This is a genomic window from Burkholderia sp. BE17, from assembly GCF_009362305.1.
Classification (GTDB): domain Bacteria; phylum Pseudomonadota; class Gammaproteobacteria; order Burkholderiales; family Burkholderiaceae; genus Burkholderia; species Burkholderia pyrrocinia_C.
Window position 1 is genome coordinate 1 of record NZ_WHNU01000006.1, and the last position, 178307, is coordinate 178307.

The 178307-nt window shown below is 65.5% G+C and carries 171 protein-coding genes, 2 tRNA genes and 1 pseudogene; 74 read left to right on the forward strand and 100 right to left on the reverse strand.

The annotated features are described in order from the left end of the window. The first annotated feature begins 605 nt into the window (after window positions 1-605). The 4 genes from GD429_RS07350 to GD429_RS07365 all read left to right on the forward strand — a co-directional run bounded on the left by GD429_RS07350 (window position 606) and on the right by GD429_RS07365 (window position 4414). Entirely contained in the window at window positions 606-1823 is a 1218-nt protein-coding gene (locus tag GD429_RS07350; RefSeq protein ID WP_152856355.1) for a DUF2863 family protein, read from the forward strand. 212 nt (window positions 1824-2035) lie between these two features. Continuing rightward, the gene (locus GD429_RS07355; protein WP_152856356.1) at window positions 2036-2872 is read left to right on the forward strand and encodes a response regulator transcription factor; all 837 of its coding nucleotides are present in this window, start codon (window positions 2036-2038) and stop codon (window positions 2870-2872) included. A gap of 74 nt (window positions 2873-2946) precedes the next feature. Then, window positions 2947-3621: an energy-coupling factor ABC transporter permease gene (locus GD429_RS07360; RefSeq protein ID WP_152856357.1), complete on the forward strand. Its 675-nt coding sequence runs from the start codon at window positions 2947-2949 to the stop codon at window positions 3619-3621. Between the two features lie 139 nt (window positions 3622-3760). Further along, a complete protein-coding gene (locus tag GD429_RS07365) occupies window positions 3761-4414 on the forward strand; it encodes a BspC domain-containing protein (protein ID WP_152856358.1) in 654 nt (217 codons plus the stop codon). A gap of 82 nt (window positions 4415-4496) precedes the next feature. Here the strand turns inward: GD429_RS07365 and GD429_RS07370 are convergent, their stop codons facing one another. Together GD429_RS07370 and yaaA are read right to left on the reverse strand one after the other, a co-directional pair. Continuing rightward, a complete protein-coding gene (locus GD429_RS07370) occupies window positions 4497-5651 on the reverse strand; it encodes a M14-type cytosolic carboxypeptidase (protein WP_152856359.1) in 1155 nt (384 codons plus the stop codon). Between the two features lie 186 nt (window positions 5652-5837). Beyond that, on the reverse strand, window positions 5838-6620 hold the full coding sequence (gene yaaA, locus GD429_RS07375; protein ID WP_152856360.1) for a peroxide stress protein YaaA: 783 nt from the start codon (window positions 6618-6620) through the stop codon (window positions 5838-5840). A gap of 57 nt (window positions 6621-6677) precedes the next feature. Here yaaA and GD429_RS07380 point away from each other — a divergent pair, with 57 nt between their 5' ends. Continuing rightward, entirely contained in the window at window positions 6678-7175 is a 498-nt protein-coding gene (locus GD429_RS07380) for a putative toxin-antitoxin system toxin component, PIN family (protein ID WP_152856361.1), read from the forward strand. Window positions 7176-7208: 33 nt separating this feature from the next. After that, a complete protein-coding gene (locus GD429_RS07385) occupies window positions 7209-8381 on the forward strand; it encodes a pyridoxal phosphate-dependent aminotransferase (RefSeq protein ID WP_152856362.1) in 1173 nt (390 codons plus the stop codon). Between the two features lie 44 nt (window positions 8382-8425). On the opposite strand, the gene GD429_RS07390 is transcribed toward GD429_RS07385, so the two are convergent. Further along, window positions 8426-9082: a glutathione S-transferase gene (locus GD429_RS07390; protein WP_152856363.1), complete on the reverse strand. Its 657-nt coding sequence runs from the start codon at window positions 9080-9082 to the stop codon at window positions 8426-8428. A gap of 202 nt (window positions 9083-9284) precedes the next feature. Here GD429_RS07390 and GD429_RS07395 point away from each other — a divergent pair, with 202 nt between their 5' ends. After that, window positions 9285-10076 carry an oxepin-CoA hydrolase, alternative type gene (locus GD429_RS07395; RefSeq protein WP_152856364.1) on the forward strand — a complete coding sequence of 264 codons (792 nt, stop codon included), beginning with the start codon at window positions 9285-9287 and terminating at the stop codon, window positions 10074-10076. A gap of 465 nt (window positions 10077-10541) precedes the next feature. Next, the gene (locus tag GD429_RS07405) at window positions 10542-11234 is read left to right on the forward strand and encodes a glutathione binding-like protein (protein WP_152856365.1); all 693 of its coding nucleotides are present in this window, start codon (window positions 10542-10544) and stop codon (window positions 11232-11234) included. A gap of 47 nt (window positions 11235-11281) precedes the next feature. On the opposite strand, the gene GD429_RS07410 is transcribed toward GD429_RS07405, so the two are convergent. The 28 genes from GD429_RS07410 to GD429_RS07550 form a co-directional block, all read right to left on the reverse strand. Then, window positions 11282-11758, reverse strand: a complete 477-nt coding sequence (locus GD429_RS07410) for a MaoC family dehydratase (RefSeq protein ID WP_152856366.1) — start codon at window positions 11756-11758, stop codon at window positions 11282-11284. Beyond that, entirely contained in the window at window positions 11755-12216 is a 462-nt protein-coding gene (locus GD429_RS07415; RefSeq protein WP_321574448.1) for a MaoC family dehydratase, read from the reverse strand. Before GD429_RS07415 ends, GD429_RS07410 begins: the two co-directional genes overlap by 4 nt. Before the next feature lie 38 nt (window positions 12217-12254). After that, window positions 12255-13388: an acyl-CoA dehydrogenase family protein gene (locus GD429_RS07420; RefSeq protein ID WP_152856368.1), complete on the reverse strand. Its 1134-nt coding sequence runs from the start codon at window positions 13386-13388 to the stop codon at window positions 12255-12257. A gap of 25 nt (window positions 13389-13413) precedes the next feature. Further along, the gene (locus GD429_RS07425; RefSeq protein ID WP_152856369.1) at window positions 13414-14610 is read right to left on the reverse strand and encodes an acyl-CoA dehydrogenase family protein; all 1197 of its coding nucleotides are present in this window, start codon (window positions 14608-14610) and stop codon (window positions 13414-13416) included. Between the two features lie 152 nt (window positions 14611-14762). Then, complete coding sequence (locus tag GD429_RS07430) at window positions 14763-15185, reverse strand: DUF1178 family protein (protein WP_131947260.1); 423 nt, start codon at window positions 15183-15185, stop codon at window positions 14763-14765. Window positions 15186-15317: 132 nt separating this feature from the next. Beyond that, window positions 15318-15908 (reverse strand): NUDIX domain-containing protein, encoded by a 591-nt coding sequence (locus GD429_RS07435; RefSeq protein ID WP_152856370.1) that lies wholly within the window; start codon window positions 15906-15908, stop codon window positions 15318-15320. A gap of 40 nt (window positions 15909-15948) precedes the next feature. Further along, window positions 15949-16245, reverse strand: coding sequence for a DUF2818 family protein (locus GD429_RS07440; RefSeq protein WP_034184896.1), 297 nt, complete (start codon window positions 16243-16245; stop codon window positions 15949-15951). Continuing rightward, complete coding sequence (gene nuoN / locus GD429_RS07445; RefSeq protein ID WP_174418254.1) at window positions 16245-17699, reverse strand: NADH-quinone oxidoreductase subunit NuoN; 1455 nt, start codon at window positions 17697-17699, stop codon at window positions 16245-16247. Before nuoN ends, GD429_RS07440 begins: the two co-directional genes overlap by 1 nt. A gap of 39 nt (window positions 17700-17738) precedes the next feature. Then, window positions 17739-19229: an NADH-quinone oxidoreductase subunit M gene (locus GD429_RS07450; protein ID WP_152856372.1), complete on the reverse strand. Its 1491-nt coding sequence runs from the start codon at window positions 19227-19229 to the stop codon at window positions 17739-17741. A gap of 18 nt (window positions 19230-19247) precedes the next feature. Beyond that, window positions 19248-21302, reverse strand: a complete 2055-nt coding sequence (nuoL, locus tag GD429_RS07455; protein WP_152856373.1) for an NADH-quinone oxidoreductase subunit L — start codon at window positions 21300-21302, stop codon at window positions 19248-19250. Window positions 21303-21319: 17 nt separating this feature from the next. Then, a complete protein-coding gene (nuoK, locus tag GD429_RS07460; protein ID WP_004185739.1) occupies window positions 21320-21625 on the reverse strand; it encodes an NADH-quinone oxidoreductase subunit NuoK in 306 nt (101 codons plus the stop codon). Between the two features lie 17 nt (window positions 21626-21642). Continuing rightward, window positions 21643-22293, reverse strand: coding sequence for an NADH-quinone oxidoreductase subunit J (locus GD429_RS07465; RefSeq protein WP_152856374.1), 651 nt, complete (start codon window positions 22291-22293; stop codon window positions 21643-21645). Between the two features lie 103 nt (window positions 22294-22396). After that, on the reverse strand, window positions 22397-22885 hold the full coding sequence (gene nuoI, locus GD429_RS07470) for an NADH-quinone oxidoreductase subunit NuoI (protein ID WP_006478270.1): 489 nt from the start codon (window positions 22883-22885) through the stop codon (window positions 22397-22399). A 12-nt stretch (window positions 22886-22897) separates the two neighbouring features. Then, window positions 22898-23965 (reverse strand): NADH-quinone oxidoreductase subunit NuoH, encoded by a 1068-nt coding sequence (gene nuoH, locus GD429_RS07475; RefSeq protein ID WP_034184891.1) that lies wholly within the window; start codon window positions 23963-23965, stop codon window positions 22898-22900. Then, window positions 23966-26296 (reverse strand): NADH-quinone oxidoreductase subunit NuoG, encoded by a 2331-nt coding sequence (nuoG, locus tag GD429_RS07480; RefSeq protein WP_152856375.1) that lies wholly within the window; start codon window positions 26294-26296, stop codon window positions 23966-23968. Between the two features lie 82 nt (window positions 26297-26378). Then, window positions 26379-27689, reverse strand: a complete 1311-nt coding sequence (nuoF, locus tag GD429_RS07485; protein WP_034184889.1) for an NADH-quinone oxidoreductase subunit NuoF — start codon at window positions 27687-27689, stop codon at window positions 26379-26381. Beyond that, window positions 27686-28171: an NADH-quinone oxidoreductase subunit NuoE gene (gene nuoE / locus GD429_RS07490; RefSeq protein ID WP_006756903.1), complete on the reverse strand. Its 486-nt coding sequence runs from the start codon at window positions 28169-28171 to the stop codon at window positions 27686-27688. Before nuoE ends, nuoF begins: the two co-directional genes overlap by 4 nt. A 172-nt stretch (window positions 28172-28343) precedes the next feature. After that, on the reverse strand, window positions 28344-29597 hold the full coding sequence (locus GD429_RS07495) for an NADH-quinone oxidoreductase subunit D (protein ID WP_034184888.1): 1254 nt from the start codon (window positions 29595-29597) through the stop codon (window positions 28344-28346). Between the two features lie 9 nt (window positions 29598-29606). Next, window positions 29607-30209: an NADH-quinone oxidoreductase subunit C gene (locus GD429_RS07500; protein WP_105390971.1), complete on the reverse strand. Its 603-nt coding sequence runs from the start codon at window positions 30207-30209 to the stop codon at window positions 29607-29609. Between the two features lie 21 nt (window positions 30210-30230). Continuing rightward, window positions 30231-30710, reverse strand: coding sequence for a NuoB/complex I 20 kDa subunit family protein (locus tag GD429_RS07505; protein ID WP_006398799.1), 480 nt, complete (start codon window positions 30708-30710; stop codon window positions 30231-30233). 62 nt (window positions 30711-30772) lie between these two features. After that, window positions 30773-31132, reverse strand: coding sequence for an NADH-quinone oxidoreductase subunit A (locus GD429_RS07510; protein WP_006398798.1), 360 nt, complete (start codon window positions 31130-31132; stop codon window positions 30773-30775). 153 nt (window positions 31133-31285) lie between these two features. After that, window positions 31286-31370: transfer RNA gene (locus GD429_RS07515), tRNA-Leu, on the reverse strand. A gap of 111 nt (window positions 31371-31481) precedes the next feature. Further along, a complete protein-coding gene (gene secG / locus GD429_RS07520; RefSeq protein ID WP_152856376.1) occupies window positions 31482-31859 on the reverse strand; it encodes a preprotein translocase subunit SecG in 378 nt (125 codons plus the stop codon). Window positions 31860-31931: 72 nt separating this feature from the next. Further along, window positions 31932-32687 carry a triose-phosphate isomerase gene (gene tpiA, locus GD429_RS07525; protein ID WP_152856377.1) on the reverse strand — a complete coding sequence of 252 codons (756 nt, stop codon included), beginning with the start codon at window positions 32685-32687 and terminating at the stop codon, window positions 31932-31934. A gap of 141 nt (window positions 32688-32828) precedes the next feature. After that, window positions 32829-33848: an NAD(P)H-quinone oxidoreductase gene (locus GD429_RS07530; protein WP_047898612.1), complete on the reverse strand. Its 1020-nt coding sequence runs from the start codon at window positions 33846-33848 to the stop codon at window positions 32829-32831. Window positions 33849-33996: 148 nt separating this feature from the next. Beyond that, window positions 33997-36144, reverse strand: coding sequence for a polyribonucleotide nucleotidyltransferase (gene pnp, locus GD429_RS07535; RefSeq protein WP_152856378.1), 2148 nt, complete (start codon window positions 36142-36144; stop codon window positions 33997-33999). 291 nt (window positions 36145-36435) lie between these two features. Next, on the reverse strand, window positions 36436-36705 hold the full coding sequence (gene rpsO, locus GD429_RS07545; protein ID WP_006398792.1) for a 30S ribosomal protein S15: 270 nt from the start codon (window positions 36703-36705) through the stop codon (window positions 36436-36438). A 118-nt stretch (window positions 36706-36823) separates the two neighbouring features. Then, a complete protein-coding gene (locus tag GD429_RS07550; RefSeq protein ID WP_152856379.1) occupies window positions 36824-38083 on the reverse strand; it encodes a branched-chain amino acid ABC transporter substrate-binding protein in 1260 nt (419 codons plus the stop codon). A gap of 168 nt (window positions 38084-38251) precedes the next feature. Here GD429_RS07550 and GD429_RS07555 point away from each other — a divergent pair, with 168 nt between their 5' ends. Continuing rightward, the gene (locus GD429_RS07555) at window positions 38252-38764 is read left to right on the forward strand and encodes a hypothetical protein (RefSeq protein ID WP_152856380.1); all 513 of its coding nucleotides are present in this window, start codon (window positions 38252-38254) and stop codon (window positions 38762-38764) included. A gap of 494 nt (window positions 38765-39258) precedes the next feature. Continuing rightward, window positions 39259-41373: pseudogene (locus GD429_RS07565) on the forward strand (SulP family inorganic anion transporter); the annotation flags it as partial. Between the two features lie 72 nt (window positions 41374-41445). On the opposite strand, the gene GD429_RS07570 reads toward GD429_RS07565, so the two are convergent. From GD429_RS07570 to GD429_RS07600, 6 genes are all read right to left on the reverse strand, one after another. Further along, the gene (locus GD429_RS07570) at window positions 41446-42990 is read right to left on the reverse strand and encodes a 2-isopropylmalate synthase (protein WP_152856383.1); all 1545 of its coding nucleotides are present in this window, start codon (window positions 42988-42990) and stop codon (window positions 41446-41448) included. A 312-nt stretch (window positions 42991-43302) separates the two neighbouring features. Further along, window positions 43303-44175, reverse strand: coding sequence for a CDP-diacylglycerol--serine O-phosphatidyltransferase (pssA, locus tag GD429_RS07580; protein WP_111016497.1), 873 nt, complete (start codon window positions 44173-44175; stop codon window positions 43303-43305). 16 nt (window positions 44176-44191) lie between these two features. Then, on the reverse strand, window positions 44192-44836 hold the full coding sequence (locus GD429_RS07585) for a phosphatidylserine decarboxylase (protein WP_152856384.1): 645 nt from the start codon (window positions 44834-44836) through the stop codon (window positions 44192-44194). A gap of 127 nt (window positions 44837-44963) precedes the next feature. After that, on the reverse strand, window positions 44964-45980 hold the full coding sequence (gene ilvC, locus GD429_RS07590; RefSeq protein ID WP_034184875.1) for a ketol-acid reductoisomerase: 1017 nt from the start codon (window positions 45978-45980) through the stop codon (window positions 44964-44966). A 105-nt stretch (window positions 45981-46085) separates the two neighbouring features. Further along, complete coding sequence (gene ilvN, locus GD429_RS07595; RefSeq protein ID WP_006750445.1) at window positions 46086-46577, reverse strand: acetolactate synthase small subunit; 492 nt, start codon at window positions 46575-46577, stop codon at window positions 46086-46088. 112 nt (window positions 46578-46689) lie between these two features. After that, a complete protein-coding gene (locus tag GD429_RS07600) occupies window positions 46690-48453 on the reverse strand; it encodes an acetolactate synthase 3 catalytic subunit (RefSeq protein ID WP_105390977.1) in 1764 nt (587 codons plus the stop codon). Window positions 48454-48808: 355 nt separating this feature from the next. On the opposite strand from GD429_RS07600, the gene GD429_RS07610 reads away from it, so the two are divergent. The 11 genes from GD429_RS07610 to GD429_RS07660 all read left to right on the forward strand — a co-directional run bounded on the left by GD429_RS07610 (window position 48809) and on the right by GD429_RS07660 (window position 58303). Next, complete coding sequence (locus GD429_RS07610) at window positions 48809-49372, forward strand: RNA polymerase sigma factor (RefSeq protein ID WP_034184873.1); 564 nt, start codon at window positions 48809-48811, stop codon at window positions 49370-49372. Next, window positions 49369-49794 (forward strand): DUF3619 family protein, encoded by a 426-nt coding sequence (locus tag GD429_RS07615; protein WP_152856385.1) that lies wholly within the window; start codon window positions 49369-49371, stop codon window positions 49792-49794. The genes GD429_RS07610 and GD429_RS07615 overlap by 4 nt, the downstream gene beginning before the upstream one ends. Before the next feature lie 26 nt (window positions 49795-49820). Next, the gene (locus GD429_RS07620) at window positions 49821-50582 is read left to right on the forward strand and encodes a DUF3106 domain-containing protein (RefSeq protein ID WP_321574452.1); all 762 of its coding nucleotides are present in this window, start codon (window positions 49821-49823) and stop codon (window positions 50580-50582) included. Between the two features lie 6 nt (window positions 50583-50588). After that, window positions 50589-51095 (forward strand): RDD family protein, encoded by a 507-nt coding sequence (locus GD429_RS07625; RefSeq protein WP_174418218.1) that lies wholly within the window; start codon window positions 50589-50591, stop codon window positions 51093-51095. Between the two features lie 225 nt (window positions 51096-51320). After that, entirely contained in the window at window positions 51321-52259 is a 939-nt protein-coding gene (locus GD429_RS07630) for a UDP-2,3-diacylglucosamine diphosphatase (protein ID WP_152856386.1), read from the forward strand. Between the two features lie 29 nt (window positions 52260-52288). Continuing rightward, window positions 52289-53323 (forward strand): glycosyltransferase family 4 protein, encoded by a 1035-nt coding sequence (locus GD429_RS07635; RefSeq protein ID WP_152856387.1) that lies wholly within the window; start codon window positions 52289-52291, stop codon window positions 53321-53323. Continuing rightward, window positions 53320-53856, forward strand: coding sequence for a diacylglycerol kinase (locus GD429_RS07640; RefSeq protein WP_152856388.1), 537 nt, complete (start codon window positions 53320-53322; stop codon window positions 53854-53856). Before GD429_RS07635 ends, GD429_RS07640 begins: the two co-directional genes overlap by 4 nt. 206 nt (window positions 53857-54062) lie before the next feature. Then, window positions 54063-54821 (forward strand): TetR/AcrR family transcriptional regulator, encoded by a 759-nt coding sequence (locus GD429_RS07645; RefSeq protein ID WP_152856389.1) that lies wholly within the window; start codon window positions 54063-54065, stop codon window positions 54819-54821. Continuing rightward, window positions 54818-55399, forward strand: coding sequence for a TIGR00730 family Rossman fold protein (locus GD429_RS07650; protein WP_152856390.1), 582 nt, complete (start codon window positions 54818-54820; stop codon window positions 55397-55399). The genes GD429_RS07645 and GD429_RS07650 overlap by 4 nt, the downstream gene beginning before the upstream one ends. Before the next feature lie 22 nt (window positions 55400-55421). After that, window positions 55422-56183, forward strand: coding sequence for an SDR family oxidoreductase (locus GD429_RS07655; RefSeq protein WP_152856391.1), 762 nt, complete (start codon window positions 55422-55424; stop codon window positions 56181-56183). Between the two features lie 227 nt (window positions 56184-56410). Then, on the forward strand, window positions 56411-58303 hold the full coding sequence (locus GD429_RS07660; RefSeq protein ID WP_152856392.1) for an ArnT family glycosyltransferase: 1893 nt from the start codon (window positions 56411-56413) through the stop codon (window positions 58301-58303). 191 nt (window positions 58304-58494) lie between these two features. Here GD429_RS07660 and GD429_RS07665 read toward each other — a convergent pair whose 3' ends face one another. From GD429_RS07665 to GD429_RS07740, 16 genes are all read right to left on the reverse strand, one after another. Next, complete coding sequence (locus GD429_RS07665) at window positions 58495-59112, reverse strand: DUF924 family protein (protein WP_152856393.1); 618 nt, start codon at window positions 59110-59112, stop codon at window positions 58495-58497. Then, window positions 59109-59840: an alanyl-tRNA editing protein gene (locus GD429_RS07670; RefSeq protein WP_152856394.1), complete on the reverse strand. Its 732-nt coding sequence runs from the start codon at window positions 59838-59840 to the stop codon at window positions 59109-59111. The genes GD429_RS07665 and GD429_RS07670 overlap by 4 nt, the downstream gene beginning before the upstream one ends. A 105-nt stretch (window positions 59841-59945) precedes the next feature. Further along, window positions 59946-60356, reverse strand: a complete 411-nt coding sequence (locus tag GD429_RS07675) for a group II truncated hemoglobin (RefSeq protein WP_152856395.1) — start codon at window positions 60354-60356, stop codon at window positions 59946-59948. Between the two features lie 43 nt (window positions 60357-60399). Further along, window positions 60400-62961, reverse strand: coding sequence for an ABC transporter permease (locus tag GD429_RS07680; protein ID WP_152856396.1), 2562 nt, complete (start codon window positions 62959-62961; stop codon window positions 60400-60402). Window positions 62962-63011: 50 nt separating this feature from the next. Further along, window positions 63012-63629 carry a DUF4126 domain-containing protein gene (locus GD429_RS07685; protein WP_034184919.1) on the reverse strand — a complete coding sequence of 206 codons (618 nt, stop codon included), beginning with the start codon at window positions 63627-63629 and terminating at the stop codon, window positions 63012-63014. Between the two features lie 226 nt (window positions 63630-63855). Further along, entirely contained in the window at window positions 63856-64176 is a 321-nt protein-coding gene (gene sugE / locus GD429_RS07690) for a quaternary ammonium compound efflux SMR transporter SugE (protein WP_152856397.1), read from the reverse strand. Window positions 64177-64341: 165 nt separating this feature from the next. Further along, window positions 64342-64623, reverse strand: a complete 282-nt coding sequence (locus GD429_RS07695) for a DUF333 domain-containing protein (RefSeq protein WP_152856398.1) — start codon at window positions 64621-64623, stop codon at window positions 64342-64344. A gap of 158 nt (window positions 64624-64781) precedes the next feature. Beyond that, window positions 64782-65480, reverse strand: coding sequence for a two-component system response regulator KdpE (gene kdpE, locus GD429_RS07700; RefSeq protein ID WP_111016467.1), 699 nt, complete (start codon window positions 65478-65480; stop codon window positions 64782-64784). Next, a complete protein-coding gene (locus GD429_RS07705) occupies window positions 65473-68316 on the reverse strand; it encodes a DUF4118 domain-containing protein (RefSeq protein WP_152856399.1) in 2844 nt (947 codons plus the stop codon). The genes kdpE and GD429_RS07705 overlap by 8 nt, the downstream gene beginning before the upstream one ends. A gap of 269 nt (window positions 68317-68585) precedes the next feature. Continuing rightward, complete coding sequence (gene kdpC, locus GD429_RS07710) at window positions 68586-69167, reverse strand: potassium-transporting ATPase subunit KdpC (RefSeq protein WP_152856400.1); 582 nt, start codon at window positions 69165-69167, stop codon at window positions 68586-68588. 18 nt (window positions 69168-69185) lie between these two features. After that, window positions 69186-71270, reverse strand: coding sequence for a potassium-transporting ATPase subunit KdpB (gene kdpB / locus GD429_RS07715; RefSeq protein WP_152856401.1), 2085 nt, complete (start codon window positions 71268-71270; stop codon window positions 69186-69188). A gap of 54 nt (window positions 71271-71324) precedes the next feature. Next, complete coding sequence (kdpA, locus tag GD429_RS07720) at window positions 71325-73130, reverse strand: potassium-transporting ATPase subunit KdpA (protein ID WP_152856402.1); 1806 nt, start codon at window positions 73128-73130, stop codon at window positions 71325-71327. Beyond that, window positions 73127-73219, reverse strand: coding sequence for a K(+)-transporting ATPase subunit F (kdpF, locus tag GD429_RS07725; RefSeq protein ID WP_006752209.1), 93 nt, complete (start codon window positions 73217-73219; stop codon window positions 73127-73129). The genes kdpA and kdpF overlap by 4 nt, the downstream gene beginning before the upstream one ends. 299 nt (window positions 73220-73518) lie before the next feature. Next, on the reverse strand, window positions 73519-74493 hold the full coding sequence (locus tag GD429_RS07730; protein WP_152856403.1) for a quinone oxidoreductase family protein: 975 nt from the start codon (window positions 74491-74493) through the stop codon (window positions 73519-73521). A gap of 178 nt (window positions 74494-74671) precedes the next feature. Continuing rightward, the gene (locus tag GD429_RS07735) at window positions 74672-75064 is read right to left on the reverse strand and encodes a methylglyoxal synthase (RefSeq protein WP_152856404.1); all 393 of its coding nucleotides are present in this window, start codon (window positions 75062-75064) and stop codon (window positions 74672-74674) included. A gap of 55 nt (window positions 75065-75119) precedes the next feature. Further along, a complete protein-coding gene (locus GD429_RS07740; protein WP_152856405.1) occupies window positions 75120-75899 on the reverse strand; it encodes an SDR family oxidoreductase in 780 nt (259 codons plus the stop codon). A 221-nt stretch (window positions 75900-76120) separates the two neighbouring features. Here GD429_RS07740 and upp point away from each other — a divergent pair, with 221 nt between their 5' ends. From upp to GD429_RS07805, 13 genes are all read left to right on the forward strand, one after another. Then, window positions 76121-76771 carry a uracil phosphoribosyltransferase gene (upp, locus tag GD429_RS07745; RefSeq protein WP_152856406.1) on the forward strand — a complete coding sequence of 217 codons (651 nt, stop codon included), beginning with the start codon at window positions 76121-76123 and terminating at the stop codon, window positions 76769-76771. A 221-nt stretch (window positions 76772-76992) separates the two neighbouring features. Further along, complete coding sequence (locus GD429_RS07750) at window positions 76993-77721, forward strand: YebC/PmpR family DNA-binding transcriptional regulator (protein ID WP_111016453.1); 729 nt, start codon at window positions 76993-76995, stop codon at window positions 77719-77721. Window positions 77722-77825: 104 nt separating this feature from the next. Beyond that, window positions 77826-79106, forward strand: a complete 1281-nt coding sequence (purD, locus tag GD429_RS07755) for a phosphoribosylamine--glycine ligase (protein ID WP_152856407.1) — start codon at window positions 77826-77828, stop codon at window positions 79104-79106. Between the two features lie 118 nt (window positions 79107-79224). Then, window positions 79225-80148, forward strand: coding sequence for an oxygen-dependent coproporphyrinogen oxidase (gene hemF, locus GD429_RS07760; protein ID WP_034184845.1), 924 nt, complete (start codon window positions 79225-79227; stop codon window positions 80146-80148). 14 nt (window positions 80149-80162) lie between these two features. Next, entirely contained in the window at window positions 80163-80888 is a 726-nt protein-coding gene (locus GD429_RS07765; RefSeq protein ID WP_152856408.1) for a nicotinate-nucleotide adenylyltransferase, read from the forward strand. Between the two features lie 4 nt (window positions 80889-80892). After that, on the forward strand, window positions 80893-81342 hold the full coding sequence (gene rsfS, locus GD429_RS07770; RefSeq protein WP_152856409.1) for a ribosome silencing factor: 450 nt from the start codon (window positions 80893-80895) through the stop codon (window positions 81340-81342). Window positions 81343-81361: 19 nt separating this feature from the next. Beyond that, a complete protein-coding gene (rlmH, locus tag GD429_RS07775; RefSeq protein ID WP_006484265.1) occupies window positions 81362-81832 on the forward strand; it encodes a 23S rRNA (pseudouridine(1915)-N(3))-methyltransferase RlmH in 471 nt (156 codons plus the stop codon). A gap of 51 nt (window positions 81833-81883) precedes the next feature. Beyond that, a complete protein-coding gene (locus GD429_RS07780; RefSeq protein WP_152856410.1) occupies window positions 81884-82516 on the forward strand; it encodes a Maf family protein in 633 nt (210 codons plus the stop codon). Between the two features lie 8 nt (window positions 82517-82524). Continuing rightward, the gene (rng, locus tag GD429_RS07785) at window positions 82525-83994 is read left to right on the forward strand and encodes a ribonuclease G (protein WP_152856411.1); all 1470 of its coding nucleotides are present in this window, start codon (window positions 82525-82527) and stop codon (window positions 83992-83994) included. Between the two features lie 126 nt (window positions 83995-84120). Then, on the forward strand, window positions 84121-84456 hold the full coding sequence (locus GD429_RS07790) for a YggL family protein (protein WP_152856412.1): 336 nt from the start codon (window positions 84121-84123) through the stop codon (window positions 84454-84456). 393 nt (window positions 84457-84849) lie between these two features. Beyond that, window positions 84850-85818 (forward strand): PRC-barrel domain-containing protein, encoded by a 969-nt coding sequence (locus GD429_RS07795; protein WP_152856413.1) that lies wholly within the window; start codon window positions 84850-84852, stop codon window positions 85816-85818. Continuing rightward, entirely contained in the window at window positions 85815-87083 is a 1269-nt protein-coding gene (locus tag GD429_RS07800) for an MFS transporter (RefSeq protein ID WP_152856414.1), read from the forward strand. The genes GD429_RS07795 and GD429_RS07800 overlap by 4 nt, the downstream gene beginning before the upstream one ends. Window positions 87084-87124: 41 nt before the next feature. Then, entirely contained in the window at window positions 87125-87691 is a 567-nt protein-coding gene (locus GD429_RS07805) for an FUSC family protein (RefSeq protein ID WP_152856490.1), read from the forward strand. A gap of 48 nt (window positions 87692-87739) precedes the next feature. On the opposite strand, the gene GD429_RS07810 is transcribed toward GD429_RS07805, so the two are convergent. Both GD429_RS07810 and msbA read right to left on the reverse strand, forming a co-directional pair. Next, on the reverse strand, window positions 87740-88123 hold the full coding sequence (locus tag GD429_RS07810; RefSeq protein WP_152856415.1) for an RcnB family protein: 384 nt from the start codon (window positions 88121-88123) through the stop codon (window positions 87740-87742). A 92-nt stretch (window positions 88124-88215) separates the two neighbouring features. Beyond that, complete coding sequence (msbA, locus tag GD429_RS07815) at window positions 88216-89967, reverse strand: lipid A export permease/ATP-binding protein MsbA (protein ID WP_227791588.1); 1752 nt, start codon at window positions 89965-89967, stop codon at window positions 88216-88218. Between the two features lie 225 nt (window positions 89968-90192). Here msbA and GD429_RS07820 point away from each other — a divergent pair, with 225 nt between their 5' ends. The 3 genes from GD429_RS07820 (at window position 90193) to GD429_RS07830 (ending at window position 93344) form a co-directional block, all read left to right on the forward strand. Next, window positions 90193-90945 (forward strand): glycosyltransferase family 2 protein, encoded by a 753-nt coding sequence (locus GD429_RS07820; protein WP_152856417.1) that lies wholly within the window; start codon window positions 90193-90195, stop codon window positions 90943-90945. A gap of 143 nt (window positions 90946-91088) precedes the next feature. Beyond that, window positions 91089-91931 (forward strand): glycosyltransferase family 2 protein, encoded by an 843-nt coding sequence (locus tag GD429_RS07825; RefSeq protein WP_152856418.1) that lies wholly within the window; start codon window positions 91089-91091, stop codon window positions 91929-91931. Between the two features lie 132 nt (window positions 91932-92063). Beyond that, window positions 92064-93344, forward strand: a complete 1281-nt coding sequence (locus GD429_RS07830) for an O-antigen ligase family protein (RefSeq protein WP_152856419.1) — start codon at window positions 92064-92066, stop codon at window positions 93342-93344. A 146-nt stretch (window positions 93345-93490) separates the two neighbouring features. Here GD429_RS07830 and GD429_RS07835 read toward each other — a convergent pair whose 3' ends face one another. The 3 genes from GD429_RS07835 to dnaE all read right to left on the reverse strand — a co-directional run bounded on the left by GD429_RS07835 (window position 93491) and on the right by dnaE (window position 99753). Further along, complete coding sequence (locus tag GD429_RS07835) at window positions 93491-94669, reverse strand: glycosyltransferase family 9 protein (protein WP_321574456.1); 1179 nt, start codon at window positions 94667-94669, stop codon at window positions 93491-93493. Between the two features lie 193 nt (window positions 94670-94862). Further along, window positions 94863-95951, reverse strand: a complete 1089-nt coding sequence (locus GD429_RS07840) for a glycosyltransferase family 9 protein (protein ID WP_152856491.1) — start codon at window positions 95949-95951, stop codon at window positions 94863-94865. 268 nt (window positions 95952-96219) lie between these two features. Next, window positions 96220-99753, reverse strand: a complete 3534-nt coding sequence (gene dnaE, locus GD429_RS07845; RefSeq protein WP_152856421.1) for a DNA polymerase III subunit alpha — start codon at window positions 99751-99753, stop codon at window positions 96220-96222. Between the two features lie 215 nt (window positions 99754-99968). Between dnaE and GD429_RS07850 the strand changes: the two genes are divergently transcribed. Next, complete coding sequence (locus GD429_RS07850) at window positions 99969-100823, forward strand: sulfurtransferase (protein WP_152856422.1); 855 nt, start codon at window positions 99969-99971, stop codon at window positions 100821-100823. 19 nt (window positions 100824-100842) lie between these two features. Beyond that, complete coding sequence (gene gluQRS, locus GD429_RS07855; RefSeq protein ID WP_152856423.1) at window positions 100843-101736, forward strand: tRNA glutamyl-Q(34) synthetase GluQRS; 894 nt, start codon at window positions 100843-100845, stop codon at window positions 101734-101736. A 177-nt stretch (window positions 101737-101913) separates the two neighbouring features. On the opposite strand, the gene GD429_RS07860 is transcribed toward gluQRS, so the two are convergent. The 4 genes from GD429_RS07860 to purT form a co-directional block, all read right to left on the reverse strand. Then, entirely contained in the window at window positions 101914-103485 is a 1572-nt protein-coding gene (locus GD429_RS07860) for a DEAD/DEAH box helicase (RefSeq protein WP_152856424.1), read from the reverse strand. 388 nt (window positions 103486-103873) lie between these two features. Beyond that, window positions 103874-104260, reverse strand: coding sequence for an MliC family protein (locus GD429_RS07870; protein ID WP_152856425.1), 387 nt, complete (start codon window positions 104258-104260; stop codon window positions 103874-103876). A gap of 67 nt (window positions 104261-104327) precedes the next feature. After that, entirely contained in the window at window positions 104328-104513 is a 186-nt protein-coding gene (locus tag GD429_RS07875; RefSeq protein WP_072440792.1) for a DUF6726 family protein, read from the reverse strand. An 18-nt stretch (window positions 104514-104531) separates the two neighbouring features. Continuing rightward, window positions 104532-105746 carry a formate-dependent phosphoribosylglycinamide formyltransferase gene (purT, locus tag GD429_RS07880; protein WP_152856426.1) on the reverse strand — a complete coding sequence of 405 codons (1215 nt, stop codon included), beginning with the start codon at window positions 105744-105746 and terminating at the stop codon, window positions 104532-104534. A gap of 209 nt (window positions 105747-105955) precedes the next feature. Between purT and GD429_RS07885 the strand changes: the two genes are divergently transcribed. Together GD429_RS07885 and GD429_RS40950 are read left to right on the forward strand one after the other, a co-directional pair. Then, window positions 105956-106501 (forward strand): META domain-containing protein, encoded by a 546-nt coding sequence (locus GD429_RS07885; protein ID WP_152856427.1) that lies wholly within the window; start codon window positions 105956-105958, stop codon window positions 106499-106501. 177 nt (window positions 106502-106678) lie between these two features. Continuing rightward, complete coding sequence (locus tag GD429_RS40950; RefSeq protein ID WP_152856428.1) at window positions 106679-111427, forward strand: DNA translocase FtsK; 4749 nt, start codon at window positions 106679-106681, stop codon at window positions 111425-111427. A gap of 100 nt (window positions 111428-111527) precedes the next feature. Here the strand turns inward: GD429_RS40950 and GD429_RS07895 are convergent, their stop codons facing one another. Continuing rightward, a complete protein-coding gene (locus GD429_RS07895) occupies window positions 111528-112772 on the reverse strand; it encodes a lactonase family protein (protein WP_152856429.1) in 1245 nt (414 codons plus the stop codon). A gap of 163 nt (window positions 112773-112935) precedes the next feature. Here GD429_RS07895 and GD429_RS07900 point away from each other — a divergent pair, with 163 nt between their 5' ends. After that, window positions 112936-114765: a glycoside hydrolase family 15 protein gene (locus tag GD429_RS07900; RefSeq protein WP_152856430.1), complete on the forward strand. Its 1830-nt coding sequence runs from the start codon at window positions 112936-112938 to the stop codon at window positions 114763-114765. Window positions 114766-114976: 211 nt separating this feature from the next. Further along, window positions 114977-116449 carry a polyhydroxyalkanoate depolymerase gene (locus tag GD429_RS07910; RefSeq protein ID WP_152856432.1) on the forward strand — a complete coding sequence of 491 codons (1473 nt, stop codon included), beginning with the start codon at window positions 114977-114979 and terminating at the stop codon, window positions 116447-116449. Window positions 116450-116530: 81 nt separating this feature from the next. On the opposite strand, the gene GD429_RS07915 is transcribed toward GD429_RS07910, so the two are convergent. Continuing rightward, a complete protein-coding gene (locus GD429_RS07915) occupies window positions 116531-117163 on the reverse strand; it encodes a TetR family transcriptional regulator (protein WP_047898676.1) in 633 nt (210 codons plus the stop codon). A 156-nt stretch (window positions 117164-117319) separates the two neighbouring features. Here GD429_RS07915 and rsxB point away from each other — a divergent pair, with 156 nt between their 5' ends. Together rsxB and nth are read left to right on the forward strand one after the other, a co-directional pair. After that, complete coding sequence (gene rsxB / locus GD429_RS07920; RefSeq protein WP_152856433.1) at window positions 117320-118378, forward strand: electron transport complex subunit RsxB; 1059 nt, start codon at window positions 117320-117322, stop codon at window positions 118376-118378. Next, window positions 118375-119019, forward strand: a complete 645-nt coding sequence (gene nth / locus GD429_RS07925; RefSeq protein WP_152856434.1) for an endonuclease III — start codon at window positions 118375-118377, stop codon at window positions 119017-119019. The genes rsxB and nth overlap by 4 nt, the downstream gene beginning before the upstream one ends. A gap of 90 nt (window positions 119020-119109) precedes the next feature. On the opposite strand, the gene GD429_RS07930 is transcribed toward nth, so the two are convergent. Next, window positions 119110-120039: a DMT family transporter gene (locus GD429_RS07930; protein ID WP_152856435.1), complete on the reverse strand. Its 930-nt coding sequence runs from the start codon at window positions 120037-120039 to the stop codon at window positions 119110-119112. Between the two features lie 295 nt (window positions 120040-120334). On the opposite strand from GD429_RS07930, the gene GD429_RS07935 reads away from it, so the two are divergent. After that, window positions 120335-120769, forward strand: coding sequence for a DUF1841 family protein (locus tag GD429_RS07935; RefSeq protein WP_152856436.1), 435 nt, complete (start codon window positions 120335-120337; stop codon window positions 120767-120769). Between the two features lie 99 nt (window positions 120770-120868). Here the strand turns inward: GD429_RS07935 and GD429_RS07940 are convergent, their stop codons facing one another. Then, window positions 120869-121228 carry a c-type cytochrome gene (locus GD429_RS07940; protein WP_152856437.1) on the reverse strand — a complete coding sequence of 120 codons (360 nt, stop codon included), beginning with the start codon at window positions 121226-121228 and terminating at the stop codon, window positions 120869-120871. Between the two features lie 40 nt (window positions 121229-121268). Beyond that, entirely contained in the window at window positions 121269-121628 is a 360-nt protein-coding gene (locus GD429_RS07945; RefSeq protein WP_011352793.1) for a c-type cytochrome, read from the reverse strand. 245 nt (window positions 121629-121873) lie between these two features. Between GD429_RS07945 and GD429_RS07950 the strand changes: the two genes are divergently transcribed. The 5 genes from GD429_RS07950 (at window position 121874) to GD429_RS07970 (ending at window position 127015) form a co-directional block, all read left to right on the forward strand. Next, window positions 121874-122716, forward strand: a complete 843-nt coding sequence (locus GD429_RS07950) for an AAA family ATPase (protein ID WP_152856438.1) — start codon at window positions 121874-121876, stop codon at window positions 122714-122716. Between the two features lie 27 nt (window positions 122717-122743). Then, complete coding sequence (locus GD429_RS07955; protein WP_152856439.1) at window positions 122744-123919, forward strand: vWA domain-containing protein; 1176 nt, start codon at window positions 122744-122746, stop codon at window positions 123917-123919. Window positions 123920-123976: 57 nt separating this feature from the next. Continuing rightward, window positions 123977-125188 (forward strand): benzoate/H(+) symporter BenE family transporter, encoded by a 1212-nt coding sequence (locus tag GD429_RS07960; protein ID WP_152856440.1) that lies wholly within the window; start codon window positions 123977-123979, stop codon window positions 125186-125188. A 180-nt stretch (window positions 125189-125368) separates the two neighbouring features. Further along, window positions 125369-126322 carry a transaldolase gene (gene tal, locus GD429_RS07965; RefSeq protein ID WP_152856441.1) on the forward strand — a complete coding sequence of 318 codons (954 nt, stop codon included), beginning with the start codon at window positions 125369-125371 and terminating at the stop codon, window positions 126320-126322. 240 nt (window positions 126323-126562) lie between these two features. Then, complete coding sequence (locus GD429_RS07970; RefSeq protein ID WP_047898684.1) at window positions 126563-127015, forward strand: VOC family protein; 453 nt, start codon at window positions 126563-126565, stop codon at window positions 127013-127015. A gap of 61 nt (window positions 127016-127076) precedes the next feature. Here GD429_RS07970 and mctP read toward each other — a convergent pair whose 3' ends face one another. From mctP to GD429_RS07985, 3 genes are all read right to left on the reverse strand, one after another. Continuing rightward, window positions 127077-128627: a monocarboxylate uptake permease MctP gene (mctP, locus tag GD429_RS07975; RefSeq protein ID WP_152856442.1), complete on the reverse strand. Its 1551-nt coding sequence runs from the start codon at window positions 128625-128627 to the stop codon at window positions 127077-127079. Next, window positions 128624-128866, reverse strand: coding sequence for a DUF3311 domain-containing protein (locus tag GD429_RS07980; RefSeq protein ID WP_034184805.1), 243 nt, complete (start codon window positions 128864-128866; stop codon window positions 128624-128626). Before GD429_RS07980 ends, mctP begins: the two co-directional genes overlap by 4 nt. A 199-nt stretch (window positions 128867-129065) precedes the next feature. Beyond that, window positions 129066-129983 carry a spermidine synthase gene (locus tag GD429_RS07985; RefSeq protein ID WP_152856443.1) on the reverse strand — a complete coding sequence of 306 codons (918 nt, stop codon included), beginning with the start codon at window positions 129981-129983 and terminating at the stop codon, window positions 129066-129068. A gap of 300 nt (window positions 129984-130283) precedes the next feature. On the opposite strand from GD429_RS07985, the gene GD429_RS07990 reads away from it, so the two are divergent. Both GD429_RS07990 and GD429_RS07995 read left to right on the forward strand, forming a co-directional pair. After that, complete coding sequence (locus GD429_RS07990) at window positions 130284-131087, forward strand: hypothetical protein (protein WP_152856492.1); 804 nt, start codon at window positions 130284-130286, stop codon at window positions 131085-131087. A 189-nt stretch (window positions 131088-131276) separates the two neighbouring features. Then, the gene (locus GD429_RS07995) at window positions 131277-133079 is read left to right on the forward strand and encodes an alkaline phosphatase D family protein (protein WP_152856444.1); all 1803 of its coding nucleotides are present in this window, start codon (window positions 131277-131279) and stop codon (window positions 133077-133079) included. A 99-nt stretch (window positions 133080-133178) separates the two neighbouring features. Here GD429_RS07995 and GD429_RS08000 read toward each other — a convergent pair whose 3' ends face one another. From GD429_RS08000 to GD429_RS08015, 4 genes are all read right to left on the reverse strand, one after another. Further along, window positions 133179-133655: a DNA-deoxyinosine glycosylase gene (locus tag GD429_RS08000; RefSeq protein WP_105391009.1), complete on the reverse strand. Its 477-nt coding sequence runs from the start codon at window positions 133653-133655 to the stop codon at window positions 133179-133181. Continuing rightward, a complete protein-coding gene (locus tag GD429_RS08005; protein WP_152856445.1) occupies window positions 133655-134251 on the reverse strand; it encodes a chorismate--pyruvate lyase family protein in 597 nt (198 codons plus the stop codon). The genes GD429_RS08000 and GD429_RS08005 overlap by 1 nt, the downstream gene beginning before the upstream one ends. Window positions 134252-134259: 8 nt before the next feature. Further along, window positions 134260-136158, reverse strand: a complete 1899-nt coding sequence (gene htpG, locus GD429_RS08010) for a molecular chaperone HtpG (RefSeq protein ID WP_152856446.1) — start codon at window positions 136156-136158, stop codon at window positions 134260-134262. A gap of 161 nt (window positions 136159-136319) precedes the next feature. After that, window positions 136320-137777: a PLP-dependent aminotransferase family protein gene (locus GD429_RS08015; RefSeq protein WP_152856447.1), complete on the reverse strand. Its 1458-nt coding sequence runs from the start codon at window positions 137775-137777 to the stop codon at window positions 136320-136322. A gap of 230 nt (window positions 137778-138007) precedes the next feature. Here GD429_RS08015 and GD429_RS08020 point away from each other — a divergent pair, with 230 nt between their 5' ends. The 7 genes from GD429_RS08020 (at window position 138008) to GD429_RS08055 (ending at window position 146356) form a co-directional block, all read left to right on the forward strand. After that, a complete protein-coding gene (locus GD429_RS08020) occupies window positions 138008-138700 on the forward strand; it encodes a VOC family protein (RefSeq protein WP_152856448.1) in 693 nt (230 codons plus the stop codon). Window positions 138701-138746: 46 nt separating this feature from the next. After that, a complete protein-coding gene (locus GD429_RS08025; RefSeq protein ID WP_111016388.1) occupies window positions 138747-139655 on the forward strand; it encodes a DMT family transporter in 909 nt (302 codons plus the stop codon). 152 nt (window positions 139656-139807) lie between these two features. Further along, window positions 139808-140989, forward strand: a complete 1182-nt coding sequence (locus GD429_RS08030) for a PLP-dependent aminotransferase family protein (RefSeq protein ID WP_152856449.1) — start codon at window positions 139808-139810, stop codon at window positions 140987-140989. A 44-nt stretch (window positions 140990-141033) separates the two neighbouring features. Next, window positions 141034-141492, forward strand: a complete 459-nt coding sequence (locus tag GD429_RS08035) for a RidA family protein (RefSeq protein WP_006478174.1) — start codon at window positions 141034-141036, stop codon at window positions 141490-141492. 13 nt (window positions 141493-141505) lie between these two features. Next, window positions 141506-142387 (forward strand): PhzF family phenazine biosynthesis protein, encoded by an 882-nt coding sequence (locus GD429_RS08040; protein ID WP_152856450.1) that lies wholly within the window; start codon window positions 141506-141508, stop codon window positions 142385-142387. A 217-nt stretch (window positions 142388-142604) separates the two neighbouring features. Further along, window positions 142605-144944 carry an EAL domain-containing protein gene (locus GD429_RS08050; protein WP_152856451.1) on the forward strand — a complete coding sequence of 780 codons (2340 nt, stop codon included), beginning with the start codon at window positions 142605-142607 and terminating at the stop codon, window positions 144942-144944. A 203-nt stretch (window positions 144945-145147) separates the two neighbouring features. Then, window positions 145148-146356, forward strand: coding sequence for a chromate transporter (locus GD429_RS08055; protein ID WP_152856452.1), 1209 nt, complete (start codon window positions 145148-145150; stop codon window positions 146354-146356). Window positions 146357-146418: 62 nt separating this feature from the next. On the opposite strand, the gene GD429_RS08060 is transcribed toward GD429_RS08055, so the two are convergent. Further along, window positions 146419-146865, reverse strand: a complete 447-nt coding sequence (locus GD429_RS08060) for a multidrug/biocide efflux PACE transporter (protein WP_152856453.1) — start codon at window positions 146863-146865, stop codon at window positions 146419-146421. Between the two features lie 112 nt (window positions 146866-146977). Between GD429_RS08060 and GD429_RS08065 the strand changes: the two genes are divergently transcribed. Continuing rightward, window positions 146978-147862, forward strand: coding sequence for a LysR family transcriptional regulator (locus tag GD429_RS08065; protein ID WP_152856454.1), 885 nt, complete (start codon window positions 146978-146980; stop codon window positions 147860-147862). Window positions 147863-147900: 38 nt separating this feature from the next. On the opposite strand, the gene GD429_RS08070 is transcribed toward GD429_RS08065, so the two are convergent. The 5 genes from GD429_RS08070 to GD429_RS08095 all read right to left on the reverse strand — a co-directional run bounded on the left by GD429_RS08070 (window position 147901) and on the right by GD429_RS08095 (window position 156020). Beyond that, the gene (locus GD429_RS08070) at window positions 147901-148359 is read right to left on the reverse strand and encodes a CopD family protein (RefSeq protein WP_152856455.1); all 459 of its coding nucleotides are present in this window, start codon (window positions 148357-148359) and stop codon (window positions 147901-147903) included. A gap of 244 nt (window positions 148360-148603) precedes the next feature. Continuing rightward, window positions 148604-150925, reverse strand: a complete 2322-nt coding sequence (gene parC, locus GD429_RS08075; RefSeq protein ID WP_152856456.1) for a DNA topoisomerase IV subunit A — start codon at window positions 150923-150925, stop codon at window positions 148604-148606. A gap of 227 nt (window positions 150926-151152) precedes the next feature. Next, a complete protein-coding gene (locus GD429_RS08080; protein WP_152856457.1) occupies window positions 151153-153135 on the reverse strand; it encodes a DNA topoisomerase IV subunit B in 1983 nt (660 codons plus the stop codon). Window positions 153136-153376: 241 nt separating this feature from the next. Beyond that, window positions 153377-155326, reverse strand: a complete 1950-nt coding sequence (locus GD429_RS08085) for an ATP-binding cassette domain-containing protein (protein ID WP_152856458.1) — start codon at window positions 155324-155326, stop codon at window positions 153377-153379. Between the two features lie 289 nt (window positions 155327-155615). Then, window positions 155616-156020: a DUF4399 domain-containing protein gene (locus GD429_RS08095; protein ID WP_152856459.1), complete on the reverse strand. Its 405-nt coding sequence runs from the start codon at window positions 156018-156020 to the stop codon at window positions 155616-155618. Between the two features lie 198 nt (window positions 156021-156218). Here GD429_RS08095 and GD429_RS08100 point away from each other — a divergent pair, with 198 nt between their 5' ends. The 7 genes from GD429_RS08100 to GD429_RS08130 all read left to right on the forward strand — a co-directional run bounded on the left by GD429_RS08100 (window position 156219) and on the right by GD429_RS08130 (window position 161076). Beyond that, window positions 156219-156401 (forward strand): rubredoxin, encoded by a 183-nt coding sequence (locus GD429_RS08100; RefSeq protein WP_034190709.1) that lies wholly within the window; start codon window positions 156219-156221, stop codon window positions 156399-156401. A gap of 132 nt (window positions 156402-156533) precedes the next feature. Next, window positions 156534-156608: transfer RNA gene (locus tag GD429_RS08105), tRNA-Arg, on the forward strand. 169 nt (window positions 156609-156777) lie between these two features. Then, window positions 156778-157983 carry a tyrosine-type recombinase/integrase gene (locus tag GD429_RS08110; protein WP_152856460.1) on the forward strand — a complete coding sequence of 402 codons (1206 nt, stop codon included), beginning with the start codon at window positions 156778-156780 and terminating at the stop codon, window positions 157981-157983. A gap of 208 nt (window positions 157984-158191) precedes the next feature. Continuing rightward, window positions 158192-158881 carry a DUF3800 domain-containing protein gene (locus tag GD429_RS08115; RefSeq protein ID WP_321574464.1) on the forward strand — a complete coding sequence of 230 codons (690 nt, stop codon included), beginning with the start codon at window positions 158192-158194 and terminating at the stop codon, window positions 158879-158881. After that, window positions 158878-159351, forward strand: a complete 474-nt coding sequence (locus GD429_RS08120; protein ID WP_152856462.1) for a hypothetical protein — start codon at window positions 158878-158880, stop codon at window positions 159349-159351. Before GD429_RS08115 ends, GD429_RS08120 begins: the two co-directional genes overlap by 4 nt. Window positions 159352-159539: 188 nt before the next feature. Continuing rightward, window positions 159540-160100, forward strand: a complete 561-nt coding sequence (locus tag GD429_RS08125) for a hypothetical protein (protein WP_152856463.1) — start codon at window positions 159540-159542, stop codon at window positions 160098-160100. Between the two features lies 1 nt (window position 160101). Next, window positions 160102-161076: a DUF4238 domain-containing protein gene (locus GD429_RS08130; protein WP_152856464.1), complete on the forward strand. Its 975-nt coding sequence runs from the start codon at window positions 160102-160104 to the stop codon at window positions 161074-161076. A gap of 245 nt (window positions 161077-161321) precedes the next feature. Here the strand turns inward: GD429_RS08130 and GD429_RS08140 are convergent, their stop codons facing one another. The 4 genes from GD429_RS08140 to GD429_RS08155 form a co-directional block, all read right to left on the reverse strand. Further along, window positions 161322-161684 (reverse strand): hypothetical protein, encoded by a 363-nt coding sequence (locus GD429_RS08140; RefSeq protein ID WP_227791584.1) that lies wholly within the window; start codon window positions 161682-161684, stop codon window positions 161322-161324. 172 nt (window positions 161685-161856) lie between these two features. After that, window positions 161857-162087, reverse strand: coding sequence for a hypothetical protein (locus tag GD429_RS08145; RefSeq protein ID WP_152856466.1), 231 nt, complete (start codon window positions 162085-162087; stop codon window positions 161857-161859). Next, window positions 162080-162472: a hypothetical protein gene (locus tag GD429_RS08150; protein ID WP_152856467.1), complete on the reverse strand. Its 393-nt coding sequence runs from the start codon at window positions 162470-162472 to the stop codon at window positions 162080-162082. Before GD429_RS08150 ends, GD429_RS08145 begins: the two co-directional genes overlap by 8 nt. A gap of 41 nt (window positions 162473-162513) precedes the next feature. Continuing rightward, entirely contained in the window at window positions 162514-162768 is a 255-nt protein-coding gene (locus tag GD429_RS08155; RefSeq protein ID WP_152856468.1) for a hypothetical protein, read from the reverse strand. A 110-nt stretch (window positions 162769-162878) separates the two neighbouring features. Between GD429_RS08155 and GD429_RS08160 the strand changes: the two genes are divergently transcribed. The 3 genes from GD429_RS08160 to GD429_RS08170 are packed head-to-tail and all read left to right on the forward strand — an operon-like array spanning window position 162879 to window position 163866. Further along, window positions 162879-163127 (forward strand): Arc family DNA-binding protein, encoded by a 249-nt coding sequence (locus tag GD429_RS08160; protein ID WP_152856469.1) that lies wholly within the window; start codon window positions 162879-162881, stop codon window positions 163125-163127. 5 nt (window positions 163128-163132) lie between these two features. Beyond that, window positions 163133-163636: a hypothetical protein gene (locus GD429_RS08165; protein ID WP_152856470.1), complete on the forward strand. Its 504-nt coding sequence runs from the start codon at window positions 163133-163135 to the stop codon at window positions 163634-163636. Further along, window positions 163633-163866: a hypothetical protein gene (locus tag GD429_RS08170; RefSeq protein WP_152856471.1), complete on the forward strand. Its 234-nt coding sequence runs from the start codon at window positions 163633-163635 to the stop codon at window positions 163864-163866. Before GD429_RS08165 ends, GD429_RS08170 begins: the two co-directional genes overlap by 4 nt. Before the next feature lie 143 nt (window positions 163867-164009). On the opposite strand, the gene GD429_RS08175 is transcribed toward GD429_RS08170, so the two are convergent. The 3 genes from GD429_RS08175 to GD429_RS08185 all read right to left on the reverse strand — a co-directional run bounded on the left by GD429_RS08175 (window position 164010) and on the right by GD429_RS08185 (window position 165112). Beyond that, window positions 164010-164312, reverse strand: coding sequence for a hypothetical protein (locus GD429_RS08175; protein ID WP_152856472.1), 303 nt, complete (start codon window positions 164310-164312; stop codon window positions 164010-164012). Continuing rightward, window positions 164299-164520 carry a hypothetical protein gene (locus GD429_RS08180; protein WP_152856473.1) on the reverse strand — a complete coding sequence of 74 codons (222 nt, stop codon included), beginning with the start codon at window positions 164518-164520 and terminating at the stop codon, window positions 164299-164301. Before GD429_RS08180 ends, GD429_RS08175 begins: the two co-directional genes overlap by 14 nt. Window positions 164521-164905: 385 nt before the next feature. Further along, window positions 164906-165112 (reverse strand): hypothetical protein, encoded by a 207-nt coding sequence (locus GD429_RS08185; protein ID WP_152856474.1) that lies wholly within the window; start codon window positions 165110-165112, stop codon window positions 164906-164908. A 688-nt stretch (window positions 165113-165800) separates the two neighbouring features. Between GD429_RS08185 and GD429_RS08190 the strand changes: the two genes are divergently transcribed. Further along, window positions 165801-167090: a class I SAM-dependent methyltransferase gene (locus GD429_RS08190; protein WP_152856475.1), complete on the forward strand. Its 1290-nt coding sequence runs from the start codon at window positions 165801-165803 to the stop codon at window positions 167088-167090. Between the two features lie 3 nt (window positions 167091-167093). On the opposite strand, the gene GD429_RS08195 is transcribed toward GD429_RS08190, so the two are convergent. From GD429_RS08195 to GD429_RS08215, 5 genes are all read right to left on the reverse strand, one after another. Then, the gene (locus GD429_RS08195) at window positions 167094-168968 is read right to left on the reverse strand and encodes a hypothetical protein (protein WP_152856476.1); all 1875 of its coding nucleotides are present in this window, start codon (window positions 168966-168968) and stop codon (window positions 167094-167096) included. Between the two features lie 60 nt (window positions 168969-169028). Further along, window positions 169029-169250 carry a hypothetical protein gene (locus GD429_RS08200; protein ID WP_152856477.1) on the reverse strand — a complete coding sequence of 74 codons (222 nt, stop codon included), beginning with the start codon at window positions 169248-169250 and terminating at the stop codon, window positions 169029-169031. Between the two features lie 159 nt (window positions 169251-169409). Further along, entirely contained in the window at window positions 169410-170363 is a 954-nt protein-coding gene (locus GD429_RS08205; RefSeq protein ID WP_227791586.1) for a hypothetical protein, read from the reverse strand. Further along, window positions 170360-170560 carry a helix-turn-helix domain-containing protein gene (locus tag GD429_RS08210; RefSeq protein WP_152856478.1) on the reverse strand — a complete coding sequence of 67 codons (201 nt, stop codon included), beginning with the start codon at window positions 170558-170560 and terminating at the stop codon, window positions 170360-170362. The genes GD429_RS08205 and GD429_RS08210 overlap by 4 nt, the downstream gene beginning before the upstream one ends. Before the next feature lie 75 nt (window positions 170561-170635). Then, window positions 170636-171157, reverse strand: coding sequence for a hypothetical protein (locus GD429_RS08215; RefSeq protein ID WP_152856479.1), 522 nt, complete (start codon window positions 171155-171157; stop codon window positions 170636-170638). Window positions 171158-171425: 268 nt separating this feature from the next. Between GD429_RS08215 and GD429_RS08220 the strand changes: the two genes are divergently transcribed. Together GD429_RS08220 and GD429_RS08225 are read left to right on the forward strand one after the other, a co-directional pair. Next, on the forward strand, window positions 171426-172439 hold the full coding sequence (locus GD429_RS08220; protein WP_152856480.1) for a hypothetical protein: 1014 nt from the start codon (window positions 171426-171428) through the stop codon (window positions 172437-172439). A 99-nt stretch (window positions 172440-172538) separates the two neighbouring features. Continuing rightward, complete coding sequence (locus GD429_RS08225; protein WP_152856481.1) at window positions 172539-173075, forward strand: hypothetical protein; 537 nt, start codon at window positions 172539-172541, stop codon at window positions 173073-173075. 229 nt (window positions 173076-173304) lie between these two features. On the opposite strand, the gene GD429_RS08235 is transcribed toward GD429_RS08225, so the two are convergent. The 8 genes from GD429_RS08235 to GD429_RS40335 all read right to left on the reverse strand — a co-directional run bounded on the left by GD429_RS08235 (window position 173305) and on the right by GD429_RS40335 (window position 177929). Continuing rightward, window positions 173305-173982, reverse strand: a complete 678-nt coding sequence (locus GD429_RS08235) for a hypothetical protein (protein WP_227791587.1) — start codon at window positions 173980-173982, stop codon at window positions 173305-173307. Between the two features lie 4 nt (window positions 173983-173986). Then, window positions 173987-174235 (reverse strand): hypothetical protein, encoded by a 249-nt coding sequence (locus GD429_RS08240; RefSeq protein ID WP_152856483.1) that lies wholly within the window; start codon window positions 174233-174235, stop codon window positions 173987-173989. Beyond that, on the reverse strand, window positions 174228-174671 hold the full coding sequence (locus tag GD429_RS08245) for a hypothetical protein (protein ID WP_152856484.1): 444 nt from the start codon (window positions 174669-174671) through the stop codon (window positions 174228-174230). The genes GD429_RS08240 and GD429_RS08245 overlap by 8 nt, the downstream gene beginning before the upstream one ends. A 106-nt stretch (window positions 174672-174777) precedes the next feature. Next, window positions 174778-175266, reverse strand: coding sequence for a hypothetical protein (locus GD429_RS40330; RefSeq protein WP_193727075.1), 489 nt, complete (start codon window positions 175264-175266; stop codon window positions 174778-174780). A 583-nt stretch (window positions 175267-175849) separates the two neighbouring features. Further along, on the reverse strand, window positions 175850-176179 hold the full coding sequence (locus GD429_RS08260) for a helix-turn-helix domain-containing protein (RefSeq protein WP_152856485.1): 330 nt from the start codon (window positions 176177-176179) through the stop codon (window positions 175850-175852). An 11-nt stretch (window positions 176180-176190) separates the two neighbouring features. Continuing rightward, window positions 176191-176403 (reverse strand): helix-turn-helix transcriptional regulator, encoded by a 213-nt coding sequence (locus GD429_RS08265; protein WP_152856486.1) that lies wholly within the window; start codon window positions 176401-176403, stop codon window positions 176191-176193. A gap of 225 nt (window positions 176404-176628) precedes the next feature. Continuing rightward, a complete protein-coding gene (locus GD429_RS08270) occupies window positions 176629-177648 on the reverse strand; it encodes a hypothetical protein (RefSeq protein WP_152856487.1) in 1020 nt (339 codons plus the stop codon). Window positions 177649-177752: 104 nt separating this feature from the next. Then, window positions 177753-177929, reverse strand: coding sequence for a hypothetical protein (locus GD429_RS40335; protein WP_193727076.1), 177 nt, complete (start codon window positions 177927-177929; stop codon window positions 177753-177755). Window positions 177930-178307 lie beyond the last annotated feature (378 nt).

Genomic DNA, 178307 nt, shown 5'->3' on the forward strand with positions numbered 1-178307 from the left:
CCAGCGTTCAATCTGAGCCAGGATCAAACTCTTCAGTTTAAACCTGTTACTGTTTTCGGTTCTTTCGAACCGGTCGCTCACTCAAAGCTGACAGGAATATGAATTGCTTCATAAACCTGACTTACTTCAGTGTGAGACTCTTGATACTTTCGCTATCTGATCCGAGGATCAGCTCGCTTCCATCAAGCGCCCACACTTATCGGCTGTTAATTTTTAAAGAGCATTTCTGCGAGAAACCTGAAGTTTCTCAGCAGCGCTGCGTTTTCAGCAGCAGAGAAGCGAGATTATGAACCGTGTTTCGCAGATCGTCAACAACTTTTTAACTGCTTCGTTGCGACTGCGGGGTCCATCTTCCTGCGTCAGCCGTGCGCCCAACCTGCTGCACACCACCGACTTCGCTTCCCCTCTCCCGCGCCGCGTTTCCGTTAGCGCGAAAGAGGCGTGATTCTATGCACCCCGCGTCGATCGCGCAAGGGGTTCGAAGCAACTTTTTTACAAAAGCCGCAATTCGGCCGTCCGGCCATGCCAGGGCACAAGACCGCTTATGGTGCAAAGAACGGACTAGAATGTGAGGTTCTTCGCCCCTTTCTATATACGTCTTTAATATGCGCCAGCGAATCGCCAAACGCCTCCCCCCCGATGCCGACAAACTGGTCGGTCTGTCGCTTGCGCTCTTCGCCTCGGGCAGCCGCATCGAGGATCGCTTCTGGGAAGCGAAGCTCGACGCACTGCTCGCGAAGATTGTCCGCAACGGCAACCAGACCACGCTCGACGCAGCGCTCGACCATCTGCAGCAGAATCATCCCGACGCCTACGGCGCGCTCGCCGACATCGCCGAGACCCATAGCGAGTCGATGGTGATCGAGCACGACGGCCAGCCGTACGATGCGCTGCTGGTCGCCGTCCCGGTTCTCGCATGGACGCGCTACATGATTCCGTCGGGCCCGCTCAAGGGCGACGTGGCCGACGCGCTGCGAACGCACCTGCAGGCTCATGTCCTTGCGAACGGCACGCTCGTCGGGCTTGCCCCGTTCCTCTACAGCATCGACCAGTTGCCGCGGCATCACGTCGAGACCTACCGTCTTGCCCAGCAGCTCGCGCATGCGGCGATCGGCCAGCACACTCCCAAACTCAGCTTCGGTGACCTGCCCGAAACCTCGCCGATCCTTGCCGACCCGCGCTTTCTGCTCGCCGTCGTCGCTGCGCCCGCCGGCGCGCCGCTGTTCCGCTGGCAGGAAGAAGAAAGCGGTAGCCGGATCGAGCGCGGCCAGTGCCTCGAACAATGGACGGCCCAAGGCGGCCCGAATCTGTCGATCGCACTGCCGGGATGCGAGTTCGAGTGCCTGCTTCCGGACGCGTACTACTCGGCCTGCCGAGATGCGGACGAACGCATTCGTCCGCACACGGTGCGAACCGCCATTCGTTATCTTTTCGACACACTTGGTACGGCACCGCAGGAGCTGCGCGCGGTGGTCGCCGGCTTCGGCGAACGTCGTATCGATGAATATCGTGTCGGCTTCACGCGGCGTGCGAGCAACGACGTGATCTACGGTGTCGTGTGGCCGCTCTACGGCCGTGAAAACGGCGACGTGTCGATCGACAGCGCGACGCTCGAAGGCGAGGCGCCGATCGAAGGACCGCTCGAGGAAATCGTGAGCCTGTTGAAGGAATGCGGCGTAACCGACGTCCGCCGGCACGCAGGCCGATTCGAACCCGAATACTGCGACGACTGCGGCGTGCCGCTTTACGCAGATCCGCTCGGCGAAATCGTCCACGCGGAAATGCCGGAAGACGCATCGCCCGCCCAGCCGCACTTCCACTAAACTCTCGCAGCAGGCCTGAACGGCCTGCCCACCCGAAGCCGCTCCCGGTTCCCGCCGGAGCGGCTTTTTTCTTGTCCGATATCCCGTCGCTCAAAATTTCAGACTTTTCCTAAGCCTTTCAGCCAAGCAGACATCGTGTAAGGTCTTTGTCATTATCTGGGCCAACGCATGCCCGACAGCAGATCAATGACTCACCCTTATGGAGGTTGAATATGCGATTCCTGGTGCTTAACTCAGACGCCGAACGGCGTGACGGACTGAAGGCCCTGTTGCGGCAGATCGACCGCCACGCCAGCATCAACGATGCACCCGACGGCTTCCAGGCGCGCCGGCTGCTGCGCACCCAGCGTTTCGACCTCGTCACGATCGACTGGCTGGACATCGGCCGGCTAAGCGAGCTTCAGGCACTCTGCAGCGCCTGCTCACCGACGCCCGCGGCCGTGATGATCGACGAAGCATCGCCGGAAGCCATCCAGCGCTTCTTCAACTATGGCGTCGCTGGCGTGATCCCGCATTCCACACGGCCGCACCTGATCGTGCGTGCGCTCGAGATGGTGCTGCTGGGCGGGCACTACATCCCGCCGATCGCCCTCCGCCTGCTGCCCTCCGTGGCCGCGGCGCGCCACGAGGCCCATTTCCAGACACTCGCCGGATCGCTGCCCCGCCGCCCGCCCAGCGGCCTGTTGTCGCCGCGGCAAGCGCAGATCATGCGCTTCGTCCACATGGGCAGCACGAACAAGATGATTGCCCGCACGCTCGGCATCAGCGAAGGCACCGTGAAAATCCACCTAGCCAGCATCTTCCAGCAGCTTGGCGCCGTCAACCGCGCCGCAGCGGTCGCGATCTACAACGGCTGGCTGTCGCCGCACCTCGAAGTGCTGCTGGCGAACCGCAACCGCGCGCGCAAGCCTGCCATCGGCGAACACGGTCCGGTGCCGCTGCGCACGCAACGCAACGATCACCGATACCCGTTACCGGCCACGCATGCCGGCACACAGGACCTGCCGCTCGCCGCCGAGCCGCGGGCACGGTTCCGGCGCGAGCGCTAACAAACAGTCTCGATATTGCGACGGTCAACATGTGCGGATTCCCACCTTTGATGCTCAACGAGTAATATGAACGCATGGGTTTTCTTTTCACACCGCTTCCGCTCTGGGTTGGCATCGGTGGCTGGATCGCCGCCGTGGCCCTGCTCACGCTCGCGATCTGGAATCGCCCCTTCGTGCGCCTCCAGGACGCCACGCTCCAGCACGTGTGGCTCGCGCTCGTCACCGCAATCGCGGTCCTCTGGGCCTCGAATGCGTGGCTCGAAGATGGCATCGTCATGCATCTGCTGGGCGCAACGCTGCTCGTCACGCTGTTCGACTGGACGCTCGCGCTGATAGCGATGGGCGCCGTCACCGCGGTTGCCGCGATCATCTTCGACGCGCCGTGGCAGGGCATTGGCCTGACCTATCTGATCTACGGCGCGCTGCCCGTCGCCGTGTCGGCGTTGCTGCAGCGCGCCGCGCTCGCATGGCTGCCGCACAACCTCGCGTCGTTCATCACCGGCCAGGGATTCCTGTCGCCGGCCATCGCGATCATCGCGGTCGCCGCAGCAGCAGCCGGCGTCCAGCTCGCCCTTGCGGATGGCGTGCCTGTCGTGATTCCTGCCGGCTACCTGTTGAACACCGCGCTGCTCGCGCTCGGCGAAGCGTGGTTCACCGGCATGGCGACTGCGCTCATCGCCGTCTATCGCCCTGCGTGGGTCACGACCTTCGACGTCCGGCGCTATCGCCTCGGCGGCCCGCGCGCCTGAAACTCCTTCGGATCGGGGCACCGTCAGCACGTGCCGGCGGCATTTTCCGCAGCGCGGGAGAATAGGCCATCTACTGCCGCACAACTTTTTTACGCTAAGATTGAACTCCTGTTCTTAATCGGGCATCTATACGTGCCCGATGTCTCCTTCGCTCCTCACCAATAACCAGATGGACAGCTCACCTGCCTCGCTCCGGATTCTCCGGGCGCTCGGCAAGCTGGCAGCCTGTGTCGCGGGCCTGTCGCTTGCGCTTCCGACACCGGTATTCGCCGACCTGCTCGATCAGCGCTCCGAACTGATCAACAAATTCGTCAACGAAATGCATGCCGATCCGCTCGCGGCCGATTGTGCGGCGCACGGCAGCTTCATTGCGAGCACGTCGTCGGCCTTCGACCGCGTCGACTTCGCGCCGAACGCATTCGACAGCGGCAACGCGACGATCACGCCGTGGAACGACTCGTTCGACCAGGGCAAGCAGCGCGTGAAGGTCGACAACATCGTCACGGTCGACGGACTCGGCGTCCACAGCGACGGCAGCGACCCGACGCCGCTGAAATTCCGTTGCGGCTACGTCGGCCAGCAAATGCTCGCGTTCAGCTGGAACGACCCCGTTCCGCCGCTGAAGCCGCGCGTCGAGCGCTCCACGTCTTCGACGAAGAAGTTCAAGGGCAAATCGCACCGGGGCAATGCAAAGGCGAAGGCATCGGGCCGCACCGGCAAGAAGGCCGTCGCAACGAAGAAATCAGGCGGCCAGAAGAAAGCCGTGAAGAAGAAAACCGCGAAGAAGTCCTGATACGACGGAGCGGCAACGACAGAAGCAAAAAAGCCGGGGCATCCTGAGATGCCCCGGCTTTTTTCATGCGACGACGATACGCTTACGCGAACGTGTCGACGTGCACCAGGATCGCGGCCAGCATCGCTGCGCCAAGCGCCGCGCTGCGCTCACCGTTCCAGCCGACACGCTCGTCGGGCAGGTTCGCGTTGTCCTTGAACGGCATCTCGAGCGTCAGCGACAGGCAGCCGAACTGATGGCCAATGTACTTCGACGCAAGCTTGAGCGCGTCCTCCTTGTACTTGCTCGCCGCATAACCATGCTCGGTCTGGAAGTCGGGGCTCGCGACCTTGAACGCGTCGATGAACGCGGTCTGCTCCTTGCCCTGCTGCTCGGTAAAGCTCGGCAGCATCTCCGACCCGGCAACGAACACGTATGGCAGATCCTCGTCGCCGTGAATGTCGAAGAACATGTCACAGCCAATCGCGTGGATCGCGTCGCGCACGGCAAGCACCTCGGGGCTGCGCTCGGCATCGGGCGTCATCCATTCGCGGTTCAGGTTCGCACCTGCTGCATTGGTGCGCAGGTTGCCATGCACGCTGCCGTCCGGGTTCATGTTCGGGACGATGTAGAACGTCGCGCGATCGTAGAGCTTGCGCGCGACCGGATCGCCGGCCCAGTCGCCCCATCCGGCCAGCCGCTTGACGAGGCCTTCGACGAACCACTCGGCCATCGTCTCGCCCGGATGCTGACGCGCGATGATCCACACTTTCTTCTTCGGCACGCCGTCGATTTCCGGCGTGCCGAGCGTCAGCAGCGACATCGGGCGGCCCTCGACCGTGCGGCCGAGCTCGACGACGCTCGCCTGCGGCAGCTGCTGGACCGCGCCGAGAAATGCCGCGTGGCGCTCCTCCGAGTACGGTTCGAAATACGCGTAGTAGATGCTGTCGAACTCCGGCGTATGGTCGATGGTCATCGTCTTGCCGTCGAACGTCGTCGGCACGCGGAACCAGTCGACCCGGTCGTAGCTCGCCACCGCACTGTAGTTGCGCCAGCCGGACGGATAGGCGCATTCGGCGGCATTCTCGAACGTCATCACGCACCGCTCGCCGCGCGCGCCCGTCAAGCGGTAGTAAAACCATTGCGCGAATTCCGAACGGCTGTCGCCGCGCACGCGCAGCCGAATCGCATCGGGGCTGTCGCACGACACAACGTCGATTGCGCCTGCGTCGAAATTGCTGGTGATCGAAAGGGACATCTGTTTCTCCTGTGTCGACCTGAGTTAGTGCTTCAGCACTTACTCAGGTCCCATGCAACGCTGTCGACCTGAGTTAGTGCTTCAGCACTTACTCAGGTCCCATGCAACGCTGTCGGCCGGAACGGGCGGTGCACCGCTTGCCCGGCCTTATGCATGCGCCGGCCATCTCGTGAACGGCCGGCATGGTCACTCGCCGACTCGCCGGCGATATACGTAAGTCGAATCGTTCGACGCAGCCGCGTCGAACGCATAGCCTTCCGTCGCGAACTCCTTCAGCGCCTTCGGCTCGGTAATACGGTTCTCGACGATAAAACGCGCCATCAGGCCGCGCGCGCGCTTCGCATGGAAGCTGATGATCTTGTAGCGGCCGCCCTTCCAGTCCTCGAACACCGGCGTGATGACGGGCGCGGCCAGCAGTTTCGGCTTGACCGACTTGAAGTATTCGGTCGACGCACAGTTGACCAGCACGCGGGCCGCTCCGCTGCGCGCCTCGAGCTGCTCGTTCAGTGCCCGCGTGATGCGGTCGCCCCAGAACGCGTACAGGTCCTTGCCGCGCGCGTTCGCGAAGCGCGTACCCATCTCGAGCCGGTACGGCTGCAGCAGGTCGAGCGGGCGCAGCAGCCCGTACAGGCCCGACAGCACGCGCACGTGCTGCTGCGCATAGTCGAGATCGGCGGACGACAGCGATTTCGCATCGAATCCTTCGTAGACGTCGCCGTTGAACGCCAGCACGGCCTGCTTCGCATTGGCCGGCGTAAAGGTCGGCGACCAGTCCGCGTAGCGCTGGAAGTTCAGGCGCGCGAGGGGATCGGAGATATCCATCAGCGTTGCGATGTCCTGCGGCGAAAGCTTGCGCAGGCCGTCGATCAGCTCGGACGCGTCGTCGACGAATGCAGGCTTCGTGTAAGACTGGACGTGCGCGGGCGTATCGTAGTCGAGGGATTTGGCGGGAGAGAGAACGATTATCATAGAGGCTCGCTGGCACGCCGTGCCTTGCGGTCAGACGAAAACCACCGATTGTAACGAATGACCAGCTCCCTCGCCCCGCACGTCGCGCACCGCATCGTGCTCGACTCGAACGTCTGGATCGACATCCTCGTATTCGACGACCCCGCTACGCGCCCGATCCGGGCCGCGCTCGAACGCGGCGCGCTTGCCGCCGTGATCGACGGCCGCTGCCTGACCGAACTCGAGTACGTGCTCGATTATCCGCAGTTCCAGGCGCGTGCGATCGACAAGGCCGCCGCGCTCGCGACCGTCGCCCGCCTCGCGAGCCTCGTCGAGCCGCCGCCTGTCGACACCGACGCGCCGCCGCTGCCGAAGTGCAAGGATCGCGACGACCAGAAGTTTCTCGAACTCGCCCGCGCCGCGCAGGCCGAGTGGCTCGTCTCGAAAGACCGTGCGCTGCTGAAGCTCGCGAAGCGCACCGCACGCGACTTCGGTTTCCGGATCGCGCAACCCGCGCCGTTTGCCGAAGCCTGCGCGCTCGACGCCGCACCGACCACCGCTGCCACGCCGACCTGATGCACGCGGCGGCACCCGATTTCGACCGTATCGATGAACGCTCCTTCAGACATGCCAACGACTCCCGTTTTCCCCTCGCGCCTGCCGAACGTCGGCACGACGATCTTCACGGTCATGAGTGCGCTTGCCGCCGAAAAAGGCGCCGTGAACCTCGGCCAGGGCTTCCCGGATTTCGATTGCGATCCGCGCATCGTCGATGCGGTCGCGACCGCGATGCGCAACGGGCACAACCAGTATCCACCGATGGCCGGCGTCGCACCGCTGCGTGACGCGATCGCCGACAAGATCGCGCACGTCTACGGCCGGCGCTACGATCCGGCCACCGAGATCACGGTGACGGCCGGCGCGACGCAGGCGCTGCTGACGGCAATCCTGTGCGCGGTGCATCCGGGCGACGAAGTGATCGTCGTCGAACCGACCTATGACAGCTACCTGCCGTCGATCGAACTCGCAGGAGGCAAGCCGGTATTCGTCACGCTGGAGGCGCCCGACTACGCGATCCCGTTCGACCGTCTCGCAGCCGCGATCACGCCGAAAACGCGCATGATCCTGATCAACACGCCGCATAACCCGACGGGCACCGTGTGGCGCGACGCGGACATGCGCAAGCTCGAGGACATCGTGCGCGGCACCAACGTGCTGATCCTGTCGGACGAGGTCTACGAGCACATGGTCTACGACGGCGCGCGCCACGAGAGCGTCGCGCGCTATCCGGAACTCGCCGCACGCAGCTTCATCGTGTCGAGCTTCGGCAAGACCTATCATGTGACGGGCTGGAAGGTCGGGTATGTCGCGGCGCCTGCCGCGCTGACCGCGGAATTCCGCAAGGTCCACCAGTTCAACGTATTCACGGTGAATACACCGATGCAGATCGGGCTCGCCGATTACCTGCGCGACCCGGCACCGTACCTGACACTCGCCGGCTTCTACCAGAAGAAGCGTGACTTCTTCCGCGCAGGCCTCGAGCGCACGCGCTTCAAGCTGCTGCCGTGCACGGGCACGTACTTCCAGTGTGTCGATTACTCGGCGCTCAGCGACCTGCCCGAAGCGGAATTCTCGAAGTGGCTCACGTCGGAGATCGGCGTGGCCGCCATTCCGGTGTCGGCGTTCTATCACGAGCCGCACGAATCGGGGGTCGTGCGTTTCTGCTTCGCGAAGCAGGAAAGCACGCTCGCATCCGCACTCGAACGGCTCGCCCGACTGTAAGTCACGCGCGGGCGGCCGCGCGCCGCCCCGCCGGAGAGTCGCGCTTACGAACGCGCGCCGCTCGTCGCGTCGACATATGCCTTGCGTTCGGCGGCCACGCGCTGCGCGGCGGCACGCTCACCGACCTTCTTCGCATGAGCCTTCCAGTCGATGCCTGCATCGAGCAGGAAGTCGCGTCCGAACACGGCCTTCGTCGCCATCCCGATGACCGGCAGATGGATCGATGCGGCGATGTCCGCGAGGCTGAACGACTCGCCGAGCACGTACGGCGAAAACCGCGTCATCTGCTTGAACGCATCGATCGCGCGCGGCAGGCGCTTCTCGACGTGCGCCTTCATCCCGTCGCTGACCTTGCCGCCGAAAAACGCTTCCGTATAGACCTCGCGCGCCATCCATTCGAGATACAGCTCGAGCGTCTCGACCAGCTCGCGCACCTTCGCCGCCGCGAACGGCCCCGCCGGGAAAATGGCTTTCTCGGGATAGCGCGCCGCCAGGTATTCGATGATCACCTGCGACTCGAACAGCGCGCCCTCTTCAGTCTTCAGGAACGGAATCTTGCCGAGCGGAGAATCGGCGAGCTGGGCCGGATCGCTGATCGGCAAACCGCACACCGACTCCTCGAACGGAATGTCGTGCTCGAGCAGGACGAACTTCACCTTGTTGTAATAGTTGGACAACGGAATACCGCACAGCTGTAGCATCGGAGTCTCCTTCCTTGCGAGAGCGCGGCCGCAACGATGCCGGCCGCACCGGGATTCATCGCGCTGAAAAGCACGTTCGTGCTAGTCTAAAACAGTTTCACTGTCCGTCACGACAACATTACATCCGCTGCGGCAGCAGCGCTGCCGGTCCGCGCGACGCGCGCGGCGCCGCAGCCTCGCCATCCGATGGAGACACGCTCGCATGAGTGCTGAACTGCTGGCCTCGCGGCCGCCCGAGAGCGATTCGACGCTCGTCCTCACGCTGTCCAATCCCGGCGCGCGCAACGCGCTGCATCCCGACATGTACGCGGCCGGCATCGAAGCGCTCGCCACGGCCGAACGCGATCCCGGAATTCGCGCGGTCGTGCTGACCGGCGCCGACCGCTTCTTTTGCGCAGGCGGCAACCTGAACCGGCTGCTCGACAACCGCTCGAAGGATCCGTCCTACCAGGCCGACAGCATCGATCAGCTCGGCGCATGGGTGACGGCGATTCGAGAATCGACGAAGCCTGTGATCGCGGCGGTCGAAGGCGCGGCGGCCGGCGCGGGCTTCTCGCTCGCGCTTGCGTGCGACCTGATCGTCGCCGCGAACGATGCGAAATTCGTGATGTCGTACGCGCGCGTGGGCCTGACGCCCGACGGCGGCGGCTCGTGGTTCCTCGCGCGCGCGCTGCCGCGTGCGATCGCGGCCGAGATCCTGTTCGAGGGCAAGCCGGTCGCGGCCGAACGCCTGCATGCGCTCGGCGTGGTCAACCGGCTCGCCGTGCCCGGCGCGGCGCTGAACGACGCGCTTGCATGGGCCGATGCACTCGCCGGCATCTCGCCGAACGCACTCACGCGCATCAAGTCGCTGCTCGACGATGCGACGACGCAGCCGCTCGAACCGCATCTCGGCACCGAGCGCGATCATTTCGTCGCATCGCTGCATCATGCGGACGGGCTCGAAGGCATCACCGCCTTTCTCGAGAAACGCCAGCCCCGCTACAAGCGCTGATCCGCGTCGGCCGACGACGGCCGGCCGGCCGGCGACGATCGTGCACGGCGACTACCGGCTCGACAATCTGATCTTCCATCCGCACGAACCGCGCGTGCTCGCCGGGCTCGACTGAAAACTGTCGACGCTCGGCAATCCGTTCGCGGATTCGCGTACCGCCGCATGACGCAGCACGTCGATCCGCAACAGTTTCGCGACATCACCTGGCTCGACTGGCGCACATTCGGCATCCCCGACGAAGTGCAGTACGTCGCGCCCGATGGCGGCCCTGGCGTGGCAGTACGCGCAGAAAATGCGCCAGGAAAAGCCGCGCGCAACGTCGGCGACGATCTCCCGTTCGCCCGCGCGTCCGCATCTGCGGGCACGTTTCCGTCGCCGGCAGCCCGCGTCGATCCATGCTCTAATGACCGCCTGTCGCGGCGCACTGCCGGCGCCGTTTTCGCGCATGCAACCAAGGAGTTGACGATGATCGACGTCTACAGCTGGGCGACCCCGAACGGCCACAAGGTGCACATCATGCTCGAGGAAACGGGCCTCGCCTATCGTGCACATCCGGTCGATATCGGTGCGGGCGACCAGTTCGAGCCCGAGTTCCTGAAGATCAGTCCGAACAACAAGATCCCCGCGATCGTCGATCCGGACGGCCCCGGCGGCAAGCCGATCTCGCTGTTCGAATCGGGCGCGATCCTGATCTACCTCGCGGAGAAAACCGGCAAGTTCCTGCCGGCCGATCCGGCCGCCCGCTATGCAACGCTCGAGTGGCTGATGTTCCAGATGGGCGGTGTCGGCCCGATGCTCGGGCAGGCACACCACTTCCGCCTGTACGCGCCGGAACGGATCGAGTACGCGGTCAACCGCTATACGAACGAAGCGAAGCGCCTGTACAACGTGATGGAAAAGCGCCTCGGCGAATCGGAATATCTCGCGGGCGACGCGTACACGATCGCGGACATTGCGACGTTCCCGTGGACGCGCTCGTGGCAAAACCAGGGCATCGTGCTCGACGAGTTGCCGAACGTGAAGCGCTGGCACGAGGCAATCGCCGCACGACCGGCCGTACAGCGCGGCGTCGAAGTACTCGCGTCGATGCGCAAGCCGCTGCAGGACGACAAGGCGCGCGAGGTGCTGTTCGGCGCCACGCAATACGCGAAGCACTGACACGCGCGTGACGGGCGGAGCGGCATCCGTGCATGCCGCTCCGCGCCTCAGAAGTAATGCAGCGTGATGAATTCCGCCGCGCACACGAGCAACGGCGCGTCGGGACGCTCGGCCTGGATCGACACCGACCAGGTCGCCTGCACGCCGCCCCGCGCGACCTCGGCGGTTTCCTTCACCGCGAACAGCGCGCGCACGCGCGCACCGACCGGCACCGGCTTCAGGAACCGCACGCGATTCAGTCCGTAGTTCACGCCCATCTTCTGCTCGAAGCGCATCGCGTCGGTCATCAGCGCGGGAATCAGAGACAGCGTCAGGAACCCATGCGCGATCGGCCCGCCGAACGGCGACTCGCGCCGCGCGCGTTCGGGATCGACATGAATCCATTGATGATCGCCGGTCGCGTCGGCGAAGCCGTCGACGCGATGCTGGTCGATCGTGATCCAACCGCTCGCGAGCGGCTCCTCGCCGACACGCGCCTGCAACGCCTGCGCCGACGCGATCAACGGCAATGTCACGTCGGTCATGCGTTCGTGCCTCGCGGATCGCGCAACCCGAAAATCACCTTGCTATGCACGGTGATCACCGTCTCGCCGCGACCGTTGATGCCGATCCACTCCGTCGACACGATGCCTCGATCGGGCTTGCTCTCCGAGACGCGCTTGTCGTGGATTTTCTGGTGCATCGTGATCGTGTCGCCGGCGCGCACCGGCTTGAGCCAGCGGATCGAGTCGATGCCGGGCGAGCCCATGCTGGTCGAGTCCGGCCCGAGCTTCTTGATGAGCAGGCTCATGAACACCGAGCACGTGTGCCAGCCGCTCGCGACCAGTCCGCCGAACGGCGACGCCTTCGCGGCCTCCTCGTCGAGGTGAAACGGCTGCGGATCGTAGCGCTGCGCGAACGCCTTGATATCGTCGGGCTCGAACGTGTAGCTGCCCACTTCGGTGGTGCTGCCGACAACCAGATCTTCGTAACTGATACCCACTTGTGTGTCCCCTTGTCTGACGCGCTCGCGCGCCGCCGTCATGCCGCGTCGGCCTGCGCGAAATCGGGCAGCGCAGCGATGCGGGCAAGATGATGATCGGTGTCGCCGAGCGTCGTCTCGATGATCGACAACCGCTTGAACAGGTGCGCGGCGGCCACCTCGTCGGTCACACCCATGCCGCCGTGCAACTGGACGGCCTGCTGGCCGACGAAGCGCGCGGCCGCGCCGACGCGCGCCTTCGCGGCCGACACGGCCTTGCGTCGCGCATCGGCGTCACCGCCCGCATAGCGCACGGCGGCCAGGTAGGTCAGCGAACGCGCCTGCTCGGCATGGATCAACATGTCGACCATCCGGTGCTGCAGCGCCTGGAAACGCGCAATCGGCACGCCGAACTGCTCGCGCGTCTTCGTGTATTCGACCGTCGCGCGATTCAGTTCGTCGAGCGCGCCGACCGCTTCCGCGCACAGCAGGAACGTCGCGTAATCGGCAATCTGCTCGAGCGCCGCAGCGTCGCGCGCGCCGCCTGTCAGCAGTCGGGCCGGCGTTTCGTCGAACTCGATCGTCGCCGCACGCTGGCCGTCGATGGTCCGGTAGTCGACCACCTTCGCGTTCGCCGCATCGCGTTCGACGACAAAGAGGCCGATGCCGCCGTCGTCAACGCGCGCAGGCACGATCCACGCGTGCGCCCGTGCGCCGTGTTGAACGACCGACTTGGTGCCGGTCAGTCGATGCGTGCCGCCCTGCTCGCGTGCGTGCGTATCGAGCTCGAACAGGTCATAACGCGCATGCGGTTCGTGGAATGCGACCGCCAAACGCTTCTGCCCCTGCGCGACTGCCTCGAGCAATGCCGCGTCCTCGCCTGCGCCGGAGCCGGCGATGCGCAACGCCTCGACGCCGACCGCCGTTGCCCAATACGGCTCGATCACGAGCGCGCGGCCGAGCTCCTGCATCGCAACCAGCATGTCGACCGGGCTGCCGCCGAAACCGCCCTGCGCATCCGGCACGGGCAGCGCGGTCAGCCCCAGCTCGGCGAACGCGCTCCATTGCGTATCCGACACGCCCGTGTCGCTGCGCACGATTGCCTGGCGCGCATCGAAGCCGTATTGCTCGCCGAGATAACGGCGCAGCGCGTCGGCGAACTGCTGCTGCTCATCGGTAAAGCTGAAATCCATGATTGTCTCCGCTCCCGTTTCCCGATCACAGACCCAGAATCATCTGCGCGATGATGTTCTTCTGGATCTCGTTCGAACCGCCGTAGATCGACGTCTTCCGGTAATTGAAGTAGTACGCGGCGAGCGGCGCCGCATCGTCGTCGCCCGCGATGCTGTGCTCGCGTTCGCCATTGAGGAACGGTACGTCGAACGGCGCGGCGAGCGGGCCGATCGCGTCGAACATCAGCTCGGTGAGCGCCTGCTGCACTTCCGTGCCCTTGATCTTCAGCATCGATGCCTCGGGGCCCGGCCCCTTGCCGCTCGTCTCGCGGCTGACGACGCGCAGCACCGTCACCTCGAGCGCCATCAGCTCGACTTCGAGCGCCGCGACCTTGGCGGCGAACACGGGATCGGCGAGCAGCGGCTTGCCGTTCTTGCGCTGGTTCGACGCCACGCGCTTCAGGAACGCGAGCTCGCGCTTCGACGCGCCGACTCGTGCGATGCCGGTGCGCTCATGGCCAAGCAGGTATTTCGCGTAGGTCCAGCCGCGGTTCTCGTCGCCGACGAGATTCTCGACCGGCACCTTCACGTCTTCGAAGAACACCTCGTTGACCTCGTGATCCTCGTCGAGCGTGATGATCGGCCGCACCGTGATGCCGGGCGCCTTCATGTCGATCAGCAGGAACGAGATGCCCTCCTGCTTCTTCGCGGCCGGATCGGTGCGCACGAGGCAGAACATCATGTCCGCGTACTGGCCGAGCGTCGTCCAGGTCTTCTGGCCATTGACGATGTAGTGGTCGCCCTGGCGCTCGGCGCGCGTGCGCAACGACGCGAGGTCGGACCCGGAACCCGGCTCCGAGTAACCCTGGCACCACCAGTCGGAGCCGTCGAGAATGCGCGGCAGATAGTGACGTTTCTGCGCTTCGCTGCCGTATTTCATCAGCACCGGCGCGACCATCGACACGCCGAACGGCAGCACGGTCGGCGCGCCGATCCGCGCGCACTCCTCATCCCAGATATGTCGCTGCGTCGCGTTCCAGCCCGGGCCGCCGTATTCGGTCGGCCACGCAGGCGCGGACCAGCCGCGCTGACCGAGAATCCGGTGCCAGCTCGCGAAATCCTCGCGGTCGAGTCGTTTGTGATCGAGTACTTTGGCGCGCAGTGCGTGAGGCAGGTTGGCCTCGAGCCAGGCGCGGACGTCGACGCGGAACGCGTCGTCGGCGGGGGAATAATCCAGATCCATGCGCAGTGTCTCCTGTCGACCAGAGTTAGTGCTTTAGCACTTACTCTGGTCCCATGCTTCGCGGTCGACCGGAGTTAGCGCTTCAGCGCCTGCTCAGGTCCCATGCAAGGCTCGCCGCGACCTTCCGGCCCGGCAAGGACCCACTGCGTACGTCATTGCAGCGGTTCTTTCAGCGCGGCAGGAATCGGCAGCGGCATCACGTCGATGCCTTCTTCGACCAAGGATTGCGCATCTTCCGGTGTCGTGACGCCACGGATGCTGCGTGCCGGCGCCTCGTTGTAATGGATGCGCCGCGCTTCCTCGGCGAAGCGCTCGCCCACGTTCTCGGTCTTCTCCAGCACCTCGCGCAGCGCGCGCAGCACCTGCGCCTGCAGCGCACGCGGATCGGCCGGCTGCGCCTGCGTCGCGCCCGACAGGTTCAGGCGCGGCGCCGACGGCAGACGGTTGACCTCGGTCGTCCCGCACACCGGACATTCGACCAGCTTGCGGGACAACTGCGCTTCGAATTCATCGGCGGAAGCGAACCAGCCTTCGAACCGATGACCGTGCGGGCACTGTAAATCGAGGACCTTCATGCTGAATCAGGGCGTGTGACGAGTGTAGCGCAAAAAGCGGTTTTGTGAACGATCGTGCTAAATCCGGATCGCTCGCGACGCGAAAACGCCGCGTCATTGGATTGTAACGCGGCGCCCCACCCGCCGCCGTGCTCAGGGCGTCAGGACCGGCCCGAGCGACCAGGTGCCGGACAGCACCTTGTCGAGCCACATCGTGCCGATGATCGTCTTCACGTCGGTGATCTGCCCGGTGCGCACCCATTCCTGCAGGTCGGCTTGCGTGGCAGTGAACGTTTCGAGGAATTCGCCTTCGTCGAGCTTGCGCTCGCCGGCCGTCAGCCCGCGCGCGAGATACAGGTCGATGAATTCGGTCGAATAGGAAATGATCGGGTGAATGCGGGCCAGGAACACGTATTCGCGTGCCGTGTACCCCGTTTCCTCGCGCAGTTCGCGCACCGCGCACGCAAGCGCGCCTTCGTCCGGATCGAGCTTGCCGGCCGGGAATTCGGCCATCACCTTGCCGATCGGGTAGCGATACTGGCTTTCCATCAGCACGCGGCCGTCGTCGAACAGCGGGATCACCATCACCGCGCCCGGGTGCTGGACGTATTCGCGCGTGGCCTTCTTGCCGTCCGGCAAACGGACGGTATCGCGCTTGAGCTTGAGGAACGAGCCGTCGAAAATCGCCTCGCTTTCGAGGCAGGTTTCGGTCAGTGCGGCGTCGTGATTGGGTAGTTCGGCCATCGGCGGCTCCAAGATTGAGCGCGACGGACGGCCGGAGCCGTCAGCGTCGTTTGACGAGATACTGGAAGGTGAAGCCGGGAAACGCGAACACGATGAAGAGACTGAACGTGATCGCGTAAAACTGCCAGCCTTGTTCGAAGCGGTTGCCGGCGCGCGACTCGAGCCAGAAGCCGAGCGCGCCGACCACGAAATACAGCACGATCAGCTCGCCGATCCGCACCCACGCACTCTTCTTCGCCGCGCCGAACGGCACGACGGCGAAGAGGCGTTGGTTCAGGAACGGCAGGTTGGCGCACACGAGCGCCAACAGCACGATAAACCAGCCGGCTGCCGACATTACAGCGGCAGCGTGTGACGAATCGCCTGCAGGCAGGCCGTCAGCAGCGGGCTCGGGATCAGGCCGAGCACGACGACCGCGAGGCCGTTCAGCACGAGGATCGTGCGCTTGCAGAAATCGCCCGAGATCGGCGTCGAATCCTGCGGTGCATCGAAGTACATCAGCTTCACGATGCGCAGGTAGTAGAACGCGCCGAACAGCGACGTGATCACGGCCAGCACGGCCAGCCACGTGAGGCCCGCGTTGACGGTTGCCTCGAGCACGGCGAGCTTCGCGTAGAAGCCGACGGTCGGCGGGATGCCTGCCAGCGAGAACATCATGACCATCATCACGAACGCGAACACCGGGCTGCGCTTGTTGAGGCCCTTGAAGTCGTCGATCGTTTCGGCTTCGAAATCGCGGCGCGCGAGCAGCATCACCACGCCGAACGAGCCGAGCGTCGTGATCAGGTAGACGATCGCGTAGAACATCGCCGAGCTGTATGCGTTCGCCGGTGCCGCCGCGTCGCCCTTCACGATGCCCGCGAGCAGGCCGAGCAGCACGAAGCCCATGTTCGAGATCGCCGAGTACGCGAGCATCCGCTTGATGTTGCGCTGGACGATACCCGTGATGTTGCCGACGATCAGCGACAGCGCGGCGAGGATCACGAGCGCGGTCTGCCAGTTCTGTGCGAGCGGCAGCAGGCCCATCACCAGGAAACGCAGGCCCCACGCGAATGCGGCAACCTTCGGGCCGCCGCCGACGAACAGCGTCATCGCGGTCGGTGCGCCCTGGTAGACGTCCGGCACCCACATGTGGAACGGCACGGCGCCGAGCTTGAACGCGATACCGGCGACGATGAAGACTACGCCGAACATCAGCACGGCCGCGTCGGTGTTGCCGCCGACCGCCTTGTACACCTCGCCCAGCTCGAGAGAGCCGGTCGCACCGTAGAGCATCGAGATGCCGTACAGCACGAAGCCCGACGCAAGCGCGCCCAGCACGTAGTACTTCATCGCCGCTTCGCTCGACTGCGGGGCGTCGCGACGCAGCGCGATGACCGCGTACAGCGACAACGACATCAGTTCGAGACCGAGGTACAGCGTCAGGAAGTTGTTGCCCGACACCATGACCAGCTGGCCGAGCAGCGAGAACATGCCGAGCAGGAACACGTCGCCGCGGAACATGTCGCGATCTTCGAGGTACTTGCGCGAATAGACGAGCGAGACCGCGAAGCCGAACGACACGACGGCCTTCATCATGCTCGCGAACGAGTCGACGACGACCATCTTCGAGAAGAAGTAGTACTGCTGCGGGTCGAGTGCCTGCACCGCGAACCACACGCCGGCGACGACCGACGATACGACCGCGATCAGATAGGTCAGCCGGCGGCCGGAAGCACCGGTAAAGGTGTCGTTCAGCCATGCGACGACGATGGCGGCCATCACCAGCGCGTCAGGCAACAGGACATTCATAGGAGCGTTTTGCATGATCTTGAGTTCCTCCGCTCGCGATTACTGGGCCAGCGGCAGCTTGGACTGCGCGACATGGGAGAGGAGGTTTTCGACGGAAACGTGCATCACGTCGGTAAAGGGCTTCGGATACAGGCCCATCAGCATCGTGAACGCGGCGAGCACGGCCAGCATCAGGAATTCGCGACGGCCGATGTCCTTCAGCTTGGCGACGTGATCGTTCGCGACCGCGCCGAAGTACACGCGCTTGTACATCCACAGCGTGTATGCAGCGCCGAGGATCAGCGTGAATGCCGCGCCGAACGCGATCCAGAAGTTGTACTGGACGGCCGCGAGAATCACCATGAACTCGCCGACGAAACCCGACGTACCCGGCAGGCCGCAGTTGGCCATCGAGAACAGCATCGCGAATGCCGCGAACTTCGGCATCACGTTGACGACACCGCCGTAATCGGCGATCTGGCGCGAATGCACGCGGTCGTACAGCACGCCGATGCAGAGGAACATCGCGCCCGACACGAAGCCGTGCGAGATCATCTGGACGATCGCGCCTTCGACGCCGAGCTGGTTGAAGATGAAGAAGCCGAGCGTGACGAAGCCCATGTGCGCGATCGACGAATACGCGACCAGCTTCTTCATGTCGGACTGCACCATCGCGACGAGGCCGATGTAGATCACCGCGATCAGCGACAGCGTGATCACGACGGGTGCCAGGAAGTGGCTCGCGTCAGGCGTGATCGGCAGCGAGAAGCGCAGGAAACCGTATGCGCCGAGCTTCAGCATGATCGCGGCCAGCACGACCGAGCCGCCCGTCGGCGCTTCCACGTGCGCGTCCGGCAGCCAGGTGTGCACCGGCCACATCGGCACCTTCACCGCGAACGCAAGGAAGAACGCGATGAACAGCAGGATCTGTGGCGTCATCGCGATCTTCGCGTTCTGCCACGTCGCGAGGTCGAACGAGTGCGTTTCCGTGTACAGATAGATCAGCGCGACCAGCATCAGCAACGAGCCGGCCAGCGTGTACAGGAAGAACTTGAACGCCGCATACACGCGGTTCGGGCCGCCCCACACGCCGATGATGATGTACATCGGAATCAGGGTCGCCTCGAAGAACACGTAGAACAGCAGGCCGTCGGCCGCCGAGAACACGCCGATCATGATCCCGGACAGGATCAGGAAGGCCGCGAGGTACTGCGCGACGTTCTCGGTAATCACTTCCCACGCGGCGATCACGACGATCACCGTGATCAGCGCGGTCAGCACGACGAACCACATCGAGATGCCGTCGACGCCGAGGTGATACGCGATGTCGAAGCGTTCGATCCAGGTCGACTTCTCGACGAACTGCAGCGCAGCCGTGCTCGAGTCGAAGCCCGTGATCAGCGGAATCGTGACCGCGAGGCCGAGCAGCGAGCCGATCAGCGCGACCCAGCGGGCCGTCCCCGGATTTTTGTCGTTACCCACCGCGAGCACGAGGAGGCCGAAAACGATCGGCAGCCAGATCGCGGTACTGAGAATCGGAAAAGCGTGCATTGTTCTTGTCCCCTCGCCTTATTTGCCGCCGAGCGTTACAAACAGGGTCAAGAGCCCCAGCATGCCGATGATCATGGCGAACGCGTAGTGATAGATGTAACCGGATTGGAGGAAGCGGATCACGCCGGCGAACCAGCCGATGAACCGGGCGCTGCCGTTGACGAGGCCGTCGATCACGACGACATCGCCCTCTTTCCACAGACCGCGGCCGATCGCGACCGAGCCCTTGGCAAACACCACCTCGTTGATCTTGTCCATGTAGTACTTGTTGTCGAGCAGCGTGTAGATCGGGCCGAACGCGCGGCGGATCACGGCAGGCAGCTCAGGACGCTTCAGGTACAGGAACCACGCGACCACGACGCCGGCGATCGCGAGCCACAACGGCAGCGTCGTCAGCGAGTGCAGGCCCATCGCGGCCCAGCCGTGGAATTCCTTGCCCAGCTCTTCGAGGCCCGGGTGGTTTTCGCCGATGAAGATCACCTTGTCGAATGCCACGCCATGTTCGAAGAAGCTGCCGTACAGCATCGGGCCGATCGCGATCGCACCGACGATCACCGACGGAATCGCAAGCAGCACGAGCGGCAGCCACACGACCCACGGGGTCTCGTGCGGTTCGTGCGCGTGGTCATCGTGACCATGGCCGTGGCCGTGATCGTCGTGACCGTGCGCGGCCGCCATGCCCATCGGCGATTCAGGATGCTTCGGCTTGCGGAAGCGCTCTTCGCCGTGGAACACGAGGAAGTACATGCGGAACGAGTACAGCGCCGTCACGAACACGCTCGCGACCACCGCGAAGTACGCGAAGCCCGAGCCCGCGAGATGCGATTCCTTCACGGCCTCGATGATCGAATCCTTCGAGTAGAAGCCCGAGAAGAACGGCGTGCCGATCAGCGCCAGCGAGCCGATCAGCGACGTGATCCACGTGATCGGCATGTACTTGCGCAGGCCGCCCATGTTGCGGATGTCCTGGTCGTGATGCATGCCGATGATCACCGAGCCCGCGCCGAGGAACAGCAGCGCCTTGAAGAACGCGTGCGTCATCAGGTGGAACAACGCGACCGGGTACGCGGACACGCCGAGCGCGACCGTCATGTACCCGAGCTGCGACAGCGTCGAATACGCGACCACGCGCTTGATGTCGTTCTGGATGATGCCGAGGAAGCCCATGAACAGCGCCGTGATCGCGCCGATCACCGTGACGAACGACAGCGCGGTGTCCGACAGCTCGAACAGCGGCGACATACGCGACACCATGAAGATGCCGGCCGTCACCATCGTCGCCGCGTGAATCAGCGCCGAGATCGGGGTCGGGCCTTCCATCGAGTCAGGCAGCCACACGTGCAGCGGGAACTGCGCCGACTTGCCCATCGCGCCGATGAACAGGCAGATGCAGGCAACGGTCAGCAGGCCCCAGTCGGTGCCCGGGAAGTGCAGGCTCGCGAGCTCCGCGCGCTTCGCGAACACTTCTCCGTAGTTCATCGAGCCGGCGAATGCGAGCAGCAGGCCGATGCCGAGCAGGAAGCCGAAGTCGCCCACGCGGTTCACGAGGAACGCCTTCATGTTCGCGTAGATCGCGCTCTCACGCGTGAAGTAGAAGCCGATCAGCAGGTACGACACCAGACCCACCGCTTCCCAGCCGAAGAACAGCTGCAGGAAGTTGTTGCTCATCACGAGCATCAGCATCGAGAACGTGAACAGCGAGATGTACGAGAAGAAGCGCTGGTAGCCGTCTTCTTCCGCCATGTAGCCGATCGTGTAGATGTGCACCATCAGCGACACGAAGGTCACGACGACCATCATCATCGCGGTCATCGAATCGACCAGGAAGCCGACTTCGAGCTTCAGCGAGCCGACCCGCATCCATTCGTAGATGGTCGCGTTGAAGCTCGCCCCGCCCATCACGTCGGCGAAGACTTTCGCCGACAGGAGGAACGCGATCATCACGCCGAGGATCGTGATCCGGTGTGCGCCCTTGCGCCCGACTGCGTTCCCGAACAGCCCCGCAATCAGCGAGCCGGCCAGCGGAGCGAGCGGAATCGCCAGCAGCAGGTTTTCATTGAGTGTCGTTGACATAACAGCGTTGCCTGAAATTAACCTTTGAGCTGATCGAGATCCTCGACATTGATCGTGTCGAGCTTACGGAACAGGGTCACCAGAATCGCGAGACCGATCGCGGCTTCCGCTGCGGCGACCGTCAGCACGAAGAACACGAAGATCTGGCCGTGCACATCGCCGAGGTAATGCGAGAACGCGACGAAGTTGGTGTTCACCGCCAGCAGCATCAGTTCGATCGCCATCAGGATGATGATGATGTTGCGGCGGTTCAGGAAAATCCCGACGATCGCGATCGCAAAGAGGATCGCGCCGAGCACGAGGTAGTGAGCAAGAGTCAACATGGTTTCCTTTCCTCCGCTTAGCCGTTGGTGCTCGTACCGGCTTCGCTCTGCGCCGTTTCCGGCTGCGGCTTTTCCGCTTCCATCTTCACGAGGCGCACGCGGTCGTTGCGGCGCACCTTGACCTGATCCGACACGCGCTGGCGCTTGCTGTCCTTGCCCTTGCGCTCGGTCAGCCCGATCGCGGCAATGATCGCGACCAGCAGCACGAGGCCGGCGATTTCAAACGCGAAGATGTAGTCGGTGTAGATCACCTTGCCGATCAGTCGCGTGTTCGACCAGTTGGCCATCTCGCCCGTCGCCATCGCGTGCACCGTGTGCGTGTCGCCGTAGCCGCGCCACAGGATCAGCGCGGTCTCGATCACGATGATCGCGCCGACCACGGTCGCCATCGGTACGAAGCGCTTGAAGTCGCGGCGCAGATAGTCGATGTTGATGTCCAGCATCATCACGACGAACAGGAACAGCACCATCACGGCGCCCACGTAGACCAGCACCAGCAGGATCGCGAGGAACTCCGCTTCCAGCAGCATCCAGATCGCGGCGGCGTTGAAGAACGCCAGCACAAGGAAAAGCGCAGACGCCACCGGGTTGCGCGAAGTGATCACCTTCAGCCCTGAAACCACCAGGAGCAACGCGAAGATGTAGAACAGTACGGTCGTGAATTCCATGATTACCGGTTCATCGTTAGGCCATAGTCAGGCGCGGCTTGCGGGACGCCCGCACCCGTCGCGGCGGCTCGGCCCGTGCTTCGGGCCGGCACTGCAAACACAATCAACGATACGGCGCGTCGGCAGCCTTCGCCGCGGCGATGTCCTTCTCGTAGCGATCGCCCACCGCGAGCAGCATTTCCTTCGTGAAATACAGGTCGCCGCGCTTTTCGCCGTGGTACTCGAGAATCTGCGTCTCGACGATCGAATCGACCGGGCAGCTCTCTTCGCAGAAACCGCAGAAGATGCACTTCGTCAGGTCGATGTCGTAGCGCGTCGTGCGGCGCGTGTTGTCCGCGCGCGTTTCCGATTCGATCGTGATCGCCAAGGCGGGGCACACGGCCTCGCACAGCTTGCACGCGATGCAGCGCTCTTCGCCGTTCTCGTAGCGGCGCAGTGCGTGCAGCCCGCGAAAACGCGGCGAGATCGGGGTCTTCTCTTCCGGGAACTGCACGGTGAACTTGCGCTTGAACGTGTAACGCCCCGTCAGCGCGAGCCCTTTCAGCAGCTCGGTCAGGAAGAAGGTCTTAAAGAAGTGTTGGATTGCCGTCATGATTTCGTCCGATTACTTCACCCAGATGTTGAGCGGCGACATCATCCAGAAGCCGACCACGACCACCCAGATCACCGTGACGGGCAGGAACACCTTCCAGCCCAGGCGCATGATCTGGTCGTAACGGTAACGCGGGAACGTCGCGCGAACCCAGATGAACACCGACAGCAGTGCGAAGACCTTCAGCACCAGCCAGAAGATGCCCGGAATGAACGACAGGAACTCGAACGGTGCATCCCAGCCGCCAAGGAACAGCGTCGCTGCCAGCGCCGAGATCACGATCATGTTGATGTACTCGGCGAGGAAGAACAGCGCGAACGCCATGCCCGAGTAATCGATCATGTGACCGGCAACGATTTCCGACTCCCCTTCCACCACGTCGAACGGGTGACGGTTCGTTTCGGCGATGCCCGAGATGAAGTAGACGACGAACGCCGGCAGCAGCGGCAGCCAGTTCCACGACAGGAAGTTCACGCCGTGGCCCGCGAAGAAGCCGTGCTGCTGCGAACCGACGATTTCCGACATGTTCAGGCTGCCGGCCGTCATCAGCACGAGCACCAGCGCGAAGCCCATCGAGATTTCGTACGACACCATCTGCGCCGCGGCGCGCATCGCGCCGAGGAACGCGTACTTCGAGTTCGACGCCCAGCCCGCGAGGATCACCGCGTACACGCCGATCGACGAGATCGCCATCGCGTACAGCAGGCCCGCGTTGATGTTCGCGAGCACGGCCTGGGCCTGGAACGGGATCACGGCCCACACGGCGAACGCCGGCACGACGGTCATGACCGGCGCGATCAGGTACAGCCAGCGGCTGGCGGCGCTCGGCTGAATGACTTCCTTCAGCAGCAGCTTCAGCACGTCGGCGATCGGCTGCAGCAGGCCGCCGGGGCCGACGCGGTTCGGGCCGAGACGCACGTGCATCCAGCCGATCAGCTTGCGTTCCCACAGAATCAGGTACGCGACGCACAGCAGGATGACGACGGAGACGACGAGGATGCGCACGACTGCCCACACCGTCGGCCACGCGAAGCCGAGAAGCTGGGCTCCGCCCGCGTTGATCGTATCGAACAAGCTCATTTACGCCTTCTCCACCACCAGTTCACCGGACAGGCTGCCGAGCGCTGCGCCGGCAGGCGTCGCCGCCGACACGCGAACGACCGTCTCCGCAAGATTCGCGTCGCGCACGGCCGGCAATTGCACCGCACGCTCGCCCTGGCGCACGCGCACGGCGTCGCCTTCCTTCAAGCCCAGCTTGTCGAACAACGCGGCCGGCAGGGCTGCGGCATTCGCCGCCTTCGCGGCGGCCGTCAGGTGCAGCGCACCTGCGCGGCGCACGAGCGCGTCGGCGTGATAGATCGGCACATCGGCCAGGCGCTCGAAGCCGCCGTTCGCGGCATTCGCCGCGACGCGCGCCGGCGCGACCGACGTCTGGTTCGACAGACGGCCCGCGACGCCTTCATCGCCGAGCGCCGCGAGACGCACTTCTTCCGCCGTCTCGTATTCGAAGTTCGGCAGGCCGAGCAGGCTGCCCAGCACGCGCAGCACCTTCCAGGCCGGACGCGTGTCGCCGAGCGGGCGCACGACGCCATTGAAGCTCTGCACGGTGCCTTCCGCGTTGACGAACGTACCGGCCGTTTCCGTGAACGGCGCAACCGGCAGCAGCACGTCGGCGTAGTCGAGGCCGTGCTTGAACGGCGACATCACGACGACCATCTCCGCCTGGTTCAGCGCGGCAAGCGCCTGCGCCGGGTCAGCGGTGTCGAATTCCGGTTCGACGTTCAGCAGCACGTAGCCCTTGCGCGGCTGCGCGAACGCTTCGCGTGCGTTCAGGCCACCTTCGCCCGGCAGCGCGCCGACGACGTGCGCGCCGACCGTGTTCGCCGCTTCCGTCAGGAAGCCGAACGTGGCGCCGGTGTTGTCGGCGATCCACTGGGCGACCGCGTGCAGCTTCGCGAATTCCGGATGGCGGACCGCGACGTTGCCGAGCAGCACCGCGCGGCGCTCGCCGTTCGCGAGCGACTGCGCGACCGCCTGTGCGGCCGGCGATGCGGTGACGCCGGCGAGCGTGTCGGGCAGCGCGACGCCGCGCAGTTGCGCGACGGCCGCGGCGATGCCGGCCAGCTCGTCGAGCCATGCCGACGGCGCGGCGACGATGCGCTGCGCGGTCGGGATCAGTGCATCGTCACCGGTCGCGTGCAGGAAGTGCAGCTTCGCGCCGTTCTTCGCGGCCTGGCGCAGGCGCGCGGCGAACAGCGGGTGGTCCCGGCGCAGGAACGAACCGACGACGAACGCGGCGTCCACGTTCGACAGGTCGGCGATCGGCATGCCGAGCCACGGCGCGCCCTGGACCGACGCCGAGAAATCCTGCTGACGCAGACGGAAATCGACGTTCGGCGTCTTCAGTTCGTGCGCGAGCTGCTTCACGAGGAACAGCTCTTCAGCGGTGCTGTGCGCGCTCGCGAGCATCGCCAGCGCGTTCGCGCCGTGATCCGCGGCGATGCCCTTCAGGCCCTTCGCGACATATTCGAGCGCGGTCTGCCAGTCGGTTTCGATCCACTGGCCGCCCTGCTTCAGCATCGGCTTCGTCAGGCGCTCTTCGCTGTTGAGGCCTTCGTACGAGAAGCGGTCCTTGTCCGAGATCCAGCATTCGTTGATCGCTTCGTTCTCGAACGGCAGCACGCGCATCACGCGGTTGTTCTTCACCTGCACGACGAGGTTCGCGCCGACGGAATCGTGCGGGCTCACCGACTTGCGGCGCGACAGTTCCCACGTACGGGCGCTGTAGCGGAACGGCTTGCTGGTCAGCGCGCCGACCGGACACAGGTCGATCATGTTGCCCGACATCTCGGAGTCGACCGTCTTGCCGACGAACGTCGTGATTTCCGAGTGCTCGCCGCGGCCCAGCATGCCGAACTCCATCACGCCGGCGATTTCCTGGCCGAAGCGGACGCAGCGCGTGCAGTGGATGCAGCGCGACATTTCTTCCATCGAGATCAGCGGGCCCACGTTCTTGTGGAACACCACGCGCTTTTCTTCCGAGTAGCGCGACGACGACTTGCCGTAGCCGACCGCCAGATCCTGCAGCTGGCATTCGCCGCCCTGATCGCAGATCGGGCAATCGAGCGGGTGATTGATGAGGAGGAATTCCATCACCGACTGCTGCGCCTTCACGGCCTTGTCGGACTGCGTGTGGACGATCATGCCGGCCGACACGGGGGTCGCGCAGGCAGGCACGGCCTTCGGCATCTTCTCGACTTCGACGAGACACATCCGGCAGTTGGCCGCAACCGACAGTTTCTTGTGATAGCAGAAGTGAGGAATGTACGTATCCGCCTTGTGCGCAGCCTGGATCACCATGCTGCCTTCGGGCACCTCGACCTTCTTGCCGTCTATTTCAAGTTCAACCATGATGGTGAATGGTCCTTAACCTATTTCCGCCCGTTCGCGCCTTCGCCCGACCGTGCGCTCAAATTCCGCAACCGGGTTCGCTTCAGGCCGCAGCCGCGTGCGCGTGGCCGCCGACCATGCAGTGCTTGTGCTCGACGTGGTACGCGAATTCGTCCCAGTAGTGCTTGAGCATCCCGCGTACCGGCATCGCCGCCGCATCGCCGAGCGCACAGATCGTGCGGCCCATGATGTTCTCGGCAACCGAGTTCAGCAGGTCCAGATCTTCCTGACGGCCTTCGCCGTGCTCGATACGGTTCACGACGCGATACAGCCAGCCGGTGCCTTCGCGGCACGGCGTGCACTGGCCGCACGATTCCTCGTAGTAGAAGTACGACAGGCGCAGCAGCGAGCGCACCATGCAGCGCGTCTCGTCCATCACGATCACCGCGCCGGACCCGAGCATCGAGCCCGCCTTCGCGATCGAATCGTAGTCGAGATCGGTCTGCATCATGATGTCGCCCGGGATCACCGGCGCCGACGAACCGCCCGGAATCACGGCCTTGATCTTCTTGCCGCCGCGCATCCCGCCGGCGAGCTCCATCAGCGTCGCGAACGGCGTGCCGAGCGGCACTTCGTAGTTGCCCGGACGCTCGACGTCGCCCGACACCGAGAAAATCTTCGTGCCGCCGTTGTTCGGCTTGCCGATCTCAAGATAATTCTGCGGCCCGATGGACAGCAGGAACGGCACCGCGGCGAACGTCTCGGTGTTGTTGATCGTGGTCGGCTTGCCGTACACGCCGAAGCTCGCCGGGAACGGCGGCTTGAAGCGCGGCTGGCCCTTCTTGCCTTCGAGCGACTCGAGCAGCGCCGTTTCCTCGCCGCAGATGTACGCGCCGTAACCGTGGTGCGCGTGCAGCTGGAACGAGAATTCGGAGCCCATGATGTGGTCGCCGAGGAAACCTGCGGCGCGCGCTTCATCGAGCGCGGCCTCGAAGCGTCGATACACTTCGAAGATTTCGCCGTGGATGTAGTTGTAGCCGACGGTGATGCCCATCGCGTATGCGCCGATGGCCATGCCTTCGATCAGCGCGTGCGGGTTCCAGCGCAGGATGTCGCGATCCTTGAACGTGCCCGGCTCGCCTTCGTCCGAGTTGCAGACGAGGTACTTCTGCCCCGGGAACTGGCGCGGCATGAAGCTCCACTTCAGGCCGGTCGGGAAGCCCGCACCGCCACGGCCGCGCAGGCCCGACGCCTTGACGTCGGCGATCACCTGCTCGGGCGGAATCTTTTCTTCGAGAATGCGGCGCAGCTGCTTGTAGCCGCCGCGCGCGACGTAGTCTTCGAGATGCCAGTTCTCGCCGTTCAGACCGGCGAGGATCAGCGGTTTGATGTGACGGTCGTGGAGGGACGTCATTTCGAGAGCTCCTCAAGCAGCTGGTCGATCTTCTCGCGGCTCATGAAGCTGCACATTCTGTGATTGTTCACCAGCAGCACCGGCGCATCGCCGCACGAGCCCATGCATTCGCCTTCCTTCAGCGTGAACTTGCCGTCGGGCGTGGTTTCGCCGAAGCCGATGCCCAGCTTCTGTTTCAGGTAGTCGGCAGTCGCTTCCGCGCCGCCGTGCGGGCCAAGCTGGCACGGCAGGTTCGTGCAGAGCGTGATCTTGTGCTTGCCGACCGGGTTGAGCTCGTACATCGTGTAGAACGTCGCGACTTCCTGCACGGCGACGGCAGGCATGCCGAGATAGTCCGCAACGAACTGCATCAGTTCGGGCGACAGCCAGCCGTGCTCTTCCTGAGCAACGGCCAACGCCGACATCACGGCGGACTGTTTCTGATCGGCGGGATACTTCGTCAACGCGCGATCGATTTCCTTCAGGCCTTCAGCTGAGATCATTTTCAGACACGACTCTTTCAATTCCTACCGAACGGACAACCTGCCGCACACTGGGGTGCATGGACGACAGACCTGGCGCTCACTCTGTTGACAGCTTGCGAAGCCGCGCCGGTTAAGCGCGCATCGCATGTGACTTACTGCTCGCCGCCCGCGCTCGCGGGCGGCGCAACCATTAGCGGTCGATTTCGCCGAACACGATGTCCTGCGTACCGATGATCGTGACGGCGTCGGCGATCATGTGACCGCGCGCCATTTCGTCGAGCGACGCCAGGTGCGCAAAACCCGGTGCGCGAATCTTGAGGCGATACGGCTTGTTGGCACCGTCCGACACGAGGTAGATGCCGAACTCGCCCTTCGGATGCTCGACCGCCGCGTACGCTTCACCTTCCGGAACATGGAAACCTTCGGTGAAGAGCTTGAAGTGGTGAATCAAGTCTTCCATGTTGGTCTTCATGCCGACGCGCGACGGCGGTGCAACCTTGTGATTGTCCGTCATCACCGGGCCCGGATTCTTGCGGAGCCACTCAATACACTGTTTCGCGATACGGATCGACTGGCGCATTTCTTCGACGCGCACCAGATAGCGGTCGTAGCAATCGCCGTTCACGCCGACCGGCACGTCGAAATCCATGCGATCGTACACTTCGTACGGCTGCTTCTTGCGCAGATCCCATGCGATGCCCGAGCCGCGCAGCATCGGGCCCGTCAGGCCCATCTGCAGCGCACGTTCGGGGCTGACCACGCCGATCCCGACCAGACGCTGCTTCCAGATCCGGTTGTCGGTGAGCAGCGTTTCGTATTCGTCGACGCACTTCGGGAAGCGCGTGAAGAAATCGTCGATGAAGTCGAGCACCGAGCCGCTGCGCGCTTCGTTCATCTTCGCGAGCGCCTTCTCGTTGCGAATCTTCGACGCCTTGTATTGAGGCATCGCGTCAGGCAGGTCGCGGTAGACGCCGCCCGGACGATAGTACGCCGCGTGCATCCGCGCGCCGGACACCGCCTCGTACACGTCCATCAGGTCTTCGCGTTCGCGGAATGCGTACAGGAACACGGCCATCGCACCGACGTCGAGTGCATGCGCGCCGATCCACATCAGGTGGTTCAGCACGCGCGTGATCTCGTCGAACAGCACGCGGATGTACTGCGCGCGCTCCGGCACGTCGATGCCGAGCAGCTTTTCGATCGCGAGCACATAACCGTGCTCGTTGACCATCATCGACACGTAGTCGAGACGATCCATGTACGGCACGGACTGGATGAAGGTCTTGGATTCCGCGAGCTTTTCGGTCGCGCGGTGCAGCAGGCCGATGTGCGGATCGGCACGCTGGATGACTTCGCCGTCGAGCTCGAGCACGAGGCGCAGCACGCCGTGCGCTGCCGGGTGCTGCGGGCCGAAGTTGAGCGTGTAGTTCTTGATTTCTGCCATGACGCCCCCTTAATGTTTCAGACCGCCATAGCGATCCTCGCGGATCACGCGCGGCGTGATTTCGCGCGGCTCGATCGTCACCGGCTGGTACACGACCCGCTTCTCTTCCGGGTCGTAACGCATTTCGACATAACCCGACACCGGGAAGTCCTTGCGGAACGGGTGGCCGATGAAGCCGTAGTCGGTGAGGATGCGGCGCAGGTCGGGGTGGCCTTCGAACACGATGCCGTACAGGTCGAACGCTTCGCGCTCGTACCAGTTCGCGGAGGTCCAGATGTCGACCAGCGATGCCACGATCGGCAGGTCGTCGTCCGGCGCGAACGCGCGCAGGCGCAGGCGCCAGTTGTTCGTGACCGACAGCAGGTGCGACACGGCCGCGAAGCGCGGGCCGTCGTAGGCGCCGTCGCCGAAGGTCTGGTAGTCGACGCCGCAGAGGTCGATCAGTTGCTCGAAACGGAGCTTCGGATCGTCGCGCAGCGTCTTTGCGACTTCGAGGTAATCGCTCGCCTTCACGACGAGCGTCAGTTCACCGATCGCTTCGGTGAGGCTCACCACGCGCGCGCCGAGCGCGGCTTCGAGGTTTGCCTTGAGAATCTCGATTTTGCTTGCCATATTGAGGGGACGCTCGGGGCTTTATTGACGGGCGATGGTATTGGTGCGGCGGATCTTCGCCTGAAGCTGGATCACGCCGTAGACCAGCGCCTCGGCCGTGGGCGGGCAGCCCGGCACGTAGACGTCGACCGGCACGATCCGGTCGCAGCCGCGGACCACCGAGTACGAGTAGTGGTAATAACCACCGCCGTTCGCGCACGACCCCATCGAGATCACCCAGCGCGGCTCGGCCATCTGGTCGTACACGCGGCGCAGCGCGGGCGCCATCTTGTTGCAGAGCGTGCCGGCGACGATCATCACGTCCGACTGACGCGGACTCGGACGAAACACGACGCCGAACCGGTCCAGATCGTAACGGGCCGCGCCCGCATGCATCATCTCGACGGCGCAACACGCGAGCCCGAACGTCATCGGCCACAGCGAGCCGGTACGCGTCCAGTTGATCAGCTTGTCAGCCGTCGTGGTGACAAACCCTTCCTTCAAGACCCCTTCGATACTCATTTGCTTTCCACTCCAGACGAGCGACCGAGCGTGGCCGCCCATGCAAACCGGCGATTAACCCATCACTCCCAGTCGAGCCCGCCTTTCTTCCAGATATAGGCAAAGCCCAGCAGGAATTCGAGCAGGAAAATCATCATTGCGATGAAACCCGGCCAGCCGATATCCCGGAGCGCGACGCCCCACGGAAACAGGAATGCGGTTTCGAGATCGAAGATGATGAACAGGATGGCGACGAGGTAATACCGGACGTCGAATTTCATCCGGGCGTCTTCAAAGGCTTCGAAGCCGCACTCGTATGGTGCGTTCTTCTCGACGTCCGGCTTGTTGGGACCAAGGAGCTTGCCGATGCTGACCAGCGCTATACCTAAACCAGTGCCCACGAGGAGGAACAACAAGACGGGGTAATAGGCTGCGAGGTTCAAGGCAATCCTCTATCGGTTGGTTCTGAGCGTCCGGAGAATACCACTTCCGGCGGAAGGAATCATTTCGGAGTACAGGCGATCGCAAGACAATCGCAAGCACACCCCACAAATGAAAAATGCCAGCCACTGGAAGCGGCTGGCATTGAGCAACTTTGGTGCCGACGGCGAGACTCGAACTCGCACAGCTTTCGCCACTACCCCCTCAAGATAGCGTGTCTACCAATTTCACCACGTCGGCACTGCATGCAACTCGGGTTGTGCTGCTTGTTTCCCGCGAATCGCTTCAAGAATTAAATTCTAACCCGACTTCCGGAATTGTTCAACGCACAAACGCAAAAAATTTGACCTTTTATTTCGGGACATCCTGGCCCGGCGCGCTTGCCGCCGAACCCGCGGCAGCGGATGCCGCAACAGCCGGCGTCGACGCTGCAGGCGCCGATGCCGGTGCGGTCGCTGCCGCGCCGAGCACGCCTGCCGACGGCGTCGACTTGTACGAACCGAGGTACGTCAGCGCGAGCGTCGCGATAAAAAAGATCGTCGCGAGAATGCCCGTCGTGCGCGACAGGAAGTTCGCCGAGCCCGTCGCACCGAACAGGCTGCCCGACGCGCCGCTGCCGAATGCGGCGCCCATGTCGGCACCCTTGCCGTGCTGCAACAGCACGAGACCAATCACACCGAGTGCAGACAGTACCTGCACCACAATAATCAGCGTCTTGAATAACAGCATCACACCCACCCGATTGGATCAGGCGACCGGATCGACCGGCCGCCGTCATGGTTCAATTCGATCGCGGACCGCTCAACGCGCGGCCCGGCAGATCGCCAGGAAATCTTCCGCCTTCAGCGACGCGCCGCCGATCAGGCCACCGTCGATGTCCGGCTGCGCAAACAGCTCTTCCGCGTTGTCCGGCTTCACGCTGCCGCCGTACAGCACGGACACGTCAGCCGCGCCCTTTGCCGCGAGACGCGCACGCAGGAACGCGTGCACGTCCTGTGCCTGCGCCGACGTCGCGCTCTTGCCCGTGCCGATCGCCCAGACCGGCTCGTACGCGACGACGATACGTGCAGCCTCGTCGGCCGTCAGCACGGCCAGCACCGCGTCGAGCTGCGCACCGACGACCTGCTCGGTCGCGCCCGACTCGCGCTCGTCGAGCGTCTCGCCGACGCACACGACCGGCGTGAGGCCGGCCGCGAGCGCGCGCTGCGCCTTCGCCGCGACCGTCTCGTTGCGCTCGCCGTGATACGCGCGACGCTCCGAGTGGCCGACGATCGCATAGCGCGCACCGAATTCCGCAACCATCGCGGCCGCCACTTCGCCGGTGAACGCGCCCTGTTCGTGCGCGGACACGTCCTGCGCGCCCCAGGCGACACGGCCGCCGTCGAGCTGCGCCTGAACCTGCGCGAGATACGGGAACGGCACGCACACGCCGACCGACGTTTCGGCCGCCACCGCGCCCGCGCCCTGCACCACTTCGTTCAACAACGCCTGGTTGCCGGCCAGCCGGCCGTGCATCTTCCAGTTGCCGATCACCCGCTTAGTTCTCTGTTTCGACATCGTGTCTGTCTCGTCACCGCTGTGTCATTGACGCGCCGGAAACCGGCCGTCAGGTTTGATCTGGCGAAGCAAACCGGCGATTTTACTGCGCGCGGCTTGAACCGGTCAAACCGCGCATGTCAAGCCCGGCCGCATGGGCCGTCAGGCGTTCGTACCCCAATCGAGCACGATCTTGCCGGTGTGCTCGCTGCTTTCCATCAGCGCATGCGCCTGCGCGGCTTCCGCGGCCGGCAGCACGCGATAGATCACCGGCTTGATGCGGCCGTCCGCGATCAGCGGCCACACGCGCGCCTTCAGTTGCGCGGCGATGCGCGCCTTGAACTCGACCGGGCGCGGCCGCAGCGTGGAACCCGTGACCGTCAGCCGGCGCCGCAGGATCTCGCTCAGGTTGACGTCGGCCTTCGCACCGCCGAGCAGCGCGATCAGCACGAGACGGCCGCCGTCCGCGAGCGCGGACAGCTCGCGCGGCACGTACGAACCCGCCACCATGTCAAGGATCACGTCGACGCCGCGATCGTGCGTCAGCGACTTCACGACCTCGACGAAGTCTTCGGTCTTGTAGTTGATTGCGCGCTCCGCGCCAAGCGCCTCGCACGCACGGCACTTGTCGGCGGTGCCGGCCGTCGCGAACACGCGAAAACCGAGCGCATGCGCGATCTGGATCGCCGTCACGCCGATGCCGCTCGAGCCGCCCTGCACGAGCAGCGTCTCCTGCTCGCCACCCTCGCCCGCGCCGAGCTGCGCACGGTCGAACACGTTGCTCCATACGGTGAAGAACGTTTCGGGAAGCGACGCGGCCTCGATATCGGTGAGCCCGTCGGGCACCGGCAGGCATTGCGGCAACGGCGCGACCGCATACTCGGCATAACCGCCGCCCGCGAGCAGCGCACACACGCGATCGCCGAGCTTCAGACCGAACGGGTTCAGCGCGGCATCGGACAGGTCGCCGCCGACGATCTCGCCCGCGACCTCGAGGCCCGGCAGGTCCGACGCGCCCGGCGGCGGCGCATAGGCGCCCTTGCGCTGGAATACGTCGGGCCGGTTCACGCCGGAAGCCGCCACCTTGATCAGCACCTCGCCGCGCTTCGGTTCGGGGCGCGGACGCTCCGCAAGCTTCAGCACGTCGGGGGCGCCGAATTCGGTGATTTCGATGGCTTTCATGGTGACGGTGGCTCCAGGATCGGAATCGGATGGCGCGCCCGTGCGCGTAGCACGGACGCCTCGCCGGCGCTGCTGCGCCGCACAACGATGCTACAGAAAAAACGGCCGGCGCGCTTTCGCGCTGCCGGCCGTTGGTCCGCCTGCCCGCTTACTGCTGCGGCGGCGCGTCCGACTGCGACGCCGCCGCTGCTTCATTCAGCAGCGCCTTTGCCGACAGACGCACACGACCCTTCTCGTCCGTCTGGATCACCTTGACCTTGACCTGCTGGCCTTCCTTCAGGTAGTCGTTGATGTCCTTCACGCGCTCGTTGACGATTTCCGAGATGTGCAGCAGGCCGTCCTTGCCCGGCAGCAGGTTCACGATCGCACCGAAATCGAGCAGCTTCAGCACCGTGCCTTCGTACACCTGGCCGACTTCGATCTCGGCCGTGATGTTCTCGATGCGCTTCTTCGCTTCGGCCATGCCGTCGCTGTTCGTGCTCGCGATCGTCACGACGCCGTCGTCCGAGATGTCGATGGTCGTACCCGTTTCTTCCGTCAGCGCGCGGATCACCGAACCGCCCTTGCCGATCACGTCGCGGATCTTTTCCGGGTTGATCTTGATCGTGATCATGCGCGGCGCGAATTCCGACAGTTGCGTGTTCGCACCCGAGACCGCCGACGTCATCTTGCCGAGGATGTGCATGCGGCCTTCCTTCGCCTGCGCGAGCGCGACCTGCATGATTTCCTTCGTGATGCCCTGGATCTTGATGTCCATCTGCAGCGCCGTCACGCCTTGCTCCGTGCCGGCCACCTTGAAGTCCATGTCGCCGAGGTGATCTTCGTCGCCGAGGATGTCGGTCAGCACCGCGAACTTGTTGCCTTCGAGGATCAGGCCCATCGCGATGCCCGCGACGTGCGCCTTCATCGGCACGCCGGCGTCCATCAGCGCGAGGCAGCCGCCGCACACCGATGCCATCGACGACGAACCGTTCGATTCGGTGATTTCCGACACGACGCGGATCGAGTAGCCGAATTCGTCGGCGCTCGGCAGGCACTTGACCAGCGCGCGCTTCGCGAGGCGGCCGTGGCCGATTTCGCGGCGCTTCGGCGAGCCGACGCGGCCCGTTTCGCCGGTCGCGAACGGGGGCATGTTGTAGTGGAGCATGAAGCGCTCGCGGTACTCGCCTTCGAGCGCGTCGATGATCTGCTCGTCACCCTTCGTGCCGAGCGTCGCGACGACCAGCGCCTGCGTCTCGCCGCGCGTGAACAGCGCCGAGCCGTGGGTGCGCGGCAGCACGCCGGTGCGGATCTCGATCGGGCGCACGGTGCGCGTGTCGCGGCCGTCGATGCGCGGCTCGCCGTTCAGGATCTGCGAACGGACGATCTTTGCCTCGATGTCGAACAGCACGTTGCCGACGGTAGCCTTGTCGGCAGCAACCGTGCCGGCCGCCAGTGCGTCTTCCTCGAGCTTCGCCGAAGTCGCCGAATAGACTTCCTTCAGCTTCGTCGAGCGAGCCTGCTTGTCGCGGAGCTGGTAAGCGGCGAGCAGGTCGTTCTGCGCCAGCTCGGTCACGCGTGCGATCAGCGCCTCGTTCTTCGGCGCCGGCTGCCAGTCCCACTCGGGCTTGCCGCCTTCGCGCACCAGTTCGTGGATCGCGTCGATCGCCACTTGCATCTGCTCGTGGCCGAACACCACGGCGCCCAGCATCACGTCTTCCGACAGTTGGTCGGCTTCCGACTCGACCATCAGCACCGCGCGTTCCGTACCCGCGACGACGAGGTCAAGGCTCGATGCCTTGATCTGGTCACGCGTCGGGTTCAGCACGTAGGCGTTGTCGATGTACGCGACGCGCGCGGCACCGACCGGGCCGTTGAACGGCAGGCCCGACACGGCGAGCGCAGCCGATGCGCCGATCAGCGCGGGGATGTCCGCAGGGATTTCCGGGTTCACGGACAGCACGTGGATCACGACCTGGACTTCGTTGTAGAAGCCTTCCGGGAACAGCGGGCGGAGCGGTCTGTCGATCAGGCGCGACGTCAGCGTCTCGTGCTCCGACGGACGGCCTTCGCGGCGGAAGAAGCCGCCCGGGATCTTGCCTGCCGAGTAGGTCTTTTCGAGGTAGTCGACGGTCAGCGGGAAGAAGTCCTGGCCCGGCTTCGCCGACTTCGCGCCGACGACGGTTGCCAGCACGACGGTGTCTTCGACGTCGACGATCACGGCGCCGCTTGCCTGGCGAGCGACTTCACCGGTTTCGAGGCGCACCTTGTGCTGGCCCCACTGGAATTCCTTCACGACCTTGTTGAACATGGACATGGTTGCTCCTTTGAATTCATGCATTTCATTCGCCGCACAGGCCATCCCGCGCGGCGGCGTCCCGACCGAATCACCCGGAGCAAGGTGTGTTTTTTATGCCATTCCAGCGCGGCGCTCGAGCAGCGACGCGCTGGAATGACACAAATCCCGACCCCGGTATCAGCCGTTGCGGCAGCCCGGCACGAACGTGCCTGACAGCCTGCGATGCGTGTGACGCTACGCACCGCGCAAAAACAAAATGCCTGTATCAGCGGACTGACACAGGCATCTTGCTGGCGGCAATCGCCTCGATTACTTACGCAGACCCAGCTTCTCGATCAGTGCGCGGTAACGGTCGGCATCCTTGCCCTTGAGGTAGTCGAGCAGCTTGCGGCGGCGGCTAACCATGCGCAGCAGGCCGCGGCGGCTGTGGTGATCCTTCGCGTGGGTCTTGAAGTGACCCGTCAGTTCGACGATACGTGCGGTCAGCAGTGCGACCTGGACTTCGGGCGACCCCGTGTCGTTGGTACCGCGGGCGAACTGAGCAACGACTTCCGACTTCTTGATATCTGCAACAGACATGTGATTTCCTTAGTTTCCTACTTTCTAACTGAACAAGCGGACACGGAAGAATGGCCGTGCCGTGACTTACAACCGGCGGGCATTGTAACACAACTCCACACCGTTCCTACCGCCCCTGTCACGGGCGCGTCATCGAACAGGTCGACGGCATTTCCGTGCGCTGCGCCGGCGCCGCCAGCACCGTCCGGAAGCCGTAGCCCGAACCCTCGTTATCGAAGCGCACCCCCGGCTTGCCGACCTTGTCCATCTCCATCACGTAAAGGGGCTGGATCAACTGATGATCCTGTGCGCGCATCCGCGACGCATGGAAGCCGTCGTCGAACGACAGGCCCTCGAGCGCACGCGCGACCGCAACGGGGTCGGCCGACCCGGCACGGTTCATCGCGGTGGCCAGCATTTCGATCATCAGGCTCATCCGCCGCACCGGATAGTCGTCCTGCGCGGCCGGGAAACGGGTCCGGAACGCGCGGTAGAACGCGTCGGATTTCGCGCCGCCCGCGTTCGGGTGCCAGTCCGCCACGGCGACGACCCGCCCGACGCCCGCATCGCCGAGCGCGGCCGGCGCGCCGAGGCTGTTGCCGTAGAACGTATAGAACTTCGCATTCAGCCCCTGCTCGCGCGCCGCCTTCACGAGCAGCGTGAGGTCGTTGCCCCAGTTGCCGGTCACGACGGCGTCCGCGCCGCTCGCGCGGATCTTCGCGATATACGGCGAGAAATCCTTGATCCGGCCGATCGGGTGGAATTCATCGCCGGCGATCGTCACGTCCGGGCGCCGCGCGGCCAGCGCCTGCCGCGCGAGCGTGCTGACGTCGTGGCCGAAACTGTAGTCCTGGTTCAGCAGATAGACCTTGCGCAGCGCGCGGTCGCGCGCCATCACGTCCGCGAGCGCGGCCATCCGCATCCCCGCGTGCGCGTCGAAGCGGAAATGCCAGAAACTGCAGCGCGCGCCGGTCAGCGCCGGGTCGTCGGCCGAATAGTTGAGGAACAGCATCCGGTTGTCCGGATCGCGTGCGTTCAGCTTGTCGAGCGCCGCGACGAGCGCTGCCGCGACGGCCGAACTGTTGCCCTGCGCGACGAAACCGATATGCCGGTCCGCGGCCGCGCGCAACTGCACGAGCGCCTCCTCCGGGCTGCCCTTGCTGTCGAGCACGACGAGTTCGAGCGGATGCGCGCCGTCGCGCAGCTTCACGCCGCCCGCCGCGTTGACCCGCTCGATGCCGAAGCGCAGGTTGCGCTCGACCGCCGCGCCCGCGTTCGCGAACGGGCCCGACATCCCTTCGATCAGCGCGATCCGCACCGGCTCGCCGCCGGCAAACGCGGACGACACCAGCATCCACCCCGCGCTCAACGCGAGCGCGCATCGCTTCCACCCCTGCATCGGCTACCTGCCCTTCGATCTGCCCGAGAAGCGCGGATCATAGGCCGGCGCCCCTGCCGGCCGCAAGCGCGACAGCGCCGGCGATCCGTACCGATTTTTTCAGCGCGATGTGCCGTCGCGCGCCGTCCGTGATAAAACGGAACTTGTTTCCGTATTCTGGAGAATCCCATGCGCATACGCATTCCCGCGCGCCTGCCGGTGCTGCTCGCCTGTGCCGCCGCGCTGCTGGCCGGTTGCGCACAACCGTGGCAGCAATACCAGGCCGGCCAGGACGAGTCGGCGATCGTCGCGCGCATGGGCCCGCCGCGCGAGATCTACGACCTGCCCGGCGGCGGCAAGCGCCTGATGTGGCCGACCCAGCCGATGGGCGAGGTCACGGTCGCGGCCGACGTCGACGCGGCCCACAAGATCGTCAACGTACGCCAGGTGCTGCAGCCGAGCGAGTTCTATCGTGCGGAGATCGGCAAGTGGACGAAGACCGATGTCCTCGTCAATTTCGGACGCCCCGTCGAGACATCCTACTTCCCGCTGATGAAGCGCGAGGTGTGGACGTACCGGTATCTCGAGGACAACGTCTGGTACATGATGTACAGCTTCTACTTCGATCCGCAGGGCATCCTGCGCATCACACAGAAAACGCCGGACCCGCTGCACGATCCCGATCGCCGCAACATGTTCTGACCGATTACGCATTTACGCGCAATTCTCACAATGGCCATTCACGAATTATTGCGTGAATGGCCATTTCCTTTTTTCCGCCATCCGATTAATCCAGAAAATACGACGGAAATCTTTTCCGATCGATGACGGTTCGATGGCGACACGCTGAAATCCCCGCCATACGGGCCTGTGCGTGGAAACAGGCATGTGCAATGCATGTCATGCGTTGAGTTGGTGCATGCGATGCACTACGCCAAACCAATTTGAAACAATTTGTTTCAATGCTCCGCAGTGCTAGGGCATACCCCTAATATCGGTCGAAATTCAACCTTTCAAATTAGAAAGAATCCTATTGCGCCATTTCGGTCGATATTTATTTGCCTTTGTCATAAAGGAGTCCTCATGAACCATCCCAAGAGCATGCTGGTCGCCAACATCGCGTGGGCCCGCGAAACGCGCGAACACACGCCCGGCTTTTTCGACGCGCTCGCGCGCGGCCAGAATCCGCGCGTGCTGTGGATCGGCTGCTCGGACAGCCGCGTGCCCGCCGAAACCATCACGCACTGCGCGCCCGGCGAGCTGTTCGTCCATCGCAACATCGCGAACCTGTTCCATCCCGACGACGACAATTCCGCCAGCGTGCTCGAGTACGCGGTGCGTGTGCTGCAGGTCGACCACGTGATCGTGTGCGGACACTACGGGTGCGGCGGCGTGCGCGCGTCGCTGCTGCCGCCGCCGTCCGAGCTGCCGCACGTCGCGCGCCGCATCGCACCGCTCTGCGCGCTCGCGCGGCGCCATCGCGACACGCTCGACGGACTCGACGACACGGCCGCTGCGGACCGCCTCGCCGAGCTGAACGTGCTCGAACAGGTGCGGCTGCTGCGCGCGTCGCCGATCGTGCGCGGCCGGGAACGGCCGCCGCTCGTGCACGGCTGGATCTTTTCGCTCGCCGACGGCCGCCTGCAGGAACTCGATTCCGGCTACGCGACGCTGCCCGGCGACGTCGAACCCGTGCAGCCCGCAACGGCCGCCGCGCTCGGCTGATTCATCCCCTTTACGCCAATGAAATCGCCCCAACCATGAAACTGAACGAGCGCCTGTCCACCCTGCCGCGCGACATCGTCGCCGGCATCGTCGTTTTCCTCGTCGCGCTGCCGCTCTGTCTCGGTATCGCCAATGCGTCCGGCGTCGAGCCGTTCGCCGGGCTCGTATCCGGCATCGTCGGCGGCATCGTCGTCGCGCTGCTGAGCGGCTCGTCGCTGTCGGTCAGCGGGCCGGCCGCCGGCCTCGTCGTGATCGTCGTCGAAGGGATCGCGCAACTCGGCAGCTTCTCCGCGTTCCTGCTCGCGGTGCTGCTGTCCGGCGTGCTGCAGTTCGGGTTCGGCATGCTGCGCGCCGGCCGTTTCGCCGCCTACGTGCCGTCGCCCGTCATCAAGGGCATGCTCGCCGCGATCGGCCTGCTGCTGATCGTGAAGCAGATTCCGTTCGCATTCGGCATCGGCGGCTCGACCGCGCAATCGTTTGCGAACTGGCCGGGCCTGCCGGTCGCGTGGGCCGCCACGGCCATCGCGCTCGCATCGCTCGCGCTGCTGATCGTGTGGGACACGCCCGCGCTGCGCCGCTTCGCTCTGGTGCGTTCGGTCCCCGCGCCGCTCGCGGTCGTCGTGCTGGGCATCGGCGCGACGCTCGTGCTTGGCTTCGTCGCGCCGTCGGTCGCGCCGGACGCCGCCCATCGCGTGACGCTGCCCGAGCTCGGATCGTTCGCGGCCTTCGCGGCATCGCTCAAGCACGCGGAGCTCGGCCCGAACTTCGCGCAGCTCGTCAATCCGGACGTTTGGCGCGTCGCGATCACGCTCGCGGTCGTCGCAAGCCTCGAGACGCTGCTGAGCCTCGAAGCGGTCGAGCAGATCGACCCGAAGCGCCGGCCCACCCAGCCCGACCGCGAACTGAAGGCCCAGGGCGTCGGCAATCTCGTCGCGGGCGCGTTCGGCGGCCTGCCGATCACGTCGGTGATCGTGCGCAGCTCGGTCAACGTCAATGCGGGCGCGCAAAGCCGGATGTCGGCGATCGTCCACGGGATGCTGCTGCTCGCGAGCGTGTTCGCGCTCACCGGCCTGATCAACCTGATCCCGCTCGCGAGCCTCGCCGCGATCCTGATCCATACCGGCTTCAAGCTCGCGAAACCGGCGCTGTTCCGCTCGGTGATGAAGCAGGGGCCGGCCGCGTTCGTGCCGTTCGCCGCAACGATCGCCGGCGTGCTCGCGGTCGACCTGCTGTTCGGCATCGCGCTCGGCCTCGCATGCAGCGTGCTGGCGGTCGCCGTCGCGAACCTGAAGAGCCCCGTCACGCTCGCTCAGCACGACGATCACTTCCTGCTGTCGTTCCGCAAGGACGTGTCGTTTCTCGGCAAGGTGCAGGTCAAGCACCACCTGCGGCACATTCCGGACCGGGCGGCGGTCATCATCGACGCGACGCGCGCCGACTACATCGATCACGACGTGCTCGAACTGGTCGACGCGTTCGTCGCCGATGCGCCGCGGCGCGGAATCGCGGTCGAGTTCCGCCGACGCAACCCGGCGCCCCGCCCGGCCGCGCGCCGCTGGCTGTTCCGCGCGCCGGCCGCCGAATGAGCGACAGATGAAACAACGCCCCGGCGGCGCAGGGCCGCACGGGGCGTTTCGGTGATGCGCTACGCGCGGCGCTTACGAGCGCTGCGGGTTGAGCTTGTCGTCCTTCGAATGCAGCTTGTTCAGCGCGGCGATGTACGCCTTGGCGGACGCGGCGACGATGTCCGGATCGGTGCCGACGCCGTTGACGATCCGCCCGCTCTTCGACAGCCGGACGGTCACTTCGCCCTGCGCCTGCGTGCCGGTCGTGATTGCGTTCACCGAGTACAGCAGCAGTTCGGAACCGCTGCCGACTTCGCCCTCGATCGCGTTGAACGTCGCGTCGACCGGACCGTTGCCGCGCGCCTCGCCGGTCACTTCCTTGCCTTCGACGGCGAACACGATTTTCGCCTGCGGCTGCTCGCCCGTTTCCGAACGCTGCGACAGCGACACGAACTTGAAGTGTTCCTGCTCGTGAGCGAATGCCGATTCCTCGGACACGATCGCGATGATGTCCTCGTCGAAGATCTCGGCCTTGCGGTCGGCCAGATCCTTGAAGCGCATGAACGCCGCGTTCAGTTCCGCTTCGCTGTCGAGCGATACGCCAAGCTCCTGCAGGCGCTGCTTGAACGCGTTGCGGCCCGACAGCTTGCCGAGCACGATCTTGTTCGCGGACCAGCCCACGTCTTCCGCTCTCATGATCTCGTAGGTGTCGCGCGCCTTCAGCACGCCGTCCTGGTGGATGCCCGACGCGTGCGCGAACGCGTTCGCGCCGACCACCGCCTTGTTCGGCTGCACGACGAAACCGGTGATCTGCGACACGAGCTTCGACGTCGGCACGATCTGCGTGGTGTCGATGCCGACGTCGAGACCGAAGTAATCCTTGCGCGTCTTCACGGCCATCACGATTTCTTCGAGCGACGTATTGCCCGCGCGCTCGCCGAGACCGTTGATCGTGCACTCGACCTGACGCGCACCGCCGATCTTCACGCCCGCGAGCGAGTTCGCGACGGCCATCCCGAGGTCGTTATGGCAGTGCACCGAGAAGATCGCCTTGTCCGAGTTCGGAATGCGCTCGCGCAGCGTCTTCACGAGGTTGCCGTAGAGCTCCGGCACGCCGTAGCCGACGGTGTCGGCGATGTTGATCGTCGTCGCGCCTTCGGCGATCACGGCTTCCAGCACGCGGCACAGGAAATCCATGTCGGAGCGGCTGCCGTCTTCCGGCGAGAATTCGACGTTGTCGGTGAACTTGCGCGCGAAACGCACCGCGAGGCGCGCCTGCTCGAACACCTGGTCGGGCGTCATCCGCAGCTTCTTCTCCATGTGCAGCGGCGACGTCGCGATGAACGTGTGGATCCGGAAGCTGTTGGCCGGCTTCAGCGCGTCGGCCGCGCGCTGGATGTCCTTGTCGTTGGCCCGCGCCAGCGAACAGACCGTGCTGTCCTTCACGAGACCGGCGATCGTGTGGATCGCGTCGAAATCGCCGTTCGAGCTGGCCGCGAAACCGGCCTCGATCACGTCGACCTTCATCCGCTCGAGGTTTTTGGCGATGCGGATTTTCTCTTCCTTCGTCATCGACGCACCGGGCGATTGCTCGCCGTCACGCAACGTCGTATCGAAAATGATCAGCTTGTCTGTCATGGGGGGCTCCAGGGCTCTTTATACGGAAGTCAAACGCAACGAGATCGCGCCACCGCTGGCGACGCTCAACAACAGACGAGGCTTGACGGAGGGCGAGAACGGTCAGCGCGGCAGGCGCGCCAAAGCTAGCGCGCGTAGCGGCGCACCGGCTAGAAGGAGGGAGAGGCGGGGAAATGCAGTCATGCCGAAGACTATAGCGGCATTCCGCTGGGCGCGCAATCGGACGGCACCCGGGAGTCCGGCGGCCCGGCTTGAAAAAGGGGCAAATGAAAACGGCGGCCCCGAGGCCGCCGTTTCCGGGCAGATCGCGCGTCAGTGATCGCGCTGCGACGAGCGCGCCGGATTCGCGCGCCCGCGGATCGCCATGTAGGCCCAGAACACGTAGCCGGACAACCCGTACAGCACGAACAGGCAGAACAGCATCAGCGGCGGGTCGGACGACACGAGCACGAACGCGACGACGACCAGCAGGATCGCCGCGAACGGCACGCGGTGCCGCACGTCGAGCGCCTTGCCGCTATAGAACGGCGCGTTCGACACCATCGTCACGCCCGCGTAGATCGTCAGCACGAACGCGACCCACGGCAGCCAGCCGAGTTTCATCGGCACGCGGTTGTCCGTCGCGAGCCATACGAAGCCCGCGATCAGCGCAGCGGCGGCCGGGCTCGGCAGCCCCTGGAAGAAGCGTTTATCGACGACGCCGATGTTCGTATTGAAGCGCGCGAGGCGCAGCGCGGCGCCCGAGCAGTAGACGAACGCGGCGAGCCAGCCCCAGCGGCCGAGATCCTTCAGCACCCACTCGTACATCACGAGCGCGGGCGCGACGCCGAACGACACCATGTCCGACAGGCTGTCGAACTGCTCGCCGAACGCGCTCTGCGTGTGCGTCATGCGCGCGACGCGCCCGTCCATCCCGTCGAGCACCATCGCGACGAAAATCGCGATCGCGGCGATCTCGAAACGCACGTTCATCGCCTGCACGACCGCGAAGAAACCGCAGAACAGCGCGGCGGTCGTGAACGCGTTCGGCAGCAGGTAGATGCCGCGCGTCTTCAGGAACCGCTGGCGCGAAGCGCGGCGGCTCTCGATGGGCACCGGATCGGGTGCCATCCCCTTGTTGCGGCGGAACGGGCGTGGCGTCTGGCTGGAGCCGTTGCGCGACCGGCGCGGTTTGAATGCGGCCATCGTGGCGCCCCGCCGCTTACTGTTCGAGCTCGGCGAGGATCGTCGACGACGCGTAGACCTTCTCGCCGATCGACACCTTCGCGCGGCTGCCGATCGGCAAGTACACGTCGACGCGCGAACCGAAGCGGATGAAACCGTAGCGCTGGCCGCGCGACAGCGGCTCGCCGGCGCGCACGTAGCAGAGAATCCGGCGGGCGACGAGGCCCGCGATCTGCACGGCGGTGACGGTCTTGCCGCTCGCCGTCTGGATCACGACCGCGTTGCGCTCGTTCTCGGTCGACGCCTTGTCGATCGCCGCGTTCAGGAACGCGCCCGGAAAGTACTCGACCTTGGTGATCGCGCCATCGACCGGCGAACGCTGCGAATGGACGTTGAAGACATTCATGAACACGCTGATCTTCAGCGCTTCGCGGTTCGCGTACGGATCCTGCGCGGTCTCGACCGCGACGATGCGGCCGTCCGCCGGGCACAGCACCGCGTTCGGCTGCGCCGGGATCGGGCGCTGCGGATCGCGGAAGAACTGGACGACGAAGGCGAGCAGCAGCCAGAACGGCCACGCGAAGCCGAAGCCCCCGACGGCATGGATCAACAGCGCGATGACGGCAGCAATCGCGATGAACGGCCAGCCTTCGCGCGCGATGATCGGATGAGGATAGTTCATGGATTCGTTCTGTGTTCGGTGAATTGCAAAGCCCGTAGCATAACAAAAGCCGCCCGGGGCACTGCTGCCTTCGGACGGCTTTTTGATGCCGACCCTCCACTCGAAGGGCCGGAACAGCACGCGGTGCTTAGTTCTTCGACTGGTCGACGAGCTTGTTCTTCGCGATCCACGGCATCATCGCGCGCAGCTTCGCGCCGACCTGCTCGATCTGGTGCTCGGCCGTCAGGCGGCGGCGCGACTGCAGCGTCGGAGCGCCTGCCTTGTTCTCGAGGATGAAGCTCTTTGCGTACTCGCCCGTCTGGATGTCGGTCAGGCACTGCTTCATCGCCTTCTTCGTCTCTTCCGTGACGACGCGCGGGCCCGTCACGTACTCGCCGTACTCGGCGTTGTTCGAGATCGAGTAGTTCATGTTCGCGATGCCGCCTTCGTAGATCAAGTCGACGATCAGCTTCAGTTCGTGCAGGCACTCGAAGTACGCCATTTCCGGCGCGTAGCCTGCTTCGACCAGCGTCTCGAAGCCTGCCTTGATCAGCTCGACGGTACCGCCGCACAGCACGGCCTGCTCGCCGAACAGGTCGGTTTCGGTTTCTTCACGGAAGTTCGTCTCGATGATGCCGGCACGGCCGCCGCCGTTCGCTGCCGCGTACGACAGCGCGATGTCGCGTGCCGCGCCCGACTTGTTCTGCGCAACCGCGATCAGGTGCGGCACGCCGCCACCTTGCGAGTACGTGCCGCGCACGGTGTGGCCCGGTGCCTTCGGCGCGATCATGATCACGTCGAGGTCGGCGCGCGGGATCACCTGGCCGTAGTGGACGTTGAAGCCGTGTGCGAACGCGAGCGCCGCGCCCTGCTTGATGTTCGCGTGCACTTCCTTCGCGTACACGTCGGCGATCTGCTCGTCCGGCAGCAGCATCATCACGACGTCCGCGCCCTTCACCGCTTCCGCGACTTCCTTGACCGACAGGCCGGCGTTTTCGGCCTTGCTCCACGACGCGCCGCCCTTGCGCAGGCCGACCGTCACGTTCACGCCGCTTTCCTTCAGGTTCAGCGCGTGTGCATGGCCTTGCGAGCCGTAGCCGATGATCGTGACTTGCTTGCCCTTGATGAGGGAGAGGTCAGCGTCTTTGTCGTAGAAAACGTTCATGATGGGTTCCTTCGCTAATTCAAAAATTCAACAATTCGTTCGGATGGAGTACTGCGGGCCGGGACATGACGGCGCACCCGGCGTGCCTCTTCGGCATTTTCGGCATCAAACCTTCAGGATGCGCTCGCCGCGTCCGATGCCGGAGCTGCCGGTGCGCACGGTCTCGAGGATCGCGCTCGCGTCCAGCCCCTGGATGAATGCGTCGAGCTTGTCGCTCGCGCCCGTCAATTCGATCGTGTAGGTCTTTTCGGTCACGTCGATGATGCGGCCGCGGAAAATGTCCGACATCCGCTTCATTTCTTCGCGCTCCTTGCCCACTGCACGCACCTTGATCAGCATCAGCTCGCGTTCGATGTGTGCACCGTCGGTCAGGTCCACCACTTTCACCACCTCGATCAGGCGGTTCAGATGCTTCGTGATCTGTTCGATCACGTCGTCGGAGCCAATGGAAACGATGGTGAGCCGCGACAGCGATTGGTCTTCGGTCGGCGCCACCGTCAAGGTTTCGATGTTGTAGCCGCGTGCGGAAAACAGACCGACCACGCGCGACAGCGCGCCCGGTTCGTTCTCCAGCAGGACGGAAATGATGTGTCTCATGTTCGCTTCTTCCAGAATGTGTCCGTGTCGATTCACTCGCGCCGCGCGCCGCCGCGTGCCGCACCACCCTTCGTGAAGGTGGCCGCATCGGGCTCAAGCGCGCGTCGCGCCGTTACAGATCTTCCGATCCAAGCAGCATCTCGGTGATGCCCTTGCCGGCCTGTACCATCGGCCAGACGTTTTCGGTCGGATCGGTCTGGAAGTCGAGAAACACGGTGCGATCCTTCAGGCGCAGCGCTTCCTTCAGCGCCGGCTCCACATCCGAGGTCTTTTCGATCCGCATGCCGACATGGCCGTACGCTTCGGCGAGCTTCACGAAATCGGGCAGCGCATCCATGTACGAATGCGAATAGCGCTTGCTGTATTCGATCTGCTGCCACTGGCGGACCATGCCGAGGTAGCGGTTGTTCAGCGAAATGATCTTCACGGGCGTGTCGTACTGCAGGCAGGTCGAAAGTTCCTGGATGCACATCTGGATCGAGCCTTCGCCCGTGATGCACAGCACGTCGTCGTCCGGGTGCGCCATCTTGACGCCCATCGCTGCCGGCAGGCCGAAGCCCATCGTGCCGAGGCCGCCGGAGTTGATCCAGCGACGCGGCTTGTTGAAACGGTAGAACTGCGCGGCCCACATCTGGTGCTGGCCGACGTCCGAGCACACGAACGCATTGCCGTCCGTCAGCTCCCACGCCTTCTCGACCACGTACTGCGGCTTGATGATCTCGCTTTCGCGGTCGAACTTCAGGCAGTCCTTCGAGCGCCAGCCCTCGATGTCCTTCCACCATTGCGCGAGCGCCTCGGTGTCGGGGCCATGCTCGGCCGTCTGCAGTTGCTCGATCAGCTCCTTCAGCACTTCCTTCACGTCGCCGACGATCGGGATATCGACCTTCACGCGCTTCGAGATCGACGACGGATCGATGTCGATGTGGATGATCTTGCGCGGACGCGACGCGAAGTGCGCCGGATCGCCGATCACGCGGTCGTCGAAGCGGGCACCGATCGCGATCAGCACGTCGCAGTGCTGCATCGCCATGTTCGCTTCGTAGGTGCCGTGCATGCCGAGCATGCCGAGGAATTTCTTGTCCGACGCGCGATAGCCGCCGAGGCCCATCAGCGTGTTCGTGACCGGGTAGCCGAGCAGGTCCGCGAACTGGTTCAGTTCGCGCGACGCATCGGCGAGGATGATGCCGCCACCCGTGTAGATGTAGGGACGCTTCGCCGTCAGCAGCAGCGACACGGCCTTGCGGATCTGGCCCGAATGGCCTTTCGTGACGGGGTTGTACGAACGCAGCGACACGCTCTTGACGGGCTCGTACTGGCACGGCGTCTTCGAGATGTCCTTCGGGATGTCGATCAGCACCGGGCCCGGACGGCCCGTGCGGGCGATATAGAACGCCTTCTTGACGGTTTCCGCGAGGTCGCGCACGTCCTTCACGAGGAAGTTGTGCTTCACGCACGGACGCGTGATGCCGACCGTGTCGCATTCCTGGAATGCATCCTGGCCGATCGCGGCAGTCGGCACCTGGCCGCTGATCACGACCATCGGGATCGAATCCATGTATGCCGTCGCGATGCCGGTCACCGCGTTGGTGACGCCGGGGCCCGACGTCACGAGACAGACGCCGACATTGCCGGTGGAACGCGCATAGGCATCGGCTGCGTGCACGGCCGCCTGTTCATGGCGCACCAGCACGTGCTGAATCTTGTCCTGCTTGTACAGCTCGTCGTAGATATAGAGAACCGAGCCGCCGGGGTAGCCCCAGATGAATTCGACGTTCTCGTCGGCCAGTGCCTTCATGAGCACGGTGGCGCCGATGGAGTCGCTATCGGGAGGGGAAAGGGGTTCCGACGTGGAGAATTCCGCGCTGGGCATGTTCATTTCGACCTTTCGAATTTTCGGCAAAAAATTGATCGGGTGCTCTCTGCCGGGCTTGTGGCTCGGGTTCAAGCGGCGCGTCCAGTTTGAAGGGCGGGCTTCTTGGGCCAGCCTCAAATGAGACCATCACTTCATGTTGCGAATCGTTGACGATAGCGGGTCGTGATTGGGTCGTCAAGTAAAATATCCCGCAGCGCATCATGCGCGCCGTCCGGCACCCCGCCGCCGCGGCTCGCGCGCAACGCGCGGCGCCCGACCCGGTGCCAAGCGGCGCGAAAATTTGTTAGCATCCGCGGGTTTTACGAAATTTTTCGACCTTTTACACCACGCAGCGGTCCGCAGCGCATACCTTCACGGAATGGCATCAGACAAGGAACTCGCCGACTTTCTGGCGGGCGTCGAAAGGCGCGCGTTCAAGCAGGCTGCGTACGCGGTGCGTGACGACGATGCGTCGCTCGACATCGTGCAGGACGCGATGATCAAGCTGGCCGAGAAATACGGCGACCGGCCGGCGGCCGAGTTGCCGCTGCTTTTTCAGCGGATCCTGCAGAACGCGATCCACGACTGGTTCCGCCGGCAGAAAGTCCGCAACACATGGGTCACGCTCTTCTCGTCGCTGAACAACACCGACGACGAAGACTTCGACCCGCTCGAAACGCTCGAATCCGCGGACAATAACGCGGGCGTCGAGAGCAGCGAGCACCGCCTCGAGAGAGAGCAGGTTCTGGCCCTGATCGACGAAGAAATCCAGAAACTTCCGGCGCGTCAACGGGAAGCGTTCCTGATGCGTTATTGGGAAGATATGGATGTCGCCGAGACTGCCGCCGCAATGGGGTGCTCCGAAGGCAGTGTCAAGACGCACTGCTCACGAGCCACCCATACCCTGGCGCAAGCGCTCAAGGCCAAAGGAATCACGCTATGAGCTCCGCTCCCGCAAACCGAGAACACGAATTCGCGCTGAAGGTGCGCCGCGCGCTGGACGAGCGCGCGGCCGCACTGCCTGCCGCGACCACCGATCGGCTGGCCGTCGCCCGCCGGGCTGCGCTCGCGCGCAAGAAGCCCGAGCCCGCGACCGCACCGGTGTTCGTGCCGGCCTTCGCCGGCGCGGCCGGCGCCTACGGCCCGGCGCCCACGAGCCGCCCGCAGACGTCGTTCGCGCGCCGCCTGCTGCGCGCGTGGCCGCTCGCGCTGTTGCTCGCGGGACTCATCGGCATCGCGTACTGGGAAGACATGCAGCGCACCGCCGAGCTCGCCGACATCGACGCGGCGATGCTCAGCGACGACCTGCCGCTCAACGCGTATCTCGATCACGGGTTCAACGCGTATCTTTCGCGCGCTCACTAACAGACAATAACGAGGGGATCGCACGGGTGAGTCAGAAGCGCGGCCTGGCCGTATTTTTCGGATGCGTGATCGCGATCGCCGTTTCCTACGTCGCCACGTATTCGCGATTCCACCCGCCCCCCGCGACGACCACCGCCGCGGCCAGCAGCCCTGCCGCGCCCGCATCGGCCGCGACCGGGCTGACCACCGACCTCCCGCCGCTGCCTCTGCCGCTGCCGGCCGCCACCGGCCCGCTGTCGTGGGCGCGCCTCACGCCGGCGCAGCACGCGGCACTCGCGCCGTTCGCCGACCAGTGGGACGGCTTCAGCGACGCTCGCAAGCGCAAATGGCTGAAGATCGCGTCGCGTTTCGCGAAGTTGACGCCCGATGATCAAAAGCGCCTGCAGGACCGGATGTCCGAATGGGCGCGGATGACGCCCGAGCAGCGCCGCGTCGCGCGCGAGAACTACCAGAGCGCGAAGGAGCTTTCCGCGCAGGCGCGCGAGCGCGCGTGGAAGGCCTACCAGCAACTCCCGGAGGAGCAGAAGGAACGTCTCGCCGCGGCCGAGCGCCGCCGCCGGCCGAGCGTCGTCAGCGCGCCTCCGACCGTCGCCGACCGTGACGTCCGCCGCCTCGTCAATTCGCACGAGCACCCGGCAAGCGGTACGGCCGCCGCACCGGCGCCCGCCTCGACCGGCGCCGCGGCGCTGCCGGTGCCCGCGTCGTCGACGGCCGGCACCGCGTCGGTGCCCGCTGCGGTGGCACCGGTGTCGCCCGCCGACGCGCCTTCGCTGTTCAAGGGCTCCTGAGCGGCCGTGGCGAACGCCCGCGCGCCCGAGACTCCGGCCGCCGCGCCGTCCGTGCGGCGCCGCCTCGCCGCACTGCTCTACGAAGGCGTACTGCTGTTCGGCGTCGTGTTCTTCGCGGGGCTCGCGTTCAGCCTCGCGACGCAGCAGCGCAACGGCCTCGTCCATCACAACCTGCTCGCCGCGTGGATCGCGCTCGTCGTCGGCGCGTACTTCGTCTGGTTCTGGACCCACGGCGGCCAGACGCTGCCGATGAAGACCTGGCGGCTACGGCTCGAATCGTCGAGCGGCCGGCCGCTGAGCGCCGGCCACGCGCTCGTGCGCTATGCGCTCGGCTGGCTGTGGTTCCTGCCGCCGCTCGCACTGCATCCGCTCCTCGGCCTGTCGGTGCCCATCACGCTGGCGCTCACCGCCGCGTGGATCGTTGCGTGGGCCGGCGCCGCCCGGCTGCATGCCGGCCGCCAGTTTCCGCACGACCGGATCGCGCGCACGCGCGTCGTTGCCATGCCGCGCTGACAGGCCGAATTCGCCAGACGAAATCGGCTCATTCAAGCCTTTCCCGCCTCGCCTGACCCGCCTGCCAGACAATCGCCGACCGTTCGGTACGGCAGATTACGCAATGCCCGTTCATTCACTGCTAAACACGCTGCATAGGTCGTAATAAGAACGTCTCGTGACTGTCATGGCACAGTCATGCCCGCATGGCGGAATGCCGGTAATGTCAACCGGCGCGAGTCATGCATGGGCCAGAAAACGTCCGCGACCTCACTGTTCCGTCACCCGCTCGGCGCTCGCGCCGCCACCGCTTTCCTGTCCGGCGCGGCCGCAACCGATGGCCTGGCGTCGCAAGAACCGCCTGCCGCGCACACCACGCGGCACGACGACCCCGACCCGTCCGCGCATCGCTACCGCACCATCTGGCTGTCCGACATCCACCTCGGCTCGAGCGGTTGCCAGGCGCCGTACCTGCTCGACTTCCTGCGTCACAACGATTCGGAGTACCTGTACCTCGTCGGCGACATCATCGACGGCTGGCAGTTGAAGAAAGGCTGGTACTGGCCGCAGGCGCACAACGACGTCGTGCAGAAGGTCCTGCGCAAGGCGCGCAAGGGCACGCAAGTCGTCTACATCCCCGGCAACCACGACGAAGGCGCGCGGCAGTTCTGCGACCTCGCGTTCGGCGACATCCAGGTGCGCGGCGAGGCGTTCCACACGACGCTCGCGGGCAAACGTTTGTGGATCGTGCACGGCGACCTGTTCGACGGCGTGATCCAGCACGCGAAATGGCTCGCGTACCTGGGCGACACGCTCTACACGCTGATCCTCGTGCTGAACCGCTGGTTCAACCGGATCCGCAGCCGGCTCGGCTTCCAGTACTGGTCGCTGTCGCAGTACCTGAAGCACCAGGTGAAGAACGCGGTCAACTTCATCTCGCAGTTCGAGACCGTGATGACCGACGAGGCGCGCCGCCGCGGCTGCGACGGCGTCGTGTGCGGCCACATCCACAAGGCCGAGATCCGCGATATCGACGGCGTGCTGTATTGCAACGACGGCGACTGGGTCGAAAGCCTGTCCGCGCTCGTCGAAACGATGGAAGGCGAACTGAAGATCGTCTACTGGACGGTGATGCGCACCGCGCCGTCGGAGACCACGTCGCGCAAGGCCAAGGCCACTGCCTGACACAACCATACTTACAGGACAATGCCGCGATGAAGATCATGATCGTCACCGACGCGTGGGAACCGCAGGTCAACGGCGTCGTGCGCACGCTGAAGAGCACGTCGCGCGAACTGACGGCGCTCGGCCACCGCGTCGAACTGCTGACGCCGCTGGAATTCCGCACGGTGCCCTGCCCGACCTACCCCGAGATCCGCCTGTCGATCCTGCCGTACCGCAAGCTGCGCGCGCGGATCGACGCGTTCGCACCCGACGCGCTGCACATCGCGACCGAAGGCCCGCTCGGCCTCGCCGCGCGCCGCTATGCGCGCACCCACAAGCTGCCGTTCACGACCGCGTATCACACGCGCTTTCCGGAATACGTGCAGGCGCGCTTCGGCATTCCGCTGGCCGCGACCTACCGCTTCCTGCACTGGTTCCATCGCCCGTCGCTCGCGGTGATGGCACCGACGCCGGTCGTCAAGGAAGACCTCGAGAAGTTCGGCTTCACGAACGTCGTGCTGTGGACGCGCGGCGTCGATCTCGACATCTTCCGCCCGATGGAGTCGAAGGTGCTCAACACCGTGCGGCCGATCTTCCTGTACGTGGGCCGCGTCGCGATCGAAAAGAACGTCGAGGCGTTCCTGCGCCTCGACCTGCCCGGCTCGAAATGGGTCGCGGGCGAAGGCCCCGCGCTCGCGGAGCTGAAGTCGCGCTACCCGGAGGCGAACTATCTCGGCGTGCTGTCACAGGCCGAGCTCGCGAAGGTGTATGCTGCGGCCGACGTGTTCGTGTTCCCGAGTCGCACCGACACGTTCGGCCTCGTGCTGCTCGAGGCGCTCGCCTGCGGCACGCCGGTCGCGGCGTATCCCGTCACGGGCCCGATCGACGTGCTCAGTGGCGGCGACGCCGGCGCGATGCACGAGGACCTGCAGGAAGCCTGCCTCGAAGCGCTGAAGATCGAACGCACGACCGCGCGCGCGTGGGCGGAACGCTTCTCGTGGCGCGCGGCATCCGAGCAGTTCGCGTCGCATCTGAAGCCGCTGCCGAAGACCGCGTACTCGCCAGCCGAAGGTGCCGCCGTTTGAAACGAGACCTGAACGAGAAAACCCCGCCCCCCGCCGCGACGCAGCAACGGCACCGCCCGTTCGACGAGGAAGAGCCGCATGGCGACACGGACGCGCACGCGTCCGAGCCGCTCGGCCCCGACGATCAACTGACGCCGCTGCCGCCGAACCCGTACAAGCGCCACCGCGGCATCACGCGCGCATGGTACGCACTCAAGCATTCGTTGAACGGCTTTCGTGTCGCGATCCGCGAGGAGAGCGCGTTTCGCCAGGAGCTCACGCTCGCCGCGCTGATGCTCCCGATCGGTGCGTTCGCGCCGGTGCCGGCGGCGTCGCGCGCACTGCTGATCGGCTCGGTGCTGCTGGTGCTGATCGTCGAGCTGCTGAACTCGAGCGTCGAGGCCGCGATCGACCGCATCTCGCTCGAGCGTCACGAACTCTCCAAACGCGCGAAGGACCTCGGCAGCGCGGCCGTGACGGTCGCGCTGTTCGCTTGCGTGACGACCTGGGGCTTCGTGCTCGGCCCTGTCGTCGCGCACCGGCTAGGCTTCTAGCCTGCTGCCCGGCGCGCGCGTTGCGCGCCGCCCGCGTGCGGCGCCGCACCATCCGTCGCGCGGGGCAGCGAACACGAAATGCGCCCGATCTGGCGAAACCCCGGTTTATAATCGTCCGCCAGACATAGAACAGCAACCCGCGCCGGACGAATCACGCAGCATCGATTGCAGCGCCCGCCAGTCCGGCACACACAGGGCCGGACGACATGGAAGCGAAACCTCCCCGCCGCACCCGCGAACGGATTCTCGAGTTGTCGTTGAAACTCTTCAACGAGATCGGCGAGCCGAACGTCACGACCACGACGATCGCCGAGGAAATGGAAATCAGTCCAGGCAACCTGTACTACCATTTCCGCAACAAGGACGACATCATCAACAGCATCTTCGCGCAGTTCGAGCAGCAGATCGAACGGCGGCTGCGCTTTCCCGAAGATCATCGTCCGACGATCGACGAAACCTGGTCGTACCTGCAGTACATGGCCGATTTCATGTGGACCTACCGGTTCCTGTATCGCGACCTCAACGACCTGCTCGCCCGCAACCGCACGCTCGAGACGCACTTCAAGCAGATCATCAGCCACAAGGTGCGCTTCGCGCGCGAGATGTGCGAGCTGCTCGTGTCCGACGCCGAAATGGTCGCGACGCCCGCCGAGATCGAAGTCATCGCCACCAACATGGCCGTCATTTCGACGTACTGGCTGTCGTATCAGTACGTGATGCATCCGCGCAAGTACAACGACCAGGACGCGATCCGCGAGGAACTGCACCAGGTCAGCATGCACGTGATCTCCGTGATGGCGCCGTACCTGCGCGGCCGTTCGCGCCAGCTGTTCGACGATCTGGTCTCCGGCAAGCTGCCGAAGCGCCAGTTCACCGACTACCTGCCGCCGCGCGACGGTTCGCCGCGCCCCGCCGGTGGGCCGGTCACCGTCGGGCAGGCCCCCGCCAAGGATTCCAAGCAATGAAGGCAGTCTGCGTTTACTGCGGCTCGTCGTCCGGCGTGCGGCCCGTCTATGCCGACGCCGCGCGCGCATTCGGCCGCGCACTCGTCGATGCGGGCCTCACGCTCGTGTACGGCGGCGGCCGTGTCGGCCTGATGGGCGTGATCGCCGACGAAGTGATGGCGGCCGGCGGCCGTGCGGTCGGCGTGATCCCCGAATTGCTCGTCGACAAGGAAGTCGGCCATACGGGGCTGTCGGAACTGCATGTCGTACCCGACATGCACCATCGCAAGAAAATGATGGCCGACCTCTCGGATGCGTTCGTCGCGATGCCCGGCGGCGCCGGCACGCTCGAGGAGCTCTTCGAGGTCTACACGTGGGCGCAGCTCGGCTATCACCGCAAGCCCGTCGCGCTCTACAACATCGATTCGTTCTACGATCCGCTGATCACGCTACTGCGCCATACGGTCGACGAGGGTTTCATGCGTCCGGCCTATTTCGACGCGCTGTGCGTCGATTCGGAACCGGTCGAACTGATCGAGCGGCTGCGCCGCTATCAACCGCCTGCCCGCGACAAGTGGGCGCCCGACGCAGCGAAGTAACCGTCCCCGGGAACCGCACGCGATGACCGCACCGTCCGGCCGCAAGGCCGTCCTCATCACCGGCGCGAGCCGCGGCATCGGCCGTGCGACCGCCGTGCTCGCCGCCGAACGCGGCTGGGACGTCGGCATCAACTACGCGCGCGACGCGGCGGCAGCCGAACTCACGGCACAAGCCGTCCGCGACGCGGGCGGTCGTGCATGCGTCGTCGCGGGCGACGTCGCGAACGAAACCGACGTCGTCGCGATGTTCGACACCGTCGCGGCCGCGTTCGGACGCCTCGACGCACTCGTCAACAACGCGGGCATCGTCGCGCCGTCGATGCCGCTCGCCGACATGCCGGCCCACCGGCTGCGGCGGATGTTCGACACCAACGTGCTCGGCGCGTACCTGTGCGCGCGCGAAGCCGCGCGTCGGCTGTCCACCGACCGCGGCGGCCAGGGCGGCGCGATCGTCAACGTCTCGTCGATCGCATCGCGGCTCGGCTCGCCGAACGAATACGTCGACTACGCGGGCTCGAAAGGCGCGGTCGACTCGCTGACGATCGGTCTTGCGAAGGAACTCGGCCCGCACGGCGTGCGCGTCAACGCGGTGCGCCCCGGCCTGATCGAGACCGAAATACACGCGAGCGGCGGCCAGCCGGGCCGTGCGGCCCGCCTCGGCGCGCAGACGCCGCTCGGCCGCGCAGGCGAAGCGCAGGAGATCGCCGAAGCGATCGTCTGGCTGCTCGGCGACGCGGCGTCCTACACGACGGGCGCCCTGCTCGACGTCGGCGGCGGCCGGTAGCCGCACGCGCGGCTCATCAAACCGCCGCCTCGAACGATTTGCCGTCACGGCACCACAAATCTCCACAATTCCCTGACGGTTTCAGTAAACATTCGTAATCGTTCCGTGATCTACTAGCGGAAATTCTGACAGGCGTCATAATCGCCTGTTTCTTGCCGCCCTGATGTGGCCCTTATCGGTCCGGCCCATGTCGCCGAACCGGCTCGACTCGACCCGAGATCTTTTCCATGCCTGGAACCGCAGCGCCCAGCCGGCGACGCACGTCCGTGCCGGCTCCGGCCCCGCACACCCGCTCGACCGCCAACGCCGACCTCGCCGCGAAGCTTGACGCCGCCGGCACGCCCGTCGTCGCCGCGACCACCGCAGCCAGCACCGCGCGCGACCGCTCGCTCCTGCTCGGCTGGCGCGCGTGGCTGCTCGTCGCCGCGCTGGTCTGCGCGTATGTACTGCCCGGCGTGCTCGGCCATGATCCGTGGAAACAGGACGAAACCTACACGTTCGGCATCATCCAGCACATGCTCGAGACGGGCGATTTCGTCGTGCCGACCAATGCCGGCCTGCCGTTCATGGAAAAGCCGCCGCTTTACGCGTGGGTCGCGACCAGCCTCGCGTGGCTGCTGCAGCGCGTGATGCCGCTGCATGACGCGGCACGGCTCGCGAGCGCGCTGTTCGCGGCACTCGCGTTCGGCTTCATCGCACGCGCGGCGCGCGTCGCCAGCCGCGCGGACAGCTGGTTCGACCTGCGCGTGATCGGCCCCGTCGTGCTGAGCGCGGGCACGCTCGTCGTCATCAAGCACATGCACGACATGATGACGGACGTCGCCCTGTTCGCCGGCACCGCAATGGGCTTCTGCGGACTGCTCGAACTCGTGATGCGGCACATCGCGCGCGCGCAGCAGATGCGGCACGGGCTGCCGGTCCGGCCGTCGGGCCGCTGGGCCGCGCCGATCTTCGGCGCGGGCGTCGGCATCGCACTGATGACGAAGGGGCTGTTCGTGCCGCTCGTGTTCGCAGCCACGCTCGTCGGCACGCTGGTGCTCTACCCGGCTTGCCGCACCCGCTCGTTCGCGCGCTCGCTCGGCGTCGCCGCGCTCGTGTTCGCGCCATTCGCGCTGATCTGGCCGACCGCGCTGTTCCTGCGTTCCGAGACGCTGTTCATGACATGGTTCTGGGACAACAACGTCGGCCGCTTCTTCGGCTTCTCCGTCCCCGAGCTCGGTGCGGAAAACGACAAGCCTTTCTTCATCCTGCGTGCGTTCCTGCTCGTCGGCTTCCCGGTCGCGCCGCTCGCGATCGTCGCGCTCGCGCGCGGTGCGTGGCGCGACTGGCGCACGCCGCGCATCGCGCTGCCCGTGCTGTTCGCCAGCGTCGGGCTCGCGGTGCTGCAGGTGTCCGCAACATCCCGCCAGCTCTACATCCTGCCGTTCTTCGCGCCGCTCGCGCTGGTCGCCGCACAGGCGATCGAACGCATTCCGCGCACGCTGCATCTCGCGTGGGACTACTTCAGCCGCGTGCTGTTCGGCACGGCCGCCGCACTCGCCTGGGCAATCTGGGCAGTGATGGCCGATCCGGCCGCGTCGCGCGCGGATCTCGCGCCGCTCGGCCGCTGGCTGCCGCTCGACTGGACGATGCCGATCGAGCCCGCGCTCGTGATCGGTGCGCTCGCGCTGACGGTCGGCTGGCTGTCGCTGCTGCCGAAGCTGCGCACGACGGGCCTTTGGCGCGGCGCGCTGTCGTGGAGTGCCGGCGCACTCGTCGCGTGGGGGCTCATCTATACGCTGCTGCTGCCGTGGCTCGACGTCGCGAAGAGCTACCGCTCGGTGTTCGACGACCTGAACGCGCATCTCGCGCTCGAATGGAACGACGGCGACTGCATGGCGAGCCTGCACGGGCTCGGCGAATCGGAAGCGCCGATGCTGTACTACTTCTCCGGCATCCAGCACACGCCGATCGACGACGCGAAGACGACGCGCTGCACGTGGATGATCGTCCAGGGTGTGCGGGCCGTCGATCCGGCGCCCGGCAGCGAATGGAAGCTGTTCTGGACGGGCGCGCGCCCGGGCGACAACGACGAACTGCTGCGCGTCTACGTGCGCACGCCCGAACAGCACCTGCAATGACGCGGGACGGCGCCGCGCGCCGTCTTGCCTGCCTTCATCTCCGGCAATAAGGTTGAGACCGGCCGCCCGAGCAGTGCGCAACCGCCGGGCGATGCGCCGCGCCGCCGTCCGGTTTCCCCGACCGCCAACGCACCCGCGCGAATCCGCGGGCTCGCCCCTCCCCCTCTTCAGTCACGCAACCGCCCTGGTCGTCAGAACGACGAACCGGGTTCACGAAGAAACGCCGCTTCCTCGTCGGTCGATGCACGGCCGAGAATCGCGTTCCGGTGCGGAAAGCGGCCGAAGCGCTCGACGACGGCCGCATGCAGCAACGCGAAGCGGTGATAGCTCTCGCACCCTGCCTCGTCGCGAATGCCCGCGCACAGGCGCACGGCTTCGCGCTGGCTCTCGGCCGATTCGTCGTGCTCGAACGGCAGATACGCGAACGCGCGGTGATGGCCGCTCGGCAGTTGCGCATCCCAGCCGGCCGCGACGACGCGGCGTGCGAGCGCGAGCGCCTTCGGATCGGCGGCAAACGCGCCCGGCGTACCGCGATGGATGTTGCGCGAGAACTGGTCGAGCACGACGATCAACGCAAGCGCACCCGACGGCGAGCCGGCCCAGTGATCGCATGCGCCGTCGCACGCGGCGTCGAGCAGCGCGCCGTAGCGCGTGCGCAGCACGTCGTCGAACGCCGTGCCGCCGTTGAACCAGACCTTGCGTTCCTGCCCGAATTCGTCCGAGCCCGGTTCGCCGAACCAGAAATCCAGAATCTCCCGCGCTTGCGGATCCAGCGTCGCCGCGCCCGCCGCCCCGGTGTCGATCGTCATGCAAACTCCAGTACGAGACGCCGCGTGCGCGCGCTCTTCTTTTCAAGTTTCGCGACGCGCAGGTCGCCGATTTCCGACGTGTTGCGCACATGCGTGCCGCCGCACGGCTGCAGGTCGACCTGCTCGATGCGCAGCAGCCGCACGCGGCCGAGACCCATCGGCGGCTTCACGCTCATCGTGCGCACGAGTTCGGGGCGCTCGGCCATCTCGTCGTCGGTGATCCATTCGGTCGTGACCGGATGCGCGCCGTCGACCAGGCCGGCGAGGCGCCGCTCGACGTCGTCGCGGTCGATTGCATCGGACGTCGCGAAATCGAGCCGCACGTAGTCGGCCGTCACGCTGCAGCCGTCGACCGCGTACGGCAGCACCGCGCACATCAGGTGCGCGGCCGTATGCAGGCGCATGTGCCGATAGCGGCGCAGCCAGTCGATCGCCGCGACCACGCGCGTGCCGGGCACGAGCGCCGCGACGCGCGCCTCCTGCCCCGGTGCCGGCACGTGCACGGCGTCGTCGGGCGTCGCGCCGTCGAACTTTGCCTTGCGCGTATCGGCGATCGCGATCGTGCTGCCGTCGGGCAGCGTCAGCGTACCGGTATCGCCGGCCTGGCCGCCGCCGAGCGGATAGAACACGGTGCGGTCGAGCCGGATGCCGTCGTCGCCGACAGCCTGAACGATCGCGTCGCATTGCGTGAGGTACGCGTCTTCGCGAAACAGCGCTTGGGTCGTCATCGGGCGAGCCTCGTATCGATTGGGGGAAACGGCCAGTGTCGCGCCGCGCCGCGTGCCCGCCCAGACGCAGATCGTCCCGCGCGCGGGCAGCGGCGTACCGGTCGATCAACCGGGCCGGTTGCGCATCCAGTCGGCCGTGTCGTAGAACGAATGCATGAGCCGCTCGCGCAGCGGCTCGGGCAGCCCGACATCCTCCATCGCCCACGCCATGCAGCGCAGCCACTGGTCGCGCTCGACCGACGCGATCGGGAACGGCAGGTGCCGCGCGCGCAGCCGCGGATGGCCGAACCGGTCGATGTAGTGGTCGGGCCCGCCGAGCCAGCCGCACAGGAACCAGAACAGCTTGTCGCGCGAACCGTCGAGCGATGCCGGGTGCAGCGCGCGAATCTGCGCGAACTCGGGCTCGAGGTCCATCAGGTCGTAGAAGCGGTCCACCATTTCGCGCACGCGGGCTTCGCCGCCCACGAGCTCGAACGCCGTCGGCTGCGCCGGCGCATCGTCATTCACATCGGTCATACGGATAGTCGGAAAACGGGATCCTCGGGGCCGCCGGCGACGCTCATGCGTCGCGCAGCGACTGCAGCGCGGGGCGCCGCAACACATTATGCAGGCTCAGCCAGCCGGCCGCACCGGCGCACACGACGCCGGCCGCGATACCGGCCGGCACGAGCCACGGATCGACGGCGAGCCGGAAGTCGAACACGCGCGACGCGAGCACCCACCCGACCGCGATCGCGCCCGCCGACGCCAGCGCGCCGGCCAGCGCGCCGACCACGACGAATTCCGCGCGCTGCACCGCATTGACCTGTGCACGCGACGCGCCGAGCGCGCGCAGCAGCGCGGCTTCGCGCACCCGCTCGTCGCGCGAGCCGGCGAGCGCCGTGTACAGCACGAGCACGCCGGCCGCGAGCGTAAACGCGAACAGGAACTGCACCGCGCCGACCACCTGCAGCATCATCCGCTGCAGCTGCGCGAGGATCGGCGCGACGTCGATCGCGGTCAGGTTCGGGTAGCGCGCGATCAGCGGATCGAGCAGCGCGGCATCGGATGCGGGCAAATGGAAGCTCGTGAGGTAGACGGCCGGGAAATCCTTCAGCACCGGCGGCGGCATCAGCACGAAGAAGTTGACGCGGAACGTGCCCCAGTCGAGCTTGCGCACGCTCGTGATCGGCGCATCGACCGTCAGCCCCGTCACGTCGAAGCGCAGCGTGTCGCCCGGCTTCACGTTCAGCATCTTCGCGAGGCCGTCCTCGATCGAGATCTGCGGCGTGGCCGCGGCGCCGAACCAGTCGCCTGCGACGATCCGGTTGTCGGACGGCAGCTCGGTCGTATACGACAGGTTGAACTCGCGGTCGACGAGCCGGCGCGCCTCGTCGGACGGGTAGGCATCCGGATTCACCGGCTTGCCGTTGATCGCGACGAGGCGGCCGCGCACCATCGGCGCGGGCACCGCGTCGCGCACGCCGTGCGCGGCCAGATAGGACGCGACGTCGTCGCGCTGGTCGGGCTGGATGTCGATCAGGAACTGGTTCGGCGCATCGGGCGGCGTCGACTGCCGCCAGCCCGCGACGAGATCGTTGCGCGTGATCGCGATCAGCAGCAGGCACATCAGGCCGAGTGCGAGCGCGGTGATCTGCAACGCGCTGGTCGTGCCGCGCCGGTGCAGCGACGCAAGCGCGTAGCGCCAGCCGACGCCCGCGGCCACGCGCGCGTTGCGCACCGCGCGCGCGGCGGCGAACAGCACGAGCCGCGCGATCAGCGCGAAACCGACCAGCGCGCCGGCGAAGCCGCCCGCGACGATCAGGCCGAGCTTCAGGTTGCCGGCGGCCACGATCAGCAGCCCCGCGAACAGCACGACGCCGACCGCATACGCGGCCCACGCGGTGCGCGACGCATCGCCCCACTCGCGGCGCAGCACACGCACCGGCGGCACGCGCGTGAGCGGCACGAGCGGCGGCAGCGCGAAGCCGAGCAGCAGCACCAGTGCGGCGCCCACGCCGATAAGCGCCGGCCACGGCGTGGGCGGCGGCAACACGACCTCGATCAGGCCGCCGAGCGCGGCCAGCAACGCCCAGTGGCCGCCGTAGCCGAGCACCGCGCCCGCGGCGCCCGACACGATCCCGATGCCGACGAATTCGAGCGCGAACAGCGCGCCGAGCGTGCGGCGGCTCACGCCGAGGCAGCGCATCGTCGCGCAGCCGTCGAGATGGCGCCGCATGTAGCGCTGCGCGGCCATCGCGATCGCGACCGCCGCGAGCAGCGCGGTCAGCAGCGCGACGAGCGTCAGGAAATGGCGCGCGCGATCCAGCGTCTGCCGCACCTGCGGCTGGCCTTCCTGCAACGATTCGAGCCCGACGCCGCGCAGCTTCCCGCCGTCGACGCGCTCGTGCGCATAGGTTTCGAAGCGTGCGACGGCCTGCGCGTCGCCGGCGACCAGCAGCCGGTACGTGACGCGGCTGCCGTAGCCGGTGAGCCCCGTCGCGGCGAGCTCGTCCGCGCGCATCATCAGCCGCGGCGAAAAATTGACGAACGAAAAACCGCGATCGAGTTCGCGGGAGATCGACGCGGCGACCGTGAACGTGCGCAGCCCGACCCGCACCGTATCGCCCGCCTTCAGGTGCAGCGCATCGAGCAGCGCGGGATCGGCCCACACGGTGCCGGGCGCGGGAATCGCGGTCGCCTTGTGCGCGGCGGCGGCGCCGGCCGGCAGGATCTCGACCGCGCCGCGCAGCGGATACCCGGGCGACACGGCCTTCACGGCCGCGAGGCGCGCGGGTGCCGCACCGCTCGCCTGCCCGCCCACGGCGGACGCGATCATGCTCGGGAAAATCGCGGTCGTCGCGGTACGCAGGCCGAGCGCGCGGGCCTGACGGTCGAACGACGGATCGACGGGACGGTCGGCGCGCACGACGAAATCGGCGCCGAGCATCTGGCGCGCGTCGCGCTCAAGCCCCTGGCGCAGCCGGTCGGCGAGAAAACCGACGCTCGTCAGTGCCGCGACCGCGAGCACCAGCGCGAGTACGAGCAGCGTCAGCTCGCCCGCGCGCCAGTCGCGCGCGGTCATCCGCGCGGCCTGGCGGATCAGGTCGCGCAGGCCGAAGCGGCCGGCATGCGCGGGCATGTCATGGCCGGGTTGCCCGGCCGGCGGCTGCGCCGCGTGTTGCCGCCCCTTCAATCGCGCTTACCCCCGATCGAGTTGAGCCGCGACACCATGTGGTTCGCCATCCCGCGAAAACCGCCCGACACGCCGCGCCACAGGCGCGGCAGCGCCCAGGCCGAAGCGGCGATGAAGGCCGCGAGCAGCACGAGGAACGCGAGCGGGACGAAGAACGCGAGCGCGAGCCCGCCGACCACGAGGCCGTCCTCGGTCGACGACGCGACCCAGTTCGAAATCGGTTCGGGAGACAGGTTGATCAACGCACGCGTACCGGCCTTCGCCACGTGCGCGGCGCCGGCAAGCGAACCGCCTGCAAGGCCCGCGACCGCGAGCACGGTCGGATCGGCATGGCCGAGCGCGCCGGCTGCGAGCACCGCACCGGCCGGGATGCGGATGAAGGTATGCACGGCATCCCACAGCGAGTCGAACGCGGGGATCTTGTCGGCAAGGAACTCGGTGACGGTGAGCACGGCGGCGGCGCCGATGACCCACGGCGACATCAGGACGGCCAGCGTGTCGGGCAGATGGAGCCAGCCGACCCGCGCCAGCACGCCGGCAATCAGCACCGTCAGGTACAGGCGCAGCCCGCTCGCCCACGCGAGCCCCGCGCCGAGCGAAATGGCTTCGATCATGGCCCTCTCCTTGCACTTTCCGTGCGCTTTGCCGATCGATCGGGTCGGGTCGGTCAAACCGGCCGCGCGGCGCGTGGCGACCGGCGCCGCAGGCCGCGAACGGCACAACGACATTCAGGCCCGAATGCGTTCCATTATAGACAGGCTAACCGGGCACCCGACGCAATTCCGCAGTGCGGTGCCCGGGCGCGGCGGGCCCGGGATGCCGTCGTCCGGGATGCCGGCGTCAGGCGGCCGACGACAGCTTGAGGCCGATCAGTCCGGCGACGATCAGCACGGCGCTCGCGACGCGCGCGACGGTCAGCGCCTCGCCCATCATCACGATGCCGAACACGAACGCGCCGACCGCGCCGATGCCCGTCCACACCGCGTACGCGGTGCCGAGCGGCAACTGGCGCATCGCGACCGCGAGCAGCCCGAAGCTGGCCAGCGCCGTCACGATCGTAAACACCGACGGACCGAGCTTCGTGAAGCCGTCCGACGATTTCATGCCGGCCGCCCAGGCCACTTCCAGCAAACCGGCAATCAACAACAATACCCACGCCATCTCGACGTACTCCGTATCGGATGGGGCCGTCCCCGTCAAAGCGAATGACCCGGGGTCGTCCCCGGGCGGCGCCGAGTATAACAAAATGCTTACGGACTCGCCGGGCGCGGCGCACGGTCGGCGGCCGATCCGGGACAGGATCGGCCGGGCCCGATCAGTTCGACATCAATTCGACACGCGCTTCGGCGCGACGCCGCCGACGCAGCGGTCGTCGCGGTACAGCGCCCACTCCTCGCACACGCGGCCATCCTTGAACATGCACATCCCGACCTGCCCGCTCGGCAGGCTGCGGATCACGTGGCGACCGCCGAGCTTCTCGCAGTTGACCGACGCGGGATTGGCGAGCGCTGCCTGGGCGGGCGGCTGTTGCCCCGGCGGCAGCGGTTGGGCGAACGCGCCGGGCGCAGTCAGCGCCAGCGCACCGATGACGACCAGACGGACGGACATTGCACGCTCCTCGTTTTTGTTCGCGGAACGGTCAGCATAACGGGGAACGCGCGGCCGGTGTACAAGGCCGGCGCCGGCCGTGCGACTGTCGCGCCGACGCAACCCTGCCGGCGCGCGGCGTCACGCCAGCCCGGACTGCCGCCGCCGTGCGATGCCCGTCACGCGGCGCCGACCAGCCGGTAGCCGACGCCCGTTTCGGTGACGATGTACTCGGGCTGCGCCGGGTCGCGCTCGAGCTTCTGGCGCAGGTGCGCCATGTAGATGCGCAGGTAGTGATGGCTCTCGACGTGCGACGGCCCCCACACGTCGCGCAGCAACTGGCGGTGCGTGAGCACGCGCCCCGCGTGCCGCACGAGCGTCGCGAGCAGCCGGTATTCGAGCGGCGTCAGGTGCACGATCTCGCCGTCGCGCCACACCTGGCGCAGCGCGAGATCGACGCTCACGGTGCCGAAGCTCACCTTCGGCGTCTCGTTCGCGCCGCCCTGGTTGCGCCGGCGCAGTTGCGCGCGGATCCGCGCGCGCAGCTCGGACACGCCGAACGGCTTGGTCAGGTAGTCGTCGGCGCCCGCGTCGAGCGCCGCGACCTTCTCCTCTTCCTGCGTGCGCGCGGACAGCACGATCACCGGCACCTCGGACCAGCCGCGCAACTCGCGGATCACGTCGAGGCCGTCGGTGTCGGGCAGGCCGAGGTCGACGATCACGAGATCGGGCTTGCGCGTCGCCGCGTCGATCAGCCCCTGCTTGCCCGTCTCGGCCTCGAACACCGCGATGTCCTCCTCTTCGAGCGCGGCGCGCACGAAGCGGCGGATCTGCTTTTCGTCCTCGATCAGGACAACGGTCAGGCTGGGTTCACTCATGGTCTGGCAATGGCTCGGATGGGGACGATGCGCCCGGTACGTCGGATTCGTCGTCGGGCACGGCGGGTGCGGCCGGCGGCGTCTCGACCGGCAGCGTGAACCAGAAGCGCGCGCCCGTCACGCGGCCGTCGGGCGCGGTGCGGTTGAGCGCGCCGATTCTACCGCCGTGCGCCTCGACGATCGCTCGGCAGATCGCGAGGCCGAGCCCGATGCCCGGCGTCGCCGATTCCTTCTCGCCGCGCGTGAACTTGTCGAAGATTCGCGTTTCCATGCCGGCCGGCAGGCCCGGGCCGTGATCGTCGACGTGCACGCGCACGAACGGCATCCCGTCGTCGGTCACGCGCTCCGCGCCGATCTCGATCGACGTGTCGGGCGGCGTGTACTTCGCCGCGTTCTCGAACAGGTTGGTAAAAAGCCGCTCCATCAGCACCGCGTCCATCTGCAGCAGCGGCAGGTCGGCCGGCAGCGACACGCGCGCGGGATGGCGCGCGAGCACGCGCTTGCACGCGGCGAGCGCGGCGCCGACGGTTTCCTCGAGCAGCGACCACTGGCGCTTGAGCTGCAGGCTGCCGGCCTGCAGCCGCGCCATGTCGAGCAGGTTCGTGACGATGCCCGTCATCCGCAGCGCCTCGTCGTGGATCGCGTCGACGAGTTCGCCCTCGCGCTGCGCGAACCGTTCGGCCGCCGCGGCGTCGCCGCCCTGCGAGGCCGCGCGCCCGTTCGCGAGCATCGACGAGAAGCCGACGATCGTCGTGAGCGGCGTGCGCAGGTCGTGCGAGATCGCCGACAGCAGCGAGTTGCGCAGCCGCTCGGATTCCATGTTGACGAGCGCGTCGCGCGCGATCTCGACGTAGTGCACGCGTTCGAGCGCGAGCGCGATCTGCGCGGCGAATGCGTCGAGCATGCGCTGCTGCTCGGGCACCTCGAGCTCGCGCGGCTCGCGCGACACGACCGCGAGCACGCCGCGCGTGCGCATCGGCGCCTTCAGCGGCAGGTACAGCGCGGCCGTTGCGGGCAGCGTGTCGGTGCCGCGGCCGGCCGGCTTCTGCTGGTCGTACACCCACTGGCCGACGTCGCTGTCGAGATCGGCGCCCGTCAGCGTGACGGCCGCGTCGGGCTCCTCGATCTTCTGGCGCACCTTGTCCGCGCTGTCGGGCAGCAGGAACGCGACACGCGCGCGAAACACCTCGCCCACGTGGCGGCTGCCGATCTCGACGATCTGCTCGGTTGTCAGCGCCGCGCCCAGTTCGCGCGCCATCGCATAGATCGCGCCGGTGCGGCGCTCGCGGCGCTGCGCGATGCTCGCCTGGCGCGTCAGCGTCGACGTCAGGTGGCTGATCACGAGCGACGTCAGCAGCATCCCGAAGAAGGTCAGCAGGTATTGCGTGTCGCTGACCGAGAACGACATGCGCGGCGGCACGAAGAAGAAATCGAATGCGGCCACCGACAGGAACGACTGCAGCACGCCCGGGCCGCGCCCGAGCCGCACGGCCGAGAACACGACGCCGAGCAGGTACAGCATCACGAGGTTCGTGAGGTCGAGCCGCTCGGACACGACGTTTGCGACGACGGTGATCGCCGCGCAGATCGCGGCCGCGTACACGTAGTGCCGCGGCGGCGAACGGTGCGTGCCGAACTTCGCGAACGCATCGCGCCAGTCGCGCGCACGCGGGTCGAGCGGCGCCGCGCGCGCCTCGTCGCTCGCGGACGCACGGATCAGCATCAGGTCGACGTCGCCCGCGCGTTCGGCGAGCTGCTCGCCGAACGGCCGCGCGAAGCGGCGCATGAGCCCGACCTTCGGCGAGCCGCCCGCGACGATCTTCGACACGTTGCGCACCTTCGCATAGCCGATCAGCGCGGCGACCGCGTCGCCGCCGGCGAGCGTGGCCGTTTCCGCGCCGAGCTCGGCCGCGAGCTTCAGCGCGTCGAGCGTGCGCTGCCGCTGCGCGTCGGGCAACCGCTGCAGGCGCGGCGTCTCGACATACACGGCGATCCAGTCGGCCTTCAGGCTCGCGGCGAGCCGGGCGGCCGCGCGCACGAGCGTCGGCGCTTCGGCGCCCGGACCGACGCATACGAGCAGCCGCTCGCGCGCCTGCCAGATACGCTGGATCGAACGGTCGGCGCGGTATTCGCGCATCTGCGCATCGACGCGGTCGGCCGTGCGCCGCAGCGCCAGCTCGCGCAGCGCGATCAGGTTGCCCTTGCGGAAGAAGTTGCGCACCGCGCGCTCGGCTTGCTGCGCGAGATAGACCTTGCCGTCGCGCATCCGCTCGAGCAGTTCCTCGGCCGGCAGGTCGACGAGCGTGACTTCGTCGGCCGCGTCGAACACGCGGTCGGGCACGGTCTCCCAGACGCGGATGCCGGTGATCGCACCGACCACGTCGTTCAGGCTTTCGAGGTGCTGGACATTGACGGTCGTATACACGTCGATGCCCGCGTCGAGCAGTTCGTAGACGTCCTGCCAGCGCTTCAGGTGCCGTGCGCCCTGCACGTTCGAATGCGCGAGTTCGTCGACGAGGATCAGTTGCGGCTGGCGCGCAAGCGCGCCATCGAGATCGAATTCGGCGAGCGTGCGGCCGCGATAGTCGATGCGCGCGAGCGGCAGCACGTCGAAACCGTCGAGCAGCGCGGCGGTTTCGCTGCGGCCGTGGGTCTCGACAATGCCGACGACGACGTCGACGCCGTCCTGCAGGCGCTGGCGCGCGGCCTGCAGCATCGCGTAGGTCTTGCCGACGCCGGCCGATGCGCCGAAGAAGATCTTGAGCTGGCCGCGCCGCTGCTTTTCTTCGTCTCGCTGCAGCTTGTCGAGGAGTTGGTCTGGATCGGGACGGTTCATGCGTCAGGAAGGCGGAGCGCCCGGATGCGCGCGAGTACGAGCATTGTTGTTCCAAATCGCCGCAAAAGGCAAAGACGGCGCATGCGCCGTCGGAAAAAGTGCGTCCGGGAAACCGGCATCCGGCGCGGGTCGTGCCGCGCCGGACGCCGGACGCCGGATGCCGGACGCCGGATGCCGGATGCCGGATGCCGGACGCCGGACGCCGGTTGCCGGTTGCCGGTTGCCGGCTGCCGGATGCCGGTTGCCGGGCCGGAAGCCCGGACGCGCGATCAGTGCGCGACCTGCGCCGCGTCGAGCGCGAGGTTCAGCTTCAGCACGTTCACGCGCGGCTCGCCGAGCACGCCGAGCTGGCGGCCCGTCGTGTTCGCGGCGACGATCTGCGCGACCGCATCGGGCGCCAGGCTGCGCGCCTTCGCGACGCGTTCGACCTGGTATGCGGCGGCGGCCGGCGTGATCTCCGGATCGAGGCCGCTCGCCGACGCCGTCACGAGGTCGACCGGCACGGGCTTCGACATGTCGGTGCCGGCATCGCGCAGCGCGGCGATGCGCCCCTTCACCTGGTCGGCGAGCGACGGGTTCAGCGGGCCGAGGTTCGAGCCGCCGGAACCGGTCGCGTTGTACGGCATCGGCGACGTGGCCGACAGCCGGCCCCAGAAGTACTTCGGCGCATCGAACTGCTGGCCGATCAGCGCGGAGCCGACCGCCTTGCCGTCCTTCTCGATCAGGCTGCCGTTCGCCTGCGACGGGAACACGGCCTGGCCGAACACGGTCATCACGGCCGGGTAGGCGAGCCCCGTCACGGCGGTCAGGACGACAAAGAGCACGACGAGCGGACGAATCAACGTTTTCATGATGTTTCCTTCAAGACCTCAGGCCCAGCCGAGCGCGGCGAGCGTCATGTCGATCAGCTTGATGAACGGGAACGGCAGCAGCAAGCCGCCGAGGCCGTACACGAGCAGGTTGCGGCGCAGCAGCGACGCGGCGCCGAGCGGCCGGTATGCGACGCCCTTCAGCGCGAGCGGGATCAGCGCGACGATGATCAGCGCGTTGAAGATCACCGCCGACAGGATCGCGGACGCCGGCGACGTCAGGTGCATGATGTCGAGCACGCGCAACTGCGGGTACGTCGTCACGAACGCGGCCGGGATGATCGCGAAGTACTTCGCGATGTCGTTCGCGATCGAGAACGTGGTCAGCGAACCGCGCGTCATCAGCATCTGCTTGCCGATCTCGACGATCTCGATCAGCTTCGTCGGGTTCGAATCGAGGTCGACCATGTTGCCCGCTTCCTTCGCGGCCTGCGTGCCCGTGTTCATCGCGACCGCGACGTCGGCCTGCGCGAGCGCCGGCGCGTCGTTCGTGCCGTCGCCCGTCATCGCGACGAGGCGCCCCGCCGCCTGATGCTCGCGGATCGTCGCGAGCTTGGTTTCCGGCGTCGCTTCCGCGAGGAAATCGTCGACGCCCGCTTCCGCCGCGATCGCCGCGGCCGTCAGCCGGTTGTCGCCCGTCACCATCACGGTCTTGATGCCCATCTTGCGCAGTTCCGCGAAGCGCTCCTTGATGCCGCCCTTCACGATGTCCTTCAGCTCGATCACGCCGAGCACGCGCGCCGCCCCTTCATGCAGGTCGGCCACGACGAGCGGCGTGCTGCCGCGGCGCGCGACGTCGTCGACCGCGCGGCGCACTTCTTCCGGGAAGCGGCTGCCGTGCGTCTCGACGTAGCGGCGGATCGCGTCGGCCGCGCCCTTGCGGATCTCGCGGCCGGGCAGGTCGACCCCGCTCATCCGGGTCTGCGCGGAGAAGCCGATGAACGTCGCGTGCAACTGCCCCATGTCGCGCTGGCGAATGTTGAAGCGCTCCTTCGCGAGCACGACGATGCTGCGGCCTTCCGGCGTTTCGTCGGCGAGCGACGACAGTTGCGCGGCATCGGCCAGCGCTTCCTCGGTCACGCCCGGCGCGGGCACGAACGTCGATGCCTGGCGGTTGCCGAGCGTGATCGTGCCGGTCTTGTCGAGCAGCAGCACGTCGACGTCGCCGGCCGCTTCCACCGCGCGGCCCGACGTCGCGATCACGTTCGCCTGCATCATCCGGCTCATCCCCGCCACGCCGATCGCGGACAACAGCCCGCCGATCGTCGTCGGGATCAGGCACACGAGCAGCGCGACGAGCGCGGTGATCGTCACCACGTGGCCGGCCTTCATCGCTTCGACCGAGAACATCGAGAACGGCAGCAGCGTCGCGGTCGCGAGCAGCATCACGATCGTCAGCGCGACCAGCAGGATCGTCAACGCAATCTCGTTCGGCGTCTTCTTGCGCTTCGCGCCTTCGACCATCGCGATCATCCGGTCGAGGAACGCCTCGCCGGGGTTCGCGGTGACCTTCACGACGATCCAGTCGGACAGCACGCGCGTGCCGCCCGTCACCGACGAGAAGTCGCCGCCCGATTCGCGGATCACCGGCGCGGATTCGCCGGTGATCGCCGATTCGTCGACCGATGCAACACCGTCGACGACCTCGCCGTCGGCCGGGATCACGTCGCCGGTCTCGACGAGCACGATGTCGCCACGGCGCAGGTCGGATGCGGTCATGATGCGGATCGGCGACTTCGGATGCGGCTCGTTGAGCTTCTTCGCCATCACGTCTTTCTTCGCACTGCGCAGCGATGCGGCCTGCGCCTTCGAGCGCCCTTCGGCGAGCGCTTCGGCGAAGTTCGCGAACAGCACCGTGAACCACAGCCACAGCGCGATCGCGAGGATGAAGCCCGCGGGCGCCTCGGCCTGGCCGGCGAGCGCCGCGATCCACAGGATCGTGGTCAGGATGCTGCCGACGTACACGCAGAACATCACCGGGTTGCGGAACTGCGTGCGCGGCGTGAGTTTCTTGAACGAATCCACGATCGCCGGGCGCAGCAGCGCCGGATCGAACATGGACCGTGTTGCGGAATGTTGAGTCATTGCGATCTCTTCAATCTCTTCAGTCTTTTCAATGTGTGACCATGCGGGCGCGCGTCACGCGCCCAGCCACATCATCAGGTGCTCGACGCCAGGGCCGAGCGCTAGCGCCGGCACGTAGGTCAGCGCGCCCACCAGCAGCACGGTGCCGAGCAGCAGCACGACGAACAGCGGACCGTGCGTCGGCAGCGTGCCGCTCGTCACCGCGATGCGCTTCTTCGCGGCGAGCGAGCCGGCGATCGCCAGCACCGGCACGATCGTGCCGAAGCGGCCGAACCACATCGCGATCGCGGTCATCCAGTTGTAGAACGGCGTACCGACCGTCAGGCCCGCGAACGCGCTGCCGTTGTTGTTCGCGGCCGAGCTGAACGCGTACAGGATTTCCGAGAAGCCGTGCGGGCCCGGGTTCGCGATGCCGGCCTTGCCCGCATCGGCGAGCACGGCGATCGACGTACCGACCAGCACCAGCAGCGGCGTGAGCAGCACGACGATCGACACCATCTTCATCTCGTACGACTCGATCTTCTTGCCGACGTATTCCGGCGTGCGGCCGATCATCAGGCCGGCGACGAACACCGCGAGCAGCGCGAACACGAGCATCCCGTAGAGGCCCGAGCCGACCCCGCCGTAGACCACCTCGCCGAGCTGCATCAGCAGCATCGGCACGAGGCCGCCGAGCGGCGTCAGCGAATCGTGCATCGTGTCGACCGCGCCGCACGACGCGGCCGTCGTCGCGACCGTGAAGATGCCGGTCTGCGCAATCCCGAAGCGGGTTTCCTTGCCTTCCATGTTGCCGCCCGGCTGCAGCGCGCTCGCCGACTGGTCGACGTGCAGCGCGACGAGCGTCGGGTTGCCGCCCTGCTCGGCGCTCACCTCGACGCCGACCGCGACCGCGAACGCGACCGTCATCGCCGCGAGCACCGCAATGCCCTGCCGGCGGTCGCCGATCATGCGGCCGAACACGAGACACAGCGCGGCCGGGATGATCAGGATCGAGAAGATCTGCAGGAAGTTCGCGAACGGCGTCGGGTTCTCGTACGGGTGCGCGGAGTTCGCGTTGAAGAAGCCGCCACCGTTGGTGCCGAGCATCTTGATCGCTTCCTGCGACGCGACCGGGCCCATCGCGAGCGTCTGCTTCGTGAGCGGGGTCGGCACCGTCACCGGGTTGCCCTTGTCGTCCTTCACCGGGTTGCCCTGCGCGTCGAGCTTCGGCGCCGCATAGGTGCTCGCCTGCAGCACCGGCACGTCCAGGTACGCCTTCATGTTCTGGATCACGCCCTGGCTCATCAGCAGCGCGGCGACGATCATCGCCATCGGCACGAGCACGTACATCGTCACGCGCGTGAGGTCGACCCAGAAGTTGCCGATCGTCTGCGCGGTGTGGCGCGCGAAGCCGCGGATCAGCGCGATCACGACGACGATGCCGGTCGCCGCGGACAGGAAGTTCTGCACGGTCAGGCCGAGCATCTGCGCCAGATAGCTGACGGTCTGCTCCGGTGTGTAGTCCTGCCAGTTCGTGTTGGTGACGAAGCTGACAGCCGTGTTGAACGCGCCGTCGACCGTCATCGCGCCGAACTGCTGCGGGTTGCCGGGCAGGAAGCCCTGCAGGCGCAGCAGGCCATAGAGGAACAGCGCGCCGAGCGCGTTGAACGCGATCGTCGCGACCGCGTACTGCTTCCAGTTCATCTCGCTGCCGGCGTCGACGCCGGCGATGCGGTACAGCACGCGTTCGAGCGGCCCGAACACGCGCACGACGCGCGAGCTGCCGTCCATCACCGCCGTCAGATAGCGGGCGACCGGCACGGCCGCCGCCAGCAGCACGACGATGAAGAGCAGCATCTGCAACAGGTTGTTCGCGTTCATTCGATGTCCTCCGCGCGCAGCAGCGCAAAGACGAGATACGCGAACAGCAGGGCCGTCGATGCGCCCGCCAGCCAAAGCATCCAGGTCATGCTCGCCCCCCGCGACCGTATTGCACGAGCTTCTCGCAACCGGCAATCAAACCGAGGATCAGCGCGGTGAAAAGCACCAGGGCGCCGATAAAAACCCCATCCATTTTTGTGTTCTCCGTCGTCGAAGTCAGACGACTAGAACCTTATGGGAACGCACGTAAAGGACGGGTCAAAGGTATCGGGGCGGTTATAAAAAAGGTGTAAACGCGAGGCGGGAGAAAAGCGGAGGCAGGACGGGCGGCGCCGCAGCGCCACCCGCGAAGGCGCGTGCCGGCATGGCGCCGGCACGAAAGGAACGCTCAGGGAACGAGGATCGTCGAGCCGGTGGTCTTGCGCGCTTCGAGATCTTCATGCGCGCGGCCGACTTCCGCGAGCGGATAACGCTGGTTGATGCTCGTCTTCACCTTGCCCGACAGCAGCACGTCGAACAGCTCGGCGGCGGCGGCTTCTAGATCGGCGCGCTTCGCGATGTACGAGAACAGCGTCGGCCGCGTGAAGAACAGCGAGCCGCGCGACGAGAACTCCTTCGAGTCGATCGGCGGCAGCGGGCCCGACGCGTTGCCGAAGCTGACGAACAGCCCGAGCGGCGCGAGGCTGTCGAGCGAGCCGATGTAGGTGTCCTTGCCGATCGAATCGTAGACGACCGGCACGCCCGCGCCGCTCGTGATCTCCTTCACGCGCTGCGTGAAGTTCTCGCGCGTATAGACGACCGGATGGTCGCAGCCGTACGCCTTCGCCAGCTCGGCTTTTTCGTCGGAGCCGACCGTGCCGATCACGGTCGCGCCGAGCGCCTTCGCCCACTGGCACACGAGCAGGCCGACGCCGCCGGCCGCCGCGTGGATCAGGATCGTGTCGCCGGCCTTCACCCGATACGTGCGGCGCAGCAGGTAGTGCGCGGTCAGGCCCTGCAGCATCACCGACGCCGCATCGTCATAGCTGATGCCGTCCGGCAGCTTCACGAGCCGCTCGGCCGGCATCACGCGCTCCTGCGCATACGCACCCGGCGGCTGCCCGACATAGGCGACCCGGTCGCCCACCTTGAGCGCGGTCACGCCGTCGCCGACGGCCGTCACCTCGCCCGCGGCCTCCATCCCGAGGCCGCCGGGCAGCGGCTGCGGATAGAGGCCCGTGCGGAAATACACGTCGATGTAGTTGAGCCCGACCGCATGCTGCCGGATGCGGACTTCGCCCGCCTTCGGCTCGCCGACCTCGACATCGACCCACTTCATCACATCCGGGCCGCCCGGTTGGTCGTATCGGATTGCTTTCGGCATCGTTTCGCTCCTCGTCTGTCAATCGGTCAGGAAAAAATCCGGGTCGCCGATGCGCGGGCCGGCCGATTCATGCGGGAACCGGGCGGCGGGTACGCGTCGCGACGCACGATTCTCGCGCGTCGCGGCTATCCGTGCATGGCCCTGCCCCCAACAGGGGCAATCGGGCGCGACAGGCTGCCTAGCAAACGTCCTGCATGTTCCGCGCCAGATCGTCGAGCAGCATCCGCGCCGTAGCAACGTTGGTCGCGACCGGCACGTCGTGCACGTCGCATGCGCGCACGAGCGCGGTGATGTCGGGGTCGTGCGGCTGCGCGGTCATCGGGTCGCGCAGGAACACGACGATGTCGATGCGGCCGTCGGCCAGTTCCGCGCCGATCTGCAGGTCGCCGCCGAGCGGCCCCGACAGCTTGCGCTCGACCTCCAGCCCGTGCGCGGCCGCGATGCGGCCGCCCGTCGTGCCCGTCGCGACCAGCCGGCATTGCGCGAGCGTCTCGCGAAATTGACCCGCGAGCGCGACGATCTCGTCCTTCTTCGCGTCGTGCGCAATCAGTGCGATGCGGGGTTTGCTCATCTCCGGTTCCTTTGTCGTTTGGTTGTTGTCGTGATCGTGATCTGGCGAGCGCGCGTCAGAACGTGCCCGGATACGCGCCGCCGTCGAGCAGCCAGTTCTGCCCGGTGATATAGCCGGCATGCACGCTGCACAGGAACGCGCAGGCCGCGCCGAATTCGGCGCGCGTGCCGAGGCGGCCGGCCGGGATGTCCTTCGTGCGCCGCGCGCGCATTTCGTCGACCGTCACGCCCTGCGCCTGCGCCGACGCCGCGAGCGTCGTCGCGATCCGGTCGGTGTCGAACAGCCCCGGCAGCAGGCTGTTGATCGTCACGCCCTGGCCGGCGACCTTGCGCGACAGCCCCGCGACGAAGCCGGTCAGCCCCGAGCGCGCGCCGTTCGACAGCGCGAGCACGTCGATCGGCGCCTTCACGGCCGAACTCGTGATGTTGACGATCCGGCCGAAGCCGCGCGCGATCATCCCGTCGATGGTCGCGCGGATCAGCTCGATCGGCGTCAGCATGTTCGACTCGAGCGCGCGGATCCAGTCGTCGTGCGAGAAGTCGCGGAAGTCGCCGGGCGGCGGGCCGCCCGCATTGTTCACGAGAATGTCCGGCTGCGGACACGCGGCGAGCGCGGCCGCCCGCCCGTCGGGCGTCGTGATGTCGCACGCGACCGCCGTGACCGACACGCCCGACGCCGCGCGGATCGCGTCGGCGGTGGCTTCGAGCGTGTCGCGCGTGCGCGCGACGATCACGAGGTTCACGCCCTCGGCGGCCAGCGCTTCCGCGCAGCCGCGCCCGAGGCCCTTGCTTGCCGCGCACACGAGCGCGGTCTTTCCTGCGATGCCGAGATCCATCGTCGATTCCCTGGTGGCGACGCGCGCCGATGCGGCCCCCGGTGCGGCCCCATGCCGCGCCGGTGGGCGGGCGAACGGGCGGGCGCGGCGCGCGGATTGTCGTGAGACGTCGATAATATCCGGATCATGCGACGCGCCTTGGTAAAATTGCGGCCATAAGCGGCGGCCGGCTTGCGCCCGCCACCGCACCGATCCCCTTTTGCCGCCAGGGCGCCCCCGTCATGAAACAGGACAGCCGTTTCCCGAATCTCTTCATCCTCGATCACCCGCTGATCCAGCACAAGCTCACCCACATGCGCGACAAGGACACGTCCACGCGCACGTTCCGCGAGTTGCTGCGCGAGATCACGCTGCTGATGGGCTATGAGATCACCCGCAACCTGCCGATCACGACCAGACGGGTCGAAACCCCGCTCGTCGAGGTCGATGCACCCGTGATCGCGGGCAAGAAGCTCGCGATCGTGCCCGTGCTGCGCGCGGGCATCGGGATGTCGGACGGCCTGCTCGACCTGGTCCCGTCCGCGCGCGTCGGCCACATCGGCGTGTACCGCGCCGACGACCACCGCCCGGTCGAATACCTCGTGCGCCTGCCCGACCTCGAGGACCGCATCTTCATCCTGTGCGACCCGATGGTCGCGACCGGCTATTCGGCCGTGCATGCGGTCGACGTGCTCATGCGCCGCAACGTGCCGGCCGCGAACATCATGTTCGTCGCGCTCGTCGCCGCGCCCGAGGGCGTGCAGGTGTTCCAGGACGCGCACCCGGACGTGAAGCTGTATGTCGCTTCGCTCGATTCGCACCTGAACGAGCACGCGTACATCGTGCCGGGCCTCGGCGACGCGGGCGACCGCCTGTTCGGCACCAAGAACTGACGTGCCTGCGCGGCCGCGCGGCGCGCCGTCGGGTGCCCCGCTGCGGCCGGCCCGGCCGTTCGGCCATGCGCGGTGGCCCCGATCCGACGGTCGCCGCGTGATAAAATCTCGATCCACTCGACATGCGCGGCCCCGCGGCTTCATGCCCGCCGAAACGGCCGCCGATTCAACGACACATTGGCACAATCGCCCGCGCAGCGCGCCCGGGCACGGAGAAAGGTATGGCTGGTCATTCGAAATGGGCCAACATCAAGCATAAGAAGGCAGCGGCAGACGCGAAGCGCGGCAAGGTCTGGACCCGCCTGATCAAGGAAATCCAGGTTGCGGCCCGCCTCGGCGGCGGCGACGTCGGCTCGAACCCGCGCCTGCGTCTCGCGGTCGACAAGGCGGCCGACGCGAACATGCCGAAGGACAACGTCAAGCGCGCGATCGATCGCGGCGTCGGCGGCGCGGACGGTGCGAACTACGAGGAAATCCGCTACGAAGGCTACGGCATCAGCGGCGCGGCGATCATCGTCGACACGCTGACCGACAACCGCACCCGTACGGTCGCGGAAGTTCGCCACGCGTTCTCGAAGTTCGGCGGCAACATGGGCACCGACGGCTCGGTCGCGTTCATGTTCGATCACGTCGGCCAGTTCCTGTTCGCGCCCGGCACGTCGGAAGACGCGCTGATGGAAGCCGCGCTCGAAGCCGGCGCGAACGACGTGAACACGAACGACGACGGCTCGATCGAAGTGCTGTGCGACTGGCAGGAATTCTCGAAGGTGAAGGACGCGCTCGAAGCTGCCGGCTTCAAGGCCGAACTCGCCGAAGTGACGATGAAGCCGCAAAACGAAGTCGAATTCACCGGCGACGACGCGGCGAAGATGCAGAAGCTCCTGGACGCGCTCGAGAACCTCGACGACGTGCAGGACGTGTATACGAACGCCGTCATCGTCGAGGAATGAAGTGCCGGCCGCCGTGCTCCTGTCGCGGCGGCGGCCCGACCGAATCCGCGGCCGGCGCGCCTGAGCGTGCCGGCCGCCCTGTTTTCTAGTCTGCGGGGAATCCCATGAAACTACTCGTCGTTGGCTCCGGCGGCCGCGAACACGCGCTGGCGTGGAAGCTCGCGCAGTCGCCGCGCGTCCAGATGGTCTACGTCGCACCCGGCAATGGCGGCACGGCGCAGGACGAGCGTCTGAAGAACGTCGACATCACGTCGCTCGACGAACTCGCCGATTTCGCGGAACGCGAAGGCGTCGCGTTCACGCTCGTCGGGCCGGAAGCACCGCTCGCGGCCGGCATCGTCAACCTGTTCCGCGCGCGCGGCCTGAAGGTGTTCGGCCCGACCCGCGAAGCCGCGCAGCTCGAAAGCTCGAAGGATTTCGCGAAGGCGTTCATGAAGCGTCACGGCATCCCGACGGCCGACTACGAAACCTTCTCCGATGCGGCAGCAGCACATGCGTACATCGACGCGAAGGGTGCGCCGATCGTCGTGAAGGCCGACGGCCTCGCGGCCGGCAAGGGTGTCGTCGTCGCGCTGACGCTCGAAGAGGCGCATGCCGCCGTCGACATGATGCTGTCGGGCAACAAGCTCGGCGACGCCGGCGCGCGCGTCGTGATCGAGGAATTCCTCGACGGCGAGGAAGCGAGCTTCATCGTGATGGTCGACGGCAAGCACGCGCTGGCGCTGGCTTCCAGCCAGGACCACAAGCGCCTGCTCGACGAGGACCGCGGCCCGAACACCGGCGGCATGGGCGCGTATTCGCCCGCGCCGATCGTCACGCCGCAGATGCACGCACGCGTGATGCGCGAAATCATCATGCCGACCGTGCGCGGGATGGAGAAGGACGGCATCCGCTTCACGGGTTTCCTGTATGCGGGCCTGATGATCGATAAGGAAGGCAATCCGCGCACGCTCGAGTTCAACTGCCGGATGGGCGACCCGGAAACGCAGCCGATCATGGCGCGCCTGAAGAGCGATTTCTCGAAGGTCGTCGAGCAGGCGATCGCGGGCACGCTCGATACGGTCGAACTCGACTGGGACCGCCGCACCGCGCTCGGCGTCGTGCTGGCCGCGCACGGCTACCCGGACGCGCCGCGCAAGGGCGACCGCATCAACGGGATCCCGGCCGAGACCGAACAGGCCGTCACGTTCCATGCGGGCACGACGCTCGGCGACGGCGACAAGCTCGTGACGTCCGGCGGCCGCGTGCTGTGCGTGGTCGGCCTCGCCGATTCGGTGCGCGAAGCGCAGCAGCATGCGTACGACACGATCAACCAGATCAATTTCGAAGGCATGCAGTACCGCCGCGACATCGGTTTCCGCGCGCTCAACCGCAAGAGCGTGTGACGATCGCTTCGGGCACGCCGCAAGGCCGCGCGCCCGCTCCTCTGCCGGGGTTCGATAGAATGCCCGGCAGATGCCTTTTTTACGGCCCCCGCTTCGAGCGGGGGCACCCAGTCCAGACATGACCGATTCGACCTACGACGTGGCGCGCGTGCGCACGTACCTCCAGGGCCTGCAGGCACGCATCGCCGACGCGCTCGGCGCGCTCGACGGCACGCCGCTCGCGACCGACGCCTGGCAGCGCGGGCCGGCCGAGCGCCTGCGCGGCGGCGGCTGCACGCGGATTCTCGAAGGCGGCCGCGTGTTCGAACGCGCGGGAATCGGCTTTTCGGACGTCGCAGGCGACGCGCTGCCGCCGTCGGCGAGCGCGGCACGCCCGCAACTCGCGGGCCGCGGCTTCGAGGCGCTCGGCGTGTCGCTCGTGCTGCACCCGCGCAATCCGTACTGCCCGACCGTGCACATGAACGTGCGGATGCTGATCGCGACGAAACCAGGCGAGGATCCCGTGTTCTGGTTCGGCGGCGGCATGGATCTGACACCGGTTTACGGCTTCGAGGACGACGCGCGGCATTTCCACCAGACCTGCAAGGATGCGCTCGACCCGTTCGGCGCCGAGCTCTACCCGCGCTTCAAGAAATGGTGCGACGAGTATTTCTTCCTGAAGCACCGCAACGAGATGCGCGGCATCGGCGGGATCTTCTTCGACGATTTCTCCGAGCCAGGTTTCGAACGCTCGTTTGACATGATGCAAAGCGTCGGCGATGCGTTCCTGCAGGCCTACCTGCCGATCGTCGAGCGCCGCGCCGACCTGCCGTACGGCGAGCGCGAGCGCGACTTCCAGGCCTACCGCCGCGGCCGTTACGTCGAATTCAACCTCGTGTTCGACCGTGGCACGCTGTTCGGCCTGCAAAGCGGCGGCCGGACCGAGTCGATCCTGATGTCGATGCCGCCGGTCGCGAACTGGCGCTACAACTGGCAGCCCGAACCGGGAACGCCGGAAGCGCGCCTGTACAGCGACTTCATCGTGCCGCGCGACTGGGTGTGAGCCCGCGCGCCCCGATGCCCCAAGAAAAGGACGCGTTTCTGGACACCACCACCCGCCCCGCCCCGCTGCCGCGTCGTATCGGCTTGCTGGGCGGCACTTTCGACCCGATCCACGACGGCCATCTCGCGCTCGCGCGCCGGTTCGCCAAACTGCTCGGGCTGACCGAGCTCGTGCTGCTGCCCGCCGGGCAGCCGTACCAGAAGCGCGACGTGTCGGCCGCCGAGCACCGGCTCGCGATGACGCGCGCAGCCGCGGATTCGCTCGTGCTGCCGGGCGTGACCGTGACCGTCGCCACCGACGAGATCGAGCACGCCGGCCCGACCTACACGGTCGACACGCTCGCGCGCTGGCGCGAGCGGGTCGGCCCGGACGCGTCGCTGTCGCTGCTGATCGGCGCCGACCAGCTCGTGCGCCTCGACACGTGGCGCGACTGGCGCAAGCTGTTCGACTACGCGCACATCTGCGCGTCGACGCGCCCGGGCTTCGAGCTCGACGCGGCGCCGCCGGAGGTTGCGCGGGAAATCGCCGCGCGGCAGGCCGGCGCCGACGTGCTGAAGGCCACGCCGGCCGGCCGCCTGCTGATCGACACGACCCTCGCGTTCGACATCGCCGCGACCGACATCCGCGCGCACCTGCGCGAATGCATCGCGCGCCATGCGCAAATGCCCGACGCGTCGGCCGAGCATGTGCCGGCCGCCGTATGGGCCTATATTCTTCAACATCGCCTCTACCACACCTGATTCCATGGATATTCGCAAACTGCAGCGCGTGATCGTCGACGCCCTCGAAGACGTCAAGGCGCAAGACATCAAGGTGTTCAACACCAGCCACCTGACCGAACTGTTCGACCGCGTGGTCGTCGCATCGGGCACCTCCAACCGCCAGACCAAGGCCCTCGCGTCGAGCGTGCGCGACAAGGTCAAGGAAGCCGGCGGCGACATCGTCAGCTCCGAGGGCGAGGAAACCGGCGAATGGGTGCTCGTCGACTGCGGCGACGCCATCGTGCACATCCTGCAGCCGGCCCTGCGCCAGTACTACAACCTCGAGGAAATCTGGGGCGACAAGCCCGTGCGGATGAAGCTCGGCGGCGGCAAGGGCCAGAATGGCTTCGCAACGGCCAGCGAAGACGACGAAGAAGAGGAAGAAGCCGCGCCGGCCCGCCCGGCACGCAAGACGGCCGCCCGCCGCCGCTAAGTCGTCACGAATCGTCCCGATGAAGCTTTTCATCCTCGCGGTCGGCCACAAGATGCCGGGCTGGATCGCATCCGGCTTCGACGAATACACGAAGCGGATGCCGCCCGAGCTGCGCATCGAGCTGCGCGAGATCAAGCCCGAACTACGCTCGGGCGGCCGTAGCGCCGAGAGCGTGATGGCGGCCGAGCGGCAGAAGATCGAGGCCGCGCTGCCGAAGGGCGCGCGGCTCGTCGCGCTCGACGAGCGCGGCCGCGACTGGACCACGATGCAGCTCGCGCAGGCGCTGCCCGGCTGGCAGCAGGACGGCCGCGACGTCGCGTTCGTGATCGGCGGCGCCGACGGGCTCGATCCGGAACTGAAAGCACGCGCCGACGTGCTGCTGCGCATCTCGAGCATGACGCTGCCGCACGGGATGGTGCGCGTGCTGCTCGCCGAACAGCTTTACCGGGCGTGGAGCATCACGCAGAATCACCCCTACCACCGCGCATGACGCGTCGTCCTCGCGACGCGCGCCGCGCGCGCCCACCGAGATAACGACACCATGCCGTCCAGCACGTCCCCCGCGCTTTTCCCGATCCTTTACCTCGCTTCGCAAAGCCCGCGCCGCCAGGAGCTGCTGCTGCAGATCGGCGTACGCTTCGAGCTGCTGCTGCCGCGCCCCGACGAGGACGCCGAGGCGCTCGAAGCCGAACTGCCCGGCGAAGCCGCCGATGCGTACGTGCGGCGCGTGACCGTCGCGAAGGCCGAAGCCGCGCGTGCGCGCCTCGTCGCGAGCGGCAAGCCGGCCGCGCCGGTGTTGGTTGCCGATACGACCGTCACGATCGACGGCGCGATCCTCGGCAAGCCGGCCGACGCCGATGACGCACTCACGATGCTGACGCGCCTCGCGGGCCGCGAACACGCGGTGCTGACCGCCGTCGCCGTGATCGATGCCCGCGGCGAACTGCTGCCGCCCGCGCTGTCGCGCTCGTCGGTGCGCTTCGCGGCGGCGTCGCGCGACGCCTATGCGCGCTACGTCGAAACGGGCGAGCCGTTCGGCAAGGCCGGCGCGTATGCGATCCAGGGGCGCGCGGCCGAATTCATCGAGCGGATCGACGGTTCCCATTCGGGTATCATGGGTCTGCCCCTTTTTGAGACCGCGGCGCTGTTGCGCGCCGCGCGTGTCGCCTTCTGAAGCCCACCATGAACGAAGAAATCCTGATCAACCTCACGCCGCAGGAAACGCGGGTCGCACTCGTCCAGCAAGGCGCGGTGCAGGAGCTTCACGTCGAGCGCACGCTGTCGCGCGGGCGGGTCGGCAACATCTATCTCGGCAAGGTCGTGCGCGTGCTGCCCGGCATGCAGTCGGCGTTCATCGACATCGGCCTCGAGCGCGCGGCGTTCCTGCACGTCGCCGACATCTGGCATCCGCGCCTCGCGGGCGAGCCGCAATCGAGCGCGCCGCACCAGCCGATCGAGAAGACCGTGTTCGAGGGCCAGACGCTGATGGTCCAGGTGATCAAGGATCCGATCGGCACGAAGGGCGCGCGACTGTCGACGCAGGTCAGCATCGCGGGCCGCACGCTCGTCTACCTGCCGCAGGAACCGCATATCGGCATCTCGCAGAAGATCGAGAGCGAGGCCGAGCGCGAGGCCGTGCGCGCGCGCCTGACGGCCGTGATCCCGCCGGACGAGAAAGGCGGCTACATCGTGCGCACGATCGCCGAGGATGCGACCTCGGACGAGCTGGCCGGCGACGTCACGTACCTGCGCAAGACGTGGGCGACGATCGTAGGGCTTGCGCAGCGGCTGCCGGCGACGAGCCTGCTGTACCAGGATCTCGATCTCGCACAGCGCGTGCTGCGCGATTTCGCGAACGACGACACGACGCGCATCCAGGTCGATTCGCGCGAGACGTACCAGCGGCTCTCCGAATTCGCGTCCGAGTTCACGCCGGCCGTGAGCCCGAAGCTGCACCACTACACGGGCGAGCGGCCGCTGTTCGACCTGTACAACATCGAGACGGAGATCCAGCGCGCACTGTCGCGCCGCGTCGACCTGAAGTCGGGCGGCTACCTGATGATCGACCAGACCGAGGCGATGACGACGATCGACGTGAACACGGGCGGCTATGTCGGCGCGCGCAACTTCGACGACACGATCTTCAAGACCAACCTCGAGGCCGCGCACACGATCGCGCGGCAGCTGCGGCTGCGCAACCTCGGCGGGATCATCATCATCGACTTCATCGACATGGAAAACGCCGAGCATCGCGACGCGGTGCTGTCCGAGTTGAAGAAGGCGCTGTCGCGCGACCGCACGCGCGTGACGGTCAACACGTTCTCGCAGCTCGGGCTCGTCGAGATGACGCGCAAGCGCACGCGCGAATCGCTCGCGCACGTGCTGTGCGAGCCGTGCCCGACCTGCCAGGGCAAGGGCCAGGTGAAGACGTCGCGCACCGTGTGCTACGACATCCTGCGCGAGATCCTGCGCGAATCGCGGCAGTTCAATCCGCGCGAATTCCGCGTGATCGCCGCGCAGCAGGTGATCGATTTGTTCCTCGACGAGGAGTCGCAGCATCTCGCGATGCTGATCGACTTCATCGGCAAGCCGGTGTCGCTGCAGGTCGAATCGAACCTGAGCCAGGAGCAGTACGATATCGTGCTGATGTAAGGTTCCGCCCATCCGCCGCCGGCATCGCCGCGCGGCGCTTCGATGCGGCGCCCGGGCCGCTCGCGCATCCCGCGCCGGCGCCCGCCGCCGCCCTTTCACTTACCCTTTTCGTATTCATCACGCACCATGAGCCAAGGCCACAACCGCCGCCAGCGCAAGAAACTCCACATCGGCGAGTTCCAGGAACTCGCGTTCAACGCGACCGCGCATTACCGCAACGAGATGACCGACCTCGAACGCGGCCAGTTGATCGACGCATTCATCGACTTCGTCGAAGCGAACGGGCTGCTGACCGTCGCGTCCGCGGACGAAGGCATCGGCGCCTACGTGATCTCCGGCGCGCCGCGCGGCACGACGACCGACGCCGATCGCGAGATCGTGCTCGGCTGGCTGGCCGCACGGCCGGAACTGACCGACGTCAAGGTCAGCGAATTCACCGATGCGTGGTATCCGGACGCCTGACTTTCCGGTTTCTCCCTGCAGCGGGCAGCGCCCGCGCCTGCCCGCCGTGAAGGCGGGCCAGGCCGGCGCCTGTATGCCCCGCCGTCTCTTCCGCCTCCCTTACCCGTCGCCCGATACCCGCGCAACCGGCGCCGGCTCGCACGATTCACGCCGTGTCGACCGCGACTACCCCCGATCAGGCGCCGCAGCCGCATCCTCACCCGTCATTCGGCATTCCCCGCCCCGCCTCCGATCCCTTCCTTTTCCCGACAGTCCGCCTCCAATCGGCCATCGAAATCGGTCCTGAAAGCAAGACACGTTAAACTCTCACCTCGCGTGGTGCGCCGCCCGCACCCGCCATCCATCGCCAGCCGCGTGCCCTCGGGCCGCCCCCGACCCATGGAGTGAGTGTCAATGAGCGGCGGACTTCCGTTTCCCGCATCCCGCAAGTCGTTCCCGTCGTCGACGGTCTTCCTGATTCTCGCCGCCGCCGTGCTGCTGTCCGGCTGCGGGCTGCTGCCGGTCCAGAATCCGCCCGCGCCGATCAGCGAGGCGCTCGTCGAACCCGTCGAGGAAACCGCAGGCGAGCCACTGACGATGCCGCCCGTGCCGGCGCCGACGCAGCCGGAGGAGCCGGAAGCGCCGAAGAAGCCGCATCGCGAGGTGACGCGGCCGAAGCCCGTGCAGCGCCCCGAAACGCCGACGCCGCCGCCTCCGCCGCCCGCGCCGCTCGTCGCGACGCGCACGCTCGACCGCACCCAGATCCACGCGCTGCTCGACAGCGAAGTCGCGCGCCGCAACGGCAAGGTGATCGGCCGCGCGGTCGACATGGTGGCCGACGCGAGCGGCAAGCCGCGCGAGATGGTCGTCAACCTGCAGGGTTTCATGGGCGTCGGCGACCGCAAGGTCATCTTCCCGTGGAACGTGTTCCACTTCACGCCGGGCGGCAAGCACGAGCCGATCGTGCTCGACGTGCCGTCGGGCGACCTGCCGCCGGCCGCGCGGCCAAAGGCCGTGCCGCTGTCGGGCTCGGCCGCGGCGTCGCCGACGACGCGGCTGCCGATGCTCGACAGCGACGTCGAGCGCCCGAACGGCACGAAGATCGGCCGCGTCGTCGACGTGCTGATCGACCGTGACGCGCAGCCGCAGGCCGTCGTGCTCGACCTCGGCGGGCTCGTCAATACCGACCGCCGCTCGATCGCCGCGAACTGGGCCGCGCTGCGCTTCGTCACGCGCGACAAGGCGCTGCATCCGCAGCTCGACCTGAACGACGCGCAGATCAAGGCGTCGCCGCCCTACGCGGCCGACAAGCCGATCGTCGCGGTCTCGCCGCCGCCCCCTGCCGCCCCCGCGCCGGCTTCGTCTGCGAGTGCCACGCGATGACGATCAAGCATTCCGTCAGCGTACGCAGTCTGCGGTCCCTCGACTGGCTCAACTTCTTCGTTGCAAACGTTCAAACCGGGTTCGGTCCGTTCATCGCGTCCTACCTCGCGTCGCACAAGTGGACGCAAGGCGAGATCGGCATGGTGCTGTCGATCGGCACGATCAGCGCGATGGTCAGCCAGGTGCCGGGCGGCGCGGCCGTCGATGCGCTGAAGAACAAGAAAGGCGCGGCCGCGTGGGCGATCGCGGCCATCATCCTGTCCGCGGTGCTGCTCGCGTCGAGCCCGACGATCGTGCCGGTGATCGCCGCCGAGGTGTTCCACGGTTTCGCGAGCTGCATGCTCGTGCCGGCGATGGCCGCGATCTCGTTCTCGCTCGTCGGCCGCGCCGATCTCGGCGACCGGCTCGGCCGCAATGCGCGCTGGGCGTCGATCGGCAGCGCGGTCGCGGCGGGCCTGATGGGGCTCACCGGCGAATACTTCTCCGCGCGCGCGGTGTTCTGGTTGACCGCGGTGCTGGCGCTGCCCGCGCTGTTCGCGCTCGCGATGATCCAGCCGACGCACGAGGTGATTCCGCAGTCGTCGCAGCCCGACGACCACGGCGATCACGACGAAGCCGGCGAGCGCGAAACGCTGCTCGAACTGCTGCGCGACCGCCGGATGCTGATCTTCGCGGCGTGCGTCGTGCTGTTCCACCTGTCGAATGCGGCGATGCTGAACCTCGCGGCCGGCGAAGTCACGGCCGGGATGGGCGAGAACGTGCAGCTCGTGATCGCCGCGTGCATCATCGTGCCGCAGGCGATCGTCGCGATGCTGTCGCCGTGGGTCGGCCGCTCCGCGCAACGCTGGGGGCGCCGGCCGATCCTGCTGCTCGGCTTCTCCGCACTGCCGGTGCGCGCGCTGCTGTTCGCGGGCGTGAGCAGCCCGTACCTGCTCGTGCCCGTGCAGATGCTCGACGGCATCAGCGCGGCCGTGTTCGGCGTGATGCTGCCGCTGATCGCGGCCGACGTCGCGGGCGGCAAGGGCCGCTATAACCTGTGTATCGGGCTGTTCGGGCTCGCGGCCGGGATCGGCGCGACGCTCAGCACGGCCGCGGCCGGCTACGTCGCCGATCACTTCGGCAACACGGTCAGCTTCTTCGGGCTCGCGGGCGCGGGTGCGCTCGCGGTGCTGCTGGTCTGGCTCGTGATGCCCGAAACGCGCGTCGAGAACGGCGACGCGGCGGCCGACGAGCCGGCCGCCGCGTCGCCCGAACAGGCGCACTGAGGCCGACGCGCCGCCGTCACCCGCTTCTTGGCCAACTCATGATGGATACGATCAGGACACTCAACGAAGCCCGCCAGCAGATCCAGCAGTCGGTCTTCGATCTGTTCAAGGGACTGACCTTGGGCGAGCGTTTCGTGCAAGGCGTGCTGATGGCCGTCCAGGCCGTCTGCGGCGCGTGCCTCGCATACACGATCGGGCGTGCGCTGCACACCGAGCAGGCCGTGTGGGCGGCGGTCACCGCGATCGCCGTCACACAGCACAACTACTCCGACACGATGTCGCTGTCGCGCGACCAGTTCATCGGCGCGATGATCGGCGGCGTGCTCGGCTTCGCGGGCGCCGCGCTCGGCGGCGATCGCCTCGTCGCCTATGCGCTCGCGGTCGCGCTCACGATCGTCTGCTGCTGGTGCCTGAACGTCGGCAGCGCGGCACGGCTCGGCGGCGTGACCGCGACGATCGTGCTGCTGTTTCCGGGCAACGGCCCGCTGTGGGACATTCCGCTGATGCGGCTCGGCGAGGTGACGCTCGGCACCGTGTGCGCGCTGGGCGTGTGCTGGGGGATGTCGAGAATCGAGCGACGCTGGTTCCGCCGCGCGGCGGCAAAATGACGCGGCTGCCGGGCGCGCGCCCGGCAACCGGATGAACGGCGGGAAACGTTACTCGCCGATCTGCAGCACGATGCCCGAGCCGATCTGCACGAGCAGGTGATCGCCGCCCACGCCGACCCAGTGATAACCACGCGGCGGCGGGCTCAGGTGGTAACCACGCCAGTCGTCGATCACATACTGGCGGTCGCGGAATTCGTCGGGCAACCGGTCGCCCTTGTGCCAGTCGCGGCGCGGCTGGTCGGCCCAGCGCGGCGGTACGTCGTCCTCGCGGTGCATCGCCTGGCCGGGCGGCATGTGTTTCGGGCCATGGCCGCGATGCATGCCGTGATTGTCGTGGTTGTCGTAATTGCCGTGATCCTGCGCCATCGCGGCCGGCGCGGCAAAACCCGCCGCGATCAGCGCGGCCAACATCATGCAGTGCATCTTCTTCATCGTGCCTTCCCTCCGTGTTGTCACGTCGTAGCAAACGACCGGGCCTGCTCAATCAAGACTAGCACACCGACATGATGCCGACGGAACGCGCGTCACGCCGCCTGCTGCTGGTACTGGATCCGGTGCAGGTGCGCGTAGAGGCCGCCGTGGCGCAGCAGTTCGTCGTGGCTGCCCTCTTCGACGATCTTGCCGGCCTCGAGCACGAGGATGCGGTCCGCGCGCTCGATCGTCGACAACCGGTGCGCGATCACGAGCGTCGTGCGGCCTTCCATCAGCCGTTCGAGCGCGGCCTGCACGTGGCGTTCCGATTCGGAATCGAGCGCCGACGTCGCTTCGTCCAGGATCAGGATCGGCGCGTCCTTGTAGATCGCGCGTGCGATCGCGAGCCGCTGGCGCTGGCCGCCTGACAGCCGCATCCCGTTGCCGCCGACCAGCGTGTCGAGCCCGTCGGGCATCGCGGCGACCGCGTCGGCAAGGTTCGCGGCCTCGAGCGCGGCCTGCACGCGCGCGCGGTCGGGCGTCTGCCCGTACGCGACGTTCGCGGCGATCGTGTCGTTGAACAGCACGACGTCCTGGCTGACCATCGCCATCTGCCCGCGCAGCGCGTGGAGGTCGTAGTCGGCAACCGGCACGCCGTCGACCAGGATCGCGCCGTCCGTCGGGTCGAAGAAGCGCGGCAACAGGTTCACGAGCGTCGTCTTGCCACTGCCGGACGGGCCCGCGAGCGCGATCATCTCGCCCGGCGCGACCTTGAACGAAATGCGGTCGAGCGTCGGCCGCTCGGTCGCGCCGTAGTCGAACGACACGCCGCGGAACTCGATCTCGCCGCGCGCCTGCGGCAGCGGCCGGCCGCCGCCCTGCGGCTCGGCCGGCTCGTCGATCAGCCCGAAAATCAGCTCGGCGGCCGTCATCCCGCGCTGCAGCGGCTGGTTGACATCGATCAGGTGCTTGAGCGGCGAGATCACCAGCAGCATCGACGTGACGAACGCGACGAAGCCGCCGACCGTCGTCTGGTCGTTGGTCGACTGCACGACCGCGATCGTGATCACGACCGCGAGCGCGATCGACGCGAGGAACTGCGTGAGCGGCTGCGCTAGACCGCCCGAGATCGTCATGCGCATCGCGTAGCCGCGCAGTCGCTTGCTCATCGCGGTGAAACGGTCCATCTCGTACGCTTCGCCGTTGTGCACCTTGACGACCTTGTAGCCGCCGACCGTCTCCTCGACGATGTACGACAGTTCGTTGGTCAACGTCTGGTGCTCGCGGTTCAGGCGGCGCAGGCGGCGGTTGATCTTGCTGACGAGCCAGCCGATGCCGGGCAGGATCACCGCGACGATCAGCGTGAGCCGCCAGTTCAGGTAGAACAGGTAGCCGAGCAGGAAGATCACCGTCAGCGAATCGCGCACGAGCGTGACCATCACGCCCGTCAGCACCGACAGGATCTGGTTGACCTCGAACACGATCGCGTTGATCACCGTGCTCGCGGTTTCGCGCTGGAAGAACGACGCGCTCGTGTGGAGCATCCGCTGGAACATCTCGAGCCGCAGTTGCAGCAGGATGCGGTTCGATACGTAGTTGAGCAGGTAATTCGATGCGTACTGCGATACGCCGCGCACGAGCGCGAGGCCGATCACCGCGATCGGCACGTACCATTTCGCGTTGTCGCTGCCGTGCGCGCCGAAGCCATGGTCGAGCAGCGGCTTGAGCAGCGCCGGAATGCCGGCTTCGGTGGCCGCGACGACGCCCATCGTCATCACGGCGAGCACCACGATGCCGATGAGCGGCCGGATGTACGGCCACAGGCGCTTGAGGACCGTGACCGGCGAGGTGCCGGTGCCGTCCATCGGTTTGCGAAGAGTGTTCTGGGTTTCCAAGGCAATCCTTCTTGAGCCGCGATGCGGCGCCCGGCGCGTGGCCGCCCGGGATTTCGCCCCTGTCGGGCGGGTGCCGAAAAGGGCTCAACATTATAGCCGCACCGCCCCCGCCGGCACGGTCATGGCCGATGCGGCCGGCGGCCGGGCCGCGGGTATACTGCCGCTCACCGTTTTCTCCGCCTTTCCGACGATTTCATGGCTGAACCCTCCCTCGGCGTCGCCCTCATCGCCCTCAACGCGTCCGCGCGGCTCGCCCAGTGCCTCGAGGCGCTGTCGTTCGCCGACGATGTCGTCGTCATCGACGGCGGCAGCACCGACGATACCGTCGCGATCGCGCAGGCGCACGGCGCGCGCGTGATCGTCGAGCGCGACTGGCCGGGCTTCGGCCCGCAGAAGAACCGCGCGCTCGACGCGCTCGGCACCGACTGGATCCTGTCGCTCGATACCGACGAAATCGTCAGCCCGGAGCTCGCGCAGTCGATCCGCGACGCGATCCGCGCGCCGGCCGCGCAGGTCTATGCGCTCGACCGGCTGTCGAGCTTCTGCGGCCAGTGGATCCATCACAGCGGCTGGTATCCCGACTGGGTGCCGCGCCTGTTCCAGCGCGGCTCCGCGCGTTTCTCCGACGATCTCGTGCACGAGCGCCTCGTGTTCGATACCGCCGCGCAGCGCCTGCCCGGCAAGCTGATGCACTACTCGTACGAGGACTTCGAAACCGTCGTGCGCAAGCTCGACGCATATTCGACGGCCGGCGCGCGCCAGCGCCGCGCGGCCGGCCAGCGCGGCGGCTTCGGCAAGGCGCTCGCGCGCGGCGCCTGGGCGTTCGTGCGCACCTACGTGCTGCGGCGCGGGTTCCTCGACGGCCGCGCGGGCTTCATGATCGCCGTGTTCAATGCGGAAACCGTGTATTACCGCTTCCTGAAGCTCGGCCACGAACCGGCGCGCTGAGCGCCCGCCCCTGCACGCTGCCAGCACGCCGCCGGCACGCGGCCGGCCCGGCGTTACAATGCCGGGCTGCCCGCGCCGCGCGTGCCCGCCCAAGCGGCCGCACCGCGCGCCGCCCGCCACGACGACCACCGAATCCGACCGCCATGTTCTCCATCATCATCCCGACCTGGAACAACCTGCCGTACCTCAAGCTCGTCGTCGACAGCTTGCGCCGCCACTCCGCGTACGACCACCAGATCATCGTGCACGTGAACGACGGCTCGGACGGCACGCTCGACTGGGTGCGCAGCGAAGGGATCGAGCACACCGCGTCGCCGGCCAACATCGGCATCTGCCATGCGGTGAACCTGGCCGCCGCGCGCGCGACGCGCGACTACGTCGTCTACATGAACGACGACATGTTCTGCTGCCCCGGCTGGGACACGGCGCTCGTGCGCCGCATCGAACAGATGCCGACCGACCTCTTCATGCTGTCGGGCACGATGATCGAGCCGGTCGACACGCGCAACCCGTGCGTCGTCGTCAGCAATTTCGGCCGCGACGCCGAGCATTTCGACGCGGCAGGCCTCGTCGAGGCGACCCCGCGGCTCGCACGCGCGGACTGGCTCGGCTCGACCTGGCCGCCGACGCTCGTGCACCGCGACTGGTGGAACCGCATCGGCGGCTACAGCAGCGAGCTGTCGCCCGGCATGAGCAGCGACAACGACTTCTCGATGAAATTCTGGGACGCCGGCTGCCGGATCTTCCTCGGCGTCGGCGACAGCCTCGTCTACCACTTCCAGCAGAAAAGCACGGGCAAGATCGTCAAGAACGACGGCCGCCGCCAGTTCCTGAACAAATGGGGCATGACCCAGGCGACGTTCGACCGCTACTACCTGCATCGCGGCGAGCCGGCCGGCACGCGCGTCGCACTCGACACGCCGGTGGTCGACGGGCGCCTGAAGCGCGCTCTGCTGCGTTCGCGGATCAAGCGCGCATTCAGCTGATCGGGCCCCTGAAACGGCACGGAAACCTGCCCTGCTTCGCGTATACTGCGCCGTTCGTCCTGAAGCTCCCGCCGGGACGCGCGGCGCGAGCATGATGTCCGCAAGCCGCATTCGTCCATTCGACAGGTTCCGATGCTTTCGTTTTCCGCTCCCGCCACGCGGCGCCTGACCGCCGCCCGCGCATTCGCCGTCGCCGCGCTCTGCATGGTGCCCGTCTCGACCGCGCTGACCAATGTGTTCTGCGGACTGTTTGCCGCCGCGCTCGTGATCTCCCCCGAATTCTGGCGCGACCTGCGCTCGTTCGTGACCGACCCGGCCTCGCTCGCGGCGCTGCTGATCCTCGCCGCGCTGACTGCCAGCGTCGCATACACGGTCGCGCCGCACAACAAGGCATGGAACTGGGTCGCCAAATACGACAAGCTGCTGCTGCTGCCGTTAGCCGTGCTCGCGTTCCGCCATTCGAACTGGGCGCCGATCGTGCGGCGCTGCTGGTTCGGCACGCTGTGCATGATCCTGCTGCTGTCGACGACCAACTATCTCGGGCTGACCGCGATCGGGCCTGCGCATGCGACCGATCTGCCGCTGTCGCGCGCGTGGGTGTTCAAGAACCACATCGCCGCCGGCATGTTCGGCGCGCTGCTGTTCTATCAGGCGGCCGATCTCGCGCTTGCCGCCCGCACGGCGCTGTCGCGCGCCGCGTATGCGGGCGTCGCCGCGTGGTCGCTCGTCAACGTGTTCGTGATGCTGCAGGGACGCACGGGGCAAGTCATCGCGCTGCTGCTGATCCTCGTCGTCGCCGTGCGTTTCGTGCTGTTGCTGCGCCGGCAATCGGCGCTGCGTGCGGGGCTCGCCGCCGGCGTACTCGTCCTGTTCGGCGCCGCGCTCGTGGTCGCCGCATGCACGGTTCACAACGGCCGGCTCGTGAAGGTCGTGACGGAAGTGCAGCAATACCGGCAGAGCGATGCGGTCACGTCGACCGGGTTGCGCCTCGAGTGGTACAAGAAGGGGCTTGAGCTGTTTCGTCAGCGCCCGGTGATCGGTTACGGCGCAGGCGGCCTCGAATCCGAATTCGAGAAGCTCACGGCCGGCAAGACGGCCGCCGAAGGCCAGCTCACGTCGAACCCGCACAACGAATACCTGCTGATGGCCGTGCAGCTCGGCTCGGTCGGCCTGCTGCTGTTCATCAACCTGATCGTGCAGATCGCGCGCGGCAGCCGCACGCTCGATCCGCGCTCGCGGCATTTGCTGCTCGCGTGGCTCGCCATCTTCGCGATCGGCAGTCTTGCGAATTCGCTGCTGCTCGATTTCGCCGAAGGGCATCTGATCGTGCTGCTGGCCGGCATCCTGCTCGGTTGCGGCGAGCGCGGCGAGTCGCTGCCGCGCGAGACGTCGGCGATCCGGCGCAGCGCGTAACGCGCGACGGCATATGCTCTGCTGCCTGCCGGCTTCGGCGGCAGCGGAGGCCCGCCGGGCAAAGCGAACGGGTTGCGTGGCTCGTCGCGAAACACCCCCCCCTGCAACGCGCAAGAACGCGTCTTCCGCGCGTCAGTCGTTAGTCGTCAGTCGGATCCGGTGCGATGCAGTCGCGACGTGTCGACGACGGCCTCGGCCGGGCCCGGCGGATTCAGCCCGAGCATCTCGGCCGCCGCGGCTTTCACGCGCTGCGCGCCGAGATTGACGAGGCAATCGCTGCGGCTGTCGACCTTGCGCTCGCAGCCCTCCTGCCGGCACGGCACGCAATCGCCCTCCCCCTGCAGCAGCCACACGTTCCCGTGCCGCCTCGAGCCGCGCAACGGCCACGGATTCTCGGTCGCGGGCCAGTGCTGCGGCCATGGCCCCCAGCGCACGGGGTCGGACGGACCGAACAGCGCGATCGTGTCGGTGCCCGTCGCGGCCGCGACGTGCGTCGCGCCGGTGTCCGGCCCGATGAAGAGGCGCGCGCGCCGCACGAGCTCAGCGCTTTCGCCGAACGTGAGGCGGCCGACCAGGTTCAGCACGTCGCCGCCCGCTTCGGCCGCGACCTGCTCCGCATACTCGCGCTCGCGATCGGCCGGGCCGCCCGACAACGCGACCGCGAAGCCGTGCTCGCGCAGCCAGCCGATCATCTCGACCCAGCCCTCGAGCCTCCATTGCTTGTAACGGAACATCGGATACGGATGCAGGACGACCAGCGGCTTGCCGTCGCGGATCGCCGGCGATTCCGCGAGCCATGCGTCGAAGCGCGCGCGCCGCGCGGGATCGTCGCCGATGCCGGGCGCGACGACCTCGGACACCGGCTCGATGCCGATCACGGGTGCGAGCGCGAGCGTGCTGACGACCGTATGCGCGGATTCGTGGTGATTGATCGCGATGCCGTTCAGCATCATCCGCGTGAGCCACGTGACGCGGTCGGGATCGACAAGGCCGACCCGCTTGCGGCCGGCGAACCAGCTATAGAAGCGCGGCCGGTCGGAACTCAGCGCCGCGCACGCGAGATCGTATCGGCGCCACATCGACAACGCGTCGCGCAGCCGCTCGCGGAATCCCGCGCGCTGCGCGACGACGATCACGCGCCGCACGTCCGGATTGTGCTCGAGCACGCCCTCGGTGCCGCGAAACACCAGCATGTCGATCTGCGCATCGGGCCAGCGGGCCTTCAGCGAACGCACGAGCGGCGTCGTCAGCAGCACGTCGCCGATACGGCGCGGCGCGGCAACGAGGATGGTTCTGGGCGGGCGGGCGGAGGAAAACAGGGCCACGGCAATCGGTCTGTCTAGCTGGCTGAACAAGGCTGGCAATGTACAGGATTTTGCAGCAGCCGGCGCGGCATCGCGAACCGACCGTGCGGGACGCGCTGACGTGCCCCTGATGCGGCGCCTGCCTGCGCGCGGTGCGGCAGGCGCCCGCACCCAGGCGCTTGCACCGTGTGCGGTGCTTCCGGTGCTTCCGGTGCTACGAAGCGATGGTCAGGGCCGCGGATGTCGCAGCGGCCGCACGGCGCGCGCGCCCGGCATCGGCCACCGGCTCGTCGCAATGGCCGGCCTGCAGCAGCAGATGACGCACGGCGCGCTCGACCGCGTCGACACCGATCGCGTCGACGGTCGCGCCGGCGCGCAGGATCACATGCGGCACGCCGAGCGGATGCCAGCGCAGGTATTTCTCGGGACGGTCCTCGAACAGCGCGGCGACCGGCACGCCGAGCGCCGACGCGAGATGCACGGGCGCGCTGTCGGCCGAGACGATCGTGTCGAGCAGGCTCGCGGCGGCCACCAGATCGGCAACCGACGACGGCGCGACATGGCGCGCGCTTACATCGCGCCAAGCGTCGTCCTCGGCGGTATTGCGGATGGCCGGATCGCGGAACACGATCACGTCGGCGAACGGCGCGAGCCGCTCGCCGAGGTCGCGCCAGCGATCCGCGGGCCAGCGGCGCTCGGCCGCCTTGTTCGACACGAACAAACCGACGCGCGGCTTCGTGCGCTCCCCGAGCAGGCGATACCACGCATCCTGCAGCGCGCGGTCCGGATGAACCGACAGCTCGAGGCGGTCGAGATCGGCGCGACCGAGTTCGGGCACGAGCCGGAACCCCGACAGCGCCTCGTGGCACATCGGCCGCTGCGCGACATGCTCGGGCTTGCGATCGTCGAATTCGGTCTCGGCATCGTGCCAGCGACAATCCTTCGCGCGCAGCTGGCGCGCGAACTGCATGCTGCTGCGATGCATGCCGCCGTTCGGCACGACCACGAGGTCGAACCGCAGGCGACGCAGGCGGCGCACGAGCCGCAGCCGGTCGAAGAACGCGCGCATCCGCCCGGGACGGTCGTTGCGCTCGCATTGGCGGCTGTACACGTACGTGTGAACCGTGTGCACGTCCGGGTTGCCGGCCAGCGCGGCCGCATTGTAGCGGTTTGCGACCACATGCAGTTCCGCGCCGGGCCAGCGCTCCTTCAGCGCACCGAGGAACGCAGTCGTGCACAGCATGTCGCCCAGAAAATCAATCCGGATCACGAGGATCCGCCGCGTCAGGTTCCCGTTGGCCATGGTCATGTGGGTGACTGTCAGTTTTTTATCGCCGCGACGGGCCGATGCCCCGGCATCCTGTTCCGGGACGGCCTGGTCGCGCGCTACCGTTCGTCGCATGAATCCGCCCCCGTTTGTGCGCGCGCGAGCGCGGCTTGCGCCGGATTGTATAGCGTCCGGATGGCCTGCCCAAGACCTACGGGCCGGAAGATGCAAAAACGGCCCGCCGCACCGCATGATCGCGATGCGACGGGCCGCGTACCGCGACAGCCGTCCGGTCGGGACACCGTCAGTAGGTAATTTCGACGACACTACCGTCGAACGCCGCGCGCAGTTCCGCGAGCAGCATGTCGCTCGGCTTCACGCGCCACGCGTCGCCGAGACGCATTTCGCCTTGCGCCCGCGCGTTGCTGTAGTGGATCTGGACCGCGAGCCCGTTCGGCAGCGGCGCCTGCGGGCGACGGCCGCCGTCACGCCCGCCGCCGCGCGGCGCGGGCGCTTCGACCGCGTGCGCGGCAGCCGGATCGTCCTTCGACACGTGCGGCTCGAGCACGCGGCGCAACGCGCCTGCGTCGGCGTTGCCGTTCATCGTCAGCCGGACGGCCTGCGCATAGCGGCTGCGCGCGCGTTCGAGATCCATCACGGTATCGGTCGTGAAGCGGATACCGCCCGTGAATGCGTCGTTGCGCGCCTGCCCCTGCACGATCAGCAGTTCGTCTTCCTTGAACAGCGCCTTGTTCGCCTCGAACTGCTCGTTGAAGATCGTGATCTCGCACTGGCCCGAACCGTCGTCGAGCAGCGCGATCAGCATCTTGCCGCGCTGGGTCATCTGCGTGCGCAGCGACGCGATGATGCCCGCGACGAGCTTGTCGCGACCTTCCTTCAGGTCGCCGACCTTTTGCCGCACGAAGCGGCGCACCTCGTCGCGATACGCGTCGAACAGATGGCCGGACAGGTAGAAGCCGAGCGCGCCCTTTTCTTCCTGCAGGCGACGCTTGTCGTCCCACGCCGGCTCATCGACGAGCGCATGCGCGTGCGGCGACTCGGCACCCATGTCGAACAGCCCGGCCTGCATCGCGTTCGCCTCGGCCTGGTCGGCCGCTTCCATCGCGAGCGGCACCGACGCGAGCATCTGCGCACGGTTCGCGTTCAGCGAATCGAACGCGCCGGCGCGGATCAGCGCCTCGACCGTGCGGCGGTTGACGACGCGCCGGTCGATCCGTTCGCAGAAGTCGAACAGGTCGGTGAACGCCTTTTCCTCGCGCGCGCGCAGGATTTCCTCGATCGCGTTCTGGCCGCTGCCCTTCACTGCGCCGAGGCCGTAGCGGATCGTGCGCGAGCGCTTGCCGTCGGCTTCGGCGACGGGCTCGAACCGGTAATGCGACTGGTTGATATCGGGCGGCAGCACGGCGAGGTTGTTCACGACGCAGTCGTCGAACAGGATCTTCACCTTGTCGGTGTCGTCCATCGCGAGCGTCATGTTGGCCGCCATGAATTCGGCCGGATGGTGCGCCTTCAGCCACGCGGTGTAATACGCGAGCAGTGCATAGGCAGCCGCGTGCGACTTGTTGAAGCCGTAGCCCGCGAACTTCTCCATCAGGTCGAAGATCTCGTCGGACTTCTCGCGCGTGAGGCCGTTCTTCGCCGCACCCTCGGCGAAGATCTCGCGGTGCTTGGCCATCTCCTCGGGCTTCTTCTTGCCCATCGCGCGACGCAGCAAGTCGGCGCCGCCGAGCGAATAGCCGCCGATGATCTGCGCCATCTGCATCACCTGCTCCTGATAGACCATGATGCCGTAGGTCTCTTTCAGGACGGGTTCGACGCGCGGATCCGGATAGTCGACCTTCTCGCGTCCGTGCTTCCGTGCGCAGAAGCTCGGGATCAGGTCCATCGGGCCCGGACGGTACAACGACACGAGCGCGATGATGTCCTCGAAGCGGTCGGGCTGCGCATCCTTCAGCATGCCCTGCATCCCGCGGCTTTCCAGCTGGAACACCGCGACCGTGTTCGCCTTCTTCAGGATCTGGAACGAAGCAGGATCGTCGAGCGGCACCTGCGCGAGCGACCAGTCGGCCTTCGACGGATCGAGGCGGCGAATGTAGCGCTCGGCCCAGTCGAGGATCGTCAGCGTCGTGAGGCCCAGAAAGTCGAACTTCACGAGGCCGACGGCTTCGACGTCGTCCTTGTCGTACTGGCTGACGACGCCGCCGTCGTCGCCCTGCGTGTACAGCGGGCAGAAATCGGTCAGCTTGCCGGGCGCGATCAGCACACCGCCCGCGTGCATCCCGACGTTACGTGTGAGGCCCTCGACGCGCTGCGCGAGATCGAGCAGCTGGTGGACTTCGTCCTCGTGGTCGTAGCGCTCCTGCAGCTGCGGCTCTTCCTTCATCGCGTCGGCGATCGTCACGTGCTTGCCCGGCTTGAACGGGATCAGCTTCGCGACGCCGTCGGTGAACATGTAGCCGAGGTCGAGCACGCGGCCGATGTCGCGCACGGCCGCTTTCGCGGCCATCGTGCCGAAGGTGGCGATCTGCGACACGGCGTCCGCGCCGTACTTCTCCTTCACGTACTGGATCACGCGGTCGCGGCCGTGCTGGCAGAAGTCGATGTCGAAGTCGGGCATCGACACGCGTTCCGGGTTCAGGAAGCGCTCGAACAGCAGGTTGTAGCGCAGCGGGTCGAGGTCGGTAATGCCGAGCGCGTACGCGACCAGCGAACCGGCGCCCGAGCCGCGGCCCGGGCCGACCGGCACGCCGTTGTTCTTCGCCCAGTTGATGAAGTCCGCGACGATCAGGAAGTAGCCGGGAAAGCCCATCTTCGTGATGGTCCCGCACTCGAATTCGAGGCGCTTGTAATACGTGTCGCGCTGCGCGTCGCGTTCGGCTTCGGCCGGATACAACTGCACGAGCCGCGTCTCGAGCCCTTCCTTCGACAGCTGGACCAGGTAGTCGTCGAGCGACATGCCGTCCGGCGTCGGGAACAGCGGCAGTTTCGGCTTGCCGAGCTCGAGCTTCAGGTTGCAGCGCTTGGCGATCTCGACCGTGTTCGCAATCGCGGACGGCAGGTCGGCGAACAGCGCGGCCATGTCGTCCTGCGTGCGGAAATACTGGTCGGTCGTGAAGCGTTTCTGGCGCCGCGGGTTCGCGAGGATGTCGCCTTCCGAAATACACACGCGCGCCTCGTGCGCGGTGAAATCGTCGTCGGTCATGAACTGCGTCGGGTGCGTCGCGACGACCGGCAGCTTCAGCGACGCGGCGAGCGTCGCGGCCTGCTGGATGTATGCCTCGGCACCCGGCTGGCCGTACCGCTGCAGCTCGATGTAGAAGCCGCCCGGAAACACCTTCGACCAACGCTCGGCGTGACGGCGTGCTGCTTCTTCGTTGCCGGCCGCGAGCGCGAGCCCGATATCGCCCTGCTGCGCGCCCGACAGCGCGAGCAGCCCCTGCGCGAGCTCGCCGTCGAGCCAGCGCGCGTCGAGTTCCGCGCGACCGCGATACTGGTTCGTGAGCCATGCCTTCGACAGCAGCTCGCAGAGATTCAGGTAACCGACCTTGTCCTTCACCAGTAGCAGCAGCCGCGACGGCTTGTCGCGATCGTCCGGATTCATGATCCAGACGTCGCATCCGGCGATCGGCTTGATGCCCTTGCCGCGGGCTTCCTGGTAGAAACGGACGAGGCCGAATGCGTTGCCGAGATCGGTGAGCGCGAGCGCGCCCTGGCCGTCTGCGGCCGCCGCCTTGACGATGTCGTCGAGACGCACGATGCCGTCGGCAATCGAGAATTCGGAGTGAACGCGAAGATGAACGAAGCGGGGATCTGACATGGGCGATATTGTAGCCGCGTCGCCGCGCAGGCTGCCCAAAAAATCCCCGCACTGGCCGTTCGGCCGATGCGCGCGACGCCACGTCGCGCGGCTGGCCGAACGGCCAGATGTCGGTGCGCAAGCGGTTTGCGGGATAATACGGTTTTTCGAATCATCGCCACGGCTTCGCGCCCTTTTTTGCGGGCCGCCGTGCGGCCGTTTCCCGTCGGACCATCATGACCATCGTCAACCTCGCCGCCTACCACTTCGTATCGCTCGACGCGAACGAGCAATGGCGCCCGCTCGTCACCGCCCGTTGCAACGAACTCGACCTGCGCGGCACGATCCTGCTCGCGCCGGAAGGCATCAACCTGTTCATCGCCGGCACGCGCGAAGCGGCCGATGCCTTCATCGACTATCTTCGCCACGATCCGCTGTTCGAGGGCAAGTTCGCGACGCTGCAGTTCAAGGAAAGCCTGTCCGACTCGCAGCCGTTCCGCCGCATGCTCGTGCGCCTGAAGCGCGAGATCATCACGATGAAGAAGCCCGCGATCAAGCCGGAGCTCGGCCGCGCGCCGTTCGTCGACGCGCGCACGCTGAAGGCGTGGCTCGACCGCGGCCACGACGACGCGGGCCGCCCGGTCGTGATGCTCGACACGCGCAATGCGTTCGAAGTCGACGTCGGCACGTTCGACGACGCGCTCGACTACCGGATCGACAAGTTCAGCGAGTTCCCGGACGTGATCGACGCGAACCGCGCCGATCTCGACGGCAAGACGGTCGTGTCGTTCTGCACGGGCGGCATCCGCTGCGAGAAGGCCGCGATCCACATGAAGGAAATCGGCATCGAGAACGTGTACCAGCTCGAAGGCGGGATCCTGAAGTATTTCGAGGAAGTCGGCGGCGCGCACTATCACGGCGACTGCTTCGTGTTCGACTACCGCACCGCGCTGAACCCGCAACTCCAGCCCACCGAGAACGTCACGTGCTTCGCGTGCCGCGCGGTCGTCACGCCGGAAGCGCAACAGTCGCCGAGCTACGTGTCCGGCAAGTCGTGCCCGGCCTGCGCGCAGGCAGCCAGCGCCGCGTAAGCGCGCGACCCGCGCCCCGATGAACGGCTATCGCGGCCGCTTCGCGCCGTCGCCCACCGGGCCGCTGCACTTCGGCTCGCTGGTCGGCGCGCTCGCGAGCTGGCTCGACGCGCGCGCGCACGGCGGTTCATGGCTCGTGCGCATCGAGGATCTCGACGGCCCGCGCACGGTACCCGGCGCGGCCGACGACATCCTCGCGACGCTCGCGCATTTCGGCATGACGCCCGACGAGCCGCCCGTATGGCAAAGCACGCGCGATGCCGCGTACACGGCCGCGCTCGAGCAGCTCGTCGCAGCGGGGCTCGTCTATCCGTGCGGCTGCACGCGCAAGGAAATCGCCGACTCGCTGCGCGCCGCGCACGAGCGTCACACGACGCTCGCGTATCCGGGCACCTGCCGCACCGGTCTGCACGGCAAGCCTGCACGCGCATGGCGGCTGCGCGTACCGGGCGGCGACGCGGCGATCGTCACGTTCGACGACCGCTGGCAGCACGCGCAATCGCAAAACCTCGCGACCGAAGTCGGTGATTTCGTGCTGAAGCGCGCGGACGGGCAATGGGCCTATCAACTCGCGGTCGTCGTCGACGATGCCGATGCGCGCATCACGCACGTCGTGCGCGGCGCCGACCTGCTCGATTCGACCGCGCGCCAGATCCATCTGCAACACTGCCTCGGCGTGCCGACGCCGCGGTATCTGCACGTGCCCGTCGTCGTCGATGCAAACGGCGAGAAGCTCAGCAAGCAGACGGGCGCGACCGCGCTCGAGCGCGACGATCCGCTGCCGGCGCTGCAGGCCGCGGCCGCGCATCTGGGCCTCGCGCCCGATGGCGCACACGCGGGAACGACGCTGGATGCGTTCTACTCGGCCGCGACGGCCGCGTGGGCGCAACGCTTCGGGCCGCTGGCCGGCTGAAGCGCCCGGCGAGCCGGTTTCGCGCCTTCGAGCGCCGGTTGCATCTTCCGCTCGCGCCCCGCGCCCTCTCCCGATCCCGCACCCAACCACGGCCCCAATAAAAAACGGGCACATGCTCGTCGCATGCACCCGCTTTTCCGGCAGCGCTCGCGCGCCGCACCGCCATGCCCGTCCGGCTTACGCCGACGGCTTGCGCGGCATCCCGAACCCGCCGAGCAGCGCGGCGACCTGGCGCTTCGGCCCTTTCTTCTCGGGCTGATGCGCGGGCTGCGCTTCATCCGACTGCTTTGCCGCCGCCGACGGTTCATACGGCTTCAGGAAGAAATCGTCGACCGGCGCTTCGTGGCGACGATGATGACCGCCGCGCTCGGAACCGGCCGAGCGGCGCCCCGACGCACCGCGATGCTCGTCGCGTTCGCGCCGGCCACCGCGTTCGCCGCCGCGCTCGCTGTTGCGGTCGCCGCTACGCTCGCCGCCGCGCTCGCTGCCACGATCGTCCTGACGATGGCGCGCCGGCTTGTCGAGCGCGAGCGTCTGCACTTCGAGCGGACGCTTGATCAGCTTCTCGATATCGGCGAGCTGCTTGCGCTCGTTCGGGCTGCACAGCGACAGCGCGTCGCCGGTCGCGCCCGCACGGCCGGTACGGCCGATCCGGTGCACGTAGTCTTCCGCGCTGAACGGCAGGTCGAAGTTGATCACGGCCGGCAGTTCGACGATGTCGAGGCCGCGTGCTGCCACGTCGGTCGCGACCAGCGCCTCGATTTCGCCGCGCTTGAACGCGTCGAGCGCCTGCATCCGCTCGATCTGCGTCTTGTCGCCGTGGATCGCCGACGCGACCACGCCGTCGCGCTCGAGATTGCGCGCGAGCCGGCTCGCGCCGATCTTGCTGTTGCAGAACACGATCACCTGCTTGAGCCCGCGATCGCGCAGCAACTGCACGACGGCCGCCTGCTTGTCGCCTTCGGCGACGTCGTAGACGATCTGCGTGACGTTCGCGTTCGTCGAGTTGCTGCGCGCGACCTCGATCGTCTGCGGGTTGCGCAGGTAGGTCGACGCGAGCTTCTTGATTTCCGGCGAGAAAGTGGCCGAGAACAGCAGCGTCTGGCGCTCCTTCGGCAGCAGGTTCAGGATGCGCTGCAGATCGGGCAGGAAGCCCATGTCGAGCATCCGGTCGGCTTCGTCGAGCACGAGCATCTGCACCTGGCCGAGGTTCGCGGTCTTCTGCTGCACGTGGTCGAGCAGGCGGCCCGGTGTCGCGATCAGGATCTCGACGCCGCGGCGCAGTTCGGCCATCTGCGGGTTCATGTCGACGCCGCCGAACACGACCGCGCTGCGCAGCGGCGTGTGCTTCCCGTACGCGTGCACGTTCGCAGCGACCTGGTCGGCGAGTTCGCGGGTCGGCGTGAGGATCAGCGCACGCACGGGGTGGCGCGCCGGTGACGCGCTCGTGTTGGCCTGCGGCAGCAGGCGCTGGATGATCGGCAGCGAGAAACTCGCGGTCTTGCCGGTGCCTGTTTGCGCGGCGCCCATGACGTCGCGGCCGGCGAGCACGACCGGAATGGCCTGCGCCTGGATCGGCGTCGGCGTCGTATAGCCCTGCTCCACAATGGCTTTCAGGATATCGGCGGCTAGGCCGAATTGGTCGAAGGTTGCGTCGACGGGCTTGGCGACAGAATCGGACATGGTGGCGTTTCGCTCAAAAGGCGCGGCGGGGACATCGTGCGTCAGGCCAGCCGGGCCTGCGCTCATCACAATTCGGAAATAGACGGAGCCGCGGCGCGCCGCGCGGCGCCGCTCTGGCGCTTGGGACCGGTTCAATGCGAACGCTGGACACCAGGCCGCGCGGACTCCGTTCGGCGCGAATGCCGGCGGAAAGGGCCGTATTGTAGCACTGCGCGGCCATCTGTCCGTGACAACGCCGCGAACGGCCGCAACGGCGGTTCGCGCGGCGGGCCCGGACAGCGCCGCACGGCCGGCGCACCGCCCGGCCGGGCTATCCCGATCGGTCGTCGATCAATATAAGGGGCCCGATCCAGAATTGCGTTGCCCAGGCGTCCGCGGCCAGCCTGAGCGCCGGACCTTCGGGTCCGGCAGCCTGCAGGCGCCAGCGGGCACGATCCACGATCGCGCCCGGCGCTCAGCCCTTCTTCTTTTTCTTCTCGACCTGCACGCAGTCGCCAAGCAGCGGCGGCGACTTCTGGTCGGCGATCTCGTCGCGCAGCGTCGCTTCCTTGCCCTTCGTCCACCACGTATAGCGGCCGGCCTGGTAGCGCGCGCCCGAGGCCGACACGGTATCGACGAACAGCATTTGCCGGCCGTTGACCGGCACCAGCGCGAAGCTCTGGCCGTTGCCCGCGAGCCAGTACGACACGCGCACGGGCTGTTTCTGGTTCGCGCACTGGTAAACGGTCTGCTGGCGCGCATCGGCGTCGATCTCTTCGACGGTCAGTTGCGCGGCATGCGCGACGGAAACGGCGGCGCCGGCGAGGGCGAGGGCGAGGGCGGCGACGGTTTGGCGAATCATGCAGGTCCTCTCACGAGACGGGTTCAGACGCGCCCTCGCGGGGCGCGCGGTTATTGTCGGTTCGTCGTCAGGGATCGATGACGTCGGCGCACGCGTCGGTCGGCGCGGCCGCGACATGGCCGACGAGCGGCACGATCTTGAGCCCGGCCGATGCCACCCGGCACGGCGCGGCCGCGAGGCCGCAACCCGCGAGACTCGCGGCAAGCGCCAGCGCGGCGCCCAGCTTTCCGATACGCAGCCAGATCGGCGCCATCGCCCTCTCCTCGTTCCGTCAGCGGGCCGACACGGGCCGGACGGCCGCGGCGGCGCGCTTCGCGCGTTCGCGGGCTTCGTCGACGGTCGCGCCGGTCGCCAGTGCGACGCCCATGCGCCGCTTCGCAAAACTTTCCGGCTTGCCGAACAGGCGCAGGTCGGCGCCCGGCACCGCGAGCGCGTCGCGCACGCCTTCGAACGCGATCCCGCGCTCGTCGAGCCCGCCGTAGATCACGGCCGACGCGGCCGGCGTACCGAGCGCCGGATCGACCGGCAGCCCGAGAATCGCGCGCGCGTGCAGCTCGAATTCCGACTGGCGCTGCGACGCGAGCGTGACGAGGCCCGTATCGTGCGGCCGCGGGCTCACTTCCGAGAACCACACGTCGTCGCCGCGCACGAACAGCTCGACGCCGAACATCCCGCGCCCGCCGAGCGCCTCGGTAACCTTGTGCGCGATCTCGCGCGACTTCTCGAGCGCCGCCGCGCTCATCGGCTGCGGCTGCCACGACTCGACGTAGTCGCCCGCGACCTGCACGTGGCCGACCGGCTCGCAGAAGTAGGTGCGCGTGCCGAGCATCGCCGGGTCGATCGCGCGCACGGTCAGTTGCGTGATCTCGTATTCGAAATCGATGAAGCCCTCGACGATCACGCGGCCGTGGTTCACGCGTCCGCCCGCCATCGCGTAGTCCCATGCGGGCTTCACGTCGGCTTCGGTCTTCACGACCGACTGCCCCTTGCCCGACGACGACATCACCGGTTTCACGACGCACGGCATGCCGATCTTCGCGACCGCCGCACTGAAGGCCTCGAACGAATCCGCGAACGCATACGGCGACGTCGGCAGCCCGAGCTCCTCGGCCGCGAGCCGGCGGATCCCTTCGCGGTTCATCGTGAGTTGCGTCGCGCGTGCGGTCGGGATCACCTCGGCGAGGCCGGCCGCCTCGATCGCCGCGAGCGCGTCGGTCGCGATCGCCTCGATCTCCGGCACGATCAGGTGCGGGCGCTCGGCCTCGACGATCGCCCGCAGCGCGGCGGCGTCCGTCATGTCGATCACGTGCGCGCGATGCGCGACCTGATGGCCCGGTGCGTCCGGATAGCGGTCGACCGCGATGACTTCTACACCGAGCCGCTGCAACGCGATGATGACTTCCTTGCCGAGTTCGCCGGCGCCGAGCAGCATGACGCGCGTGGCCGAGGGCGAAAGCGGCGTACCGAGCCGCTGACCGATCTGCATGTGATTTCCCGCTTTCTGGTGGAGGACGAAAACGGCCCCGATGTTAACACGCGCCGCGGCGTCGGTTTGGTGCGTTTCGCCGCGGCCCGGCCGCGCGCCGCGCGCGGGCAGGCCGCGAACGTTTTCACGCGCGAAGTGTCCGCTCGCCTGCCGCGGGGCGGGTGCGTTACTCTTACGCCTTGATCAGAATCCGATGAGGAACGAGGCTCATGTCCCACCTGTTCGCAGCCGTCCGCGCCCGCACCGGCCTGCTTCGTCCGTTGCGCACGCCGCTCTGCGCGTTGACGCTTGCCACGCTTCTCGCCGCCTGCGCGATGCCGACCCATCCCGATTCCGCCGCCCCCGCACCCGACCCGTACAACCCGGCCGCCGTCCAGTTGCTCGACGACACGAGTTGGGAACTCACCAGCTGGCTGAATGCCGACGGCACGCCGCGCACGATCCCGCACGGCGACAACGGCGAGCCGATCAAGCTCGCGCTGTCGACCGATTCGGGCATCCGGCGCGCCAGCGGGTTCTCCGGCTGCAACCGCTATATGGGCACCTACGCGATCAAGAACGGCCTGCTGAGCTTCGGGCCACTGGCCGGCACACGGATGGCCTGCCCGAATACGCTCGGCGGCCAGCTCGAACACGCGTACCTCGACGCGCTTGCCCACATCGAGAAGACCGGCGTGCAGATGCGCGAGCCCAAGCAATTGCAGATCGTGACCAATGCCGGCGCGACGCTGACCTTCACGCACCGGAGCCCCTGATGCACCGCGCGCGCGAAGGCCGGCCGACCGCCTTCGCGTTGCGCGCCACGCGCGTGTGCCGGACGCACGCGCCGCACGGCGTGAAACGAATTCACGCCGCCTTAGAATCTGGTTCGCCGGCCGGTTAAACTCGGCGGGTCGCGCCCCGCGCGCCCCTCCCCACTCCTGTTTCAAAGCATGCACACGGTTGTCTTCGGCTGGTTCGGCATCTCCGCCGTCTGGTTCCTCCTTCTGTTCTGGCGTCTCGTACAGGCGATGCTGCCCGGCGGCGGCGGCCTCGCCGGCCGCGGCTCGATCCGCCTGTGGCTCGGCTTCGCCGCGGTGTTCGTCGCTAGCTGCACGCTCACGAGCGCGCTGTCGGGCCCCGACACGAACGCGCTCGGCCACGCGTTCTCGGCAGGCTTCGCACATGTGCTCGGCCCGATCGGCACGCCGGTCGCGATGGCCGTGCTGTTCCTCGCCGGGCTGCCCTGGCTGACCGGCATCGGCTGGCGCCAGTTCGCCGCATGGGTCGACACGTCGTTCGGCGTGAAGCTGTCGCGCGAGCGCGACGACGACGATGCCCGCGGGATCGCCGACCTGCCGCGCAGCGCGCTGCATCGCGACGACGACGTCGTGCAGCCGACCACCGCGCATACCGTCAACTCGATGGCGCCGCGCCAGAACGGCCGGTATTCGCGCCCGACGCTGTGGAAACCCGACCCGCAGGCGCGGCCGAAGCCGCGCAGCAAGACGGCCCCGCGTCCGAACGCGGAACCCGTCGCGCCGTCGGGCTGGCTGAAGCCGACCGCGACCGGTCGCAGCATGCCGGCGCCGCCCGCGCCGATTCCGGCCAGCGCGATGCCGCCGCCGACAACCGGCAGCACCGCCAGCCTCGCGCGCGCGGCGGCGAACTCGCAAGTGCCGCGCCCCGATCCCGCCCCGCTTCCGGTCGGATTCGAACCCGTCCGGCCGCGGCCGACGGCTGCGCGACCGGCCACCGCTGCACTGAAGCAGGCCGCTCCGCACACCACGGTCACGCCGCGGCCGGCCAGCGCGCCGCCGCGCCCGCCCGTGCGACCGGCGGCGGGGATCGGCGCGGCCGGTTTGCCGCCGGACGCCGCGCGCCGCCGCCCGGCGCCGCAAACGCCGGCGCGCGCGCCGCTTTATGCATGGACGGAAAAACCCGCCGCACCGATCACGCCGGCGCCGAGCGTTCACGACACGCTGCGCTCGATCGAGGCCAGCACCGCACAATGGGCCACGCTCGGCGGTGCGCAGTCGACCGATGCCGCGCACGCGGCGGCGGCCGCCGCAACCGTGGCCGGTATGGCAGCAGCAGCCGGCAGCGTTGCCGCGCCGGTGTCGGCTGCCGTGTCGAACGGGTTCGCCTCCGCGACGCACGGCGTCGCGGCCCATAACGCCGGCATTCAGGCCGGACCCGATGCCGCGCCCGCATACGACGACAACGCGCCGATCGCGCTGGACGCGTTCATGCCGGCAGAACCCCGTATCCACGCGCCGATTGCCGATTGGGGCGCCACTGCGTTCGACGACACCGCACCGCACACGCTGTCGAATACCGGCATCGACGATGCCGCGTTTGCCCATCACGCCGACAACCCGATCCGGCACGCCGCCGATGCGCCCGCCGCACCGGCGTCCGGAATCGCGCCCGCGCCGTCGTTCGACGCGCCGATCGACCTCGCTCCGTGGGAAGACCTCGCCAGCCGGCCGGTTTCCGCGTTCGATGGATCGGCCTGGAACCCGATCGCCGCGTCGCTGACGGACGCGACTGGATCGGAGCCGGCCAATGCGGCCTCCGCGCAACTGCAAGACGAGGCGGTTCACGACATCGCTGCAATCAAACCGGTTGCGTCCGTCGATACCGATGACAAGCGCGCAGCACAACCGGTGCCCGCGATCGATCGCGTTGCTCCGGCCCGTGCGCCGCAGGGCGTCGCCGATGCTCACGCCGACGTCAGACCCGCCGGGGAGATCGCGCCGTTTGCGGCCCTCCCCTCTTCGTCGATCGCAGAATCGTCGGCACGCGCCAGTTCCGACGCCGTGTCGCTTGCGGCGGCGTCGGCATCGGCTGCATCGCGTACCGCATCGGAAACCGTCGAGCCGAAAGCCGCCGAACGTGCCGCACCGCTGCCGGCAATCGCACCGGGCGCCACGCCCGCGACAGATTGGACGCGGACACCATCGATTCCGCCGACCGTGCAACCTGCAACGACAGATACGGCCGTTTCCGCGGAATTGCCGCAATCGCAGGCAGCTCAACCGTTTGCCGCAGCACCGACGGCTTCGGCCGCCGCTACTTCGCCGCTCGGCGGCGCCGCTCACGGTGCGGCCGCGCAGGTACCTGCCTCTGCATCGAGCATGGCGCCCGACACGGCTGCGGCTGCACCGGCCGGTGTAATCGGCACGGCATCCGCTTCGCTTCCGCAGCCGGTCGCATCGGCACCGACCGTTGCATCGATCGCGTCGACTTCACCGGTCGGCGTAACCGGCACGACATCCGCTTCGCTTCCGCAGCCGGCCGCTTCGGCACCGACCTTTGCACCGGCTGCATCGACTTCCCCGGTCGGTGCAACCGGCCCGGCATCCGCTTCGCTTTCGCAGCCGGCCGCCTCGGCACCGGCCAGCGGTACGGGCGCGACTTACGGCTCCCTCTCCCGCGAATCAACGCCCGCATCGATAGCCGCACCCGCCGCCGCACCATCGACTCCCGGCGCGCCTGATTCGACATCCGGTTCGACAACGCAAGCGCCCGCACCAGCGGCGACGCCTACGCCCGCTCCCGCGGCGCCTGTGAGTTTCGCGTCCGGCTCGATCGCCGCGCAGCCTTTCGCGCCCGCATCGACTCTGTCGGCCAACACGGCAATCCAGTCGACCGGCACGACATTCGGCGGATCCAGCGCAACCGCACCGCAGCCGGCGGCCAGCCTGCCGGTTCCGCCAGCCGCTTCCGTCGTAACGACATCGCCCTCGGGCGAAGTCGTTACGATGACCACGGCCGCGGCGGCTCCGGCTCCGGCTCAACCGGTCGCAGGCTCGCCTGTCGCCGCGGCCGGATCGCTGGCGTCCATCGCGGCAACGACCGCGACGCAGCCCCTGCCGATCGCATCGGCGCCTGCGGCAACCGCAACCACGACGTTCGCTGCGCCGCCCGCCCCTGCCGCTTCGTCGGCGAGCTGGTCGGTGCCGAATGTGCCTACGACACCGGCTGCCGCATCGATCGCAGCACCACAGCCGGCAGCAACCGTTCCCGGCGCGGGCCTGCCCACGCCGGCGACTGCCGCTGCCGCGCCGACGCTTCCCGTTGCCGCCCCCGTCGGCGCCATCGCCGCCGTGGCAACCGAACCGGCTGCGCCTGCCGCAGCCGACACAGCCGCCGCTCCCGACACCCCCGCGCGCCAGCCGCGCCCGAACGCGTTCGAATTCCACGCGCCCGCGTCGTTCAACGTCGAACTGCCGACGCTCGACCTGCTCGAGCCCGCGTCCGACGACGTCGAAATGATCACCGAGGAACACCTCGCGCAGACGGCCCAGGTGATCGAACAGCGGCTGCAGGAATTCAAGGTGCCGGTGACGGTCGTCGGCGCATCGGCCGGCCCCGTGATCACGCGCTTCGAGATCGAACCCGCGCTCGGCGTACGCGGCAGCCAGATCGTCGGCCTGATGAAGGACCTGTCGCGCGGCCTCGGCCTCACGTCGATCCGCGTCGTCGAGACGATTCCCGGCAAGACCTGCATGGGCCTCGAACTGCCGAACGCGAAGCGCCAGATGATCCGTCTGTCGGAAATCCTTGCCGCACGCGAGTACCAGCATTCGCCGTCGCAACTGACGATCGCGATGGGCAAGGACATCACCGGCCACCCGGTCGTGACCGATCTCGCGAAGGCGCCGCACATGCTCGTCGCGGGCACGACGGGCTCGGGCAAGTCAGTCGCGATCAACGCGATGATCCTGTCGCTGCTGTACAAGGCGACGCCCGAGGACGTGCGGCTCATCATGATCGACCCGAAGATGCTGGAACTGTCAGTCTACGAAGGCATCCCGCACCTGCTCGCGCCGGTCGTCACCGACATGAAGCTCGCGGCGAACGCGCTGAACTGGTGCGTCGGCGAAATGGAGAAGCGCTACCGGCTGATGTCGGCCGTCGGCGTGCGCAACCTCGCGGGCTTCAACCAGAAGATCCGCGACGCGGAAGCGAAGGAAAAGAAGATCGGCAACCCGTTCTCGCTGACGCCCGAGGATCCCGAGCCGCTGTCGAAACTGCCGCTGATCGTCGTCGTGATCGACGAGCTGGCCGACCTGATGATGGTCGCCGGCAAGAAGATCGAAGAACTGATCGCGCGCCTCGCGCAGAAGGCGCGCGCGGCCGGCATCCACCTGATCCTCGCGACGCAGCGTCCGTCCGTCGACGTGATCACGGGCCTGATCAAGGCGAACATCCCGACGCGCGTCGCGTTCCAGGTGTCATCGAAGATCGACTCGCGCACGATCCTCGACCAGATGGGCGCCGAATCGCTGCTCGGGATGGGCGACATGCTGTTCCTGCCGCCGGGCACCGGTTACCCGCAGCGCGTGCACGGCGCGTTCGTCGCCGACGAGGAAGTGCACCGGATCGTCGAGTACCTGAAGCAGTTCGGCGAGCCGCAGTACGAGGAAGGTATTCTCGACGGCCCGGCCGCCGATGGCGCGACGCAGGACCTGTTCGGCGAAGCGCCGGACGCGGAAGCCGATCCGCTGTACGACGAAGCCGTCGCATTCGTCGTGCGCACGCGGCGCGCGTCGATCTCGTCGGTGCAGCGGCAGTTGCGCATCGGCTACAACCGCGCCGCGCGCCTCGTCGAGCAGATGGAAGCGGCCGGGCTCGTATCGGCGATGGGCATCAACGGCAGCCGCGAGGTGCTCGTGCCGGCCGCGGCCGACTGAGCGCGGCGGCCGTTCGGCCGCGATCGGCAGGCGCCGGCGCACCGCGAAACCGGCCACCCCGGAACACGAAGGGCGCTGCTTCGGCAGCGCCCTTCGTCATTTACAGCACCGGCACCAGCTTGAAGTCGACCGGCTTGCCGACCGCGACCTTCTGCGGATTCGCGCCGAGCTGCCCCGATTCGACATCGCGGCTGAACACGTAGAACGTATCGCTGTCCTGGTTGCCGACGATCAGCCACTTGCCGGTCGGATCGATCAGGAACTCGCGCGGCGTCTTGCCGAGGCTCGACTGTCGGCCGACGTGCTTGAGCCGGCCGTCGGCCTGATTCACCGCGTAGATCACGATGTCGTTCGCGTCGCCGCGGTTGCTTGCATACAGGAAGCGGCCGTCCGGCGACAGGTGGATCGCGCCGCCGCCGACCTTGCCCTTGAAGCCCGGCGCCGTCATCGGCAGCGTCTCGACCTGCGTCAGCTTGCCGTCGCGATGGCCGAACACCTCGACCGACGCGTTCAGCTCGCTCGTCACGTACGCGAACCGGCCGTCGGCGCTGAACACCATGTGACGCGGGCCCGAACCGGCCTTCACCGGCGTGTAGCGCGTGTCGGTCGGGCTGATCAGCCCGCGGCTGCCGTCCACCGTGTAGCGGTAGCCGTAGATCTTGTCCGCGCCGAGATCCTGCACGAACAGGTAACCGCCGTCCGGCGAAAACACCGTCGAGTGCACGTGCGCGCCGTCCTGGCGGCCCTTCACGGGCCCCGTGCCTTCATGGTGCACGGTCAGCACGGCCTGGCCGACCGCGCCGTCGTCGCGCAGCGGGAACACCGCGAAGCTGCCGCCCGGATCCGCCGCGACCGAATAGTTGGCCGTCACGAGGTGCTTGCCGTCCGGCGACAGCGCGAGATAGCAAGGATCGTTCCCCTCCGACGACACGCGGTCGATGAAGGTCAGCGCGCCCGTCTTCGCGTCGAAGCGGAACGCGCTGACGCCGCCGCGCTGCGTCGCCGGCCCGTCGTCGCCGGGCAGCTCGTTGACCGCGTAGACGGTGCGACCGTCGCGGCTCGGCAACAGATACGACGGATTCACGGTCTTCGCCGACGACACCGGCGCGACGCTGCCGGTTTTCGTATCGAAGCGGTAAACATAGATCCCGTCGCTGCCGCCGCCCGTATAGGTGCCGACCAGCAGGTTGTAGACGCCGTCGGCCGGGGCGGGCGATTGCTGCGCAAATGCGTGGGTCGCGGACAGGGAGAGCACGATCGCGAAACCTTTCATCCAGTGAGCGAGCCTAACCGGGAACCCTCGTGTCGAAGCGCGTGCGTCACGCTCGCGTAAACGGTTGGGCATTGAATCCTCCTTGCATCGATTCGCTTCAAGTGTTGAGATAGGACGAAGCGCCGGCCGTTCACGCGCTCCGCCGCCCGGCCGAGTATACGGGGCGCGCCGGCGGCACGTGAAGCCCGGGCGCCGCCGTCCGCATTGTGAACTCGAAACCAAGGATCGCCTGCCCATGCCCGCCCTGATCGAAGACTACGCCCTCGTCGGCGACGGCCACACCGCCGCGCTGATCGCAAAAGACGGCTCCGTCGACTGGCTGTGCTGGCCCCGCTTCGATTCGGGCGCCTGCTTCGCGGCGCTCGTCGGCACACCCGAGCACGGCCGCTGGCTGCTCGCGCCGGCCGCCGACGCCGCGATCACGCACACGACCCGCCGCTATCGCGGCGACACGCTGATCCTCGAAACCGATTACGAAAGCGCCGACGGCGCCGTCACCGTGATCGACTTCATGCCGCCCGGCAACGGCTGGTCCGAACTCGTGCGGATCGTCGTCGGCCGACATGGCACGATGAAGATGCGCATGGAGCTCGTGTTGCGCTTCGATTACGGCTTCTCGGTCCCGTGGGTCACGCAACTGACCCGCGAGGACGGCATGAAGGCGATCGCCGGCCCCGACACCGTCGTGCTGCGCACGCCCGTGCCGCTCACCGGCAAGAATCTTCACACGATTGCGGAATTCACGGTGAGCGCCGACGAGCGCGTGCCGTTCTCGCTCAGCTACGCGGCATCGCACATGCGGCTGCCGCCTGCACGCGATCCGCTGTCGATGCTTGCTCGCACCGAGAATTACTGGCTCGAATGGTCGGGCCGCTGCCAGGTGCAGGGCCGCTATGCGGCCGCCGTGCGCCGTTCGCTGATCACGCTGAAGGCGCTCGCGTACGAGCCGACCGGCGGCATCGTCGCGGCGCCGACCACGTCGCTGCCCGAGAAGATCGGCGGCAACCGCAACTGGGACTACCGCTACTGCTGGCTGCGCGACGCGACGATCACGCTGCTCGCGCTGATGCGCGGCGGCTACTACGACGAGGCGCGCGCATGGCGCACGTGGCTCGGCCGCGTGATGGCCGGTTCGCCCGAGCAGATCCAGATCATGTACGGGATCGCCGGCGAGCGCCGGCTGCCTGAAATGGAGCTCGACTGGCTCCCGGGCTACCAGGACTCGAAGCCGGTACGCATCGGCAACGGCGCCGCCAACCAGCTCCAGCTCGACGTGTTCGGCGAGGTGATGGCCGCGCTGCACCTCGCGCGCGTGGGCGGGCTGCAGGCCGACGACACGGTCTGGTCCGTGCAGTGCGCGCTGCTCGACCACCTCGAGAAGATCTGGCAGGAACCCGACGAGGGGGTCTGGGAAACGCGCGGCGGCCGCCGTCATTTCACGTTCTCGAAGGTGATGGCGTGGGTCGCGTTCGACCGCGCGATCAAGTCGGCGGAAATGTTCCGGCTGCCCGGCTCGCTCGACCGCTGGCGCGCGCTGCGCGAGCGGATCCATGCCGACGTATGCGACAACGCGTGGCACGAAGAGAAGCAGGCGTTCTCGCAAAGCTACGACAGCGACGAACTCGACGCGAGCGTGCTGCTGATGCCGCTGCTCGGCTTCCTGCCGCCGGAAGACCCGCGCATCGTCGGCACGGTCGAGGCGATCGAGCGGGAATTGCTGCACGACGGGCTCGTGATGCGCTACCGCACGACCGACTACGACGACGGCCTGCCGCCCGGCGAAGGCACGTTTCTCGCATGCAGCTTCTGGCTGGTCGACAACTACGCGCTGCTCGGCCGGATCGACGACGCGCACCGCCTGTTCAGCCGGCTGCTCTCGCTGTCGAACGATCTCGGGCTGCTCGCGGAGGAATACGACCCGGTTGCCGGGCGGCTCGTCGGCAACTTCCCGCAGGCGTTCTCGCACGTGGCGCTCGTGCATACCGCGATGAACCTGATGCACCACGAGGACGCAATGGCGCGCGCGGCCGGCCAGCCGGCGCCGGCGATGGCCACGGGGCGCTGAACGAGGCGCCGGCAGCTTCTTCAGAGAACGTCAAATCGCAAAAGTTTGATGAAAAATCGGGGAAATGTTGCATTGCACCATCCATCGTTGTCCGATATGATCGACACGATTGACCGGCCGCAGTGCAACATGGCCGGCCGCTGACCCACACGGCACGCCGCGACGCCCCACGCCGCCCTTGCGCACCGTCCCCCACGCGGGAGTAGCCTGCATGCTTTACCAATTGCACGAATTCCAGCGGGCGATCCTGAGCCCGCTCACCGCCTGGGCCCAGGCCGCCTCCAAGTCGTTCGCCAATCCGTCCAGCCCGTTCTCGCTGATGCCGGGCGCGACGCGGATGGCCGCCGCGTACGAACTGATGTATCGGCTCGGCAAGGATTACGAGAAGCCCGAATTCAACCTTCACCAGATCGTCAAGGACGGCCACAACATCCCGATCGTCGAGCAGACGATCGTCGAGAAGCCGTTCTGCCGGCTGCTGCGTTTCAAGCGCTATTCGGACGACGCCGACGCCGTCACGCAACTGAAGGACGAGCCGGTCGTGCTGGTCTGCGCGCCGCTGTCGGGCCACCACTCGACGCTGCTGCGCGACACGGTGCGCACGCTGCTGCAGGATCACAAGGTCTACATCACCGACTGGATCGACGCGCGGATGGTGCCGGTCGAGACCGGCCCGTTCCACCTGCACGACTACATCGCGTACATCCAGGAGTTCATCCGCCACATCGGTGCGCGCAACCTGCACGTGATCTCGGTGTGCCAGCCGACGGTGCCGGTGCTTGCGGCGATCTCGCTGATGGCGAGCCGCGGCGAGGACACGCCGCTCACGATGACGATGATGGGCGGCCCGATCGACGCGCGCCGCAGCCCGACGTCGGTGAACTCGCTCGCGACGCAGCACTCGACCGCGTGGTTCGAGAACAACGTGATCCACACGGTGCCCGCGAACTATCCGGGCGAAGGCCGCCAGGTCTATCCCGGCTTCCTGCAGCACACGGGTTTCGTCGCGATGAACCCGGAACGGCACGCGCAATCGCACTGGGATTTCTACCAGAGCCTGCTGCGCGGCGACGAGGACGACGCGGAAGCGCACCGCCGCTTCTACGACGAGTACAACGCGGTGCTCGACATGGCCGCCGAGTATTACCTCGAGACGATCCGCGTCGTGTTCCAGGAATTCCGGCTGGCCGAAGGCACGTGGGATGTCGAAGGCGAGCGCGTGCGTCCGCAAGACATCAAACGCACCGCGCTGATGACGATCGAGGGCGAACTCGACGACATCTCGGGCAGCGGCCAGACGCACGTCGCGCACGAGCTGTGCACGGGCATCCCGCAAGACCATCGCCGCAGCCTGACCGCCGAGAAGTGCGGTCACTACGGGATCTTCTCGGGCCGCCGCTGGCGCACGATCATCTACCCGCAGTTGCGCGACTTCATCCGCGAGCATGCGCCGGAGCCGAAGCACGGCACGACGAAGGATCGCCCCGAGGCGCCGGCGGCCACGACGCTGACGGCCGTGCCGGCCATCGACACGCCGACTGAAACGACGCGCGCCACCACGGCGAAGCGCACGCGCGCGAAGGCACCGGTCGCGGCCGCCGCGCCCGCCAAGGCCGCACCGGCCGCGAAGCGCGCAAGCAGCAGCCCGCGCGCAAAAGCCGTGCGCACGCGCAAGGCCGCCTGACGCACCGCGTTCCGACGAAAAAACGCCGCCGTTGCCTGCGCACGGCGGCGTTTTTGCATCCGGCGGCGAATGATCGCCGCGTCAGCGCCGCAGCAGATACGCGAGCAGCACCTCGGTGTTCATCCGGACCATTTCCGCGCGCTCGTCGGTGTCGGTGAAGTCGCGGCCGAGCGTCGCGGCGAGCGTGAAGCGGTTCGACACGATGTAGTAGCCGAGCCCCGACAGCGTCACGTAGAAGCGCAGCGGATCGACGTCGCTGCGGAACAGCCCGGCCTTCTGGCCGCGCATCAGCACGTTGCCGAGCTTCGCGACGATCGGCGACATCATCTCGCGGATCCGCGTCGACTTGTGCAGGTAGCGCGCTTCGTGCAGGTTCTCGTTGTTGATGAGCCTGAGCAGCTCCGGGTGATCGCGGTAGTAATCCCAAACGAAATGCGCGAGCCGCGTGACGGCTTCGACCGGCGCGACGCCGTCGAGATCGAGCACGCGCTCGGCCTCGGTCAGCGCGGAGAACGCGTGTTCGAGCACGGCCGTAAACAGCTGCTCCTTGCTGCCGAAGTAGTAATAGAGCATGCGCTCGTTGGTTTCGGCACGGCGCGCGATCTGGTCGACGCGTGCGCCGAACAGCCCTCCACTTGCGAACTCTTCGGCTGCCGCCATCAGGATGCGACGGCGCGTACCTTCAGGATCTCTTTTGATTTTTGGCTGATTCATGGTGGCGTTTTGCTATGTGAGCCGCGTGATCCGGACCGGCACCCCCACCGCCTCGGCGCCGGCCGCCGTGGAACGGGCGCGCCGCGTGCGGCCGCCCTCCTGCTGAGCCCCTGCAAAAAAGCGGTTCGATTATGCGCACAGACGGCCTCCAGCGCAATGCGGGAAATCGGCGATAATCGAGCTTTGGCAAACCTTTCCGGCCGCGCCCCGCGCGGCCGAGAGCCATTCGGCGCCGCTGCGCCCGTTGTCACCGTGACCGACTCCAAAACACTCGCGGATCGCATCGAAGATCTGCTTCCCCAGACGCAATGCACGAAGTGCGGCTATAACGGCTGCCGTCCGTACGCCGAGGCGATCGCGGCCGGCGACGCGAACTACAACCAGTGCCCGCCCGGCGGCGCCGAAGGCATCGCGCGCCTCGCCGGCCTGCTCGGCAAGCCGGTGATTCCGCTGAACCCCGTCAACGGCAGCGAGCACCCGCGCGCGGTCGCATTCATCGACGAAAGCCTGTGCATCGGCTGCACGCTGTGCATGCAGGCGTGCCCGGTCGACGCGATCGTCGGCGCACCGAAGCAGATGCACACGATCGTCGAATCGCTCTGCACCGGCTGCGACCTGTGCGTGCCGCCGTGCCCCGTCGACTGCATCGCGATGCTGCCCGTGACCGGCGATCGCACGGGCTGGGACGCGTGGTCGCAAGAGCAGGCCGATGCCGCGCGCGAACGCCATGACCTCCGGCTCGCGCGCCAGCGCCGCGAACGCGAGGCCGCCGAAGCGCGCGCCGCCGCACGCCGCGCGGCCAGTGCCAGTGCCAGTGCCAGTGCCAGTGCCAGTGCCAGTGCCGGTGCCAGTGCCGGTGCTGCGAAGCCGGCCGCAGAACAACCCGGAGCGCAGCCCGACGCGCCGGCCGCCGCACCGGCCACCGACGATGCCGACGCGAAGAAACGCGCGATCATCGCCGCCGCACTCGAACGCGCGCGCAAGAAGAAGGAAGAACTCTCCGGGCAAGGCGCCGGGCCGAAGAACACGGAAGGCGTGAGCGCGGCCGTCCAGGCCCAGATCGACGCGGCCGAGGCCCGCCGCAAACGGCTCGCAGAACAGCAGGCGCAGCGCGACGCCGAAGCCGCGGCGGCGGACGGCAACGACCACGACCACGACGCAGGCAACGACGACCAGGGCGGCCCGTCCGCGCCGCCCGACCAGAACGCTCCATGAACGCCAGCAAACGACGCGCGATCTACGAAACGCTGCAGAGCCTCAATCCGCATCCGACCACCGAACTCGAATACTCGACGCCGTTCGAACTGCTGATCGCCGTGATGCTGTCCGCACAGGCGACCGACGTGTCGGTCAACAAGGCGATGCGGAAGATGTTTCCGGTCGCGAACACCCCGCGACAAATCGTCGCGCTTGGCGAGGAAGGCGTCACCGAGTACATCAAGACGATCGGCCTCTACCGGACCAAGGCGAAGAACGTGGTCGCGACGTGCCAAATCCTGCTCGACCGTTACGACGGCGAGGTACCGGCCGATCGTGAAGCGCTCGAAAGCCTGCCGGGCGTCGGCCGCAAGACCGCGAACGTCGTGCTGAACACCGCGTTCGGCCAGCCGACGATCGCGGTCGACACGCACATCTTCCGTGTCGCGAATCGCACGGGGCTCGCGCCGGGCAAGGACGTGCGCGCCGTCGAGGCCGCGCTGGAGAAGTTCACGCCGAAGGAATTCCTGCAGGACGCGCATCACTGGCTGATCCTGCACGGGCGCTATGTGTGCAAGGCCCGCAGGCCCGAATGCTGGCACTGCGCGATCGAGCCGCTGTGCGAATTCAGGCCGAAGACGCCGCCGCCCAACGAGTAAGCGTCACGCGCGACCGAGCCGCAGCGCGCCGGTCCGACGCGGTGCGCCACGCGGGCTCCGTCGCGGCGCACACACCCTTCCCCTCCGCGGCTACGCGTTGGACGTCGCGGTCGCATCGTCGGCCGCCGCGCCGCCCGCGCGCACGAGCGCCAGCACGGCCGCGAGGATCGCGACGCCGCCCGCCCACTGCAGCGGCGACAGCGCTTCACCGAACAGCAGCGCCGCAAGCGCGACCGTCACGACCGGTTCGAGCGTCGACAGCATCGACGTGCGCGCGGCCCCGAGCCGCTCGAGCCCGGCGAAGAACGCGAGCATCGCCGCAACCGTCGAGACGAGCGCGATCGTGAGCATCGACGCCCAGCCGCCGGCCGTCGCAGGCCAGCGCGGCGGTGCGCCGAACGCCGCGGTCCGCACGACTGCGATCGCCACGAGCGTCGCGGTCGCCGACAGGCAGATGATCGCGGTGGTCGCGAGCGGATCGACGCCGCGCGTCGCCTTCGTTCCGCCGACGATGTACAGCGAATAGATCACCGCGGCGGCCAGCGCGAGCGCGATCCCGAGCGGCTCGCCGTGCCCGCCGCCGACCATCAGCGCGGAGCCCGCGACGCACAGCACGAGCGCGACAGCCTTCGCGCGCGTGAGGCGCTCGCCGAGCCACCACGCGGCGAGCAGCGTGACGAACGCCGGATACAGGTACAGCAGCAGCGCGACGAGGCTCGCCTGCGCGTGCTGCAGCGCGCTGAAATAGCAGAACGACTGGCCGACGTAGCCGAGCGCGCCCATCGCCACGAGCGGCGCGAGCGCACGCCCGCGCGGCCACGCGACGCGGCGGTGCCGCGCAATCGCGGCGAGCACCGCGCCGCCGATCGCGAAGCGCACGATCAGCAGGCCGAGCACGTCGACGCCGGCCGCGTATGCGTAGCGGCCGAAGATCGCCATCGCGCCGAACGCGGCGGCGGACAGCGCGACGTAGAACGTGCCCTGCAGGGCGGCGGACGATGAGCGGGCGGTGGCGGTCATGACGGAACGGGCGAGAACGGCTCGGTAACGGGAATCGTCGGAGTTTAGCGGCGCGGCGGCGGCAAGCCTAGCCCACGCTTACCCGTTTCGCCGACCCGGTACGGAGCGGCCGCAACTGGCTGCGGATTCAACCGGCCATCGCCGCGCACCCGCACCGCCGGGCAGTCCGCCCCGCTACCGCTTGCCGCGCCAACCGCTCCGGCCCGCCGCCAGGCCGTCTCCAGCGCCGTCCGCCGACCCGGCGTACAATGCGCGACGCGGCACGACGCCGCCCGAATCACGACGTTCCCCCACCATGTTCAATCCAAGCCGCGACGAAGTGCGTCGCTTTTTCACCGAGACCTGGCGCAAGCAGCGCGCGGGCGAGATCCTGACGCCGCTGGAAGCGATGGCGGCCGACTGGATCGTCGAGCATCCCGAATACCACGCCGCGCTCGACGATGCCGACGGCGCGGCCGCGCGCAACTACACGCCCGAGGAAGGCCGCACGAACCCGTTCCTGCATCTGTCGATGCATCTCGCGATCAGCGAGCAGTTGTCGATCGACCAGCCGCCCGGCATCCGCGCCGCGCACGACAAGCTGGCGGCGAAGCTCGACTCGACCCACGACGCGCAGCACGCGATCATGGAATGCCTCGGCGAGACGATCTGGGAAGCGCAGCGCACCAACACGCCGCCCGACACCGACGCGTACCTGCAGCGCATCCTGCGCCGCGCATCGCGCGACTGACCACCGCGGCGCCGGCACGCAGCCCCCGGGCCGCGGACAAAAAAATACCCCGCCGCGGCGGGGTATTTTTGCTGCGCGGGCCCGACAGGCCCGTCGCGCTTACTTCTTGAACACGAGATCCGTCTCTTTCAGCGATTCGATGTAGGCCGCGATGTCCTTCATGTCGCTGACCGACAGGCTCTGCACCTGCGCCTGCATGATCGCGTTGTTGCGGCCGATCAGCGGGTTCGCCAGCCCCATCTGGTACTGGCGCATCGCCCACACGAGGTAGTCGGCATGCTGGCCGGCGAGGCGCGGATATTCGGCGTTGATCGGCTTGTTCATCTGCGCGCCGTGGCAGGCCGCGCAGTTGTGCGATTCGACCAGTTCCTTGCCCTTCGTGATGTCCGCTGCGTGCGCGGTACCGATCGCGAGGCCGGCCACCAGTGCCACCGCCGCCGTCTTGAATGCGTTGTTCATGAATGCTCCTGTCCCGCCGGAGAGATCGGCGGCGCGCGCTTTACTTGTAGGGATTGTCCTTCGTGTCGGCCTTCTGGACGGCATAGTAGGCCGCCAGATCCGCGATGTCCTGGTCCGTCAGCGAACCGGCGATCGCGTTCATCGACGGGAAGTGACGATCCTTCTTGCGGTAGGCCTTCAGCGCGTTCTCGAGATATTGCTGGTTCTGGCCGCCGAGGACAGGCACCCGGTAGACCTCCGGGTACGCCGCGCGGTAGTCCTGGATGCCGTGGCAACCGATGCACATGGCGGCCTTGCTCGCCCCGTCCTTCGGGTTGCCGACCACACCGGCCGCCTGCGCGCTGCCCGCGAGCGCCACGAGCGCTGCGACAACGACGTGTTTGCCGACGAATTTGTTCATAGCTCTTGTAACCTAGCTTGAGGGGAAACTGGCGCCAAAGCGGCAACGGCCCGCGCCGTTTTGCTTATCGGATCGCCACGCAGGCCAAAAAAAACGGCCAGATTGTACCGCGTCGGCGGGGAACGCGTCCACCAGGCGCCCCGGTCCGCCCCGCCACAGCCCCGCTACGATACGCGGGCGCGGCCCAACCGCACAGCCCTTCTGACTTATACTGGGTTTTTTTCCCGAGAAAGAAGAGCGCCGCCATGCGTTTCGAAGGGTCCTCGCACTACGTCGCCACCGACGATCTGAAGCTCGCGGTCAACGCCGCGCTGACGCTGCAACGCCCGCTGCTGATCAAGGGCGAGCCGGGCACCGGCAAGACCATGCTCGCCGAGGAAGTGGCCGCCGCGCTCGACATGCCGCTGTTGCAGTGGCACATCAAGTCGACGACGAAAGCACAGCAGGGCCTGTACGAATACGACGCGGTGTCGCGGCTGCGCGACTCGCAGCTCGGCGACGAGCGCGTGAAGGACATCTCGAACTACATCGTCAAGGGCGTGCTGTGGCAGGCGTTCGATGCCAAGCAGCCGAGCGTGCTGCTGATCGACGAGATCGACAAGGCCGACATCGAATTCCCGAACGACCTGCTGCGCGAGCTCGACCGGATGGAATTCCACGTGTACGAGACGCGCGAGACGGTACGCGCGAAGCACCGCCCGCTCGTCATCATCACGTCGAACAACGAGAAGGAGCTGCCCGACGCGTTCCTGCGCCGCTGCTTCTTCCACTACATCCAGTTTCCCGACCCGTCGACGATGCAGAAGATCGTCGCGGTCCACTTCCCCGACATCCGCGAGGAACTGCTGCGCGCGGCGCTCGAGAGCTTCTTCGAATTGCGCGGCGTGTCGGGCCTGAAGAAGAAACCGTCGACGTCCGAACTGCTCGACTGGCTGAAGCTGCTGCTCGCCGAGAACCTCCCGGCCGACGCGCTGCGCGGCACGGACGCGAAGCAGATCGTGCCGCCGCTCGCGGGCGCGCTGCTGAAGAACGAGCAGGACCTGAGCCTGCTCGAACGGCTCGTCTACATGAACCGGCACAACCGGTAATCCTCCCCCACCCGCGAAGGTCCGGCCATGCTGCTCAATTTCTTCTACGCGCTGCGTGCAGCCAAGCTGCCCGTCTCGGTGAAGGAATACCTGACGCTGCTCGAAGCGCTGAAGGCCGGGCTGATCTCGCCGTCGATCGACGCGTTCTACTTCCTCGCGCGGATGACGCTCGTCAAGGACGAGCAGTACTTCGACAAGTTCGACCAGGCGTTCGGCGCGTATTTCCACGGTGTGTCCGCGCTGCCGTCCGAAGCGTTCGACATTCCGCTCGACTGGCTCGAGAAGCGTCTCGAGCGCGAGCTGTCGCCGGAGGAGAAGGCGCAGATCGAAGCGATGGGCGGCCTCGACAAGCTGATGGAGCGGTTGAAGGAACTGCTCGACGAGCAGAAGGAACGCCACGAAGGCGGCAACAAGTGGATCGGCACGGGCGGCACGTCGCCGTTCGGGCACGGCGGCTACAACCCGGAAGGCGTGCGCATCGGCGGCCCGTCGAACGGCAACCGCACCGCGGTGAAAGTGTGGGAAGCACGCGCATACCGCGACTACGACGATTCGGTCGAGATCGGCACGCGCAACATCAAGGTCGCGCTGCGGCGGCTGCGCCGCTTCGCGCGCGAAGGCGCGGCCGAGGAGCTCGACCTGCCCGGCACGATCCGCAGCACGGCCGCGAACGCCGGCTGGCTCGACCTGCGGATGGTGCCCGAGCGCCACAACAACGTGAAGGTGCTGATGCTGCTCGACGTCGGCGGCTCGATGGACGACCACATCAAGCGCACCGAAGAGCTGTTCTCGGCCGCGAAGGCCGAATTCAAGCACCTGGAATTCTTCTACTTCCACAACTGCGTGTACGACCACCTGTGGAAGAACAACCGCCGCCGCCACTCGGAGCGCACCGCGACGTGGGACGTGCTGCACAAGTTCACGCCCGACTACAAGCTGATCTTCGTCGGCGACGCGACGATGAGCCCGTACGAAGTGCTGCAGCCCGGCGGCTCGGTCGAATACAACAACCCGGAAGCCGGCGCCGTGTGGCTGCGCCGCCTCGCCGACCAGTTCCCCCATCATGCATGGCTGAACCCCGAGCCCGAGCGGCTATGGGAATACCGGCAGTCGGTCGCGGTCATCCGCGACCTGCTCGGCCATCGCATGTATCCGCTCACGCTCGCGGGCCTCGAAACCGCGATGCGCGCACTCAGCAAGTAACGAATCCAACCAGCAGACACGAAGGCCGCGTCCACGCGGCCTCCTCCCGGAGATAGCATGAACCCCTCGCCCACCGCGAGCGCTGACCGCGCCGGCGGCCGCCGCTTTTTCGCCGACACGTCCGTCTCGGCGCTCGTCGCCGGCTTCGTCGCGATGATGACGGGCTACACGAGTTCGCTCGTGCTGATGTTCCAGGCCGGCCGCGCCGCGCACCTCACCGATGCGCAGATCTCGTCGTGGATCTGGGCGCTGTCGATCGGCATGGCGCTGACGACGATCGGCCTGTCGCTGCGCTTTCGCGCGCCCGTCGTCGTCGCGTGGTCGACGCCCGGCGCCGCGCTCCTGATCGCATCGCTGCCCGGCGTGCCCTACTCCGAGGCGATCGGCGCGTTCGTCGTGTGTGCGCTGCTGCTGACGGCCATCGGCGTGAGCGGCCTGTTCGACACGCTGATGCGCCGGATTCCGGCCGGCATCGCCGCCGCGCTGCTCGCGGGCATCCTGTTCGAGATCGGCATCGAGATCTTCCGCGCCGCGCAGTTCCAGACCGCGCTCGTGCTCGCGATGTTCTTCACGTACCTGATCGTCAAGCGGCTCGCGCCGCGCTATGCGATTCCGACGACGCTGATCGTCGGCACGGCAGTGGCCGGCGGCCTCGGGCTGCTCGACTTCAGCCGCTTCCACATCGCGCTCGCACAGCCCGTGTTCACGATGCCCGCGTTCTTGATCGCGTCGATCGTCAGCATCGGCATTCCGCTGTTCGTCGTCGCGATGGCGTCGCAGAACGTGCCGGGCATCGCGGTGCTGCGCGCGGACGGCTATCAGACGCCGTCGTCGCCGCTGATCGCGACGACCGGCCTCGCGTCGCTGCTGCTCGCGCCGTTCGGCTCGCACGGCGTGAACCTCGCAGCGATCACCGCCGCGATCTGCACGGGCCCCGAAGCGCATGAGGATCGCGCGAAGCGTTACACGGCCGCCGTGTGGTGCGGCACGTTCTACCTGGTCGCCGGGATCTTCGGTGCGACGATCGCCGCGCTGTTCGCGGCGCTGCCGAAGGCGCTCGTCGTGTCGGTCGCCGCGCTCGCGCTGTTCGGCTCGATCATGAGCGGGCTCGCGAACGCGATGCAGGACGTGAAGCAGCGCGAAGCCGCGCTCGTCACGTTCATGGTCACCGCGTCGGGCCTCACGCTGCTGTCGATCGGCTCGGCGTTCTGGGGGCTCGTCGCGGGGATCGTCACGCAGGTGATCCTGAACGCGCGACGCCCGGCGTGACGCGGTTCGCCGACCGCTGCGGCGGTTGCCGTGCCCGCCCCGGGGCATCCCAAAACGTGCCCGACACGAATCGGGCCTAAAATGATGGGTCGAAAGCGGCGCCCGGCGCCGCTTCGCTTCGCCGCCGCGCTCGCGCGGCCCGTGAGAACCCGGCGCCCCGCGCCCTTCTTCCGAATCGCCATGACTACCGCACTCGACCAGCTGAAGCAGTACACGACCGTCGTCGCCGACACGGGCGACTTCCAGCAGCTTGCGCAATACAAGCCGCAGGACGCGACCACGAACCCGTCGCTGATCCTGAAGGCCGTCCAGAAGGATGCGTACAAGCCGATCCTCGAGAAAACCGTCCGCGATCACCGCAACGAAAGCACCGCCTTCATCATCGACCGCCTGCTGATCGCGTTCGGCACCGAGATCCTGAAGCTGATCCCCGGCCGCGTGTCGACCGAGGTCGACGCGCGCCTGTCGTTCGACGCGCAGCGCTCGATCGACAAGGGCCGTGAGCTCATCAAGCTGTACGAAGCAGCCGGCATCGGCCGCGAGCGCATCCTGATCAAGCTCGCGTCGACGTGGGAAGGCATCCGCGCGGCCGAGGTGCTGCAGAAGGAAGGGATCAAGTGCAACATGACCCTGCTTTTCTCGCTCGTGCAGGCCGCCGCGTGCGCGGAAGCCGGCGCGCAACTGATCTCCCCGTTCGTCGGCCGCATCTACGACTGGTACAAGAAGCAGGCCGGCGCGGAATGGGATGAAGCGAAGGACGGCGGCGCGAACGATCCGGGCGTGCAGTCGGTGCGCCGCATCTACACGTACTACAAGACGTTCGGCTACAACACCGAAGTGATGGGCGCGAGCTTCCGCACGACCAGCCAGATCACCGAACTCGCCGGCTGCGACCTGCTGACGATCAGTCCCGATTTGCTGCAGAAGCTGCAGGACAGCAACGAGACGGTTTCGCGCAAGCTGTCGCCGGAAGCGCTGCAGGACAAACCGGCCGAACGCGTCGCGATCGACGAGGCATCGTTCCGCTTCCAGTTGAACGACGAAGCGATGGCGACCGAAAAGCTCGCCGAAGGCATCCGTGTGTTCGCCGCCGATGCGGTGAAGCTCGAGAAGCTGATCGACGCGCTGCGCTGAAGCGTGCTGCGCGTCAGCGGCTGTCGGCAACACTGACAACAGCCGTCAGCAGGCGCGCCGCAAACGGCCGCGAACGTGATGTTCGCGGCCGTTTTATTTTTCATTCCATCGTCAAGCACGCGCACTACAATCCACGTCACGGGTGCGCCGGCCGCCTCTCGACGTGCCCCTTCCCAGTCAATCTTGCACGACGCCGAACCCGCGCCGACGCGCGGGCCCGGTCCATCACTGGAGACAACGATGCAAGTTCAACCGTATCTGACGTTCTACGGTCGCGCCGACGAAGCCCTTCAATTCTACGAAAAGGCGCTCGGCGCGAAGACGATGTTCAAGATGCACTTCAAGGATGCGCCGCCGAATCCCGAACACGCGATCACGCCCGAGATGGCCGACAAGGTGATGCATGCGAGCTTCACGATCGGCGACTCGATGATCATGTGCTCGGACGGCGACTGCAGCCAGCCGGGCGGCACGCACGCCGGCTATTCGCTGTCGCTGAACCCGGCGACGGTCGAGGAAGGCCAGAAGCTGTTCAATGCACTCGCCGACGGCGGCGAAGTGACGATGCCGTTCGGCAAGACGTTCTGGGCGCTCGGCTTCGGGATGGCGAAGGACCGTTTCGGCGTGCACTGGATGGTCAACGTCGAGGACCTGTCGCAACGCGAGGATCTCGCGAAACGCGCGCAGGGCTGACGCAAAAAAACGCCCGCCACCTCGCGGTGGCGGGCGTTTTCATTGCCGCGCGTCGTCCGTCTCAGCTCTCGACCACGTCGAGATAATCCTCCGGCCGCGTGCGATCCTCCGCGTGCGCCATACCCATCACGCGCACCAGCACGCTCACCACCACCGACACCACCAGGTTCACGATCAGCGACCACACGGCCGCGTAGCCGGGAATCGCGAGGCCGAACAGGTGAATCGTGAAGATCGAGCTCGCGAGCTTCAGCGACATTGCCATCCAGGTACCGCACACGATGCCGGCCGCCCAGCCGACCAGCAGGCCGCGATGGTCGAGCAGCCGCGTGTACAGGCCGAGCACGATCGCGGGCAGCGTCTGGATGATCCAGATCCCGCCGAGCAGCTGCAACTGGATCGCGTAGGTCAGCGGCAACCCGAGGATGAACGCGACCGCGCCGACCTTCACGATCAGCGAAGTGAGCTTCGCGACGTGCGTCTCCTGGTCGTGCGTCATGTTGCGATTCACGAACTCGCGGTGGATGTTGCGCGTGTACAGGTTCGCGGCCGCGATCGACATGATCGCCGCCGGCACCAGCGCGCCGATGCCGATCGCCGCGAACGCGACGCCGACGAACCACGACGGGAAATACTCGAGGAACAGCGCGGGCACCGCGAAGTTCGGGCCGAACGCCTTGAAGTACGGCACGTATTGCGGCATGTCCTTCACGCCCGCCGCGAGCGCCATGTAGCCGAGCAGCGCGAGCAGGCCGAGCACGAACGAGTACGCGGGCAGCATCGCCATGTTGCGGCGGATCGAGTTGCCGGACGACGACGACAGGATGGCCGTGACCGAGTGCGGATACAGGAACAGCGCGAGCGCAGAGCCGATCGCGAGCGTCATGTACGCGCTGTAGCCGTTCAGGCTCGCCGCGTCCGGCGCCTTCAGCAGCAGCTTCGCGGGCGGCACGCTCGCGAAGATGTGACCGAAGCCGCCGAGCTTCGCGGGAATCACGATGACCGCCGCGGCGATCGTGATGTAGATCAGGATGTCCTTCACGATCGCGATCATCGCGGGCGCGCGCAGCCCCGACGTGTACGTGTACGCGGCGAGGATCGCGAACGCGATGATCAGCGGCAGGTCGCCGACGAAGCCGGTCGTGTCGAAACCGAGCGCGCCGATCACCACTTCGATGCCGACGAGCTGCAGCGCGATGTACGGCATCGTCGCGAGGATGCCCGTCACCGCGATCGCGAGTGCGAGCATCCGGCTGCCGTAGCGCGCGTTGACGAAGTCGGCGGCCGTCACGTAGCCGTGCCGCTTCGCGATGCTCCACAGCTTCGGAAACACGACGAACGCGAACGGATAGATCAGGATCGTGTACGGCAGTGCGAAGAAACCCATCGCGCCGGCGCCGAACACGAGCGCGGGCACCGCGACGAACGTATATGCGGTGTAGAGGTCGCCGCCGAGCAGGAACCACGTGACGATCGTGCCGAAGCGGCGTCCGCCGAGGCCCCATTCGTCGAGATGGGCGAGATCGCCGCGCCGCCAGTTCGCGGCCAGGAAACCGATGATCGTGACGCCGATGAACAGCAGGACGAAGACGAAGGTTGCGCCGAGATTCATCGCGCACCTCCCTGCGGGCCGCTCGCCTTCCACGCGTTCTTGGTCTTGAAGTACACGAACGCGGTGATCACCGCGCTAATGAAGACCCACAGCAGCTGGTACCAGTAGAAGAACGGAAAGCCGAGCCATTGCGGATCGACCTTGTTGTACGACGGCACCCAGACCATCGCGATCAGCGGCAGTACCAGCAGCCAGAGCCAGCGCTTGGCGGCTCGATTGGCGTCGGCATCGTGAGCCATGACGTCTCCTCATCTTTCCCGGTTATCGATCTTGTTGAGCGGGTACGGCGGCGAGAGGAGCGGCAAAACGGGTAGGCTGCGGCTCCGCTGGCTTCGCGCCAGTATAGGAGCCGCGAGCACGCGGTCAAGCGGGGGCGAACCCGAGGTGATCCGCCCCCTGTCGCGCGGTTGCACCGGCATGCCGCCGGTGCATGAAGCGTCAGATCGCGAACGACGTGTCGCGTGCGCCGGTCGTTTCTTTCAAAGCTTTCACCCACTTGCGCGCGGGCAGCTTCAGCGTGTCCTCGATCAGCTTCGCGCGTGCGTCGAGCTGCGCGAACGGCACGTCGAGCGCGGGGCCCGAGAACGCGATCGCGATCCGGTTGCCGTCGTGCACTTCGGGCAGCGCGATCACGCGATGATCGAACGCCGCGTTCAGGTGCTTCATGTTGCGCACGAAGCTCGGATGGTCGCCGAACAGGTTGATCGTCGCGATGCCCGCATCGGCGAGGCAACCGCGCACCGCGCGGTAGAACGCGACGCTGTCGAGCACCGGGCCGCGCGCGGTCGCGTCGTACAGGTCGATCTGGATCGCGCCCGTCGTGCCGCGGTTGGCCGGATCGTTGACGAAATCCCAGGCGTCGGCTTCGTGCACGGCGAGGCGCGCGTCGTCGGGCGGCATCGCGAACATCGTGCGCGCGGCGACGATCACGGCCGGGTTCAGCTCGACGGCCTCGACCTTCGCGTGCGGCAGGAAGCGGTGCGAGAACTTGGTCAGCGCGCCGGTGCCGAGCCCGAGCTGGACGATCCGCTCGGGCGTTTCGAGGAACAGCAGCCACGCCATCATCTGCTGCGCGTATTCGAGCTCGATATGCAGCGGCTTCGAAATCCGCATCGCGCCCTGCACCCATTCGGTGCCGAAGTGCAGGAAGCGCACGCCGCCCTCTTCGGAGAACGTAACGGGCGCGAAGCGCGGCTTGCGCGGCGCTTCGAGCACGGGCACGTCGTCGTGTTCGTCGATTTCCGGGCGGCGCTTCACACGCGGCGGCTGGAGTTTTTCGGAGCCGTTGTAGGAGGACGGCTTGCCTTGCTTGAACGCACGCGCCTCGGCGGACGCACGCTTGATCAGTCGGGTCATGATTGAATCTCGTTGGGTGACGCTGGATGAGCGGACGAGAGGATAGCATTGGTGCGGGGTGGCGCCTGTGGGAGGCAGATTCACCGCTACGCTCCGTTGATCGGTTTGCGTGCACCCATGGTCGGCGTGAACGATAATGCAACGCATCGGCGTTAGAGAAAGTTGCCTGATGGAGACCGCCGCCTTTCCGCCCGTCCACGTCGAGCCGCAACTGCTCGCGGCTACGACGAGGGACCACATGGCCTCGCACGACAGGAAGCGTTGCTGGAATGGCTCATACTGGAAAACCTGGAGGTTTCAATGGCCGATCACGACAGACAACATCCACTACGCCCGTTCCTGAAAAACTGGATTTGGGAGCACGGTCGAATCGGGACTCGCTATCTGGACTGCGTCGATGGCGAAATCAAGTTCGACGAAGGCAAGAAATCGCATTTCGCTGCCGAGAAATATATTTACGTGCCGCTGGGCAAGAACGCTGACGACGATGCATCTGCGGATGGTCCTGCGATCCACGAGTCGGGACTTGCCCGCTTCTTGCGGGCTGCGCAGTTGGGCACGCCGGAGGAAGCCGGTTCCGTGGCGGAGGTTCAGCGCGCAGTGCAGGACTGCGTGGAGATCGGCGTGTTCAGCGCGTATCAATCGGAGGCTCGAAAGGCATTTGCCCGCTACGCGCAGGAACCCATGTTCGATGACGAGATCCGCGCGGCGGTTGTCGACGACATCCGGCGAATTTACGTCGGCATGAGAGAGCAGCTGGCGCTGTACGATTTCAGTGTGCTCTACGGCTTGCCCACGCCGCTGCTGATCAGCGACACACCCTTCATCGACTGGCGCGTGATCGCCAGTCCGGCACTTCCATTCGTATCGCTTCCGCTGGGACCTTACTGCCTGCTGGTAGGCGCGCCGTCGGGCAGGAGTAGCCGAGTCGGCCCGGTGGTCTGGAAGGCCGCTGCCGCGATGGGTCCATTGAAGGACCACAACCGTCGGATCGAAGAGCACGCACGTCTGTGGCTGGTGGCGACCACCGATGACCAACTCGTCGCTGCACAAAGTCGCATTGCCGCGGCCACGGGCACCAAGCAAGGCGATGCGAAGCCCTGACCCGTGGAGTCGAGTCGTGGCGCGGTAGCATCAGGTTCGGCTTGTCTGTTGCCGCTCCTTTCGATTTCGCAACCGGCCGTTCGGCGCGGAGAAATCGAACGGCACTGAAGGTTCGCGAGGCGCGATCGCGTACTGCTGCATCGCGACGCGCCCCTCCTCGCATCCATAGCATGTCGATCGGGAGGATCGATGGATCGCCGCCATTTCCTCAAGTCGTCGACCTTTTTCACGGTTGCGGCTGCCACCGGTACGCTTGGCGTTCCGCGGTCGGCCCCGTCTGCCGGCACAGTGCGCAAAGGCCGGTATCGGTTCCCGCAGGGTGTCGCCAGCGGTGATCCGCGCGATCGCTCCGTCGTGTTCTGGACGCGCTGCGTGCCGGTCTTCGAGGACACGCGGCACCGCGCAAAAGGCGTCGCGCATACGGTACCGTTACGGCTCGAAGTATCGACGCGGCCGGATTTCTCGGCTCTCGTCGCCAGCGTACCGTTGAGGGCACGCGCCGCCTATGACTTCACCGTGCGCGCGAAGGTAACGGAGCTCTCACCGAATATCACGTACCACTACCGGTTCGTCGCCGGCGACGACGTGAGTGCCGCCGGCGTCGCGCGCACGGCTCCGGATGCCGATGAAGCCAACGACCGCGTTCGCTTCGCACGGCTCACCTGCCAGGACTGGAGCATCAATCACTGGCAAGCCATGAGCCTGCTGGCAGCCGAAAGCGATCTCGATTTCGTCGTGCATGTGGGCGATTACATCTATGAAACAGTTGGGCCCTCGAAACCCGGCGCGGTCGAGGCAGCGCATCCTCCGCTGCGCCTACCTGACGGAAAGCCTCTCGCCGATGGCCGCATGTATGCCGATACGCTCGAAGACTATCGGACGCTCTATCGCACCTATCGTACCGACCCGCGCCTGCAGACGCTGCACCGGCGCCTGCCGATGATCGCGATATGGGACGACCACGAATTTTCCGACGACTGCTGGCAGGATCATCAGGTCTACACGAACGAGGAAAGGCAGGAGACGCAGCGCCGCCGCAACGCCAGTCGCGCGTGGGCCGAGTACATGCCGGTGGACTGGAGCGACGTGCGCTTCGAACCGGACAATCCGTCGTACACCAACATTCGTATCTATCGCGAATTTCGCTTCGGCATGCTGATGCATCTCGTGATGACGGACGAGCGGTTGTATCGCGACGACCATGTCGTAAGCGAGGCGGCTGTCGCGCGCACGCACGGGCACGACCCGGTCAATGGCGATGACGCAGCCGGCTCGCGCTACTTCGTCAACCAGAATGTGCTGCAGCGCTTCGAGGCGCGGGATACCGCGCGGCTTGGTCGCGCGCCGTCGATGCTCGGCCCGGAGCAGACGCAATGGTGGAAGGCCACGATGAAGGGCTCGCCTGCGACCTGGAAGGTGTGGGGCAACGAGGTGATGTTGAACCGTCTATGGGCCGTGATGCCGGGTGCGCCGAAAACACCGGCAGCACGCCTCGTGATCGATTGCGACGCATGGGACGGCTATCCGGCGCACAAACACGAACTGCTCTCATACCTGAACGAGCAGGGGATCCGCAACGTCGTCGCGATCAGCGGGGACCTGCATGCGTTTCAGTGTGGCGTCGTGCGGGACGACCCCGACCCTGCAACAGGTACGCCCGTGGCCGTCGATTTCGTCTGCGCAGGCATCAGCAGCGCGTCCTTCTATTCCTACCTGAAAGCCGCATGGAGCGGCACGCCGCTTGCGTCGCTGGCCGCCACCCCGGCCAAACTCGACACCTTCCTGATGACGAACAACCCCGATCTGCGCCACGCCGACCACGACGCACAGGGCTATGCGTCGGCCACCGTCACACCGGAGCGTTTTTCCGTGGTGTTCAACAAAGTGAGGCCGTTGAGCCCGGACGGCACCGCGCCCGCGGATGCCCTGCTCGACCGTACGCGGCTGACCGTGCCGAAGGACTCGGTCGAGGTACGCGTCGAGCGTTTCTAGCTTCTCTCTTCAGCGATGGCGCATGCGCGCGCAGCGCATCGAAGTCGTTCGAACTGTTGAGGGTTTGGCTGATTCGACACTCGGAGACCACCTATGCAATCAGGATTCGACTTCGCGCCAACGCAGCAGCTTTTGCTCGAACGAAAGCGAAGCATTCGCCGGGCTCGAAGACGGCAGGACGAGCGTTTCGTAACCGGCGGCGCCGATCACTTCAGCAAACCGCCCGGCCGTCTTGCCGTTGAAGCAGACCTTCTTCAGCAACGGCGCATGCTCACGCAATGAGTCGAAGTCGTTCGGCTTCGCATTCCGGATCGCCGAATCGAGACTGCCTTCGCGATGGCACGCGGCGAGCACGTCCCAGATGCCGATGCCGTGCTTCAGCACGCGTTCGAGCCGCGCATCGTAATCGAGCGCGTGCAGTTCCGGCTCACGCAGAACCGCCCCCAAAAGCCGCCAGAACTGATTGCGCGGATGCGCGTAATACTGCGCGGCATCGAGCGACGCCTCCCCCGGAAAGCTGCCGAGGATCATCGTATGCGTATTCGGCCCGACCACCGGCCCGAAACCCTGCAGCATCACGCGCCTCCGCCCGGGCCACCCGAGCGCGGCCCGTCGCCGTGCACGTCGAGATGGCGCCACAGCGCCGGCAGCATGCACTCGGTGACCATCAGCGGTTTGCCGTGACGCTGGAACACCGAGCGCCGTGCCACGAACGCGTGCGGCGCGCGCGCGCCCTGCAGCGCATGGGTCGCGAGCGCATACAGCGGATGGCCGGCGATCACGCGCCGGCTGACGAGCGCCGAGCGCTCGACCTGCGGATCGCTGTACAGCAGCTCCGCCAGCGGCCGCGTGCGCAGCCGCCGCATCGCCTGCCACACACCCTTGCTGGCGGCGAGCGGCACGATGCTGTGCGCGGCGACGTACGGTGTGCCGTCGACCGACAGGATCACCTCGCGCACCCACATCGGCGCGCGCGGCGAACTGGCAAGCGCGTCGGGCTCGTCGAACCACGGACAGTCGACGGCCTCGCGCGTCACGCGCACGTTCACGCGGCCGAGCCGCGCGAGATGCGCGGTCAGCGATCCGCCGCGCGTCAGCCAGTCGCGCTGGTCGAGCGTGCAGCCAGGCCGCGGCGTCTCGCACCAGCCGGCCTGTCCGCCGTCGAATCGCATGCGCACGTTCACGCGGTGCGCGACAGCAGCAGCGCGTTGGTCCGCTTCACGAAGCTCGCCGGATCGTCGAGCATGCCGCCTTCGGCCAGCAGCGCCTGGTCGAACAGCAGATGGCACCAGTCGCCGAAATCGGCGCTGTCGGCGTTCAGTTGCTTCACGAGCGCATGCTCGGGGTTGATCTCGAGGATCGGCTGCATCGCGGGCGCGTTCTGGCCGGCCGCCTTCAGCATCCGCTGCAGGTAGCCGCTCATGTCGTTGTCGTCCGCGACCAGGCACGACGGCGAATCGGTCAGGCGGAACGTGACGCGCACTTCCTTCACCCTGTCGCCGAGCGCTTCCTTCATCTTCTCGACGACGGGCTTGATCGCCTCGCCCGCCTGTTCCTGCGCCTTCTTCTCTTCGTCGTTCAGCTCGCCGAGATCGAGATCGCCGCGCGCGACGCTCGCGAGCGGCTTGCCGTCGAACTCGTTGAGGAACGACAGCATCCATTCGTCGACGCGGTCGGTCAGCAGCAGCACCTCGACGCCCTTCTTGCGGAACACTTCGAGATGCGGGCTGTTCTTCGCGGCCTGCCACGTATCGGCCGTCACGTAGTAGATCTTGCTCTGCTCGGGCTTCATGCGCGACACGTAGTCGGCGAGCGACACGTCCTGCGCGTCGGTGTCGCCGTGCGTCGACGCGAAGCGCAGCAGCTTCGCGATGCGCTCGCGGTTCGCGTGATCCTCGCCGAGGCCTTCCTTCAGCACCTGGCCGAACGCGCCCCAGAACGTCTTGTACTTCTCCTTGCCGGAATCCTCTTCCGCGTTCGCGAGCTCTTCGAGCATCGACAGCGCGCGCTTCGTCACGCCTTCGCGGATCGCCTTCACGTCGCGGCTTTCCTGCAGGATCTCGCGCGACACGTTCAGCGGCAGGTCGGCCGAATCGACGACGCCCTTCACGAAGCGCAGGTATTGCGGCAGCAGCTGCTCGGCGTCGTCCATGATGAACACGCGCTTCACGTACAGCTTCAGGCCGCCGCGATAGTCGCGGTTCCACAGGTCGAACGGCGCGTGCGACGGCACGAACAGCAGCTGCGTGTATTCGCTGCGGCCCTCGACGCGGTTGTGCGTCCACGTGAGCGGATCCTGGTGGTCGTGCGCGACGTGCTGGTAGAACTGCGTGTACTGCTCGTCGGTGATGTCGCCCTTCGACCGCGTCCACAGCGCGCTCGCCTGGTTGACGGTCTCGTCCTCGTCCTTCAGGACCATCTCGCCCTTTTCCTGATCCCATTCTTCCTTCTGCATCAGGATCGGCAGCGCGATGTGGTCGGAGTACTTCTGGATGATCGACTTCAGGCGGTGCGACGACAGCAGTTCGTCCTCGCCCTCGCGCAGGTGCAGCGTGATCGTCGTGCCGCGCTGCGCGCGCTCGATCGCGTCGATCGTGAAATCGCCCTCGCCCGCGCTTTCCCAGCGCACCGCTTCGTTCGCCGGCAGGCCCGCGCGACGCGTCTCGACGGTGATCTTGTCCGCGACGATGAAGCCCGAGTAGAAGCCGACGCCGAACTGGCCGATCAGCGCCGCGTCCTTCTGCTGGTCGCCGGACAACTTCGTGAAGAATTCCTTGGTGCCCGAGCGCGCGATCGTGCCGAGGTTCGCGATCGCCTCGTCGCGGCTCATGCCGATGCCGTTGTCGTCGATCGTGATCGTGCGCGCGGCCTTGTCGTAGCCGATGCGGATGCGCAGGTTCGGATCGTTCTCGTACAGCGCGTTGTCCGCGAGCCCCTCGAAACGCAGCTTGTCGGCCGCGTCGGACGCGTTCGACACCAGTTCGCGCAGGAAGATTTCCTTGTTGCTGTAGAGCGAATGAATCATCAGGTGGAGGAGTTGCTTGACCTCTGCCTGAAAGCTCATCGTTTCGTGTGCCATGGATGCTGTTTCCTCTTACTTGAACTTGAAGAATGGTGTGGCGCAGGCGCCCGGCGCGCGATGCCGGCAAGCCCGTGAAGGACGACCGCCTGGCGCCGGCGGTTTGCGCGCGTATCTGGGGACGGCACGCGGCATTTCAAGAGCCGGCGGCTCGCACCGCATCACGACGCCCGCCGCACCGCCGAATCGATATAGCGCCCGAGAAACCCCGGCAACGCCGGATCACCGCAATTCGCGACGTTGAAGCGCGTCCACGTCGACGACGACTGCTGCGGCGAAAACAGGCTGCCGGGCGTCAGCAGGAACCCCTCTTCGTGCGCGGCGGCCGCGAGCGCGTCCGAATCGACGCCCGTGTCGGCCCACAGGAACATCCCGGCTGCCGGCATCGTGAAGAGCCGCAGCCCCGTGCGCTCGAGCATCCGCGCGGTCTTGTCGCGCACGCCGTCGAGCCGCGCGCGCAGCCGCTCGACATGGCGCCGGTAATGCCCTTCGGTCAGGATCTTGTACAGCACGCGCTCGTTGAGCTCGGGCGTCGTCATCCCGACCAGCATCTTCTGGTCGGTGATCGCCTTCGCGATCTCCGGCGCGCACGCGACGAAGCCGACCCGCAGGTTCGCCGCGAGCGTCTTCGAATAGCTGCCGAGGTAGATCACGCGCTTCAACTGGTCGAGGCTCGCGAGCCGCGTGGCCGGATAGCTCGGCGGACACAGGTCGCCGTACACGTCGTCCTCGACGACGAGGAAGTCGTACGCCTCCGCGAGCTTCAGGATCCGGAATGCCTGCGCGGCCGACAGCGACGTGCCGGTCGGGTTCTGCAGCACCGAGTTGATCACGAGCATCTTCGGCCGCCACATCTGCACGAGCGTCTCCAGCGCGTCGAGATCGGGGCCGTCCGGCGTGTACGGCATCCCGACGAGCTGCGCACCCTGCGACGCGAAGCGGCCGAACATCTGGAACCACGCGGGATCGCCGACGATCACCGCATCGCCCGGCCGCACGTAGATCCGCGAAATCAGGTCGATCGCCTGCGTGATCCCCGATACGAGCACGAGCTGGTCGGGGGTCGCGCCGATCTCGACTTCGGCGAGGCGCGTCTGCAGTTGCTGGCGCAGCGGCAGGAAACCCTGCGCGGTGCCGAAGCCGAGCATCTGCGCGCCGGACTGGCGCCCGAGCGCACGCAGCGCGCCGGTGATCAGCTCGCCGTCGAGCCAGCGGCCCGGCAGGTAGCCGAGACCGGGCCCCTTTTCCGGGCTGACGGTGTGCAGCATGTTGCGCAGCAGCCAGACGACGTCGATCGTGTTGTGCACGGGCGCGGCCTCGGTCACGCGCGACAGGTTGTCGGCCGACTGCGGGCCGGCCGTGCGCTCACGCACGTAGAAGCCGGAGCCGCGCCGCGAGTCGAGGTAACCCTGCGCGACGAGGCGCTCGTACGCCTCGACGACGGTAAAGCGCGACACGCTCTTGTCGAGCGCGAGCTTGCGGATCGACGGCATCCGCATGCCGGGACGGAACACGCGTTCGTCGATGCGCCGCCGCGCCCACTGGACAAGCTGGTCGACGAGCGTGAGCGTGGCCGTATCGTGCGGCACGGGAATCTGGGCGAGTGGAACGGTGGACATGGGCGGCAACTCCAACTGTACCGAAGGCTATCGCGCCGATTGTACCGTTACTGTGCCGGTGTCGACGATTACAGTTGACCGGAATGGCGACCGTGCGGCCGCCGTTCCGGCCCTGCCGCACCTGGAGCCGCGCCGGCCGGCCCGATCCGCGGCCCGTGCGCCGGCCGGTCCGGCAACCGCCCCGCACATCGCCCGCCCACCATGACACTTTCGCTTCCCGACCGACGTTCATGCCAGCCCGCTCCCTGACACTCGACCATCTCGTGATCGCCGCGCTTACGCTCGACGACGGCGTGCGCCATGTCGCCGACGCGCTCGGCATCGAACCGGCCGGCGGCGGCCGGCACCCGCTGATGCGGACCCACAATGCGCTGTTCGGCGCATGGGGCGGGCTCTACCTCGAAGTGATCGCGATCGACCCCGATGCCCCCGCCCCGGACGACGGCGCAGCGCCGCCGCGCGCGCGGCTGTTCGCGCTCGACGATCCGGCGATGCACGCCCGGCTCGCGCAGGGCCCGTTTCTCGCGCACTGGGTTGCGCGCGTCGACCGTCCGCGCCAGCTCGCGCTGTGGCAGAGCCAGTATCCGGCCCGCATCCCGCCCGTCGTCGCGATGCGGCGCGGCGACCTGAGCTGGGGTCTCACGGTGCCCGACGACGGCGCATTCCCCGCATGGCAGGGTGCGGGCGACGGCCTCGTGCCGTCGCTGATCCAGTGGGACAGCCCGCGCCATCCGGCCGAATCGCTGCCGCACGACGGCGTCGCGCTGAAATCGCTCAAGGGCGCCCACCCGCGCGCGGAGGTCATCCGCGAGCAGCTCGACTGGCTCGGTGCCGCCCACCTGCTCGACCTCGAAACCGGCGACGGCCCGCCCGCGCTGGTCGCCGAATTCGATACGCCGCAGGGCACACGCACGCTGCGCTGAAAGCCCGTCCATTACAACCACCCTGCAATTCGGAGACACCTTCGACATGAATTCGCGCGAAACCCGGGGCATGCTGCTCGGCCTGATCGGCGTGATGATCTTCAGCCTGACGCTGCCGATGACGCGCATCGTCGTGTCCGAACTCAATCCGCTGCTCAACGGGCTCGGCCGCGCGCTCGCCGCCGCCGTGCCGGCCGGCCTGCTGCTGTGGTGGCGCCGCGAGCCGCTGCCGACCCGCGCGCAGCTGAAAAGCCTCGCGATCACGTCGGCCGGCGTGATCATCGCGTATCCGGTGTTCTCCGCGTGGGCGATGAAATCCGTGCCGGCCTCGCACGGCGCGGTCGTCAACGGGCTGCAGCCGCTGTTCGTCGCGCTGTATGCGGCGTGGCTGTCGCACGAACGGCCGTCGAAGGCGTTCTGGGCCAGCGCGGTGGCCGGCAGCGCGCTCGTGATCGCGTTCGCGCTGCGCGACGGCGGCGGCACCGTGCAGGCCGGCGACGCGCTGATGCTCGTCGCGGTCGGCATCGGCGCGCTCGGTTATGCGGAAGGCGCGCGCCTCGCGCGCCAGATCGGCGGCTGGCAGGTGATCTGCTGGGCGCTCGTCGTGTCCGCGCCGTTCCTCGTGCTGCCGGTCGGCTGGCTCGCGTGGATGCAGCATGCCGCGCATCCGGGCCCGCTCGCGCTGCGCACGTGGCTCGCGTTCGGCTACGTGACCCTCTTTTCCCAATTCATCGGCTTCTTCGCGTGGTACGCGGGGCTCGCGATGGGCGGCATCGCGCGCGTCGGCCAGGTGCAGCTGCTGCAGATTTTCTTCACGATTGCATTTTCCGCACTGCTGTTCGGCGAAACGGTCACGCCGTCGACGTGGCTGTTCGCGGCCGCCGTGATCGCCACCGTGGTGCTCGGGCGCCGCTCGGCGGTCGCCACCGCCGCGCAACCGGCTCGCGCCGGCTGAACAGGTGCGCCATAATGGCTGTTTTGCCTGATCGGTTTTGCCCACCCAGCCGCGAAGGCTCGACCGCACTCGCGCATGCCCACCCGGCAGCGTCGAAGCGATCCGCCCGAGCGACCTTTCTTGACTGACCACGATATCCGAACGAGGAGACTATGAATCCGAGCGACCTGCATCCGCCGCACTGGCAGCTTTCCGAACGCGCCCGCAAGCTGACGAGCTCTGCGATCCGCGAGATCCTGAAGGTCACGGAACGCCCCGAGGTCATCTCGTTCGCCGGCGGCCTGCCCGCCCCCGCGACGTTCCCGGCCGAGCGCATGCGCGCCGCCGCCGACCGCGTGCTGCGCGACGCGCCGGCCGCCGCGCTCCAGTACAGCGCGACCGAAGGCTACCTGCCGCTGCGCGAGTGGATCGCCGAGCGCTACAGCGTGCGCGTGTCGCAGGTGCTGATCACGACCGGCTCGCAGCAGGCGCTCGACCTGCTCGGCAAGGCGCTTATCGATCCGGGCAGCCCGATCCTCGTCGAAACGCCGACCTACCTCGGCGCGCTGCAGTCGTTCTCGCTGTACGAGCCGCGCTACGTGCAGGTGCCGACCGACGAGCAGGGCCTGCTGCCGGAAGGCCTCACGCCCGAGCTCACGCAAGGCGCGCGCCTCCTGTACGCGCAGCCGAACTTCCAGAACCCGACCGGCCGCCGCCTGCCCGTCGAGCGCCGCCGCGCGCTCGCCGCGTTCGCGCAGACGAGCCCGTTCCCGGTGCTGGAAGACGATCCGTACGGCGCGCTGAACTACCGCGGCGAGCCGCTGCCGACGATGCTGTCGATGGCGCCCGACCACGTCGTGCACCTCGGCACGTTCTCGAAGGTGCTCGCACCGGGCCTGCGGATCGGCTACATCATTGCCCCCGAGGAACTCCACTTCAAGCTCGTGCAGGCCAAGCAGGCCACCGACCTGCACACGCCGACGCTGACGCAGCGCATCGCGCACGAAGTGATCAAGGACGGCTTCCTCGACGAACACATCCCGACGATCCGCGAGCTGTACAGCGCGCAATGCGACGCGATGCTCGGCGCGCTGGCACGCCACATGCCGGAAGGCGTCACGTGGAACCGCCCGGAAGGCGGGATGTTCATCTGGGTGAACCTGCCCGCGCAGATCGACAGCATGAAGCTGCTCGCCGCGGCCGTCGACAACCACGTCGCCTTCGTGCCGGGCGCGCCGTTCTTCGCGGACAACGCGCAGCAGAACACGCTGCGCCTGTCGTTCGTCACGGTGCCGCCCGAGAAGATCGAGGAAGGCGTGGCTCGCCTCGGCAAGCTGCTGCGCGAGCGCCTCTGATCCCACCCTTTTCCTGTCACGACTCTCTACGAGGAATCGAACGCATGGCTAACGTCTACGACAAACTGAAGTCGCTCGGCATCGAGCTCCCGACCGCCGGCGCACCGGCCGCCGCCTACGTGATGAGCGCGCAAAGCGGCAACACGGTCTACCTGTCGGGCCACATCGCTAAGAAGGACGGCAAGGTCTGGGCCGGCAAGCTCGGCGCGGATCTGCAGACGGAAGACGGCAAGGCGGCCGCACGCTCGATCGCGATCGACCTGCTCGCGACGCTGCACGCTCACACCGGCGACCTGAACAAGGTCACCCGCATCGTCAAGCTGATGAGCCTCGTCAACTCGACGCTCGACTTCACCGAACAGCACGTCGTGACGAACGGCGCGTCGGAGCTGATCGCCGAAGTGTTCGGCGATGCGGGCAAGCACGCGCGCTCGGCCTTCGGCGTCGCGCAGATCCCGCTCGGCGCGTGCGTCGAGATCGAGCTGATCGCCGAAGTCGCGTAACAGGCGCAGCGCGATGCCCGGTCATCTGGTCCGCTTCAAGCAGGTCGACGTGTTCACGTCGGTGCCGTTCAAGGGCAACCCGCTCGCCGTGGTGTTCGACGCCGATTCGCTCGGCGACGACGCCATGCTCGAGATCGCCCGCTGGACCAACCTGTCGGAAACGACGTTCGTCTGCACGCCGACCGATCCGGAAGCCGACTACCGCGTGCGGATCTTCACGCCGTGCGGCGAACTGCCGTTCGCCGGCCACCCGACGCTGGGCACCGCGCATGCGTTCCTCGAAAGCGGCGCGCAGCCGCGCACGCCGGGCCGGCTGATCCAGCAGTGCGGGGTCGGCCGGGTCGCGCTGCGCGAGCAGGCCGACGGCTGGGCGTTCGGCGCACCGCCGGCACGTGTCACGCCGCTCGACCGTTCGGACTACGCGGCGCTGGCTGCCGCGTTGCGCAGCGACGCGATCGACCTGGATGCCGAGCCGTGCGCGGTCGACAACGGCGCGCCGTGGCTGGTCGTGCGGCTGAAGTCGGTCGACGCGTGCATCGGCCTGGCGCCCGATCCGGCCGCGCTGGAAGCGCTCACGCACCGCTACGGCGCGGACGGCCTCGCGATCTACGCGCCGCACGCCGAAGGCGGCCCCGCGACGTTCGAAATCCGCTGCCTGATGACGGGCGGCAACTTCGGCGTCGGCGAGGATCCCGTCACGGGCAGCGCCAACGCCGCGCTGGCCGGGCTGCTGACGCGGCAGGAACGCCGGCCCGGCAGGTCGTATACGGCCCGCCAGGGCACGGCGATCGGCCGCGACGGCCGCATCTTCGTCAGCTACGACGAAGACGGCACGACGTGGATCGGCGGCCACGCCGTCACGGTCGTCGACGGCACGTTCAGGTCACCTGTCTGACATTTCGCGATGTGCGATGGCGCCGGCCCGTCCGGCGCCCCTCCGATTCGCCCAACTATCGCAAAAACGTTCCAGCCAGTAATATCGGGCCTAATCCGTTGTTTCGGAGGTCTGTCCATGGTTGCGCATCCCGCGGACGAACAGACGCCGGAGCGACCCCAACCATAGCCGGCCATCCCGACGGATGGCGCACGCGAGCAGGACGCCACCCTCTTCGATGAGCTCCGCCCGGTCCAACCCTACGCCGCCGACCCGGCCGCTGCGCGCACCGCGCAAATCGCGCCGGCGCGCGCTATTCGCGATCCCGCTGCTCGGGATGCTGGCGCTTGCGCTGCTGTGGGCCGTGATCATCGCGCGTCTGTCGGTGGAGAAGGACAGCGCGTACAAGGAAGCGGCGGCGTCCGCGGCGATCCTGTCCTCCGCGCTCGAGCAGCATACGGTCAAGGCGATCCACCAGGTCGACCAGATCACCCGCTTCGTGAAATTCGAGTTCGAGAAGTCGCCCGCGCGCTTCAATCTCGCGAGCGCCGTCGAGAAAGGCGTCGTGCCGAGCGACACGCTGATCCAGGTGTCGCTCGTCAACGCAAAGGGCATCCTGTTCGCGAACACGGCCGAGCTCCATCCGCAGCCGATCAACCTGGCCGATCGCGAGCACTTCAAGGTCCACCTCGCGCACAACGACGACCGCCTCTACATCAGCAAGCCCGTGCTCGGCCGCGTGTCGAGCCACTGGACGCTGCAGATGACGCGGCGCCTGAACAACCCGGACGGCAGCTTCGCGGGCATCGTCGTCGTGTCGGAAGACCCGAGCTACTTCACGAACGACTTCTACAACAACGCGGCGATCGGCAAGGAAGGCGTGATCGCGGTCGTGTCCGACACGGGCACCGTGCTCGCGCGGCGCACGGGTTCGCTCAGCAACGCGCCGGGCGCGTTTTCGGCATCGGGCGTCTACCCGATCGCCGAGCGTGTGACGGGCACGATCATCGACCCGATCGACGGCGTGACGCGCATCGTGTCGTACCGCCACCTCGACGGCTACCCGCTCGCGGTGATGGTCGGGCTGTCGCAGACCGAGGAATTCGCGGATTACTACCACACGCGCAACGTCTACCTGCTGATGACGAGTTTCATCACGCTCGCGATGCTCGCGTTCTTCGGCGTCGCGACGGGCCTGATCGGCAAGCTGCTCGGCCGCGAGCGCGAGATGACGCAGCTCGCGGAATACGACCTGCTCACCGGCCTCGCGAACCGCTATGCGACGCTGCGCGGGCTGCGCAACGACGTGGCGATGCCGGCGAGCCTGTCGCGGCTCGGCCTGCTGTTCATCGATCTCGACAACTTCAAGACCGTCAACGACACGCTCGGCCACAACGCCGGCGACATCGTGCTGCAGATGACCGCGTCGCGCCTGTCCGATGCGGTCGGCGACGAGGGCTCGCTCGCGCGCATCGGCGGCGACGAGTTCGTCGTCGTGATGAAGGGCGACGACGTCGAGCGGCGCGCGGTGCGGCTCGCCGAAGCGATCATCCGGATGTTCGGCGAACCGTTCGACGTGCGCGGCAGTTCGTTCGTGCTGCATGCGAGCATCGGCATCGCGCTGCACACCGTCGCGAACGAAAGCGAGATCGACCTGCTGAAGAAGGCCGACCTCGCGATGTACAGCGCGAAGGACGCCGGCAAGAACTGCTACCAGTTCTATGCGCCGCACCTGTCGCACCGCGCCGACCACCTGATGCGCTGGGAACAGCAATTGCGCGTCGCGCTCGCCGAGGGGCAACTGTTCCTCGCGTACCAGCCGAAGATCGACCTCACGCACCGCTACATCACCGGCTTCGAGGCGCTCGCGCGCTGGGATCACCCGGAGCACGGGATCATTTCCGCGAACGAATTCATTTCGATCGCCGAATCGACGGGCCTGATCGTGCCGATCGGCGACTTCGTGATCCGCACCGCGTGCGAGCAGATCGCGCGCTGGCGCGACGAGGGCCACGACACGCTGACGCTCGCGGTCAACATCTCGCCCGTGCAGTTCTGGCGCGGCGACCTGATCGAGACGATCTCGCGCACGCTGCAGGAAACCGGCATCGACGCGAACCGGCTCGAACTCGAGATCACCGAAACGGCGATGATGGAATATCCGGAACTCGTGTCCGAGAAGATCGTCGCGCTGAAGAAGCTCGGCATCCGGATCGCACTCGACGATTTCGGCACCGGCTATTCGTCGCTGTCCTACCTGCACCGCTTCTCCGTCGACACGCTGAAGGTCGACCGCTCGTTCGTGCAGGCGATCCCGAACGATCGCAGCGTATGCGTGATGGTGTCGTCGATCGTGCATCTCGCGCGCTCGCTCGGCCTGACCGTCGTCGTCGAAGGCACGGAAACCGAGGAGCAGATCACGTGGCTGTCCGCGCTCGGCGAGATCGAGGCGCAGGGCTTCCTGTTCTCTCGCCCGGTGCCGGCCGACGCGATTCCCGCGCTGATCGCGCGCTTCGGCGTGCGCGGCGACCATCCGAACGTCATCGCACACCGCGCGACCGGCAGCACGGGCGCCTGAGCGCGCCGCGGCCCGCCCGCGGCGTGCGTTGCGCACTGCCGCAACTGTTGCGTTTTTCGATCCGATAGTTAGGTTCATTAACTAGCGTTTCCGCGCATGGCGGTGTCACGACGCGCGGCGGACAATCGGGAGGGCCACCGTATCGGCGGGCCGCCGGAAAGCCTACATGCGCGAGATCCGGCTCCTGCGCCAGAACCACATTCATGACAACCGTCGAAATCGAAGCGACCGCTCGTGTCGAAGAGGCACAGGCATCCCTATGGACCTTGTTCAAGGTCATTGCCGGCATTTCGGCGATCTCGTGGGGCGGGCTTTCGATGATGGCGCAACTCGAACGCCACTACGTGGAACGGCTGCAGCGCATCGAACCGCACGTATTCGGCGATCTCGTCGCGCTCGCCTGGCTCGTACCGGGCCCCGTCGGCTGCAATGTTGCGGTGCAGGTCGGCCAGACGCTGCACGGCCGCGCCGGCGCATGGGTCGCAGGTATCGCGAGCGTGCTGCCGTTCTCCATACTAATGACGCTGTTCGCGATCTTCTATCGCACGCCGCTCGTGCGCTCGCTCGCCGCGCCGGTGCTGATCAATCACTTCGGGATGGTGCTCGCCGCACTGATCGGCGTCACGTGGGTCAAGCAGTTGCGCTCGCTCGCGCGCACCAGGCTCGAACAGGTGATCGCCGCGCTGTCGACGATTCTGCTCGCTTTCGCGCATAGTCCGGCCGCTTTCGTCGGGATTCTCTTCGCTGCGTTCGCAGCGGGCTGGCTGACGGGACCGCCGCAACGCGATGCGGTCGATTTCAGGCTGTCGACACGCGACCGCAACCTGCTCGTGCTGCTCGGCGTGCTCGTCGCGCTGTTCGCGGTGCCGCTGCCCGGCGATTACCAGGAGCAGTTGCTGTGGCCCCGCCTCGCGGGCGCCGGCATGACGCTGTTCGGCGGCGGCTTTTCCGCGCTGCCGGTGCTCAAGACGCTGTTCGTCTCGCCGGCAACGGGCATCTCCGATCACGACTTCACGCTGGCGTTCGCGCTGTCGCCCGTGGCGCCGGGGCCGCTGCTGAACGTCGTGCCGTTTCTCGGCTACCTGACCGACGGCTGGGTCGGCGCGCTGCTCGCAACGGCCGCGCTGTTCATTCCGTCGGGTTGTCTCGTCGTGTTTGCGCAGAACCACCTGTCCCGGCTCAAGCGCCATTCGCGCTTCGAGCACGGGATGCGCCTGCTGCGCGCGGCGACGACGGGCTTTCTCGTCGTCGCCGTCGTGAAGATCCTGCATCGCGAGCCGGCGGACCCGATTTACTGGCTGACGGGTGCGTTCGCGACGCTGTGCTTTACGCGCTTCAGGGTGCCCGTCTATGCCGTCTACGGCGCGGTCGCGGTTGTCTGCGGCGTGTGGCTGTTGGCCGTCGCGCGCTGACGGGCGGCCGCCACCCCGCCACCCCGCCGGACTCACCCGGCACTAACCGGCACCGGGCGACTTCAACCCGCCTGCACCGCGACCCGGCGGGCCACCCAGCGAGCGCGCAGCGCGTCGTATGCGAGGTTGAAGCAGAACGTGTACGGCAGGAAGAACAGCACGATGCCGAGATCGAGCAGCAGCGCCTCGACGAGGCTCACGTTCAGCCACCACGCGGCAACCGGCACCACCATCGCGACGAGGCCGAGCTCGAAGACGACTGCGTGCGCGATCCGCATGCCGAGCGTGCGCGACAGCCCCGCGCGCCGTTCGAAGCGGTCGAACAGCGTGTTGAAGGTCATGTTCCAGGCCATCGCGATCAGCGACACCATCACCGTCAGCACGCCGACGTGCGACACCGGCATGTCGAGCAGCCACGCGCCGATCGGCGCGCACAGCGCGATCGCGATCAGCTCGAACGTCAGCGCATGCAGCAGCCGTTCCGTCACCGTTTTATTCATCTGTTTCATGGTTCCCTCCGATTCGTTGCTTCATTCATGTCGAACATTTTGATCGGCGCAACCGTATGAATCCAGTTTGATATCATCGGTTTTGCCGATATAACAAAGTCTGGAGCACCGCATGCGCCACGCCCCCGAAGCCCTGCTCGCGTTCGCCGAAGCCGCGCTGCTCGGCTCGTTCACGGCCGCCGCGCGCAAGCTCGGCAAGCGCCAGTCGACCGTGTCGGAGGCGATCGCGAACCTCGAGATCGATCTCGGCGTGCAGTTGTTCGACCGCTCGACGCGCGCACCGACGCTGACCGACGCCGGGCGCGCGCTGCTGCCGCAGGTGCAGCGCACGCTCGAGGCCGACGCGGCGATCGACCGCACGGCCGCGCGGCTCGCGCGCGGCGAAGAAGCGCGGCTGACGCTCGTCGTGTCCGATACGTACCAGTCGAAGCGTTACGAGGAAACGTTGATGGCGCTCGAGCGGCGCTTTCCGGCGCTCGAGCTCGAATGCCAGATCGCCGAGCACGAGGACGTGCTCGACCTGATCCAGCAAGGCCGCGCGCAGCTCGGGCTGATGGCCGCGCGCGCGGCCTACCCGGCCGATGTCGGCGCGGCGACGGTGGCGGAGGAATCGGAGATCGGGCTGTTCGTCGGGCGCACGCACGGGCTTGCCGAATACGGCGATGCCGAGGTGCCGCACGCGGCGCTACGCGACGTGCGCGAACTGCGCCTCAATACCTATGTGAAAACGGAAGGCCGCGGCGCCGACGACCGGATCGTCGTCGGCACGCAGCGCTGGCTGGCGCCGAGCTACCTGATGCTGCTGGAGATGGCCGTGCTGGGATTCGGCTGGGCCGAGCTGCCGCGCTGGATGGTCGACCACTTCGCGCGCGATCGCCTGTGCGAACTGCACGCACGCGGCTGGCCGCGCCGCGTGCGGGTGGATGCCGTATGGTCGCGCAATCGGCCGCTCGGTCCGGCCGGCTCCTGGCTGCTCGACGCGATGCTGGCCGCGTAGCGGCGCGTGCCGGCGCGCCCGCGGTTGGCGCCGGAAGATCAGAAGCCGCGCGACAGCACGGCCGCGCCGATCGTGACGACACCGAGCACGAGATTGACGACGACGAGCAGGCGCACCGCGTTCACCGCGCGCGCGCCGTCCGGCCAGTTCTGCGCCTGCACCGCGCGGCGGATGCGCGGGAACAGCGCGAAACGGATGTGCCCGAAGATCAGCATCATCACGACGCCGAGCCCGGCCATCGCGTGCAACGACCACGTCGCGTGCGCGCCGCCGAACTCCATGAGCAGGAAGCCACCGGACAGCAGGATCACGATCACGGAACCCGCCACCCAGTTGAAGAAGCGGCCGAACACGCCCTCGATCAGCGGCAACCGGAGCTGCGGCGACAGGTCGGACAGTGCCGGACGCAGGCAGAAGTTCGCGAAGACCATCCCGCCCACCCACACGGCAACGGCCAGCAGATGAAGAAACAGCGCGACGGCAACAGCGTGGGACATGGCGACAATCCTGTGATGGGTTGGGTACGGCGAACGGCCGCGTCGCACGCGGCATCGAACGTCGTTCGACCGCCCCGCCGCCGCGCGGTTCAGGCCCCGCGCGCGATTTCACAATATTTTGCAAGTTCCGCGTGACAGCGCCACGCTTGCTTACCCGAATCCGCGATCCAAAAGAAAAGGCCGCACGTCCGCCGAAGCGGAGGTGCGGCCTTCGATCGCGGCCGAACCGGACGATCGCGCGGCGTCAGCCGAGCAGCGGACGCAGTTCGTTGACGACCTTGAGCTTCGACTCCGGCGCGCGGCCCTTGCGTGCGCGCTTGCCGATATGCGGCGCGAGCCCCGCATACGACAGCGTGTCGTCCTGCGCCTTGCCGCCACGGCCGGTGCCGATCAGCACGACGCCCGCCGGATCGATCGCGAGCGCCTGCACGAGCGTTTCCTTGTCGTCGAGCGCCATCAGGATCACGCCGCGGCCGCCGCCGGACAGCGTCTTCATCTCGTCCATCCCGAACACGAGCAGCCGGCCGCCGCTCGACAGGCACGCGACCTGCGTCGCGTTCGGCAGCACGGGCATCGGCGCGAGCGGCACCGCGCCCGTGTCGATCGTCATGAACGACTTGCCGGCCTTCACGCGGCTCACCATGTCGCCGACCTTCGCGAGGAAGCCGAAGCCGTTGCTCGATGCGAGCAGCAGTTGCTGGTCGGCCGGCGCCGCGTAGTAGTGCATCAGGTGCGAGCCCGATTCGAGCTCGATCAGCGACGTGACCGGCACGCCGTCACCACGCCCGCCCGGCAGCACCGACACGTCGACCGAGTACACGCGGCCGCTGCTGCCCCATGCGATCAGGCGATCCGGCGTGCGGCACTGGAACGCCGCGTACAGATGGTCGCCGGCCTTGAACGTGAAGCCGGCCGGGTCGAGCCCGTGGCCCTTCAGCGCACGCACCCAGCCCTTCTGCGACACGACGACCGTCACCGGCTCGTCGACCACCTTCGCCTCGAACGTCGCGCGCTTTTCCTGCTGGATCAGCGTACGGCGTTCGTCGCCGTACTGCTTCGCGTCGGCCTCGATCTCCTTGATCATCAGCCGCTTCATCGCGCTTTCGTTCGCGAGCAGTTCCTCGAGCTTCGCCTTCTCGTCGCGCAGCGTTTCGAGTTCCTTCTCGATCTTGATCTTCTCGAGCCGCGCGAGCTGGCGCAGCCGGATTTCGAGAATGTCCTCGGCCTGCCGGTCGGAGAGGCCGAACGCGCTCATCAGCGCGGCCTTCGGCTCGTCCGACTCGCGGATGATGCGAATCACCTCGTCGATGTTCAGGAAGACGATCATCCGCCCTTCGAGGATATGGATGCGGTCGTCGACCTTGCCGAGACGGTGGCGCGTGCGCCGCGTCATCGTCAGCTGGCGGAACTTCACCCATTCGTCGAGGATCGTCAGCAGGCCCTTCTGGCCCGGCCGGCCGTCGGCGCCGATCATCACGAGGTTCAGCGTCGCGTTCGATTCGAGGCTCGTGTACGCGAGCAGCGTGTTCACGAATTCCGTCTGGTCGATCGTGCGCGACTTCGGCTCGAACACGAGCCGCACCGCCGCTTCCTTGCCCGACTCGTCACGCACCGCGTCGAGCAGGTCGAGCATCGCCTTCTTCGTGTTGAGCTGCTCGGGCGTCAGCGTCTTCTTGCCGAGCTTGAGCTTCGGGTTGGTCAGTTCCTCGATTTCCTCGAGCACCTTCTGGCCCGACGTGCTCGGCGGCAGCTCGGTGACGACGAGCTGCCACTGGCCGCGCGCGAGATCCTCGATCTTCCAGCGCGCGCGCACCTTCAGGCTGCCGCGGCCCGTTTCGTACGCCGCCGCGATTTCCGCGTCGCTCGAGATGATCTGGCCGCCGCCCGGGAAATCCGGGCCGGGAATCAGGTTCATCAGCTCCGCGTGCGAAAGCTTCGGATTGCGGATCAGTGCGACCGCCGCAGCCGCGACTTCGCGCAGGTTGTGCGACGGGATTTCCGTCGCGAGGCCGACCGCGATGCCCGACGCGCCGTTCAGCAGCACGAACGGCATGCGGCTCGGCAGCGTCTTCGGTTCGTCGAACGAGCCGTCGTAGTTCGGCATGAAGTCGACCGTGCCCTGGTCGATCTCGTCGAGCAGCAGCTTCGCGATCGGCGTGAGCCGCGCTTCGGTGTACCGCATTGCGGCCGCACCGTCGCCGTCGCGCGAGCCGAAGTTGCCCTGCCCGTCGATCAGCGGATAGCGCAGCGAGAAATCCTGCGCGAGACGCACGAGCGCGTCGTACGCCGACTGGTCGCCGTGCGGGTGGTATTTACCGAGCACGTCGCCGACCACGCGCGCCGACTTCACCGGCTTCGCGTCCGGGCCGAGGCCCATTTCGTTCATCGCGAACAGAATCCGGCGCTGCACCGGCTTCTGGCCGTCGCACACGTCGGGCAGCGCGCGGCTCTTCACGACGCTGACCGCGTAGCTGAGATACGCCTGCTCCGCGTAGTTGCCGAGCGTCAGCGCTTCGGCGTCCGGTGCGTCGGACCCGGCGAAGAGATCGGAAGTATTGTCGTCCATCTGAATTCCGTATTCGTAAGTGGCGTGAGGCCGGGCCGGGCGTCATGCCCGGCCGCGCGCGGGCGCTAGCGTGGTGTTCGGTGCCGGGCGGTGCCGACGTGCCGGCGGATTCGTGCCCGCGGCAACGCGCAAACCGCAGCGATGCCCGATGGCATCGCGAGGATTTGCAACGCCGCCACGGGTGCGAAGGCGCAGCACATCAGTGCCGGTCGGTGCCGAACACTGCATTAGATGTCCGCTTCGACGTCGTTGCCCTTTTCCTCGAGCCAGCCGCGCCGCGCGGCTGCCTCGCCCTTGCCCATCAGCATCGTCATCCGCGCGACGGTCGCCTCGTAGTCGAGCTCGCCGAGCTTGATCGGCATCAGGCGGCGCGTGTCGGGGTTCATCGTCGTGTCCCAGAGCTGCTCGGCGCTCATTTCGCCGAGACCCTTGAAGCGGCTGATGCTCCATTGCGTCTCGCGCGCGCCGTCCTTGCGCAGCTTGTCGAGGATCGCTTCCAGCTCGCCGTCGTCGAGCGCATAGAGCTTCTGCGCGGGCTTCTTGCCGCGCGCCGGCGCGTCGACGCGGAACAACGGCGGCCGCGCGACGTACACGTTGCCGCGTTCGATCAGTTGCGGGAAATGCTTGAAGAACAGCGTGAGCAGCAGCACCTGGATGTGCGAGCCGTCGACGTCCGCGTCCGACAGGATGCAGATCTTGCCGTAGCGCAGGTTCGACAGGTCGACGGTGTCGTCCGGGCTGTGCGGATCGACGCCGATCGCGACCGAGATGTCGTGCACCTCGTTGTTCGCGAACAGGCGGTCGCGCTCGGTTTCCCACGTGTTCAGCACCTTGCCGCGCAGCGGCAGGATCGCCTGGTATTCCTTGTCGCGGCCCATCTTCGCGGAGCCGCCCGCCGAGTCGCCCTCGACGAGGAACAGCTCGTTGCGCGCGATGTCCTCGGTCTCGCAGTCGGTCAGCTTGCCGGGCAGCACCGCGACACCCGAGCTCTTGCGCTTCTCGACCTTCTGGCCCGCGCGCGTGCGCGCCTGCGCCTGCTTGATCACGAGTTCGGCAAGCTTCTTGCCGTGCTCGACGTGCTGGTTCAACCACAGTTCGAGCGCGGGACGCGAGAACGACGACACGAGCTTCACCGCGTCGCGGCTGTTCAGGCGTTCCTTGATCTGCCCCTGGAACTGCGGATCGAGCACCTTCGCGGACAACACGAACGACACGCGCGCGAATACGTCTTCCGCGAGCAGCTTCACGCCCTTCGGCTGCAGGTTGTGCAGCTCGACGAAGCTCTTCACGGCCTGGTACAGGCCGTCGCGCAGGCCCGATTCATGCGTGCCGCCGGCCGGCGTCGGGATCAGGTTCACGTACGACTCGCGCACGAGCGAGCCTTCCTCGCTCCAGGCGACGACCCACGATGCGCCCTCGCCCTCGGCGAACGTATCGTCCCCCGAACGCGAATCGGCGAAACGCTCGCCTTCGAACAGCGGGATCAGCAGCTCGCTGCCGTTCATTTCGTCGAGCAGGTAGCCGCGCAGGCCGTCCTCGTACTTCCACGTCTGGCGCTCGCCGGTTTTCTCGTTGACGAGCACGACCTCGACGCCCGGCAGCAGCACGGCCTTCGAGCGCAGCAGGCGCTGCAGTTCGCCGAGCGGCAGGTTCGGCGAATCGAAGTACTTCGGATTCGGCCACACCTGCACGCGCGTGCCGGATTTCTTCTCGCCGCGGCCCGCGCTCTGCGTCACGAGCGGCTTCACGACATCGCCATCGGCGAAGCCGAGCTCGGCGGTCTTGCCGTCGCGCCAGACCGTCACGCCGAGGCGCGTCGCGAGCGCGTTCGTCACTGACACGCCGACGCCGTGCAGGCCGCCCGAGAACGTATAAGCGCCGCCCGCGGCCTTGTCGAACTTGCCGCCCGCATGCAGGCGCGTGAACACGATCTCGACGACCGGCACGCCTTCCTCGGGATGCATGCCGAACGGGATGCCGCGACCGTCGTCCTCGACCGATACCGACTGGTCGGCGTGCAGCGTGACCGTGATCTGCTTGCCGTAGCCGCCGAGCGCCTCGTCGGACGCGTTGTCGATGACTTCCTGGATGATGTGCAGCGGATTCTCGGTACGGGTGTACATGCCGGGCCGCTGCTTGACCGGCTCGAGACCCTTGAGCACCTTGATCGATGCTTCGCTATAGGCCGCGCTGGGTTTCTTCGTTGACATAGGCGCTGAATTTCGTCATTCATCGGGACGTTGTCCACACCTCGTGTGGATAACGTCGTGGACAAAACGTTGAGTTCCGTAAAAAAGCGAATCGAAACAACGGTGTGCTTGGACTGCTCCGAAAGCGGGCGCGCGGCGTGCTGCGCTACCCGGGACGCGCGGTATTTTACTGGTTCCGCGTGGCACGCCAATCGCGAGATCACCGCGCGGCCGCCGCCGGCCGCGTGGCGTGTGACGCGCGTTATGCCGGCTTGCGTTTCGCCTCGAGCGTTTCCCACCGTTCGAGCGCGGCGAGCAATTCGTCGTCGATCGCCGCGAACCGCTCGGTCAGGCGCGTGCCTTCCTGCGGATCCTTCGCGAAAATCGAGCCGTCGTCGAGCTGCGCATTGATCGTCTTCTGCTCCTCTTCGAGCGCGGCGATCTTCTCCGGCAGCGAATCGAGTTCGCGCTGCTCGTTGAACGACAGCTTCACCGTGCGCTGCGCATTGCGGCCCGCGGCGCTCTTCGCCGGCTCTTCCTTGACGGGCGCCGCTTCCTTGACCGCGCGCTTCGCGGCTTCCTGCTGCGCGAGCTGATCCGAGCGCTCGCTCTGGATCTGCCAGTCGGTGAAGCCGCCGACATATTCGCGCCACTTGCCTTCGCCCTCCGCCGCGATCACCGACGTCACGACGTTGTCGAGGAACGCGCGATCGTGGCTGACGAGCAGCACCGTGCCGTCGTATTCGGCCAGCAGTTCCTCGAGCAGTTCGAGCGTCGGGATATCGAGGTCGTTGGTCGGTTCATCGAGCACCAGCACGTTGGCCGGACGCGCGAACAGGCGCGCGAGCAGCAGCCGGTTGCGCTCGCCGCCCGACAGCGACTTCACCGGCGATCGCGCGCGCTCCGGCGCGAACAGGAAGTCGCCGAGATAGCTCATCACGTGCTTGCGCACGCCGCCGATCTCGACCCATTCGCTGCCGGGGCTGATGGTATCCGCGAGGCTCTTCTCCTGGTCGAGCTGCGCGCGCATCTGGTCGAAATACGCGACCTGCAGGTTCGTGCCGGTGCGCACCGTGCCTTCGTCGGGCTTCAGCTCGCCGAGGATCAGCTTGAGCAGCGTGGTCTTGCCTGCGCCGTTCGGGCCGACGAAGCCGATCTTGTCGCCGCGCATGACCGTCGTCGAGAAGCGGTCGACGACCGTACGGCCGCCGTAGCGCTTCGTCACGTCGGTCAGCTCCGCGACGATCTTGCCGGACTTCTCGCCCTGCGCGACGTCGAGCTTCACGTTGCCCTGCGAATTGCGGCGTTCCGCGCGCTCGTGACGCATCTGCTCGAGCCGCGCGACGCGGCCGACGCTGCGCGTGCGGCGCGCCTCGACGCCCTTGCGGATCCACACTTCTTCCTGCGCGAGCAGCTTGTCGAACTTGTCGTTTTCCACGCGCTCGACTTCGAGCTGCTGCGCCTTGCGGGTCTGGTACGCGGAGAAATTGCCCGGGTACGACAGCAGCCGGCCGCGGTCGAGCTCGACGATGCGCGTCGCGACCCGGTCGAGGAACGCGCGATCGTGCGTGATGAACAGCAGGCCCGCGCGCTGCGCGACGAGCAGATCTTCGAGCCAGCGGATGCCGTCGAAGTCGAGGTGGTTGGTCGGTTCGTCGAGCAACAGCACGTCGGGCTGCAGCACCAGCGCGCGCGCCAGCGCGACGCGCTTCTGCATCCCGCCCGACAGCGCGTCGACCCTCGCGTCAACGTCAGACAGGCCGATCTGCGCGAGCGTCATCGACACGCGCGTGCGCCAGTTCCACGCGTCATGCGCATCGAGCGACGACTGCAGCGCGTTCATCCGCGCGAGCAACGCATCGTGCTCGGCGCCTTCCGGTATATCCGCGAGGCGGTGCACGATCGAATCGTATTCTTCGAGCAGTTCGCGCGTGTGCGTGAGCCCCGACGCGACCGCGTCGAACACTGTCGCACCCGGCTCGAATTCGGGCTCCTGCGGCACGTAGACGGTCACCAGTTCCTGCTGGCGCGTGACCAGCCCGTCGTCGGGCTTCGCGAGGTCGGCGACGATCTTCAGCAGCGACGACTTGCCCGCGCCGTTGCGGCCGATCAGGCCGACGCGCTCGCCGGCTTCCAGCGAGAAATCCGCGTGATCGAGCAACGCGACGTGACCGAACGCGAGCTGCGCGCCGGTAATGGAATAAAGCGACATGGGGAGACGGCGAAGAGAGGAATCGGAAGCGCCCATTGTACCGGTCGCGGGCGCCGCCACCGGTATGGCCGGACGGACTAGCCCTGCGAGCGGCGCTCGAACCGCGTCGGCGCGGTGCGATGGAGCGGTGTCATGTATGGCTTGCAGCCGGTTTCCGGTGCCGGATGCCGGCCACCGGCTGCGAGTTGCGCGCGACCGGGTGAACGGGCGAATGCCGGCCGGATGCCCGCGGCCGGTCGATCGGCCATCCCGCGCATGGCGCATCGGGCGCCGGCGCGGGATGCTGCGGTTACTTCACGTTGACCGTGATCGTCGAACTCATTTCGGGGCCGTACGAACGGTGCGCACCGTCGCCGAGCTGCAGCGTCAGCGTGTGCTGGCCGGACGGCAGCTTCACATCGGTTTCGGTCTGGCCCTTGCCGAAGTGCAGCGAATGGTCGGTCGCCGGGATCACGTCGCCCTTCGGCACCGGCTTGCCGTCGATCAGCAGGTGATGGTGGCCCGTATTCGGCGTCATGTCACCGGCCGGCTTGAGCTCCATGCCATCGAGACCGAACTTCACGTGCACGGGGCTCGACACCGTCGCGCCGTCCTGCGGCTCGACAAAGAACACGCGCGCTTCGGCGCGCGCGAGCGTCGACACGGCCAGCGCCGCGACACAAACCGCACCCGCGATCCACTTTCTGTTGAGCATCGTTTCCTCCTTCAGATTGACAGGCCCACGAAGCATACACTGCAAGCCCGCCACACGCGATGACACCCGTTGTTCGCGATGCGCACGTTTAAAACGACGTTGCGCAGGCGTTCGGCGAAATTCCGGTAACATTGCGCCTTTCGTCCGCCGGCGAGGCTGCGGACGGCGTCACCGAGTTTCCATTATCCCGAGCACCACATGAGTGAAGTAACCGAATACCAGAGCTGGGTCTGCTTGATTTGCGGGTGGGTCTACAACGAAGCGGAAGGGCTGCCCGACGAGGGCATCGCAGCCGGCACCCGTTTCGCCGACATTCCCGCCGACTGGCGGTGCCCGCTGTGCGACGTGGGCAAGGAAGATTTCGTCGTCGTCGATTTCTGATCGCGGCCGAGCGCGCGATACGCGCGTCGGCGTGCAATCCGCCCGCCGATGCGCCGCGCGTTTGCTATACTCTGCGCGCTGTCCACACTGCCGTCCGGTTCGCGTTTTTCGCGCGATCACCCGGACATGGCTCTCCCCGTAGTTCAATGGATAGAACAAGCGCCTCCTAAGCGCTAGATACAGGTTCGATTCCTGTCGGGGGGACCATTTCAGCCTCCACATTCCTCCAAGTTTCTCCAGAAAGCAGCGCGGAGCCTTGTTCCGCCTGGGCTTTTTCTGCCATCATTGTCCAAGTTTGTCCAGCACAAGCCAAGTACTTTGGGGGTATCGGTGAGGATATACCCCGAAGCGCTCGGCGTCGATACCCCCAAGCCAAATGCCAAAGCGAACTGCCCCACTGACCGAGCTGCAAGTACGCCGCGCAAAGGCCACCGAACAGCCTTACCGCTTAGCTGATGGCAAGGGACTCTATTTGCAGGTCATGCCGAACGGCTCCCGGTACTGGCGCATGAAGTATCGGTTCGACGGAAAGGAAAAGCTTGCTTCGTTCGGCGTCTACCCCGAGGTGTCGTTGGCCGAGGCACGACAAGCCTGTCTCGCCGCACGGAAGCTCTTAGCCGCAGGCGCCGATCCGACCGAGCAGAAGCGGGAAGTCAAGCGCGCCAGAGCCATCGAAGCCTCGTCATCGTTTGAAGCAGTAGCGCGCGAGTGGTTTGCGACCCAGAAAGATGGCTGGACCGTGGTGTATGCGTCCAAGGTGATCAGTTCGCTCGAAGTCGATGTCTTTCCGAAAATCGGTCACCGTCCGATCCGAGACATCGAAGCACCCGACATGCTTGAGATTCTGAGGGCTGTCGAATCACGTGGTGTGCGAGAGACAGCGAAACGAATTCTGCAGCGCTCGCGGGCCGTGTTCCAGTACGGAATCATGACCGGCCGATGCCCTCGCAATCCTGCCGCAGACATCGACGCGGAAACTGTTCTCAAGAAGGGGACTGGCGTCAAACACATGGCGCGGGTCAAGCCAGTCGAAATTCCTCAGCTCATGCGGGACATCGCCGCGTATGAAGGTGACCTAGTTACGCGACTGGCGCTTCGCTTCATGGCACTGACGTTCACTCGAACGACCGAGATGATCAACGCAGAGTGGGACGAGTTCGATGAACGCGCCGCCGAATGGCGGATTCCGCCCGAGCGAATGAAGATGCGCGACCCGCACATCGTCCCGCTGTCGCGTCAGGCTCTCGACACGTTGGCCGCCTTGCGCGACCTCAACGGGCACCACCGGTATGTGTTCTATAGCATCCAGGGGCGCAGCCACATCTCGAACAACACAATGCTCTATGCGCTTTACCGGATGGGCTACAAATCGCGGATGACAGGCCACGGATTCCGGGGGCTGGCCGCTACCGTGTTGCGAGAGCTTGGGTACAGCCGGGACGTGGTCGACCGGCAACTTGCCCATGCGGAACGCAATCAGGTAACCGCTGCGTACGTGCATGCCGAGTTCCTACCAGAACGTCGGAAGATGATGCAACACTGGGCGGATCACCTTTATGCACTGGAGGCCGGCGCCCAGTGATCCCTATCAACGCAGGACGTTAGACAAGCGCGATACGCTCCGCAGCGTAGGAGCCACAATGTTCGACCAATCAGATACGACCCCGTATTCACTCCTCTCACCCCAACTCGCAAGCCACGGATGAGCCACTCGACAATCATACAAGGAAGCTTGATACTTGCTATATCAAAATAAGCACTGGCGGGCGGGCGTGGACCAAACATATAACGTGTACTGTGACGAATCATGTCACCTAGAAAACGACGGACAAAAGGCGATGGTTATCGGGGCCGTTTGGTGCCCTACTTCATCGCGCAACGAAATTGCCACTCGGCTTCGAGAAATAAAACGCCGACACGGGCTAAACTCAAGCATTGAGTCGAAATGGACAAAAATATCAAAATCAAAAATCGAATTTTATCTCGACTGTGTTGATTATTTTTTTGACAACGATGACCTTCATTTTCGCGGAATCATCATTCCGAACAAAGATACATTAGACCACAACGCTTTCCACCAAGATCATGACACTTGGTATTACAAGATGTATTTCACGATGCTGAAGGCAATCTTCGACCCAGCATCCAAATATCGTGTGTACATCGACATCAAAGACACGCTGGGCCAAAAGAAAATAGAGAAACTTCATGATGTCTTATGCCATAACGCTTATGATTTCTCCCGTTCGATGATCGAGCGGGTACAGCGCGTTCAGTCTCATGAGGTAGAGCATCTTCAGTTGGCGGACGTCCTTATCGGCGCCCTATCTTATATGCATCGAGGCTTGAACGAGAGCACGACTAAACGCCAGATCATTGAACGGATTAAACAGCGATCGGGATATTCCTTAGACAGAAACACCCTCCTTAGAGAAGCAAAGTTCAATTTGCTGGTATGGCACTCTGGAGGCACTGCATGAGCACATGGCTCCCCGCCTTGATGTTATTCTCCAATCATGGGAATGACTGGGATATTTATCTAGAAGCGATTTATGATGCATTCTGTGCCGATTTTTTAGACAGCACGCCAACTTTCCAGGGCACACGCCTTGGCCTAAAACGCCACCCCGTTTCAAGAGGCAAAGAGGCGACATTCTGGCATTTCACAAGTGAAGGAAAGATTGAGGAAGAACGCCTCCCTGACTTTCGTCGCTGCGAACGTATTCGATGGCCGCGCCCTGTAATCGAATCAGATGGCACTGACGAACCACTGAAAATATGGGAAGAGATACGGAACAACGAAACACGTGTTCACATCTGGGCGGAGGAGTCTGAGTATCTTGTCGTGCTGGCAAAAAGAAATGGCTACATTCTTCCTTGGACCGGCTACCCTGTAGTCCGAGACCACGAAAAGACAAAATTACAGAAAAGGTGGGAGAGAAACCGATAGGCATCAACCTCGGCGATGCCTCTGAAGGGGGGCTGGCCGCGCCCCCAATTGGGGACGGGGCCGAAACTCCTTCCACACTTACGCCTAGCAGCTGGTAGATGAGCTGCATTGGATTCTACGCGAATCAGGCTAGCGACACAAGTTCATTGAGAAGTCAAGTTGTAACATCGAATGTCCGGAGACGCTCCTTGAACGTCTATTTCGACAACAACACCTTGGCCAATCTGGCCCAAGCCGGCGTCGACCCTGTCGCCGCGCTGGCAGGCAGTGAGTTCACTCTTGCGGTGACGCCGGACCTCGCCACGGAGTACCAGCAGGGCATCCAAAGCGACAACGCAACTGCGGCCGAGAAGGATCTGTGTCGGCGCCTCCTCGCCGCTGCGACTGAGCGCGGGATCTTCGGCTTCGCCGGTCCGGATGGATCAAACAATGGCTACTCAGGCTTCGATCACGGCTACTGGGCAGACGAAGGCACGGTCCAGACGCTACAGTCCATCAAGGTCACTGAGCGCCCCGGCAAAGCAGTCCCGAAGAACCGCACTGATGCATTCCTCGTTGCGCTGGCTGCGGGCGCCGTGGTCATCACGAACGATACCGGCAAGCATTTTCGGCACGCCCGCGAGAAAGGTCTACACGTCTATTCATGGGCAGAACTCGCGGACGTCGGCAACGCCCAGTCAACAATTGCTCACCGTCTCGGCGTGTTGCTCACGCTGCCGACACAATTCTTGCCTAGCTCAGAAATTTGACATGCAACAAGCAAAGCGCCATCACTTTGTCCCCAAGGCCTACCTCAAGTCTTTCTGCGATACGGACGGAAAGCTACTCATCTATCGAAAAGATGATCCCAGCAATCCGCTGCATGTCAAACCCGATGCCACGCAGTTTCGCCGCTACTACTACTCACAGCCGATTCCAGGTGGCGGCCAAGACAACAACACGCTTGAAGGCTTGTTTTCGGCCATCGAAAGCAGTTGGCCTGAGACGGTCGTCAGACTCCATCAACGCGAAGATGTGAACGATCGGCTTATCAACATCTTCGAGTTCATGTCACTGCAACGTGTTCGTGTTCCTGCCGCACGAGACCTCGTAGAGGCTACGCTTGCACAGTCGGTCAAAGATACCGTGAGGGTCTTGCTGGCCAATGGAACGCTACCCCCGCCTCCCCCTGGATTGGAAAACATCGCCGAACTCGTACAGGTGTCTATCGACCCTCATCAGAGCATTCACGCAATGGCAGACATGCTCAAGGGAATGAGCAGTCTTTACGATCGGCTAGGATTCGCAGCGATCCATAACACGACCGACCGTCGCCTCCTGACAAGCGACAATCCTGTTTTATGGTTCGATCCCGCAGTTCCTTTCACGGAGCAACGGCCCTACACCATCGATCCTGATGGCCCAATCGCTCTTCTTTTTCCAGTCAGTCCAAAGCTGATCATTGTGGGTTCCACGGAGTACAGAGAGACATTCGGTCAACACGGACTCCTGCATAGTAGTGCCGATGATGAAGCTACTATCGAAGCAATGAACAGGCAGATCTGTCGATTCGCGTATGAGGCGGTGATCGCAACCGATACCGGTCATGAAGAAATGATCTTGGAGTTCGCAGACGTATCGCCGGTTCTGGAAACTACCAAGACGAAGACGGCCGACGGCCTACTGACACTGGCTCAACAGTCATTCGGGCGACGCTTGGCGAAACCCAAGTGGAACCCAACTTAATCATTGATCAGGGCGAAACTGCAACGGGTCCCGAAGATACACATGGATCTCGCTGTTCTTCCACACCGTACACCGCGGAGATAGTTGAATCGGCTGAGGCGCCCGTCCGGCCAAACAGAGCTTTCGCCATGTCTCCCGGCTGACGTCTATAAATGGCGCGATTTGCCTCCAGCGCGAGTGGACAACGTGCAGGAGGACATTCGGGAGCCCCTCTATGGCCGGCCTCTCATGCATTGGCGTCCGCATCAGTAATTCGAATCGTTCGCCGCAGCGCGCGATACGTACTTGCGCAGTTGCCAGTCCCGGATCTGAAGCAAGGCATTCGCCCACTGTGCTGGCGACAGCGACCTCCACGACGCCTCCGGTTTGGGCCACACACGCCGAACGCGGAAACCGTCGATGTCATGCCACGCGGGACTGGTAGGATTCGCCTGCTGCGCGGGCGTGTAGAGCGCAACGAACGCCGGCAAGTTCGCCATCTTTGCCAGTTCCCGAATCACACCCGTGGGCTTCTCCTGCCCGATGTCTTGCGCAACCTCGACAAGAGCCAGTGGGAGTTTGTTCCCGTACCCGTATTCGACGAACAACACGCTATCAAGGTCGGCCATCGTAAGTGCCTTAGCCTCACGTTTCCCGATGTAGCGGCTAATAGATCGCGACCGGTGCCAAACACCATAGGACCGGTCGCGAATCAGGAATTGTTCTTCTTGCATCTTCGTTGTCCCTGCGCTCACCAGGCATGACAGGACCCGCCCTCAGAACGCACCACCTTGAATTGGATCACATCGACTGCGCCAACAGGTCGTCCGCCGTCTCGCCAGCCTCAACGCCTTGTGCGTGTATGTAGGTGATCGCGGTCGCCACTAACCCCAGTGCATGGCCGCTATCGGTCGGCCCTACTTCGATGACATGCCGCACAAGTTCCAGCAGTCCCTCCGCGTGAAAGAGCGCATTACTCGCGTCATACATTGCGCTAGCAGCAGCCTGCCAAGAAATCCTATTCTCAGTCATGGCCTACCTCTGCACCCCTGACATGACGATCTGCTCCGTCCGCCAATTGATCGATCTCTTCGAGCATGAAGTGTGAGAGCGAATTTACAGCGCCGAGCAGACCGCCAGCCAAATGGCCATCGAGAGTTGGCTCGCAGCTATCCTTAGCGACATCGTTCGCAATTAGGATCTGGGAGATAGCACTGATACCCACGAGGCCTTGATAGACATGACTCAGCGTCAAACTTGCGGCACCAGCGTCCAGGCCGCGCGCTCCTACGCGTTCGAATGTTCGATTTAAGAAATTCTCCTGAGCGGCGGCTTGAGCATTGCCCTTCAACCACTCAGACATCAACTCATCTTCCGTTTTCGAAGCAGCGCCATCGATAAAGGCTTCATTTTTCATATCACACCCCAAATTTTGATCAGGCTAACTAATCGTCAACTTCAAAAATTTGCATCGTCAAACGGAACCAGGTCACGATCAGCAACAAGACCAAGGTTCGTGAAGTCCGGCACGCCCCGGCGAGCGTCTATTGCCCATATCGGCGATCCCAGCACCTCCACTTTCCAGTCGTAATACATATCCGCCGCCCTGCCAACCACGCGAACAACACGAGTCGTCGAAGTGGTCGACAAAATCGCAAGTTGGCCGGCATGAACTGGCACCGAATTCGATCGCATCGATACTTGAGTACGCATAGCTATCCCCTCATCGCTGTGGATTGGCATGTCTGTGGATCACGGTGATTTGATGATATACACCACGGTGGTCCATTGTCAACACCACCGTGGTCCATCATAATTGCGACATGACACGTGAAGATCCACAGATGAAGCTGCGCCTGCCGGTCGAATTGAAGGACCGGCTGACTGCGCTCGCGGAGGAAAACGGCCGATCGTTAAATGCAGAGGTCGTGAAGCGGCTCGAAGAAAGCCTCGAACAAGGCGCGAAGGAAGCGCCAGTTGATGACCGAACGATGGACCTCTTCGCCGACACCGTGGCCGGTAAAGTCGTTCAGGCGCTGGATGAACGGGAGAAGAAGCGCGGAAAGCGCTAAGCGACATGAGGCATGTGCGCCCTTTCACGGCGATCGATTTCTATCGTTCGATGGTCAAGCCCACTGTCGACGAATACCTCGCGGAAACGCGCGACATTAGGCGCGGGCGCCTAGCCGCCATCGTGCTATATCACATGGCCGATCATGCCGCGCTCGATGGTTATGACGGGGCAGCAATGGGTGAGCGGCTTGGGGCGCTGAAGTTGGAATTGATTGCTTCCTGCCCTGATTTCGCACTCATTTGCGACATTGCCGACGCGTCGAAACATTCTCGCCTTCAAGTCCGACTGAAAACCCCAAGGCAAATTTCGACGGCCGGACAGGTTTCTCGCCCACTAGGTCTGTTCAATGCACCCTTCGGTCAAGGCGTGTTCGGTGAGGCAACGTTGGTGACGGTGTCGCTCGACGATGGGACCGTGCGCCCACTCGCCGGTATCGTGCGGGCAGTGATGATGATGTGGGAAAACAAGCTGTTTCCTGTCGGCCCCTTCCAACCGCCGGAACCATGAATATCACCAAAATCCTAAACATAGCGAGCGCCGCTATTGGCGTGCTCGGAACCTTCTTGATGTACAAAGGAACGTTCGGATTAGTTGCCCCAGGCGCCTATATGAATACTGCCCTGCTGGCTGAAATGAAAAAAGGCAACGATCGTCGGCAGTTGCTTCAGCGCGCCGGTTTGATTCTGCTCACGATCAGCTTTTTCATGCAGGGAGTCGCCCAGTTCACTCCTGAGTAATCGAGGTGATTTGGCGGGTTGATGGCGGGTCGAGATGAACGTCCGGCTCGGATGCTGCGCCAGAGTTGGAGGCTGGGAGGAACCTAGTTCCGACGGCATGAAAAGCCCCGCTCGGGGCGGGGCTTTGGACGAGCATAGGTCGATCAGGAAACGTGCTTGGCAATGTAGTAGACAGCGCCCACAAGAACTGCGACCGCGCCGATGATCTTCCACGTCATGGTATGAAGTGTTTCGTGGAGGTCTGCCTTCGTCGCTACACTTTCCAGGCGCGTCTCAATCCTCGTGAGACGGTCACGAGTCTCAAGACTAGCGGCTTCGAGCGCTGCGATTCGAGATTCCATCCCTCCATCATTACCTCCGCCGCCGCCCCCGTCAACAGAAAACGCGTTTAATGCACGCTCCTGCCTGTTCAGTCGATCCATCAAGCTGTAATCAGGATTTGCCATGTTCGCTGGCCTTTTCGATCAATTCACGCGTTTTTGCCAATACCTCATCAAAACTGGTGACTGCAATTTCTAGCGCATCGTGAATCTCTTTTTTTACCTCATCGGGAGAGTCATCCGATACAACGATTGCAAGTTTCGTCACCGCTTTGAGCGTCTTGTGCTGGCAATCCATCAATGCAAAAACGACTTGCGCGATTTCTTTATTCACGGAAGCTCCTAGTTACCGCCTATTGGTCGACCCCAACCGATATATGACCTCGCCAGCAATCTGCTGCCTCGCGTCTTCTGTTTCCACTGCCGCCATGAAGTCGCCCGGCTCACGCACGTTCCCGACTCCCTCCGACACTTTTTTGAGGCGGAAGTATAGACTAACGACAAATTCATTTGCGCACCCTATAACCGTCGATGACGCACCGCTTCTTCGGTTCGTGCACGCCCATTGCAGCCAGTAATGGGCCAACGGTAAACCGCCCGTTCTTAGTCAGACGTTTTACTAGCGCCAATCTTTTCGAGATAGTCGCCCCACCACTGCATCATCTTCGTCGCTCGGGCGCAGTTCATCTGCCGGCCGAGACGCCGCGCCGCTTCCGCTCTTACGCAGCCTTCGGTGGCTCGATCAGCGTGGCTAGGCGCCGGATCTCCAACGCCATGCCAAGAAACCGCGGCGTCCAGCCGGGGATAGGGGTCGTCCCTTTGAGCCAGCGGCTCGGCGTGTTCTTGTCGACGCCGGCCATGCGGCAGAAGTCGGACTGCTTCCAGCCCAATTGGTCGAGGGCGGTTTGAAACTCGTCAGGTGTCATATGCCTTGCGCGCGCGAGGGGCGATCATGTCCGGAGCATAGCACGTCTCCCCAAAAGCGGAGATACGAGCACCTTTTCTCCTCAATTTTACATAACCTCGAATTATCAAATGTGGAGAAGTGAATAACTTTTCTCCTCTTTCCGGGAGACGCGCACCAGGACAGGCAGTCAAGAAATCGCGCCCTACGCCTAATTTTTGAGCAAATCATGCAGCCAAAGTTATCCACAACCAGGCCCCAGATTTGAACGATCATCCAACTCATTGGCAGATCGACTTCCATCCGGCCCCTACATGCCTCCCTCTCAAACTTCAGAAAGGTCACGAGACAGCACGGCCACCACCAACTCCAAGAGCGGGCTACCCCCAAAAGGGTTGTGGTCAGCAAAGACAGCTTGCCAAATCACTGCGTTCATATACGTACACATCTCCCGTCCCTGTTTTTCTGATCTTGACTGATATAGCTTATCTCGAAACGCACTGTTTTTTTATACAGTAGTGGCGACGTGATGAAGTCGCGGTGGGCTTACATCTGGGAGTACGGGTTCATGGGCCCCGAAACGAAAATGCCGCCTCGATGGGCGGTTGTGTTGTTTGAGCTAACTAAGCTCTATTCGAAAGAAGTCGCTATGGAATATACGAACTGCTGTACACTTTCGCCCATATTCCTGAGCGCAGAGGCATAAATCTATGCAATTCGCATCAGAAGTATTCAATTGTCCAGAATGTGCGGGTCGCTTACTGTCCCAAACAGATCGCATCGCCTGCAGCGCTTGCGATTGGCAGACCCACAAACATGCCGGTGTTGTCGATATCCTTCCCCGAGCGCGCGAATCCAAACGGAATCATGTCGACGTCTCAGAATGCGAGCGCGCACTTATAGCGAATCTGGGTTTGCCTGGAGATGGCGATGACCTTCTTGCGATCAGGGCAGCTCTGGAACCTGTCTCGTCAATCGGGAATCCATTTTTCGATGCTGAAGAAAACCTTTTCTTGGATCGGTTCAATATTTCCAATTTCGATCCGAAAGTAACTCTCGGGCCGCTCTATCTTCCGGATGCCGTTGGCTTGGGCGATTTTTTCCATGGAGCAGTACGCATCACCAACAATGGCGAATTCCCTGTCGACTCGAATGGGGAAAATGCCGTCGTCGTGAGCTATCACTGGCACCGAAATGGTGAGATGGAGATCTTCGAAGGCAATCGAACATCCATCCCTGTTGCGATCAAACCGCATCAATCGGTAACCGTCCCATTCGCGATAACTGCGCCTCAGAACGAGGGACGCTATACCCTGGACGTGACTGTTCTCCAAGAACACAAGCGCTGGCACGATGAGCGAACCATCAGCTCACAAATTCTCATCAGCAGAAAGGCTGCCCCCGTCTACCCCGATATGTCGAGGGAGCATCAATTCTCGGAAGCATTCGATGGCAAGTTGGCAGCCCAATTCGTAGATCAATTCCTCCAGCTCGATAGAAACGGAACGGCCCTGGAGATCGCTGGCGGCATCCGGCCAAGCTTCCGAGAATCGGAAACGGGTCGATACTGGCCTGGCGTGTTCATCAATAGTGACGTTTCGATTCGACTCCTGCGGATAGCTGATCTTCTGGCCCGGCGATGCGGGCACCCGGAAACCATACAGGCACGATTCGACGCAAACAGAATGCCAATCAATGCCGGTTCCGTTGATGTTGTTTTTGTATCTCGCGCGATCCACCATTTCGAAGACCTGCATGCGATTTTCAGCGAAATCACGCGAGTCCTGAAACCCCACGGCCAGTTGTTCCTTTTGTGTGAGCCGGTCGGCGTCGCCTACGACGAATTCACCAAGAATCTGATCTTGTCGGGAGTCAACGAACAGGTGTTCCCGCACGGGATCTATGAGCGATCCGCAAAGGCCGCCGGCCTGCGCCTCAAAGAGACGCAGTGCGACTGGGGCTTTTCGTTCAAGGGGATGTTCCGCAAGGAACGCCCCTAGCGATCAGTGGTGCCACATTTCACGCCAACAAGCGCACCCTGTCTGGTCATACCAGAGGGCGATCGTCGTTCCCGCGGCAGTCGTCATGTTGGCTCCGGACGTGAGAGCGATGTTGGCGTTGTTCGTCAAAGTCAACGCGCCGCCAAACGTGAGGATGATTTGACGATCTGCCCAATACCCAGAGATGTTGGTAATCGTGGTGGAACCTGTCACGAGAAAGTGATTGTATTCCGCCGGCGGCGCGAGCAAAGCAGCACTGGCAACTGACGGAAGCGATTGACTGTTGCCACCGAACAATGTGTTTCCAGCTGGCAGGTCCGTATATGCAACCTTTGCGATGCTCACCTGGTTGGCTAGCCAACCGACTAGTCCAACAATGTACGGGCCCGCGCCGCCGTTGATGCCCGTGAGAATTGCGCTCCCGATTACGATTCTCGCGGTAGTCGAACCAACGTTGATCGCGTAGGAGCTTGATTGAGCAACGTAGAGGCTAGAAATCTGGACAACTGGGCTCACTGCGGCAGCGGTCCAAATGCAGCTCGCGCTCGCCACCCCATTGCTATTGCAATACATATAGTCAATAGCCGGATTACTAGAACTTTCGAATACAACTCCGGGCGTGGTCCACGCTTCCAGTACATCGAACTTGCTCTGGTTGTTGTTGTACACGTACATGCCCATAGTCGAGTTCGTGTCCAACCAGACATGTGAGTAATGGACGTTCCCATTTGCTCGCGTGTCAACGCCAACAGCATGGCCGTAGTCAAACAGTTCCATGCGGCTATCGTCGTTGGGGCCGGGCAAGACTTGGACGCCGATACCAGTTCTTGTATTGGTTGCCGACGTTGCAGCTACCGTCCCCCACGGCCAATTCCGGATTTTGAAGTAGGAGGTATCGTTGCTCGTACCGATGATCACCGCCCCTACCCCAGTTGCCGGGTTTGCATCGCACTCGACATTCCAGCGCTGATGATCGCCACCATTTGTTCCATCAACACAAGTCGCAAATCCGATGATCAGAGCATTTATCCGAACGTCATTTGCGTCTCCGGTCGCCAGCGTGATCGCCGTACCCGCATAGGCGCTCGGTGTTTGAACCGGGATCGTCATCCCGCTCCGAACAATCACTGCGTCGATTGCTGAGTTGCTCGACATGGTGATCGTCGCAGTGCTCGCCAGATTAATGTGAGAAGGCGGCGTCGTGTACAGGCCCATACCCTGCGGATTGTTCCCCGCACACTGCTTCACCGTAACGTTGGCCGGGATCGTGACGTTCGACAGGATCGCGTAGTTCTTCGTGCAGTCGAGGAACACGAGGCCGCCCGGCGTGCCGAGCGCGGCCATGGCGTTCGTTAGCGCCGTCGCATCGTTGGTCGTGCCGTCACCGACGGCGCCGTAGCTGTCGATGTATGCAATCTGCGCGAAGCGGCTCGCGAGCGTCTGCGACACCGCGCCCGTACCGCTCGCCGTGTACGTCAGGTTCGTGGACGGGATCGCCAGGCTGCCCGCGAACGTGCCATTCAGCGTCGGATTCGAGATGGTCGGCGACGTACCGAGCACCGGCGCTCCCGAGCCAGTCGCCGCATTTGCAAGGCCGGCCGCGACGCCCGTGCCGAGGCCCGAGACTCCGGTCGAGATCGGCAGCCCGGTGCCGTTCGTCAGCGTGATGGCCGACGGCGTGCCAAGGCTCGGCGTGACGAGCGTCGGCGAATTGGACAGCACGGCCGAACCGGTGCCGGTCGACGTAGTAGCGCCGGTGCCGCCATTGGCGACGGTTAGCGGATTCTGCAGCGTCAGGCTACTGAACGTCGGCGACGGAAATATTTGTGCGGATGCAATCACCGGTACGGTGAGCGCGAGAAGTAGAAGTCGTTTCATTGAGGATCTGAAATAAAAAAGCCCGCTTGGAAGCGGGCTATGGACTGAATGGTAGGCAGATCAGGAAATCGAGAGGAGACCGTCGTTATTCCATGGGATGCCAGCTTTCGACGGGAGTGTGGAGGGAAGGCTTGCCATTAACAGCTCGGGCTCGTTGGCGGCGATGTACTGAAGGAACTCTGAGACGGCCATGCTGCATTCAGCCATTTGCCCGTTTTGCTCCTGTTGAATCGTGACGGTTTCAGCACCGGATAAAGGTTGAGGAAGGACGTAGATGGTCATGATTGACTTCGAGTGGGAGTGACGACGTAACGACGATCCACGCCGCGCGAAGAGCTGGAGCCGTATGTCATCGGGGTGGCCCGCGAACGGGGCATAGGAACAACGAAAACGGCCTATGGTGGGCCGATTGGGGAATGGGAAATCAGCGTTGCGCCGGTTTCATGGAACCATCATGCAGTTGACGACCGTTACCCATTGCTTCGCATCGGCCGCGCGGAAATTGCCAATCTGCCGCAGCTCTTGGACGATGAAGTTATTCTGAAACGTTGTTTGATATTTGATGCTTGATGGGTAAGCAGTTTGCGTAGTCGTGACGAATCCCGGAAGATTTTGCAGCCCCTCGGGCATGCGGACGATCGAACCCATCTGAAGATCAGCCCGCGTAACTAGCTTAAGTTGGATCGTATTTACATTGATCCATGTCGGTTGACCTACAAAGTCCGTGAATGCGAGCTGAATCGGCGCTGGCTTGTAGTTCGTATCGAAGACAACTATTTTCCCGGCCTGAACACCAATCGTCACTCGGTTATCAAAAACCCCTTCACTGATGTCCCCGATGACCTGCGCCAGTTGGTCTAGAGTGTCATAAATGCCGATCTCGTCGTGATTCTGAACGAGGTTTGTGCCGACATTGATTGAGATTGGCGTATTGGGATAGGCGACGTCCAACGTTTGGAGCAGGGCATCCGAAAGTTCGGTCCCGGATCTCCAGTTCAAAACGAAGTTGCCAGGATTGTCGGAGGTGTAGATTCCAGGGAGCACCACGAAATCTAACGTCTGATTAACGCCCTCCCAGTTGCCGAAGCACTGGTAAACGAGGCCCTTCAAAATCGTGCCAGCCTGCGCTGGGTTGGCCAGTGGAAGGCCGGCACGCATCCCCGCTTTCAACTCCAGCGTCATGCCAGCGTATTGCTGAGGTTGCGTGAGGTCTTTTAGGGCGATGCCGCGCAGCATGACCGTGGATGCCCCGGTGGGTGTCCCGTATGGGCCAATCAGCGCATCAAACTCGATTTGGAGAGCGCCCGGATCGACGACGTTGCTTAGATGCGATTCCCATAATCGGATGGGCTTAGACGCACCGGAAGGGGTGATCGAAAGAGAGTAATACCTCATGATTTCTGTACCACTTCGTTTCGATCGAGCAATCGGTGAATGGCCTCAATGGGCCACAAGAGGCGACCGTTCAAACCCTTGACTGGCAGCACGCCCCAGAAGTCACCTTTAGCACAAAGACGTTGATAAACGGTCGCGGGAGCAATACGCATGCAATCTGCGACCTCCTTTGTTGTCATGAAACGAGATGCACTCATACTTTGCTCCTTGGCAAAAGAAAAGCCCGACGGCGTGATGCCAGTCAGGCTGATGAATAATGGGGAAACAGTCTGTCAGGGTGTCGACGCCAGCATCCGGGACATGCCAGATTGGTGAGCGTTGATAGCACGGTGGATGCACTCCAACACATCCAAATAATCACGCTCGTATCGCGACCATACGGAACACCTCACGCTGCATGCGGCGGCGCGCTCTTCGTCGGTATAGCGTCGCTCACCGCTACCGTTGCAGGTGGAACAAGCGACGACCTCATTCGCATTGATCGGAATCGCCATTCGGCCACCACAAGCCGTGCAACGATCATCGAGGAATTCGTGCAATGCGGCGTGGAAATACGGGCTGGGAAGGTTCTGCCGGCGCCGAGCAAACTTAGAACGTAGTTCCTTGAAGCAAGGTTCATAGGCGCTTCGGTCGAAGCCGTATTTCAACCGGTACAGGTCCGCTCCTAAACGGGACCTCGACATGCCACGCGCCGCCAGTACATCAACATCGGAAACGCGGGATTCCGACCAAGACAGGTTATGCGAATTGATTGCATGAATCTCGCGTCGCCGCGAGCGATATAGATTGGCCATCGACACTTCCTTTGGCAGGCCGCTTAAGAGCGCGACCCGAATTTGACGCGCGACTCTTCCTTACGAATGAGTCGGCTTTTATGATCTAGTACTTGGTCGAGTTACCCGGCAGATCACTCGCTGTTTCGAGGAGAGCTATCCGGACCTGACCTTAGTCTTTGTTATCGCACTATACCATTATACATTCATTTTTTATTATTTTCATGAGTTTCTATATCAAAAAAACGATACAATCGTCAGATCAATATAGATCAATCCACATCACTACATGGACACACCCCACATTGCCGCAAATATTGCGTTTTGCTTACTGTTGATCCTTGCATTTCCCGTCGTTGCAACAGCGATAGCATTAGCTGCAGACCGCGTGATGGCGAAGCTTTTTTGTAATCTAGTTGTACCATCGCTCCAGCACCTCTATTTTCTAGCCAAGAGGTACTACATATTCCAAAAAATCGAAGGAATCTCGCTCGCAGTTCTGATGAGGTTTTCGTCACCGTGGGTTCGATCTGGGCAAATCGCCATTTCTTGCATAACCTTCTGGTTGTTCTATCTGTATATGGACACTGCAGATGCGTTCAATGCCTGCCTCATCTTGGTCGTGCTTAGTATCATGCCCCTTGCAGCTCTGGCGATCCTTCTGTGCAACGATGACCGAATAAAGAAGGCATTCGACTGCCCGTTCTGTGTTTGGATTCGATGGACCCTATTGCTGACACTAATTTGGGCGGGACACACTCAAGTAACGAATCGGTTATCCGCGCTGTTTTCTGGGGCATCCCCACATCTTCCCCAGGCGTTCAGTGCAGGTGCATTTTTGTCTGCCATCGGGCTGTTGTCCATCCTGACCGCAATCCTATTGCTTGGGTTTCAGTTGTTGATGTTGTTTGGATTTGGAGTTACCAAAAATCATCGCAAACAGGTCGGCACGGGGCGCCTAGCCCTTGCCACAGTCACCCTTGTTTTGACTTTTTTTCAATTCGCCGTATATTTTGGTGCACAAAATGCCCTTGGAACATCAAAGGTGAGCGATCTGATTATCGCCCGGCTTGCTTACGATTTCGACATGCTCAACGAAAGCACATGCACGGGGAAGGCTAGCAATCGAAAAATCGTCTACGTCGGGACCGACCAGTCAAGAGCGTTCGTGTTCAGCAATCCCGTCGCTACAATGAAGCCAGCAGAGCAAGCAAAGCCAATTCGGCTGCTGAGCGGTAAAGAAATCGACGCTCGACTCCCGAAATATCATGGTGTCGTAGAGTGCCGATATCCCAAGGCATGATGCCTCGACCGTCCTCGCTGCGATCGTCATGGCGGCTTGGCCGGTGGTCAGCGACGCGCTATGATCAGTGTTCAAAAAATGAGCTACGGGGAAATCACGATGATCCGCAACCTCCTCGCTACCGCGTTGGCAGCGTCTCTTGCCGCATTTACACTATCGCTTTTTGGATGGCAGAGTCAGGCAAGCGCTCAGACAACTATCCATCTCTCGCATACGGCTACCATTCTTTCCGATTGCCAGGACTTAATGCGCAAGCTCCGGGAGCGATATGGCCGAGCGCCGTTGTGTATGGAAGTGAAGGGTTTAGGCGGACGTAGCCTTACGGAGCTTTCCGGAATCGTCGGGCTAAGTGACGACATGCAACAGGTTTGGTATCAAATGCCGCTCACGGTGGACGCGATCGACCGAACCCAGTATCGCTATAACGAAAACGATCTTCGTAACGTCGCTGCAATGATCCAGTACTCAAACCGGGGGCTTACCGATAGTGAAATGGGTCGAGTCGTTATCAAAGCCACCTGCACGCAATTCGATAGCAGACTGAAGGCGATGCGAGAAACCGGGAAGCTCACTGAGAAGCAATATCTGTCGGCTTTGGCTGATTATCATAAGTCCGCGGCCGACTGTACAAGGTGAAACACGATCGCCCATAGCGCATGAGAATCAATAAGCCACAAAAAAGCAAACGAGGCCGCACCGAATTGCTCGTCGCAGCCTGCGTGGGTACCGCTTCGAGACTCAAGCCTCGCTGGTGAGCTTGAGCCGCTGGCGACAGTCCCTCAGGAAGTCCGCTACGAGCCGCCTCTCCTGCTCCCACTCGGACGAACGTAGACCGTGCTTCCGTGCGTTCTGCGCAGATGTCGCCTTACCTTCCAGCGTCGTCGGTCCGGTCGATCGCTCCCATGGTTTCCATCGCCTGATTGCCTCGGCCTGCTTCGCCCGCCGTTCCGGTGTCCAACCATTCGCCATTCTGGTGCTCCAAAAGTTCGTTCGTCGTTTCTTTTTTTTCTTCACGCGCGTAGGAGGGCGCCCCAGACCCGTTGTTGACCTGCTGAGGGCCGTTGGCGATATTCGCCTGCTTCACGAATGCCACCGGTCGCGGATTCTTGATCTCGGCAAGCGCTTCGACCGTTGAGCGACATTGAGACTGCGCCTTGAGTGCCAGTCGCAAATACGACTCCATTTTCGCCATGTGGTCACATTGAGCTGATTTCAGCGCTAGTGTGTTGAACATCAGATCGAGTGTATTTGCCTGGGCCGTAAGCATAGCCTCCAACCCAGCAAGATTGCCCTCCTGAACGCTCTTTGCTTGTTTCAATAACTGCTCGGAATAAGCATTCAGACGAAGCTCATTGCTAAACATCTGCTCCGCATATGTCATTCCAGCGGACGCGCCACGGATGATTGGTGTCGACGCGATTACCGCATTTCGTTCGTGCTCGTCTTTGAATATCGCGCCCTCGATTCGCAAAACTCTTTTGCTCGGATTCTCTGAGTCATTCTCTACGGCGCCAACAGCCGACGCATTGTCTCCATTCGTCATGAGGCTACTCCTCGCCATTTGTTGCTCCCGCGCACGCACGCGCGTGCGTACTGGTCGCATGATCGACGTGATCACCGCACCAAGCCCACCCAATTGCTTCCAGCGGCTCGTCGTCGCTCGCGAATGCATTCGTGTAAATGGTCGGCCCGATACCGTTGGCGACACGCGGTTTCACCGCCATGGCTTGCGCATCCCCCTTGGTCGTGATTCTTGGCCGCCTGTCGACCGCACCTGTCACCCATCCATCAATCATCGGTCGTCTCCGCCGGGATTGCCGCAACGAGGTCAGCAACCAAGTCCTTGCGTGACTGGGCCTCAAGAATCAAGCGGAGAATCGTCTCGCCTACGTCCGCATAGGCCAGCGTGCTGAAACTGCGGCCGGCGGCGATAGTCACCTTGCCCGGCGAGTGCGGGATAAGGTCGATACTCAGCTTTGCCGCCGAATTGCCATAAACTCCCTGAATAAAAGTTTCCAGCATCGTTTGCTCTGGAACCTGTAGGTCCTCGTACGCGTATGCAAGGTCCGATTGCTCCTCGATGGTGAGCGGGATTTTCCATTGCGCGTCGTCGGTCTCCGCAATCACATGATCCGGACGCTTTTTCGGTTCATTGCGGATAGTCACATCACGTTTCCCACCGGTGTTCACCGCGCCCTCTGCTTTTTCATTAGCTTTACTGAACATCTTCATTTGTATCTCCGATAGCTTTCTAAAATTGATGTCCTAGTTGCCGAAACAGCAACCGTTACCGAATGAGCAACTGGAGTTACCAGCTTCCTCAGCACCTGATCCACCTTCAAAAGGAGCCGTCTTCATTGATACCCTCCCGGTAGTCGATCTGGTCGAAGCCGCAACTGCGTGACGGTTTCCGGTTGCGATTCACGTACGCAACCGGATCGAATTTGCCGGGTTGCTGCCGCACAGCCTTTCCGTGCACGCGCGCAGCCTGTTCCCCCTGGACGGTCAGGACACATTGCCCATCGGCAAAACGCCATATGCGGAACCAGCCATCGCGCACACTATTCCGAAAGGCCGCCCGCCAGTCCCGGTATTTCTTTGTCGGGTTGTCGAGATGGCGTTCACGAAACTCAAGCCATGCGATCTCAAGGAAATCATCCGGAATGCCGGCGCGCTCCGCGTAGCCATAGATCGAGTCGTCGGAAGGGATGGCCTTTTGGCCAACGGCCTTGCACGCATCAAGGAACTCGGCCATCGTGACCTCTTCCTGCCGACGTTTCCGTTTCGGTAACGTTTCGGTATCGGGCAGCATCGATTGCTGGTTCATCGGCGCACCTCCTTCTTGGAAATTGCTTGTGTAGATGGCTTCTCTAGAGGGTCACCGTCTGGCGGTGTAGGGAGAGTGGCAAAAACGGCCTCTATTGCACCGTCTGGCGGTGTAGGAAAGGCGGCCTCTACACCGTCTCCCGGTGCAATAGAGGCTCTCTCTACACCGCCTCGCGGTGTAAGGACTGCGTTTTCAAATAGGCACTTCGAACGAAGCCGGCCTCCGCTCCCTGGTCGTACCCGTCCAGTTGATCCAACGTCTGCCACGTCAATGCGTACCAGCTGGCGCGATTCGGTCGGCGCCCCTTTACCGTCTCGTAGATCAATCCAGCCTCTAGCAACTCCTGCTTTGCGCGCTGAATCGTGTCGTAGGAAGTCCAACCGCGGGGTTTCAAGTACGCTAGCGTCGCGATTAAACGCCCGTTGTCGTCCCCGTGGTACTGCCTCGCCATTTCGAGCAAGAGCGACCTGGCAGGGTGAGACAGATTGAGATACGCCCGACTGTCGAGCACGGTCCACGGAATCGCGAGAAAGCCGCCAGCATCGCGACTGGTCTTGCTGTGTCGCCGCTTGTTCCCCATACATCACGCGGCCTCCATCATGTCGACGAGATCCAGTTCGCGTTCAAGCAGGCTGTATCGCGCCACATTGGCGTGCAAGAAACCGTCTGAGTCGACCGCTGAGACGCGATGCGCATAGATGCGATATCCGAGCCGGACAAGCTCCTTGATGCGTTGCGCGGGATGGCTAATACCTTTGGCACGTAGGCTGTAGGTAGTTTGTCCGTCGGACTTGAGATATTCAAGCACGCGCTTACATTGCGCAGCGGCCGACATATCTCTATGATTGACCTTGCTGGTCATCTGGGTCGCGCCCTGGCAGGGGTTGCGGCCCTTGTTGTTTTTGCCGGTCATACGCAGCCTCCTTACGCGGCAACCATGCCGCGCGATTCAGCAATGCGCTTCTGGAGATAGGCATCGAGTTCAGCCTCGATGAAGATGGTCGTGCGAGTGCTAAGTTTCACCGGTTTCGGAAAGCCGACTTCACTCTTGGCGCGAGCCCACAATGTGCTTACCCCGATTCCGAGCTTCGCCGCCGCAGCGGGTGCGCGGAGACCCTTCAGACTGTTTGCAGACATGGACATTTCTCCGTTAGGTTGTCCTGTCTCGTATCGCTGCATCCCACGATGCCTAACGAGACATTGGAACCCATTCCGCACACGGGGAAATCTACGCACAACCTCCGTTTTCAGCTAACAAAAAAGCCAGCAAACCCTTGTGGTTGCTGGCTTTCTGATGATTTGACGCCGCGGGAGAAACTCCTCGCTACCGTGTTCCCCGTTTTTCCCGCATTTCCCGCAATGTCACTTCTGTTTTTTTGCCCACCACTTATCACCTTGGAGAGCCTCGCGCTGCACGGTCAGTGGGTTGTCGATTCGACCGCGCGGGCCGTGTATTTGCCGCTCCTGCATCACGTTCATGACGCGCTTCGAGTAGTTCTTCAGGCTATCCCGCGTTTGTAGGGATGTATCGTGGTCGAATAGTTCGTCAGCAATTCCTCGCGCCTTATCTTGCCAACTGCCCGTGTTGGCCCATTCGGATGGACCGCTGGTACTCACGGCAGAAGTCATTGCGATCTCGGTCGCTTGCTCTGGCGATTCCGTGTTCACAACTGCCAGATTTGGCTCGGCAAGCAATCGTGACTTGGCAATCTCCGGCGCGTGAATTTTTGCCCATTCCCGCAAATCGCCTTTTTCTAAAAGCAAACTCGTGAGCCAGTCCGATGGCAATTGCGCCCCCCGCCACCGCAGTCCGCTGACCTCATATGTCAACGGCAAGGTGTCAGCAAGTGCCACGAAGATATTCAGATATTCGGCCCAAACGACTCCAAATTTTGCGTCGTACTCCTTCCCCTCCCAGCGTTGGCCTTCAGCTACGTCACGGGCGAAACATTCCGTCCATCCGTGCGCGGTCATGCTGATGGCCTCATCCCGCGATAAGTCGTCCAGTTGTTCCGACCACGGAATGAGATGCACGCGGACATCTTCGGGCTTGCCTGGATAACCCCACTTGTTGGTTTCTTTGCGAGCTATTGCCACACGGGCTTTCTGGTGCGCATCTTCGATTTCATCGTTAAGCCATTCGATGAGAGCTGCCGATGAAAGAGTCGACTTCGACGAATCAACACGGGAAATGTGGCTTACGTTCTCGTAGTCCGCAACCAATACGACTTCTGCCAAAAAATAGCCCTGTTCGGCGCAATCGGTCAGGTACGAGATGACGTAATCCCGCAACTTCCCGGTTTCTCTGGCAACGAAGTCGGCAGCCTCATCTAGAGTCAAGCGGTCTGCAAGGCCAGTCGCGACTACATGCTTGATATTCATATGCGCCCTTCGTGCGCAAACCCTCAATTGAAAGCCCCTGCCAGGCCGGTGAAGGTTTCCGGCTCTTCGCTCCGTCGAGCTAGACAGGGGCAAAGCTGTTTACGCTACCGGTCAGAATTGGTTACGCATCGCCCGTCGAGCAGTTCCTTCACTTCCTCCAGCACTTGCACTGCCGGCGGCAAATATTGATCTCGCGCATGGCGGCGGCGCGCCTGGTAGAGGTGAAATAACGCCACATCCAGCTTGCCTTGCACGATTTCGACTTCGTATTCGTTCATCATAGGCGCTTGATATCGATCAGGCCGGTGACAGACCGACACCCAACCGTCTATCATTCGGGGGTATTTTTGGGGGTACAAATCCACTAAATCCCCCGGTCAGCTCCACGCAGTGGCTAGACATGAATTCTGTCGGGGACCAGCCAAGCTTCCACTTCCCCCAGGTTTGCCCCAAAAGTCGCGCACAGCCTTGTGCCGCCTGGACTTTTGCTGCCATCATTGCCAAAGGTTGGCCGAGTCCGACCTTCACGCCTTTGACCCTAGCCCACAAAACTGTCCCATTTGGAAGTGGAAAATTCCGGCATGACGTTGTCATCGAGACCAGGAGGTCATGCCGTGAAGAAGAGCAGGTTCACCGAAGAGCAGATCACATACGCGTTG

Excerpts from the sequence above, each read along its gene's own strand:
- GD429_RS07350 (WP_152856355.1), top strand. The coding sequence starts at position 606 with ATGCGCCAGCGAATCGCCAAACGCCTCCCCCCCGATGCCGACAAACTG.
- GD429_RS07355 (WP_152856356.1), top strand. The coding sequence starts at position 2,036 with ATGCGATTCCTGGTGCTTAACTCAGACGCCGAACGGCGTGACGGACTG.
- GD429_RS07360 (WP_152856357.1), top strand. The coding sequence starts at position 2,947 with ATGGGTTTTCTTTTCACACCGCTTCCGCTCTGGGTTGGCATCGGTGGC.
- GD429_RS07365 (WP_152856358.1), top strand. The coding sequence starts at position 3,761 with ATGTCTCCTTCGCTCCTCACCAATAACCAGATGGACAGCTCACCTGCC.
- GD429_RS07370 (WP_152856359.1), bottom strand. The coding sequence starts at position 5,651 with ATGTCCCTTTCGATCACCAGCAATTTCGACGCAGGCGCAATCGACGTT.
- yaaA (WP_152856360.1), bottom strand. The coding sequence starts at position 6,620 with ATGATAATCGTTCTCTCTCCCGCCAAATCCCTCGACTACGATACGCCC.
- GD429_RS07380 (WP_152856361.1), top strand. The coding sequence starts at position 6,678 with ATGACCAGCTCCCTCGCCCCGCACGTCGCGCACCGCATCGTGCTCGAC.
- GD429_RS07385 (WP_152856362.1), top strand. The coding sequence starts at position 7,209 with ATGAACGCTCCTTCAGACATGCCAACGACTCCCGTTTTCCCCTCGCGC.
- GD429_RS07390 (WP_152856363.1), bottom strand. The coding sequence starts at position 9,082 with ATGCTACAGCTGTGCGGTATTCCGTTGTCCAACTATTACAACAAGGTG.
- GD429_RS07395 (WP_152856364.1), top strand. The coding sequence starts at position 9,285 with ATGAGTGCTGAACTGCTGGCCTCGCGGCCGCCCGAGAGCGATTCGACG.
- GD429_RS07405 (WP_152856365.1), top strand. The coding sequence starts at position 10,542 with ATGATCGACGTCTACAGCTGGGCGACCCCGAACGGCCACAAGGTGCAC.
- GD429_RS07410 (WP_152856366.1), bottom strand. The coding sequence starts at position 11,758 with ATGACCGACGTGACATTGCCGTTGATCGCGTCGGCGCAGGCGTTGCAG.
- GD429_RS07420 (WP_152856368.1), bottom strand. The coding sequence starts at position 13,388 with ATGGATTTCAGCTTTACCGATGAGCAGCAGCAGTTCGCCGACGCGCTG.
- GD429_RS07425 (WP_152856369.1), bottom strand. The coding sequence starts at position 14,610 with ATGGATCTGGATTATTCCCCCGCCGACGACGCGTTCCGCGTCGACGTC.
- GD429_RS07430 (WP_131947260.1), bottom strand. The coding sequence starts at position 15,185 with ATGAAGGTCCTCGATTTACAGTGCCCGCACGGTCATCGGTTCGAAGGC.
- GD429_RS07435 (WP_152856370.1), bottom strand. The coding sequence starts at position 15,908 with ATGGCCGAACTACCCAATCACGACGCCGCACTGACCGAAACCTGCCTC.
- GD429_RS07440 (WP_034184896.1), bottom strand. The coding sequence starts at position 16,245 with ATGTCGGCAGCCGGCTGGTTTATCGTGCTGTTGGCGCTCGTGTGCGCC.
- nuoN (WP_174418254.1), bottom strand. The coding sequence starts at position 17,699 with ATGAATGTCCTGTTGCCTGACGCGCTGGTGATGGCCGCCATCGTCGTC.
- GD429_RS07450 (WP_152856372.1), bottom strand. The coding sequence starts at position 19,229 with ATGCACGCTTTTCCGATTCTCAGTACCGCGATCTGGCTGCCGATCGTT.
- nuoL (WP_152856373.1), bottom strand. The coding sequence starts at position 21,302 with ATGTCAACGACACTCAATGAAAACCTGCTGCTGGCGATTCCGCTCGCT.
- nuoK (WP_004185739.1), bottom strand. The coding sequence starts at position 21,625 with ATGTTGACTCTTGCTCACTACCTCGTGCTCGGCGCGATCCTCTTTGCG.
- GD429_RS07465 (WP_152856374.1), bottom strand. The coding sequence starts at position 22,293 with ATGGAATTCACGACCGTACTGTTCTACATCTTCGCGTTGCTCCTGGTG.
- nuoI (WP_006478270.1), bottom strand. The coding sequence starts at position 22,885 with ATGACGGCAATCCAACACTTCTTTAAGACCTTCTTCCTGACCGAGCTG.
- nuoH (WP_034184891.1), bottom strand. The coding sequence starts at position 23,965 with ATGAGCTTGTTCGATACGATCAACGCGGGCGGAGCCCAGCTTCTCGGC.
- nuoG (WP_152856375.1), bottom strand. The coding sequence starts at position 26,296 with ATGGTTGAACTTGAAATAGACGGCAAGAAGGTCGAGGTGCCCGAAGGC.
- nuoF (WP_034184889.1), bottom strand. The coding sequence starts at position 27,689 with ATGACGTCCCTCCACGACCGTCACATCAAACCGCTGATCCTCGCCGGT.
- nuoE (WP_006756903.1), bottom strand. The coding sequence starts at position 28,171 with ATGATCTCAGCTGAAGGCCTGAAGGAAATCGATCGCGCGTTGACGAAG.
- GD429_RS07495 (WP_034184888.1), bottom strand. The coding sequence starts at position 29,597 with ATGGCAGAAATCAAGAACTACACGCTCAACTTCGGCCCGCAGCACCCG.
- GD429_RS07500 (WP_105390971.1), bottom strand. The coding sequence starts at position 30,209 with ATGGCAAGCAAAATCGAGATTCTCAAGGCAAACCTCGAAGCCGCGCTC.
- GD429_RS07505 (WP_006398799.1), bottom strand. The coding sequence starts at position 30,710 with ATGAGTATCGAAGGGGTCTTGAAGGAAGGGTTTGTCACCACGACGGCT.
- secG (WP_152856376.1), bottom strand. The coding sequence starts at position 31,859 with ATGCTGTTATTCAAGACGCTGATTATTGTGGTGCAGGTACTGTCTGCA.
- tpiA (WP_152856377.1), bottom strand. The coding sequence starts at position 32,687 with ATGTCGAAACAGAGAACTAAGCGGGTGATCGGCAACTGGAAGATGCAC.
- GD429_RS07530 (WP_047898612.1), bottom strand. The coding sequence starts at position 33,848 with ATGAAAGCCATCGAAATCACCGAATTCGGCGCCCCCGACGTGCTGAAG.
- pnp (WP_152856378.1), bottom strand. The coding sequence starts at position 36,144 with ATGTCCATGTTCAACAAGGTCGTGAAGGAATTCCAGTGGGGCCAGCAC.
- rpsO (WP_006398792.1), bottom strand. The coding sequence starts at position 36,705 with ATGTCTGTTGCAGATATCAAGAAGTCGGAAGTCGTTGCTCAGTTCGCC.
- GD429_RS07550 (WP_152856379.1), bottom strand. The coding sequence starts at position 38,083 with ATGCAGGGGTGGAAGCGATGCGCGCTCGCGTTGAGCGCGGGGTGGATG.
- GD429_RS07555 (WP_152856380.1), top strand. The coding sequence starts at position 38,252 with ATGCGCATACGCATTCCCGCGCGCCTGCCGGTGCTGCTCGCCTGTGCC.
- GD429_RS07570 (WP_152856383.1), bottom strand. The coding sequence starts at position 42,990 with ATGACAGACAAGCTGATCATTTTCGATACGACGTTGCGTGACGGCGAG.
- pssA (WP_111016497.1), bottom strand. The coding sequence starts at position 44,175 with ATGGCCGCATTCAAACCGCGCCGGTCGCGCAACGGCTCCAGCCAGACG.
- GD429_RS07585 (WP_152856384.1), bottom strand. The coding sequence starts at position 44,836 with ATGAACTATCCTCATCCGATCATCGCGCGCGAAGGCTGGCCGTTCATC.
- ilvC (WP_034184875.1), bottom strand. The coding sequence starts at position 45,980 with ATGAACGTTTTCTACGACAAAGACGCTGACCTCTCCCTCATCAAGGGC.
- ilvN (WP_006750445.1), bottom strand. The coding sequence starts at position 46,577 with ATGAGACACATCATTTCCGTCCTGCTGGAGAACGAACCGGGCGCGCTG.
- GD429_RS07600 (WP_105390977.1), bottom strand. The coding sequence starts at position 48,453 with ATGAACATGCCCAGCGCGGAATTCTCCACGTCGGAACCCCTTTCCCCT.
- GD429_RS07610 (WP_034184873.1), top strand. The coding sequence starts at position 48,809 with ATGGCATCAGACAAGGAACTCGCCGACTTTCTGGCGGGCGTCGAAAGG.
- GD429_RS07615 (WP_152856385.1), top strand. The coding sequence starts at position 49,369 with ATGAGCTCCGCTCCCGCAAACCGAGAACACGAATTCGCGCTGAAGGTG.
- GD429_RS07630 (WP_152856386.1), top strand. The coding sequence starts at position 51,321 with ATGGGCCAGAAAACGTCCGCGACCTCACTGTTCCGTCACCCGCTCGGC.
- GD429_RS07635 (WP_152856387.1), top strand. The coding sequence starts at position 52,289 with ATGAAGATCATGATCGTCACCGACGCGTGGGAACCGCAGGTCAACGGC.
- GD429_RS07645 (WP_152856389.1), top strand. The coding sequence starts at position 54,063 with ATGGAAGCGAAACCTCCCCGCCGCACCCGCGAACGGATTCTCGAGTTG.
- GD429_RS07650 (WP_152856390.1), top strand. The coding sequence starts at position 54,818 with ATGAAGGCAGTCTGCGTTTACTGCGGCTCGTCGTCCGGCGTGCGGCCC.
- GD429_RS07655 (WP_152856391.1), top strand. The coding sequence starts at position 55,422 with ATGACCGCACCGTCCGGCCGCAAGGCCGTCCTCATCACCGGCGCGAGC.
- GD429_RS07660 (WP_152856392.1), top strand. The coding sequence starts at position 56,411 with ATGCCTGGAACCGCAGCGCCCAGCCGGCGACGCACGTCCGTGCCGGCT.
- GD429_RS07665 (WP_152856393.1), bottom strand. The coding sequence starts at position 59,112 with ATGACGATCGACACCGGGGCGGCGGGCGCGGCGACGCTGGATCCGCAA.
- GD429_RS07670 (WP_152856394.1), bottom strand. The coding sequence starts at position 59,840 with ATGACGACCCAAGCGCTGTTTCGCGAAGACGCGTACCTCACGCAATGC.
- GD429_RS07675 (WP_152856395.1), bottom strand. The coding sequence starts at position 60,356 with ATGACCGATGTGAATGACGATGCGCCGGCGCAGCCGACGGCGTTCGAG.
- GD429_RS07680 (WP_152856396.1), bottom strand. The coding sequence starts at position 62,961 with ATGCCCGCGCATGCCGGCCGCTTCGGCCTGCGCGACCTGATCCGCCAG.
- GD429_RS07685 (WP_034184919.1), bottom strand. The coding sequence starts at position 63,629 with ATGATCGAAGCCATTTCGCTCGGCGCGGGGCTCGCGTGGGCGAGCGGG.
- sugE (WP_152856397.1), bottom strand. The coding sequence starts at position 64,176 with ATGGCGTGGGTATTGTTGTTGATTGCCGGTTTGCTGGAAGTGGCCTGG.
- GD429_RS07695 (WP_152856398.1), bottom strand. The coding sequence starts at position 64,623 with ATGTCCGTCCGTCTGGTCGTCATCGGTGCGCTGGCGCTGACTGCGCCC.
- kdpE (WP_111016467.1), bottom strand. The coding sequence starts at position 65,480 with ATGAGTGAACCCAGCCTGACCGTTGTCCTGATCGAGGACGAAAAGCAG.
- GD429_RS07705 (WP_152856399.1), bottom strand. The coding sequence starts at position 68,316 with ATGAACCGTCCCGATCCAGACCAACTCCTCGACAAGCTGCAGCGAGAC.
- kdpC (WP_152856400.1), bottom strand. The coding sequence starts at position 69,167 with ATGAAAACGTTGATTCGTCCGCTCGTCGTGCTCTTTGTCGTCCTGACC.
- kdpB (WP_152856401.1), bottom strand. The coding sequence starts at position 71,270 with ATGACTCAACATTCCGCAACACGGTCCATGTTCGATCCGGCGCTGCTG.
- kdpA (WP_152856402.1), bottom strand. The coding sequence starts at position 73,130 with ATGAACGCGAACAACCTGTTGCAGATGCTGCTCTTCATCGTCGTGCTG.
- kdpF (WP_006752209.1), bottom strand. The coding sequence starts at position 73,219 with ATGACCTGGATGCTTTGGCTGGCGGGCGCATCGACGGCCCTGCTGTTC.
- GD429_RS07730 (WP_152856403.1), bottom strand. The coding sequence starts at position 74,493 with ATGCCGAAAGCAATCCGATACGACCAACCGGGCGGCCCGGATGTGATG.
- GD429_RS07735 (WP_152856404.1), bottom strand. The coding sequence starts at position 75,064 with ATGAGCAAACCCCGCATCGCACTGATTGCGCACGACGCGAAGAAGGAC.
- GD429_RS07740 (WP_152856405.1), bottom strand. The coding sequence starts at position 75,899 with ATGGATCTCGGCATCGCAGGAAAGACCGCGCTCGTGTGCGCGGCAAGC.
- upp (WP_152856406.1), top strand. The coding sequence starts at position 76,121 with ATGAAACAGGACAGCCGTTTCCCGAATCTCTTCATCCTCGATCACCCG.
- GD429_RS07750 (WP_111016453.1), top strand. The coding sequence starts at position 76,993 with ATGGCTGGTCATTCGAAATGGGCCAACATCAAGCATAAGAAGGCAGCG.
- purD (WP_152856407.1), top strand. The coding sequence starts at position 77,826 with ATGAAACTACTCGTCGTTGGCTCCGGCGGCCGCGAACACGCGCTGGCG.
- hemF (WP_034184845.1), top strand. The coding sequence starts at position 79,225 with ATGACCGATTCGACCTACGACGTGGCGCGCGTGCGCACGTACCTCCAG.
- GD429_RS07765 (WP_152856408.1), top strand. The coding sequence starts at position 80,163 with ATGCCCCAAGAAAAGGACGCGTTTCTGGACACCACCACCCGCCCCGCC.
- rsfS (WP_152856409.1), top strand. The coding sequence starts at position 80,893 with ATGGATATTCGCAAACTGCAGCGCGTGATCGTCGACGCCCTCGAAGAC.
- rlmH (WP_006484265.1), top strand. The coding sequence starts at position 81,362 with ATGAAGCTTTTCATCCTCGCGGTCGGCCACAAGATGCCGGGCTGGATC.
- GD429_RS07780 (WP_152856410.1), top strand. The coding sequence starts at position 81,884 with ATGCCGTCCAGCACGTCCCCCGCGCTTTTCCCGATCCTTTACCTCGCT.
- rng (WP_152856411.1), top strand. The coding sequence starts at position 82,525 with ATGAACGAAGAAATCCTGATCAACCTCACGCCGCAGGAAACGCGGGTC.
- GD429_RS07790 (WP_152856412.1), top strand. The coding sequence starts at position 84,121 with ATGAGCCAAGGCCACAACCGCCGCCAGCGCAAGAAACTCCACATCGGC.
- GD429_RS07795 (WP_152856413.1), top strand. The coding sequence starts at position 84,850 with ATGAGCGGCGGACTTCCGTTTCCCGCATCCCGCAAGTCGTTCCCGTCG.
- GD429_RS07800 (WP_152856414.1), top strand. The coding sequence starts at position 85,815 with ATGACGATCAAGCATTCCGTCAGCGTACGCAGTCTGCGGTCCCTCGAC.
- GD429_RS07805 (WP_152856490.1), top strand. The coding sequence starts at position 87,125 with ATGGATACGATCAGGACACTCAACGAAGCCCGCCAGCAGATCCAGCAG.
- GD429_RS07810 (WP_152856415.1), bottom strand. The coding sequence starts at position 88,123 with ATGAAGAAGATGCACTGCATGATGTTGGCCGCGCTGATCGCGGCGGGT.
- msbA (WP_227791588.1), bottom strand. The coding sequence starts at position 89,967 with ATGGACGGCACCGGCACCTCGCCGGTCACGGTCCTCAAGCGCCTGTGG.
- GD429_RS07820 (WP_152856417.1), top strand. The coding sequence starts at position 90,193 with ATGGCTGAACCCTCCCTCGGCGTCGCCCTCATCGCCCTCAACGCGTCC.
- GD429_RS07825 (WP_152856418.1), top strand. The coding sequence starts at position 91,089 with ATGTTCTCCATCATCATCCCGACCTGGAACAACCTGCCGTACCTCAAG.
- GD429_RS07830 (WP_152856419.1), top strand. The coding sequence starts at position 92,064 with ATGCTTTCGTTTTCCGCTCCCGCCACGCGGCGCCTGACCGCCGCCCGC.
- GD429_RS07840 (WP_152856491.1), bottom strand. The coding sequence starts at position 95,951 with ATGGCCAACGGGAACCTGACGCGGCGGATCCTCGTGATCCGGATTGAT.
- dnaE (WP_152856421.1), bottom strand. The coding sequence starts at position 99,753 with ATGTCAGATCCCCGCTTCGTTCATCTTCGCGTTCACTCCGAATTCTCG.
- GD429_RS07850 (WP_152856422.1), top strand. The coding sequence starts at position 99,969 with ATGACCATCGTCAACCTCGCCGCCTACCACTTCGTATCGCTCGACGCG.
- gluQRS (WP_152856423.1), top strand. The coding sequence starts at position 100,843 with ATGAACGGCTATCGCGGCCGCTTCGCGCCGTCGCCCACCGGGCCGCTG.
- GD429_RS07860 (WP_152856424.1), bottom strand. The coding sequence starts at position 103,485 with ATGAGCGCAGGCCCGGCTGGCCTGACGCACGATGTCCCCGCCGCGCCT.
- GD429_RS07870 (WP_152856425.1), bottom strand. The coding sequence starts at position 104,260 with ATGATTCGCCAAACCGTCGCCGCCCTCGCCCTCGCCCTCGCCGGCGCC.
- GD429_RS07875 (WP_072440792.1), bottom strand. The coding sequence starts at position 104,513 with ATGGCGCCGATCTGGCTGCGTATCGGAAAGCTGGGCGCCGCGCTGGCG.
- purT (WP_152856426.1), bottom strand. The coding sequence starts at position 105,746 with ATGCAGATCGGTCAGCGGCTCGGTACGCCGCTTTCGCCCTCGGCCACG.
- GD429_RS07885 (WP_152856427.1), top strand. The coding sequence starts at position 105,956 with ATGTCCCACCTGTTCGCAGCCGTCCGCGCCCGCACCGGCCTGCTTCGT.
- GD429_RS40950 (WP_152856428.1), top strand. The coding sequence starts at position 106,679 with ATGCACACGGTTGTCTTCGGCTGGTTCGGCATCTCCGCCGTCTGGTTC.
- GD429_RS07895 (WP_152856429.1), bottom strand. The coding sequence starts at position 112,772 with ATGCCCAACCGTTTACGCGAGCGTGACGCACGCGCTTCGACACGAGGG.
- GD429_RS07900 (WP_152856430.1), top strand. The coding sequence starts at position 112,936 with ATGCCCGCCCTGATCGAAGACTACGCCCTCGTCGGCGACGGCCACACC.
- GD429_RS07910 (WP_152856432.1), top strand. The coding sequence starts at position 114,977 with ATGCTTTACCAATTGCACGAATTCCAGCGGGCGATCCTGAGCCCGCTC.
- GD429_RS07915 (WP_047898676.1), bottom strand. The coding sequence starts at position 117,163 with ATGAATCAGCCAAAAATCAAAAGAGATCCTGAAGGTACGCGCCGTCGC.
- rsxB (WP_152856433.1), top strand. The coding sequence starts at position 117,320 with ATGCGGGAAATCGGCGATAATCGAGCTTTGGCAAACCTTTCCGGCCGC.
- nth (WP_152856434.1), top strand. The coding sequence starts at position 118,375 with ATGAACGCCAGCAAACGACGCGCGATCTACGAAACGCTGCAGAGCCTC.
- GD429_RS07930 (WP_152856435.1), bottom strand. The coding sequence starts at position 120,039 with ATGACCGCCACCGCCCGCTCATCGTCCGCCGCCCTGCAGGGCACGTTC.
- GD429_RS07935 (WP_152856436.1), top strand. The coding sequence starts at position 120,335 with ATGTTCAATCCAAGCCGCGACGAAGTGCGTCGCTTTTTCACCGAGACC.
- GD429_RS07940 (WP_152856437.1), bottom strand. The coding sequence starts at position 121,228 with ATGAACAACGCATTCAAGACGGCGGCGGTGGCACTGGTGGCCGGCCTC.
- GD429_RS07945 (WP_011352793.1), bottom strand. The coding sequence starts at position 121,628 with ATGAACAAATTCGTCGGCAAACACGTCGTTGTCGCAGCGCTCGTGGCG.
- GD429_RS07950 (WP_152856438.1), top strand. The coding sequence starts at position 121,874 with ATGCGTTTCGAAGGGTCCTCGCACTACGTCGCCACCGACGATCTGAAG.
- GD429_RS07955 (WP_152856439.1), top strand. The coding sequence starts at position 122,744 with ATGCTGCTCAATTTCTTCTACGCGCTGCGTGCAGCCAAGCTGCCCGTC.
- GD429_RS07960 (WP_152856440.1), top strand. The coding sequence starts at position 123,977 with ATGAACCCCTCGCCCACCGCGAGCGCTGACCGCGCCGGCGGCCGCCGC.
- tal (WP_152856441.1), top strand. The coding sequence starts at position 125,369 with ATGACTACCGCACTCGACCAGCTGAAGCAGTACACGACCGTCGTCGCC.
- GD429_RS07970 (WP_047898684.1), top strand. The coding sequence starts at position 126,563 with ATGCAAGTTCAACCGTATCTGACGTTCTACGGTCGCGCCGACGAAGCC.
- mctP (WP_152856442.1), bottom strand. The coding sequence starts at position 128,627 with ATGAATCTCGGCGCAACCTTCGTCTTCGTCCTGCTGTTCATCGGCGTC.
- GD429_RS07980 (WP_034184805.1), bottom strand. The coding sequence starts at position 128,866 with ATGGCTCACGATGCCGACGCCAATCGAGCCGCCAAGCGCTGGCTCTGG.
- GD429_RS07985 (WP_152856443.1), bottom strand. The coding sequence starts at position 129,983 with ATGACCCGACTGATCAAGCGTGCGTCCGCCGAGGCGCGTGCGTTCAAG.
- GD429_RS07990 (WP_152856492.1), top strand. The coding sequence starts at position 130,284 with ATGGCCGATCACGACAGACAACATCCACTACGCCCGTTCCTGAAAAAC.
- GD429_RS07995 (WP_152856444.1), top strand. The coding sequence starts at position 131,277 with ATGGATCGCCGCCATTTCCTCAAGTCGTCGACCTTTTTCACGGTTGCG.
- GD429_RS08000 (WP_105391009.1), bottom strand. The coding sequence starts at position 133,655 with ATGCTGCAGGGTTTCGGGCCGGTGGTCGGGCCGAATACGCATACGATG.
- GD429_RS08005 (WP_152856445.1), bottom strand. The coding sequence starts at position 134,251 with ATGCGATTCGACGGCGGACAGGCCGGCTGGTGCGAGACGCCGCGGCCT.
- htpG (WP_152856446.1), bottom strand. The coding sequence starts at position 136,158 with ATGGCACACGAAACGATGAGCTTTCAGGCAGAGGTCAAGCAACTCCTC.
- GD429_RS08015 (WP_152856447.1), bottom strand. The coding sequence starts at position 137,777 with ATGTCCACCGTTCCACTCGCCCAGATTCCCGTGCCGCACGATACGGCC.
- GD429_RS08020 (WP_152856448.1), top strand. The coding sequence starts at position 138,008 with ATGCCAGCCCGCTCCCTGACACTCGACCATCTCGTGATCGCCGCGCTT.
- GD429_RS08025 (WP_111016388.1), top strand. The coding sequence starts at position 138,747 with ATGAATTCGCGCGAAACCCGGGGCATGCTGCTCGGCCTGATCGGCGTG.
- GD429_RS08030 (WP_152856449.1), top strand. The coding sequence starts at position 139,808 with ATGAATCCGAGCGACCTGCATCCGCCGCACTGGCAGCTTTCCGAACGC.
- GD429_RS08035 (WP_006478174.1), top strand. The coding sequence starts at position 141,034 with ATGGCTAACGTCTACGACAAACTGAAGTCGCTCGGCATCGAGCTCCCG.
- GD429_RS08040 (WP_152856450.1), top strand. The coding sequence starts at position 141,506 with ATGCCCGGTCATCTGGTCCGCTTCAAGCAGGTCGACGTGTTCACGTCG.
- GD429_RS08050 (WP_152856451.1), top strand. The coding sequence starts at position 142,605 with ATGAGCTCCGCCCGGTCCAACCCTACGCCGCCGACCCGGCCGCTGCGC.
- GD429_RS08055 (WP_152856452.1), top strand. The coding sequence starts at position 145,148 with ATGACAACCGTCGAAATCGAAGCGACCGCTCGTGTCGAAGAGGCACAG.
- GD429_RS08060 (WP_152856453.1), bottom strand. The coding sequence starts at position 146,865 with ATGAAACAGATGAATAAAACGGTGACGGAACGGCTGCTGCATGCGCTG.
- GD429_RS08065 (WP_152856454.1), top strand. The coding sequence starts at position 146,978 with ATGCGCCACGCCCCCGAAGCCCTGCTCGCGTTCGCCGAAGCCGCGCTG.
- GD429_RS08070 (WP_152856455.1), bottom strand. The coding sequence starts at position 148,359 with ATGTCCCACGCTGTTGCCGTCGCGCTGTTTCTTCATCTGCTGGCCGTT.
- parC (WP_152856456.1), bottom strand. The coding sequence starts at position 150,925 with ATGGACGACAATACTTCCGATCTCTTCGCCGGGTCCGACGCACCGGAC.
- GD429_RS08080 (WP_152856457.1), bottom strand. The coding sequence starts at position 153,135 with ATGTCAACGAAGAAACCCAGCGCGGCCTATAGCGAAGCATCGATCAAG.
- GD429_RS08085 (WP_152856458.1), bottom strand. The coding sequence starts at position 155,326 with ATGTCGCTTTATTCCATTACCGGCGCGCAGCTCGCGTTCGGTCACGTC.
- GD429_RS08095 (WP_152856459.1), bottom strand. The coding sequence starts at position 156,020 with ATGCTCAACAGAAAGTGGATCGCGGGTGCGGTTTGTGTCGCGGCGCTG.
- GD429_RS08100 (WP_034190709.1), top strand. The coding sequence starts at position 156,219 with ATGAGTGAAGTAACCGAATACCAGAGCTGGGTCTGCTTGATTTGCGGG.
- GD429_RS08110 (WP_152856460.1), top strand. The coding sequence starts at position 156,778 with ATGCCAAAGCGAACTGCCCCACTGACCGAGCTGCAAGTACGCCGCGCA.
- GD429_RS08120 (WP_152856462.1), top strand. The coding sequence starts at position 158,878 with ATGAGCACATGGCTCCCCGCCTTGATGTTATTCTCCAATCATGGGAAT.
- GD429_RS08130 (WP_152856464.1), top strand. The coding sequence starts at position 160,102 with ATGCAACAAGCAAAGCGCCATCACTTTGTCCCCAAGGCCTACCTCAAG.
- GD429_RS08140 (WP_227791584.1), bottom strand. The coding sequence starts at position 161,684 with ATGGCCGACCTTGATAGCGTGTTGTTCGTCGAATACGGGTACGGGAAC.
- GD429_RS08145 (WP_152856466.1), bottom strand. The coding sequence starts at position 162,087 with ATGACTGAGAATAGGATTTCTTGGCAGGCTGCTGCTAGCGCAATGTAT.
- GD429_RS08150 (WP_152856467.1), bottom strand. The coding sequence starts at position 162,472 with ATGAAAAATGAAGCCTTTATCGATGGCGCTGCTTCGAAAACGGAAGAT.
- GD429_RS08155 (WP_152856468.1), bottom strand. The coding sequence starts at position 162,768 with ATGCGTACTCAAGTATCGATGCGATCGAATTCGGTGCCAGTTCATGCC.
- GD429_RS08160 (WP_152856469.1), top strand. The coding sequence starts at position 162,879 with ATGACACGTGAAGATCCACAGATGAAGCTGCGCCTGCCGGTCGAATTG.
- GD429_RS08165 (WP_152856470.1), top strand. The coding sequence starts at position 163,133 with ATGAGGCATGTGCGCCCTTTCACGGCGATCGATTTCTATCGTTCGATG.
- GD429_RS08170 (WP_152856471.1), top strand. The coding sequence starts at position 163,633 with ATGAATATCACCAAAATCCTAAACATAGCGAGCGCCGCTATTGGCGTG.
- GD429_RS08175 (WP_152856472.1), bottom strand. The coding sequence starts at position 164,312 with ATGGCAAATCCTGATTACAGCTTGATGGATCGACTGAACAGGCAGGAG.
- GD429_RS08185 (WP_152856474.1), bottom strand. The coding sequence starts at position 165,112 with ATGACACCTGACGAGTTTCAAACCGCCCTCGACCAATTGGGCTGGAAG.
- GD429_RS08190 (WP_152856475.1), top strand. The coding sequence starts at position 165,801 with ATGCAATTCGCATCAGAAGTATTCAATTGTCCAGAATGTGCGGGTCGC.
- GD429_RS08195 (WP_152856476.1), bottom strand. The coding sequence starts at position 168,968 with ATGAAACGACTTCTACTTCTCGCGCTCACCGTACCGGTGATTGCATCC.
- GD429_RS08200 (WP_152856477.1), bottom strand. The coding sequence starts at position 169,250 with ATGACCATCTACGTCCTTCCTCAACCTTTATCCGGTGCTGAAACCGTC.
- GD429_RS08205 (WP_227791586.1), bottom strand. The coding sequence starts at position 170,363 with ATGAGGTATTACTCTCTTTCGATCACCCCTTCCGGTGCGTCTAAGCCC.
- GD429_RS08210 (WP_152856478.1), bottom strand. The coding sequence starts at position 170,560 with ATGAGTGCATCTCGTTTCATGACAACAAAGGAGGTCGCAGATTGCATG.
- GD429_RS08215 (WP_152856479.1), bottom strand. The coding sequence starts at position 171,157 with ATGGCCAATCTATATCGCTCGCGGCGACGCGAGATTCATGCAATCAAT.
- GD429_RS08220 (WP_152856480.1), top strand. The coding sequence starts at position 171,426 with ATGGACACACCCCACATTGCCGCAAATATTGCGTTTTGCTTACTGTTG.
- GD429_RS08225 (WP_152856481.1), top strand. The coding sequence starts at position 172,539 with ATGATCCGCAACCTCCTCGCTACCGCGTTGGCAGCGTCTCTTGCCGCA.
- GD429_RS08235 (WP_227791587.1), bottom strand. The coding sequence starts at position 173,982 with ATGACGAATGGAGACAATGCGTCGGCTGTTGGCGCCGTAGAGAATGAC.
- GD429_RS08240 (WP_152856483.1), bottom strand. The coding sequence starts at position 174,235 with ATGATTGATGGATGGGTGACAGGTGCGGTCGACAGGCGGCCAAGAATC.
- GD429_RS08245 (WP_152856484.1), bottom strand. The coding sequence starts at position 174,671 with ATGAAGATGTTCAGTAAAGCTAATGAAAAAGCAGAGGGCGCGGTGAAC.
- GD429_RS40330 (WP_193727075.1), bottom strand. The coding sequence starts at position 175,266 with ATGAACCAGCAATCGATGCTGCCCGATACCGAAACGTTACCGAAACGG.
- GD429_RS08260 (WP_152856485.1), bottom strand. The coding sequence starts at position 176,179 with ATGACCGGCAAAAACAACAAGGGCCGCAACCCCTGCCAGGGCGCGACC.
- GD429_RS08265 (WP_152856486.1), bottom strand. The coding sequence starts at position 176,403 with ATGTCTGCAAACAGTCTGAAGGGTCTCCGCGCACCCGCTGCGGCGGCG.
- GD429_RS08270 (WP_152856487.1), bottom strand. The coding sequence starts at position 177,648 with ATGAATATCAAGCATGTAGTCGCGACTGGCCTTGCAGACCGCTTGACT.
- GD429_RS40335 (WP_193727076.1), bottom strand. The coding sequence starts at position 177,929 with ATGATGAACGAATACGAAGTCGAAATCGTGCAAGGCAAGCTGGATGTG.